Genomic DNA, 227,362 nt, shown 5'->3' on the forward strand with positions numbered 1-227,362 from the left:
GAGGTCACGCCCATGCTGCGCGAATGGGCGTCCCGCGCCCGGATATCATCCGTATCTGCGTCAGATTTCAAGAGTTTACGCACGACCGCTGCATCCATCTCAATACCGTCAGCGATGTCCGCCAGCACATCGTGATCGCCAATGTCGCGCGCCTCGACAAAATACGCCTCAAAGAGCGCTGCCACCGCAGCGGTCTGGCGCCCTTCAATGCCCGCCCAATGGATCAGCCGATGCGCGTCGAGGGTGTTCGGCGTGCGCTGCATGCCTTCGAAATCGATCTTGAGACCCGCCGCCTCGGCATGTTCGACAACCGGCGCGTAGGCCCGCACAGCGCCCTCCTTACCGCCAAACTTTCCTTCCAGATACGCGCGTCGGTCCATGCCGTCGCGCGGCATCTCGGGGTTCAGTTGAAACGGATGCCATTCGATCTGGAAGGGGTGGCCCGGGTGCTCGGCCAGCGCTTTGTCGAGGTGGGTCTTGCCGATGTAGCACCAAGGGCAAATCGGATCGGACATGATATCCAGCTTGATTGCGTCAGTCATACCTGTCCTTCGAACCTCGCTTGCAGCACGCGCCGCAGAATTTTGCCATTGGCGCCGACGGGCAGCTCGGGCAGATGAACGTAAAGGCGCGGCTGTTTGTAGCGCGCCAGCTTGTCCTTCACATATGAGCGCAACGCGGCGTCGTCCAGTGCAGCAGGCCCGGTGTAGAAGGCCGCGATCACGCGGACATCCTCCTTCAGCGGCACATCGGTCACAGCGACACCGGCAATCCCGGGCGCCTGGGCAAGCACGGATTCGACCTCAATGGGTGAGACACGGACACCACCCGCATTCATCATGTCATCGTTGCGACCGAGATAGGTGATCTGCCCCTCGGCATCCATCGTCGCCTGATCGCCCGTCAGAAACCAGTCGCCCTGCATCCGCGCGGCGGTTTCAGCCTCGGCGTTCAGATAGCCCAGCATCAACCCCGGATCGGACCTGTGCACCGCGATTGTGCCCTCCGTGCCAATAGGCACCGGCCCATCCGGCCCGAGCAGCGCGATGCGGCGCCCTCGCTGCGGTCGACCTATTGTGCCATGCGCAGCAAGGCGATCTGGCGCGCCGGAGATGAAAGTGGAACACTCTGACATGCCAAAGGCCTCGAAAACCTCTGTTCCAGTTGCTGCCCGCCAGCGCTCAGCGAGATGAGTTGAGAGCTTCTCTCCTGCACTCAGCCCGTGCCGCAGCGCGGGGCAGGGGTGTGTCGGCTCCGACTTCAACACCTGCCGGTAGACACCGGGAGACGCGGCAAAGATCGTTGCATCGTGTGCTGCCAGGCGTTTGGGCAAGTCTTCTGCTGACGTACCCGGCGTTGGGATCAAGGCGGTCGCGCCAATGGTCCACGGGTCCATCAACCCGGTCCCGAGCGTATAGGTCCAGTTGAAGGCACCCGCATGCAGGACGCGGTCATCGGGCCGCAGCCCGTACCAGCCTTCAAACATCATGCGTCGGGCCCAGATCGCGCGGTGGGCATGAGCCACAGCACGCGGCCCACCCGACGTGCCGGACGTGAAAATGATATAGCCAAGGCGGTTCGGGTCTCCCATGTCATAGGCCGCTTGCGGCAGGTCCCGAAATCCACGCAATGTCTGGACATCGATGGTCTGGTCGTGCGGCGCCGTGGCCACCGCCGGGTCGCGCAACACGGCCTGCGGAGCGATGTCCTGCAGGATCTGCGCAGTCTCGCGTTCGGTCAGAGCCGCTGACGTCGGCACGGGCACCAGGTCAACCGCAAGCGCGCCAAGATAGGCCAGAGGAAAGTCAACCGTATTGCCGAGGCGCATCACCACCTTGTCGCCGGGTTTCAGACCCTGCGAAAGCAACCCCGTTCCCGTCCCGCGCACAGCCCGTTCAAGCGCGTCATAGGTCCACTGCTCGGCGCCGTTTTCGCCCACGACCAGAAGCGCGTCCTTGTCCGGCGTACGCCGCCCGGCGGCTAGCACATAGGCGGCCATGTTGAAGGGTGCGGGGCAGGGATCAGGCGGCCCTTCATCGAAAACGGAGATCATGCGCGGGTGCTAGCCCGCGGCCCGGCGCGTTGCAAGCCTGCGCGCTTGGGCTTATAGCTTTGCAATGACCAGTGCAGACCCCAAGACCCTGATCAAGATCGCGCGCGAGAGCGGCAGCTCCGAAGCGGGCGCCCCGGTTGACCTCGGCCAACGCGTGCGCGAGCTGCGCAAGGCGCGCGACTGGACTCTGGAACAGGCCGCCAGCCAAGCCGGGCTCGCCCGCTCGACGCTGAGCAAGATCGAGAACGGGCAGATGTCGCCCACCTATGACGCGCTCAAGAAGCTGGCGGTGGGACTCGAGATTTCGGTCCCACAACTCTTTACACCACCGCGCGCGGGTCAGGTGAACGGGCGCATGGCCGTCACCAAGTCAGGGCAGGGCACGGCCCAGGCTACGGTGACCTATGAGCACGAGTTGCTCGCCGAAACCCTGACCAAGAAGCAGATGCTGCCCTATCGTGCCAGGGTGCGCGCCCGGAAGATGGAAGAATTCGATGGATGGGTGCGCCATGACGGCGAAGAATTCCTCTATGTGCTGACCGGCGTGATCCGGCTCTACACAGAGTTCTACGAGCCAGTCGAGATGCGCCGGGGCGACAGTGCTTATTACGACGCGACCATGGGCCACAACGTGGTGTCGGTCAGCGAGGAAGACGCCAACATCCTCTGGGTCACCTCCCTGGTCTGACGCGCGTCACGAGGGCTCGTACCACCAGACCTGCGGCATGTATTCCGGCCCGTCGCCATAGATCGGCAAGGTGTCAGGGAACTTCATCTCCTTGACGTGCGCGATGCGCCCATTGGTGAATTGCCAGAACGGGATCACATAGCGCCCGGCGGTCAGCACCCGGTCGAGCGCGCGTACCGCAGCAGAGAAGTCATCTTCGCTTTTGGCCGACAACATCGCGTCGATCATCCCGTCGACTGAGGCCGACTGAACGCCCATCAGGTTGCGTGAACCCGGTTGATCGGCGGCCTCCGACCCCCAGTAGAACCGCTGTTCATTGCCTGGCGAAAGCGACACGGCCCGGCGAAAGGCGGTCATATCGAAATCAAATGCGGTCTCGCGCTCGGTGTATTGCGCGCTGTCGGTCGTCTCGACACGCACATCAATGCCAAGGCGCTTCAAAGCGCCCAGGTAGAGATCGGCGATGGCCAGCTCCTCGGTGCTGTTCTGCTCCAGCAGGATGGTGAACCGCAGCGGCGCGCCGTCGGCATTGCGCATCACACCGTCTTGCGGCGCCCATCCTGCCTCCTCAAGCAGCTTCATCGCCGCGCGGATGCCCTTGCGGTTGCGCAGCGATCCATCGGTCACGGGCAGGGCATAGCCTTCTAGCGTGTCCGGCGGCAGGTCGTCCGCGTAGGGGGCCAGCAGGGCTGTGACCTGTTCGTTTGCGGGCCCGGGCTGCATCGCGAGGCTGGAATTCGAGAAATACGAGGTGATGCGCGGCTGCGCGCCGCCGGTCAGCGTATCGTTGATGTATTCGAAGTTGAACGCCTGGATCATCGCCTCGCGGACGCGCCAATCGTCAAAGGGCGGCTTGCGCGTGTTCATGACGAAGCCGGTCATGCCCGACGGCTTTTGATGCGGCAATTCAGATTTCACCACATCACCCCGCGCCACCGCGGGGAAATCATATTGCGTCTGCCACTTCTCGGCGTTGAACTCGCGCAGCGCCGAGATGTCGCCCGCCTTGAAGGCCTCGAAAAGCACGGAGGTGTCGCCATAGAAATCCAGCTTCACCTCGTCGAAGTTGAAGGTGCCGCGGCGAAAGGGCAGATCGGCGCCCCAATACTCCGGATTGCGGGTCAGCTGGACGAAGCGCCCCGCTTCATAGCCCGACACCACGTAAGGGCCGGTACCCAGAGGGACATCGGCCAAACCAGCGTTTGCAAAATCACGACCCTCCCACTGCGCGCGACTTAGGATCGGACGCATACCGGCCAGCAGCGCCAATTCGCGATTGTCGGTGTTGAAATCGATCCGCAGCGAACGTGGTCCGGTCTGGGTGATGCTGTCGATCTGCTGCGCCAGACCGAGATAGCGGGGGTGCCCTTCGGTGCCCAGAAGCTCATAGCTGAAGATGACATCGTCAACCGTCACTGGCGTGCCATCGGAAAAGCGCGCCTCCTCGCGGAGCGTAAAGGCGACCCAGGATCGGTCCTCCGGCACCTCCACCGATTCGGCCAGAAGGCCATAGAGCGTGAAGGGTTCGTCCCACGAGCGGCCCATCAAGCTCTCATGGGTTAGAAACCGCAACTGCCACGGTACAGTGCCCTTGCGGATGAAAGGATTGAGGCTGTCAAACCCGCCCGAGTTGCCCAGCGTGATGCTGCCGCCCTTCGGCGCATTGGGGTTCACATAAGGCAGAGACACAAAATCGGGTGGAAGTGCCGGGGTGCCATACATAGATATCCCATGCGTCGGCTCCGCAACCGCGCCGTGCGACCAGAGAATCGCTAGCGGAACCGCCAGAAACCGCGAAAGCGGGCGGAAAAAAACAATACCCATTTCGGAGACAATCTCCTGCTGCCCTTGTTTTGTTGGAGCTAAGACTACTGAGGTATTTACGTCTTATCAAACTTTTAGCTTGGCCTGCGGCGCGAGATTGCTTATAAACAAGTCACTGCTCGATAGGTTTCTTGCCTGTATGAAACCTGCCTCAATAACTTAACGCCTGCCTCGTGCAGGCGTTTTTTTTGCCCAAGCGGATCTTCGCGAATTTCAGCACTGAGTTGTAGGCGCAGCGCGCAATCTCAACCCTTGGGGTGAAAGGCGTTTCCTTTGCAGTCGCAGCAAGGCATGATGTGTGCAATGCAGCAATTTGCGTCACTGGGAAGGATCTTCACATGGCATTCGAGATTTCACTGGCCGGCAAAACGGCCGTCATTACCGGATCGAATTCGGGCATTGGCCTGGGCATCGCGTGGGAGCTGGCCAAGGCCGGCGCAGATGTGGTGTTGAACTCATTCACCGATACCGACGAAGACCACGCCATTGCGAAGGAGATATCGGAAAAGACGGGAACCAAGGCCCGCTACATCCAGGCGGACATGTCGAAGGGCGACCAGTGCCGCCGCCTGGTCGAGGACGCGGGCGCCTGCGACATCCTGGTGAACAACGCAGGGATCCAGCACGTCGCCGGGATCCCCGAGTTTCCAGTGGAAAAGTGGGATGCGATCATCGCGATCAACCTCAGCTCGGCCTTTCACGCAACCGCGGTGGCGCTGCCAATGATGCGGGACGCGGGCTGGGGCAGGGTGGTCAATATTGCCTCAGCGCACGGGCTGACCGCATCGCCTTACAAGTCGGCTTACATTGCCGCCAAGCACGGTATCGTGGGGCTCACCAAGACCACAGCGCTCGAGACCGCAAAAGAACCGATTACAGCGAACGCCATCTGCCCTGGCTATGTCCTGACCCCCATCGTCGAGAAGCAGATCCCCGATACGATGAAGGAATACGATATGAGCCGCGAGGAGGTGATCGAGAACGTGATGCTGACACGGCAACCGTCCAAAGAGTTCGCAACCGTCGAGCAGATGGGGGGCACGGCGACCTTCCTCTGCTCCGATGCAGCGGCGCAGATCACCGGGACCACGATCAGCGTCGATGGCGGCTGGACCGCACTCTAAAGCGATCAAACACAGCGAAAGGGACCCGTCATGGCAGTGAAGAAGATCAACCTGGCTCTGCAGGGCGGCGGCGCACATGGCGCCTTCACCTGGGGTGTGCTCGACCGGATTTTATGCGAGGACGACATCCATATCTCGGCGATTTCAGGCACGTCGGCGGGCACGCTGAATGGCGCGGCGCTCAAGGCCGGGATGATTGAAGGCGGGCGGCAGGGTGCGCGCGACCGGCTCGACTGGCTCTGGACCGAGGTCGGCGCGCGCCCGGATCTGCATATCCCGGCCTGGATGGTGCCGTTTTCACTGGGCGATTTCAGTCATGCGCTCGAGTATTCCTGGCCCGTGATGGCGGCCGATGCCTGGTCGCGCGCCGTGTCGCCCTATGCCTACGGGCCGTTTTATCGTAACCCGCTGCGCGACATCGTGGAGCAATTCAATCTCGACGCAGTGCATGAGGAAAGCGGCAAGGGCCCTTGTCTTTTCATCTGCGCGACGCGGGTCCGCAACGGCAAGGTGCGGGTGTTCAAGGACAGCGAGATCAGCACCAATGCCATTCTGGCCTCAGCCTGCTTGCCGACGATTTTTCAGGCGGTCGAGGTGGAAGATGCCGAGACCGGCCTGACCGAGGCGTTCTGGGACGGCGGATACACCGGCAACCCCGCGCTCTTCCCGCTCTTCAACCCCTCGCTCCCCGATGACATACTGATCATCAACATCAACCCGCTCGAGCGAACGGAATTGCCCCGCACGGCGCAGGCAATCCAGAACCGGATCAACGAGATCAGCTTCAACTCCTCCTTGTTGCGCGAGCTACGCGCGATCGAATTCGTGCAGAGGTTGCTGGAGCGCGGGACGCTCTCGACGGAGCAGAAAAGCCGCGTTCTCATCCACATGGTGGCTGATGATGCGCTGATGAACGAGTTGTCGGTGGCCACCAAACTGGTGCCGACGCCCTTCACCCTCTCACGGCTGAAAGAAGCGGGGCAGCGGGCCGCAGAAGAGTTCCTGACACATCACAAGGCCGACCTGAACAAGCGCAGCTCGGTTGATCTGGTCGAGATGTTTCAGTGACTTAGCGCCCGTTGGGCGGCTGGGTCGGGTCTTTGCCGTTGGGGTAGACAAGCCCGGCGGAGATCACCAGTTTTGCCGCGTCTTCCACGGTCATGTCCAACTCGATCACATCGTCGGACGGGAAGAACAGCAAAAACCCCGAGGTCGGGTTTGGCGTCGTCGGGACGAAAACACTCAGCATCGGTGCGCCCTGATTGCCCCGCGCGGCGACCTCGCCCTTGGTCGTGGTCGAGATGAACCCGATGGCCCAGATCCCCCGACGCGGATATTCGATCAGGCAGGCCTTCTCGAAAGAGCGCTCGGATTGTGCGAAGACGGTCTCGGAGATCTGCTTGATGCCGGAATAGATCGTCCGGACCACCGGAGTGCGCTCGACCAGGCTTTCGCCATATCGGATGAGCGAGCGGCCGATGATACCCTTGGCCATCCAGCCGACGAGAACGGTGAACATCAGGAAGATGACAACGCCGATGCCGCGAATGTTGATCTGGATTTCCGGATCGAGCCCCAGCCAATCCTGCAAAAGGCGGTCAGGCTGGTAGGAGCCGGGAACCAACGGCAGCACAAACCCGTCAATCCAGCCCACGACAGACCAGATTAGCCAGATCGTAAGCCCGACAGGCGCGATGACGACAAGGCCGGTCAGGAAAGAGGCGCGTAACCAGGAAATCAGACTGCGGCGGGTCACGGGCGGTTCTTGGTCAAACGGGGTATTCATAACGCTTCTCTAACTGACGCTCCCCGTAGTTAGGTGCAATGTGCGGGCGGCACAATGGATTTGCACCTACTTCCACTCAACTTCCCGCGTCACGGGAGAGCGTGACCAATTCAGATGCGATCTCTGCCGCCAGCTTCGCGTTGTTGCGGACCAGCGCGATGTTCGCGGTGAGCGATCTGCCCTCGGTCAGCTCAAAGATCCGTTGCAACAGATACGGCGTGACCGCCTTGCCCTTTATCCCGTGGCTGTCGGCGTCGGCCTGAGCCTGGGCGATGATTGGCGTGAGCTCTGCTGCTGCGATCTCGTCAGCGGCTGGGATGGGGTTTGCCACAAGCTGCCCACCGGGCAGGCCCAGCTGTGCGCGCATGTGATGCGCTTGCGCGATTTGCAGAGCCGTATCCATGCGCAGCGGTGCGGTGAGGGGCGACTGTGCGCTCCAAAAGGCGGGGAAGCTGTCTTGACCCACGGCGATCACCGGCACGCCCTGCGTCTCCAGCACCTCGAGCGTCTTGTCCACGTCGAGAATGGCCTTGGCGCCCGCCGCGACGACGGTCACCGGCGTCTGCGCCAGTTCCATCAGGTCGGCGGAGACGTCAAAGCTGTTTTCCGCGCCACGGTGCACCCCGCCAATGCCACCGGTCGCGAAGACCTCGATCCCCGCCAGACGCGCGGCAATCATCGTTGCGGCAACCGTCGTGGCACCCGTTCCGCCGGTCGCCATACAAGCTGCCAGATCAGCGCGAGAGAGCTTGGCCACCGATTTGGTCTGCGCCAAGCCCTCGAGCTGTGTGTCGTCCAGGCCGATGTGCAAGATGCCAGTGATCACCGCAATGGTGGCGGGCGCGGCACCTGCAGCACGAGTATCGTTCTCCACCTGACGCGCCACCTCGAGGTTTTGCGGGTAGGGCATGCCATGGGTGATAATCGTGCTCTCGAGGGCGACCACAGGCTTCGCTGTGGCCATCGCGGCGGCAACTTCGGCAGAACGCACAAGGGTCAGGGCAGTCATAAAGCAGTTTCTCCAGACACATATGTGGCAGCGGCCTGCAGCGCGCGGCTCAGGGCCTCTTCGGCGGCGGCGCCCTCGGCATCGGCAGCAATATGGGCGGCCATGAAGGTGTCACCCGCACCGGTGACCCGGGTCACCAGCACTTGTGGCGGTGTCTGCGTCAGGAGCCCGTCCGGGCGCCCCTCGGTCGCGTCCGAACCGCCATCGGTGACCAGCACACGCGTGGCCCCACGCGCGAGCAAGCCCTCCGCCGCCTCACGCGAATCGTTGAACTTGCGCTTGCAGAGCAACCCCGCCTCTTCGAGGTTCACATAGAGCGTGCCCCGCTTGCCCGAGAGGAACGGGCTCAGCCGTTCCGCTTTGCCGGGTGAGGCGGGCGCCACGCGCAGGTCGGCCTCGGCAAAGAGCGGGCTGCGCGCGATCTCGTTGAGCAGATCGAGGGTCAGGTTGCCATCGAGTGCCACGAGCCCGCTGTAGGGCGCCTCGGGTGTTGCCAACCGCCCATCGGAAAGCGCGCCCAGGATCTTCGAGCCCGCCGCCTCGAGCGAATGCGCATCAGCGATTGCGGCGATTAGACCGTTGGCGCCTTCGACCGCCATGTAGATATCGGTAGGCAGGTCATCTGAGCGATAGATCGTCTCGGTGATCATGCCCCGCGCCGCACAGGCGGCCACCAGTTCGTCGCCCTCGGCGTCCCGGCCAATCGAGGTGAGCAACGCGGGCGTCAGACCAAACCGCACCAGTGTCATCGCGATGTTCATCGCCACGCCGCCGGGGATGCGCGTGATCCGCCCCGGCACGTCCGAGCCCTGCCGCATCGCACTTGCTGACCGACCGATCACGTCCCAAAGAACCGAACCGATGCAGAGGATGTCAGGTGGTGCCGTCATGCAGGTCTTGTGGCCGGGAACGCGCCGGGGTTCAAGGGCCACTCACTCCGGAACGGAAAAGGTCAGCGCCGCCCAGAGTGTTTCCCACACCGGTGCGCGCTCTGCAGTGCCTGCCTCGACGCTGGGCCGCAGGACAACGGCGTCGAAGAGATAGCTGTGGCCCGGCAGCACCGGGATGGTTGCTTCGCCCGCTGCATCCGTGCGCGTGAGGCTCACGGTCACCGCCCCATCCGGCGCCCGGTCAAACACCTCGATCTGCGCATCCCCCCGAGGCCGCTCGCGGTAGAGCAGACGCACCCGCATCTGCCCGTCAAAACCTGCGTCATAGGGGTTGCTCAAGGCCACAAATTCAGTCGCCAGCCCAAAGGCACGGTCCTGACCTTCGCCTGCACCCACCGCGATCAGCGATTTGGCGTGCCGCGTATAGCTCTCGCGGAACCCTTCTTTCGGCCATCCTGCAGCCTCGTGATCAGACGCAGCGTTGGGAAAATCCTTGTGCGCTGCGAACTTCAGGAACTTGTCCCACGTCTTGTAGGTCAGCCGTGACGGCTCGGTCTCATGCAGCACGACCAGCAGACCCTCGGTGCCGGGCGCCGTGATCGCCATTGCGGGCGTGTCACCCGCACGACCAGCCACAGCGTCGATACGATCGGCCATCGCCACGTCAAACCGGCTGAAACGGTTTTCGAACCAGGCCAGCGTGATCCCCTTGAACTCCTCGCCATTGCGCAGGTGCGCGGCGAGGGGCGCGCCGGGCTCAACCTGATATTTTTCTGGGTCAATCCAAAACTCATGGCTTCCCGCCGCCGTACTGGTTAGCAAGAGCCAAATCAAAGAGAGACGCGAGAGCCTCATGAGACCACCTATCCTGTCCGCCATTTTCAACCTGTTTGTTTTCTTTGCATTGTCAACTGTCAGCCTTGGCTGGTCGACGACACGAGCCGCCGCCCATGAGCTTGTCCCCACGATCGCGGACCTCGCGGTCGTTGACGGCGAGACGGTTGTACTGGACATGCGGATCAATCTCGAAGCCTTTCTCGCGGGTGTCGATCTCGATGCGGTCGAAAACACCAATGACGACGATGCCGGACCCGCCTACACCGATCTGCGCGCGCTGACACCGGATGCGTTGGCCGAGCGGGTGCCGCAACTGATCTCAGCCTGGAACGACGTCCCGCTTCTGAGCGCGGGCGCAGTGCTGGAGCTCGACCAGGCCGGTTTGGAGATCCCCACCGAGCTTGGCCCGGAATTGCCGCGCATCTCGGTCCTGAGCCTCACAGCGCCGCTGCCTGCGGGCGCATCGGCCATCACCGTCAACTGGCCCACCGGCAGCGGAGCGCTCGTGCTGCGCCAGCAGGGCGTCGAGGAGCCCTACACCGGCTTCTTGAACGGCGGTGAGAGCAGCCCGGCCATCGATATTGCCGGGGGCAGCGCCGCGAACGGCTGGCAGACCTTCGCCGCCTATATCCCGGTCGGGTTCGATCACATCCTGCCCAAGGGGCTGGACCACATTCTCTTCGTGCTAGGCCTCTTCTTCCTCAGCACCCGGCTTGGCCCGCTGATCTGGCAGGTCAGCGCCTTTACCTTGGCGCATACCGTGACACTGGCTCTTGGCGCGCTCGGCTGGGTGAATATCCCCGGCAGCATTGTCGAACCATTGATCGCGGCGTCAATCGTCTATGTTGCCATCGAGAACGTCTTTACCTCCGGCCTCAATCCCTGGCGCCCGGCGGTCATATTCGGATTTGGCCTGCTGCACGGGCTGGGCTTTGCCTCCGTGCTCGGTGAATTCGGTCTGCCCGAGGGGCAGTTTATCCCCGCACTCATCGGCTTCAACATCGGTGTCGAAGTGGGGCAATTGACGGTAATTGCCATCGCGTTCCTGCTGGTCGGTTGGTTCATCCGCAAGGACTGGTATCGGTCGCGGATTGCCGTCCCGGCCTCCTGCGTGATCGCTGCCGTCGGGGCCTATTGGTTCGTGGAACGGGTCTTTCTCTGACCCTTAGCCCATCGCTGCGACAAAGCCGCCGAGCGCGGTCGCGGGATCATCCGCGGCCCAAATCTCTTCGCCAATCCCGAAGAAGTCCGTGAAAGGTGTGAGTGCAGCAATGGTCGCGGCATCCAGGGTGCCTTCTGCAACCACGGGCACTTCGATCATCTCGGACCACCATTCAAAGAGCGCTGCCTCGGCAAAGCTGCCATCGCCGAGATTCGAGGCCCGCACGGGCCCAAAGCTCACGTAATCCGCGCCCGCTTCCCCTGCTGTCATCCCATCATGCCGAGAGGTCGCACAGAAGCTGCCGACAATCGCATCCTCGCCCAGAGCCTTGCGCGTCTCACGGACAGAGCGGGCGGCATCGGTCAGATGCACGCCGTCAAGGCCCAGCTTTTCGGACAAGACCGTGTGATCGGTGAGAACCAGCGCGATGTCACGCGCATGTGTCACCTCGCGCAGCGCATCCGCCGCGCGCGACAGCCGGTCTTCGTCGCGCGTCGCCAGATCAAGCCGCACGCAGGCCACCGGCTGCGCATCCAGAACAGAGGCCAGAAGGTCAGGAAAACTGCTCAGCTCGAACTCCGGCGGTGTGATCAGGTAGAGCTGCGGTTGCTCGGGCGTGTCCATGAGCCGTCCTCTCAAAGTCTTTTTCGCAGCGTGTAACGGAACCTCGGCGGAATGCAAACGCCTATGCCGTGCCTGACCCGCCGCTTGCGAGTGCGGAGTTTCGACCGTATGAGGCGCGCATGACCGATCCTGTTGCACAACCCCAGACACCCGCCTTCGTCCTTGTTCGCCCCCAAATGGGCGAAAATATCGGCGCAGCGGCGCGCGCGATGTGGAACTTCGGGCTGGACCGGATGCGGGTCGTCGCACCACGGGACGGCTGGCCCAACCAGAATGCCGTGGCCATGGCGAGCGGCGCGGGGCGGCTGCTGGATGACGCCCGACTGACCGATGATCTGCCCGCCGCCATTGGGGACTGCACCTTCGTCTACGCGACCACGGCGCGGTCGCGCGACCTGACCAAGCCGGTGGTCAGCCCGGAGGAGGCCATGCGGCAGGCCGCAGGAAAAATCCGCGCCGGGCAGCGTATCGCCGTGCTCTTTGGCCCGGAGCGGGCGGGGCTCGAAAATGATGATATCGCGCGGGCCAATGCGATCATCTCGGTGCCTGTCAACCCGCAGTTCCCCTCACTGAACCTCGCGCAATGCGTGCTGCTGGTGGGCTATGAGTGGATGCGCGCAATTGGTGAAATCACCCATGACACGGTCGAGATGGCCGGGACCGACTGGGCCGATGCAATCGAGATCGAGCACCTCGCCAATCACTACCAGGACCGCATGGAGGACGCCGGCTTCTTCTTTCCCGATCACAAGGCCCAGTCGATGCGCACCAACCTGCGCAACATGTGGAGCCGGATGCCCTTGACCCGGGCGGATGTGCAGATGATGCACGGCATGCTGCGCCAGCTTGTGCGGTGGAAAATGCGCGACGACGAGACGCGCTAGACGCCGCCGCACGATGGTCTTAGGTATGCAGCGCGAGATCACAGCAAGGACAATCGCATGAGCAGCAAACGCAAGCTCTTTGAAGAGGTTGGCGACGCGACAGCCACCCGTCCCGCAGCGCAACCCGGTGGGATCGACCAGGGCCACGCAGGCGCACGCGGCGCGATCCGGATCTGGCTCATGATCCTATTTGCACTTGTTGTCCTGATGATCGCCGTGGGCGGGCTCACCCGTCTCACCGACAGCGGGCTCAGCATCACCGAGTGGCGCCCCATCACTGGGGCCTTGCCGCCGATGAATGCAGCGGAGTGGGAGAGCGAGTTCGCCAAATACCGCGCGATTGACGAATTCCAGATCCAGAACCAGTGGATGGAGCTTGACGATTTCAAGGTCATCTACTGGTGGGAATGGGGGCATCGCCAGCTGGGCCGAGTCATCGGCCTCGTCTGGGCGCTTGGCTTTGGATGGTTCGCGATCCGCCGCCAGATTCCGGCAGGCTGGACGCCCAAGCTGCTCTGGCTCGGCGCCCTCGGCGGCGCGCAAGGTGCCATTGGCTGGTGGATGGTCGCCTCGGGTGTGACGCAGGGCGAAGGCATGACGGATGTGGCGAGCTACCGTCTCGCGACCCACCTCGGCCTCGCCTTCGTGATCCTTGGCTTTATCACCTGGTATGTCCTGCAACTCGGGCGAACGGCGCGGGACCTGATGCAGGCGCGGCGCGCCAAGGAGGCCAAGCAGTGGGGCATGGCCACCGGCCTTTTGCACTTTGCCTTTCTGCAGATCCTGATCGGCGCGCTGGTCGCCGGCATCGACGCCGGACGCAGCTATACCGATTGGCCGCTGATGGGCGGGCAGGTCTTCCCGGCCAGCGCCTTTGTGCTTGAACCCATGTGGCGCAATTTTTTCGAAAGCCCCGGGCTTGTGCAATTCATCCACCGTATCACCGGATATCTGCTCGCAGCCTTCGCGATTGTTGTCTGGCTGCGCGGGCGCAAATCCTCGCATCCCGCGACACGTTTTGCCTTCAATGCGGTGCTGGCCGCGGTCGCCCTGCAGATTGTGATCGGGATCGGGACCGTACTCTACGGCGCGCCGGTTCATATTGCCCTTGTGCACCAGCTCGTCGCAGTCATCCTCTGGGTGCTGATCCTGCGTGCCCGCTTCCTGAGCGGCTATCCCATCGCCACATCCTTGAGAGGACCGACCGCATGAGCGTCTATGACGAGTTGATGGCATTTACCCGCGAGACGGAAGCGCTGTCGCAGATTGCGGGACGACTGGGGTGGGACCAGGAAACCATGATGCCCCCCGGCGCCGCGCCGCAACGGGGCGAGGAAAGCGCGGCCATTGCGGGGGTGCTGCACGCCCGGCGGATCGACCCGCGGGTGGGCGACTGGTTGGCGTCACTTGATGGCGCACCGCTTGATGAGACGGCACAGGCCCAGCTGCGCCATATTCGCCGCAGCCATGACCGCAATCGCAAGGTGCCCGCAGCCCTTGCCACACGCATCGCCCGTGTGACGTCGGAGGCGCAGGGCATCTGGGCCGAAGCGCGCGCCGCGGATGATGTGGCCGCCTTCACGCCGGTTCTCGAGGAGATCATTGAGCTGCGTCGGGAAGAGGCACGGGCCCTGTCCGACGGCGGGCCGCTCTATGACGCCCTTCTGGCCGATTACGAACCAGGGACCACAGGCGACGAGCTCGAAGCCATGTTCGGCGCCTTGCGCCCTGAGCTGGCGGCACTGCGCGCGGCAGTGCGGGACGCCGAAGCGCCGCCCGCGCTGGCAGGTCGGTTCGATGAGGCCGCGCAGATGACGCTCACTCGAAAATTGGCCGAGGTGTTCGGCTATGACGTGAGCCATGGACGCATCGACACCGCGGTGCATCCGTTCAGCTCCGGCTCGGGGCTCGATGTGCGGATCACAACCCGCACCAACCCGGAGGACCCGTTCAACTGTTTCTACTCGACGATCCACGAGGTCGGCCACGCCACTTATGAGCAGAACATCAACCGCGACTACATGCTCACGCCATTGGGCGCAGGCGTCTCGATGGGGGTGCACGAAAGCCAAAGCCGGATTTATGAAAACCAGATCGGGCGCAGCCGCGCTTTCACCTGCTGGCTCTTTGAACAGATGCACGAGGCCTTCGGCGACTTCGGGATCGGCGACGCAGACACTTTCTATGCAAGCGTTAATCGCGTCTCAGATGGCTATATCCGAACCGAGGCGGACGAGCTGCAGTACAACCTGCACGTGCTGCTGCGCTTTGATCTGGAACGTGCCCTGATCAGCGGCGATCTCAAGGTGTCCGACCTCGAGGCGGCTTGGAATGACCGCTTCGAAGCCGACTTCGGTTTCGCGGTGGACAAACCGTCCAACGGGATGTTGCAGGATGTGCATTGGTCGGTCGGGCTGTTCGGCTATTTCCCGACCTACAGTCTTGGCAATGTCTATGCGGGGTGTCTGCACGAGGCGATGCGCGCTGCTGTACCAGCGCTAGACAGCCAGCTGGCTCAGGGCGACACATCTGGTGCGACCGGGTGGTTGAAGGAGGCAGTGCAGACCCACGGCGGGCTTTTCGAGCCGCGCGAGGTCATTGCGCGGGCTTGTGGGGCAGCGCCCTCGGAAGCGCCTCTGCTGTCCTACCTCAAAGAGAAGTTCTCAAGCATTTACGATCTTTGAAAGATCAGAGCAGCGCCATCCGTTCGGCGCGTTCCAGATCGGGGTAGGGGCGGTAGAGCGCAAACTCTGCCGTTGCAATCAGATCGTTCACCGCCCGATGCATCTGCGCGACATCATCATCATGCGCTCCGGTCAGACGGAACGCGTCATCCAGTTGCGAAAGACCGTCCACCTCGATCTCGAGCATGAAATCGCGGTAGCAATCTGCAGCGAGATTGAGCTTGCGGCGCATCAATCGCCACTCACCAATCACACCCTTGGCGCTCAGATGTCCCATCCAGTCATCCAGCGCCTTCGCAAAGAGCAAAGCTTTTGCATCATCTTTCAACGTGATCATGCAGCAATAGACATTCATAACGGCACCTCTCGCGTCACACGTGATGGAGTGTGCGCGCAAAGTCTTGCCGTCACGTTAAGAGTGTGGAGGGTTGCACCGGCAAACCTGCACCACCCGCCTCAGCGCCTTACAGAGGTCGCGGGATCACTCCTCGGGTGTCTCGCCCGCCTCATCCCCCTGATCGGCGATCCAGGCCACGCTGACCACTTCCTCGCCCTTGCCGGTGTCAAAAACCTTCACCCCACCCGCCGACCGGGACCGGAAAGAGATACCTTCGACCGGCACGCGTATGGACTGGCCCTTGGACGTCGCCAGCATGATCTGATCATCCAGATCAACCGGGAAAGACGCCACCAGAGCACCGCCGCGCATTGCTTTGTCCATGGCCTGCACGCCCATGCCGCCGCGCCCGCGGACGGGGTAGTCATGGCTGGAGCTTAGCTTGCCGGAACCGCTCGAGGTGAGCGTCAGGATCAGGTTCTCAGAGGCCGACATCTCGGCATAACGCTCCGGGCTGATCGTGGCGTTGGCGCTGGTCTCTTCCTCATCCGACGCGGCGCTTTCCGTGTCATCCGCAATCCCCGCCATCGCGCGCCGCATCTTCAGGTAGGCCGCGCGCTCGTCCGGGGTCGCATCGAAATGTCGAATGATCGACATCGACACCACCTTGTCATTGCCGTTGAGCTTTACACCGCGCACGCCCACGGAACTGCGCGAGTTGAAGACGCGCACGTCCGTTGACGGGAACCGGATCGCGCGCCCAGACGCCGTCACCAGCATCACGTCTTCGTCGGGCGAGGCGATGCGCGCGTTTATCAGCTTCCAACCCTCGCTTTCTCCTTCGAACTTCATCGCGATCTTGCCGTTGGACTTCACATTGGTGAAATCGCTCAGCGCGTTGCGCCTGACCGTCCCGGCGGAGGTCGCAAAGACGATCTGCAACTCGGACCAGTCCTCCTCGTCGCGGTCAATCGGCAGGATGGCCGCGATCGATACCCCTGTCGGGATCGGCAAAATATTCACGATGGCCTTGCCCTTCGACGTGCGCCCACCCTGCGGCAGCCGCCAGGTCTTGAGCTTGTAGGCCATCCCATCGGTGGTGAAGAACAAAAGCTGCGTATGCGTGTTGGCGACGAAGAGGGTGGTTACCACGTCCTCTTCCTTGGTCTGCATGCCTGCAAGACCCTTGCCGCCCCGCCGCTGGCTGCGGAAATCGGCCAGAGGCGTGCGCTTGATGTAGCCACCCGAGGTGACCGTCACGACCATGTCTTCCCGCGCGATCAGGTCCTCGTCGTCCATATCGCCGGACCAGTCGACAATCTCCGTCCGGCGCGGCACGGCAAAGAGCTCACGTACCTCGCGCAGCTCATCGGCGATGATGCCCATGATCCGGTCGCGCGACCCCAGGATTTCGAGGTATTCCTTGATCTTGCCGGCCAGTTCTTCCAGCTCGTCGGTAACCTCTTTCACGCCGATCTGCGTGAGGCGTTGCAGACGCAACTCCAGAATAGCGCGCGCCTGGGTTTCGCTGAGGTTATACGTGCCGTCGTCATTGGCGGTATGGGTCGGATCATCGATCAGCGCGATATAGTCGAGGATCTGCTCGGCAGGCCAGCGCCGGGTCATCAGCTTTTCGCGCGCTTCCGCGGCATCGGCCGAGGCGCGGATGGTTGCGACAACTTCATCGATATTGGTCACAGCGACGGCCAAACCACAAAGAATGTGGCTGCGTTCGCGCGCCTTGCGCAGCAGGTAGGCCGTACGGCGGGCGACGACATCTTCGCGGAAGTCGATGAAATAGGTGAGGAATTTGCGCAGCGTCAGCTGTTCGGGCCGACCACCGTTGAGCGCAAGCATATTGCAGCCGAAATACGTCTGCATCGGTGTAAAGCGGTAGAGTTGGTTGAGCACCACCTCCGACACCGCGTCGCGCTTCAACTCGATGACCACGCGCACACCATTGCGGTCGGATTCGTCCTGCACGTGGGCGATACCGTCGATCTTCTTCTCGCGCACCTGTTCGGCGATCTTCTCGATCATGGTGGATTTGTTCACCTGATAGGGGATCTCATCGACGATGATCGCCCAACGGTCCTTGCGCAGTTCTTCCATGCGGGTCTTTGCCCGCACGATGACCGAGCCGCGGCCTTCCAGGTAAGCTTTGCGCGCGCCGGAGCGGCCCAGCATGATGCCACCCGTCGGGAAGTCCGGCCCGGGCACGTAGTCTATGAGCTGCTCAGAGGTGAGATCGGGGTCTTCGATCAGCGCAAGGGTCGCATCCACCACTTCGCCCAGATTGTGCGGCGGAATGTTCGTGGCCATGCCCACAGCGATGCCGCCCGCGCCATTGACCAGCATGTTGGGAAAGCGGGCCGGGAGCACGGTCGGCTCCTGCTGCTTGCCGTCATAGTTGTCCTGAAAATCGACGGTGTCCTTGTCGATGTCGTTCAAGAGATAGGCGGCAGGCTTGTCCATGCGGACTTCGGTGTAGCGCATGGCCGCCGGGTTATCGCCGTCCATGGAGCCGAAGTTGCCCTGACCGTCGAGCAGCGGCAGGGACATGGAGAAATCCTGCGCCATGCGCACCAGCGCGTCATAAATCGCGCTGTCGCCATGGGGGTGGTACTGACCCATCACGTCGCCCACGGGCCGGGCAGACTTGCGATAGGCCTTGTCATGCGAATTGCCGGTTTCGTGCATCGCAAAGAGGATACGCCGATGCACCGGCTTCAATCCGTCGCGCAAATCTGGAATGGCGCGGCTGACGATGACGGACATCGCATAATCGAGATACGACGTGCGCATTTCCTGCTCGATGCTGACGGTAGGACCATCATAGCTCGGGCGCTCCGGCATCATTTCGTCATCATTTTCAGGGGGTTGTGGTGTATCGCTCACGTCGGACGCCCAATTTTTCCGCAGGGTCTATATATTGTGGATTAACTCTATCAGAGGGGACATATAAGGTGCAATCCCTCAGTTCCGATCCATTTGGCAGCCGCGACACCCAAGTGATAACACACTGTTTTCATTGAAAAGTAATTTGATCCTGCCATGCTGGACCCGTTAACCAGTTGTGAGGACACACTATGCCCTTGTCTGAGACCGAATTGATGCTGAAAGGATACGGCCTGACCACGGCCGAATTTTTCTATCGCATGCCAGACTACACGCATGTGCTCAATACTTTCATCTGGCAGGAGTACGACATCGCGCCGGACCATCCGCGGCTCTTTGAATTCGTCGACTTCTGGCAGTCAGAGATCGAAGGCCCGCTGCATTCTGTGCGTTTCACCCATCGCAAGATGATCAGCCCCGGAGAATGGCGCAACGTGACAGGCGAGTTTACCCTGCACTGAGGCTCAGGCCGAACAGCTCGCCCCGCCGAGCACGCAGAACTTGGCGCAATGCGGGTGGTTCAGCGCCACGGCCCCTTCGGCATCCGCGAGCGTGTTGCCAAGCTCGAACTCCGGCGTATAGGGCAACAGAGTGCAGGCCAATACCGCCGGCTGGTCCGCGCCCTTACGCTTGACCACCATCCGTGAGGACGCGCACATCAGCGCGTCGGGCGACTTGTTCAGAATGCCCCAACAAGCGGTCGTGATCTCAGGCACCTCCACGCTCTCGTCCATCTCGGGAAAGAGCACGGTCATGCCCGGGTCCTGCGCATCGATCTCGAAACCATGCTCGGCAAAGAACGCCGCATATCCCGCCCGGCTCTCCGCGTCGCTGTGCGCCATGACGGACCGGCCTGCCACGGCCATGCGCAGGCTGTTGTCCCGCAGCCATTTCATCCCCTGCAGCGTCTTCTCAAACGCTCCAACACCGCGTTCGGCGTCGTGCAGCTTCGCGTCATAATGATCAACCGATACGCGCAGGGTGAGCTTGCCAGGGTAGGCGGCGTTGATCTCCTTCAACCCCTCCTGCATCTTCCGCCGCATCATCGGCCGCATTGCATTGGTCAGGATCAGCACCTCGTAGCCCCGCGCGAGGGCGCGGCGTGCCATCTCAATCATCTCGGGGTTCATGAACGGCTCGCCGCCGGTAAAGGCAATCTCGCTGATCGGCCAGGCGCGCTCTTCGATCTGGTCCAGATAGTCCGTGACCTCATCGGCGGTGATGTAAACCAGCCGGTCATTCGACGGGCTGCTTTCGATATAGCAGTTCAAGCACTCGATGTTGCAGAGCGTCCCGGTGTTGAACCACAGCGTCTTGGGCGCTGTCAGGGCAACTGTCGCACGCGGTTCACCTTTGGCCGTCACGTTGGGGTCGATGAATTTGCCTGCATTGGCCGGTGCCAGATCTTTCATTGCGGGGTGGTCCTTGCGTGCCTGTTGCCGTGAATGTGTGCTAGGGGATAGGTAAAGGCAAGAAAACAGGTTGTCGCCAACCTGCACGCTCTTGTGATCGGGTTTTATTCAAGGCATGTTTGCGCTAACATAAACCGTGGCCGATGCGCCCATACTCCAGGAAGAACACTTATGGTCTCGCGCGTTATTCCGGTCGATCCCTTCGATCTCGTGATTTTTGGCGGCACTGGCGATCTGGCCCGGCGCAAGATTCTGCCCGGTCTGTTCCGCCGCTATTGCGCGGGCCAGATGCCAGCGGAGGCGCGGGTCATCGGCGCCGCGCGGGCCGAGATGGATGATGCAGGCTATCGCGAGATGATCGGCGAGGCGATCGGCGAATTCAGCGGAGGGGCCGAGGTCGATACGGACAAGCTCGCCGCGTTTCTCGAAAACCTGTCTTACGTGGCAATTGACGCGCGGGGCGAAAACGGTTGGCGCGCATTGGCCGAAAAGATGCGCCGCAAAGTGGTGCGCGCCTTCTATTTCTCGGTCGCACCTGGTCTCTTTGGCGATCTTGCGGAGCGATTGAACAGCCACGGGCTGACCGATGACGACAGCCGCATTGTGGTTGAGAAACCCTTTGGTCGCGACCTTACGACCGCGCGCCAGCTCAACCAGGACCTCGCGGCCTTCTTCGACGAACGCCAAATTTACCGGATCGACCATTACCTTGGCAAAGAAACCGTTCAGAACCTGATGGCGGTGCGCTTTGGCAACATGCTGTTCGAGCCGCTCTGGAACAGCCAGTTTGTCGATCACATCCAAATCACCGTTGCTGAAACCGTCGGTGTGGGCGGGCGCGGGGAATACTACGATAAGTCGGGGGCCATGCGCGATATGGTCCAGAACCACCTGATGCAGCTTCTGTGTCTGATTGCGATGGAGCCACCGGCGCGGTTCGATCCGGACGCGGTGCGCGATGAAAAGCTCAAGGTGATCCGGGCCTTGGAGCCGGTCGAGCCGCACCACATCGTGCGCGGCCAGTATGACGCCGATCCTGACGATCCCGAAACCCTCCCCAACTATCGCACCGCCGTCGAAAATCCGAAATCGAAGACCGAAAGCTTCATCGCGATGAAGACCCATATCGCCAATTGGCGGTGGGCGGGCACCCCGTTTTACTTGCGCACCGGCAAACGCCTTGTGGCGCGGTCTTCCGAGATTTCTATTGTCTTCAAAGACACACCGCATTCGATCTTTGGAGAAGAGGCGGGGCGGCATCGCAACGTGCTCTCGATCCGCCTGCAGCCCAATGAGGGCATCAAGCTCGGCGTGACCATCAAGGAGCCCGGCCCCGGCGGAATGCGGCTCATCGACGTGCCGCTCGACATGACCTTCGCCGACGCGCTGGGGCCGGATGGCGCCGAAAATGTCGATGCCTATGAACGGCTTATCATGGATGTGATCCGCGGCAACCAGACCCTCTTCATGCGGGGTGACGAGGTCGAAGCGGCCTGGGCCTGGACCGATCCGATCATCGAAGGCTGGACAAATCGCGGCGATGTGCCCAAGCCTTACGACAGCCACAGCGCGGGGCCGGATGCCGCCGCTCAGCTGATGCGTCGTGACGATCGGGACTGGCGAGAGGTGACCCCATGATATTCAACGAAAACGCGGATCGCGACATGGCCATCATGAACGTCGCCCATGCGATCACCAGCGATTTGCGCAAATGCCTTCTCCAGCACGAATTCGCCAGCTTTGCGGTGCCTGGGGGGACAACACCGGGCCCGATTTTCGATGCGATGAGCTCGGTCGAGATTGACTGGGACCGGGTGCATGTAATGCTGACCGATGAGCGCTGGGTGCCCGAAGATCACGCGCGCTCTAACGCGGGGCTTGTGAAATCACGTCTGCTCACCGGAAATGCGTCGGCGGCAAAGTTCATCTCCTTCTATCGCGACGGCATGAGTGCCGAGGAGGCTGCACCGCAGGTCGCTGCTGATCTGGCGGGTGAGATGCCCATCTCGGTGCTGCTTCTGGGCATGGGCGCGGATATGCACACCGCCTCGCTCTTTCCCGGCGCGCCCGGTGCGGACGCAGCAATGGCGCGGGATGCACCGCTGGTCTGCGCGATTGCCCCGGCGGATCAGCCAGAAGCCCGCATTACGCTCAGCGCGCCTGCGCTCGATGGTGCGATGGACAAGCATCTGGTGATCTTCGGCGAGGACAAGCGCGCTGCTTTTGAGAAGGCGCAATCGCTGCCACCGGCAGAGGCGCCTATCGCTGCTGTCATTTCCGGAGGGACCGTACATTGGGCCGCCTGACACCTCAGTGGGACACGCTTGCCGAGCAGCACACAGAGACCGCCGCGCGGTCAATCCTGTCTCTCTTTGACGACCCGCGGCGCGCCGGGGATTTTTCGGCGCAGACCGGGGACATGCTGTTCGACTATTCCAAGACGAACATCGACACCGAAACACGCGCGGCGCTGATCGATCTGCTCGACGCGGCGGATGTCGACGGCAAGCGCGCGGCGATGTTCTCCGGCGCACCGATCAATGACACGGAAGGGCGCGCGGTGCTGCATACGGCGCTGCGCAATCTCGATGGCGGGCCTGTCTTCGTCGATGGATACGACGTGATGCCCGGCGTGCTCGATACCCTCGACCGCATGCGCGTCTATGCCAACCATGTCCGTGAGAGCGCAATCACCGATGTGGTGAACATCGGCATTGGCGGCTCGGACCTTGGGCCCGCGATGGCGGTGCAGGCGCTGGCACCCTACCACGATGGCCCGCGCTGCCATTTTGTCTCGAATGTCGACGGGGCGCATATCGCCGACACGCTCGGCGGGCTTGATGCCAAAACGACGCTGGTGATCGTGGCCTCTAAGACCTTCACCACTATCGAAACCATGACCAACGCCCGCACTGCCAAGGCCTGGATGCACGAGCACGGTGGTGACCCGACCAGCCAATTCGCCGCCCTGAGCACGGCGGAAGAGAAAACCCGCGACTTCGGCATTCCAGCCGAACGGGTGTTCGGCTTCGAAGATTGGGTCGGCGGGCGATACTCCATGTGGGGGCCGATTGGCCTCTCACTGATGATCGCGATTGGGCCCAAAGGGTTTGACGCATTCCTGCGCGGCGGGCAGGCGATGGACCAGCACTTCAAATCCGCGGCATGGGAGGAGAACCTGCCCGTCCTGCTGGCGCTCGTCGGCATCTGGCACGCGCAGGTGTGCGGCCACGCAAGCCGAGCGGTGCTGCCTTACGATCAGCGGTTGGCGCGACTGCCGGACTACCTGCAGCAGCTTGAGATGGAATCAAACGGGAAAGGGGTCCAGATGGATGGGGCCCCGGTGACCGCCGCAAGTGGGCCGATTGTCTGGGGGGCTGCGGGCACCAATGGCCAGCACGCCTTTTACCAACTCATCCATCAGGGCACGCGCGTGGTGCCCTGTGAATTCATGATTGCCGCCGAGGGGCACGAGCCTGAGCTGGCGCATCATCATCACCTGCTGATCGCCAATTGCCTGGCGCAATCAGAAGCCTTGATGCGAGGGCGCGACCTCGAGGAAGCGCGCGCGAAGATGACCGCGGCCGGGTTCACGGGTGCAGAGCTTGAGCGCCAGGCGCGGCACCGGGTCTTTGCAGGCAACCGCCCGTCTACAACGCTGGTCTACCCCAAGCTCGACCCGTTCACCTTGGGTCAGATCATCGCGCTCTACGAACACCGGGTGTTTGTTGAGGGGGTCGTCTTGGGGATCAACTCCTACGATCAATGGGGGGTCGAGCTGGGCAAGGAACTGGCGACCTCCTTGCAGCCCGTTGTCGAAGGCGAGACGGATGCCAGCGATAAGGACGGCTCAACAGCTCAGCTCGTCGATTTTATTCACCGTCATCAAGCCTAGCAAAGGGTGGCCTGAAGCCCACCCTACCTGTCAGTCGCACCGTTTGTGCAGGCGGGTTGGGTGGGCTTCAGGCCACCCTTGGTCACCCCGCCTCATCCTGCGCGCCGTCCACCTCGATGAACCTCTGGCGCAGCTCTGCGGGTATCGAAAAGCGCCCCGCGCCATCGCTGGTCAGCAGCACCAGCACGCAGTCAAACGTCGCGCGCAGCGTGCCACCTGACCAAAGGGTCTGCGTCAGCGAGAAGGAGGTGGTGCGAAAGGCCGTGCAGCCACAGGTCACCACGTAATCCTCGTCCATCAGCATCTCTTTGCGATAGTGGATCTGTCCTGAGCGGATCACGATCCGCGGGTCTTCAGCGGACCCCAGGTACCGCGACACGCCCCAGTCCTGCGTATATCTGATCCGCAACCGCTCGAACCACTGCATGTAAACGGCATTGTTGACGTGGTTGAGCACGTCGAGCTCGGAAAACCGCACGCGGTCCGCCATGGCCAGCGGCGCCACCGGGTCGAGGCCAAGCTCCAGCTGAACTTCGGGGGAGAGCGGGGTGTGATAACGCAAGTCCATGGCCGTCCCTTACGAAGTGGCGCGCATTTTGCCAAGCCTTGCCAGCGTCCCGGCGTCATTGCAGGGTGGTCGGCGCAGCAAAAGCAGGAGAGAACAATGCTCGGCCAAATGATGACCGCGCCGCTTTTGATTTCAGGCCTGATCGACCATGCCGCACGCTACCACGGCGACACCGAGATCGTGTCGATCAACACCGGTGGGGGGAGCGAGGTCACAACATGGGGGCAGGTGGCCCGCAGCGCGCGGCGGCTTGCATCCGCCCTCACGGCACGCGGGCTCGGGCCTCAGGCGCGCTGTGGTACCATCGCGTGGAACAATAGGCGGCACCTCGAGATTTACTTCGGCGTCTCGGGCGGCGGCTTTGTCTGCCACACGATCAATCCTCGGCTGTTTCCGGAGCAGCTCGTCTACATCATCAACCACGCCGAGGACGAGGTGCTGTTCATCGACAGCACCTTTGTGCCGCTGGTGGCCAGCCTGCGTGAAGAGCTCAAGAGCGTTAAACTCATTGTGCTTCTGGAGGCGGAGACCGGCGCGGCGGCCGAGACTTTGCCGGAGCTCATCGCATATGACGATCTTCTGGCCGAGGGCGCGTGTGACTTCGACTGGCCGAGTTTCGATGAACAGACCGCCTCGAGCCTCTGCTACACCTCCGGCACCACCGGGCATCCGAAGGGGGTGCTGTTCTCGCACCGCTCCACGGTGCTGCACAGCCTCGCTTGCAACCTGTCCGACAGCCTCGGCTTTTCAGCGATGGATGTGGTGCTGACCGTGGTTCCGATGTTTCATGTCAACGCTTGGGGCACGCCCTATGCCTGCGCGGTGGTCGGCGCGCGCATGGTGCTGCCGGGCCCGGGCCTCGACGGCGCCTCACTTGTCCAGCTCATCGACACGCATCGGGTGTCCATCGCTCTGGGTGTGCCGACCATCTGGCAGGGTCTTCTCGGAGAGGCCGAGCGCACGGGAAGCGCGCTCGCATCGCTCAAACGCACGGTTGTGGGGGGCTCGGCCTGCCCACCTTCAATGATCGCCACCTTCCGTGATCGCTATGACGTGGAAACGCTGCACGCCTGGGGTATGACCGAAATGTCGCCCATCGGCTCGGTCAACCAGCCCCTGGCCAAGCACCTCGATCTAGACGCCGATGCGCGGCACCTGCTGCGTGAGAACCAGGGCCGTCCGCCCTGGGGTGTCGAATTGAAAATCGTCGACACCTCAGGCGCGCCGCTGCCCCACGACGGGCAAACGCAAGGCGAGTTGCTGGTGCGCGGGCATTTCATTCTCGACGCGTATTTTCACATGAGCCGCGACGAAACCCTGCAGGACGGCTGGTTCAACACCGGTGACATCGCAACGATTGACCCCGACGGCTACCTGACCATCCGTGACCGCGCCAAAGACATCATCAAGTCCGGCGGCGAATGGATCAGCTCGGTGGAGCTCGAGAACATTGCGATCGCGCATCCGGAACTGGCCGATGCCGCTGTGATCGGCGCGCCGCATCCGAAGTGGGGCGAACGCCCCGTCCTGGTGGCCGTGAAAGCGCAGGGCTGCGACCCCGCGCCTGCCGATGTGCTGTCGATCTTCGACGGCAAGATCGCCAAGTGGCAGACGCCTGACACCGCCGTGTTCGTCGAAACCCTGCCGCGCAATGCGACCGGCAAGGTCCTGAAGCGTGACCTGCGCGCCACTTTCGCGAACATCCTGACCGGGTAAGGCAGTTTTAACCCACATCCGGCAAAAAAGGCTTAGAAGGGGTTCAACCCTAGATTTAACGCCCTTTGCCGGAGACACGCGATGAAACTGCATGCCCTGATCCTTGCCGCAGCCCTTCCGACCACTGCGCTCGCCGGCCCTGACCGGCTCTCGATCCTGCTGGGGTCAGAGCATTTCGATGCTCAGGAAGACTTTCGCGAGTTCAATCCGGGTGTCTTCCTGACGTGGGAAGGCCCGACCTTCGACTATACGGTCGGCGTTTTCCAGAATAGCTACTCCAACGTCTCGCCACTTATCTCGATCGGATACGATATTGAGGTGGCAACCGAATTCGAGGTCGGCGCCTTCGCCGGTCTGGCGATCTACCCGGGCGAGGGGGACCGCTTTGACCACTCCATCGGTAACGTGGTCCCGCTGATCGGTCTGCAGGCCCGCTACCGCAACTTCTTTGCGCAACTGCTCCCGGCAGACGGTCAATCGACCGATGGCGTGCTGGCCTTCGGCCTCACATTCGCGCTGGACTGATTGGAGCTTCAAACGGCTGTGGAGCGGGTAACGGGAATTGAACCCGTAACTTAAGCTTGGGAAGCTCGCGTGATACCTTTTCACCATACCCGCGCTCAGCGCTCGGCGTAATTCTTTCGCCGGAGCGGGTCAAGGCCCATCACATGTCTGGACGGCGCGCGCTGAAGAAATTGATCTCGGCGGGCACCCGCACGCCCTCGGGCGTCTCGAACGGGCGGAGTGCTTCCTCGACCTTGGCAGTGATTGCCGCACTATCGGCGGCGCTGCCCTGGAAGTACTCCACCGTCCGCGCCGCGGGGCCAATGCTCGTCGCCATCTCTGCGACGTCGGCGCGTGTTCCGGGCGGCGTGAGGGCGATCTCCACGGTCTCGGCCTCGATGCGGTCAAAGCCTGCCTTTGAAAGAATGCCCCGCACGCGCGCGGTCTCGCGGAAGGCGAAGGGGCCCGGTTCATCCGGGTCCACGCTCGGCGGCGCGCCCAACACCTCCTTGGCAGCCTGGACGGCAAGGCCAAACCACGGATTGTTCGGGAAAGCGCCCCAGCACGCGAAAGTCACATGAGCTCCGGGCTTCAAGCCGCTCAGAATATTGGCAAAGGCCGCTTCAGGCTTCGCAAAGAACATCACCCCAAAACGCGAGATCATATGATCGAAGCGTTGATCGTTGAAAACATGATGCGCCGCGTCCGCTTCGGCAAAGGCGATGTTGGTCCGAGCCCCGGCGCGGCTTCGGGCCAAATCGAGCATGGTCGGCGAGATATCCGCACCGAGCACATGTCCACGCTCTCCGACCATATCCGCCGCCTGCAAGGTGCTGGCGCCGGTGCCGCAGCCGATGTCCAGCAAGCTGTCGCCCGATGTCAAAGGTGCGCGTGACAGGACGCCATCCAGCACGGGCTGCATGAGCGCATCTAGCAGTTCCTGCTGCTCCACCCATTTCGGGCCAGCTTGCGCTGTCCAGAAATCCGCCTGTTCGCTGTTGTCCTGGGTCATGCCCGGCGCCTCCTGCGGCGCCCGCCGCTGGTGGCATCCGTGCCGCTGCTACCTGTGTTAAAGGTGGTCTCGGGCAGTGTCACGATGGAATTGAGAATGGGGAAGGGCTCGACGGCATTCGGGATCGCTGAGGCATTCACGAAATGCTCCTGAAAGCGCGGCTCAATCGCGGTCTCGACCTTATGGATCGCCCGCACCGTCGCCTCGATTTCGGCTCGCGCGCCGGTGTTGAGAAGGGCGATGCGCGCACCGGTCCCTGCCGCGTTCCCAGCGGAGGTCACCTTGTCGAGCGGCGCATCGGGGATCATCCCCAGCACCATGGCATGCTTGGTTGAGATATGCGCGCCGAACGCACCCGCGAGCACGACGCGGTCCACCTTGTCGACACCGAACTTGTCCATCAACAGCCGCGCACCAGAGTAGAGCGCCGCCTTCGCCATCTGGATTTCACGGATATCACGGTTCGTGATGGTGATCTTCGGCCCGCCCGCCTCGGTGCCGTCATAGAGCAGGTAGGAGTAGGTGCGCCCGTCCTGGAAGCATCGCTCCGTGCCGGTCTGCTCGGGTGAGCCGATCAGCCCCGGTGCATCCACGATGCCGTGGATACGCATCTCGGCCACCATTTCGATGATGCCCGAGCCGCAGATGCCGGTCACACCGGTCGTGGCGATCATCGCGTCAAAACCGTCTTCGTCCGACCACAGATCAGAGCCGATCACCTTGAAGCGCGGCTCTTTCGTCGCAGGATCGATCTCGACCCGCTCGATGGCCCCCGGGGCCGCGCGCTGACCGGAGCTGATCTGGGCCCCTTCAAAGGCGGGCCCGGTGGGCGAGGAGCAGGCGAGCACCTTTTCTCTGTTCCCCAGCAGAATCTCCGCATTGGTGCCCACATCCACAACCAGTACCAGATCGTCCGACTTATCCGGCGCCTCGGATAGGGCGACAGCGGCGGCATCTGCGCCCACATGCCCGGCGATGCAGGGCAGCAGGTAAATCCGCGCCGAGGGGTGGATGTTCAACTCTAGATCATCCGCGCGCAGCCGCAGCGCGTTGTTGGTCGCCAAGGCAAATGGTGCCTGGCCCAGCTCAAAAGGGTCAATGCCCAGCAGCAGGTGGTGCATGACCGGATTGCAGACAAAGACGGCATCGACAATAAGCTCCTTGTCGATCTCCGCCTCCGCCGCGATCTGGGTGAAGAGCCCGCACATGCCCTCGCGCACCGCGCGGGTCATCTCTTCCGCGCCCTTGGCATTCATCATGGAATATGAGACCCGGCTCATCAGGTCCTCGCCAAAGCGGATCTGCGGGTTCATCACGCCCGAGGAGGCCAGCACCTCGCCGGTCTGCAGATCACAGAGATGCGCTGCGATGGTGGTCGAGCCAAGGTCGACCGCCAGCCCGTAAACCGTGCCGTCATAATACCCCGGCCAAATATTCATGATGCGCGGGCGGTTTTCCTTGTCGCCCAAGTGGACCGCAACGGTCACCTTCCACTCACCCTTGCGCAGGATTGGCTGCATCGACTGCAGAATATGCAGGTCGGCCGTGACCTTGCGCAGGCCCCATTGGCTCTTGAGCGCGGCGCGCAGGCGTTCCAGATCGCCCGAGGGGTCGTGCATGTCGGGTTCTTCCACCTCGACATAGAAAAGCTTGGTGGAGGGGTCGAGCAGGATTTCCCGCGCCTCGGCCCGCTTGCGCACCACTTGTTTGTGCACTTGGCTTTCGGGCGGCACGTCGATGACCACATCGCCCTGTACCGTCGCCTGACAGCCCAGGCGGCGCCCCTTGGCCAGCCCGCGCTTCTCGTCGTACCGCGCCTCAACGCTATTCCACTCCGACAGCGCGTCCTCCCGAACTGTCACCCCATGTTTCGAGAATTCGCCATAGCTCGGCGTGATCTGGCATTTCGAACAGATACCACGCCCGCCACAGACGGAGTCGAGGTCCACCCCCAGCTGCCGCGCTGCTGTCAGGATCGGCGTACCGGTCGGAAACCGCCCCCGTTTGCCCGAGGGGGTAAAGACCACAAGGGGATCACTGCTCATCTTATCGTCACACCTGTTCTTGACCTTTGGGCGGAGCTTACCGTGGCACCGCCCGTGCTCATACTGATCTGCGTCACTTAATATGCCGAGCGCGGCATTGCCCGCCTGTATTTGTCATAACGATTATGAACATGCGTTGAACGGCCCAAGGATCAGACCTGCTGCCGCGCATGAAAGATGAAGCCGAGCGTGTTCAGGAGAAGCTGTGCAGCAAGGATGGCGGTGGACCCCGATGGGTCATAGTCGGGGGCCACTTCGACCAGATCGATCCCCACCACCTCATGCCGCTTGGCGAGCGCTTGTAGCATCTCCAGCACTTCATAGTAGAGAAACCCGCCGTGGCTCGGCGTGCCGGTGCCGGGTGCGATCGAAGGGCAGAAAGCGTCGATATCGATGGTCACATAGACCGGCGCGCCCTCGGGTATGGTCCCGATCACCCCGGACGGTCCCATCTTGCGCGCCTGCCGCACCGAGATGATCTGCGATCCCATGGCTCGCGCATCTTCATAGCCTTCCCGCGCGGTGGAACTGACATTGCGGATGCCCACCTGGCTCAGCCCGGTGACATAGGGCTGCTCCGCCGCACGCCGCATCGGGTTGCCATGCCCGTGTCGCACGCCATGCCGCTCGTCGACAAAATCCAGATGCGCGTCGATCTGCAGAATATGGAATGGACGCCCCGTATAATCCGGCCCACCGAAGGCCCGGATGCAAGGGATATTCACCGAGTGATCACCGCCAATCACCACGGGCAGGGCGCCCGCGCGCAGGATCGCCCGCACGCCAACCTCGATATTCGCGTGGCTCGCCTCGGTATCCGTATGCACGATGTCGGCGTCACCAATATCCACGATGCGGACAGCCGCGGGCAGATAGGTCGCATCATCTTCGTGATCGTAGGCGCCTGCATGCCCAAAGCTGAACAGCGTCGAGGCCTCGCGCACGCCCCGCGGGCCGAACCGCGCACCCGCGCGCCACTGCGTGCCCGCATCGAAGGGCGCCCCGAGGATCGCCACCTCCGCCGAGATCGCCCCCCAATCCGACACGTAAGGCCGCTTGCCGAAGGTAGAAATCCCCACAAACGGCAGATCAAGCCTGCCGCTGTCATACCCGTGTTCTGCCATTCCGCCCTCCGCCTGTCTCTGCGCCCGGTGACCTTGAAACCCGCACACGGGTTTGGCAATGCCCGCCGGTTCGCGCCCGCGCCCGATTTTGCCCTTTTCATTTTCGCCGACGCGTGAAATAGGAAACTGCCAAATGAGACACTCCGCGCGCGAGGTATGCTAATGGAGATTCGTGAGGCTCTCACCTTTGATGATGTGCTGCTGGTGCCCGGCGCCTCCTCTGTGCTGCCGTCCACCGCAGACACCCGGACGCGGGTGACCCGGGCAATTTCGATGAACATTCCGCTGCTGAGCTCGGCGATGGATACGGTCACCGAAGGCCGCATGGCCATCGCCATGGCGCAGGCAGGCGGCATCGGCGTGGTGCACCGCAATCTCAGCATCGAAGAGCAGTCGCGCGAGATCCGCCGCGTGAAACGCTTCGAGAGCGGCATCGTCTACAACCCGATCACCCTGCGCGCCGATCAGACCCTGGCCGATGCCAAGGCGCTGCAGGACCGCTACCGCGTCACCGGCTTCCCGGTGGTGGATGAGAAGGGCCGCGTCGTGGGTATCGTGACCAATCGCGATATGCGCTTCGCTTCCGATGATGACACGCCGGTCTCGGTGATGATGACCTCCGACAATCTCGCGATCCTGCACGAGCCTGCAGACCGCGAAGAGGCGATCAGCCTGATGAAGGCCCGCCGCATCGAAAAGCTCTTGATCACCGACAAGGGCGGCAAGCTCACCGGCTTGTTGACGCTGAAAGACACCGAACAGGCCGTGCTGAACCCGACGGCTTGTAAGGACGGCCTTGGCCGCCTTCGCGTCGCCGCCGCGACGACCGTAGGTGACGCGGGTTTTGAGCGCTCCGAAGCGCTGGTGGATGCGGGCGTCGACATGATCGTGATCGACACGGCACATGGGCATTCCGAAGGCGTGGCCGCTGCCGTGCGCCGCGCCAAGGCGCTCTCGAACGAGGTGCAGATTGTCGCGGGAAATGTCGCGACCGGCGAGGCCACACGCGCGCTGATCGACGCGGGCGCCGATGCTGTGAAGGTCGGGATCGGGCCGGGGTCGATCTGTACCACGCGCATGGTCGCGGGCGTCGGCGTGCCGCAGCTCACCGCCATCATAGACTGTGCGGCAGCCGCCGGAGACACACCGGTCATCGCAGATGGAGGTATCAAGTTTTCCGGCGATTTTGCCAAGGCCATCGCGGCCGGGGCCTCCTGCGCGATGGTGGGAAGCATGATCGCGGGCACGGATGAATCTCCCGGCGAAGTCATTCTCTACCAAGGCCGCAGCTTCAAAAGCTATCGCGGCATGGGATCGCTCGGTGCCATGGCAAGCGGCTCGGCGGATCGGTATTTCCAGAAGGACGCCGCCAGCGACAAGCTGGTACCGGAGGGCATCGAAGGGCAGGTGGCCTACAAGGGCAGCGCTGCCGCTGTCGTTCACCAGCTGGTCGGAGGCCTGCGTGCAGCCATGGGCTACACCGGTTGCGCCACGGTCGATGAGATGCGCAGCAACTGCCAGTTCGTGAAGATCACCGGCGCCGGGCTCAAGGAGAGCCATGTGCATGATGTGCAGATCACCCGCGAGAGCCCGAATTACCGGGTGGGGTGATGGCGCGTCGCTGCGTTTGGTTGGGTGAGGTGGCCCCATGACCCCGGGGGCGCGGGTGGCCGCGGCAATCGAAATACTCGACACGATTTCGGCAGGCGCCGCCGCGGAACAGGCCCTGACCCAATGGGCCCGGCGCAGCCGCTTTGCCGGATCGAAGGACCGCGCAGCCATCCGTGACCATGTCTTCGACGCCTTGCGCCGGTTACGCTCGGCGGGGGCCGCCGGAGGTGGCACAAACGGGCGCGCGGTGATGATCGGCTTGTTGCGCGAGGAGGCTCTCGACCCCGCTCAGCTCTTCACTGGCGAAGGTCACGCGCCCGCAGCGCTGTCCGAGCAGGAGGCGAACGCGCCGTCCTCGGATGCTCCGATTGGCGTGCGATGGAACCTGCCGGATTGGCTGGTATCGGAGCTGACCGAGAGCCTCGGCCCACAGGCCGAAGCGACCGCACTCGCTTTACAGACCCGCGCGCCCATCACGCTGCGCGTCAACACCAGTAGGGCGACACGCGCCATGGCACAGGAGGCGCTGAAGGCCGATGGAATCGCCACGAGCCTGAACCCGCTCTGCGACACGGCGCTGACCGTCACAGAGGGCGCCCGTCGCGTGACGCAATCGCGCCCATTCCAGGATGGCTGGATCGAACTGCAGGATGCCGCCTCCCAAGCCGTTGTCGCGGCTTTGCCCAACGGCGCCCGCTGCCTGGACTACTGCGCGGGAGGCGGTGGCAAGTCGCTTGCCATGGAGGCGGCGGGCCGCACGGTCTTTGCCCATGACGCCGCACCCGCGCGGATGAAAGACCTGCCAGCGCGTGCTGAGAGGGCAGGGGCCAGCATCCCCCAACTCGACGCCGCGACGCTAGAGCAACAAGCCCCCTTCGACATCGTGCTCTGCGACGCGCCCTGTTCCGGCAGCGGTGCATGGCGGCGCGCGCCCCACGGCAAGTGGGCGCTGACGCCCGAGCGATTGTCGGAATTGACGACAATCCAGGATGACATTCTCCATGCGGCCACCAAGCTGGTCGGCCCTGACGGCACGCTCGCCTATGCGACCTGCTCCGTGCTTAAGTGCGAAAACGAGGACCGGGTCGCCGCCTTTCTGTCTCGCCAGCCCGACTGGCGCTGCTGCTTTCAGCGCCGCATTGACGTTCAGCAACACGGCGACGGTTTTTTCACAGCACACTTGACGCGCGTTAAACTCTGACGATACTCAACCTCTGCGAGCAACGCCCGACGTGGTTAAGCCTAGATTAAGCAATCAGGCGTGTAGTTGCAGGAACGATTCGAACCGTCTGGGAGCCTGAATTTGTCGCGCGGCGCACTCACTTCCTCCAAGCTGACACATTTTGCCGTGAGCGCACAAAAGCGGCTTGGTACATTGGTGTTAATCGCTGTTCTGCTTGGAGTTTTGGCGCTTGCGACCACCGATCTGACCGCCCGCCGCGCGCTCTTTGCCGGGTGCCTGTCGCTGCTGGCGATCTGCTGCATTCTGATGGCGATTGCACAGCGTCACCTGAAACGACGCGCGGCGGCTGTAAGCACGCTTTCGGATTTCATCTTCAACGATTCGTCGCCCAGCTTCCTGGTCGATCCGCAGGGAGAGATCCTCTCGGCCAACCTCTCAGCCCAGAAACGGTTCGACAAGGACCTTGATCCGACCATCAGCAGCACCCTGAAAAACACACTCGCCAACCCCAGCGGGATCGTTTTCCGCCTTCAGTCCCGCGCCGATCAGGATGGCGCCGCACGCGAGGATCTCGTCACCCGGCGCGGCCACATTCGGCTCGCCGTGCATCAGGCGGGCGAAGAGATGTATCTGTGGCGCCTCGAGGACGTGCCCGCCGCGGCGCAGGCCACCGAAGGGCCCGCATTGCCGATGATCCTCGTCGGTCGCACGAACGCGGTGCTCTATATGAACGAACAGGCGCGCAAGATTGCCGGTGGGCGCGTGAAGACGCTCGACCGTCTCTTTGAACAGCTGCCCGTCGTCTCGGGCACGGTCTGCGACATTTCCGGCGCCAACGGTCTCACCCGCGTGCGGATTTGCGAGATGGACGCCGGGGCCGGGCGCCGCGCGCTCTATCTGCTGCCGCCGGGCGTCGAGACCATGTCGAAGGATGGCTGGAACGTCTTCCAGGACCTGCCGGTGCCGCTCCTGAAGATCGGCCAGAAAGGAGATGTGCAGGCCTATAACCGCCTCGCCGCCGGCCTGATCGGCGTGGGCTTGAAGGACAAGGTGCCGCTCTCCGATCTGATGGAAGGTCTGGGGCGCTCAATCACTGATTGGTTGGCCGAGACTTTGGCCGGGCGGGGCCCGCAGCAATCCGAGTTTCTGCGCCTCAAGCGGACCGACAAAGAGGTCTTCGTGCAAGTCACGCTCAACCGCGTGACCGAAGATGGCAAGCCTGCGCTGATCGCGGTGCTCAACGACGCAACCGAGTTGAAATCGCTGGAAGCGCAATTCGTGCAGAGCCAGAAGATGCAGGCCATCGGGCAATTGGCTGGCGGCGTCGCGCATGACTTCAACAACCTGCTCACCGCGATTTCGGGGCACTGCGATCTGCTGCTGCTGCGCCACGACCAAGGCGATCCAGACTTCAGTGATCTTGTGCAGATCAACCAGAACGCCAATCGCGCCGCGGCACTGGTTGGCCAGCTTCTCGCCTTCTCGCGCAAGCAGACGCTGCGACCCGAGACACTCGACATGCGGGATACCCTGTCGGACCTCACACATCTGCTGAACCGGCTGGTGGGCGAAAAGATCACGCTGACCCTCAGCCACGACCCCGTTCTGGAGCCGATCCGCGCCGACAAACGGCAGCTCGAGCAGGTGTTGATGAACCTCGTAGTGAACGCCCGCGATGCGATGCCACAGGGCGGTCAAATCCGGATCGTGACCGAATGCACCGACCTCGAAGAGCCACTGGAACGCGACCGGGTGCGCGTGCCGCCCGGGCGCTACGTGACCGTGCAGGTGTCTGACGATGGCGTGGGCATCCCCTCGGACAAGCTGCAGAAGGTCTTCGAGCCTTTCTTCACCACCAAGCGCACCGGCGAGGGCACCGGCCTCGGTCTCTCCACCGCTTACGGGATTATCAAACAGACCGGCGGCTACATCTTTGTCGACAGCACCGTTGGCTCAGGGACCTGTTTCACGCTGTACTTCCCGGTGCTGGAGCCGTCCGAAGTCACGGCACCGGCGCCGCGCGAGGAAAAGCCAGCACCGGCGCCGAAACACGGCGATGGCGTGATCCTTCTGGTCGAGGACGAAGCTCCCGTGCGCGCCTTCGCCAGCCGCGCCTTGCGGTTGCGCGGTTATACCGTGCTCGAAGCCGATTCTGCCGAAGCTGCCCTCAAGACGCTGGAGGATTCCTCGCTGAACGTCGATGTTTTTGTGACCGATGTGGTGATGCCCGGCATGGACGGCCCCAGTTGGGTCCGCAAGGCGCTAAAAGACCGTCCCGGCGTGCGCGTGGTCTTCGTCTCGGGCTACGCCGAAGACAGCTTCGGCGAGACCCAGATCAAGATTCCGAACTCGGTCTTCCTGCCAAAACCGTTTTCTCTGAATGATCTGACGGACACCGTGCACCAACAGCTGCACTGAGCGCCCGCGATCCGCGCTGGCTTCATCTCAGATATCTCAGGCGATCACCGCCACAAAGCGGCCTCCGATACATCCGCCAGAGATGCTCACCTCCCCTCGCAAGACGCTGTTCCAGAATGATATTCTTTCTCGTTGCGCGTGCGGCCGCCCAAAACACGTGTCCTTAAACCAGTCTTTAACCAGATTCGGCAGACTATCAATTCGTGAAATTTTGATTGAAATGTTCTCTTTTTGATCTCATAAGGAACACAATGAGAACATCACAATACGAAACGCTGGCCCGGATTGCCGTGTTTCGCGAAGTGTGACACTAAGAGGAAGCGAAAATGGCAACGGCAGATTTATTGAGCATGGACAGCAAGAAGACAGCAGACAAGCAGAAGGCGCTTGATTCCGCACTGGCGCAGATCGAGCGCCAATTCGGCAAGGGCTCGATCATGAAGCTGGGCACCGAAGGCGCGGTGCAGGACATCAAGGCCAGCTCGACCGGGTCGCTCGGCCTCGATATCGCGCTTGGTATCGGCGGGCTGCCCATGGGCCGCATTGTGGAGATCTACGGGCCGGAAAGCTCGGGCAAAACAACCCTGACACTGCACTGCGTCGCCGAGCAACAGAAGGCGGGCGGCGTCTGCGCCTTTGTCGATGCCGAGCATGCGCTCGACCCAACCTATGCCAAGAAGCTCGGCGTCGATCTCGATGAGCTGCTGATCAGCCAGCCCGACACCGGCGAGCAGGCGCTCGAGATCACCGACACGCTGGTCCGCTCTGGTGCTGTGAACATGGTCATCGTCGACTCTGTGGCCGCTCTGACACCGAAATCCGAGCTGGAAGGTGACATGGGCGACAGCTCCGTCGGCGTGCAGGCCCGCCTGATGAGCCAGGCGATGCGCAAGCTGACGGGCTCCATCAGCCGCTCCAACTGCATGGTGATCTTTATCAACCAGATCCGCATGAAGATCGGTGTTATGTTCGGCTCACCAGAAACCACCACGGGCGGCAATGCGCTTAAGTTCTATTCCTCCGTCCGCCTCGACATCCGCCGCATCGGCGCGCTGAAGGATCGCGACGAGGTCGTGGGCAACCACACCCGCGTGAAAGTCGTGAAAAACAAGGTCGCCGCGCCCTTCAAGCAGGTGGAATTCGACATCATGTACGGCGAGGGGATTTCCAAGATGGGCGAGCTGCTCGATCTGGGCGTCGCCGCGGGTGTCGTGGACAAATCCGGCTCCTGGTTCAGCTATGGCGACGAGCGCATCGGGCAGGGGCGAGAGAACGCCAAAAGCTTCCTGCGCGAGAACGAGCAGATGGCGCTGGAGATCGAGGACAAGATCCGCGCCGCACATGGGCTCGATTTCGACATGCCCGAGCACGAGCGCAAAGAAGACGACGACATCCTCGAAGCGTAGAACGCACCTTCACCCGTCGCGCAATCCCAGCGCAAAAATCACTCCGGACACAGGGCGGCCCACACGGCGGCCCTGTTTTCGTTCGCAATCGCCGTGGACAGCCGCGAACCACCGGGTTATCTCAGCCAAGCTAACCTCACGCTTAAGGGCCACTGCGATGCAAACGCTGAACGATATCCGCTCCACCTTCCTGTCCTTTTTCGACAAGCAGGGTCACGCGGTTATCCCGTCGAGCCCGCTGGTGCCGCGCAACGACCCCACGCTGATGTTCGCCAATTCCGGCATGGTGCAGTTCAAGAACCTCTTCACCGGAGTGGAAACGCGCGACTACAAGCGCGCGACGACGGCCCAGAAATGCGTCCGCGCGGGCGGCAAGCACAACGATCTCGACAACGTCGGCTACACCGCGCGTCACCATACCTTCTTCGAAATGCTGGGGAATTTCAGCTTCGGCGACTACTTCAAGGATGAGGCGATTGCCTTCGCATGGAGCCTCGTGACGGGTGATCTGGGCATCGACAAATCGCGCCTCTACGTCACCATCTATCACACCGATGACGAGGCGGCCGAGATCTGGAAGAAGGTCGGCGTGCCGGAAGACCGGATCATCCGCATCGCCACAAATGACAACTTCTGGATGATGGGTCCGACTGGCCCCTGCGGCCCTTGCACCGAGATCTTCTATGATCACGGTGACCACATCTGGGGTGGTCCTCCCGGCAGCCCGGAAGAGGATGGCGACCGCTTCGTCGAGATCTGGAACCTCGTCTTCATGCAGTACGAGCAGTTCGAGGATGGCACCCGTCGCGATCTCGCCGCCCAATCCATCGACACCGGCATGGGGATCGAGCGCGTGGCCGCACTCTTGCAGGGCACGAATGATAACTACGCCACGGACCTGATGCGCGCGCTCATCGAGGCGTCCGCCGATGCCACCAGCACTGACCCAGATGGCCCCGGCAAGACCCACCACCGCGTGATCGCCGACCACCTGCGCTCGACCTCCTTCCTGATGGCCGATGGGGTGATGCCGTCGAACGACGGGCGCGGCTATGTCCTGCGCCGCATCATGCGCCGCGCCATGCGGCACGCGCATCTGCTCGGCGCCAAGGACCCCCTGATGCACAGGCTGGTGCCCTCGCTGGTGCAGAAGATGGGTGCTGCCTATCCGGAACTTGGCCAGGCGCAGAGCATGATCGAACAGACGCTGTTGCAGGAAGAAACGCGCTTCCGCCAGACGCTCGACCGCGGCCTGAAGCTGCTCGACGAAGAGCTTGCCGATCTCCCCGACGGCGCGGATTTGCCCGGCGCCTCCGCCTTCAAACTCTATGACACCTACGGCTTCCCGCTCGACCTCACCCAGGACGCCTTACGCGAAAAGGGCCGTGCCGTGGATACCGACGGCTTCGACGCCGCCATGGCCGAACAGAAGGCCAAGGCCCGCGCCGCGTGGTCCGGCTCAGGTGAGGCGGCGGACGCCACCATCTGGTTCGATGTAGCCGACCAGCACGGCACCACCGATTTTCTCGGCTATGACACCGAGACTGCCGAAGGCCAGATCGTCGCTCTTGTGAAAGACGGCAAAGAGGTATCCACCGCTGCCGCCGGAGACACCGTTCAGATCGCCCTGAACCAGAGTCCATTCTACGCTGAAAGCGGGGGGCAGGTAGGCGACAGCGGTGTGATCCGGACCCCGGATGGCACCGCAAAGATCACCGACACCCGCAAGACCGCTGATGTCTTTATCCATATCGCGACGGTCACAGACGGAACGATCAAGACCGGCGAGGCTGCGGTGCTCGAGGTCGATCACGCCCGGCGCACCGCGATCCGCGCCAATCACTCCGCAACGCACCTGCTGCATGAAGCGCTGCGCGAGGCTCTGGGCGATCATGTCGCGCAGCGTGGCTCGCTCAATGCCGAGGACCGCCTGCGCTTTGACTTCAGCCACACCCAGGCGCTCAGCCTCGAAGACCTCGCGCAGGTCGAAGCGGATGTGAACGCCTACATCCGTCAGAACGGCCCGGTCGAAACCCGCATCATGACGCCGGATGACGCCCGCGCGCTCGGCGCCCAGGCGCTCTTCGGCGAGAAGTACGGCGATGAGGTGCGCGTCGTCTCGATGGGCCGCCAGCCCGGTTCGGGCAAGGGCAGCGATGGCGAGACCTATTCGCTGGAGCTCTGCGGCGGCACCCATGTGCGCCAGACCGGCGACATCGGCGCCTTCGTCACCCTCGGCGACAGCGCCAGCAGTGCCGGGGTGCGCCGGATCGAAGCGCTCACCGGGGCGGCTGCGATGCAATACCTGCGCGCGCAGGACCACCGCCTCGCCGAAGTGGCCACGGACCTCAAGGCTCAGGCGTCTGACGTGCCCGACCGTGTCCGCGCGCTCCTCGACGAGCGGCGTGCCCTCACAAACGAAGTGGCCCAGCTGCGGCGCGAATTGGCGATGGCCGGTGGCGGCACATCCGGCACGCCTGAAACGCGCGAGATCGCGGGCATCCCCTTTATGGCGCAGGTGCTCTCGGGCGTGACAGGCAAGGATCTGCCCGCGCTCGTAGACCAATTCAAAGACAAGTTGGGTCGTGGCGCGGTGCTGCTAATCGCCGATGCCGATGGCAAGGCTGCGGTCGCCGCAGGCGTGACAACAGACCTGACGGATCAAATCTCGGCTGTCGACGTGGTGAAGGCCGCCGTGGCGGAGCTCGGCGGTAAGGGCGGGGGCGGCCGGCCCGATATGGCGCAAGGCGGCGCGAAGGATGCGGCCAATGCCGACGCCGCCATTGCCGCCGCGGAAAAAGTCTTGGAGGGATAATCCAATGGGCGCACTCTGGATCGCACATGTCACCGTCACGGACGAAGAAGCCTACGGCAAATACGCGGCCCTCGCCACCGAGGCGATTGCGGCACACGGCGGCCATTTCATCGCCCGCGGCGGGCGGTTCGTCCAGTTGGAGGGCCAGGCACGGCCCCGCAATGTGGTCGCCCGCTTCCCTGACGTCGAGACCGCAGAAAAATGCTATAATTCAGAGATCTATCAACGTGCCTTAAACCACGCGCGCGATGCCTCTGAACGCGAGCTGATGATCATCGAGACCAGCGAATAAGCACCGGTTCTTCACCCTTCCGGAAATACTCGAATCCGAAGCGTCAGCCTGCCTTCGCCATGCGCTTGCGTTCATGCGGATCCAGATACCGCTTGCGCAACCGCACAGCGTTTGGTGTCACCTCGACCAGCTCATCATCGTCGATATAGGCAATCGCCTCTTCCAGTGACAGCGTCATCGGGGTGGTCAGCCGCACCGCCTCATCCGAACCCGAGGCCCGCACGTTTGTCAGCTTCTTACCCTTGAGCGGGTTCACTTCCAGATCGTTTTCCCGGCTGTGCTCACCGATGATCATGCCGGTGTAAACATCCGTCTGCGCCCCGATCATCATCTTGCCCCGCTCTTCGAGGTTCCACAGCGCGTACGCCACCGACGCACCGTTCTCCATCGAGATCAGCACACCTGCTCGCCGCCCCGGAATGGGCCCCTTGTGCGGGGCCCAGTCATGGAACACGCGGTTCAAGACACCGGTGCCGCGCGTGTCGGTCAGGAACTCGCCGTGATAGCCGATGAGGCCGCGCGACGGCACATGCGCCACGATCCGGGTCTTGCCCGCACCCGCCGGTTTCATCTCCACGAGCTCACCGCGGCGCACCCCGGTGATTTTCTCAATCACGGCACCGGAATACTCGTCATCCACGTCAATGGTGGCTTCCTCGATGGGCTCGTGGCGCACGCCATCGATCTCGCGAAAGAGCACCTGCGGACGGGAAATCGATAGCTCGAACCCCTCGCGGCGCATGTTCTCGATCAGCACGCCCATCTGCAATTCGCCGCGCCCCGCAACCTCGAAGGCCTCACCCCCGGGCGTGTCAGAAACCTTGATCGCCACATTGCTCTCGGCCTCCTTCATCAGCCGCTCGCGGATGACACGCGACTGCACCTTCTTGCCATCGCGGCCTGCGAGCGGGCTGTCGTTGATGCCGAAGGTCACAGTGATGGTGGGCGGGTCGATCGGCTGCGCGGGCAGGGCCTCTGTGACCTGCGGCGCGACGATGCTATCCGCCACGGTCGCCTTCGCCATCCCGGCGAGGCTCACAATGTCACCCGCTTCGGCCAGATCAATCGGCTGCTGCGTCAGCCCCCGGAACGCGAGGATCTTGGTCACGCGGAAGTTCTCGACCAGCGTGCCATCGCGTGACAGCGCCTTCACCGTCTCCCCGGCCTTCAACGTGCCGGACTCGACGCGCCCCGTCAGGATACGCCCGATGAACGGATCCGCACCGAGGGTCGTGGCCAGCATGCGGAAGGGCTCCTCGCGCTGTGCCACCTGCGACGGCCCGGGCACATGGTCCACGATCAGATCGAAGAGCGCGGAGAGATCCTCGCGCGGGCCGTCCAGCTCCATATCCGCCCAACCGTTGCGGCCCGAGGCGTACATCGCCGGGAAATCCAGCTGGTCGTCATCGGCGCCGAGATTGGCAAAGAGATCAAAGCATTCATCCAGCGCCCGGTCGGGCTCGGCATCGGGTTTGTCCACCTTGTTCAGCACCACGATCGGGCGCAGCCCGAGCGCCAGCGCCTTGGAGGTCACGAACTTCGTCTGTGGCATCGGCCCTTCCGCCGCATCAACGAGCAGCACAACGCCGTCCACCATGCTCAGAATGCGCTCCACCTCACCGCCGAAATCGGCGTGGCCGGGCGTGTCCACAATGTTGATCCGCGTGCCCTTCCATTCGACGCTGGTCGCCTTGGCCAGGATGGTGATGCCCCGCTCGCGCTCCAGGTCATTGCTGTCCATGGCGCGCTCCGCCGTCGCCTGATTTTCCCGGAAGGTGCCCGATTGCTTGAGCAATTCATCCACCAGCGTGGTCTTGCCGTGGTCAACGTGAGCGATGATTGCGATGTTACGCAGGTCCATGAGATGCGCCTTTGAACTGGGGAGAAACGCGCCGCGGCACGCATGTTGTGGGGCGCATACCGCGCCATCGGCCAGAATGCTAGGGGAAATCGCTGCTGTGCAGCGATGCGGTTAATGCGAAATGGTGCCCGACAGAAGATGGATCACCAGGATGCCGGAAATGATCAGCCCCAGCCCGATGACCGCGGGCAGATCGAGCCGCTGTCCGAAGATGACAAAACCGATCAGGGCTATGCAGATGATCCCGAGCCCGGACCAGATGGCATAGACCACACCCACCGGCATGAACCGCAGCGTCAGCGCCAGCAGGTAGAACGACACGCCATAGGCCAGCACCACGAGCACCGAAGGCCAGAACCGGCTGAACTGAGCCGAGGCCTGCAGCGCGGTGGTGCCAATCGTCTCGGCCACCACGGCCGCGATCAGATAGAGGTAGTGCAGGGGCATGGCCAACCTTTCAAAGCGGCAGTTCAGACGTGTCCTTGATCTGCTCCATCACGAAGCTGGCCGAGACATCCGACAGCGGCACCCGCGCGATCAGCGCCTGGTAGAGCCGGTCATAATCGGCCATATCCGCGACCTGCGCGCGCACCAGATAATCCAGATCCCCGCTCATCCGGTAAACGCCGAGGATCTCGGGCAAGGCGCGGGTGGCCTTGCGAAAGCGCTCAAGCCAATCGGGCGCATGTGCGTTGGTCCGGATCATGATGAACACCGTGAGCCCGAGGCCCAGCTTGTCCGGGTCCAGCACCGTGACTCGCCGCGTGATCACTCCGGCCTTCTCCAGCGCCTTGATCCGCCGCCAGCAGGCGTTGCGGCTGAGGTTCACCGCCTGACCGAGCGCATCCAAGGCCATGCTGGCGTCACGTTGCAAATGGATGAGGAGTCGCCGGTCGATATCATCAATTGTCACCATAAACGTCATACTGATGCGACATTGTCTCACAGTCAATCGCGGCTATGTGACATTTTGGGACACTATCACAGCATGATCGCGATAGATAGGCTGCACCATCACAGGAGGCAGCCCCATGTTTCAACGCATCTTTCTCGATCATCCGTCAACCGTGAACGAAAGCTTTTTCCAGCACATGCGCTTCGCACTGGGTTTTGCCGGCCTCCTGCTGGCTGCGGGCGGCGCGGCACTGGTGCATGCGCTGATCCCATGCCTCTTTGAAAAGACAGCAGGCCAGATCGTGCGCAAGCTGCATCACCGGATCGAAAACCGACACTGAGCCCGCTCAGGTGGCGATGTAACGGTCCCGCCGATGGTTGAAGGTGATCACGAGGTTCAGCACCACGGCCCCCAACAGGGAATAGAGCACCACCGGCGTGGGGAAGAGCCAGAAGGCCGCCCCGAAAATCACCGCGTCCGCGATGAGCTGCACCCAGCCCGCCTTGAACCCCGTGGTGTCTTGCACCAGCAGCGCCACGACCCCCAAACCACCCATGGAGCCGTTGTGCCGGAACATCGCCAGCAGGCCGATGCCCACCAGCGCGCCAAAGCTCACCGCTCCCAGGGCCGGGTCCAGCATCTCGAACTGCATGCCAAGCGGCAGTGCCTCGGTGACCAGAGACATCAGCGTGACCGAGATCAGCGATTTCACCGTAAACTCCAGCCCCAACCGCCGGTAGGCCAGCGCGTAGAACGGCAGGTTGATCAGGAAGAACATCACCCCAAAGGAATATCCGGTGAGGTAGGAGGCGATCACTGCGAGCCCGGCGGTCTGCCCGGTGATCAGCCCCACGGAGGTGAGCACATGCACCCCGAGGCTGCACAGGAAGATGCCCAGCCCAAGGCCCTGGATATCTTCCCAGCGCGTGTGCTTCTTCGGATCTTGAGAGGAGACCTGCATGTGCCGCGCATAGCTTGCGCGTCTCGGGCATGTCCACAGGTTGACCCGGGACGGGAGGGGCAGGGCGCGCTCGGGGCGCGCCACTGCCAAAAACTTGGGCAGCGCCAGGCTGCCGGACGCCGTTTAGCCAGCCAGCGCCTTGTTCAGGTTCTCGTCGACTTTTTCGAGGAACCCCATGGTGGTCAGCCACTTCTGGTCCGGGCCGACCAGCAGCGCGAGATCCTTGGTCATGAAGCCGCTTTCCACCGTCTCCACGATGACTTTCTCCAGCGTTTCCGCAAAGTTCATCAGCGGCGCGTTGTCGTCGAGCTTGGCGCGGTGCTTGAGACCCCCGGTCCAGGCGTAGATTGACGCGATGGAGTTGGTCGAGGTCTCTTCACCTTTCTGGTGCTGGCGATAGTGACGCGTCACCGTACCGTGCGCGGCCTCTGCTTCGACGATCTTGCCATCGGGCGTCATCAGCTGCGAGGTCATCAGCCCCAGCGAGCCAAAGCCCTGCGCCACGGTGTCGGACTGCACATCCCCGTCATAGTTCTTACAGGCCCAGACAAAGCCACCGTTCCACTTCATCGCACAGGCGACCATATCATCGATCAGGCGGTGTTCGTAGATGATGCCCTTGGCCTTGAACTTCTCTTCGAACTCTTCCTCGTACACCTTCTGGAACAGCTCCAGGAAGCGGCCATCATATTGCTTGAGGATCGTGTTCTTGGTCGACAGATACACTGGCCAGCCAAGATTCAGACCGTAATTCATCGAGGCGCGGGCAAAGTCGATGATGGAGTTGTCGAGGTTGTACATGCCCATGTAGATGCCCGCCGACGGCGCGTTGAACACTTCGCGCTCGTCCACGGTGCCGTCTTCACCCTCGAACTTCAGGGTCAGCTTGCCCGGCCCGGGGAATTTCATGTCCGTCGCGCGGTACTGATCCCCAAAGGCGTGGCGACCGATCACGATCGGCTGGGTCCAGCCCGGCACGAGGCGCGGCACGTTCTTGCAGATGATCGGCTGGCGGAAGACCACACCGCCGAGGATGTTGCGGATCGTCCCATTGGGCGAGCGCCACATCTGCTTGAGCCCAAACTCCTCGACGCGCGCCTCATCGGGCGTGATGGTCGCGCATTTCACGCCGACGCCGTATTCCTTGATCGCATTGGCCGCATCCACGGTGATCTGGTCGTCGGTCTCGTCGCGCGCCTCGATGCCGAGGTCATAGTACTTCAGGTCCACATCCAGATAAGGCAGAATGAGTTTCTTCTTGATGAAATCCCAGATGATGCGGGTCATCTCATCGCCGTCGAGTTCGACGACCGGGTTGTCCACCTTGATCTTGGTCATGGGGTTCTCCTGTTTCGGGGTTCGAGTCAATTCGCGCGCGGTTTAGCGCAGTTCGTCTCAGTTGGAAAGATGGTATACAGATGTATACCGACGCTTTCTGCACCAATTCGCCGCCTTCACCGCAATCCTCGCGTGGCCGGTCAGGATGGGCCCCGTGGGGATCAGCCCGCCCGCGCCTGAAACCAGGCTGCCAGCTGCGGGCGCAGCCAGGCCCAGATCCGGGGCGCCCCACGCTGCATCGGGCTGCCGACACGGGCATCGAGATTGTCGAGCGTGACATTATAGTCCGTCCACGACCCACCACCGTTTTCCATGTTGGCCAGCGGGGTAGTCAGGCGGTCGATGGCCTTGGCGAATTGCGCGTCCGGGGTCTCGGCCGCTTCGAACTCGTCCCAGAGCGCACGGTAGGCGGCTCCCTGATCGGAAGGCAGCAGACCAAAGAGCCGATCCGCGGCGGCCTGTTCCGCCGCCTCCTGTGCGGCATGATCGACATCGCCATGGATCGGCGTGTCGCCCGCATCGATCTCCACGATATCGTGCAACAGCAGCATGCGCAGCACGCGGGTGGTCGACACCCCCTCCGGCGCGTGTTCGGCCAGCACCAGCGCATGCAGCATCACGTGCCACGAATGCTCGGCGGAGTTTTCAAAGCGGCTGTCGTCGTGCAGCCGCGAGGCGCGCAGAACCGTCTTCAGCCGGTCTGCCTCGTTCAGAAAGGCGACCTGCGCCGCGATCCGGTCAGCCATCCTTGGGCGGCTCCAGCGTGCGCGCCATCTCATCCTTGAGCGATTTCAGAAGCTCGCGCGCCCGCTGCTCGGCTCGGCGCACGCGGACTGCGGTGAGGTACGCCTCTTCCATGGTCTGCGACGAGCCACCGATGGTATCGGCAATCCGCTGCACAAAGGCATCGTCGCCCGTTGCGTTGATGATCTTGAGGCTTTCCAGCGCCAGTTCGTCCGCGACGTCTTCGACAATGCCCATGGGGTTACCTCGATGTTTCTGTCAGCCGCCGCTTCACATAGGCCGTCGTCGTGTCGATCAGTGTCTCCAGATGCGGCTCTTCAAAGAAATGCCCCGCGCCTTCCACCTGTTCATGCGTGATCGTGATGCCCTTCTGCTCATGCAGCTTGGAGACCAGCGATTCCGTGTCGCTGGGCGGCGCCACGCGGTCGGCGGTGCCGTTGATGATCAACCCAGAGGCCGGGCAGGGCGCGAGGAAGGAGAAGTCGTACATATTCGCCGGTGGCGCCACCGAGATGAAGCCGGTGATCTCGGGCCGCCGCATCAGAAGCTGCATGCCGATCCAGGCCCCGAAGGAAAAACCGGCTACCCAGCAGTGCTTGGAATTGTTATTCATCGACTGCAAGTAATCGAGCGCGGATGCCGCGTCAGACAGCTCGCCGATCCCCTGGTCATATTCCCCCTGGCTGCGCCCGACCCCGCGGAAATTGAACCGCAGCACGGTGAAGCCCATATTATAGAAGGCGTAATGCATCCGGTGCACGATCACGTGGTTCATGGTCCCGCCGAATTGCGGGTGCGGGTGCAGGATGATGGCAATTGGCGCGTCGCGCTCTTTCTGGGGGTGGTAGCGGCCTTCGAGGCGGCCTTCGGGTCCGGGAAAAATGACCTCGGGCATGTGTGTCCCTGTAACAATGTTCCAAGGGCCAGGCGTGAAATCTTGACGGCTTCGCTCAGGCTCTTTAGAACGGTTCTAAATCGTGCGCACTGCGCGTGTCGGAGTGCGAAATCTCGACTTAGGCTTTTAATGAGCTGACGTCAATCATTGCGGGTCTGACCTGCTGCCGGAGGGTCTCGGGCATGAAATTGTCGACGAAGGGGCGCTATGCGATGGTGGCACTGGCCGATATTGCGCTGCAGCCCGAGGGCAGCCTGATCACGCTCAGCGAGATTGCCGAACGACAGTCAATCTCTCTGCCGTATCTCGAACAGCTCTTCGTGAAGCTGCGCCGCGCCGAGCTGGTGACCTCGGTGCGCGGGCCGGGCGGTGGCTATCGCCTTGCGCGCCCGTCATCAGACATCCGCGTCGCGGATGTGCTGGCTGCGGTCGATGAAACGGTGGATGCGATGCACAAGGGGGCAGGGGCTTCGGGCGGCGCCTCCGGCAGCCGCGCGCAATCGCTGACCAACCGCCTGTGGGAAGGGCTCTCGGCGCATGTCTACGTGTTCCTGCACCAGACGCGGCTCTCGGATGTGGTGGCCAACGAGCTTGCGCCGTGCCCGGCGGTGCCCAGCCTCTTTGCAGTTGTGGACGAATGAGGGGGCGCTGCCCCCGGCGCTGCGCGCCTCCCCCGGAGTATTTGGAGAAGGGTGAAGGGCATGCGCCGCGTTTACCTTGACCATAATGCGACGGCGCCTTTAAGGCCGGAGGCGCGCGCTGCGATGATCGCGGCGATGGATGTGGTGGGCAACCCCTCTTCCGTGCATGGCGAGGGGCGGGCCGCCAAGGCGCTGGTCGAACGCGCGCGGGCGCAGGTGGCCGATCTGGTCGGCTGCAGCCCCGGAGAGGTTGTCTTCACCTCAGGCGCCACCGAGGCGGCGAGCCTTGCGATCCCCGAGTTTGCCATTGTATCGAGCGCGGGCATCGAGCATGACTCGGTGCTGTCCTGGGTGCAGCGCGACGGCGTGGACCTCACGCATCTGCTCGATGTGGACGCCGATGGCGTGCTCACCGGCACGACGCAGGGCGCGGGCTTCGAGGAAAAGATCTGGGACGATGTGGTCGCCATGCAGGCCGCCAACAGTGAGACCGGCGTGCTGCAAAACACCATGCCTCATGCACAGGCGCTCTGGGCGTTGAAACGCGATGTGCTGGTGCTGGTGGATGCGGTGCAGGCGCTTGGCAAGGTGCCGTTCTCCTTCGCCCAGTCGGGCGCCGACTTCGCGATGGCCTCCGCGCACAAGCTCGGCGGGCCCAAGGGCGTGGGCGCCTTGATCGTGAAACACGGGCTTGATGTGAAGGCCCGCATCCGCGGTGGCGGTCAGGAGATGGGGCGGCGCTCGGGCACCGAGAACGTCATTGGCATTGCCGGATTTGGGGCCGCGGCGGAGGCGGCGGCACGAGATGTAGCGGCCGGTCGCTGGGATGCGGTCGCAAAACTTAGAAAGATTCTAGAAAACACCCTTGCAGGGGAGACGAAGGAGACTATTTTTGTCGGGAAAGGTGCAAACCGCCTGCCGAACACCTCCTGCTTCGCCACGCCCGGCTGGAAGGGCGAGACCCAGGTGATGCAGATGGATCTGGCAGGATTTGCCATCAGCGCAGGCTCGGCCTGCTCCAGTGGCAAGGTGCGCGCCAGCACGGTCCTTCGGGCCATGGGATACGACGACGAGACCGCCAGCAGCGCCATCCGGGTGTCGCTGGGATTGGAGACAACAGAGCAGGACGTGCTGCGGTTCGCCGACGCCTGGCTTGCACAGGAACGTAAATTTCGCGCCCGCGCGGCGTGAGTTTTGGAGGGAAAAATGGCAGCTTTTGATCAGTCGACCGCTGAAGACATCCGCGTCAAAGAGGGCGTGGATCAGGAAACCGTGGATGCGGTCCGCGAGGTTGGCGGCAAGTATAAATACGGCTGGTCGACGGATATCGAGATGGAGTATGCGCCGAAGGGCCTCTCTCCAGATATCGTGCGCCTGATCTCCGAGAAGAACGAAGAGCCGGAATGGATGACCGAATGGCGGCTCGCGGCCTACGAGCGCTGGTTGCAGAAGAAAGAGCCGAAATGGGCGATGGTCGACTACCCGGAGATCGATTTCCAGGACCAATATTACTACGCGCGCCCGAAGTCGATGGAGGTCAAGCCCAAGTCGCTTGATGAGGTCGACCCGAAGCTGCTAGCGACCTACGACAAGTTGGGCATTCCGCTGAAGGAGCAGATGATCCTCGCCGGTGTCGAGGGCGCAGAAGAGCTGGGCGATGCGCCGCGCAAGGTGGCCGTCGATGCGGTGTTCGACTCTGTCTCCGTGGGCACGACCTTCCAGGACGAACTGAAGAAAGCGGGCGTGATCTTCTGCTCGATCTCCGAAGCGATCCAAGAGCATCCCGAGCTGGTGAAGAAGTACCTCGGCTCCGTCGTACCGGTGTCGGACAACTACTATGCGACGCTGAACTCCGCCGTCTTCTCGGATGGGTCCTTCGTCTATGTGCCGCCGGGCGTGCGCTGCCCAATGGAGCTGTCGACCTATTTCCGCATCAATGCAGAGAACACCGGCCAGTTCGAGCGCACGCTGATCATAGCCGACAAGGGTTCTTACGTGAGTTACCTCGAAGGCTGCACCGCACCGCAACGCGACATCGCACAGCTGCACGCGGCGGTCGTCGAGATCATCGTCGAGGAAGACGCAGAGGTGAAGTATTCCACCGTGCAGAACTGGTTCCCGGGTGACGAGAACGGCAAGGGCGGCATCTACAACTTCGTGACCAAGCGCGCCGATTGCCGGGGTGACCGGGCCAAGGTGATGTGGACGCAGGTCGAGACTGGTTCCGCCGTGACCTGGAAGTACCCGTCGTGCATTCTGCGTGGGGATGACACGCAAGGCGAATTCTATTCCATCGCCATCGCCAACAACATGCAGCAGGCCGATACCGGCACCAAGATGGTGCATCTGGGCAAGCGCACGAAGTCACGGATCGTTTCCAAGGGCATCTCGGCGGGCAAGGCGCAGAACACCTATCGCGGGCTCGTGTCGATGCACCCGAAGGCGAAAGATTCACGCAACTATACGCAATGCGACAGCCTGCTGATCGGCGGTGACTGTGGCGCCCATACGGTGCCGTATATCGAGGTGAAGAACAACTCCTCCCGCGTCGAGCATGAGGCGACCACTTCCAAGGTCGATGACGACCAGCTGTTCTACTGCCGCTCACGCGGGATGGACGAGGAAGAGGCGGTGGCCCTCGTGGTCAACGGTTTCTGCAAGGACGTGCTGCAGGCGCTGCCCATGGAGTTCGCCATGGAAGCGCAGCAGTTGGTTGCGATTTCGTTGGAGGGGTCGGTTGGGTGATCTCTGCAGTTGCTGAGGTTAGTCTAGTGGACCGGGTCGGGGCCGTGCTTAGATCAAAGTCTGTCGCAGTGCTCTTCGGAGTAAGTGCAGGGCTTTGCTCTTTCGCCGGAACTAGATTTCCAGACATAGCTTTTGGATCTGCAATGTTTTTCGGCCCAATCGCGTTAGCGTGGCTCTGGGGTGCCTATTCTTTCTTGACCTATCATGCCGGGACACAGTTTTTGAGTTCGCAGGAACGGTATCTTTCTGCGAGCACTACGCCAGGTGGAATGGCTGTTTGGACCAGCATACTTACGTTGGCTGTGGTGGGACTAGCAGTCGGGGGTGCCGAATGATCCTGACTACGAAAAACGGCGTCGAGGGTCGAGATATCGCTGTTTACAAAGGTATTATCGTGGGAAAATCGACTATGGGCAAAAATATCGCGCGAGATGCGTTTGCCGCCGGTTCAGCAGCGAAGTCGAGCTCCTGATGGCCCTCGACGCACCACACAACGAGCACGGCCTCCGCGTGCGGCTTGGCAACCCCGGCCGGTTGTTGCCGGAGACACGGGAACTCACTCTGCTCATTCTTGGGCATCTCTTCGTGTTTCTGCTCTCCATGGGGCACGATGAGATCGTTGAGGAGATGGTCGAGGACGGCTGGTTCATCGCGAAATATGCGGAGCGCTTTGAAATCCTGCTGGGCTTCGTGCTGTTCCTCTGCTGGAGCGCGCTGACCCTGCGGCTGGTGTCAATCCTGCAACGGGCAAAGGTGCAGGATGATATCTGCGCCAAATGCGGCCACGAGGGGCACTGAGGACAAACCAAGATGATCCTGACCACCACCAACACCGTCGAAGGTCACCCGATCGCCGCCTACAAGGGCATCGTCGTGGGTGAGGCGATCATGGGCGCGAATATCGTGCGCGATTTCTTTGCGTCCGTGACGGATGTGATCGGCGGGCGCTCCGGCGCCTATGAGAGCAAACTGAAAGACGCGCGCGACGAAGCGATGGCGGAAATCGAAGACCGCGCTGCGGCCGTGGGCGCCAATGCGGTGGTGGGGATCGACCTCGACTATGAGGTGATCGGGGATTCCATGCTGATGGTCTCGGTCTCCGGCACGGCCGTGGTGATCACCTGAAGAAACGCACGTAACACATTGACAAATTGGACATTCCGCCCGAGGCGGAGCCGAGGAGAAGGACAAGACATATGCTGAGCATCAAGAACCTGCACGTGAAGCTGGAAGAAGAAGACAAGCAGATCCTCAAAGGTGTCGATCTGGAGATCGAGGCGGGCAAGGTGCACGCGATCATGGGCCCAAACGGCTCGGGCAAATCGACGCTGTCCTATGTGCTCTCGGGCAAGGACGGCTATGAGGTGACCGATGGCGAGGCGGTGCTGGAAGGCGAAGACATCCTCGAGATGGAGCCGGAAGAGCGCGCCGCCGCGGGCCTCTTTCTCGCCTTCCAATACCCTGTCGAAATCCCCGGCGTCGGCAACATGACCTTCCTACGCACAGCGGTGAACGCACAGCGCAAGGCGCGCGGTGAAGAGGAAGTCTCCGCCGCAGAGTTCCTCAAGCTGATCCGCGCGCGCGCCAAGGAGTTGAAGATCGATGCCGAGATGCTCAAGCGCCCGGTCAATGTCGGCTTCTCCGGTGGCGAGAAAAAGCGCAATGAAATCCTGCAGATGGCGATGCTGGAGCCAAAGATGTGCATCCTCGATGAGACCGATTCCGGTCTCGATGTGGACGCGATGAAGCTGGTCTCAGAAGGTGTGAACGCGCTGCGCAACGAAGGGCGCGGGTTCCTCGTGATCACCCACTACCAGCGCCTGCTCGATCACATCAAACCCGACGTCGTGCACATCATGGCAGACGGCAAGATCGTGAAATCCGGCGGTCCGGAACTGGCGCTCGAAGTCGAGAACAACGGCTACGGCGACATCCTGGCAGAGGTGGCGTGATGGGCGACGCAGCAGAAACCCTGTCGACCACGGACGCGCGACTGGCGGAGCTGAGCCTGCCGACGGGCGGCTGGTCCGAAGCGGCGCGCAGCGATGCGCTCGCCCGGGTGCGCCAGATGGGCCTGCCCGAACGGCGCGATGAGTATTGGAAGTATACCCGTCCCGACACGCTCACTCAGCCCGGCGCCGTGCCTGCCGCGCTCTTCGACAATGACGAGGCGCCGATTTTTGGCGAGATGGACCGTCTGAACATCGTCTTTGTGGATGGTGTCTTCGACGCCGAGGCCTCGGATGATCTGAGCCTTGAAGGCGTGCGCATCGACCGTCTGGCCGACGCCACCGCCGACATCCACTGGGCGCGCGATCTCTACGGAACGCTCGAGGCAAAAGGGCAGGACCCGGTGCAGCGCCCGTTGGCCGCACTGAACACGGCCTTTGCCACGGACGGCGTGTTGATCCATGTGACCGGCAAGCCCTCGAAGCCGATCAACCTGACCTATCACCACCGGTCCGAGACCTCGGATGCGATCCTGCACCACGTGATCAAGCTCGACCCGGGCGCCGAAGTCACCGTTCTGGAAAACGGCCCGGCGGCGGCGCGCTTCAACAAATGCATGGAAGTCGAGGTCGCCGACGGCGCCACGTTCCACCACGTCCGCGCGCAGGGGCGGGACCATGAACGCCGCGCGGCCACGCATATCTTTGCGCGGCTTGGCACGGAATCGGTGTTCAAATCCTTCACGCTGACCGCAAACGGCGTGCTGACGCGCAATGAATGCGTGATCGAGCTGACCGGTGATGATGCGGTTGCCCATGTGGCGGGCGCTTGTGTCGGTGATGGCGATTTCCACCATGACGACACAGTCTTCATCACCCATGATGCGGTGGGCTGCGAGAGCCGCCAGGTCTTCAAGAAGGTGCTGCGCAACGGTGCGACGGGCGTCTTCCAGGGCAAGATCCTGGTGAAGAAAGACGCGCAGAAAACCGATGGCTACCAGATCAGCCAGTCGTTGCTCCTGGATGAAGACAGCCAGTTCCTCGCCAAGCCCGAGTTGGAAATCTATGCCGATGACGTGGCCTGCTCGCATGGCTCCACCTCCGGGGCCATCGACGAGGACGCGCTCTTTTACCTGCGCTCGCGCGGGGTGCCGGAAGCACCGGCCACCGACCTTCTGACGCTTGCCTTCCTTGCCGAAGCGGTGGAAGAGATCGAGGACGAGGACCTGCGCGAAGAGATCAACGGGCGCCTTGCCGCCTGGCTGGAGCGGCATCGCAGCTGATGGCGGTCACACGCAATATCACGGCAACCTATCGCAACCCGGGCAAAACTTTGCGCGGGTTGCTGGCCCTTGGGCAGCGGGAAGACCGTGCCCTTGCCTATCTGATGGCAGGCTGCATGATCGTCTTCATCGCGCAATTGCCGCGCCTTGCGCGCGAGGCGCATCTGAACGGAGACGAGTTGAACATGTTGCTGGGCGCCTCGCTGATGGCGTGGATTTTCATCGCACCGCTGGCGCTCTATTGCCTCGCCGCGCTGAGCCACCTGATCGCCAAGATTTTCCGTGGCAAGGGCAGCCACTACGGCGCGCGGCTGGCGCTCTTCTGGGCGCTGCTTGCGTCCTCGCCGCTGATGCTGCTCTGGGGTCTGATCGCCGGGTTCATCGGCCCGGGGCTGGAACTTCAGGTCGTCGGACTTGGGTGGTTTCTTGTCTTCGGCTGGTTCTGGATCAGCGGGCTGATCGCGGCGGAAAGAGCCCCGGCATGATCCCCGCAACCATCAGCTGGCCGCAGCTTGCCCTGCAGACCCTGCGCGACCCCAAGTCCGCCGCGGCGGAAATCATGAGCTGGCAAATCCCGCGCGGCGTGCTCTGGATGGCCGCCGCCCTCATCGCGATTGTCAGCACCTTCATGTCGACCTTGTCGAACATCGTGATCCCGGTGCCCGACCCGCTCTCGGCGATGGTGGCCAACCCCTTCACGCTCTTCATGATCATCGCGGGCGGCTTCATCATCACCGTGCATGCGCTCTTCTGGGCCGGGCGCGCCATCGGCGGCGCCGAGGATATGAGCGATCTGCTCGCGCTGCTGGTCTGGATGCAGACGTTGCGCGCCGCAGCGCAGGTGGCCATCATCATTTCCGTCCTGCTCGTGCCCGTCCTGGCCAGCTTCCTCGTGCTCTTCGTCGCCGTGGCGACGATCTGGGTGTTCCTGAACTTCATCAGCGTCGGGCTGCATCTCAACTCGCTGACGCGCGCCTTCTTCGTGCTGATCGCGGGCGCGCTGGCCATGTCACTGGGCCTGTCAATTCTTCTGTCGATGATCGGTGTCGGCGCCATGGGGGTACCGTCAAATGTATGATGTGGAACAAATCCGGGGCGATTTCCCGATCCTTAGCCGCGAGGTGAACGGCAAACCACTGGTCTATCTCGACAACGGCGCCTCGGCCCAGAAGCCGCAGGTGGTGATCGATGCGATCACCAATGCCTATGTCCATGAATATGCAAATGTTCACAGGGGCTTGCACTATCTGTCTAATGTCGCGACCGAGAAGTATGAAAGCGTGCGTGGCGTTATCGCAAAGTTCCTCAATGCTGCCTCGGAAGACGAGATCGTGCTGAACTCCGGCACCACCGAGGGCATCAACATGGTCGCCTATGGCTGGGCCATGCCGCGGATGCAGGCGGGCGATGAGATCATCCTCAGCGTGATGGAGCATCACGCCAATATCGTGCCCTGGCACTTCCTGCGCGAACGGCAGGGTGTGGTGCTGAAGTGGGTCGATGTGGACAGCACCGGCTACCTCGACCCGCAGGCGGTGATCGACGCGATCACGCCCAAGACCAAGCTCATCGCCGTCACGCATCTGTCGAATGTGCTCGGCACCCGCGTCGATGTGAAGACCATCTGCGCCGAAGCCCATGCCCGCGGTGTGCCGGTGCTGATCGATGGCAGCCAGGCGGCGGTGCACCAGCCAGTGGACCTGCAGGACATCGACCCGGATTTCTACGCCATCACCGGCCACAAGCTCTATGGCCCCTCGGGCTCCGGCGCCATCTATTGCAAAGCCGAACGCATGGCCGAGATGCAGCCCTTCATCGGCGGCGGCGACATGATCAAGGAGGTCAGCAAGGACGGGGTGATCTACAACGACCCGCCGATGAAGTTCGAAGCGGGCACACCGGGCATCGTCCAGACCATCGGTCTCGGCGTGGCGCTCGAATACATGATGGGCCTTGGCATGACCAACATCGCCGCCCATGAAGACACCCTGCGCGACTATACGGTCGAACGGCTGAATGGCCTCAACTGGCTTCAGGTGCAGGGCACGACGCCCGACAAGGGCGCGATTTTCAGCTTCACGATGGACGGCGCGGGTCATGCCCATGACATCTCGACAATCCTTGACAAGAAGGGCGTGGCGGTGCGCGCGGGCCAGCATTGTGTCGGCCCGCTGATGGAGCATATGGGCATCCCGGCAAGCTGCCGCGCCTCGTTCGGGCTCTACAACACCAAGGCCGAGGTCGACGTGCTGGTCGAGGCCCTGGAACTCGCGCATGATCTCTTCGCCTGACGAGCGGGGCAGGGGCTGTATCTTTTGCCGTTGCGGCGCCGCAGCCCGCCCGCTATACCGCCCGCAGATGGACCCTTAGCTCAGCTGGATAGAGCGCTGCCCTCCGAAGGCAGAGGCCAGAGGTTCGAATCCTCTAGGGTCCGCCATCCTCTCCGATATTGCTCCGGTATCCACCGCCTGACGGGCGACGAAAAAAACTTCTGAATAGTTTCCGGCGCTGAGCTGTTGATTGATATGGGACGCCGTTGTCCCTGACAGATCGGGAGGAAACCGGAATGGAATCACTGCTACCCTGCGCGCTGGCCGCCACGCTCTGCGCCACCACCGCCCTTGCCGGGGGACACGCCACTTGGACGTCGGTTGAGGCGGACTCGAGCGTCGCCTTCGGCTCGATCAAGTCGAACGAGTTCGGCGAAATCCACCACTTCAGCGGCGTCTCCGGCACCGTGAGCGAGGCGGGCGAGCTCGCCGTCACCATCGATCTTGCCTCGGTCGAGACCAACATCGACATCCGCAACGAGCGCATGATGGAACATGTGTTCCAGGCGGGCAAAGCCACCGCCAAGCTCACCGGCGCAGTGGATATGGAGGCCGTGAACGGTCTGGACGTCGGCGCAACCACGCTGGTGGATGTCGAAGGCACGCTGGCCTTTGCCGGGCTGGAGACGGATGTGGAAACTCCGATGCTGGTGGCGCGCCTTGCGGACAACCGCGTCCTGGTGACCACGGCGGATTTCATCATGTTGTCGACCGAGGATCTGGGCATCACTGCTGGTGTCGACAAGTTGATGGAGCTTGCCTCGCTGGACAGCATCACCCGTGTTACACCGGTCACGATCCGCATGGTTTTTGAAAAGTAATCTGGCCGCCCCAATGTGCACCGCGCAAGGCGGGCGGGCCCGGGAAAGAGGAGCGCAAGGATGCTGAAGCAGATCTACACCGGATTGGTTCTCTTGAACATCATTGCCACGCCCGCCTTCGCCGAGGGAGATCCCTCGGCGGGTGAGGCCGTCTTCAATCAATGCAGGGCCTGCCACACCATCGAAGACGGTCGGAACCGGGTCGGGCCATCGCTTTACAACATCGTCGGCGCCCCCTCGGGCGCGGTGGAGGGCTTTCGCTACTCCAGCGCTCTGGCAGAGGCCAATCTCACTTGGGATGTCGAGACCCTCGCGGCCTTCCTGGCCAACCCGCGCGACGTGGTGCCCGGCAACCGCATGGCGTTCCGGGGCCTGAATGACCCTGACGACATCGCCAATGTGATTGCCTATATCGAGGCCGAAAGCCAGGACTGAGCCGCAATGCCCGCCCGCCATATCTCCATTGCCGGTCGGGGCAGCCTGTCGTGACACTGTGGCCCAAACCCGATCGCCGTGCGGTTGTCCGGGCGGGGCTTCCGGCCGTCTTTCCGCGCATCTGGCGCTATGCGCTGAGCCTCACCGGCACGCGCGAGCGGGCCGATGATCTGGCGCAGGCCGCCTGTCTGCGGGCAATGGAAAAGGCCACGCAATTCGAGCCCGGCACCCGGCTCGACCGTTGGCTCTTTCGCATCACCCACACCATCTGGGTGAACGAGATGCGCAAGGACGCGGTGCGACGCGGCGGCGGGCTCATTGCGGTGGAGGAGGCGGACATCGCCGACCCGGGCCAGACCCCCGAACAGGAGGTGCTGGGCCGCGAAATCCGCCAGGGCGTGTTGCGCCTGCCCGAAGCGCAGCGACAGACCGTGATGCTGGTCTATATTGAGGGCTACTCCTACCGCGACGCGGCGATGATCCTGGACATTCCGCTTGGCACGGTGATGAGCCGGCTGGCCACGGCCCGGGCCACACTGGGTGCGAAGTTTCGGACGCATGAGGTGAAGACAGATGCAAGATAGATATGTGACCGACGAAGAGCTGACGGCCTTTCTGGATGGGGAGGATGATCTTGCACCGGTGGCCGAGATCGCCAAGGCGCTGGAGACAGATGAAGCCTTGCAGCGGCGGCTCGCGGCCTTGCAGATCGACCGGGCGGCGCTGCGCGACAGCTTCGCCCAGATCACACCTGACCCCGCCGCAGTTCCCGATTTCGCCGCGCTGTCGCAAACCGCGCCGGGCTATGGTCTGCGCAGCCTTGTGACCGCGACGGCCCTCGCGCTGGCCATCGGGCTGGGCATGGGCAGCTGGCTCACAACGCACGCCCCTCCGGGCTGGGCCGAATATGTCGCCGCCTACCAGGCGCTCTATTCCACCGGCACGCTCGCTCATGTGGACCAGGATGCCGCGACCAAGCAGCGGGAGCTCGACCGCGTTGCCGCCGCCATCGGCAAGACCATCCCCGTCGAAACGCTCGAAATGTTCCCCGAGGCGCAATACAAGCGCGCGCAGGTGCTCAGCTTCGAGGGCCGCGCGCTGGTGCAACTGGCCTTCACCAAGAGCACCGGAGAGCCCCTGGCGCTCTGCATCATCCGCACCGACCGCAACGACGACCCGGCCCCGCAAATGCGCCAGATGGAGGGGCTGAGTGCCGCCCGCTGGAGCCGCGCCGGATATGATTACCTGCTGATCGGCGGCACCGATGATGCGCTTGTCGCACGGCTTGCATCGAGCTTCATGTCGATGGAGATCTGATGCCACGCGCCGCTGGCACCCATCCGGCTAGGCAATTCTACTTAGGCAATTCTGCGTATTCTCGCACCGGCGGACTTCAGGCACACTTTACACAGGCTGCGTTTGGGAGATGCATGTGAACACCAGCATCAAACCGGATCAGGTGGTACCATCAGACCGGCACTGCGACCCCCTCTGCTCCGCGCAGGCGGGCACGGTCGCACACGATGACACCACTGAAGCCCGACGCGCAGCGTTTGAAGAACGCCTGCTGAAACAGCGCATCACCGACCGGTTCGGCACCCCCGATGTGTTCCTCTTCAACATGACGGCCCTGCTGGGCACGGCCACGGCGGGCGACACCGCAGAGACCTCCGAAGATATCCAGCGCAGGCAGGCGCTGCAGCTCGCCACCCACGCCATCACCCTGCACACCGGCCTTGCCATCGACGACATCTATGCCCACCCGCTGGTGCGGCGCGCCGACATCCTCTCCGGCCACCGGATGCGCACCTTCATCGCGGCGCCTGTGCGTGGTGCGGCACGCGAATTGATCGGTGTGGTCTGCGCCGCGGACCAGACCGCCCGGCGCTGGACACGCGCGGATATCGACGCACTCCAGCGAATTGTTGCTCAGTTTGAGGCGCTTCGTCTTTCCCAATCCTGAAATTATGCGACAATGGCCGGGAAGGGGAGACGATGACAGCGTGCATCAACGAAGAATGAGACGATCCGGTTTTTGTGGGGGCAAAGAGCGGTTCGACCAAAAGAGGTCGACCCCGTCACGCATTTGCCCCCCGCTCAGCCAGACGCGCCCCAACCGGGAGCGCCGCGCATGAAGCTGTCACTTGGCATGATCCTGGCGCTCTGCCTGGCGGGCCTTCAGTTCCTGGCCGTGACGGTGGTGGTGTTCTCTTCCTTCCTGACCTCGGAGAAGGTGCTGCTCGAGCATGCGCGCCGCCTGCTCAGCGATGTGGGCACCAATACCATCGAACACTCCAAGGGCTTCCTGACCCCGGCCAAGGGCGCGGCCGAGCTCGCCACCCGGCTGGCCGAGAACGAGGTGATCGCCAGCGACAATTTTCAACAGCTGGAAAAGCTCCTCTTCCAGCAGCTGCAGATTTCGCCGCAATTCGCCGGGCTCTTCTATGGCGATGAGGCGGGCAACTTCGTCTACGTGATGCGGAGCAACGGACCCGGCCCGTTCCGTACCAAGATCATCCGGCAGAATGACGAGGGCCGCCACACCGACCTGATCTGGCGCGACAACCGCTATGGCGCCGTCGAATACCGGCAGGACCCCGAGGACACCTTCGATCCGCGCAGCCGCCTGTGGTACCAGAGTGCCCGCGACAAGCTCGCCAGCATCTGGACCGACCCTTACATCTTCTTCACCTCGCAGACGCCCGGCATCACCGCGGCCTCGCCCGTCTTTGACGACGAGGGCGTGCTGCAGGGGGTGGTCGGCGTCGATATCGGCATTGAATCGATCTCCGAATTCCTGTCGCGCCTGAACATCGGCGACAGCGGCAAGGCCTTGATTCTGAACCGAAACGGCGATGTTATTGCACACCCCAATCAGGATCTGATCAGCACCGCCAACGCTGATGGCACCTTCCGCTTCGTCAACATTAACGAGATCGGCGACCCCGTGGCCCAGGCCGCCTTCCGCAATCTGAGCGGGGATGACGACATCTCGGTCGACCGTGAAATCTACAGCCGGTTCGACCACGGCGGCTCGACCTATGTCTCGACGCTGATGCCGGTGATCAGCGAGGCGCTGCCCTGGACCATCGCCGTCTATGCGCCCGAGGCGGATTTCACCGGCGAAATCACGGCCAACCGCACCCAGAACGTCTGGATCGCCGCCTCCATCGCGCTCTTCACCGCCGTCTTCGGGCTGGCGCTGGCCAATTTCATCCACAAGCCCGTGCGCGCCTTCGCGGTGCGCTCCTCGCTGGTGTCGCAGGGCGAGATTTCGGCCTCCGAACCGCTGCCCAAGACCTACCGCGAGCTGGAACGCGCCAATGAAACGCTGGTGCAGGCGATCGCCGAGCGCAAGCAGTCCGAAGCCGAGTTTGGCCGCACCTTCGATCTCGCCTCGCGCGGCATGGCGCAGGTCGAGGAGGGGACGGGTCGGCTGATGCGGGTGAACAGCAAGTTTGCCGAAATGCTGGGGTATGAGGCCTCGGATATACTCGGCCGCACCGTGCATGACATCTCGCACCCCGATGACGAGGTCGCCAGTTTCTTCTTCGAGGCCGGCGCGCACAACCGCTCGGAATACCTGCATGAAAAGCGGCTGCTCCGCAAAGATGGCAGCACGATCTGGGTCAGCGAGAACGTGATCGTGATCCGCGATGACGCAGGCAATTCGCGCCACGCGGTGATGACGGTCGATGACATCACCGAGCGCAAGGCCGCCGAGAGCAAGATCCAGCGCCTCAATCGCGACCTGTCGCATTCCAGCCGGGTGAACGTGATGGGGCAAATGGCGACAAGCCTCGCACACGAGCTGAACCAGCCGCTGCTCGCGATCACCCAGAACATGGACAGCGCGCTGTTCCAGCTGAAACAGAACGCTTGTGACCCCGAAGAGCTCAAGACCATCCTCGAAGAGACCGACCGCCACGCGCATCGGGCCGGGGACATCATCAAGGCGCTGCGCGGGTTTGTGAAGAAAGACGGCGTCGAGAAGGCCCCGTTCGATTTCAAGGAGTTGATGGAACAGACGCTGCACCTGGTCCGCTCCGAAGCCAAGGACAACGGCATCTCGATCCGCACCCAGGCGTACGGGCTCGAGCCGGTGTACGGCTCGCGGGTGCAGATCGCCCAGGTCTTGCTCAACCTGCTGCGCAACGCCATCGAGGCGATCAGCGACAGCGATGTAAACCAGCGGTTTGTCTGGATCGAGGCCGACACCGTCGAGGGCGGGCTCTCCGTGCGGATCACAGACACGGGGCCGGGGTTCGACCCCACCGCCAATCTCTTCGAACAGTTTGAAACCACGAAAGAAGACGGTATGGGGCTGGGACTGTCCATCTGCCGCTCGATCATCGATTCGCACGGCGGCAAACTCTGGTGCCAGCGAGACGGGCAGGGCCGGTCGCAGTTCTGCTTTACCGTGCCTGCGCTGGTGCCGACGACCGTGAAAGAGAAGCGCAATGAACTCAGCGTCTGATCCTTGCATTTTCATCGTGGATGATGACGAGGACATCCGGACATCGCTGTCCCGGGCGCTGCGGACCCGCGGTTACGCGACCCGCGTCTTCTCATCGGCGCAGGAGTTTCTCGACGGCTATGAGCCGGATCAGTCGGGCTGTCTCATCCTGGACTACGGCATGCCCGAGATGTCCGGGCTCGAGCTGCAAAAGCTGCTGGTGACGCGCGGCTACGGGCTGCCGATCATCTTTGTCACCGGCCACGGTGGCGTGCCGGAATCGGTGCAGGCGATGAAGCTCGGCGCTATCGACTTTCTCGAAAAACCGTTCCGCCAGGAGGCGTTGATCAAACAGGTCGACGCCGCGCTCAAGATCGACACCCAGCGCCGCAAGGGGCAGGACAAGGCGCGCAACGCCCGCGCGCGGTTTGAAAAACTCACCGACCGGGAGCGCGAGATCGCCGAGATTTTCGTCTCCAACCCGTCCAGCGCCTCGAGCAAGGACGTGGCGCGCCAGCTCGACATCAGCCCCCGCACGGTGGATCACCACCGCGCGCGCATTCTAGAGAAAATGCGGGTGAATTCGGTGGCCGAGCTGGTCGATCTGTCGATCACCACCAAGCTGTTCGAGCGCACCTGAGCCCGGCGCGGGCATAGGTAATTTTACCTACGTAATGACACGAATTTACCCACGGGGCCAATTGCGGCAATAAAGTGGCACAGTGTGGGTGTTGGATATCGTGCGCACAGTTACGTGCACTCGAGTAACGAGTATCTCAGGTTGCTTTTCACTAGCTGCTCATTTGAAGTTCCATTTTCGCATCCGGAATCAGAATTCAAGTGCGTAACGCTTGGGACAGCCGGAAGGGCGTTGCAACCCACTGCACACGGGCGGGTTGCAACGTACCAAACCTCTCCTCCCCGGAACCGGTTCCGCTTCAAGCACTTATTTGCGCGCTTGGATCTTGATGCCCGCCCGTCGATCTTGTCGCGGTTTCAGCGTCTGGCGCGATCTGCCCGCCCAGACGTACCGCGCAATCGGCGGAAAATAGAACGTATTGAAACAAAAAAAGCGACCGAAAGGCCGCTTTCCCCACTGCAGATCAGGCTGCAAATCCCAGGCTCAGCGCCCCCAGGTGCGCACCACGCCGCAGTCCATATGCACGAAATTGGAGCGCGAGTATTTACCAACTCCACCGCCCCGGCACGCCGCCGCCGCACGCGCCACCTGGCCGACCGTCCGGCTCGACAGCCGCAGGTCCGCCGCCTGGCCTTTCATGTGCAGCGAGTTCTTGGCCACACCGCGGCTGCGCGAGCGCAACATCGCGTTGGTCTGCGGGCTGCGATAACCCGAGAGCAGCATGTAAGGCTCGCTCGCGTCCAGAAGGTTGTGCGTCGCCGACATGATGTCGATCGTGCGCAGGTCCATCGACTTGACGCCGTCGGTGCGCCAGTCACGCATGAAGTGATTGATTTCCTTGACAGCATCGCGGACGTATTCGCCCTCGATCCAGTAGATCATGTCGATCCGTTCGCCGGTGCGCCCGGAATACATCTTGATCCGTCGGATGTCACCGCCGCCGCGCAGGAAGCCTGCCGCGTTTGCGAATGTTGGTGCTGCCGTGATTGCCGTCGCCGCGAATGCGCCCAAAAGAGCGCGGCGAGACATGCTCGATGAGATGTCTGTCGTCATGTGGTCTTCGCCCCGTATTCTGCCTTTGCCCGTGATGTTACACGGGGGTGTCATCTCTTCCCCAGATGCAACATTGGTATGTCATAGCCTCGATTGTTAACCAAGTCCTGAAAGGGGAAGCGTTTCTTTTTGCGCATTTTTAGGCAAAATCTCGCCAATTCGGTGATCAGTACAAATAATTTCACTTGGCCGATGCAGGGCTGCATCATTTTCACGTTTCCTTGACCCAAGGTCCAATTGTTATTGGACTTGGCAAAAGGGCCCCGCCACAACGGATCACATTAGATTTGAGTGAGGTACCAGAATGGCTTCTTTGCTGTTGACCAGACAATCGCTGTTGACAGCGCTCGCGGGGCTTGTGCTCGCCGCGCTGACCCTTGTGACCCCGGCGCCCGTGGCGGCCCAGGTCACCGCGTTCAAACAAGCCGTGGCCGAGGCCGCCGCGCGCGACAAGGACATCGCAACCTTCTATCAAGCCAACGGCTACGACGGCATCTGGACAGGCAATGGCCGCGACCGCAACCGCCGCGCCGCCCTGATCAAGGCGCTCAGCAACGCGGGCAACCACGGTCTGCCCGCCGCCCGCTATGACGTGGAGGGTCTGCAGGCCAAGATGAAAGCCGCCCGCACCCCGCGCGACCTGGGCCTTCTCGAAGTCGAAATCTCCCGCGTCTTCCTGCAATACGCCCGCGATGTGCAGACCGGCGTGCTGATCCCCAGCCGCATCGACAAGGCCATCGTGCGCAAGGTGCCCTACCGCGACCGCACCTCTTACCTGGTGAACTTCGCCAAATCCTCGCCCAAGGGCTTCTTCCGCGCGCTCGCGCCCAAGACCCATGAATACACCGCGCTGATGAAGGAAAAGCTCCGGCTGGAACGCCTGCTGGCCGAGGGCGGCTGGGGCCAGACCGTGCCCGCCAAGACGCTGAAGCCGGGAGCCTCCGGTGCGTCCGTGGTGGCCCTGCGCGACCGTCTGGTGCGCATGGGCTATATGAAGCGCACTGCGGGCCAGTCCTATGACGCCGCAATGACAGCAGCGGTGCAGGGCTTCCAACGCGCCCACGGGCTGGCGCAGGACGGTGTCGCAGGCCCCGGCACCATGAAAGAGATCAACACTTCGGTGCAGGAGCGCCTGCAATCGGTGATCGTGGCGATGGAGCGCGAACGCTGGATGAACCAGGAACGCGGCAAGCGCCACATCGAAGTCAACTTGACCGATTTCACCGCCAAGATCATCGACAACGGCAAGACCACCTTCGAGACTCGCTCGGTCATCGGCCACCGCGAGCGCGACCGCCAGTCGCCCGAGTTCTCCGACGTGATGGAGTTCATGGTGATCAACCCCAGCTGGTACGTGCCGCGCTCGATCGTGACCAAGGAATACCTGCCCGAGCTGCAGGCCAACCCCAATGCGGTCAACCACATCGAAATCACTGACCGCAGCGGCCGCCGCATTGACCGCTCCGCCGTCGATTTTACCCAGTTCACGCCCGCGAACTTCCCCTTCGCCATGCGCCAGCCGCCCAGCCGTGGCAATGCACTGGGACTGGTGAAGTTCATGTTCCCGAACAAGCACAACATCTACCTGCACGACACGCCCGCTAAAAACCTCTTTGGCCGGGAAGTGCGCGCCTACAGCCACGGCTGCATCCGCCTCGCAGATCCGTTCGACTTTGCCTATGCGCTACTTGCCAAGCAGACAAATGACCCGCAAGGGCTCTTCCAGCGCACGCTGGCCACGGGCAAGGAAACGCAGGTCGATCTGAAGGACCCGGTGCCCGTGCACATCATCTACCGCACCGCTTTCACCGACAGCAAAGGCCGCACCCAGTTCCGCCGCGACATCTATGGCCGCGACGGGCGCATTTGGGATGCGCTCTCCAAAGCAGGGGTGGCGTTGCGCGCGGTTCAGGGGTAAATCTGCGCCCGGATCATCCGGGGGCCGCACCATGACAGAGATCAGCCACAGCGTCGAAGACATTGCCGAGGCGCTGGGGGCGAAGGCCTTCGGCGATACGTCTCTGCGCGTCGCGCGCGCCGCCGAGCCGCAGACCGCCGGGGCCGGCGATCTCGCCATCGCAACCAACCAGAATTACGCCGACGCGCTAAGCGCGGGCGCGGCACAGGTGGGGCTCCTCTGGGAGGGCGCGGATTGGGAAGCCTTGGGGCTCAAGGCCGCGATCATCCCGACCCGGCCCCGCTATGCGATGTCGGGCATCACCAAGCTGATGGACCCAGGCCAGGGCTTCGGCGCGGGCATCCACCCCTCCGCCGTGATCGACCCCACAGCCGAATTGGGCGAAGGCGTCAGCGTCGGCCCCCTGACTGTGATCAACGCGGGCGCGAAGATCGGCGCAGGCTCGGTCATCGGTCCGCAATGCTTCATCGGCTGGAACGCTCAGCTGGGCGAGGGCGCCTTCCTGCGCGAAGGGGTGGGTATTGGCGCCCGCGTCCGCATCGGCGCGCGCTTCATCGCACAGCCGGGCGCGCGCGTCGGCGGCGATGGCTTTTCCTACGTGACCCCAGACCGCTCAGCGGTCGAAGCCACCCGCAGCACGCTGGGCAGCCAGGAAGACACCCAAGCCCAATCCTGGACCCGCATCCATTCGCTGGGCGCGGTGACCCTCGGCGACGATGTCGAGATCGGCATGAACTCGGTGATCGACTGCGGCACCATCCGCGACACCGTGGTGGGCGACCGCACCAAGATCGACAACCTCGTGCACATCGGCCACAACTGCGTGGTCGGTACCGATTGCCTGCTCTGCGGCTGCGTCGGCGTCGCGGGTTCCGTCGACATCGGCAACTACGTGATCCTCGGCGGTCAGGTCGGGGTGAGCGACAACATCTTCATCGGTGACGGCGTGATCGCGGGCGGCGGCAGCAAGATTCTCTCCAACGTGCCCGCAGGCCGCTCGATCCTCGGCTATCCGGCGGTAAAAATGGAAACACACGTCGACACTTACAAGGCGACGCGCCGTCTGCCGCGCATCCTGCGTGACGTTGCGGCCTTGCAGAAAGCGGTTTTCAAATCGGGCGAGAGTGACTAAATCCCAAGGCGAAGGACCGAAGGGGACCCGCGCATGAGCATCAAGGACAAAGTCATCGCCATCATCGCGGAACAGGCTGTGCTCGAACCTTCGGATGTGCGCATGGAGAGCACGCTGGAAGACCTCGGCATCGACAGCCTCGGGCTGGTGGAAAGCATCTTCTCCATCGAAGAGGAGTTCGACATCTCGGTGCCCTTCAATGCCAATGATCCGCAGGCCTCGGACTTCGACATCTCCACCGTGGCCTCCATCGTGGCGGGCATCGAACGGCTGCAGGCGGAGCAGAGCTAGCGCGCGATGAAACGCGTTGTCATCACCGGGGCAGGGACCATCAACGCACTCGGGCACGACCTGCCCTCGACCCTCGCCGCGATGCGCGAAGGTGTGTGTGGCATTGGCCCGCTGGAGCTGCGCGACGTAGAACGCCTGTCGATCCAGATCGGCGGTCAGGTGCGCGGCTTCGAGGCCGAAGGACGCTACAACCGCCAGCAGATGTCGCTCTACGACCGCTTCACCCAGTTCACCCTGGCCGCTGCCAAGGAGGCCATCGACCAGTCGGGCATCAGCTTCAGCGGTGAGCTTGCCGCGAAATCCGGCGTGGTGCTCGGCACCGCAGGCGGCGGGGTCAGCACCTGGGACGACAATTACCGCTCGGTCTATGAAGACGGCAAGAACCGTGTGCACCCCTTCGTGGTGCCCAAACTGATGAACAACGCCGCCGCCAGCCACGTGAGCATGGAGCACAACCTCAAAGGCCCGTCCTTCACTGTCTCCACCGCCTGCGCGTCCTCCAACCATGCGATGGCGCAGGCCTTCACGATGGTCCGCTCGGGCTTGGCGCCGGCGATGATCACCGGCGGTTCGGAATCCATGCTCTGCTTCGGCGGCGTGAAGGCCTGGGAGGGCCTGCGGGTGATGAGCCGCGATGCCTGCCGCCCGTTCTCGGCCAATCGCAACGGTATGGTCCAAGGGGAAGGCGCGGGCGTGTTCGTCTTCGAAGAATACGACCACGCCCGCGCCCGCGGCGCCCAGATCCTCTGCGAAGTCGCCGGATTTGCGATGTCGTCCGACGCCAGTGACATCGTGATGCCCTCCAAGAACGGGGCTTCGCGCGCGATGGCGGGGGCCCTGGCCGATGCGGGCATCAACCGCGATGAGGTCGGCTACGTCAACGCCCATGGCACCGGCACAGCCGCCAATGACAAGACCGAATGCGCCGCCGTCGCGGATGTCTTCGGGCCCCATGCCGACAAGCTGATGATCTCCTCGACGAAATCCATGCACGGCCATCTCATCGGCGGCACCGGCGCGGTGGAGCTGCTGGCCTGCATCATGGCGCTACGCGATGGCGTGATCGCGCCAACCATTGGGTACGAGGAGCCGGACCCTGAATGCGCGCTCGACGTGGTGCCCAATGAGGCGCGCGAGGCCAAGGTCAAGGTGGCCATTTCAAACGCCTTCGCCTTCGGCGGTATGAACGCGGTGCTCGCCCTACGCGCCGCATAAAGCCGCATAAAAAAAGCCGCCCCCGGATCAGGAGGGCGGCGACGGCGCGAATCTCAAAGCGTTACTGCTGGATCACTGACACCTTGTCGTAGCCTGCGGTGAACCCCGCCAGCGACAGCACGATATCGACCTTCTGATCCGGTGCCAGCACCGGCACGATGGTCAGCATCGCCTCGCTGCCGCGCTTGAACGCGTTCACGTCCTCTTCGGTCAGACCGATCCGCGCATAGCAGCCAACGCTGTTGCAGAAGGCAAAGGGATAGCGCCGCGCGGGCTGGCTGTCGATCTTCATGGTCAGCTGCGCCTGCAGCGAGGTCTCGAGCGGCACAACCACGGTCGCCCCCGCCTTGGCCTGGCCTTCACCGGGCAGGCGGAACAGCGTGAATTCCGAGATCGGCGCCCCCTCGCCATCTTCCAGAAGCTGGTACATCTGGCAGGGGTCCTCGCCCTCTTCGGTCTTGATGCACCGCATGCTCCAGTCGCCGAAGGTCTCATTGATATAGGTCTGGCCCACCTGCGGCTCGTCCGAGGTGGCCTCGCCAAGGCTCAGCTCATCGGCAAGGCTCGGCGCCTGCTGTTCTTCGGCGGGCTGCTCGGGTGTCTCTTCGGTGGTTTCGGACTGCGCGACGGCCATGGAGGCGGCAAACATCGCCGGCAAGGCCAGCGCCGCACCGGCGGAATAAATCGACATCAGCTTGGGCATGATGGCTCCGTTTTCATTGCTTTGCTGCCGTGTACCATGTGGCCTCGGGGCTGTCAGTCCCATGCGCTGCAAATCGCCGCCAAAACCATCATTTTTTCGTGGGGAACCGTCCCATAAGAAAAGGGATGCGCAACGCATCCCTTCCCAAACTGTTTTCTCCCCGTCGGACTGGCCGACTTATTGAGGGAGAGGCTACGAAACGGTATGGGGCACGTCAACCGGAAACTCACATAAAATGAGACCGCTTACATAAATATTCCGTGTGGTCGGAAAAAAGGCCGTACCGATAAACGGCACGGCCAGTCTGACAGGGAGGATGTCCGCACCGGGAAGGACATGTGTACCGGCTTGGACAAATTGACTATGGCCCTCAAAGGTTAAAATCGTATGGTCACCCAGCGATTATTTTCCACGAGGGCCCAACGACATGACATCAGGTATCTTTATCGGCGGCGGCGGGCCGGACTATGGCACGCAGCAGCACCTGTCTTTGGGCTATGCCAACCGCCACGGGCTGATCGCGGGCGCCACCGGCACCGGCAAGACGGTCACGCTGCAGATCATGGCCGAGGGGTTTTCCAAGGCGGGCGTGCCGGTGTTTCTCTCGGATGTGAAGGGCGATCTCTCGGGCCTTGCAAAGGCGGGCAGCCCCGATCACAAGCTGCACACCCCCTTCACCGAGCGCGCCGCGAAGATCGGTTTCATCGATTACACTTACGAGGCCTTCCCCGTCACTTTCTGGGATCTCTTCGGCGACCAGGGCCACCCGGTGCGCACCACCGTCTCCGAAATGGGCCCGCTGCTGCTCGCGCGCCTGCTGGAGCTGACCGAGGCGCAGGAGGGCATCCTCAACATCGCCTTCCGCCTCGCCGACGAAGACGGGCTGCCGCTCTTGGACCTCAAGGATCTGCAATCGCTGCTGGTCTGGATCGGCGAGAATGCCAAGGAGCTGTCCTTGCGCTACGGCAACGTCTCCTCCGCCTCCATCGGTGCGATCCAGCGCCGCCTCTTGGTACTGGAAAACCAGGGCGGCACCGGGCTCTTTGGCGAGCCTGCGCTGGCACTCTCCGACCTCATGCGCACGGGCGCAGACGGCAAGGGCCAGATCAACATCCTCGCCGCCGACAAGCTGATGGGTGCGCCCGGCCTCTACGCCACTTTCCTGCTCTGGCTGCTGTCGGAGCTTTTCGAGGAGCTGCCCGAGGTGGGCGACCCTGACAAACCCAAGCTGGTCTTCTTCTTCGACGAGGCGCATCTTCTGTTTGACGACGCCCCCAAGGCGCTGGTCGACAAGGTCGAGCAGGTGGCGCGCCTTATCCGCTCCAAGGGCGTCGGCGTCTATTTCATCACGCAAAACCCGGCAGATGTGCCCGAAGACATCCTCGGCCAGCTCGGCAACCGCATTCAGCACGCCCTGCGCGCCTTCACGGCGAAGGACAAGAAGGAGCTGCGCCTGGCCGCCGAGACCTACCGCGAGAACCCCGCCTTCGACACCGAAGAAGCCATCCGCGAGGTCGGCGTGGGCGAGGCCGTGACCTCCATGCTGCAGAAAAAAGGCGTGCCGGGCGTGGTCGAACGCACCCTCATCCGCCCGCCGTCCTCACAGCTCGGGCCGATCACGAAGGCCGAGCGCGCCCAGATCATGGCGGGGTCCGACATGGCCGGAAAATACGACGACCCCGTGGACCGCCAATCCGCCTTCGAAATCCTCAAAAGCCGCGCCGATCAAGCCGCCCAAGAGGCTGCCAAAGCCGAGGAGGCGGCAGAAGAGGACGAGTCCCCACTCGCCCGCGAATTCAGCGCCGCCCGCCGCTACTCCGGCACCCGCGTCGCCCGCTCCACCTCCCGGGCCAGCACCCGCCGCCAGCCCCAAAGCCTCGGCGGCGCCGTCGCGAACGCGGTGATCAAAGAACTCTCCGGCACCACCGGCCGCCGCCTCGTCCGCGGCATCCTGGGCGGGTTGTTCAAGGGGCGGTAGCCGACTTCATTCTTCTAAAATGCGCTTTTCAGTAACGGTAATCCGTCAGGTCTTCAAAAAACCTTGAAATCCTTTATTATCAATTATTTTGTTCACTAGTCGAGGACCTGTATGCTAGGGCGGTAACAGTTTCATTTTCGCAGAATGATTTTCATGACCTCACCACGCAAACCGCCCCCAAAACCGTCAATATTGCTACCTCGGAAGCAACGTTTGTTAATAGGGCTAGTGATATACGTCGTTCTCGTTGTCGATTTTTTCTCGTCGCCGCCGAATTGGAGTGATCTCTCATTTGGAGATCGGATTGCCCTAGGCTGCATCATGGTTGGGCCAATTATGTTGGCGTTCGATGCGGTGTTTCGGCGACGTTAATCTTCCAAAGGAGAAACGATGCAATTTATCAAACTTCTTTGGCATCTATCTGCAACTCGTCCGTTGTTTTGTTTGGCGTTGTGCTTTTTGGCGATTGTCATTATTTCCTATATCTCAATCGGGCTCCGAATACTGTTTGATGTACCGCCGGATCAGATTCTGGCGGGCACTGACATAGTTCTTTTTGTGTCCGGGCTTTTTATGGTTTTTTGGATGAGATCGCTTTTGAGCCTAATGGGTTTTGTTAGACCCAATAGTCAGGCGAAACACTCCCAGATTTGCAATGAGCGCAAGAGCGGGTAGACTGTTTTGCGGCCCGTCTGCCTGAAGCTAGTCTCCACACACAGAAGTCAGATATTGATCCCGCAACAAGCACCTGACGCTTTTTGGCGACCGAACCGCATAGGTCATCTTTCCGGGATCAACCCCCGCGGACTGAACCGCAGCACCAGCAGCAACACCAGCCCCATCGTGAAGAGCCGCATATGCGCCGCGCTCTCAATGAGATGCGCCTTCAGCGGGGAGCCGTCGGCCATGCCGGAGGTGATCAGCTCCATCAGCCACAGCCCCATCGGCTCCACCTGTACCCAGAGGAACCAGATCAGGAACCCGCCCAGCACGGCTCCGAAGTTGTTGCCCGATCCACCCACGATCACCATGACCCACACGAGGAACGTGAACCGCAGCGGCTGATACGTCCCTGGCGTCAGCTGCCCGTCGAGCGTCGTCATCATTGCCCCTGCGATCCCGCAGATGGCCGAGCCCAGCACGAAGATCTGCAAGTGCCGCGCGGTCACGTCCTTGCCCATGGCCTCCGCCGCCACCTCATTGTCGCGAATGGCGCGCATCATCCGCCCCCAGGGGCTGTGCAGCGCCCGCTGCGCCATCCAGACAAGCACCAGCAGCACGATGAGAAACAGCCCCGCATAGAGCAGCTTTACGTAAAGCGTCGAGGCCTCCACCGCGGTGAACCCCAGACCCGCCGCGCGCTCCACAAACGCCGGATCATTCTGCAATTCGATCTCAAACGGCGTGGGCCGCGGCAGGCCGACCACATTCTTCACCCCGCGCGACAGCCAGTCCTCGTTCTTCAGCACCGAGATGATGATCTCGGCAATCCCCAGCGTCGCAATCGCCAGATAGTCCGAGCGCAGCCCCAGCGCCGTCTTCCCGATCACCCAGGCCGCGGCGGCGGCAAAGAGCCCACCCACCGGCCAGGCCAGCGCCACCCAAAGCCCCTGGTTGATCCCCAAACCGCCGAGATAGCCGGTCAAAGCGGGGTTGATCTCCTCCACTGCCTCGACACCGGGATCAAAGAGCGCACGATAAATGAAGAACCCGGCGATGAGCATCCCCAAGACCACCAGCTTGCGCAGAACCCCCGGCGCCATGCGCGCGCGCAACAGCACCACCGCAGCAATCAGAACGACGCCAAAGACAAAGGCGCTCAGGATGTTCCAGCCCCCAGCCTCGAACGCCCCCGGCGTCGCCGGCATGCCCATCAGCACGGCGGCCAGCCCGCCAAGCGCCACGAACCCCATGATGCCCACATTGAAAAGCCCGGCGAACCCCCACTGCAGGTTCACGCCCAAGGCCATGATCGCCGAGATCAGCCCCATGTTGAAAATCACCAACGCCGTGTTCCAGCCCTGCGTAAACCCCACATAGGCCAGCAGCACCGCAACGATCGCAAAGAGCATCGTGTTCTTGACCACGGGCGCGTTCATACCGCTTTCCCCTTGAAGAGGCCCGTGGGCTTGAAGAGCAACACGATGAGCAGAATAAGGAAGCTCACTGCGAACTTGTAATCGGTCGAGAGCAGCTGCAGTAGCCCAGCTGGCGCCATCTCCTCCGGCACGATATAGGTCACCACCTTCTTCCAGGCATAGGTCACCGTGACCTCAGAGAAGGCAATCACAAAGCCCCCCGCAATCGCCCCTAAGGGGTTGCCCAAACCGCCCACGATGGCGCTGGCAAAGATCGGCAGCAGAAGCTGGAAATAGGTGAAGGGCTTGAAGCTCTTGTCGAGCCCGTAAAGCACGCCTGCCGTCGTCGCCAGCGCGGCCACGATCAGCCAGGTGACCATCACCACGCGCTCCGGGTTGATACCCGACAGCAGCGCCAGATCCTCATTGTCCGAATAGGCCCGCATCGACTTTCCCGTGCGCGTGCGGTTCAGAAACCAGAAGAGCAGGGCGACCACGACCACCGCTGTGACAATCGTAATGCCCTGCGTCGTCTTGAACGCCAGCCCCTCGCGCAGCCCGGTCATCTCGCGGAAGGTCCGCGCCGAGACGATGAACCGCTCCCCATCCACGAACCGCTGATCATCCGGCCCGATGATGAACCGCACAATGCCGTTGAGAATGAAGGTCACCCCGAGACTGACGATCACAAAGATGACCGGCTTGGCCTTCTGCGCCCGATAGAACCGATACACGGCGCGGTCTGTCACCAGCACCAGCAGCATGCACCCCAGAATGCCAAAGGGCAGGGCGAGCAGAGCCGTCGGCAGCGGCCCCAGGCTCACCCCTTGCGCCTGAAAGAGCCAGGTCATCAGCACGGTCACCATCGCCCCAAAGGCCATCGTGTCCCCATGGGCAAAATTCGAGAACCGCAGAATGCCATAAATCAGAGTGACCCCCAACGCCCCCAGCGCCAGCTGCGAGCCGTAAGCCACAGCCGGGATGATCACGAAGTTCGACAGGGCAATGAAGGCGTTGAGGAAGTCCATTACAGCAGCCCCTCGCAATGGCCTTGATAAGTGCGCCTCGTGGCGGACGCGCCACCACCATTTTCGCGCTTACTTGGTCCCATAATGATCGTCACACTTATTCGACCGTTAGCATCAGTCTTCACAATGGAACCGGCGAGCTCTGGGCCTGCAATCAGAAGCACCGGGGTTTGAGCACTGAGTTGCAATGTCCTCTCATCAGTCTGGATGGTGTCTAGAACCGCTCCCGCACCAATCCGTTTGATCTGAACGGATACACCGTCCAGGACAACAAGCTCCGGGATATCGTCGGACCACTCCAATTGGAGCTCTTCATGATCGCACCGTTGATCGTCCGCGCAACTTGGAGGGATGACACATAGCGCCGCAAATGCCGGTGACGACAGCACGGAAATCACAGATAGAGACCGAAGCAGTGCCTTTTGAAGCCTGGTCATCCTCACCCTCCCAAAAACGACTTGCGCACCTCGGGGTCGGCCAGCAGTTCCTTGCCCGTCCCCGTATACGCATTCCGCCCCTGCACCAGCACATAGCCCTTGTCGGCGATCTCCAGCGCCTGCCGCGCGTTCTGCTCAACCATCAGGATCGGAATGCCCGTCCGCGCGACCTCGATGATCCGATCAAAAAGCTCGTCCATCACGATGGGCGACACCCCCGCCGTCGGCTCATCCAGCATCAGCACCTTGGGCTGCGTCATCAACGCACGCCCCACCGCCACCTGCTGGCGCTGTCCGCCCGAAAGCTCGCCCGCAGGCTGCCGCCGCTTCTCCCGCAGAATGGGGAAGAGGTCATAAATCTGCTCCATCGTGGGCCGGATATCATCTGTGCGAATGAAGGCCCCCATCTCCAGGTTCTCCTCCACCGTCATGGAGGTGAAAATATTGGAGGTCTGCGGCACGAACCCCATGCCCTTAGCCACCCGGTCCTGCGGCGAGAGCGCGGTGATATCCTCCCCATCCAGCCGCACATGCCCACCGCGCAAATTCAGCATTCCGAAGACCGCCTTCATCCCCGTCGACTTGCCCGCTCCATTGGGCCCGACAATCACCGCGATCTCGCCGCGGTCCACCGCAATCGTGCAGTCGTGCAGGATATCCGGCCCGGCCCCGTAACCGCCGGTCATCTTTTCCCCGATCAGAAACGGCCCACCCGGCGCAGGCGCGGCCCGCCCGCCGGACTTCACAGGCGTCGCCGTCCCCATGCCCGCAGGGTTCCCCAACGACAGATCCTTGTTGCCCCGATCAGAATAGGGGTCCGAACTCATTCCTTCACCCTTCCTGAAATACTCCGGGGGAGTCGCGCAGCGACGGGGGCAGCGCCCCCAACAATGCATGCATTAAACACCGACGTTTTACCGACGTGATACCGACACAATACCGATGCCGCACCGACGCTCATGCACCCACCTTGTCACGGTTCTTGAGCCCGGTGCCCAGATAGGCCTCGATCACCTGCTCATTGGCCTTGATCTCATCAAGCGTCCCTTGCGCCAGCACCTTGCCCTCGGCCATGCAGATCACCGGATCGCAGAGCCGCCCGATGAAGTCCATGTCGTGTTCGATCACCACGAAGGTGTAGCCCCGGTCCTGGTTCAACCGGATGATCGCATCACCAATCGTGTTGAGCAGCGTCCGGTTCACCCCAGCGCCCACCTCATCGAGAAACACGATCTTGGCGTCCACCATCATCGTGCGCCCCAGCTCGAGCAGCTTTTTCTGCCCGCCGGAGATCTGGCCCGCCTTCTGCTCGGCCAGATGCGCGATGGTCAGGAACTCCAGCACCTCATCGGCCTTGGCCTTCAGCGCGCGCTCCTCATCGGCAATCCGCTTGCGCCCGAACCAGGTGTTCCACAGCGTCTCACCCGACTGATAGCCTGGCACCATCATCAGGTTCTCGCGGCACGACATCGACGAAAACTCATGTGCGATCTGGAAGGTGCGCAGCAGCCCCTTGTGAAAGAGCGTATGCGGCGGCAAGCCGGTGATGTCGTCACCATCCATGGTCACACGGCCTGATGTTGGTTCAAGAACGCCTGCGATCACATTGAAAAGCGTGGTTTTTCCGGCACCATTCGGGCCGATCAGCCCGGTGATCATACCCTTTTCGATTTCCAGGCTGGCGCCATCGACGGCGTGAAAGCCACCGAAATGCTTGTGAAGGTCGTCCACGACGATCATTCAGACATCCCCATCCGCGCTGCTTGCGCGTGTCTTATCATTGGAACAGCCCAGAGCACAAAGCTCCGGGCTGCTCAAGTCGTAGGTTACGGCTTACTTGAACCCAATGGTGGCGTTTTCGCCGTCTTTCACTTCTATCAGACGATAGGTGCCCGCGGACTCGCCCGGGCCGATCAGCTCAACTGCCGAAGCGCCCACATAGTCGATGTCGCCGCCTTCGCGCAGGATGTCGAAGGCCTTGCCAAGCTCACCGGGATAGATCTTCTCGCCGGGCGCGTTGGCCACCTCGAGGATCTTCGGGCCATACTCCGCGGGGTCGGTGCTGTCCGCCGCCTGCATCGCCAGCATGAAGAGCGCTGCCGCGTCATAGCTTTCGGGCGTGTAAGGCGAGGTCGCGTCAAAGGCATCGCCTGCCATTTCCGTCAGCTTTTCAATGCCTTCGCCGCCGGACCCCGCGATCTGACCGTAAGAGCCATTCAACGCAGACCCCACGTTCGCGGGCAGGCTGTCACCGATCATGCCGCCGGGCAGGCCGAAGGTTTCAAAGGCACCGGAGTCGAGTGCTGCATTGATGATGCCGAGACCGCCTTGGTCTAGATAGCCAGCGACCACCAGGATATCGCCCCCGGCAGAGGCCAGCGCGCCCATCTCGGCGGAGTAGTCCGCCTTGCCGTCTTCATGCGCAGCCACGATGGTCACTTCGCCACCGATCTTCTTGAAATTGCTCTCAATGGCGTCGGCCAGACCCTTGCCATAGTCGTTGTTGGTGTAGGTCAGCGCGATGGAGGTTACGCCACGCTCCTGCAGCACCTCGGCCATCACTTCGCCTTCGCGAGCGTCTGATGGGGCGGTGCGGAAGAACAGGTCATTGTCTTCCACGGTCGACAGACCAGGCGAGGTGGCGGAGGGCGAAATCATCACCATCCCGTTCGGGATCGCCACGTTCTGCAGGATCGCGCCGGTCACGCCCGAACAGTCGCCACCGATGATCCCATGCACGCCGTCGGCGAGCAGGCGTTCACCGTTCGAAGTCGAGAGGCCATTGTCGATACAGCCGGTATCCGCGCGCATCGGCGTGACCTTGGCCGCGTCCAGCAGCTTGCCGCTGTCGGTCGCTTCCTGCATCGCCAATTCCGCGCCAGACGCCATTGGGCCCGCGAGCGATTCAATTGGCCCGGTAAAGCCGATCAGGATGCCCAGCTTGACTTCCTTTGCATGACCACCGGCCAGCGCCGATGTCGCCACAAGTGCCGCAGCCGTTGAGGCCAAAAGCATCTTTTTCATTGGTTTCTCCCATATTGGAACATCATGTTCGGGCAACAGGTTATGCCCGGTGTGCTCAAAAGAAAAGCGCTTTTCCACAGGCTCACATTCCGCTCAGAGGGGCTTGAGACAGCGCGCTGCGCGCCTACCTGACACGGTAGAACCAGCTGATGAAAGGACTGCTCCATGATCCGCTCCCGCGCCGTCAAAGCCCTCTTGCTCACAGCGTTTTTCAGCGCCTCCGCCCCCCTGGCCGCACAGGCGCAGACCAGCGTCTCCATCACTCCAGTCATCGAGGGGCTCGACACGCCCTGGGCTGTCGCGGCCCTGCCGGATGGTGCGATGCTGGTGACCGAGCGCGACGGGGCGCTCATGCACTTCAAGTACGGCGCCTCGAACGAGGTGCGTGGCGTGCCGCAGGTGCATGCGCGCGGGCAGGGCGGCTTGCTCGACGTGACACCGGCGCAGGACTTTGCGCAAACTCGCGAGATTTTCTTTACTTATTCGAAGAAGCAGCCCGGCGGCGCGGGCACCGCGCTGGCCGCGGCGCGACTGTCAGATGACGGCGCCCGGCTCGAGAATCTGCGCCTGATCTTTGAAACAGTGCCCGCCAGCTCCGGCGGGCGTCATTTCGGCAGTCGCGTGGTGGAGGCGCCCGACGGCACGCTCTTCGTGACCATCGGGGACCGGGGCGACCGGCCCACGGCACAGGACCGCAGCAATCACAATGGCACCGTTGTCCGGATCAACCGCGATGGGTCGGTGCCGGATGACAATCCATTCGTGGGCGTTGCCGGTGTGGCCCCTGAGATCTGGTCCTTTGGACATCGCAACCCCCAGGGCGCGGGGCTCGATGCATCCGGACAGCTCTGGACCTCCGAGCACGGCGCGCGCGGCGGAGACGAGCTCAACCGGGTGCAGAAAGGCGCCAACTTCGGCTGGCCAGTGATCTCCTACGGGCGGCATTATTCTGGCGGCAAGATCGGCGAGGGCACCGCCAAAGAAGGCATGGAACAGCCCGTTCACTATTGGGATCCGTCGATGGCGCCGTCCGGCCTGCTGGTCTATCAAGGCGACATGTTTCCGGACTGGCGCGGCGACATCTTCGTGGGATCGTTGAAGTTCGACTACATCGCACGGCTCGAGGTGTCGGGCGATAGCGCGCAGGAAGCCGAGCAGATCGAGACCAGCGAGACCAGCCGCGTGCGCGACATTATCGAAGCGCCGGACGGCAGCATTCTCTTCATCTCGGTGGGCGAGGGGGCGGTTTACCGCATGGCGCGCACGGGCGCCTGATCAGATCGACAGGCGCGTCGCGTGGCTGCCGCGTTCACGGTAAGGCGTTGTATTATAATGCGACCGGTAACATTTGGAGAAATGCGAGGGTGAGGCAAAACCGCAGGCCAGGGCCACGTTGATCACACTCATGTCCGTCTGCATCAGCAGGTTGCGCGCCTTCTGCAGCCGCAGTTCCATATAATAGCGCTTGGGCGAGCGGTTGAGATACCGGCGGAACAGCCGCTCCAGCTGACGCGTGCTCATGCCCACGTTCTTGGCGAGGATCGAGGGGCTGATCGGCTCCTCGATATTGCCTTCCATCATCTGGATGACCTTGCTGAGCTTCGGATGCCGCACCCCGATGCGCGTCGGCACAGACAGGCGCTGGGTGTCCTGATCGGTACGGATCGAGGCATAGATCAACTGGTCCGCCACCATATTGGCCAGCTCTTCACCCTGATGATCGGCAATCAGCTTGAGCATCAGATCAATCGAAGAGGTGCCGCCCGCGGTGGTGATCCGGTTGCCGTCGACCACGAAGACCGATTTGGTCAGGTCGACCTCTTGGAACTCCTCCGAGAAGCTGTCCTGGTTTTCCCAGTGGATCGTGGCGCGCTTGCCGTCGAGCAGCCCGGCTTTCGCGAGCGTGTAGGCAGCGGTGCAAAGCCCACCCATCAAAAGCCCCTTGCGTGCCTCGCGCCGCAGCCACCCCAACACGCGCTTGGTCGTGGCCGCCTGCACGTCGATGCCGCCGCAAACCATGACCGTATCGTCACGCCCCAAATCCTCAAGATCGCCATCCAGCTTGAACCCGCTGCCAGATGAGGAGTGGATGATGTCCCCGCCTTCACCAACGATCCGCCAATCATAGAGCGTCTTTCCCGCCATCCGATTGGCGATGCGCAGGCTTTCGACGGCGGCCGCGAAACAGAGCAGGGTGAAGTCTTCCAGCAACACAAAGACGAAGCGGCGCGGCTTCTCGGCAGGCGGATCATTCCGCGTGGCTGGTTGCATCTGGGACATTGCCGTCTCTTGATCTTATCTCTTCCCGAAACAGGGGCGTGCGGCCTCCTGCCTGCGGCTCAGATGGTCACGTGCACTGGCCGACGTCAAGAGGTCGTATTTGTGATATGGTCACTGCCGAAAGGCTTTTGTATAGAGAGCGCTGTGATGTGAGCGCTCGCAGGGATGCGAGCCCAACCCGGAGTTGAGATGATGACCGAATGGAGCAAATCGAGCTGGCGCGCCAAACCGCGGATCCAGATGCCGGACTATCCGGATCAGGCTGCCTTGGAAGCTGTGGAAGGCCAACTCGCACGATTTCCGCTCCTCGTATTTGCCGGTGAAGCGCGGCGGCTGAAAAAGCACCTCGCAGCGGCGGGGCGTGGCGAGGCGTTCCTGCTCCAGGGCGGCGACTGTGCGGAGAGTTTCGATCAGTTCAGCTCGGACGCGATCCGCGACACGTTCAAGGTGATGCTGCAGATGGCCATCGTGCTGACCCACGGGGCCAAGGTGCCGGTGATCAAGGTCGGCCGCATGGCGGGCCAGTTCGCCAAGCCGCGCTCCGCGCCGACCGAGACGGTGGAGGGTGTGGAGCTGCCGAGCTACCGTGGTGACATCATCAATGAGCTCGACTTCACCGCTGCGGCCCGCATTCCGGACCCAGAGAAGATGCTGCGTGCCTACACCCAAGCAGCGGCGACGCTGAACCTTATCCGCGCGTTCTCAACCGGCGGCTATGCAGATGTGCATCAGGTGCACGCCTGGACGCTGGGCTTCACAGAGAGCGAGAAGGTCGAGCGTTACCGCGAGATTGCCAACCGCATCTCCGACACGCTGGACTTCATGACTGCGGCGGGCGTGAACGGCGACACGGCCCATACGCTGAAATCGGTCGAGTTCTACACCAGCCATGAATCGCTACTGCTGGAGTACGAAGAGGCGCTGACGCGCGTTGACAGCACCACCGGCAAATGGCTTGCAGGCTCGGGTCACATGATCTGGATCGGCGACCGCACGCGGCAGCCGGACGGTGCGCATGTGGAGTTTGCCCGTGGCGTGCAGAACCCGATTGGCCTGAAAGCTGGTCCGTCGATGACCTCGGACGATCTGAAGCTGCTCATGTCCAAGCTGAACCCCGAGAACGAGGAAGGGCGTCTGACCCTGATCGCGCGCTTTGGCGCCGGATCGGTGGGCGAGCATCTGCCGCGGCTGATCAAGACCGTGCGCGAGGAAGGCGCGAATGTGACCTGGGTGTGCGATGCGATGCATGGCAACACGATCAAGTCCTCGACCGGCTACAAGACGCGGCCCTTCGATGCCGTGCTGCGCGAGGTGCGCGAGTTCTTCGCGGTGCATGCCGCCGAGGGCACCGTGCCGGGGGGCGTGCATTTCGAGATGACCGGGCAAGACGTGACCGAGTGCACCGGAGGTGTCCGCGCCGTCAGCGACGAAGACCTGTCAGATCGCTACCATACCGCCTGCGACCCGCGCCTGAACGCGAGCCAATCACTGGAGCTCGCGTTCCTTGTGGCTGATGAGCTCTCGAACCGCCGGGACGCGCATAAGACCCAGGCCACCGGCTAGGATCGAACCTGATCGCACAGCGCAAACCCGTCCGAACCTTCGGGCGGGTTTTTCGTTGGCATGAAACAGAAGAAAACCACCCGCACATTCTGCGCGAGCGGTTATCCAGATCAAAGGATTTGGTACTGAAAAGCGATCAGTCGTCGGATTTGACGAGCCGCAGGTAAGGAGCGTGGCGCCGTGGCGTCTCTGACCGGAACGGCGCCTGCGGTTCGCGGAAAGCCTGCTCTGGCGTCTTGGCCGCCGCTTGCGGGGCAGGCTGAGGTGCATCTGTCTTGATGGCTGGCGGGAAAGCCGCGTCCGCTACGATCGGACGCAGGGACGACCGCGTGATATCAAACCGGCGCGGGCTGCGGCCCATATCGCCCACCGAGATCAGCGCACCGAGAATACGGCTCACATCGCCCAAATCGCTCTTCAGCGGCATCAGGACCATGCGCGCGTCGAGCGGAGGCAGGCTTCCGCTCTGTTCGGAATGCAACTCCAGCGACGAAATCGCCGGTGTCTCGAAGACCTCTTCGAGAATATCGCTCAACTGACGCCGCGACGACGGGGTGATGAAGGAGGTCAGTGGCATACCCCGCACCTCCATACCCATCAGATCGCTCAGATGACTGCCCGCGATCCGCAGCCGGGCGATGCCAGGCGCGATTCTTTCGACGATGAAGGAATACTCCAGCGCCTGTTCGATCCCACGCGGGTCGATCTCCGACCGGTTCGGCATCACACGATTGCCGCGCAAGGCTTCCCAATAGGCCTCAAGCTGCGCGAGCGGTGCAAAACCGTTCTTTGAAACATGTTGCGTCATACGAAATACATTGTGCGTGTTTTGGCCGCCGTTGTCCATCGCCCACCCCTTTTCCAAATGCGGTGCTCGCGTTCTTAACTTATCAACATCGCAGCGCCGCCTTTACGGTATACCACGGCGCCGAACTGGTTACTGGAGTATTAATACCAGCAATTTTCCACAAATGCCTCGATATCTTTATATTTGGTTAACTCTCGGGCACTTGGCGCGGCATCGGCAAGGCGGCGCTCGGGGGTTGCCCTGACCCTCGAAATCGCCATAAGGCTGGCACAACGGACCGCCGAAAGGGCACAGCATATGATCCGCTCCATGACCGGTTTTGCCTCTGCCAGCGGCAGTTTGCCTCCCCATGCGTGGGACTGGGAGCTGCGCGCCGTCAACGGCAAGGGGCTGGATCTGCGCCTCCGGGTGCCGGACTGGATCGACGGGCTGGAGGCGGGTCTGCGCAAACTGCTGAGCGCGGATGTCAAGCGTGGGAACCTGACGCTGTCGTTGCGGATGACGCGAGAGGAACAGGCAGGCGCCCTGCAGATCAACGAGGCACAGCTCTCCTCGGTGCTCGAGGCCATGGCTCTGATCGAGACGCGGGCCGCTGATGCGGGGCTCAGCCTAACACCGTCCACATCGGCAGATATCGTCGCGCTGCGCGGGGTGCTCGAGCAGGCGACAACCGAAGATGAGACCGCGCCGCTTGCCGCCGCCCTGATGACGGAGGCCGCAACCCTGCTGGCCGATTTCAACGCCATGCGCGTGAGTGAAGGGGCGGCGCTGCAAAAGGTGTTGTTGAGCCAGCTTGATGAGATCGCCGCACTGACAGGTGATGCCGCCCGACTGGCGGAGGCCCGGGGGGCCACACTCGCCGACACGCTCAAGCGCAACCTCGCCAAGGTGATAGACAACACAGACGCCGCTGATCCGGACCGCGTCGCGCAGGAACTCGCTCTCATCGCGGTGAAATCCGATGTGACCGAGGAGATCGACCGGCTGTCGGCCCATGTGGATGCTGCGCGCGACCTGATCGGGCAGGGTGGGCCAGTGGGCCGCAAGCTCGACTTCCTGATGCAGGAGTTCAACCGCGAAGCCAACACGCTCTGCGCCAAGGCCCAGAACACCGAGTTGACCCGCTGTGGCCTGGCCCTGAAGACGGTGATCGACCAGATGCGCGAGCAAGTCCAGAATGTGGAGTAAGCCATGACCGCGCCGCGACGAGGCCTCTTGATCATTCTCAGCTCGCCCTCCGGGGCGGGCAAGTCCACGCTGGCGCGGCGGCTGCGGGACTGGGACCCGGAGATCGAGTTCTCGATCTCAGCCACCACGCGCCCGGCGCGGCCCGGCGAGGTGGACGGACGTGAGTATCATTTTGTCGATGAGGCGGCGTTCAAGGCCCAGGTCGCCGCCGGCGCCATGCTGGAGCACGCGCATGTGTTCGGCAACTTCTACGGCTCGCCCAAACCGCCGGTCCAGGCGGCCATCGATGAGGGGCGCGACGTGCTCTTTGACATCGACTGGCAGGGCGCGCAGCAGATCACCAACTCGGTGCTGGGGCCGCACACGCTGTCGATCTTCCTGCTGCCGCCATCGATCCGCGAGCTGCGACAGCGGCTCGAGAAACGCGGCCAGGACGATGCCGCGACCATCGCGCGGCGAATGGAGAAGAGCTGGGACGAGATCAGCCATTGGGGCGCTTATGACTTCGTGATCGTGAACGACGATCTGGATCAGACTGAAGCGCAGTTGAAGACGATCATCTCCGCCACGCGGTTGCGCCGCAGCCAGCAGCCGCAGCTGACCGACCATGTGCGCCGCCTGCAATCGGAATTCGAGGAGCTGTCATGACGCTTTATGCCCTGGGCGATCATCGCCCCCACCTGCATGCCGATACCTGGGTGGCGCCGGATGCCAACCTTGTGGGCCAGGTGGTACTGGAAGAAGGCGCCTCGGTCTGGTTCGGCACGACCATCCGCGCGGATCATGAGGAGATCCGTGTGGGCAAGGGCTCTAACGTGCAGGAGAACTGCGTCTTTCACATCGATGCGGGCTACCCGCTCCGCATCGGCGAGAATTGCACCATCGGGCACAAAGTCATGCTGCATGGCTGTACCATTGGCGACAACTCCCTGATCGGCATGGGCGCGACCGTGCTGAACGGCGCCCAGATCGGCAAGAACTGCCTGATCGGGGCAGGGGCGCTGATCACCGAGAACAAGGTGATTCCGGATGGCAGCCTGGTCATGGGCGTGCCGGGCAAGTTGGTTCGTGAACTGGATGCCGAGGCAATCCAGGGCCTGACACTAAGCGCGCTGCACTATCAAGAGAACATGCGCCGGTTCCGGGACGACCTGCGCTCCATCGAGGCCTGAGATGAAGAACGAGACCGGAACCCTCATTCGCCCCGACGCGCTGCCCGAGAGTGCCAGCCGCCCGGTGGTCACACCGCTGAGCCCCTCGGTGGTCTATGCCTCCGACACTCCCGATATGCTTGATCAGCAATATGACGGCGATCTGCAGGGCTACACCTATGCGCGGGAAGGGCACCCCAACGCCGATGTGGTCGCAAAGCGCATCGACCGGCTGGAGAATGCACCGCATATGGGCGTGGTCACCGCGTCTGGCATGGGCGCGGTCTCGGCGGTGCTGCTGGGACTGACCAAAGCCGGCGACCATGTGATCGGCGGCAACCAGCTCTACGGGCGCTCGCTGCGGATGATGAGCGACGACCTGCCACGGCTGGGCATCGCCACGACACTGGTGGACCCCGGTGATGTGGAGGCAATGCGCGCCGCGCTGCGCCCCGAGACGCGGATGATCCTGATCGAAGTGGTCTCGAACCCGACGCTGCGCGTTGCCGATCTGGAAGGGCTCGCGGCGCTCTGTAAGGAGGCGGGCGTGTTGCTGGTGGTCGATAACACCTTCACCACGCCACGTGCGATCCGGCCGTTTGACTGGGGTGCGGATATCGTGATCCACTCGCTGACCAAGCTTCTCTCCGGACATTCGGACGTGATGCTGGGCTATGTGGCGGCGCGCGATGCCGCGCTGAACGACCGCCTGCGCGTCTTCACCGTGACAGCCGGGATGAACCCCAGCCCCTTCGATTGCTGGCTCGCCGAACGGGGCCTTTTGTCCTTCGATCTGCGCTATGACCGCACTCAAGCCACCGCCGCGCAGCTGGCCGATTCGCTCTCAGAGCTGCCGGGCGTGACCCGCGTCATCTATCCCGGGCGCGCCGATCACCCAGACCACGCACGGGCGCGCACCCTGCTGGGCGGCCAGTTCTGCAACATGGTCAGCTTTGAGCTGGATGGTGACCGGGCGACCGCGAACGCCTTCACGCGCGCAGCCGATGGGCTGAGTTTTGCGCCAACGCTAGGCGATGTGGGCACCACCCTCTCACATCCCGCGTCGTCATCTCATCGCGCGCTGACGGCAGAGAAACGGGCCGCACTCGGCATGTCAGAGGGGTTCTTCCGAGTCTCCGTCGGCCTGGAAGACTCGGACGCGCTCTGCACCATCTTCCGCGATGCCGTCACCACGGCCACCCAGAGCTAGCGGAGGTCTGCGCGGATGAGCCAGGCCCTGTCCGACATTCTGGATGCGGTGCCGCTGCCTGCGCTGCTGATCGACGGGAGCGAGCGCATCGTCGGAGCCAATGAGGAAGCGCGCGCGCTGGTCGGGCAGGGGATCGAAGGGCGCAACTTCGTCACTATGCTGCGGCAGCCCGCGCTCATTGACGCCGTCGAGGCCGTGCTGCGCGACAGCCGCCCGCGGGTCGCACAATATCTGGCGAACGACGGTGTGCAGGACACGACCTTTCAGGTGACGGCGCGTGTCGTCGCTGACCAGCGCGTGATCCTGCTGTGCTTTCTCGATGTCACCCACGTGGAGCAGGCCGGGCAGATGCGCCGCGATTTTGTCGCCAATGTGAGCCACGAGCTGCGCACACCGCTCACGGCGCTGATGGGGTTCATCGAAACGCTGCGCGGCCCTGCGCGCGATGACGCGGGTGCGCGCGACCGGTTTCTCGATATCATGGAAGGCGAGGCGGGGCGCATGAACCGGCTGGTGGGTGACCTCCTGTCGCTCAGCCGCGTGGAGGGCGACGAGCGCGTCAGACCGCGCGATCAGGTCAACCTGATCGACCTTCTCTCGTCGGTGCTGCGCACCCTGAAGCAACTGGCGTCAGATGCTGGCGTCACCTTTGAAGAGGACTTCGGCGACACGCCTGTGGAGCTCACCGGCGACCCCGACCAGCTCATGCAGGTCTTCACGAACCTTGTTGAAAACGCGATCAAGTACGGCGCCGCGGGCGGTCGCGTGACGGTACGGATCGCGCGGTCGGATCGCGACCCCGCTCTGCGCGCGCCCGGCGTTCGCGTGCATGTGATCGACTATGGCCCAGGCATCGATACGATCCACCTGCCGCGGCTCACCGAACGGTTCTACCGCGCGGACAGCCATCGCAGCCGTGCCCTGGGTGGCACGGGCCTCGGGCTTGCCATCGTCAAGCACATCATCAATCGCCATCGCGGTCGCCTGAAAATAGAGAGCGCGCTGGGACAGGGCGCGCAGTTCACCGTCGTCCTGCCACTACAGATCACCGCAGCGGGAAGCGACTCGCGGTCATAATCGGCGGTCAGCTCTCTGAAATTGCGCGATTCAATCAGAGCGCGAATGACTGATTCATCTATATTTTCCCGCCAGTTACACACCCCCCGGATCCGCCGTGCAGACCGTCATAAAACTGTTACGTAACTGTCACAAAAGCATTGTCTGAGACCCGTATCTCACGGCCTCAAGGTCGCCAGGGGGGCGATCAGATTCGAAAAACGAACAATGACAGGAGATATCATGTCGTTTGCAAAACTCACCACGTCCGCGCTGGCGCTTGCAGCCATGTCTGCCACAACAGCCGTTGCGCGTGATCAGGTGCAAGTCGCCGGGTCTTCCACGGTGCTGCCCTACGCTTCCATCGTAGCCGAAGCGTTTGGCGAAAATTTTGAATTTCCGACGCCGGTCATCGAGTCCGGTGGCTCCTCCGCTGGCCTGAAACGCTTCTGCCAAGGCGTTGGCACCGAGCATACTGACATTGCGAACGCGTCGCGCGCAATTCGTGAAAAAGAAATCGCCGCCTGCGCCGAGAACGGCGTGACCGATATCATCGAGGTCCGCATCGGCTATGACGGGATCGTCTTCGCAAGCCAGCTGGACGGCCCGGAGTACACGGCGTTCACACAGTCCGACATCTTCAACGCCCTGGCACCGAAAGTGATGGTTGACGGCGAGCTGGTCGACAATCCCTACAACAAGTGGTCCGACTTCAACGCGGATCTGCCCGACTCGGAAATCCTCGCCTTCATCCCCGGCACCAAGCACGGCACCCGCGAAGTCTTCGAGGAGAAGGTGATCGCAGCGGGCTGTGAAGCGACAGGCGCCATGGAAGCGATGATCGCAGGCGGCATGTCTGAGGACGATGCGGAAGACGCATGCCTCGAAGTACGCACAGACGGCAAATCCGTGGACATCGATGGTGACTACACCGAGACACTGGCCTCCATCGACGCGAACTCCAACGCGATCGGCGTGTTCGGTCTGGCTTTCTATGAGAACAACACCGACAAGCTGAAAGTGGCGACAATGGCTGGCATTGAGCCGACCACAGCGACGATTGCTGCGGGGGAATACCCCGTGTCGCGCCCGCTCTTCTTCTACATCAAGAAGGCGCATATCGGTGTGATCCCGGGCCTTAAGGAGTTTGCCGAGTTCTTCGTCTCTGACGAGATCGCAGGACCCGACGGCCCGCTTGCGGCCTATGGCCTCGTCTCCGACCCGGAGCTGACCGGCACGCAAGACGCAGTGTCCGGCGAGAAGGTCATGGGCGGCGGCAGCTGATCCAATCCCAACGGGATATCTGAAAACCGGTGAGCGGCGACAATCGCCGCTCACCCCACAGCGTGACACAAGAACCGTCACACCAGGGCTTTTGGGGGACATATGCCGTTACTTTGGCTTACCGTCATCGTGATTGTGCTGTCGGCCGCGGGCTATGTCCTCGGCCGCCAACGTGCGCTTGCGAGCGCCGAAGGCGATAATCGCGACCTGCACTCGCTTCCAATCTACTATGGCATGAACGCCTTTATGAAGGCGGTTGTCCCGGCGCTGGGACTGATGGTGCTGTGGCTGCTGGCACAGCCACTGGTGATCGAAAATCGGATCGCGGACATGATCCCTCCGTCGGAAACCGCCAATGACGCAAACCTGGGCCTGGTGATGGCCGAGGTCCGGCGCACCGCCGAAGGTCTGGACAATGCGGTTGCCAGTGGCTTCATCGACGAAGACACAGCGAGCAATGCGCGGGCTGACTTCACCGATATGACAACCCGCCTCAAGGATGCAGGCCAGGTTGTCACCAACCAGATTACCCAACCGGTGCTGCGCGCGGCGCAGGAATACCGCCAGATGAGCGCAAGCTCGAACACCGTCATGACCGTCGTTGTCCTGATCGTCGCGCTGCTGGGTGCGGCCTGGGGTGTGATGCAGAGCGGGCGGGATTTCCGCGCGCGCAACGTGGTCGAGCAGGGCATTCTGGTCATCCTGATGGCGGCGGCTTCGGTGGCGATTCTGACGACCATCGGCATCATCCTGTCGCTCATCTTCAATACAGTAGAGTTCTTCCGGCTTTATCCGGCAGCTGAATTCTTCACTCTTCTAGAGTGGGCGCCTAGCTTCTCGGGTCGTGGCGGTGCCTCCAGCCTTGGGATCCTGCCGCTGCTCTGGGGCACAATCTACATTTCTATCGTCGCCCTGATCGTCGCGGTGCCCATCGGGCTCTTCTCGGCGATCTATCTCTCGGAATACGCGACCCCACGGGTCCGGGGGATTGCCAAGCCCATGCTTGAAATCCTCGCGGGCATCCCGACCATCGTCTACGGCCTCTTCGCTCTGCTAACGATCGGGCCCATGCTGGTCAGCGTGTTCGGCCGCGACGGCCTGGGCTGGATGGGTGGCGGGCGATCGGTGATGACCGCGGGCATCGCCATGGGCATCATGCTGATCCCCTTCGTGAGCTCGCTGTCCGATGACATCATCAACGCGGTGCCGCAATCGCTGCGCGATGGCTCCTACGGGCTGGGCGCGACGCGGTCCGAGACCATCAAGCAGGTGGTGCTGCCTGCGGCGTTGCCGGGGATCGTCGGTGCGATCCTGCTGGCCGCCAGCCGCGCCATCGGCGAGACGATGATCGTGGTGCTGGGGGCAGGGGCGGCAGCCCGGCTCTCGCTCAACCCCTTCGAGGCGATGACCACGGTGACCGCCAAGATCGTGTCGCAGCTGACCGGCGACAGTGACTTTGCCTCCCCCGAGGCGCTCGTGGCCTTTGCACTGGGGATCACCCTCTTTGTCCTGACCCTCGGGTTGAACGTCTTCGCGCTTTACATCGTGCGCAAGTACAGGGAGCAGTACGAATGACCGAAGCCAGCATGCCGACCACCCCTGATGCAGCCCCGCGCAGCTCTCTGACGACAGAAGATGCGCGCACAAAGAAGCGCAAGGCCGCCGAGACCCGGTTCCGCATGTACGGCATCGCGGGCATCGCGACGGGCATCTTCTTCCTGATCGTTCTGCTTGTCTCCATCGTGGCGAGCGGGACGGGCGCCTTCCAGCAGACCTTCATCAATGTCTCGGTCTATCTGGACCCGGAAAAGCTGGACAAGAACGGCAATCGCAACCCCGCTGATATCGCGAAGGTTTCGACCTTTGGCTACACGCCGCTGATCCAGGAAGCGCTACTGAAGCAGGTTCAGGACAACGGCATTGAGACGCCACTGGAAGACCGCGGGGACATGAAGGCTATGATCTCCGCCTCGGCAGCCGCCCAGGTGCGGGATGTGGTTCTGCATAGCCCGGACATGATTGGCGAAACGGTGGAGTTCCGCATCCTCGCCTCCAGCCGCGTGGACGGCTATCTCAAGGACCGTGTAAAGCGCGAGGATGTGGCCCGCGACAAGAACATCGATGCCGAACACCTCGACCTTGTGGATGCGCTTGTTCCGCTGGGCATCGTGCAGAAGACCTTCAACATGGACTTCATCACCGGGGCCGATGCCTCCGAGAGCCGGGCGGAGGCCGCGGGCATCGGTGTGTCGATGATCGGGTCGTTCTTCATGATGCTTGTCGTGCTAGTTTTGGCCTTGCCCATCGGTGTGGCTGCCTCGATCTATCTGGAGGAATTCGCGCCTAAGAACCGGCTGACCGATCTGATCGAGGTGAATATCGCGAACCTTGCAGCGGTGCCCTCGATTGTCTTCGGAATCTTGGGCCTCGCGGTCTTCATTCAGTTCATGCACCTGCCGCAATCTGCTCCGCTGGTGGGCGGCATGGTGCTGACCCTGATGACGCTGCCGACGATTATCATCTCGACCCGCGCTTCGCTGAAGGCGGTGCCGCCCTCGATCCGCGATGCGGCGCTGGGTGTTGGTGCCTCCAAGATGCAGTCGGTCTTTCACCACGTGCTGCCGCTGGCCGCACCCGGTATCCTGACCGGCACCATCATCGGCCTCGCCCAAGCGCTGGGGGAAACCGCGCCGCTGCTCCTGATCGGCATGGTCGGCTTCATCGCTTCGAACGCGCCAGACAGCATTGCCAGCGGTCTGCTCGACCCGAATTCAGCCATGCCCGCGCAGATCTACGAGTGGGCCAAGCGGGCCGACCCCGCCTATTACGAACGAGCCTGGGGTGGTATCATCATCCTGCTCTTGTTCCTGATCACCATGAACACCATCGCCGTGATCCTGCGTCGCCGCTTTGAGCGGCGCTGGTAAGAGGTTGCTTTGAGCGGCGCTGGTAAAGGGAGACAGCCCAATGAATGACATGAGAATACTGGAGAGAGACGTGGACGCCAACGCCATCAAAATCGCCGCCCGCGCGGTTCAGGTCTACTATGGCGACACCCACGCGATCAAAGATGTGGATGTGGACATTCAGGACAAGACCGTGACCGCGTTCATCGGGCCATCGGGTTGTGGCAAGTCGACCTTCCTGCGCTGTCTCAACCGGATGAACGACACCATCGACGTCTGCCGCGTCGAAGGCGATATCCACATCGACGGCGAGGACATTTATGACAAGCGCGTCGACCCGGTCCAGCTGCGCGCCAAGGTGGGCATGGTGTTCCAGAAGCCCAACCCTTTCCCCAAGTCGATCTACGACAACGTCGCCTACGGGCCCAAGATCCATGGTCTGGCCAAGAACAAGGCGGAGCTTGACGATATCGTCGAACGGGCCCTGCGCCGGGGTGCGATCTGGGACGAGGTGAAAGACCGCCTGCAGGCACCTGGCACCGGCCTCTCCGGCGGCCAGCAACAGCGGCTGTGCATCGCCCGCGCGGTGGCGACCGAGCCCGAAGTGCTGCTTATGGACGAGCCCTGCTCGGCGCTCGACCCGATTGCCACCGCTCAGGTCGAAGAGTTGATCGATGAGCTGCGCCAGAACTATTCGGTTGTGATCGTCACCCACTCCATGCAGCAAGCCGCGCGCGTGAGCCAGAAAACGGCGTTCTTCCACCTTGGCAACCTCGTGGAGTATGGTGAGACGGGCACGATCTTCACCAACCCCGAAGACCCGCGCACCGAGAGTTACATCACCGGTCGGATTGGATAAAAACATGCAAGATCAACACATTGCTTCTGCCTTCGACCGCGATCTGGAGGCCATTCAGGCTCAGATCATGAAAATGGGCGGCCTCGTCGAAGCCGCGATCCGCGACGGCGCGCAATCGCTCGACACGCGCGATGAGGACCTGGCGGAGAAAGTTCGCAGGGGCGACAAGGCCATCGATGATCTCGAAGAGATGATCAACGAAGAAGCCGCACGCGTCATTGCTTTGCGCGCGCCCACCGCGCGGGATCTGCGTCTGATCCTGAGCGTCATCAAGATCAGCGCCAATCTTGAACGGATCGGCGACTATGCCAAGAACATGGCCAAGCGCACCGGTGTTCTCTCGCAGATGGCGCCGGTCGATGACAGCAGTGCCGCGCTGCGGCGCATGTCGCGCGAGGTCGAGCGGATGCTGAAAGACGCACTCGATGCCTATATCCAGCGGGACGCAGAATGGGCGCTCGAAGTGATCCACCGCGATCATGAGGTGGACCAGATGTACAACGCGCTCTTCCGCGAATTCCTGACCTTTATGATGGAAGACCCGCGCAACATCACCGCCTGCATGCATTTGCATTTCATCGCGAAAAACATCGAGCGCATGGGCGACCACGTGACGTCGATTGCCGAACAGGTGGTCTATCTGGTCACCGGCGAGCACCCGGAAGATGCGCGACCGAAGGCCGATAAAACATCGTTGGTAGCAGAAGGATCGTAACCATGTCCGCCGATCAACCCCGGGTTCTGGTGGTCGAGGATGAGCCCGCACAGCGCGAGGTTCTGGCCTACAATCTCGAGGCCGAGGGCTTTGCTGTCAGCCGCGCCGAAAACGGTGAAGAGGCGCTGATGCTGGTGGATGAGACCGCGCCAGATGTCATTGTGCTCGACTGGATGATGCCGAACCTCTCAGGCATCGAGGTCTGCCGCAGGCTGAAGATCAAATCAGAAACACGGGCCATCCCGATCATCATGCTCTCCGCGCGCTCCGAAGAGGTCGACCGCGTGCGCGGATTAGAGACGGGCGCCGACGACTATGTCATCAAGCCTTACTCAGTGATCGAGTTGATGGCGCGGGTCCGCAGCCAGCTGCGCCGCGTGCGCCCGGCGGCGGCGGGGGAACGGTTGGAGTATGAGGATATCGTGCTCGACTCCGTCAGCCACCGCGTGAACCGTGGATCCAGCGAGTTGAAGCTTGGGCCAACCGAGTTCCGCCTGCTTTCGACCTTTATGGAGAAGCCCGGGCGTGTCTTTTCGCGCGAACAGCTGCTCGACCGGGTCTGGGGGCGCGATATCTACGTCGATACGCGCACGGTGGACGTTCATATTGGCCGGTTGCGTAAGGCGCTCACGCAACACGGTGGGTCCGATCCGCTGCGCACTGTGCGCGGCGCAGGCTACGCGCTGGGGTAGGGGCCTCAGGCGGCCACAGACCGCAGCCCGAGCATGTCGCGCGCCTGCTGCCATGTGGCCACCGGCCGCTCGTATTTCTCACAGATCTCGGCCGCACGCGCGATCAGTGCGGCGTTCGATGGCGCGAGCGTCTCACGGTCCAGTCGCACGTTGTCTTCGAGGCCAGCACGCGTGTGCCCGCCCGCCGCGATGGCCCACTCATTGACCTCGATCTGCGCCGGACCGATCCCCGCAGCACACCAGAGCGCGTCCGGTGCGCGGGTCTTCATTGTCTCGACATAGAAGTCGAACACCTGCTTGTCCGCAGGCATCGCGTTCTTCACACCCATCACGAATTGCACGTAGAGCTGACCGTAGAGCACACCTGCGTCATGCATCCGGATGGCATGTAGAATATGTGACAAATCAAAGGCTTCAATCTCGGGCGTCACCTCGTAAGTCCGCATCTCGGCAGAGAGCCACGCGACGAGATCAGGCGGGTTCTCGTAGACCCGGGTGGGAAAGTTGTTCGATCCCACCGACAGCGAGGCCATATCCGGGCGCAGCGGCAACATCCCGCCCCGCTCCTCGCCAGCCCCCGACCGACCACCGGTCGAAAACTGAATAATCATGCCGGGGCAGTGTTTTTCGACACCTTCCTTCAAGCGCGCAAACTTCTCCGGATCGGAGGAGGGCGTTTCATCGGAGTTTCGCACATGCGCATGACAAATCGCTGCACCCGCCTCAAACGCCGCGTGGGTGCTTTCAATCTGCTCGGCGACGGAAATCGGCACCGCAGGGTTGGCGGCCTTCGTGGGCACGCTCCCAGTGATGGCAACACATAGGATACAGGGATCAGACATCGAAAAATACCGTTTCTTGAGGGCCTTGGAGATAGATATTAAAGCGATACCTCTGCTCTGTTTCCCGCTCGGCCATGAGTGTGGTGCGCCGCGACACGGGCACGACACGCGCCAGAACCTCATCGGCAGCCTGCGCCGCATCATCTTCAGGGAAATAGATGCGGGTATGCAGCGCGATATTGAGGCCACGCGCTGCGATCCAGAGCGTGATATGCGGCGCCATCGCAGCGGAAACGGAGCCGGGCTTGATCGTCTCGACCTGCCACTGGCCTGTCTCGGGATCCGTCGCAGTCCGACCCCAGCCCGTGAACCCGGATGGGTCCGCTCCGTATCGGCCACGCGCGTCGGCTTGCCAAACCTCGATCAGCGCATCAGTGAGCGGCGCACCGGCGCCATCATAGACCCTGCCTGAGATCGTGATCCGCGTGCTTTCCGTATCGTCATGCAGCATCCGGGCGCCCAGGTCTTCGGGGTAAACGCCCGCCAGCCCACAGGCGTTTGGCATGCAGCCGATATGCACATAGGGCCCGACGGTCTGAGACGCGGTCTCATGCAGCTCAGCCATCACATGCCCTCCGGTCGGTTCTCAAAGTAGCTCGCGTGCCGACCGCGCAGGACAATGTCAAAGCGGTACGCCCGCGCATCCATCGGCACCGTCGCGTCCATATCCAGCGGAGCAATCAACCGCTCGATCGCGCCACGATCCGGAACTGCGGCCACGATCGGGCAGCGCCAGATCAGCGGGTCGCCCTCGAAGTACATCTGGGTTACAAGACGTTGCGCAAAGCTTTGACCAAAAACAGAAAAATGGATGTGCGCCGGGCGCCAGTCATTCGCGCCATTGGGCCAGGGGTAGGGGCCTGGCAGAACCGTTCGGAAACGGTACGAGCCGTCCGCGTTCGTGATCACGCGCCCGCAGCCTCCGAAGTTTGGATCGAGCGGCGCGAGGTAGCCTTCTTTCTTGTGTCGATAGCGTCCGCCCGCATTGGCCTGCCATACCTCGAGCAACGCACCCGCAACGCCGCGACCCGTTTCATCCTGAACCCGGCCATGCACGATGATGCGCGGACCAATCGCCATTTCGCTCGGCGCCGCGAAGTTGACGATCAGATCATCGTCCAAAGGGCCGAGGATATCCCTGTGAAACACCGGGCCGGTCTCTTCGCTGACCGTGCTCGGCATGGAGAGTTTCGGTTGGCTCGGCGCGCGCGTTCGGCTGGATTTGTAGTCCGGCGTCCGAGCTGATGGCTGACGGCTCCAGTCCCGTGGCAGGAAACCTCCCATCGGTTCGCTCACGGCTCGACCGCCATGTCCGCAAAGGTTTGCTTCGCGAGCTTCAGCGCATGATTGGCTCTCGGAACACCGGCATAGATCGCAACGTGCTGAAATGTCTCGACAATATCCTGTTGGCTCGCACCGGTATTGGCCGTGGCACGAATGTGTATCGGGATTTCATCGAAATTACCAGTCGCCGCGAGAAGCGCCAGCGTCAGCATGGAGCGCTCACGCAAGCTGATCGCTTCAGACGCCCAGACCGTGCCCCAGGCGCTCTCAGTGATCAGGGCTTGAAACTGCGTATCGAGATCGGTCTTGGCGGCCTCGGCGCGATCAACATGCACATCGCCCAGCACTTTGCGGCGCATCTTCATGCCTGTCTCGTGTCGATTTGTCATTGGAGGCCTCATCCACCCAAAGTGTCGCGTCACTGCTTCATAGTAAGGGATCAGCTGGGTCAGATGGAAGACGCTAGTTTGCACCCAGCACCGCCAATATAGTCACATAATACTGATTATAAATATTATTTACGCTACAGCCGGGCGGTTTCTGAGACACGCCCGCTGCCCCACGTAGCGAACTAATTCAAAGACTTGGCGCCTCTCGTTACGTCACCGTCACCTTGAGATCGCCCACGCCCGCCACGTGCCCATGCAGCGCATCGCCCCTTTGCACCGGACCGACGCCCGCGGGCGTGCCGGTCAGGATCACATCGCCCGGCTGGAGCGTAAACAGTGTAGACAAGATCGAGATCATCTCGGGCGTCTTCCAGATCATCTGGTTGAGATCACCGGACTGACGCAAGTCGCCATTGATCTTCAGCCAGATGTCGCCCGCATCAGGATGGCCAACTTCCCAGACTGGCATGATCGGCCCAGCGGGTGCCGACATCTCAAAGGCCTTACCAATCTCCCAGGGCCGCCCCAGTTTCTTCATCTCCCCCTGCAGATCACGGCGCGTCATATCAAGCGATACGCCGTAGCCAAAGACGCAATCCAGAGCGTCCTCGACCGGGATGTCTTCACCACCGGACTTCAGAGCAACCAGAAGCTCGATCTCATGATGCACATCGTCGCTGGCCTTTGGATATGGGAACGTCGTCGCGTCGGGCACCAGATTGTCAGGGTTCTTCTGGAAGAAAAACGGCGGTTCCTTGTCTGGGTCATGCCCCATCTCGACCGCGTGCGCAGCATAGTTGCGGCCCACACAATAGACGCGGTGGACCGGGAAACGATCCGATGTGCCGCTGATCGACAGCGTCGCCTGCTCGGGCGGCGTAAAAGCATAGGCAATGGCTTGAGAGATCGAGTTCATTGGTTTGACATTCCTTCTTCACGTCGTCTGTTGGGATAAGGATCCGCCCGCGGCACGGCAAGACGTTGGTAGCCGTTCATGTGGCAAAAGGATCTGGGAGCCCGACGTCCGCCGCAAGCTGTTGCAGATCACGTTGCAGCGCCGGATTCAGATGCAGCCCTTCCGCGCGGCGCTTGGCGGCGGCGGCTGTTTTGCCATCCCCCGGCAAGCGCACCGGATCGTGACCTGGAAGTGGCTCGGATGCGCGCATTTCGCCGAACACCCGGGCCGCGGCCGTCGCAAAGGCGTCGGGGGTCAACCCGAACGCTCCGATATCGAGAGCCATGACGAACTGGCCGGTATTGGTTTCGCTCGTTGTGTCGGATGTGAATTCCACGACATCCGATCCGAACGCTGCACCGTTCAGAACACCAGCCAGGAGGCCGATGGCCACCGACAGGCCGAACCCCTTCGGGCCGCCGATCGGAAGCAGGAAGCCATCGGACCGTTTGGTGGGATCAGTCAGAGGCGCGCCATCGCGGCCCACCATCCAGCCTTCGGGCATCAATTCACCTCGTTGAGCAAGAGTTTTGATCTTGCCCATCGCCGCCACGGTTGTCGCCATATCTAGGACGAACGGGTCGGCATCGGCACTGGGCGCAGAAATGGCGAACGGGTTCGTGCCGAGCAACAGGTCGGATCCGCCATAGGGCGGCACGTGATTGGCGCTGCCCACAGCAGATGCTATCCCGATCAGACCAGCTTCGGCCTGCGGACGGACATAGAGTGCCAGTGGGCCTGCATGGTTGCCTCGACGCACACCGATCCAGCCAATTCCGGCCCCCCTCGCCTTTTCCATCGCCAGATCGCGCGCGGCGGACATCGCGAGATGTCCAAGCCCGTTGTCACCATCAATCAGCGCTGTTGCGGCGGTCTCCGTGATGACCTCGATCCGCGCCGTGGGGTTACAACCGCCATCACGGAGCCGCGCGAGATACTGGCGAAGGCGAAAGACACCGTGGGTGCCATAGCCGTAGACATCCGCCTCGACCATAAGAGACGCGACTTTCCGGGCGTCTTCAGCGGGGACACCTTGTGTCGCGAGGGCGCTGGCGACGAAATCCGTAAGATTCGACACCTGAAGTTTTCGCAGCTCCAGGTTAGCCATCGAAGCGCGCACCGACACTGTCGCGTTGCCAGAAGACGATCTTGCGCTGTGCGAAGGTCACCAGAGCATAGAGCCCGAGCCCCAAGAGGCTGAGATACAAGATCAGGGAGAAGACGCGCGGCGTGTTCAATTGCGAGGCCGCGACCCGGATCAGCTCGCCGAACCCCTTGCCGCCACCGAGGAACTCGGCCGTGATGGCGCCAGCCATCACACCCACCGCCCCAATCTTGAGCCCAGTGAAAACCTGCGGCAAGGCCAAGGGCAGTTTCATCTTGATCAACGTCTGTGTCCGGCCCGCGCCCATGGTTTTGAACAACATGCGCGCGTTTTCATCTGCGGCATGCAAGCCCGCCGCCGTGCCGACAACAATCGGGAATGTGGCGATAAACGCGGCCAGTGCGACCTTCGATTCAATACCGAACCCCAGCCAGGCCACAAAGAGTGGCGCAAAGGCCACTTTCGGCATCGTGTCGAGTGCGACGAGATAGGGCATGATCGCCCGCTCGCCAAAAGCGGTTTCCCCCACCAGGATGCCAAGTGAAAATCCCAGAAACATCGCCAGGGCAAACCCGTAGATCACCTCCTTCGTGGTGATCCACAGCGCGGGCAACATGTAGTCACCGGTCAAGAGGTTCTTGCCGACGAAGACCATGTCGTTGAAAGTCTCCAGCGGCGTCGGCAGCACAATGCTGGAGACAAGGTCAAGGCTGGTCGCCAGCTGCCACAACAGCACAAAGACGATGAACACAAAGGCCATCAGAATACTGCGGGGAATGCGGTCGAGCAGCGGCACCTCCTCGACCCAGACGGTGTCCTCCGCCCCCTGCCCCATATCACGTGCGCTGACATCGGTCATAGGTCTGCTCCCTTGTCCAAAAGACTGCGGATGTAGTCCACCAGCTCGCCAAATCTCGGCGTTGTCATCATGTCGAGCGTTCTGGGTCGCGGCAGGTCAATCTCCACGATCTCGGCCAAGCGCCCGGGGCGCGGTTTCATGACAAAGACCTGATCCGACAGGATCACCGCCTCCTGGATCGAGTGCGTCACGAGAAACGCGGTCGCGTGCTGCTCATTGCAGATGCGCTGCAGCTCCATGTTCATCGTGTCGCGTGACAACTCGTCCAGCGCGCTGAAGGGTTCATCGAGCAGCAGGACAGCAGGCTCGGTGATGAGCATCCGGCAGATCGAGGCGCGCTGCGCCATCCCACCGGAAAGCTCGTTGGGGAACACGTCCTCAAAGCCTTTGAGCCCGACGATATCCAACAGCTCACGTGCTTGCTCTTTCGCCCTTTCGGCAGCGGCACGACCGTCCCGGATTTCGATGGGCAAGACGATGTTTTCGATCGTCGTACGCCAGGGAAAGAGCGTGGCCTGCTGGAACATCATGCCGATGTCGCGGCGTGTGCCGGTGACGGGCCGGTCCTGCAAGACCACACGCCCGCTCGTCGGCGGGATCAGCCCCGCCATGATCTTCAGAAGGGTGGATTTTCCGCAGCCACTGGAGCCGATCACCGAGGAAAAGCTGCCCTTGTGCAGGGTGATGCTCACATCCTCGAGGGCGACGACCATGTTGCGCGCATAGGTCTTGCACACATTGGTCAGCTCGTAGACGACCTCACCCGAGACGGGCACGGCGTCGATGCTGGCTGCGGATGCGTTCATTATTGCAGTGCCTCATTCGCCTTGGCGCTGAAGTCGTTGGTGAAGGCCGCGGAGAGATCATCAAGCGGTTCGGCAATCTCACCACCCGCAACGAGGCTCGCCTGCCACTCTTCCCAAACCTCGGCGGGCAGATATCCAAGGCCCTTGGACATATCGACCGGGATGGTCTTGGACCGCACCGCATCGAAGAGGGCTGACTGGAATTCGGCGTCTTCGCCTTCCTGCGGATTGCCCGCTTTCAGATGCGCAAGGACAGCCTCGCGGTTGGCGTCATCCAGGGCAAAGGCATGGCCCTTGGCGAAGGCGCGAATGAATTTCTCCACCAGTTCCGGCTCATTGCGGATCGTGTCGCCCATGGTTGCGAGGCCGTTGCCGAAGAACCGGGCAAACTCGGGCGGCGTGATGTCACGCACCGCCATGCCACGCTGGTTCAGGATCGCCGCATCGGCCGTGGATGAAGAATAGGCGTCCATCTCACCGCTGTTGAAGGCGACCGTGGCGGGGCCACCATCCCCGACCGTGAGGAATTCGAAGTCCTTGCCAGCGGTCAAGCCCTCGCCAGACATCACGTTTCGGGCGAAGCCAACCTCGGCACCGTCCGCGGTTCCGGTGCCGATCACTTTGCCCTTGAGCTCCTCCGGGCTCTGGATTTCAGAGTCTTCACGCACCACGATCCCGAAGTTGCTGCGCGCCGCCACGTTGTAGATGAAGACTGCGTCTACACCGCGTGACCGCGCCGCGATCACTGGCCCCGGGCCCGGACGGCCAAAGTGCGCCTGCCCCGCCGATAGGGCCTGCAGAACCGCGCCCGAGCCATTGATCGCCTCGACCGTGACGTTGAGACCTTCCTCCTCGAAGTAGCCTTCGCCTATGGCCACGAACACCGGGAAGGAGTTGATGGCCGAAGGGCTTGGCTGCACAAACGTGATGTCGCGCAGGTCTTGTGCAATGGCCTGGGTGGCGACGCTGCCAACGAAAGGCAAGGCCGCGACCAGGCCAGCAGTGACTAATCTTCTGGTAATCATGGTGTTTCTCCTCCGATTAAGACGTATGTTATGCGCCACACCTCTGCCGGGTGTGTTTCACCCCGCTACGCGAGGCGGACGGTATTTCTGAGCTGCCCGATTTTGGGGATGTCGCAGACAACGGTGTCGCCTGCTTTCAGAAACTGCGGTGGGTCCATCGCATAGCCGACGCCCGAGGGCGTGCCTGTGGCAAGGATGTCCCCCGGCTCCAGCGTCAGGCCTTCGGACAGCGAGGCGATCAGCGTCGGGATGTCGAAAATCATGTCCCGCGTCTGTCCGTCCTGTCGGACCTCGTCATTGACTGTCAGGCGGATCGTCAGATCCTGCGGATCGTCGATCTCATCCGCCGTGACGATCCAGGGGCCAATCGGGCACGAGCCATCAAGCCCCTTGCCCTTGAAGTACTGCCCGCCGTGCCGCCGCTGGACATCCCGCGCTGTGATGTCATTGAGGATCGTGTAGCCAAAGATGTGATCATAGGCGTCGGCCTTGGCAATGTTGCGCCCGGCTTTCCCGATCACGACCGCGAGTTCGACTTCATAGTCGATCGCTTCGGACAAGTCGGGAAAGAGCAAGACATCTCCCTCGTGCCCAACCACCGCTGTCGCCGGTTTGGTGAAATACACCGGATGGTCGGTCACACCGATCTTGGTCTTCTGGGCGCGTTCCCCTTCCGCGATATGCTCCGCATAGTTGCGCCCGACGCAAAAGACGTTCTTCCGAGGTTGCGGAATGGGGGCCAGAAAGGACGCCACCGAATTGGAGATGGCCGCCACGTGGTCTCCGCCGACCGCCTCATCGACAAGTTGCTGCAAGGCTGGCAAGACGCCCGAGTTCGCGTCGACAATCGCCTGCAGGCTGCCTGTGCGCAGAACCTCTCCGGCGGTGCCCGGCAGCTCACGTGCGGCCTTGGCAATGTCCAACCTTTTTCCATCGCCCAAGAGCGCGACGGCCACCGGCCCCTCAGCTGTCGAAACAGTTGCAAGTCTCATCCAAATCCCCCCCACTGCCAACGGCCATGCGTAATCGGAGAACGGATCGGTTGATCAGAGCAGTCGCTCCGACGGACCAAACGCGTCCCAGGGTAACGTTTCAAGGCAGTTTGCTGTTGACCTAAAGTAAAACGTGGTTTGATGATATTTCAATCAACCAATTGACCAATTGGGCGGGACGAGATGGAACAGACAGCTGATCTGGCGGAACGGCTCCGTGAGATGATCATCACCGAGAAGTATGCGTTCAGTGATCGGCTGCCGCCGGAACGCGCGCTCTGTCGAGACTTTGATGTGACCCGTCACCAGTTGCGCACGGCCCTGATTTCTCTGGAGGAACGCGGGCTAATCTGGCGACATGTTGGGCGCGGGACGTTTGTGGGCCCACGCCCGGTTTTCAACCTCAAAGAGGTCGCCTATTTGAGCGAACTGGTCTCACCGAGGCAGATGGTGGCCGTGCGCAATTCGATTGAACCCGAACTGGCGCGCCTCGCGGCAGAGAACGCAAAGAAGTCGGATCTGGAGCAGATCCGGGAATGCGCCCTGCGGTGTACGCAGGCCGATGATTGGCGCGGCTATGAAGCGGGTGACACCGACCTGCATCACGCCATTGCTCGGGCGGCGCACAACAAGCTGTATCTCTATTTCTTCGAGACGTTGAACGTCGTGCGGCGTGGCATGGTCTGGAAGCAGACCAGAACCACCCGCGGCCCGGCGAAGGATTACTGCAGCTTCGCGCAGCACGAGCGCATCGTCGCAGCTATCGAAAGCGGCGATGCGGAAGGGGCCAGAACCGCCATGCAGGCGCATCTGAAGTCGGTCTACGGGCGGCTGTTCCCCGATATGCAGTGACCCTCGCCCGTCCGGTCAGTTGTAGAAGTAATCCACGAGGAACAGCGGGATCGACGGGATATAGGTGCACATCAACAGCACGGTCAGCAGAACCGCGATGAAGTAGATGTTCACCTTGGTCACATCCCAGATATTGGCGCGCGCCACCGCACAGGCCGTGATCAGAACGCTGGCGACAGGCGGCGTCTGCTGGCCAATGGCGAGATTGAGCGTGACGACCAATCCGAAGTGGATCGGGTTGATCCCCACCGCATCGATCAGCGGGATGACGATGGGCACCACGAGGATGATGGCTGCTGCGGAGTGCAGGAAGAAGCCGATGATCAGGAAGAAGAAGTTCAGGATCAGCAGGATCAGCCATTTGTTCTCAGTCAGGCTGAGAATGCCTGCGGCCAACTCCTGCGGGTATTGCGCGCGGGTCAGGAAACCACCCATCACGACGGAGGCAGCCACCAGCAGCATGACAACTGCTGTCTGCATCCCGCCGTCGAGCATGGACCTCTGCAAGTGCCGCAGATCGACCTGACGGTACCAAAGGCTGATCACGATGGCAGCCAGCACGGCGAGACCGGCCGCTTCCGTTGCAGTGACGTAGCCACCGAAGATGCCGCCCAAGATGATCACCGGTAAGGCGAAGGTGGGCAGCGCGTCGACAAAGGCGACCCAGAGCCGGCGCCCGGAGAAGGCCTCTTCGCGCGGCAGATCGTAGCGGCGCGCGAAGTAGTAGGCGACGCCCATCAGGCCTGCCGCGCCCATCAACCCCGGGACCACGCCGGCAACGAACAGCTGTTCCACCGAGACGTTGGCCGACGTCGCATAAAGGATCATAGGGATCGATGGCGGGATGATGATCGCCAGGGAAGCCGATGATGATGTCACAGCCGCCGACAAGGCGCCGGAATAGCCACGCTTTTTCATCTGCGGGATCATGACCGAGCCCATTGCCGCGACATCGGCCACCGCTGAGCCGGAGATCTCAGCGAAAAAGAGCGAAACACCTATGTTCACATGCGCAAGCCCGCCGCGAATAAACCCGATGAGGGCTGCGACGAAGTTGATCAGCCGGTCGGTGATGCCGCCGGCATTCATGATCGCACCGGCCAGCACGAACATGGGGATCGCGATCAGTGAGAACTTCGTGGCACCGCCATACATGTCCAGCGCCACGTTCACCAGCGACCCGGTCCCCTCAAGTACCAGCAAACCGCCAATGGCGGAGACCGCAAGCGCGACGCCAATGGGCACGTTCAGGCAGATCATTCCGACCATCGCGATGAAGATACCGAGCATCAGCATCAGGCGTTCCCCGCTTTCTTCATTTCGGATTCGACCTCTTCCTCGATCTCCGCATGTTCCAGCGAGACACCGCGCGCGGTATTGCGCCAGTAGTCGGGCAGGCTGAGCGCTTGGCAGATTAGAAAGAGCACCGCGCCAATCGGGATGACCGATTGGGTGAAACTCACGGGCACCCATGTCAGGGATACCAGTGACATGCCGCCGAGGATGGTCAGCACAACGTACCCGGCCCAGGCCAACAAGATGAAGAACCCCGCCGTGATCGCCTCGGCCAGAGCAACTGCCCACATCCGTGTCGGCATCGGGATCGACAAGAGCACGCTGTCAAACCCGATGTGGCGCCGGCGGAGCGCGGCCAGTGCGGAGCCGTAGTAGGTGATCCACGCCAGCAGGATCGCAGCCACCTCATCGTACCAGGCGAGGCTGGAGCCCACGAGCCGGTAGATGACCGCAACGACCACGACGACCGTCAGCACAACCATCAGGAAGATAACGAAGTACTCGAGGACAATCTCAAAGAACCTCTGCAGTGACTTGAACATGACTCTCCCCGCCGGGCCATGCGCCCGGTGCTAAGCAAACAGAAAAGGCGTGGCCGAAACCTCTGGTCAGGCAGAGGGCACACTCTTGCCCACTGCCCTCGCCAGATCAGGACCCGGACGCGAGGTTTTGGATCCGCTCGATCAACTCCGCCCCGCCCTCGACGGTGCTCGCGAACTCGTCATAAATCGCCGCAGAGGCATCGATGAAGGCCTGATTGTCAGCCTCGTTCACCTCGACCCCAGCGTCCTTGATGACGGTCAGAAGATCCGTTTCCAGCTTGGCTGCATGCTCATAGACAAAATCCTGTGTCTCCGCACCGCAGGCTTCCAACTCTGCGCGCACATCTTCCGGCAGCCGTTGCCACTGGTTTTCAGCCACCAGAACATACCCTGGCGTATAGACATGCCCGGTGATCGACAGGTACTTCTGGACCTCCTGGAACTTGGCCGAGGCAATCTGAGCATAGGGGTTTTCCTGCCCGTCGATCACCTTGGTCTGCAAGGCGGTGAAGACTTCCGAGAACGCCATGGGCGTCGGATTTGCACCATATTGCTGGAACATCTTCACGCGCCACTCGCCGTTCGGCGTACGCAGCTTGATGCCCTGCAAGTCTTCGGGCGTGGTGATCGGACGCGTGTTGTTGGTGATGTGGCGGAAGCCGTTCTCGAAGTAGCCGATGATCCGGTAGCCCTCGCGCAGTGCGGCCTCCTGGAAGACATCACCCAATTCGGCCTGAATGCGGCGCATGTGGTCGCGGTCCTGCACAATGTAGGGCATCTCGAACACACCAAACTCGGGCGCGACCGACGACATCACAGACGATGGCAATGAGAAGTCCACCTGTCCAAGTTTCAGCTTTTGCAGAAGCTCGCGGTCCTTGCCCAACTGGCTGGCGCCGAAGGTCTGGACTTCAGCCTTGTCTCCCAGTTTGCCGTTTGCGCACTCGGCGAAAGCATCTGCCGATGCCTCGAACAGCGACCCCGGGTTGCCCACGTGACCGAACCGGAGTGTCAGATCAGCCGCAATGGCGGCAAACGGCATCGCCAATGCGGCCACGCTCGCAAGAATACGTGCTTTCAGTGTCATGGTTTCTCCTCCCAAGTTGCCCCTCTGGGGCGTTATTCAGCGGCCACCCGCTCTTCTGTCGTTTCCTTCAGATAATCCATCGCCGCCTGGGCCCCGCCCGACTGGTGCGGCACTCCCGCCTTGGCAAGCCCCATCTCGACTCCGGACAGGGTCGCCATCAGCATCAGATCGTTGAAATCCCCCAGATGACCAATGCGGAACACCTTGTCCGCAACCTTTGATAGGCCGTTGCCAAGTGAAATGTCGTAGTGCTTCAGCGTCGTGGCGCGGAATGCGTCTGCCGAATGCCCTTGCGGGGTCATCACGGCCGTCAGCACACCGGATTCGTCACCTTGTCGAGCGCAGAGCACTTCCAGCCCCCAGGCCCGAACCGCGGCCCGCGTCGCCGCGCCGTGCCGTGCGTGGCGGGCAAAGACGTTGTCCAGACCCTCCTCATGCAGCATGTCGATGGCTTCATTCAGCCCATAGAGCAGATTTGTGCCCGGCGTGTACGGGAAATACCCAGTCTGGTTCGGTCCAACCATATCCTGCCAGTCCCAATAGCTGCGCGGCATGGTCACGGACTTCGAATGCTCCAGAGCTCTCTCGCTCACCGCATTGAAGCTCAAGCCCGGTGGCAGCATGAGACCTTTCTGGGAGCCCGAGACGCAGACATCGACGCCCCATTCGTCAAACCGGAAATCAATTGACGCAAGCCCAGAGATGGAATCGACCATCAGCAGCGCCGGGTGCCCTGCGGCGTCGATAGCCTGACGCACCTCTGCGATGGGCGACACCGACCCGGTCGAGGTTTCGTTGTGCACAACGCAAACTGCTTTGATCTCGTGACCGGTATCTGCGCGCAGCCGCGCCTCGATGCGGTCAGGTTCGGCGCCACCGCGCCAATCTCCTTCGAGACACTCAGGTTCCAACCCGATCTTGCGGGCCATCTTGTTCCACATCGCTGCGAAATGCCCCGTCTCGAACATCAGCACGCGATCCCCCGGCGACAGTGTGTTGACCAGCGCCGCCTCCCACGCGCCGGTGCCAGACGATGGAAAGATAAAGACGTGTTGGTCGGTCTTGAAGATGGACTTCATGCCATCGAGAGCTTTCCTGCCGACCTCAGCGAAATCCGGGCCGCGATGGTCGATGGTCTGCTGGCCGATAGCCTTGAGGATGCGATCCGGCACGGCACTCGGACCCGGTATCTGCAAGAAATGTCTGCCGGCCTGACGCATTGGTTTCTCCTCCCGCGGGCGCCTCTGACAGTTGGCGCGTTTAACAGTTGCTAAAACGTAATTATGAATTCATAATTCAGTCAACCAAAATCTGCGAACTGGTATTTTGGGGGTCAAACGCGGGGAATTTCGGAACGCATGCGCGAGAACGCTCGTCTTTTCAGCAAGCTCGGCGAAGCTGTGCAAGGTGACGTGATGTCCGATGCGGCCTCACGTGCGCGATATGCGACTGACGCATCCATTTACCAGATCGTGCCCGAGGCTGTTGTTACCCCTCGAACGAAAGATGATGTGCAGGCGGCCATGGCGGTCGCGCGGGAAGAAGACGTCCCGATCCTGCCCCGCGGCGGCGGCACGTCGCAATGCGGCCAGACTGTCAACCGCGCCGTGGTACTCGACAACACGCGCCACCTGAATCGGCCATTGGAGTTTGACGCGGATAATCTGACCGCGCGGGTCGAGCCCGGGCTGGTGCTGGACGAGTTGAACCGCGCACTCAAGCCACATGGCCTGTGGTTCCCGGTTGATCCTTCCACCGCGTCGCGGTGCACCTTGGGAGGCATGGCCGCAAACAATTCTTCAGGTGGCAAATCGCTCCGCTACGGGATCATGCGCGACAATGTGCGAGCCATCTCGGCGATCCTGCCCGACGGCACCGAGGCGCGGTTCAACGGGGCGGCACCACCGCCCGGCCCGTATGCCGATCTGGTCTCTGACATGCGCGCCTTGGGGCAGCGCGAAGCAGAAGAAATCGACGCGCGTTTTCCCAAGGTGCAGCGGCGCGTGGGCGGCTACAACATCGACGCGTTGACCGGCAATGATGTGAATATGGCGCATCTGTTGGTGGGCTCCGAAGGCACGCTTGCCTATTTCACGGAACTGGAACTGAGCCTCGCCCACCTGCCCGGAGAAAAGGTCACAGGCGTCTGCCATTTTCCCACCTTCTATGCGGCGATGGACGCGGCCCAGCATCTGGTCACGCTGACCCCGCAAGCGGTGGAGCTCATTGATGATACGATGATCGAGCTGGGGCGCGACATCCCGCTGTTCCGCAAGACCATCGAGGCCTTCGTCGAAGGTACGCCCGCAGCACTCCTCCTGGTCGAATTCGCCGATGGGAGCGCCGAGGCCAACGCGGCGAAACTGGCCGAGCTTGCCGACATGATGGGGGATCTCGGCTACAGTTTCACAGCGCAAGGGACGGGTTGGGGCGGTGTCGTACCGGTGACCGACAACCACCTGCAAACTGCCATCGCCGAGTATCGCAAAGCCGGGCTGAACGTGATGATGTCGATGAAGGAGGCGGGCAAGCCCATTTCCTTCGTTGAGGACTGCGCGGTCGCCCTGCCCGATCTGGCCGAATACACCGACGGGCTGACCCAGATCTTTGCGCGCCATGGCACGAAGGGAACGTGGTACGCGCACGCCTCCGTCGGCTGCCTGCACGTGCGACCGGTGCTGAACATGCGTCAGGACAAGGACGTCAAGACGATGCGGGCGATTGCCGAAGAGGCGTTCGACCTTGTGAAACGCTACAAGGGCTCGCATTCGGGGGAACATGGCGACGGGATCGTCCGATCGGAGTTTCACGAGAGGATGTTTGGCCCCCGGATTGTCAAAACCTTCGAAGAGGTCAAAGCAAGGTTCGATCCGGGCGGCCTGATGAACCCTGGCAAGATCGTACATGCGCCTGCGATGGATGACCGTCGCGTCTTTCGCTATGGCCCGACCTACGGCGTCCCCGATTTCGAAACCGCGCTCGACTGGTCGGCCTGGCCAGGCTCCGCAGGCGGATTCCAAGGCGCGGTGGAGATGTGCAACAACAACGGCGCCTGCCGCAAGCTCAAGGGCGGGGTGATGTGCCCCTCCTTCCGAGCCACGCGGAACGAGCGGGACACGACGCGCGGACGCGCCAACACCCTGCGCTTTGCAATCTCTGGCCAGATGCCAGGCGGCCTGACCTCCGATGCCATGGCTGATACAATGAAGTACTGCGTATCCTGCAAGGGCTGTCGGCGCGAATGCCCGACGGGTGTCGACATGGCCCGCATGAAGATCGAAGTGCTTGCGGCGCGCCGCAAAACAACTGGTCTGACGCTCGCGGATAAACTCGTCGGCCACTTGCCGCGCTATGCGCCTTACGCGGCAAGGCTCTCGTTGCTGATGAACCTGCGGAACCGAATTGGCCTGCTCCGCACACTAACCGAAGGGCTGACAGGCGTGTCGCACCGCCGCGATCTGCCGGTCTGGTCGGCCAATCCGTTTCGCGATGCGGAGGCACAGAACGCGAACCCGGATGTTCTGCTCTTCGCCGATGTGTTCAACCGCTACTTCGAGCCCGAGAACCTCCGGTCCGCCCTGCGCGTTCTGCGTGCCAGCGGGCTACGTGTCGCCACGGCAGAGGATGGGTCAGGCCGCGCGCTTGACTGCGGGCGCACGCTCCTCGCGGTCGGTTGTGTCGAAGAGGCGCGGGCAGAGGCGCAACGCGTGATTGCTGCGACCCGGGACGCCGTGGCACGTGGCGTCAAGATCGTAGGCCTGGAGCCCTCCTCTATCCTCACTTTTCGCGATGAATTTCTCGCCCTCTGCCCGGGGCCGGAAGCCGAGGCGCTTGCCGCTGCTACCTGCACCTTCGAGGAAATTCTGGTGGCGCGCGACAACCTTCCGCTCCAGCCGCTCGGCCGTCCGATCTATGTGCATGGCCATTGCCATCAGAAAGCTCATGACGCTGTCTCTCCGATGCTGGAGCTGCTCAAGCGCATCCCGAACGCCGAGGTGCATATGATCGAGAGCAGCTGCTGTGGAATGGCCGGGGCCTTTGGCTACGCGCCAGACACGATTGACGTCTCGCTGAAGATGGCCAGCCTTGATCTCTTTCCGGCGCTGGAAGCCGCACCTGCCGATGCGTTGATCGTTGCAGATGGCACTTCCTGCCGCCATCAGATTGCGGATGGCACCCCAAGACGCGCGCAACATGTGGCACGCTTGCTAGAGACGGCCCTCGCCGGGTAAGAGAGACAGATGAACCTGACCAGCAGCATCCAGCGCCCCACCTTGCATGAAGAACTGGTGGAACGGCTGCGCAACCTCGTGATCGAGGATGTGCTCAAACCCGACGAAAAGGTGCCAGAGAAGGAACTGTGCGAGACCTTCGGCGTTTCACGCACCCCGCTGCGCGAAGCGCTCAAGGTTCTGGCCTCGGAAGGGTTGGTGGTTCTGCAGGCGAACCGCGGGGCACGGATCGCGCGAGTCACGCGTGAAGAGTTGGAAAACACCTTCCCGGTGATCGCAGCGCTCGAGCAGCTGGCTGGTGAGCTGGCGTGCGCTTGCTTGGACGATGACGGCATCTCGATGATCGAAGAGCGCCATGCGGCGATGACCGCGGCCTATAAGGCTCGGGATAGGAAAGCCTATTTCCAAGCCAATCAGGACATCCACAATGCGTTGATCCGCGGGGCGCAGAACGATGTTCTGGAGGCGCATCATCGCCGGCTGGCCGCCCGTGTCAGCCGCGCACGGTTCATGGTCAACCTGTCAGACGAACGCTGGGCCGAGGCAATAGACGAGCATGAGCAGATGATGATCCAGCTGCGCGCGCGGGATGCGACGCGGCTCGGACAGCTCATGAAAATCCACATGATCAACAAGCTCGCCGCCCATCTGAAGGCGCTCGGGACTGACGCGCCTTAGACCCCGACGGGTCTGCGCGGCATAGCGTTAGACCGAGCGTTCACTCTCACGATGCTCGCGCCAGATGAGGTCTGGTGCCAGGTTCAAGCCGCCGATAACTCGGACTCTTCGACCGAACACCGCCGCGCGGTTAGACCTGCGTGGTCAATATCGGAGCTTTGTCGCCGATCCATCGCGGGAGGCGCATTTTCCACGTGTACATTGCGAGCATATCTATCAATCTTTGCAACTATATGGCGACACCCGGCGGAACGGGCAAACGCCACAACAAGAAAAAACCAGGGAGACAAAGAATGACGACAAAAGGACTCTTGGCCACATCCACACTGCTGACAGTGGCGCTGACACAGCCGATCTGGGCACAAGATGCACACCCGGTCACCGGAGAGCTGCTGGCGGCAGATCAAACCTTTCAATACCGGATGCTTGATCAGTTCCCATCGATTGACCCGCAGTTGATCGAGGAAACCGTCGGCGGCCACCTTGCGCGGCAGCTCTTCGAAGGGCTTTTGACCCAGAATGCTGACGGCACCCTGCGCCCCGGCGTTGCCGAAGAATGGTCGTCGGAGGACAACCAGACCTGGACGTTCAAGCTGCGCGAAGACGCGCGCTGGTCCAATGGCGATCCAGTGACGGCGCAGGATTTTGTCTTTGCATGGCGGCGCGCGGCGGATCCGGCAACCGCGTCGGAGTACGCCTGGTACGTGGAGCTGAGCCAGATCACCAATGCAGCGGCAGCCATTGCGGGCGAGGTCGGTACAGAGGAGCTTGGCGTGCGGGCCATCGATGACCGGACGCTGGAGGTTACGCTTACCCAGCCCCTGCCCTACTTCCCGCAGATGACCGTACATTACACCTTCATGCCCACACACCCACCGACGGTTGAAGAGCACGGGGCCGCCTGGACCAACCCTGCAAACATTGTCTCGAACGGCGCCTATGCGCTCGATGACATGGCGGTGAACGAATTCATCCGGCTGGTCCCAAACCCGGAATACTGGGGCGCAGAGGACGTGATCATCAGCGAGATCACCGGCTTTGTGATCAACGATGCAAACCAGGCGCTGACGCGGTTTCAGGCCGGTGAATTCGACATGATGGATGATCTGCCCGCGGGCAGCTATCCGCGCCTGGAAGAGGAGATGCCCGACGTGGCGCATTCGGTGCCACGGCTCTGCTCATACTACTACACGGTCAATCAGTCCGAGAGCGGCCATGAGGCCTTGCAGGACCCGCGCGTGCGCACGGCCCTCAGCTACATGATCAACCGCGAAGTGATCACCGATCAGGTGCTGAAAGCCGGTCAGGCGCCTGCGTTCAGCTTCACCCATTGGGCGACAGCGGATTTTGAACTGCCGGAGATCGAGTATTCCCTCTGGAGCCAGCAGGAGCGTATGGAAAAGGCCGTGGCACTGATGGAAGAGGCGGGCTATGGCCCCGACAATCCCATCGAACTGAACCTGATCTATAACACATCGGAGAACCACAAGCAGATCGCTACCGTGATCAGCCAGATGTGGCGCCCCCTCGGTGTGACGACGGTGCTCAACAACTTCGAATGGCAATCCTACCTCGAGATCCGGGGCAATCAGAACTTCGATATCGCCCGCTCGGCCTGGTGCGGGGACTACAACGAGGCCTCGACCTTCCTCGATCTTCTGACCTCGAACAACGCCAACAATGACGGCAAATACGTCAATGAAGACGTTGACCGGCTGATGGCGGAGAGCGTCACGCTATCGGATCCACAGCCGATCTATACGCAGGTCGAACAGATCCTCGCGGAGGATATGGCGATCCTGCCGATCTATCACTACACGCAGAACTTCGTGCTCGATCCGACCATCAGGAACTGGCCGAAGGAAAACGTGGAAAACAACTGGTACGTGAAAGATATCTACCGCGTCGCACCAGAGTAAGGCGCCGCGGAGTGGGTGACTTCGCCCGCTCCGGCGCTACATCTTCCAGATGATAATTTACATAATCAAGCGCCTGCTGGTCGCGATCCCGGTTCTTTTGATCCTGATCGTCAGCACGTTCATTCTGATGTACGCCGCCCCCGGCAGCCCCTTTGCGACGGAGCGCGGCATCCCCCCGGCAGTGCTCGCCAATCTGCAGGCGCAATACGGGCTGGACCAGCCCTTTCACGTGCAGATCTGGCGTTACGTGGTTGGCGTCGTGACCGAATTCGACTTCGGCCCCTCTTTCATCTACCGCGATCAGGATGTGAATGCGCTGATCGGTCAAGGCTTCCCCGTCACACTGACCTATGGCTTCTGGAGCTTCGTGGTTGCGGTGCTGGTGGGCGGCGCGCTCGGCATCCTCGCCGCCGTACGACACAACACCTGGCTCGATTATCTGGCGGTCGGCATTTCCATCGGCGCGCAGGTCCTGCCGAACTTCGTGCTGGCCCCAATCCTGGTGCTGACCTTCACGCTCTGGCTCGGCTGGCTGCCCGGTGGCGGCTGGCAAGGCGGCCAGTGGCAATTTGTCGTCCTGCCGGTGATTGCGCTCTCCACCAGCTTCATGGCGTCCATCGCCCGGATCTCCCGCGCCTCCATGCTGGAGGTGCTGACCTCGAACTACATTCGGACGGCACGCGCCAAGGGATTGCCGATGCGGCGCGTGATCCTCCGGCACGCCCTCAAACCCGCGCTGCTGCCGGTGATCTCCTACCTCGGACCCGCCTTCGTCGGTATGATCACGGGCTCGGTGGTGATCGACATCTATTTCTCCACCGGCGGGATCGGGCAGTTCTTCGTCGCCTCGGCACTCAACCGCGACTATGGCGTCATGATGGGCATCACAATCCTGCTGGGCGCGCTCACCATCTTCTTCAACCTTCTGGTCGATGTGCTTTACGCCTGGATCGACCCGAAGATCAGGTACTAAGCCGATGTTCGCCACCAAATCCATCGCCGACGATCTGGCGGGCGGGACCCCGATCAAGGGCCGCTCGCTCTGGGCCGATGCGCGCGCGCGGTTCTTTCGCAATCGCGCCGCCGTGGCCGGTCTGATCGTACTGATCCTTGTCGCAGCCTTCGCCCTGATCGGACCCTTCATCTCGCCCTGGAACAACGAGGATATCGACTGGAACGTTCTGGGCAACGTTGCCGAAGGCGGCCGCCCTTCGCTGGAAACCGGCCATTGGTTCGGCACCGATGCGCTGGGGCGCGACCTCTTTGCCCGCACCGTCCAGGGCACGCAGATCTCGCTCCTCGTCGGGATCGTCGGCGCGCTGATCTCTGTTGTTGTCGGGACCCTCTATGGCGCGATCGCGGGCTACTTCGGCGGGCGCATCGACAACGTGATGATGCGCATCGTCGATGTACTGATGTCGATCCCCTACATGTTCGTGCTGATCCTATTGCTGGTGGTGTTTGGCCGCTCGCTCCTAATGCTCTTCATCGGCATCGGGCTGATCAGCTGGCTCGATATGGCCCGCATCGCCCGCGGCCAGACGCTCACGCTCAAAGGCCGGGCGTACATCGAGGCGGCCATAGCCACTGGCGTTCGCCCCTTCACCATCATCCTGCGCCACATCATCCCGAACCTGCTGGGTGTGGTGGTCGTCTATGCCACACTGCTGGTGCCCTCGATGATTATTTACGAAAGCTTCATCAGCTTCCTGGGTCTTGGGGTGCAGGAACCACTGACCAGTTGGGGCGCGCTCATCAACGACGGTGCGGCCGAGATGACAAACGGCACACTCTGGATGCTGCTGGCTCCTCTCTTCTTCTTTGTCATCACGCTCTTCGGCTTCTTCTTTGTCGGCGACGGGCTGCGTGACGCCCTCGATCCGAAGGATCGGTAATGACCCATTGTCCAAAGGATCGGTAACCATGGCACTTCTGGATGTGACCGACCTCACCGTCAGCTTCGACACCCCCGATGGTGTCGTGAAAGCCGTGAACGGCATGACGCTCTCGCTCGATCCCGGTGAGAGCCTCGCCATCGTTGGCGAGAGCGGCTCCGGCAAGACGCAGCTGGCCTTTGCGATCCTGGGCCTGTTGGCCAAGAACGGGCGCGCGGGTGGATCGATCCGCTTCAACGGACAGGAGATCCTGAACCTCCCCGAGGCGCAGCTCAACACGATCCGCGCCAATGAGATTGCGATGATCTTTCAGGACCCGATGACCTCGCTGAACCCCTACCTGCAGGTGGGCGAGCAGATGGCCGAGGTGCTGATGCTGCACAAGGGCGCATCAAAGCGGGACGCATTGGACGAAAGCGCCCGGATGCTGGATGCGGTGCGCATCCCGGATGCCCGCGCCCGGCTGTCGATGTACCCGCATGAGTTCTCTGGCGGCATGCGCCAACGGATCATGGCGGCGATGGCCCTTCTCTGTCGTCCGAAACTCCTGATTGCCGACGAGCCGACCACGGCACTCGACGTCACCGTGCAGAACCAGATCATGGAGCTGATGGCCGACATCCAACGAGATTTCGGCACCGCGCTCATTCTGATCACCCACGATCTGGCGATTGTCGCGGGCTCTTGCCGAAAGACGCTGGTGATGTACGGCGGACGGGTGATGGAGACCGGCGCAACTGACGATCTCTTTGCCGCGCCCTCGCACCCCTACACCCTCGGCCTTTTGAACGCGGTCCCGCGGCTCGATGTTCCACAGGATCATCTGCAGACCATCCCGGGCGATCCGCCCGATTTGACGGCGCTGCCTGCCGGATGCCCCTTCAGCCCGCGCTGTCCCGCGAGCCATGAGCCCTGCACGGAGATCATGCCCGCGCTCGAAGGCTTCGGGGCCGGGCGCCTACGGGCCTGTCACGCCGCGCGGGAGGCGGTGGCGTGAGCGCCCCCTTGCTGGAAGCCCGTGATCTCAGCGTCACTTTCAAGGTTGCGCGGCAAGGCGGCTGGCCATGGAGCCCGCCGCGCGAATTGCAGGCCGTCAAACAGGCCTCCTTGATGCTGGAGCCGGGCAAGACGCTTGGGCTGGTGGGCGAAAGCGGCTCGGGCAAGTCCACCCTCGCCCGTGCAATCGTCGGCACCGTGCCCGTGAGTGACGGCGAGGTGCTCTGGCGCGGTGAGGACATCATCGGCATGAGCGCCACACGCCAGCGTGCACATGGGCGCCACGTGCAAATGGTCTTTCAGGACCCGCTGGACGCTCTGAACCCGCGCATGACCGTCGGCCAGATTGTCGCCGAACCACTGCGCACCCACTTCCCCGATCTCTCAAGGGACGAGGTGCGTGCAAAGGTCGGTACGATGATGGAGCGCGTCGGCCTGTTGCCAGCGCTGATCAACCGTTATCCGCATGAGTTCTCGGGCGGGCAATGCCAGCGGATCGGCATCGCACGCGCCCTGATCACCGAACCGGAGCTGGTGGTTTGCGACGAGCCAGTCAGCGCGCTCGATGTCTCGGTTCAGGCCCAGGTCGTGAACCTTCTTCAGGAGCTGCAACGCGACATGGGGCTGGCGTTGCTGTTCATCGCCCATGATCTGAGCGTCGTGCGGCATATCTCGCACAGGATCGCCGTGATGTATCTGGGCCGGATCGTGGAGGCCGCATCAGCCTCCGACTTGATCGCGAACCCCCGCCATCCTTATACAAAAGCGCTGATCGCTTCTGTGCCGATCCCCTCACCGGAAGCCGAGCGCGCGCGTCATCGCCCGGTTCTGGAGGGTGAGCTGCCATCGCCCATGGCTCCGCCGTCCGGCTGCGTCTTTCGCACGCGTTGCCCTATTGCACGAGAGAGCTGCGCGGATATGGTTCCAGCGGCCATTCACATCGGGGATGACCATCTGGTCGCTTGTCCCCATCATTCGGACTAAACAACAAGAGTAGCTGCCGAAGACCTGTCCCACGTATGTATTGCCCGGCGCTCGGTTCTGGAACGCGGAGCATCATGTCAGTCAGCTTAGAGCAACCAGGGCCGCACCATATGATCGCAGAAATGTGCAACAGCAGCGCACCGCCGTACTTCGGTCTCGCCTCAGCAAAAAATGGCGTTAAAATCTTTATCCACAACCGTTGCAACCCGACCTAAAAACAACCTAAACGACCGTAGCGGACGCTCAATACTCTCTTAATTTGCGCACATTAACCTTTTCTCGCACCATACCAGAGGGCCAACATGCAGGCGCATCTCAAGGCGGATACCAACGTTTCGACCCTCGGCACCCGCCGCTGGCTGCGCGAGCACACACGCGATCTGCATGACGCGGCTGAGGCCCGATGGATGACACCCCGGGGCTTCGGCTCGAAAGCGCGGTATCTTGGCTTCCTCTCAGCCTTGTTCAAAACACACCTGCATCTCGGGTTGGCGGCAGCCTTCAAACGAAACGACAAAGATGCCGCCTGGTTGGAAACAGCGCGCATCAACGCGCTGTGTGACGATCTCGGCTACGCGCATCCTGGTGCCAGACCCAAAATCAAGATGACCGAAGCTTATGCATGGGGTGTGAGCTATGTTCTGAATGGCTCCGCGCTTGGCGCCAGCATGTTGCTGAGCCACGGATACGTCATCAAAACCTGGCCAAACGCATATTTGATGCATGGGCAGCGTTTCGCAAAATCCGGTCAGCTACGCGGTTTTCTGGACCGGATCGACACGCTGCCCGCCGGCAATGAAGAGCTGCTGCGCGGCGCTGTTGACACCTTCAGAATGGTCAGCGAAGACCTGCAAACAACGGGATCTGCACGCCCGATGACAAAGGAGCCAAGCTCTTGAGCAACGCGTTGGACGACGACAAGGTCCGCGAAGCCTTGGCGGACTGCGCATCGGAACCGGTGCATATTCCGGGCACCATCCAGCCCATCGGGCATCTGCTGGCCTGCGATCCGGAGGCCGGCACGATCGCCTACGCCAGTGCCGAATGCGGCATGCTGTTCGGCTGCGACATGGATAGCCTGATGGGTCAATCCGTGCGCGATCTACTGGGCGCAGAGATCTGGCACGCATGCCTGAACGGTCTCGGCGCTGCCGGCTCAGAAGACCGGCGTCAATTCGCAGGTATCTGGCAGGACCGGGACACCGCCTGGGCCGTGCACGCGACAGCAGGCAGCGGCTATGTCATCCTCGAGCTCGAAGAGGCTTTCGAGACCCCGAAGGCCTCGTCCGACATGCTGCTTCTGCAAGCTCAGTTGATCAGCCAGATCCAGACCTGCACCACCGAAGACACCCTGTTCCGCCTGACGACCCAATTGCTCCGGCACATCACCGGTTTTGATCGCGTGATGATCTATCGCTTCGATGCTTTCGCGCACGGTGAGGTTCTGGCCGAAGAACGCCGACGCTCGCTCCACTCCTTCGAGGGGCTGCACTTCCCGAATTGGGACATTCCAAAGCAAGCCCGCGACATCATGGCCCGGGTTCCGCTGCGGCTAATCGCCGACGTCGATCAGACCACTGTTCCCGTTCTCAAGAGCCAACCCGACCTGCCCGACCTCGATATGACGTTGGCGCAACTCCGCGGTGTGTCTCCGATCCATTTGCAATACCTGCGCAATATGGGCTCCGCGGCGACGATGACCCTGTCCGTCGTTCAGGATGGCGAGCTTTGGGGCATGATCTCGTTCCATCACGGGCACCCCAAAATCGCACCACCGCAGATCCGGCAGATGCTGAGCGAGGCGTTCCTGCCTGTCTTCTGCCTGAAACTCGGCCAGATCCGGGACCGCGGCAGCCTGAAGCTTGCGCAAAAGATCAATGTCTTACAGACCGATATTCAGGCAAAGCTGGAAAACAAGATCGAGATCGAGACGATCCTCGATGGGCTGGGCAGTGAGCTTTGCAATGCGCTCGACGTGGTCGGGCTCGCAATCGTCGCAGGCCAGCGACTGCATACTTATGGGCGCACCCCGGCCGATGACGCGATCACCACGCTGGTTCAAGCGCACGCATCCGAGACAAGGAAAATCCATGCAACGGATGCCTTGGGTGAGGACTTTCCAGACCAACGGAACAGCTTTGGCGATTTGGCGGGCGCGCTTGTCATTTATGGCCCTAATGAGCGCTGCCTGGTGTTCTTCCGCCCGATGATCGAACAATCGGTGGCTTGGGCGGGAAACCCCGAGAAGACCTTGCACGAAGTCGACGGCAACGCGCGCCTCGAACCTCGCGGCAGTTTTTCGACATATCTTCAAAGTATTGACGGCCGGTCCGAGCCATGGTCACCACAGGACCGGCACCTGGCCCAGCTGCTGTGGCCCCTGCTGAACGCGGCCGAACGGCAGGCGTTCATGAACGACCTCAGCCGCCAGCAGATGCTGATGATCGGCGAGTTGAACCACCGCGTGCGCAATATCCTTGCACTCATCGAGTCGGTGTCCCGGCAGGCGCGGCGGTCAAACAGCTCGCTCGACAGCTACAGCAAGGCGCTCGAGGCCCGTATCCGAGCTCTGGCGGCGGCGCATGATTTGGGCGCCGGGTCTGCCTTGCCGTCGGTGTCGGTGCGAAAGATGCTCGAACTGGAGAACACGCCCTACTGCGACGGGGTCGACAGCCGCCTGACCATCAACGGCCCGGACTTCTATATTCGCGCCGATTTGGCGCCCACTTTCACGCTGGTCATCCATGAGCTGATGACAAATGCAGTGAAGTACGGCGCGCTCTCTGATGACAGCGGTCGGATCACCGTCACGCTGTTTCAGGCTGAGGATGGGCTCGACCTCAAGTGGGTGGAAAGCGACGGACCAGAGGTCACAGAGCCGGACGATGTGGGCTTCGGCACGATCCTGATCGGTCAGGCGATTGCGCATGAGCTCTATGGCCGCTCAAACCTCACCTATGCTAAATCGGGCCTTGAAGCGCAGATCGTTATCCCCAAACGCATGCTGGACGAAAATCCCAGAACGGAGACCGAAAGCGCAGTTGTTGCGGAGGCGACCATCACCAATATCCCCGTAGAACATCGCAATGGCGTCATCATGATCCTGGAGGACAACTTCGTGATCGCGACCGGGATGGCCGAAGACATCAAGCAGATCGGCTTTCCGAACTGCGAGATCATCGCGGGAGCTGCGGAAGCGCTGGAATACATCGAAATGGATCCGCCCGCGCTCGCCGTACTCGACATCAATCTCGGTGGTGGTCAGACAAGCTTTGATGTCGCGCGCGCCCTTGCCCGGCTGAAAGTGCCATTTGTCTTCGTGTCGGGCTATGGCGAACTGGCTGATCTGCCTGCGGACCTCGACAACCGGCGCGTCCTGACCAAACCGGCCAAACGGGATGACCTGACCGCGGCGCTCGCCTCCTTGGTGAACTAGAGCACCCTACCGCATCAGCAGATCTTTGCACTGACATTGCAGTTTCGCAGGACTGTCACGCAAGTGTCACCCAAGCGGGATTGAAGAGGCGTCATGAAGGAGCGCCTCGATCCGCTGATTGCCGAACGCGCCCCGTGGCTGTTCCGCCCCGGAACCATCAGCCGCATGTCGCGGCGCACGTGCATGGCACTGCTGGGCTATCAACACACGGTCGATCTGGCTGTGGCGCTTCGGGACGAGACCGCGCCCGATCTGATGCAGCATATGGGCGATCTGCTGGCGCAGGATTTGAGGGCGACCGGGCTTCACCACATCCCCCGCGGGGGGCCCGCGATCATCGTTGCCAACCACCCGACCGGCATTGCAGATGGCATCATGCTGCATCACATCCTGGCCCCACTGCGCCCGGACCTCTTTTTCTACGCGAACGCGGATATCCTGCGCGTGCTGCCGCAGCTTTCGACAATGATTGCCCCCGTCGAATGGCGCAATGAAAAGCGCTGTCACAGCAAGGCGCGGGAGACGATGGCCTATACGCGCGACGCAGTAGCAGAAGATCGATTGGGCCTTATTTTCCCGTCAGGCCGTCTGGCCAAGCGGCGGGGTCTGCGCCTCTATGAACGCCCGTGGATGCCCTCTGCTGCGATGATCGCGCGCAAATACGATCTTCCGGTGATCCCAATCCACATCAAGGCGCGGAACTCGGCGCTTTTTTACATGCTCGATCTGATCCACCCAACGCTGCGCGACATCACTTTGTTTCACGAAACGCTGAACAAGGATCACCAACCGTTTCGCATCCGCATCGGCGCGCCAATTGCCGCCCGCAGCTTGCCGAAGAACTCCGACGAGGGGATTGCGATGCTGCGCGACGCCACCCTCTCTCTTGGCGAAGATCCGGCAGGCAGTGTCTCCATGGTATCATCCTTCCGCGACCGTCAGAGGTGGTTTGCGCCGCCGCGCGGGATCTGAGGCCATCACGTCACCAATTGAGTGGTCCGCTCCCGGTCGATGCTGGACAGGCCGCGTCTCAACGGTCTATGCAGGGGAAATCCTTGTTTGTGAGCGACTTATGACCTCGATACTTGTGCTGAACGGGCCAAATCTCAATCTGCTGGGGACGCGCCAACCCGATGTCTACGGCCACACAACGCTCGCTGATATTGAGGGCATGTGCGCCGATTGGGCCGCTGCAAATGGCTGCAGCGTTGCCTTTGAACAATCCAATCACGAGGGCGCCCTGATCGATTCCATTCATGCGGCACGCGGGGTTCACGATGGCATCGTGCTGAATGCCGGCGCCTACACGCATACATCGATTGCACTGATGGATGCGATCGCTTCAGTCGAGCTTCCGGCGATCGAGTTGCACCTCAGCAACGTGCATGCGCGCGAGGCATTCCGGCATCAGTCCTACATCGCCAAGGTCGCGGTGGGCTTGATTTGCGGCTTTGGCGCCAGGGGATACACGCTTGCGCTCGAGGCGATGAAATCTCATCTGGAAGATTAAGAACATCGCCTAACCTCCTCAAAGAAAAAGGGCGATGGATAGCCACCGCCCTTTACACACAAGAATGTAAGACGTTTAGCCCTTCGCCGCCTTCGCGACCTCAGCGGCAAAATCCTCCTTCACGACCTCGATGCCTTCGCCCACTTCGAGGCGGATGAAGCCGGTGATCGACGCGCCCGCTTCCTTGGCTGCGTCGCCGACAGTGAGGTCCGGGTTCACCACGAACGACTGGTTCAGCAGGGTAACTTCCGACATGTACTTCTTCATGCGGCCGATGATCATCTTCTCGATGACGGCTTCCGGTTTGCCGCTCTCGCGCGCGATGTCCATCTGGACCTGCTTTTCCTTCTCGACCACGGCAGGGTCGAGATCATCTTCGGAGAGCGACGCCGGGTTCACAGCCGCAATGTGCATCGCGACCTGTTTGCCAAAGATCTCGTCACCACCGGACAGCGCAACGAGCACGCCGATCTTGCCCATGCCGGGTGCCGCTGCGTTGTGCACGTAGGACACAACCGTGTCGCCATCGATGGACGACATGCGACGCACCGACATGTTCTCGCCGATCGTAGCGATCTTGTCGGTCACAACGGTCGCGACGGATTTGCCACCCATGTCGGCATCTTTGAGCGCGTCCACGTCAGATACGGTCAGCGCCACATCAGCTATACCCGCGACCATCTCCTGGAATTCGGCGTTCTTGCCGACAAAGTCAGTCTCGGAGTTCACCTCGACGGCGACACCGTGACCACCGCTGACCTTCACTGCCACCAGGCCTTCCGCTGCCGTGCGCCCGGATTTCTTGGCCGCCTTGGCCAAACCCTTGGTGCGCAGCCAGTCCAGTGCCGCTTCCATGTCGCCGTCGGTTTCGGTCAACGCCTTCTTCGCGTCCATCATGCCTGCGCCGGTTGTCTCGCGCAGTTCCTTGACCATAGATGCTGTGATCGCCATCTGAGGTTCTCCTTTTGGAATCTTCTAGTGTTGGGGCAGGTCATCCCGGCCCCATATGTCATGCGTGTGACAGGATCAGCTCGTCGCTTTCTCGACGGTCTCTTCCTTGGACTCGATGTCCAAAGGGGCACCCGCTGCAACGGCATCGTCGGAAACGGTCTCGGAGGATGCCTCGCCAACCTCCACACCCGTCGATTCTGCAACGGCTTCCTCAACCGGCGCTTCTTCCATCTCGCCGAGATCAACACCTGCCGCACCCAGCTGCGCGGACATGCCGTCAAGTGCTGCACGGGCAGCCAGATCGCAGTAAAGCGCGATGGCGCGCGCGGCGTCGTCATTGCCCGGGATGATGTAGTCGATGCCATCCGGCGCGCAGTTGGTGTCGACCACCGCCACAACCGGGATGCCCAGCTTGTTGGCCTCGGCCACGGCCAGCGCTTCTTTCTTGACGTCGATGACGAAGATCAGGTCCGGGCGGCCGCCCATTTCGCGGATGCCGCCGAGCGAGGCCTGCAGCTTGCCCTGGTCACGTTCCATGCCCAGACGCTCTTTCTTGGTCAACCCGGCAAAGCCCTGCTCCGCCTGCTCGTCAATTGCCTTCAGACGGTTGATTGACTGGGACACGGTCTGCCAGTTGGTCAGCGTGCCACCCAGCCAGCGGTGGTTCATGTAGTACTGCGCGCATTTCTCTGCGGCTTCAGCAATCGGCTGCTGCGCCTGACGCTTGGTGCCGACGAAGAGGATGCTGCCGCCCTTGGCGACGGTCTCGCGGATCACGTTCAGCGCCGCGTCCAGCATGGGAACGGTCTGCGTGAGGTCCATGATGTGGATGCCATTGCGCGCGCCGTAGATGAACGGACCCATGCGGGGGTTCCAACGCTGCGTCTGGTGGCCGAAGTGTACGCCTGCTTCAAGCAATTGGCGCATGGTGAACTCTGGAAGAGCCATGTGTGTCTACCTTTCCGGTTTTATCCTCGGCGGGGGCATGACAGTTTTCTGCCAACCGGCGGACCCTTGGGGATGTCTCCCCCAATAAGCCCAAACCCCGCCTGCGGGTTTCAGTGCGCGCCGTATAAGTCAGGCCCGCGCAGATCGCAAGAGGTCAAATCCTGTCGTCTTGCAAGAAGTGACCCAGCGCAACCACGTTGCGTTCTTGTCACCGGTCGGCACCCCGCCTTAGTATCGCAGGCAACCGGACCCGCAGAGGTTCGGAGGATCCGACGATCAACAACCGGGAGTGACCATGACCCTTTTCCTTAGAACCGCCGTGGCGGCATTTTTTGCAATTCCAGCAATGGCCGGTGCCGACCCCGTCGCGCTCAGCCCAGCGGACCCGCAGCCCGCCGCCGCGAACCTCAGCCCCGGCCTTGCGGTTATCTACGCCTTCCCGGGCGATGTGCGCACGGTGAAGGACGCGCGCAATGCGCTGAAGCGCAAGACCGTCGAGGGCGCGCCACTGGCCGGGCTGTCCTATGATGACACCACGGAGGGCGATGAGACCCTGACCTCAGGCAAGGCCACGAAGATCGCGGCGGACATTTCGGGCTATATCAAGTTCGATGCGCCCGGCATCTATGTTCTGGACTTTCTGAACAACGACGGCCTCGAGATCAGCATTGGTGGCGAGATCGTGGGTGACTACGATGAGGTGCACGCCTGCGGCTATGCGGGCGAGATCGAGGTCGAGGTACCGCAGGCCGGGTTCTACGCGCTGCAGGCTACCTATTTCCAGCGCAAGGGTACAGCCTGCCTGATGATGGAATGGGGCCCGGACAGCGATGGGCTGGAACTGGTCCCGGATTCAGCGTTCTTCCACTGAGTTGCTAGGGTTGGGCGCCTCCGCCCGGCTCTGAGCTTCAAAACCTAAGCGCACCCGCGCCTCGGAGGCCGCGGCCAGGGCCTTGCGGTCTGCATAATCTGTGACCTTGAGTGGGGCGTGATAGATCACCTGTACGTGCCCATGGCGCCGACGCCCGAGCATGGCGATCAGGTGCCCGCCAAAGTCCATATCGCCCCACCAGCCATAGAGCCTGGGGTCTGTATCTGCAGGTGCGGTGTAGACCACCGAGACGGGCTGAATTTCAAGCGTGTCCCGCAGCTCCGGTGCAAAGAATGCGGCAAAGAGGCTTGTCTTGAACGGCAGCACCCGCTGCCCGTCACTGCTGGTGCCTTCGGGAAAGAACAGCAGCCGATGCCCGGCGCTCAGCCGTGTCTTGAAGACCGCCGCCTGAGCACCTGCCTGCGCCCGCTCGCGTGCGATGAACACCGTGCCCGTGGCCCGCGCCAGCCAACCGATCCCGGGCCAGCCGGCAACCTCCGATTTCGATACGAAATAGATCCGCTTCGAGGCGTTCAGCACGAAGATGTCGAGCCAACTCGAATGGTTGGCGACGGCGGCCCCCTGCCCGTTTTGCGGCGCACCCGTCACGCGCAGTCGCAACCCGATGATCCGCAGTGCATTGCGGCACACGAACACGGTGATGAAGGGGGTGATCGGCCGCGCCACACCGTAGAGCGGCCGCTCGACCAGTCGCACCAGAAGCAACAAACACAAACATCCAAAAACCAGCAGCGCCAGCGGGATTCCACGCAGCAGGACTAAAGCGCACCCCATGACGGTCAGCCGGGGCGACGGCGGCGGCGTGTCGCCAAACCAGGTCGCGCTCACGCAGCGCCGCCTTGGTAGAGCCGAGCTTGCTTGTCGTTCATACGCGCGGTGTCAAGGATCAGGCAAACGTCCGTGGTGTTGAAGGCGTGATCGATGAACGCCCCCTCACCAACGAAGCCCCCCAGGCGCAGGTACGCCTTGATCAACGTCGGGATGGCCAACATCGCCGAGCGGCTGTCGAGCTGGTCCGGAGACACAAGGTCCATGCGTTGAAACGCCTGCGGCTGCGCCCGCACGCGCAACTCTTCCGGTGCCAAATGACGGTGGTGCAAAAGCGACAATGGCTCGGCCAACTGCGCGATGTCCGTCCCGTGGAAACTGGCCACGCCAAACAGCACTTCGATCTGATGACGCGCGATGTAAGCGGCCAGCCCGCTCCACAGGTGATACATCGCCATCCCGCCGCGATAATCCGGATGAACACAAGAGCGCCCGAGTTCGAGCACCCGGCGACCGGACTGCAGCAGAACCGACAGATCATATTCATCTGCGGAATAGAACTGCCCGGCGGCGCGGGCCTGATCTTGCCGCATCACGCGGTAGACCCCCACAACTGCGTCGCGCGCGTCGTCCCATAGCAGCATGTGGTCGAAGAACCGGTCAAAGCGGTCCTGCTCAAGCCGTGCGGCATGATCCACAAGAGTGCCGCCGCCACCGAGTTCTTCGACGAAGACCTCGTACCGCAGACGCTGCGCAGCCTTCAGGTCTTCATCGGTTTCAGCCAGCCGAACCGAGAACGATGTCTGGAGTTGCGCGTCCATTTCGGTGAGGGCCGTCCTGCTGCTCGGAAATCTGCAACGGTCTTAGTGAATTGGCGCTGCGCTTGCAACGCAACACCGAACCTCGGTTTACAATCCAGAGGTGTACGTTAACCTTTTGGCAAGGTTCTTCATCCATCAAATACCGGGATCAAGGCAACGCGGGTACTATCAATGACGATTTTCCCCTCGTCACGAAAATTCACGGTGACACGGGCGTTTACATTGCTTTGCACCTGCCCGGTCCCCCAATCTGGACGGTCTGGGTGCTGCACCAGCATGCCGGGTGACAGGATCGCGTTCAAATCTTCCATGGTACCCTTTTCGCGCAGGAGACAGTAGATGGGCCAGAGCAATATTAACCTTGCCGCACTGATCGGCAGCCGCATCTGCCACGACCTGATATCGCCAATCGGTGCCATCAACAACGGCTTGGAATTGCTCGGCATGGCGGGTGGCACGCCAGGCCCGGAGATTGACCTGATCCAGGAGAGCGTCGGCAACGCCAGCGCACGCATCCGGTTCTTCCGGATCGCCTTTGGTGCCGCGGGCGAGCAGATGATGGGACGGGCCGAGGTCATCTCGATCCTCGACGACCTGATGGAGGGCGGGCGCTTGACCGTCGCCTGGGGTCCACTGGACCCGCAGCCGCGCGGCGAGGTGCGCATGGCGTTTCTTGCATTGCAATGCCTTGAGAACGCGATGCCCTACGGCGGACGCATCGAGGTCAGCCACGAGGACAACAGTTGGCTGCTGCATGGCGAGGCCGACAAGCTGAACATCGATGAGCCGCTTTGGAACATCCTGGCGACAAAAGACGCACCACAGGATCTGCGTCCGGCGCAGGTTCAGTTCGCGCTGTTGCCTATCCTTGTGGATGATGCGGGACGGCGGATGGTCACCGAAATGTCCGAGACCCAGGTTAAACTGCGGTTCTAGGCCCGCACCGTCCCGTCGCCCGTGACAAGATACTTGAAGCTGGTGAGCTGAGTCGCACCGACCGGACCACGCGCGTGCATCTTGCCCGTGGCGATCCCAATCTCGGCGCCCATCCCGAACTCTCCGCCATCCGCGAACTGGGTCGAGGCATTGTGCATCAGGATCGCCGAGTCGAGCTCGGCCATGAAGCGCCGCGCCACGTCGGCATCTTCGGTCAGCACGCAGTCGGTGTGATTTGACCCATGCGTTCGGATATGCGCCATCGCCGCGTCCAGATTGGGCACCGTGCGCGCGGCGATGATCACATCGAGGTACTCCTGTCCCCAATCTTCCACGCTCGCAGGTACCGTGCCCTCAATGCCCGACAACTTCGCGTCCGCCCGCACCTCGACGCCCGCATCCATCAGCGCCCGGATCACCCCGCGCCCGAGCGTCATGGCCACGTCTTCGTGGATCAGCAGGCACTCCGCCGCGCCGCAGATCCCAGTGCGCCGCGTCTTGGCGTTCAGGACGACCTTCAAGACCGTCTCCGGGTCCGCTGCCTTGTCGATGTAGATGTGTACGATCCCCTCGAGGTGCGCGAAGACAGGCACGCGCGCTTCGCGCTGCACCAGTCCGACAAGTCCCTTGCCGCCGCGGGGCACGATCACGTCAATGGTCTCGGTCATCGTGAGCATCTCGCTCACCGCCGCACGGTCGCGCGTCGGTACCAGCTGGATCGCCTGCTCGGGCAAGCCCGCATCGCACAACCCTTGCACCAAACAGGCATGCAGCGCGGAGGATGAGTGAAAACTCTCCGACCCCCCGCGCAGGATCACCGCATTGCCCGCCTTGAGGCAGAGCGCACCGGCATCTGCCGTGACATTCGGGCGGCTTTCATAGATCACGCCGACGACACCCAGAGGCGTGCGCACGCGCTGGATATGCAGGCCCGAGGGTTGGTCCCACTCCTCCATGATCTGCCCCACAGGATCGGCCTGTTCGGCCACAGCGCGCAGCCCATCAACGATGCCTTGAATGCGGGCCTCATCCAGCATCAATCGGTCCATCATGGCCGGGCTCAGCCCCTTCTCGCGGCCAAACTCGAGGTCCTTCGCATTGGCCTCGATGATGTCGGCGCGGTTGCGCCACACCGCCTCAGCAGCCGAAACCAATGCAGCATGCTTGCGTTCGGCGCTGGCAAAGGCCAACTCGGTGGCCGCCGCCCGCGCGGCCTGCCCCATATCCGTCATCAACGCGGGGATATCCGTGTGATCAAGCATCGTGAACCCTCCTCATCGAGATGTCCGGAACCGATACGGGATCGGCCCGGGCGGTACAACAAAAAGCTCTTCCTTAGAGCGCCATGTCATCGCGGTGGATCAGGGCGGCGCGGCCCGGATAACCCAGGATCGCTTCGATCTCACCAGACCGGTGGCCCTTGATGGCCGATGCCTCTTGCGCGGTGTAGCGGCTCAGCCCGAGCCCGATCTGATGGCCATCTGGCCCTTCAATCGCCACGGGGTCCCCCCGTTCAAAGGCGCCGGACACCGCTTTCACTCCAGCGGGCAGCAGGCTGCTGCCACCATGCAGGGCAGAGACAGCGCCCGCATCGAGCTGCACAGCCCCCCGGGGCTTCATGCCACCGATCCACCGTTTACGCGCGGCTTGCGGATCGAGCCCTGCCGTGAACCAGGTGGCCGGCGCGTCGGTATCCAGCGCGCGCAGGGGGTTTTGCACCGACCCCTCAGTTATCACCATGGCGCAGCCCGCCGCAGTCGCGGTCTTTGCAGCCATCAGTTTTGTCTTCATCCCGCCCTTCGAGAGACCAGAACCCGCATCGCCCGCCATCGCTTCGATTTCGGGCGTGATCTTTTCGATCACATCGTAGCGCTTAGCCGTCGCATCTTCCGTCGGGTTGGCGGTGTAGAACCCGTCCACATCCGACAGCAGCACCAACACATCGGCGCCCACCGTGACCGCGATCTGCGCCCCCAACCGATCATTATCGCCGAAACGGATCTCGTCAGTAGCGATGGTGTCATTCTCGTTTACAATCGGCACGACACCGAGAGACAGAAGTTGCTCCAGAGTTGCGCGGCTGTTGAGGTACCGCCTGCGATCCGCGCTGTCTTCGAGGGTCACAAGCACCTGTGCCGTGGTGATCTGATGCGGTGCCAGCACCTCTTCATACGCCCGGGCCAGCCGGATCTGACCAACAGCGGCGGCCGCCTGTGACTGCTCCAGCGGCAGGTCCTTGCCCGACAGGCCAAGCACACCGCGCCCCAAAGCAATCGAGCCGGACGAGACCAGCACCACGTCGACGCTCTGAGATTTCAGCCAAGCGACGTCTTTAGCGAGCGACGTCAGCCAGTCCGCGCGCAACGCGCCGCTGGCCCGATCCACAAGCAGCGCCGATCCGATCTTGACCACGATCCGTCGCGCGGTGGTCAGGGATGCCACGGTTCTTCCTCCACCGCCGGCTTTTGGCGCAGGCGGTCGTCATCGATCTGACCGCGCAGCGCGCGCAGCACCTCGGTGACCCCTTCGCGCGCCACACCGGACATCAGCAGCACTGGCCCGCCGCTCGCCTCTTCCAGCGTGGCATGCGCCGCGGCGCGATCCTCCTCATCCAAAGCATCAATCTTGTTCAGCACCGTCACGCGCGGTTTCTCTGCAAGATCACCACCATAAGCGTCCAATTCGGTGATGATCGTGCGGTAATCCTCAGCAATGGTTTCGGAGGTTCCGTCAACGAGGTGCAACAGCACGGAGCACCGCTCCACATGGCCGAGAAAGAGATCACCGAGCCCTCTGCCCTCCGAGGCGCCCTCGATCAGGCCGGGAATATCGGCGACGACAAATTCCGTATTATCGACGCCGACAACCCCGAGATTGGGGTGTAGCGTGGTGAACGGGTAATCAGCAATCTTCGGGCGCGCGTTGGATGTGGCCGCCAGAAAGGTCGATTTGCCCGCATTCGGCAGACCCAACAGCCCCACATCGGCGATGAGCTTCAGCCGCAGCCACAGGGTACGTTCAACGCCGTCCTGGCCAGGGTTCGCCCGCCGCGGCGCCTGGTTGGTCGCCGATTTGAAGTGCAGATTGCCGAACCCGCCATTGCCGCCCCGTGCCAGCTGCACGCGCTGACCGACCTCCGTGAGGTCCGCGATCACCGTCTCCTGATCCTCATCAAGGATTTCCGTGCCGACGGGCACCCGCAGCACAATATCGTCGCCGTCCTTGCCTGTGCGCTGACGGCCCATGCCGGGCTGGCCGTTCTTCGCAAAGAAGTGCTGCTGATAGCGGAAATCAATAAGCGTGTTCAGCCCCTCGACCGCTTCGGCCCAGACCGATCCGCCCGTGCCCCCATCGCCGCCATCGGGCCCGCCGTATTCAATATACTTCTCGCGCCGGAAGCTGACACAGCCGCCGCCGCCCGCGCCCGAGCGGATGTAGACTTTGCAGAGATCCAGAAACTTCATGGACGGTGTCCTAGCGCGAGCGGCGCGCGCCCTCAATCAGAGTTTTCGCAAATAGGTCCATGTGGGCACGGTGGTGTCACGCGCCACACTGAAGCTCTCGGCGTCGCCGAGGTATTCGAACCCGCAATGCGTCAGCACCCGCGCCGAGGCCGGATTGTCCTGAAAGACACTGGCAAACATGGTCTTGTTCCGCAGCGGATTGGCCTCGACCAGCGCCTGCACCGCATCCGATGCAAGGCCTGTGTTCCAATAAGGCGGCGCAACCCAGTAGCTCACTTCAGACTGGTCACGATCCATCCGCTCGAGCGAGATCACGCCCATGAGCTCAGATCCATCTGCAATCGTGCCATCCATGGCCCAAACGTCCTCGTCCCGCGTATCGGACATGGCCCGGGTGACGAAAGCCTCGATCATGCCTGGGGGGACCGGATGCGGAATGGAGGTGGTCATGCGTGCCACACGCACATCACCACCATAAAGCTCGATCAGCCCCATGTCGGACTTGCGCAGGGGACGCAGCACAAAGCGATCAGTCTCAACCGTCGGCTGCACCGTGATCTTTTCCATTTCCATCGTCATATCCCTCCTCCGAATAAAACGAACAACACCGAGGCGACGGTCAACGCCGCAAGGGTCCACATAAGATAAGGTTCCATCGCCGTTCCCGCTACGCTGCGAGCGATGGCATCACCGGCAAGTGTCCAGAGCGGATGCAACAGCACCTGACAGGCGAGCAATACAGCGGCAATGGTTGCCGTAGCCTCAACAACCGGCGTGCCAGGCGCCACAAAAGCGGTAAATCCACCGACAATCATCGCCCAGGCCTTGGGGTTCAGGGGGTGCACGATGAGGCCCGCTGCGAAACCAGGTGCGGTCGTCGCCTCCCCCACCGTACCCAACCGCATGTTGGCCACACGCCAAGCCAGCCAGATGATATAGGCGGCGGAGGCATATTTGAGCGCCTCGAAGACCCAAGGCGCCTGCTCAGCCAATTCCATCAGCCCGAAGCCCACCGGCCAGATCACCAGTTGCTTGCCAAGCGCCACGCCAGCCACAAACGGCAGCGCCGCGCGAAACCCATAGCGCGCGCCGGTCGTCATCAGCGCCATATTCGCAGGCCCAGGCGTACCGACCTGTGAGGCGGCGAAAATGGCAAAGCTGGTGACAGCGACCGACATGGTTGAGCCTTATACGTTCTGTATGGCGAAAATGAGAAAGGGGACCGGCGGTGTCGCCGATCCCCCTGAAGTGTCATGTCCCTGAGGAAGGGCTTATTCAGCGGCCTCCGCCACCGGCAGGACCGAAATAAACGTGCGGTTCTTGAGACCCTTGTGAAAGGTCACCGCCCCGTCCACGGTCGCAAAGATCGTGTGGTCCTTGCCCATGCCGACGCCTTCGCCGGGCCAGAACTTGGTCCCGCGCTGGCGCACGATGATGTTGCCGGGGATAGCCTGCTGGCCACCGTAGAGTTTCACGCCAAGGCGGCGGCCCGCGGAATCGCGACCGTTCCGGGATGAACCACCTGCTTTTTTATGTGCCATTTGGTCTCTCCTTAGCCTTTAGCCAGTTCTTTGGCCTGTTCGATCCAGCCTTCACGCTCGATCCGGCCTTTGAACGACAGTTTCTCGTCCATAGCAGCAACGTCCGCATCGGTCCATGCTGCGATTTGTGCAAATGTGGTCACGCCGGCCTCGAGAAGCTTCTTCTCGAGCGCGGGGCCCACACCGCTGAGCTTCTTCAGATCATCCGCAGCAGAATCGGCCTTTGGTGCCGCCTTTGCCTTCGGCGCCCCAGTCTTGGCTTCCGCCTTCTTCTCAGCCTTTTTCGGAGCGGCCTTCTTCGGCGCCGCTGCTTCAACCGCCTTCACGGAAACCGAACCGGCACCCATTGCGGCCTTCACGCCCGATTTCTCCGCGCCCGAGGCGAGGATATCCGTCACCTTGACCAGTGTCAGTTTTTGACGGTGACCCTTGGTGCGCTTGGACGAATGCTTCCGGCGGCGCTTGACGAAGTTGATGACCTTCTCGCCTTTGATCTGATCGACCACTTCGGCCTGAACGCCAGCATCCTTGACGAAGGGCGCGCCAACAACGGTCTTGTCGCCACCCAGCATCAGAATCTCGTTGAATTGTACTGTTTCACCCGCGTCGGCAGCCAGTTTTTCAACACGGAGCATATCGCCCGATTGAACCTTGTACTGCTTGCCGCCGGTCTTGAGGACCGCAAACATAGCATTTCCTTTGCTCTTACCCGCGTCCTGTGGTCCCCGTATCTCGGGCGTTTCGGCCTTGCGGCCACCTCGAACAGCGCACTCCGGTCAGAGTGATATGTGAAAGACAACAAGGCCCGGCGAACCGGACCTCGTATATGAGGTGGCCCTTTGCACCAGCGCGCGGCACATGTCAAGCGCGTTTGCTGTCATATATCGTTGCCTGCCGCATTCATCGCCACCGCCCGCCCCAGGCCGTAAGCGATATCGGTAAAGATGGCCTCATAGCCCGCGAAAAGTGCTGCGTTCAGGTCGGCGCCTGCGGGGCTGTCGGCGAAGGCGACATAGGCTTCCAGATCGGCGAGATCCAGTGGCTGCTGGGCCAGGAAGAAATAGCCGCGCAGCCACACTTCCGCGTCTGATCGCAGGCCTTCCTCTGACTCCCAGACCTGTGCGAGGATCTGCTCGTCACTCATCTCCAGCATGCCGCCATCGGCGAGCCCCCGCGAGAACTGGTAGCTGGAACTCATGGTCAGCGCCACGTTCAATTCCAGCAAGTCATTGAGCGCGATGAACTCCGACACCAACCCCGCGTGGCGATCATCCTCCGGAAGGGTATCAAAAGCTGCGGCCGCGGCCTCTTCCATCGCGACATCGGCCATCGCATCACGTGCGGCGATCTCCAGTTCGGTGATCCGCTGACCACGTGCGCTGTCAAAGAATTGCAGGGCGACGTCCAGCGCGGCATCATCCAGCCCCTCTTTGAGCGCGTGAAAAAACGCATCCTCCATCGGCCTGGTTTCATAGAGACTGGAAACCTGCTGCTGCCAGAAGGCGCCGCCCTGCCCGCTCAGCATGTCTGCGTTCAGATCTTCAGCGTCCGACATCCCTTCCTGCCGCAGCGCCTGAACCAGCTGCGGCAGCCGGAGCGCATCCATCAAGACCGTCACCCGCGCATCCGCCCAGGCAGGCAGCGCAATGACACAGAAAAGAACGGAAATGACGGCCGAGCGCATTGATCAAAGGTCTTGGCTGGGACGCAGATTGCTCATGCGTTGAGCCACAGCTTCATAGCGGTTAGCCATGATCTCGAACTGAACCGCGTTCATCAACTCATAGACCCGCTGCATCTTCGGATGCTCCAGCGCGTCGGCATAGGCCGTGACATCCTCATCCGAGAAGGATTGATACGTATAGGCCGAGCCGGACAGTGCGGAAATCTGCATGCTGCGCCGCATCTCGCCTTCCTGCGCTTTCAAACTTTCGCGCAGATCGGCTTCTTCCATCTGCAGGTCGATCACGCCAGCCCCGGCAGCGGCCATCAGAAAGCGCACCTGCACCTCCTGGATCGCGCGGATCGACGCGTCTTCGGAGCCTGTAGCGTTGTTGAGCCGTTTCAATTCTTCCAAGCGCGGCGAGCCAATACGCACCAGGCCGGCCACGATCGCCTCGCCCGCCTCGGTCTTGAAGGCGTCATCCTCGATCATATGCGAGTCGTTCTCGGCCACAACGAGGCGGCTCCCAAGATCCGACGCATAAAACTCAACCGCATGGGTCAGCAGATCATCTTCAAGGGTTTGCGACAGGATATCGAGCGCCATGGAATGCATTTGCTCCACATCGAAAACATCTTCGACGAGACGCGTCCATTCCGAGCCAAAGTCATCCGCCTGAAGGCCGATCATGTTCGGGGCTGTCTCGGCACTCAGCTTGATGCTTTCGAGGGCCACGTCAAAACCAGTCACTTCCAGAAACGCCTCCAACCGATCCAAATCCGTGGCGCGCCCTGGCAGAACCGAGACCGCCATCAGCAGCGTCGCGAGCATCACCGGCGCGCAATATCGGATGAGAGCGGTCATGACAGATCTCCTTCAGGCCTTCGCCTTTCTTACGTAGTGCCAAAGCTTAGGGTTTTCACCTTTACGAGCAATGAAATTTCCCGTGTAGAGCAGGCGTGCGCCAATCCCCTCTTGTCACACAGCACAAAGGCGACTAAACGCCCATGCACCAGACCCCCGCGGAGAGGTGCCGGAGTGGTCGAACGGGGCGGTCTCGAAAACCGTTGTGGGTGCAAGCCTACCCAGGGTTCGAATCCCTGTCTCTCCGCCACCAAAACGTTTGCAAATAAGCCCTAGTTGCAAAAGCCGGTTGCTTTCAAAGACTGAAGCTTGCTTTGACGCGCGACGTCACGACTAGCACTCCGTCGATCACTGTTGTCTCTTTGTATATGCCGAATGCGTCTGCTGTGGCTCAACTGTGCGCCCGCAAATCGAATTGGATCAACTACTATGGCAGCAGAGGCAAACCAACTACGTGAACCTTGGAGGTTCAGTTCATAACGAAAGTCGGAATAATAAGGCCATGACGAGAGGCGTTATTCTGCCTCTTAACACCGTCAGGAGCACCGATGGATCGCGTCAAAACTCTCGAAATCTTCGTCGCTGTTGCAGAAGCCGAGAGCTTTGCCGCTGGCGCCCGTGTCGTCGGTCTGAGTGCACCATCAGTCACGCGGGGCATCAACACCCTTGAAGACCGCATCGGTGCGCGGCTTTTCACCCGCACGACCCGCAAGGTCCGCCTCACGGACGTTGGTGTCGCTTATCTTGAAGACGCCCGCGCGATCCTCGCACAACTTCAGGCCGCCGATGATGCGGCAGCGGGCGCGGCGAGCAACCCAGTCGGCAAGCTGCGTATCACCTGTTCCCATGAATTCGGGCGGATCTATGTGACACCAATCTTGACCGACTTTCTGGACACCTATCCGGATGTCACTGCCGAGGTCGTGATCGTTGATCGGATCGTGAACATGGTCGAGGAAGGATTTGATGTCGCCGTCCGTATAGGCGCATTGCCGTCATCCGATCTTTCCGCCGTCCGTGTCGGGCGCGTTCGGCGGGTTGTCTGCGGGTCGCCAGCGTATTTTGACCAACACGGCGTGCCGCAATTCCCGGATGACCTTCAGGATCACCAAATCGTGTCGTCATCCCCGAACATCCCGGAAACCGAGTGGCGTTTTGGTGCGGACGCAAGTCGCGCTGTGCGGATCCACCCACGTCTGATCGTCGGCAGCATGGCCGCTGGCATCGAGGTCGCGCGGCGCGGTTGGGGTATAAGCCGGGTCCTGTACTACCAGATCGGCCCCGACCTCGAAGCCGGGCGTCTGCAAACAGTTTTGGACGCGTTTGAGCCCGACCCGCTCCCGATCAGCCTGGTTCATGTCGAAGGGCGACGCGCCGCTGCAAAGGTGCGAAGTTTCATTGACTTCGCCACAAAACGTCTGCGGTCGATACCAAGTTTGAATTAGCGGCTGCACCTCAGTCCTGGGCGAACGTCCGCTGGGTCCCGCTCTTGCGCTTCAGGCTTTGCAACAACGATGGCTAAGGCCCAACATCTGATGACGTGAGAATCGTTGAAGAATCCGCAACTTGCCTAAGCAGCGGATGCGCCCCGCGACGATGGACGACTGGCAACGCTTCATTATTCCTAAAATATGGAATAGTCACTTTCTTTTTTGTAGCATTATTCTGAAATCCAATCGGCGTTAGATGTCTTTTCGAAGAGTTGGAGAGCTTCACGACCGGTGCAGATCCGGACGGTGTCGCCAGCACTTAAGAAGGATTTCTGTCGTGACATCGGAACCACAACGGCACCCGCTCCAACAGTTCATCGAAAACAACGCGCTCGAAAGCGCCCGGCTTGCAGAAGGTGACTGGAGGTCACCCAACTCCATCAAGATGGACCTTGCCTGGACACTCGATAGCGTGTGCCCAAACCAAGCAGGGCCTCAACGGCGGCGTGCAGGGATTGAGCTGCTTCTGATCCGCAAATGGAGCAGAGAGCTGGACTGTCGCCTTGTCAACGACCTCTGGGGCCACAACGTCAACCGCGAGCCAGATCGCGAGTGTTTCAGGCCTCCGGGCCGCAGCCCCAGTGGGCACCTCAAGCTAAGCAATTCCGGGCTCTAACTCAAAACCACACTGGAGATCACACCCAATGGCGACACCTATCAAACTCTATCGCAATCCGAAGTCCGGCCACTGCCACCGGGTCGAACTGATGCTGGCCTTTCTTGGCCTGCCCTACGAGACGATTGATCTCGACATGGCGAACGGCGCACACAAGGCGGCGGACTATCTCAAGATCAGCCCATTCGGCCTCGTACCCGCAATTGATGACGGTGGGTATACACTGTCCGATAGCAACGCGATCCTGATCTACTTGGTGCAAACCTATGCCAAAGGGTCGGGCTGGATGCCCTCGGACCCGAAAGAGGCCGCTGAGGTGCAGCGCTGGCTGACCGTGGCCGCCGACAACATCTATGCCGGACCCTGTGCTGCGCGTTTGGTCAAGGTGTTTGGCACGGCGCATGACCACACCGCCGCTGTCGCCAAGGCGCACGACCTCTTCAAGGTGATGGATGCACATCTCGATGGACGCGACTGGCTCGCAACCGACAAGATCACCGTCGGGGATATCGCTGCCTATAGCTACACCGCCCACGCACCCGAAGGCGGCGTCGATCTGGCGCCCTACCCGAATGTGCGGGCATGGCTGCAGCGGATCGAGGCGCGACCAAATTTTATCGGCATGGCCAAATCTCCGGTCCCCGAATTGATCTGAGCCCGTGAAACAGGTGCCGGTGCCCTCCCCCGCACCGGCCCGCTGACCTGACGCCTGGAAGGAGACGAACATGTCAAAGATGGACCACATCAATCCATTTCACGAAGGTGAACTCCAAGCACAGGCACGCGCCGGTGTCGGCGACGTCGCAAAGTGGGCTGGCGGGTTCATTCGCGACTACCTGCCGGAGCAGCATCGCGCCTTTTATACCAGCCTGCCCTTTCTGGTCGTCGCTGGTGCAGATGCCGACGGTCGCACATGGACCACCCTGATCGACGGTTCCGATGGCTTTGCCACCTCACCCGATCCGCAGCGGATCGCGCTACAAACGCAGCTTGATCCGACCGATCCACTCGCCAGGGCCTTTTCAGAAGGCGGTGAGATTGGCGCTTTGGGCATCGAACTGGCGACACGTCGACGCAACCGGTTCAGCGGGCAGATCCGTCAGGCGGCTGGCGGATATGTGATCGACATTCGCCAGAGTTTTGGCAACTGCCCCCAGTACATCCATGAGCGCGCCTGGACCCGCGGCGCCAAGAGCGACCCGGTTGTTGCACAGCGCACCGCCGCGCTCTCTGCCGACCAGATCGCCCGCATCGGCGCTGCCGACACCATGTTCATTGGTTCGGGTCATCGCGGCAAAGCCGGCGCAGCATCCAACGGCTATGACGCCTCGCACCGGGGTGGTGCGCCGGGCTTCGTGCATGTCTTGAATGAGACGCACCTGCAGATTCCGGACTACGCGGGCAACAACTTCTTCAACACGATTGGCAATGTGATCTCAGATCCACGGGTGGGCCTGCTGTTCGTGGACTTCGAGACTGGTGGTCTGCTGCACATCACAGGTCGCGCCGCCGTAGATTGGGCGCCGCGCGGCGCCCGCGATCCGGAGGCCTGGCGCATCATCGACGTAAAGATCGACGGGGTGCTGGACCGCCCGGGCGCGGTTGGATTGCGGTGGGCCAAACAGGATGACCTGCTGCGTCGCCTGAGACTCGTGGAACGCGTCGACGAGGCAGACCAGGTTACCTCCTTCCATTTTGAAGCAGTCGATGGCCGCCCGCTGGACCCGTTCGAGCCGGGCCAGCACTTGCCAGTGGAGGTTCAGATCCCCGGCCAGGCCGGGAAATCAAAGCGCAGTTATTCGCTGTCTGGTGCTCCCAACGATCGCACCCGGTATCGGCTGAGCATCAAACGCGAAGATAAGGGCCTTGTTTCGCGCTTCCTGCATGACCAGCTGAACGAAGGCTACGAAATCGAGGCGGGCAGACCGTCGGGTGACTTTGTTGTGCCCTGTAATAATTGCCCTCTCGTTCTGGTCAGCGCGGGTGTCGGGCTCACCCCCATGCTGTCGATCCTGCACGCCAATGCACAGCAAGAGGACCGCCCGGTCTGGTACGTGCACGGCACCCGAAATGGACGCGCGCATGCTTTCCGGGCAGAAACAGGGCACTTGATCGCCGAGAACAGCAATCTGCACCAGCGCGTCTTTTACAGCCGACCCAATGCCAGCGATGTCAGCGGCAAAGACTATGACGTTGAAGGGCGCATCACCGCCGAAGACCTGCTCGATCTCGGAGTTGGACCGGACGCGCGCTACCTGCTCTGCGGCCCAGCAGCATTTCTCGCCGACATCCGCAACGGGCTCGAAGCAGCAGGCGTGAATGCCGATCACATCCACTTCGAAACATTCGGACCTGCAAGCTTATCATTCGGGGACAAGGAGCCGGATATCGGGCACACCTGCGACCGAGCCACCCGCCATGTCACAATAGAAAGTCATCCTCGCGATGACATGCAGTCCACAAAACGGTGAACCGTCGGGAGGCGATCGAGAGGCACGCCCGGGTCGCAACAAGTGGGCCGGGTCTACTCCCGGATCCACGACAACGACCTGAGCAGGCACAATCTTTGGAGCAGAACAGGTTAAGGGCTCTTCGGTCCGGCAACTCGCGCCGCAGTCTTCCATACAGCACGACGCTCCACTCTTGCGTGGTCCGCGCACCGGCTTGGCCAGAACTCAAGTGCCGCTATTGGCTCAGCCGATCTCCGCTCTGGAGGTGCCGCAACCCAGTCGCGGCCAGCCACACAAAACAGAGATTGACTTAGAGCGACTCCAACCCGCTATGCGTAGGTCAAAAGAGCAGGTGCAAAAATGAGAATTGCAGAAGCCTCAAAGGCCTGCGGATTGTCCGCATACACTATCCGGTTCTACGAGAAATCGGGGATGTTGCCAAAGATCGCGCGCGGGTCGGACGGACACCGCCGCTTCACGCCTGCCCATGTGGAATGGCTGACCCTGCTCTACTGGCTGCGCGAAAACGGGATGCCGCTCAAGCAAATGCGGCGGTTCACCGAGCTTGCAAAGGCAGGCGATGACGGCATCGACGAGCGGCGGGAAATCCTTGAAGATCATGCTCAGACACTGAAAGCCAAGCGCGCGACACTGGAACGGTGCGAAAGTGTTCTGGCGATCAAGATTGCCAGCTATGGACCAAAGAAAGGCGCGAACGACGAATGAAGTTTGCCTATCTGATCGAACCGCCCTTCAATTACGTCGATGCTGACGGGCGCATCACCGGTTGCGATGTCGAACTCGCGCGGCACCTCTCCCGTGAGCTTGGTATCCCGGATTTCGAGCCGGTTGAGACGGAGTTCGCCGAACTTCTTCCCGGCCTTGTAGACGGGCGGTGGCGCATGACAACGGGACTGTTCGCCACTGACGAGCGGAAACGGCGCGCGCATTTCAGTCGCCCGATCTGGGCGCTGCCCGATGGTTTCCTTGTGCGGGCTGGCAATCCACATGATCTGAGCGGCTATCGATGCATCGCACGAAACCGCGCTCTGCGATTGGCCGTTGTTCGCGATCAGTTCCAGCATCGCTCTGCGGTTGAGTTCGGTGTGAGCGAAGACCAGATCGCAATCTTCGAAACTTACACCGCCGCCGCGGAAGCGGTGCGGGACGGCGCCGCTGACGCCTATGCAAGCGTCGGAAGGGCGCACGGCGGCTTCATCGAACGGACCCCAAATTGGGAAGTGGACCTGGTCCTGGTCCCAACGGAGGAGAACCCACCAGCGTTCGGATCATTTGCCTTTGGGCTGCACGACATAGACCTCGTCAGCAACGTCGATGCGCTCTTGGGAGACTTTCTCGGAACGGAACGTTACCGGAAAATGATGGCGCGTTTTGGCTTCTCGGCAGAGGACGTCGATCTGGTTTCGACGCAAGCTTTTCAAAGCTGACACTGATGCTGTTTGCCCGGTATCTCCGGCAGATCCTCGCTGAAGGCCAGCGATTTCAGGCTGACCCAAAAAGCCTAGCGATTTGACACCGCAGCGCAGGGCCGACTGCTGATTTAAGTCTATGGCCGACACGCGACCCGAAACACCTCGCGAAAAATCACACCCAGATGCGTCAGCTCTCAAGGAAGACTCTTCAAGTATGCGGGTTCGGAGTGAATATCCGAGCACCGTTGCTCGAGTTCCGATGTGTCGGCCATGTCTCCGCCCGCTGGAAAAATCGTCAACGAAAAATGACCGCACCAACGCGCGGCCAAACGCTCACTTCCCCATGATTTTCTTGCGCCGTTCGGCCATCCGCGTGTTGGCTTCAACCGTGCCGTCATGGAACGTCCCCATCCACTTATCCCACGGGATCTCCAGACTGCCGTAGTTACACTCGAAATAGCGATGATGCATCTGGTGGTGGAACGTGCCGAGGTTCAGCCGGTTCTTGTCCTTGATCAAAAGGCCTTGATAGCCGGTGTGTGTGCTCATCGCGGTCAGGAAGTAGTACTGCAGATGGAAGATGATATGCACCGGATGCGCGCCTACAAGCACGTGTATGAACACAGAACCGAGGAAGATCAGCTGTTCGACAGGGTGCATCGACATGCCCGACCAGGGACCGACGTTGATGTTCCGATGATGCAGATAATGGATGTGTTTGTAGAGCACCGGAATATGGATCAGCCGGTGGATGCAATAGAAGTAGAAGCTCTCCCAGATCGGGATCAGCAGGAAGAGCGCAACGAACCAGACCGGGTGTGCAGCCCAGGTGATCAACGGCATATGGCCATTGGCCAGCGCCCAGAACAGCACCGCCTCATAGGCTGTCCAGATCAGCACTCCGGGAACCAGTGTCCAGAACATGTTGTCGCGCACCTGTCCGCCAAGGGTGAATTGCTTGCCTTTCACCATCAGTGGGCGCGGGTCGTATTTCAGCGCCTTTCCCTGGGCTGAAAAGGTGTAGAACCACAGGTGCAGCGCGCCGCCGACCGCGAGTGCGAGCAAGAGGTTCCGCACATAGATCTCGGCGATCCATCCTATGGCAAATGTTCGCGTCTCTTCCAACGGCGGCTGGAACCAGATCAGGCTGACCCACGCGAGGCCGAGAATGATCAGCTTCTCCGAGATGAGCGCCCAGGAGTTCCAAACCCATTTGATCATCTCGACCGGGTTCAGTGGCCAGATGAAGAAAGGAGAGACCTTTAGCGGAACCTCCGGTATGTGATTCCAACCCTTTAGCTCCGTTTCAGACATCCCGCGCTCCTGTTTGACGACAGGAAAGAGTTTGACACGAGACAAAACCTACGAAAAACAGAATTAACTGTGGTTTTACATCTGAAAATCTGAGGTGATATGGCTGTCTCTCTCAAATCGATGCGGTACTTCACTCGCGCTTTGGCCCATGGCAGCATTGCGCGCGCCGCGGACGAGTTGAACGTGGCCGCCTCCGCCATCTCGGCAGCGATTGACCAGATCGAAGCCCAATTCCAGCTCAAGCTGGTTAACCGGTTCCGCGCCCGAGGCATTTCACCGACGGCCAGTGGCCGAGTGCTCGACCGGAAGTTTGCGCATCTGCTCGAGGAGTACGAGGCGGTCATGGCCGAGGGGTCAGAGTTGCGACAGGCGTTGAAGGGTCCGCTGCGCATTGGCTACTACGCCCCTGTCGCGCCTGCCTTTTTGCCCGAGATTTTGTCCTCCTTTGCGCCCGACGATGGTGCGCGCCTGTTTCATCTTGAGGAATGCAACAATGATCGGGCGCAAGACGGGCTGCTGACCGGGGAGTTCGATGTCATCCTGTTTGTTCCGCAGGCCGTCCGACCACAGATCGACTTCGACCCGCTCATCGAAGCCCCCGCCTACTGCCTCTGCTCCGCCGATCACCCGCTGGCGAGGAAGAGCGCCGTCAGCTTGGCGGACCTTGCCGGTGAACCGATCATCGTATTGAACCGTCCTGTCGCCGTCGATTACTACCGCCAGCTCTTCGATACTGCCGGGCACAGCCCGACGACGCTCGCCTATGCAAACTCCACGGAAATGGTGCGCAGCCTGGTGGGTGCAGGGCACGGGTGCGCAATCCTGAACATGCGACCAACGACCGAAGTCAGCTATGGCGGCCACAAGCTCCGCGCGCTGCCTATCGTCGACCCGCTGCCGCCGCTGTCGCTGGCGGTGGGATATGACAAATCGAATCCGCGGCGCATTGTGCGTCATTTCGTTGATGCCTGCCGGGCCCATTTTCGCGACGGCGCTGGCCGCGCGCATATCGTCGGCCCGTAAGAGCGCTATAGACGATAAGCGAGCCGATCGATCCGCCTGGGCCCGATGTCTCCGCAGCCCCGGAACAGCCCTTCAAACAGCACTGCACGCGCGATTTTGCACAGCGAGGAAGCTAATCTTTGCCAATCCGGCAGCGAACCCAGCTATGCAATTGTATCGCACAGCATGAAAAAACAGGTCGATGACCTGCGCAAAACCATAATTCAGAGATTATGTCTGACTGTTTTTCGTCAAAATGCAGGACACTGACCTGCTGCGCAGACATGAGCCTGCAAATTAATCATTTGCCGAGATACACGTCTGCGTTGAACATGGTTCGCATAACAAAACGACCCAAAAAGGAAAAAGGGACAGAACATGACAACCAAACTGGTGATTGGCCTTGACGGCGAAGGGTCTGGTGACCGCGCCCTCAGCTTCGCCACCGATCTTGCCAACAGGATCGACGATTGCGAGCTCGTGGTGGCCTATGTGATCGAGTGGTCACCCTACTCGTTCCAGACAGCCGAGGAAAACGCACAGCGCCACAAGCGTCGTGAAGAAGAGATCGCCACCGCACGGGAGCGCGTTGTCGACCCTGCGGTCGAGGCACTGAACAACAAGGGGATGAAAGCGACAGGCGTCGTGCGCCATGGCGACGTGGCCCAGACACTCAACAACATCTGCGAGAAAGAAGGTGGGCACCAGATCATCGTGTGCCGGTCGTCGGAGGGCGGGATTACAAAACGCATCTTCGGCAGCTCGACCGCAAATCTCGTCATGAGCGCGACCGTCCCGGTCACGGTCATCGCATAAGGGGGACAACCATGAAATTCTTGAAAACAGGTCTTATCACGACAGCGGCCCTGGGTGCCGCCCTGCCAGCGTATGCACAAGAGGACGCAACACTGGACGAGCGGGTGAACGCGGCGTTTGCCGAGTTTACCGGGCCCTTCGTCAGCCTCATCTTCGCGCCTTTGCCCGGGACGAGCTTTCCCTGGATCGTTCTGTGGCTCGTGGTCGCGGCCTCGATCTTCACCGTTTACTTCTCCTTTGTGCAGCTGCGGTTCTTCACCCATTCGATTTCGCTGGTCAAAGGCGACTATTCAGACCCCGATGACGCAGGCGAGGTCAGCCACTTCCAGGCCCTGGCCACGGCGCTCTCGGGCACGGTCGGTCTCGGCAACATCGCGGGCGTCGCGGTCGCGGTCGGAATAGGCGGGCCGGGTGCCACCTTCTGGATGATCCTCGCGGGCCTGCTCGGCATGGCTTCAAAGTTCACTGAATGTACGCTGGGCGTGAAATACCGCAACGAATACCCTGACGGCACCGTCTCGGGCGGCCCGATGTATTACATGTCCAAGGGCTTCAAGGAACGTGGCCTGCCTGGTGGTGGGCTGCTGGCGATCCTGTTTTCGGTCTTTTGTATTCTGGGCGCCCTGGGTGGCGGCAATATGTTCCAGGCCAATCAGGCGCATGCGCAGATCACCCAGATCACGGGCGAATATCCGGGCTGGATCACCGGCCTCATCTTTGCCGCGGTAGTCTTTGCGGTGATCGTCGGTGGTATCAAATCCATCGCCCGGGTGACCGAAAAGGTCGTGCCTTTCATGGGCATCATGTATGTGGGTGCAGCACTCGTCATCCTGATCGTGAACTACGACATGATCGGCTGGGCCTTTGGCCAGATCTTCGCGGGCGCCTTCACCGGTCTCGGCGTGGCGGGCGGCTTTGTCGGCGCGCTGATCCAGGGCTTCAAGCGGGCCGCCTTCTCCAACGAGGCGGGCGTGGGGTCGGCAGCCATCGCCCACTCCGCCGTGCGCACCAAGGAGCCGATCACCGAAGGTTTCGTGTCGCTGTTGGAGCCGCTCATCGACACGGTTGTGATCTGTACCATGACAGCGCTGGTGATCATCATCTCGCAGCAGCTGATCATCGATGAAGCCACCGGCAACTACATGCTGAACGAGGCGGGCAGCGCGATTGCGACGGTTGATGGCAACTCCGGTGTGGCGCTGACCTCTGCGGCCTTCGCCTCGGGCATCAGCTGGTTCCCGTATATCCTGGCGCTTGCGGTGGTGCTCTTTGCCTTCTCCACCATGATCTCCTGGTCCTACTACGGCTTGAAGGCGTGGACCTACCTCTTCGGTGAAGGCAAGATGTCGGAGCTGATCTTCAAGATCATCTTCTGCATCTTCATCGTGATTGGTGCCGCAGCAAGCCTCGGCCCCGTGATCGACTTCTCGGATGCAGCGATCTTTGCCATGGCCGTGGTGAATATCACTGCGCTTTACTTCCTGATGTCGATCGTGCGGGAAGAGCTGCGCTCCTACTCTGCACGGTTGCGGAGCGGCGAGATCAAGAAGTTCGCCCATTAAGACAAAACCCAAGGCGGCCTCGGTCGCCTTGGGACCCCGCCCGGGCCGATCTGCCCGGTGCGTCAGGACGTATAGCCCGCCACAACCTGCAACAGCCTGAAGGCCGTGGCCGCGTCATTCTCGATCACCGAAAGCAGCTCTTCCGAGCCCAGGCGCAGGGCCTTCACATCCGTCTTCGCCTGCATGGTCAACGCGCGTGGTACGTTGCGGATCACACCCAGCTCCCCCACCAGCGTGCCCTGCCCCACCTCGGCCAGCGGCGCCTCTGCGCTGCCCTCCTCCGGATGGTACAACACGGCCTCGCCTGACAGGATCATATAGGCTCCATCCGTTGGCATATCGGACTTGCGGAAGATCACATCACCCGCAGCAGCCGTGAACCAGCGCGCCCCGAACGCCAGCAGACGCAGCTGCTTCCGATTCAACCCAGAAAACAGCGGCGTTGTCTCAAGCGCCCGCACCTTGCGCAGCAAGTCCGCGCTGGCCGCACCATCGTCCTGACTGGGCCCATCGACGTCCGCGGAGACCATCCGTCCCTGCCGGATCTCGAGGTGGCTGTCAAAGTCGTCGTAGTTTTCGAACCCATCGCCGAGGTAGATCATGGTTGTATCTGGCAGCAGCACGCGTAACCGCTTCAACGCAGCCGAGCGCTCGCCCGGCGCATCGCCATTCAAGACGTCGTCCAAAACCAGAATGTCCGGCCGCTTGATTGCCGCCCGGCTGATGGCAAGCGGTTCGGCGAAGGATGCCGGCAAATCGGAACCACCGAGGGACAGGGGTAGATCATAAATCAACTCGGTGATCCGGGTGCGGAGCCCAGCTCTGTCGAGCACCTCTGCGGTGATCCTGCGCAATTCATCCGCGCGTCCGCCCGCGCCGTCGGAGATTTTCCCAAAGAGCGCATTCTCCAAGACGGTCAAACCCGGCGCCACGGCATCCGGCTTGAGTGGCGCGTAGAGCGACATCAGCGCACTGCGTGCGTTGAACCCATTGGCCTTGCGCAGGCTGAGAATGCGCCCTTGCATCTCCTCGGTGAAGGCAGGACCAATCTGCTCAGCGGAGATTTGCGCCGGGACGGTCATGAGCAGGATTTTCTCCGCTTCGGTCAGCGGCTTTGCACCGGCCTTCCGGCGCCCCCGCACCAGCCTGACCGATTGCTCGAAGAGATCCGGGTCGAGACCAAGCTTGCGGAACAGCGGATGCTCCGTGCCATCCGTTCCGAAAATCCGGTGCAGAAGTGCGATCACATCTCGCGAAAGATCCAGCAGGTCGGCTTCCAGCCCAAAGCTGCGGATCAGGGCAAAGAGATCCGTCTGTGCTGCGAGTTCGGCCTGGCTCAGCGACCGCCGCATGGTTGCAAAGAGAAGGTTGCTGGTGACCGGAAGCGCGGGATTGTAGCGCTCGGGATCAAAACGATAGACATGACGGTCGAGGCCTGCGGCGGTCACCGCGTCCCAGACCTGCGGTCGTACCGCGACCAGCGCATCGCCGAGCGTGGCGCGAGTGGCCTCACTTACCTTCTGGTCCAGCGCCCGGCGATAGAGCGCGTCCGCCGCGCCCATCCCTTCGAGCAACTCGTGCCACCAGCCATGAAGCTCTGTCGAGCTCTCGAGCCCGGCAATTGCAGGGGCCAGCCAATCGGCCTGCATCGGATCGCCGCTGTTGCCCGCGCGCGCGCTTTCCTCCGCCTCCCGGCGAATGTCGTCCGGCACCTGCTCTCCCGGCTGCGGCTTCAGGGGCATCACCGCGTTGTCCTCAAGACTGCCGCGAAACAAGACAGGCGGTGTCTGAGCATGACCGATCCGCGCCGCGATCACCGACTGGTGCAGCCCGGCCAGCGGCAGGTCGCCCACTGTCACCTCACCGGCTGCAGGCATCACCTCGCGGGTCAGCAGATCCGCAAGCGCCTGCCGGTCCTCGACACTCGGCGCGTCAATCGCCACCAGCGACCCGGGCGCAAACCGCGCCGTGATCTTCTCCAGCACCGGGTTGCCATCCGCATCGGTCACGGTCACATCGCTCAGCGCAATCGCACCGCTGAGATGCGGGATATCGTCGACCGTACCCTGCAACAGCGCCTCATCGATCACCCCAACGGGCGAGAATTTTTCCGTCACCGTCTCCCAGCGCAGGCTCATGTCCTGTGCCTGATTGTAAAAGGTCAGCAACTCTTTCCACGGGCTGGAAAGATCTTTGTAGGCGGCGAGCGCCGCCACCAGCGCACCCAGCGAGACGGCCCCTTGGATCACCAGATAACCACCGACTGAGAAGAAGAAAAACGGCGTGAGCTGCGTGATGAAGTTGTTGAGAAATTTCATGAAGAACTTTTTCTGATAGATACGCAGCCGTATGCCGAAGATGATGCCAAGTCGGTAGCTGATCATCGAGAGGCGGTACCGCCAACCACCGTGAATGCGCAGCTCGGACGCACCCGCGGCGCTTTCTCCGATAAGCGCCGCAAGATGGCGGACCTCCTTGATCCGCTCTTTATTCATGAGGTTGATGTGCCGCTGCAATCGGGGAATGAGCCAGGCCTGCAACGGTATGAGCGCGACGGCGGCGAGGCCGAACCAGGGGCTTTGCAGGAAGAGAAACACCAGGATCGTGAGCATCTGCCCCGCCTGCAGCACGGGCTGGGTCAGCGCGTCGCCCATCATACCACCCATCGGCTCGGTCTCGCCGGTGATCATGGCGACAAGTTCCCCTTGGGATGTGCGGCGGAAGTACGCCTTGGGAAACCGCAGCATCCGCGAGATCAGGCTATAGCGCAGGCGACGCAGCAGACGTTCCGACAAAACGCCTTTCATGGTGTTGATTCGCATCTTCAGCAGCCCGTGCGCCAGCACCGACGCGAGGAAGGCACCACAGAGCAGGAATAGAAACCCAAGCTGCGTGAACTCGACGCCGAAAGCGATGACAACCGTGTTCTGCGCGCCAATCGCATCGTTGATGATCCGTTTTGGCAGCTCCAATGTCAGATAAAGAAATGGAAACAACGTACTGGTGATCAACAGAAGTTTCAGTTGGTCACGCTTTGAATACTTCCAAATAAATTGAAAGAGAGTTTTTTCTATGGTTCGCACCCCCATGCGAGACGCGGGTCCTGTTGTCCGACGTCCTATATGATTTCGGGCACCATAGCGCAGCAGATGTTATTCGCGAAATGACTTCCTGGGTCCGAAAAGCCGCGTGGCCGAAATTTGCATTCGGCGGTTGCAGAAACGGGCGGGCGTGCAGCTTTTGGTTCTCTGAGTTGACCTCTGTTTGCCCACCGGCTTGGCCGCAAAGGCCTGCAAACACCGCAATTCCGCCATTTGTGTGTCAAAGTCGAATGATCAGGAGCGTGTCAGCAGCATCAGGACACGCACGACAATGCCCCACTCGCCAGACGCCACCACACCACGCCATGCACGCCTTTTTGAGCTCATCCGGCAGGAAGTGAGTGCGGAAAGCACGATGGCCCGCCTTGATCAGGCGAGCCATCAACGTTTGAGTGCGAACGAAGCGATCCAGCTTCAACGGGCAGCAGCCCGGTCATTGCAGGCCCATCCAGGGACGCGCCCGCACCTCTGATCAGAAGAACGCCTCGGCGTTCAGGCCAATGGTCATCGCGCCGATGACAGCGCCGGTGTCGGGGTCGGTCAGCGATACGGAAACCTGACCCTGATAGGTCTGCGAGCTCTCGTCGAATTCAACCTCATCAACGAACACCGCATCCGGGCCAACGCTGTATGTCTTGGAGTACTTGTCCTCGTCACCCTGCCAATAGTCAGAGGTCACGTCGCTGGCTGCCACGTTGAGGCCAAGCGCGTCCATGACGAAAATCTCGGTGATGCGCCCACCAGACGCCGCGACCTGCTCGGCCAGAAACCCGGACAGTGGGCGGCCCATGACCTCCCCGATCAGCGGCTGATCCGCTTGCCCGACCTCGGCACGCCACTGGCCGTCCCACGCGTTGATCTGATCAGCTGTCGCGCCAGCCGTTTCGGCGTTCTGGGCACGGATGGCGTCAACAACCTGAGCGCTTTGCGCCCAAGACATCACGTCGCTTTCAACGAAGGCCTTCATGGCGGGTGGCGCGTCCACGGCACCAGCGATGCTGGCCGCCACGAGCATGGGCAGGGAGAGAACGATTTTGCGGAGCATGGATAAGTCCTTTTCAGCGTGGGTGCGCCCAATCGGCGCAGGTCTGCGCTCACGCTATGCTGAACTTCTTTAACGGAGGGTAAAGCGGTCAGTGCAGCCCTCGAAACCCTGTCGCTACAACGAATTTTTCCGAACTGTCGGACCGCGAAGCCGGTGGTTTGATGTTCGCCACCTTGGAGAATCGCTGCTTCAGCAGCTTCTGCAATTCGCCTTCCGCGCCGCCCGCAAGAACCTTTGCGACGAAGGTTCCCCCCTCGTCCAGCACGTCGAACGCGAAATAGGCCGCCGCTTCGCAGAGCGCGATGATCCGCAGATGGTCGGTCTGCTTGTGGCCGGAACTGCTTGCCGCCATATCCGACATCACCACATCGGCCTTGCCGCCGAGCCACTCCTTCACCTTCTGATCAGCGTCATCTTCCATGAAATCCAGCTGATGCAATTCGCAGCCCGCGATGGGCTCCATCTCCTGCAGGTCAATGCCGAGGATCGTCCCAACCGCCTTGCCGGACTTCTCGCCAAGCGCATTGACGCGTTTGACGGCGACCTGGCACCAGCCACCCGGCGCCGCGCCCAGATCGACCACCCGCGCGCCAGGCACAAGGAAGCGGTACTTGTCGTCAAGCTCCATGATCTTGAAGGCCGCGCGCCCGCGATAGCCTTCGGCTTTCGCACGCTTCACGTAAGGGTCGTTCAACTGGCGCTGCAGCCAGCGGGTCGAGCTCAGCTTACGCCCGCGGGCGGATTTGACCTTGACCTTTAGCTCGCGTTGCCCGCGTCCGGAGGTGTTCTTTCCACTGGGAGGCTTCGCCATCAGAACTCTCCGTCTTCCAACACGCCATCCGCGTTCATCTGCGCGTATAACAGCCCTTCCCGCAAACCGCGATCGGCAACCGACAGCCGATCTGTCGGCCAGCAACGCATGAGTGCCTGTAGAATCGCGGAGCCCGACATGATCAGCGCCTGACGATCCTGCCCAATGCGCGGGTCCGCCCGCCGACCTGCCGGGCCCAGGGCAAGATAGGAGCGGATCACCCGGTCAATCTGGTCCGAGGTCATGTGCAACCCGTCGACTTTCGTCCTGTCATAGCGCTTGAGCCCAAGATGACTTGCGGCGACCGTGGTCACCGTGCCGGAGGTTCCGACGATCTGGAACTTCTCATGCGGCTGCGTGTCATGGTACGGGGTGAAATCCGCAAGATTTTCCTCGAAGAACCAGCTCATCAGCGCAAATCTTGCGGCATCGTCTTCCACGTCGTTGAACTGGTCCCGCAGCGTGGCCACCCCCAGAGGCACCGAAATCCAGTCAACGACCCGCGCTTGCGGCAGGTCCGTCATGACCTGCTTGAACCCGTTGTGCAGCCGCATGATCGATTGCGGCCGGTCCTTGCGCGGCACATCCGTGAGGTCAATCCAGACAAGCTCGGTCGAACCCCCGCCAATGTCGACGACCAGCAGGTTCTCGGTGTTGCGGCTCACCAGTGGCGCGCAGGAGATCACCGCCAATTGCGCCTCTTCCTGCGGTTTGATGATGTCGAGCCGCAACCCCGTCTCGCGGTGCACTCGGCGCAGAAAATCCTGCGCGTTGAGCGCGCGGCGGCAGGCCTCTGTGGCGACCAGCCGCATCCGGCGCACCTTGTTGCGCCGCAGTTTCTGCTGGCAGATGCGCAGAGCCTGGATGGTACGCGTCATAGATCCGCGCGACAACCGCCCGGTTTTCTCCAGCCCCGCGCCCAGTTGCACGGACTTGGAGAAGCTGTCAACCACATGAAACCCATTGCCCTTCGGTTGGGCGATCAGCATGCGGCAGCTGTTTGTGCCCAGATCAAGTGCGGCATAAAGCTCACCGTATCGGGGCGGAACTGGCGCGGGGCTCAGAGCCGTCTTTTTTTCGAGCGCGCCCGCACCTTTGGGACGCTGTGGCGCCATCTTACGCGCCTTTCATTTCGAGTTGAGACCAGAGTAGTGCCAGACGGTCAGTGGCGCAAGCGCCGCTGTGTCTCACGACATGGTGGCGTTGCAGAACGCCTCACAGTCTTCATGAGGATTTTGGCGGCGCAATGCTCTCGTGAAATGTGCGCAGGTGCGATACACCCGTCGCGTCGCGGACAACGCGTGTTCTGTCGAAATCCGGCCTCGAAAATGGCGCGGCAGCCGATAGACAGGCGCGAAGAGATCAAGGGGAATCAGCCGATGCCTGACGTTACGATTGTTTATTGGCGCGATATTCCGGCCCAGGTGATTGTGGGCAAAGGGCGGCGTGGCTCGAAGCGACAGCTCCCTGAACGCTTTGAGCAGGCGATTGACCGCGCGGCGATGAAGGTTGGCGCGGAGGATACCGATGCTTATCTGGCGGAGTGGCGCAAGGCCGATCCGTTTGCGGTCGATGGCGATCCCGAGGCCATTGCCGATGCGCAAGCCGCGCGCCTTGACGCGGAGTATGACCGCGAGCGGATCAAGGCGCTGATCAACAACGACGGCTGGGCCTGACCCCTGCCCCGGTTTCTCGACCCGCTTCTGACCCGAAAGGACCGTCTGATGGCTCTGCTGAACTTCAAGAAGAAAGACGCCCCCGCCGCGACACCGGTGAACCCGCAGGTCGAGGCATTTTTGCAAGACTATTCCATCGAGGTGATGCCGCGCACCGCAGAGAAGATCGAGAATTTCCGCGATCTGCTGCCCGAGGGCACCCGCGTCTACATCGCGCATATTGAAGGCACGCCCATCGAGGATATGGTGGCCACCGCCAAGCGGCTGAACGCGGACGGCTATCCCGTCATGCCGCATTTCCCCGCGCGCATCATCAAGGACAAGGCGACGCTGGGCGACTGGATCGCGCGCTATCAGGGGGAGGCGGACGTCAAGCAAGCGCTGTTGCTCGCCGGTGGCGTTGCCACCCCGCATGGGGACTTCGACAGCTCCATGCAGCTGATGGAAACCGGGCTCTTCGATGAGGCGGGGTTCGAGCGGCTGCACGTGGCTGGGCACCCCGAGGGCAACCGCGATATCGACGCCGATGGCTCCATGACCAACGTGACCGCCGCGCTGAAGTGGAAAAACGACTTCCAGAGCCGGACAGACGCGCAGATGGCCATCGCGACCCAATTCGCCTTTGACGCAAAGCCGATCATCGCCTGGGCGGATGATCTCGCGGCCCAAGGCATCACCCTGCCCGTGCATATCGGCATCGCGGGGCCTGCCAAGCTGCAGACCTTGATCAAATTCGCCATCGCCTGCGGTGTTGGCCCGTCGCTCAAGGTGCTGCAGAAGCGCGCGATGGATGTGACCAAACTGCTGCTGCCGTATGAGCCCGCGGATGTGGTCACAACGCTGGCCGCACACAAGGCGGCCAATCCCGACTTCAACATCACCAATGTGCACTTCTTCCCATTGGGCGGCATCAAGACCAACGCCACCTGGGCCATCGACAACGGTGGCGCGGCCACTGCCCCTGCAAACGCCTGATCCAAGGACATCTGAATGACCCGGACAATTGTCGAATCCAAGACCAAGACCGCGATCATCGGTTTTGACCAACCCTTCTGCGTGATTGGCGAGCGGATCAACCCCACCGGCCGCAAGAAACTGGCGTTGGAGCTGGAAGCAGGGGATTTCTCGACGGTCGAGGCGGATGCGATTGCACAGGTGGCTGCCGGTGCGACGGTGCTTGATGTGAACTCGGGCGCCGTCTTCACCAACAAGATGGCCGAAGACACCCGCTATGCCGACAACAACTTCGTCGAGCCGCCGCTTATGAAAGAGCTGGTGGAGCGCGTGCAGGCCATCGTCGACGTGCCGCTCTGCATCGACAGCTCCGTGCCGGGTGCGCTGGAATCCGGTCTTGAAGCCTGCGAAGGCCGTCCGCTCTTGAACTCCGTCACCGGCGAGGAAGAGCGGCTCGAGATCGTGCTACCGCTCGTAAAAAAGTATAATGTACCCGTCGTGGCGATCTCCAACGATGACACCGGGATCTCCGAGGACCCGGATGTTCGCTTTGCCGTCGCCAAGAAGATTGTCGAGCGCGCGGCCGATTTCGGTATCCCTGCCCATGACATCGTGGTCGATCCCCTCGTCATGCCCATCGGCGCCATGGCGACCGCAGGCAACCAGGTCTTCACCCTCGTGCGCCGCCTGCGCGAGGAGCTGGGAGTGAACACCACCTGCGGCGCCTCGAACATCTCCTTTGGTCTGCCCAACCGGCATGGCATCAACAACGCGTTCCTGCCGATGGCCATGGGCGCGGGCATGACCTCCGCGATCATGAACCCGGTCGCCCTGCCCGTCTCCGCGGCTAAGATCGAGGCCAAGCGCGCCGAGTTGGCCGCCGCTGGTGTCATGGTGCCCGACGACATGGACCCGGAGCTCTTCTGTCAGCTGACCGGGCTTGGCTCGACCAAACCGCGCCCGGGCAAGGAAATGGAAGCGATTCGAGCCGCCAACTTCCTCACCGACAACGACCCCCATGGTGGCGCCTGGATCGCGTTCAACAAGGAAGCCCCAAAGCCCGGCCAGGAAGGCCGCGGGCGCTCAGGGCGCACGGGCGGGCGGCGGCGCCGCGCCTGACATCACCGGCATCCACATAATTTCAACCCGGCCCACTCGGCCGGGTTTTTTCGTGGCGACACGGCCTTAGGCAGACTAAAAAACAGCCGCGGAGAGGCCCGCCCGAAAAGTTTTTTTCCGGGTAACTCCGTCTTAACGTCCTGCGCTCTACAACGCCTCCATTCGAGAGATCAGTTGACGTGGAGAGAGCGATGCACCCGCAAAATTCCTATAGTCGGAGACCAGCGCAATGAGTGAACCCATCGTCCTCGCCCCCCGCCTTGATCTGCCCGCCGCCTCTGCGCTCAAGACGCAGTTGAAAGAGCAGAGTGAAGGCGATCTCATCATGGATTTGTCCGAGGTCAAACACCTCGGTGCGCTGTGCCTGCAGGTGATGCTGGCGGCCGCAAGCAGCGCCGTCGCGGCCGGACGGTCGGTTTCGGTGATCAACGCAACCGACCGTGTGACGGACCAACTGCGCGTGATGGGCATGTGCCCCGAAACAATTGCACGGGGGCGCACATGAGCCTTGAAATCCTTGCCGTCGACGACAGCCGCACGATGCGTGATATGATCCGCCTCGCCCTTCTGCCTGCAGGCTTCAACGTGCACACCGCCGATGACGGTGTTCACGGCATCGAGGTGCTCGAAGGCATCGAGCCCGACGCCATCATCACCGACATCAACATGCCCCGCATGGACGGCTTCGGCTTTATCGACGCGGTGCGTGGCCAGGACAAGCACCGCGCCACCCCTATTCTGGTGCTGACTACCGAAGCGGCTCCCGAGCTCAAGGCCCGCGCCCGCGATGCGGGTGCAACCGGCTGGATTGTCAAACCCTTCGATCCGACCAAGCTGATCAAAGCGCTCCAGATGGTCGCCGGGTAAGGGGGGTCTCATGTCTGATTCCAATGATCCAATGGCAGAGATCCGCGCGTCGTTTTTCATCGAATGCGAGGAACTTCTGGAAGCACTGCAAGACGGCCTGCAAGCGCTCGACGACGGCGATGAAGACCCTGAAACGATCAACATCGTTTTCCGGGCTGTTCACTCCATCAAGGGCGGGGCTGGCGCATTTGGGCTCGAAGCCCTTGTTCGCTTCGCACATCGCTTCGAAACCGTTCTCGACGAAGTCCGCGCCGGTCGTATGTCGCCTGACGCAGAGGCACGAAAGATCTTCTTCCAATGCGCCGACCACCTTTCCGATCTGGTCCGCATCAGCCGCGACGACGGCGATTTGCCCGACGAGGAAACTGCGGCGTTGCTCGCATCGCTGAACGGCTTGCTTGGCGAGGCAGGGATCGAAGAGGAAGATGGCTCCGCGGAGGAGGAAGAGATCGACTTCCAGCCCGCGACACTCTCGCTCGACCTCGACTTTGGCAGTGATGATGACGACGGCGGCCTGCCCGACCTACCGCCGCTCGAGGCGCTGCCAGTTGCCGCACAGACGGGCTTCATCGTTCACTTCAAACCGGAGAATGATCTCTTCGAGACCGGCAATGAGCCCTTTCACATGCTGCGGACTCTCGACGAGTTGGGGTCGTGTACAGTCACCTGTCATCTGGACGATCTGCCCACTCTCGAAGATCTTGCCGCCGAAACCTCATATCTTGCCTGGACCATCGAAATTGAGACAGAGGTTGAAGAGGCTGAAATCGCAGCTGCGTTTGAATTCGTGGAAGGGCTTTGCATGCTCGACATTAAAAAAAAGGTGTCCGGTGACGTGATCGAGCCCCCTGTATCGGAAACGCAGGTAGACACCGAAGTCTCGCCGGAGCCGGTCGAAGAGACCAAAACCTCAGAGGCATCTCCTGAACCTTCAGTCGACACGCCAGATCCCAAGACAGAAGAGATCGGTCAGGACGCGAAATCAGAACCGGCTTCGACGCCGCCGGCAAAGCCGCAGCCGAATTCGGCGAAGCAAGCAGCACCTGCCGCAGCGAAATCAGTCGTGCGCGTGGACCTTGATCGCATTGAACGATTGGTCAATCTGGTTGGTGAGCTGGTCATCAACCAGGCGATGCTGTCGCAGAGTCTCGAACGGTCTGGCCTGTCCCCGCACTCCGACGCGATGAACGGTCTCGAAGAGTTCCAGCGGCTCACGCGCGATATTCAAGACAGCGTCATGATGATCCGGGCGCAACCGGTTAAATCATTGTTCCAGCGTATGTCTCGGATCGTCCGAGAAGCGTCCGCCGCAGTGAACAAAGACGTCCGGCTTCATACTGAAGGCGAAGGCACAGAAGTAGACAAAACGGTCATTGAAAGGCTTGCGGATCCACTCACGCATATGATCCGAAATGCGGTTGATCATGGCCTTGAGGACTCGGAAGACCGCATCGCCGCCGGGAAGCCCGAACAAGGTCGCGTCAACTTGACAGCGGCGCATCGGTCAGGTCGCGTCGTGATTGAAGTGTCAGACGATGGCGGCGGGATCAACAGGCCGAAAGTCCTTCAGATCGCTATCGACAAAGGTCTTATCTCTCCGGATGCTACGCTATCCGACACCGAAATCGACAATCTTTTGTTTTTACCGGGGTTTTCGACCGCATCCGTGGTTTCGGACCTGTCTGGCCGCGGCGTCGGAATGGACGTTGTGCGCACATCCATCCAAGCCCTGGGCGGGCGGATCTCCATTTCGTCCACGCCAGGCGAAGGCACGACCTTTTCTATCTCCCTACCGCTCACACTTGCCGTTCTAGACGGCATGGTCGTGCAAGTTGCCGATGAAACGCTTGTCTTGCCTCTGAACGTGGTGATTGAAACGCTTACGTTGACCAATCAAGACGTTGAAATGGTGCGTCCAGGGGCCCACGTCGTGCGCGTCCGCAGCGGCTTTGTCCCACTGTTCGATCTCGGCAGAGAACTTGGTTATCGGGACGCAGTAGAAGATTACGACGGCTCAGTCGTGTTGCTAATTGCACATGAGGACGGAAGCCGAGCTGCGCTGATTATCGACAGCATTCAGGACCAGAGACAAGTTGTGATTAAGGGCCTTGATGATAGCTTCTACCGCGCTCCTGGCATTGCTGCAGCCACGATACTGGGTGACGGTCAAATTGCCCTGATCCTAGACACATCTGACATCATCACAAATGCAATCGGCTCCAGCGGGGCCGGCGCGCCACAAGCAACTACAGGATTGACGGCATGAGTGAAAAAGAAACGCCAACTGCGATCGAATTGCTGACCTTTCAACTCGCAGATCAAGAGTATTCTCTGGACATCATGTCGGTGCGCGAAATCCGAGGCTGGACCAAAACAACGCCTTTGCCGCATGCCCCTAGCTACATGAAAGGGGTCATCAACCTTCGCGGCACCGTGCTGCCTGTGATGGATCTCTCGGAGCGCTTGGGCTTGAAACCGCAAAAACAAACAGATCGAAACGTGATTATCGTCGTCAACCATGACGATGTCATGACCGGCCTGCTTGTCGATGCCGTTTCAGATATTATCGCGCTGACCGACGAAGACCTCCAGCCGCCTCCTGAAATGCAGGCCAACAGCACACCAAACGTCGTGAGCTCACTGACGCTGATTGACGAGCGGATGATCCGAGTACTTGATCTCAGCTCGATTGTGACGTCGGTTCAGAGTAATGCCGCATAATGTCTAACCAACTCGGTAATAGCGGCATAACTGCCGAGAGCTTTGCAGCCATTGCGCAACTCGCATACCGCGAAAGCGGTTTGCAATTGGCGGCCGAAAAGACTTCGATGATACAGTCCCGGCTGCGTCATCGGCTTCGTGCCCTGAACATCCCCGATTTTGACAATTACAGCGCTTTTGTCTGTTCTGACGACGGTCGCAGCGAACGGCGTCATATGATCTCGGCTCTGACCACCAACGTGTCTCACTTCTTTCGCGAGAAGCACCACTTTGATGTCCTGAGCAAACACCTGCGGCAAGATCTTTTGCCTAGACTTCGTTCCGGTCAAAAAACACGCATCTGGTCAGCCGGATGCTCGAACGGTCAAGAGGCATTCTCGATCGCAATGACCATATTGGACCTTGCACAAGACACCCATGATCTGGACGTTCGAATTCTCGCGACAGATATCGACGCAAAAGTGGTGAGGTTCGCGAGCGAGGCACGATACCCTGAACGCCTTACGTCTGGTGTTCCAGAAGCCAAGCTGAACCAATACTTCACAAAGGACTTTGAAGGCGGGGAGACCATCTTCTCGGCCAATCAAAAACTCCGTGAAATGATCACCTTCAAAGAGCTAAATCTTCTTGCAGAATGGCCGATGAGACAGGAGATGGACATCATCTTTTGCAGAAATGTCGTCATCTACTTCGATCTCGAGACGCAAAACCGCCTTTGGCCACGTTTCCGAAAGATACTCAAACCTGATGGCTACCTGTTTCTTGGTCATTCGGAGCGGATTGGCGACCCCGAAACCGTCGGCTTCAAAACAGACGGCCCCACGACCTATCGGCCTGTGTCCGCAATGACACCAAACTCAACTCAGTCAAAGGATTCCTGAATATGTCGCTGCGAGACCAAATCAGAATTATGGTTGTGGATGACATGTCGACCAGCCGCGGGCTCATTACGCAGGCCTTGGATGCCTTCGGAATTCGGAATGTATCGACCGCAGAAAACGGGGTTGATGCTCTCAAAGCTCTAGCAACGCATCCAGTTCACCTTGTTATCTCCGACTACAATATGCCCGAAATGGACGGGCTCAACCTTCTTCATCAATTGCGCAGCGGTCCAAAGACGAAGGGCGTCGGCTTCATCTTAATTACCGGTCGTGCCGAACAGCAGATCATCGATCACGGCAAGAAGCTTGGGATGAATAACTATCTCAAGAAACCTTTCGAGCAGGCCGATCTACGGAACTGCATCGAAGCGGTCGTAGGCCGACTGTAAATGGCGGCTGCTCATGAGTCGAATGAACGGATATCGACACTGACCCTTCGGCTCTCGGCCTATCTCGATAAGCTGGCGGCGCAGGTATTCGATCTTGAAGAGACAATTGGAAAGGCTGTCGAGAACAGCACATCCGCCGCTCCAGAGACGATCACCAATCTTCAGACACTGGATTTCTTACGTCAATCGCTTGAGGATCTAGCAATGATGACATTGCTGATCGCGGAATCAGGCAATACATCTTTGAGCGCGTCGGAGGTCGACAAGCTCTCTCAAAAGCTAAAGCTTAATGCGACCAAAGCTGTTTTAATCGGTGAAAGCCACAGCGACTTTGGCAAGAAAATGCATGAAGCCGACGACTTAGACCTGTTTTAAGCGTTGGTCAGCAATGAACGGCCAACCCTAGGGTTAGCAGAAGTAGGCAATGCTCTCAGGGCACTAACCGTAGTTTTCCAGAATCGATTATTGTTCTTGAGGCCACTACACTCGGTGTGCAATTACATCGAATAACTATTGCCTTCTGGCCTGGATCAGGCCGCGCCTCTTCATTTGATATCGAGTTGCTGATTTGGCGCCGCTATGATGCAGTACTCTTAGTATCATCTTTTTTGTCATTGGGCAAAAGAGTACTGAGGGGGTGGAACCAGAAAACTGTGTGTCATGGTACTCGACTTGTTCCTTTCGGCGCCGGCCTGCGTCAGATCAAACCTTACCGGACCAATACAAACCCTTTTAGCAACTGATAACTATCAAGGGCTTTGGGACTAACGTCCGGCTGGCCGCTGTCTTCGACCTCCCGATCGGCTGCTGACCCCAGTTTACCGGGTCCTATGCAGCAACTGGCAAGTGCTAGAACAGTTCGAGACCGTTGCCAGCGCACGTCGGAGCACGCACCTGTGATACTGTTTCGGTCGGAGCATCCTTGCGCATCTTTTGCATGACTCGCCCTGATGCAGGCCAGAACATCAGATGCCGCGCGGTTTCTCCACCCAAAGAGTGGCTTTCGCAGGTGATGCCCTCTTTTTCGAGGAAATTTAGGATAAATGTACTGTTCTGTTGGCCAATCTCACTGAGCCCCGCAACCATGCGCGCGCCCCCGAAAGCCTTGGCGCGCAAATTCCGGCGATCACCGCCCTCTTTCAGAATATCATTGATCAGGAGTTCCATCGCGTTGATGCCGATAAGCTGCGATGCGCCGTCATCTGCCGTTGAACTTGTCAACAGCATGTGGTTCATGCCGCCGACACCTGCATCGGGATCCCATAGACAGCAGGAAACACAAGATCCCAAGAGGGTCGTGATCACCATGTCAGGATCAGAGCCAACCGCTTGTTCGCCCTGTGTAATGTGTACGCGTGTTTCCGTCATTGCGTTTGCGCAACCCGGCAGCCTTCATCGCGGCTTTGGCTGATACGGCTCTCGCGGATGGCGGGGCCGATGTCCTCGAGCGAAACCTCTGTTTGCACGGCCCCCATGGCCTTAGCTGCCTTCGGCATGCCATAGACCACGCAGGTCGCCTCATCCTGACCAAAGGTCGTTGCCCCCGCCTGGGCGAGCTTTAACAATCCATCCGCGCCATCGCGGCCCAAACCGGTCAGAAGAGCTGCGGAGATGTGCCGCGCGTGGGTTGTCGCAGATGCGAACATCACATCAACCGACGGGCAATGCAGCGCAGGGGGATCGTTCGGCACGAAGCGGCAATACCAGCTTCCGCCACGGTTTCTGAGCTTCGTGTGCTGATCGTTTCCTGGCGCGAGGACAATGTCCCCGCTCTCCAAAGCCCGATCCTCATTCGCGAGATAGACATTCTGCGGCAACTGACGGTTGAGCCGCTCGGAGAAGCTGGCCAGGAAGTTGCCCGGCATGTGCTGGACGATCACAACCGGCGGTCCATGCGGATCAAGCATCGGCAAAACGGTCTCCAAAGCCGCCACGCCGCCGGTCGATGCGCCGATCAGGATAAGGGCACCGCGCCGATAGGCGGCGCGCGGCTGCGATGGTGGCGCAACCGGCGCAGGGGCGGGTTGCGTGCTGCTCTTGGACTGCAACCACATCTGCAATTGGGACGGCCGCGTGCAGGCCGCGTGATAGACCCGTTCGCAGATATCCTGGGTCAATTCTTCGCCATAGGCCGAGGTCGGCTTCACCATGCAATCAATCGCGCCGCGTGACAGGGCCTGGATGGCGGCTTCGCTGCCGGCTGCCGTCAGACTCGACATCATGACCACCGGCATCGGACGTGCCCGCATGAGCCGCGTGAGAAAGTCCAGGCCGCTCATGCCCGGCATCTCGATATCCAATGTCAGAGCATCCACCGGATGCGCCTTGATGTAATCTCGGGCTTGAATGGCATCTGCGGCCTCCCCGACGACCTCGAGACGGGGGTCGGAGGACAGAACCGCGCGGAGCCAGGCGCGCATCGCGCGGGAATCATCAACAATGAGTACGCGTTTTGCCGCCCCCGCGGAGGAGCGCACATCCGTGCTGTAAGGTGCTGTCACATCAAGATCCTGTGCCGTTCATGTCGCGGCCCGCGATGCCCATCGCCGTGGTCGCCGCAAAAGATATGGCAAAGAGTTATGAAGCGAGGCTTAATGCTCGTGCGTTTTAGAACCGCCTGTGCGATCAGGCTGCGCGATCAGCGAGCATCTGCCGTGACACAATCAAGCGCATGATTTCGTTCGTGCCTTCCAGGATCTGGTGCACCCGCAAGTCCCGCACGATCTTCTCGACGCCATAATCCGCCAGATAGCCATAGCCGCCGTGGATCTGCAGCGCCTCATTCGCCACGTCGAAGGCCACGTCCGTGACAAACACCTTCGCCATCGCGCAAAACTTCGTTGCATCGGCTGCGCCCGCGTCAAGCTTCCAGGCGGCCTGGCGCAGGAAAACGCGCGCCGCCTGCAGTTTCACTTCCATGTCCGCCAGCTTGAACTGCAGCGACTGGAACTGGTCGATCGGCTTCCCGAACGCCTTGCGCTCGCCCGCATAGCTCAGCGCCGCGTCAAGTGCCGCTTGCGCCCCGCCAAGAGCGGAAGCTGCGATGTTCAAGCGCCCACCATCGAGACCGGCCATAGCATAGGAAAACCCACGCCCTTCCTCTCCGATGAGGTTCTCACCAGGCACCGCGCAATCGTCGAACTGCACCTGTGCCGTGGGCTGCGCGCGCCAGCCCATCTTCTTTTCCAGGCCACCGTAAGACAGCCCCGCGCTGCCTGCTTCGACGATGATCGCCGAAATGCCCTTGGGCCCGTCCTCACCGGTGCGCACCATCGTCAGGTAGGCATCGGAATAGCTGCCCCCCGAGATGAACGCCTTGGTGCCGCTGAGCACGTAGCCCGCGTTGCTGCGCGCCGCCCGGGTTCTGAGCGCGGCGGCATCCGAGCCCGAGCCGGGTTCGGTCAGGCAATAGGAAAACACCGTTTCCATGGTGCAAATCCGTGGCAGCCATTTGTCCCTACTCTCCGCCGAGCCGAACTTGTCGATCATCCCGCCGCACATGTTGTGGATCGACAGGAAGGACGCCACGGACGGGCAGGCCATCGAGAGCGCCTCGAACACCAGCGTGGCATCGAGACGGCTTAGCCCCGAGCCGCCGTACTCTTCCGAAACGTAAATCCCTGCGAGCCCGAGCTCCGCCACCTTCGGCCAGAGCTCCTTGGGGATCGTGCCCTGCTCTTCCCACGCCTGCGCAAAGGGGGCGATGTGCTCCTGCCCAAAGGCATGGGCCATGTCGAAAATGGCCGATTGTTCCTCGGTTGCGGCAAAATCCATGTCATCCCCCCTCTTTCTGCGTCGGCACAGCGCGGCACGATGACGCTGGGATAGCACTAATCCCAAATGCTGTGCCAGTTGCGGTTTTGTCTCAGACAAAATCCATGTGCCGGTTGAACGGCATCTCACGCAGGCGCTGGCCGGTTGCGGCAAAGATCGCATTGGCGAGCGCAGGTGCTGCCGGGGGCACTGGCGGCTCGCCGATCCCACGAATCTTCGCCTGCGTTTCCAACGCCTGCACGGTGATCTCGGGGGTTTGGGAGAACCGCATGCCCTCGGCATCATAATAGTTTGACTGCTCCGCCTGCCCGTCCGCATAGGTGATCTCGGAGTTGATCGCATGCCCCAACGCCCAGATCACCCCGCCCTGGACCTGGTTCTCGAAATTCACCGGGTCGATCACCCGGCCCACATCCGCGACGACATAGACGCGGTCGATCCGCAGACCGTCCGGAGTTTGCGTCACCTCGATCACCTCGGCCACAGGCACGCCGAAGGAATTGACGAAGGCAACACCCCGCCCCTGGCTTGTGCCGAGCGCGCTGCCCCAGTCGGACATCTCCGCCACCGTTTCGAGGACAGTGCGCGCAACCGGATCATTGGCCAGCCGCAGCCGTTCCTGCATCGGATCAGCACCAGCGGCATGGATCACCTCGTCAAGCGCCACTTCGGCAAAAAACCCGGCGGTCGAGGCCCCGACCGAGCGCCAGGAGCTTGTCGGCGCAAGTTCCTGCGCCGCATAGGCAGACACACGGAAATCCGGGATCGCATAGGGCAGATTCCACGCGCCCGCCGCGATCTGCGGGTCCGGGCCCGGCACCGGCATACCAACCCGGCCCATCTGGCTGCGCACCGCAGACGGCGTGGCGATCTTCAGATCAAGGGCCCGCACCTGACCCTGCTCCACCCGCCCCCGCGCCCGTGCCATGCCGATCTGGCGCGGATAGTCCTGCGCGAAATCCTCTTCACGGCTGAAAATCAGCTTCACGGGCGTCCCTTTGAGTTGCATCGCGATCTCGGTCGTCCGGTCGATGATGTCGAACTCAAGCCGGTGACCAAAACTGCCACCCGCCACCTGGTTGTGCACGAAGACCTGCGCCGTGGTCAGCCCGGTGCGCTCGGCCACGCGTTGCTGCACAAAGCGGATCATCTGGTGTGACACCCAGACATCAGCGCGGTCATCTGTCACGCGCACAACGGCGCTCAGCGGTTCCAACGGTTGGTGCGCCACGTAAGGCGCGCGGTACTCCGCTGCGACATCCACCCGTTCAGCCAAGGCGCCCTCGGTGTCGCCATCGTCCCGCCAGACCCGATCCATTGCCTCTTGCGTGAAGGCCGCCTCAAGTGCTGCCCAATGCGCGTCCTGCTCCGCCGGATAGGGCGCCGGGCCCCAATCATAGTCGATCGCCTCCAGCGCCTGAAACGCATACCAGGTGTTCTCAGCCACCACCGCCACCCCACCGGTCACGGGCAGGATCTGCTGCACCCCCCGCATCGTCTCGGCGGCTGAGGCGTCATAGGCCCGCAATACGCCCTCCTTGCGCGGGTTGCAGCGCACGGCGGCGCGCACCATACCGTCGATCTCGAGGTCAATGCCGTAGCGCTGCGCTCCGGTGGACTTCGCGACGATATCCAGCCGCTGCATCGGCTCGCCAATCATGCGCCACGCCTCTGGCGGGCGGAGGGCCACATCGGTCACCGGCGCGCGCACTGCGGCTTGCGCGGCCAGGGCCGTATAGGACCGGCGGCTGCCATCGGGCAGGATCACCTCGCCGCGCTCGGTTCGCAGAGTGGCCACATCATGCCCCGTCTCCTCCGCAGCCGCGGCCTTCAAGGTCTCGCGTGCCACCGCTCCGGCCATCCGCAGCTTTTCATAGCTGTCCGGCACCGAGGTCGATCCACCGGTCACCTGCACCCCGGCCAGCTTGATCATGGCCCCCATCGCGTCCCGCGCGGTCTCGGCAATGAAGCCGGTGTCGGTGGACATGAACGGCACCGCCTCATCCGCCATTGCGGTGTTGTAATACGCCGGATCAGGTGCGGCCTGTGCGAGCGCGAACTGGCCAAACTCCACATCCAGCTCGTCCGCGATCAGCGCCGCCTGCATCGAGGCGGCCCCCTGCCCCAGATCCACATGCGGCACGACGAGCGTGATGCCCTCCTGCGTGATGCGCACAAAGGGGTTGAAACTCGCCTCACCGGGGCCCAATCCGTCGGCCAGCGGGTTCGCATGGGGTGTGAGCAGCTTGTAGGTGCCAAAGGCAACGCCCCCGGCGATCGCCGCTGACCCGATCATGAAGACCCGTCGCGTCACTTTGCCCAAAGGGCTCATCGCTGCTCTCCGTCTGCTGACCCGTCGCCCACAGTCTACGCCCAGGCCAGGAGCTGGCAAAGACCCGCAGCACCGCACTGACCAAACGTCAGGTCAGTATCCGGTCATCTCCAGATATCCGCGCCCCGCGTGGCTGCCCGACAGGCGCACGGGACCTTCCCAATAGGGGATCGAAGTCGCCATCCAGGCCTGCGGGTTCATCGCCTCGACGGTCACGTCCACCCCCTTTTCAGGCAACAGCGCGCGCCAGCGCGTCGGCACCTGCCGCCCCGCCACCTCGGTTTCGGTCAAAGCTTCCGCCGAAAAGGCGCCATCGGGAAAGGCGGTAGTGCTGCCATCCGGTTCGATCCAGGTGGCCGCCGTATAATCCGGCCCCGCACTGTCGCGCAGCGTGAAGCCCATCAGCCGGTTCCCATCCTCAAACGCCATCGAGAACCAGTCCCAGCTGACTTGCGAGGCCCCAAGCGGTTGCGACGCCCACTCGCGGTCGAGCCACGCCTGCCCTACCACCTCCACCGGGCCGCCGGGCAGCGTCAGCGTGCCGCTGATCTCGAAGAAGGGCTGCGAGTAGTAATAGCTCGCCCGCCCCGAGGCGGACTTCTGTGAATAGCCATTCTCGCCATGAAAGATCAGCGGGCCCTGCGCCTCAAGCTGCATGTCATATGCAAAGTCGGCGCCCCGCGCGGTGAGCTGCATCTGCTGCATATCCGCTCCCGCCATCCGCCACTCGTCGATCCAGGCCTCAAAGGGGTCGGCAATCACGCCCGCCTGTCCAATACCACCCCGCGCCCGGCGTTCGGCCACGTAATGCGCGTCGGGTGTGGTGACCGCGGCATGTCCCAGCCACAGCTGAGGGCTGCGCCAGCCGGGCCGCTCCTCCGGCTCCAACGCGCTGCGGAACAGGGTCCACTGCAGCCCATACTCCACACCGTCTGTGCCGGTCAGGGTCGCCGTCAGGTACCACCATTCGATGCGATACTCCGGATGCGCGCCGTGATCCGCCGGAAAGTCGAAAACATACCCCCGCTCGGGCAGAGCAAAACCATCGGCATCGCTGCCGAGCCCTGCAAAGCTCTGAGCCAGCGCCGCGGTGGCCGAGATCCAAAGCCCAAGTGCTGCGGCAAGGACACCCCTAGCGTTCATTGCTGAACACCCGCAACAGCTGGTCCGGTGGGGTCCGTGACAGGCGCACAGCAGGCCAGGCCGCTGCGAGGACCGCGGCCACCAGGGTCAAGCCGCCGAGCTTGAGGTAATCCACCGGGAAAAGAAACATCGGCAACCGCCAGCCAAAAGCCTCGACATTCACGATGGCGAGCAGCACCCAGGCCAGCGCCAGCCCCAGAGGGACCGCCAGGAGGCCCGTGACAGCCGCAAGTGCCACCGCACGCAGCAGTTCCAGCACCGCAAGATGTCGACGCGTGAGCCCCAACGCCCAAACCGGCGCCAGCTGCGGCAGCCGCAGGCTCGCCAGTGTCAGCAGACCGATCAGCAGCGCGAGGGCCGCCACCGACAGCGTCAGCAGATTCAGCGCCGCGGTCACTGCGAAGGTCCGCTCGAACACCTGCAGCGAGAATGCCTTGAGATCCGCCTGATTGATCATCGCCTCATCATCCAGGCCAAAGCGGTCGCGCAACGTCGCCGCCGTACCCTCCGGATCGCCCGTGCGCACGCCAAAGCGCAAGGGGTCTATCTCGGGATACCGCGCCCTGAACGCCGCCTCTGAAATCACCAGCTGCCCCGCTGCATTGCCATAATCGCTGTAAACACCCAACACCGTATCGCCGGTTTCGAGCGCATCGCCGGGGCTCAACCCATTGCGACGCGACAGCTGCTCGTTGATCAGCGCACCCTCGCCCGCCGCCAACCGGTCCCAGACCTGCGGCACCGCCTGCAACAGCGGCCAGTTCTCGCGGTAAGTCGCGTGATCGCGGATGCCGTAAATCTCGGCGGGCAAGCCGCCGATGCGCAGGTCCTGCCACATGATCGGCAGCACTGCGGCCCCCGTTTCCGCCAGATAGCCCGTGACGGCCTCCGCCTGCGCTGGCGTGCGCGTTGTGAGGTAGAGCTCCGAAGACAGCCGCTGGTCGAGATAGCCGGTGAAGGTCAGTCGAAAGCTCGACACCATGGTCGAGACACCGATGTTCGCCGCCATCGCCAGCAACAGCGCCATCAGCGCCATCGACAGCCCCGGAAGCTGTTGCCGGCTATCGGCCCAGAACCACTCGGCCAGCGGCCCGCGATGCCAGCGACCCGCGAGCTGCAGCGCAGCCGACAGCGCCATCGGCAGACAGAACGCCGCACCGATGAGCAAACAAGCCAACAGCGCGAAGCCCGCAAAGATGCCCTGCCCCGTCAGCGCGATCACACCGCCTGCCACGAAGAGACCGAGCGCGGTCAGCGCCAGCCAGCGCGCCGCCGCGCTGGCGTGCATGCTCATCGCGCGCGGGTGGTTGAAGGACAGCAACGGCAGCCGGGCCAGCTTGAACAGAGCCGCAGCACCGGCCAGTGCGGTCCCCGCCAGTGCCATGCCAAGCCCCGACAGCCACCAGACGGGGCGCACCTGCAGTTGCCCGGTGATCTCGGCCCCGTAGAGGCCGCGCAAGGTCGCCGCCACATCCGGCAGCAGGGCCGCGGCGATCAGATACCCCAGCACAACGCCCAGAGCTCCGGCCACCAAGGCGAAAACCCCAAGCTCAACCGCCAGCAGGCTCATCAGATGCCGCAGCGGCAGGCCAAGCGCCCGTAGCGTCCGAAAGACAGGCCGCCGCTGTTCAAAAGCCAGACCCACGGCACCGTAGACGATGAAAATTCCCACCGCGAAAGACAGCAGCCCGAAGGCCGTCAGATTGAGATGGAAACTCTCGGTCAGCCGCGCGACGTCCGTCTCATTGGTGGCTTGGGTCAGGGTGTAGGTCTCAGGCAAGGGGCCCAGGCCAAGCGGCTGCACAGGGTCGGCCAGCAACCGCGACATCTCGCCCGGCTGCTCCAGAAGATCCTGCACCACCGCGATATCGGCAAGGGCGCGGCCCCCCACCCGGTCTGCGTCGATCCGCACCACGACATCCAACCCGTCGAAAAACGGCGCGTCGTCGGGATGCACCGAGATCACATCGCCGCTCTCGGTCCCATCCAGCTGCAATGGGCTTTCCGCGGCATCTGCGGGGCCGTCCTGCTGCGGCAAGGTCATCGGCTCGATGCCAACAAGCCTGACGCTGTCGTCCCCACGTCGTAGATCACCCTCCAGAACCGGGCTGACCTGCCACCCCATGCGCCTGAGCGCAACATACTCATCCGTACGTATATTGGCCCCATCCGCGCGGCGGATCTGGGCGAGACCGCTGCCCGATACCACGTCCGCAGCACGATCATAGCTCGCCCGCGCTTCAGCGTTGATCGCCTGCACACCCGACCAAAGCGCCGTCGCCAGTGCCAGCCCGGCGATCAGCGTCGCAAGCTGCCAGGGGTTGCGCCGCCAATGCGACAAGAGCGCGAGGAGCCCGAGCCGGATCATCCGACCGCGCCTCGCACCGGCTGTGGATGCACGACCCCATGCGACAGCGTCAGGCGGCGTTGCATGCGCGCAGCCTGTCGTGGCGAGTGTGTCACCATCAACAGCGCCGTTTTGGTCTCTGCCGCGCTCTCCAGCATCAGCTGCAAAACAGCATCCGCCGTTGTCTCATCGAGATTTCCGGTGGGTTCATCGGCCAGCAACAGCTGCGGCTTTGCAGCCAATGCTCGGGCAATCGCCACCCGCTGCTGCTGGCCACCCGAGAGCGTTTCCGGATAAGCGTGCAAATGCGCCTCGAGCCCGATGGTCCGTGCAAGATGTGCCGCCCAGTCCGCATCATACCGCCCGGCCAACCGGGCCTGAAATGCAATATTATGCGCCACCGTCAGGCTGGGGATCAGGTTGAACTGTTGAAAGATCAGGCCCACGACGGTGCGCCGCATCTGTGCGAGCTGGGTATCGGAAAACCCGGTGATATCGGCGCCCGCGACCTCAATGTGACCGTCCGTTACGCGGTCGAGCCCGGCCACAAGGTGCAGCAGCGTGCTCTTGCCACTGCCCGATTCCCCTTCCAGCGCCAGCGTCTCACCCGCAACCATCTCGAGCGACACGTCCCGCAGGACGGCGTCGCCAGCGGGGTCGTATCGCTTGACCAGATGGGTGATCTTCAGAACCATGGCAAACCTTGCAGGAGTGTCAGACGACCAGATGGGGCGCAGTCTACGATCAGCAAGCCCGGAACCGCACTGCGGCCTTTTGGCGTTGCTCACAGGTGGCAAGCAGGGCGTGGTCCTTTGAGACAGATCCACTATGGTCACGCATGACGCTGAAACCAGCTCGCGAGGTCGCGCGGTCGATTTGCGAGGCGTCCCCAACACCGCCAAAGCATTCGTAATCCACTCTGATCTGCAGTTTGACAAAAGAGAGGGACATATGCTCCGCCGTACGATGAAGATACCCTATATTCAAAGATGCAGCCTCTGAAAACTGAAGGCCTCGCACGCTATTCGAAAGTAAATATAACTACTACAAAATATTATATTGAGAATTTAATGCGTCACATGAAGATACCAATACCCTGCAGGATAACACATGACCGCCGCTGACCTCCTGCTCGCCGGGCTGAGCTGGCCCATCGCGCTCACCCTGCTGAGCGTGAGCTTTTTCAGCTCTCTGATCACCGCCGCCTTCGGCATCGGTGGCGGCGTGATCATGCTCGCCGTCATGGCAACCCTTTTGCCTGCTCCGGCGATCATCCCGGTGCATGGGCTAGTGCAACTGGGCTCGAATGCCGGACCGGCTGTCATCTTTCGTGCACAGATCGACCGCCGTCACCTGACACCTTTTGTAATTGGCGCTGTGCTGGGCGTCGCGGCGGGCAGCAGCGTCGTGGTCCAGCTCGACGCCGGTGTCTTGCAAATCGTCGTCGGCCTCTTCGTCCTCTGGACGCTCTATCTGCCCATCCCCGGCCTCATGAGCCGCTCCGCGGGTCTCACGGGCCTGCTCTCCAGCGGCCTGACCATGTTCGTGGGCGGCACCGGCCCGTTCATCGCAGCCTTCGTCAAGACACTGGGCCTCGACCGCGTGTCCCATGTGGCGACCCACGCCGCGCTGATGACCGTGCAACATCTGCTCAAGACCATCGCCTTCGGCGTGCTCGGCTTTGCCTTTGCGCAGTGGATCGGCTTTGTTGCGCTGTTGATCCTGTTTGGTGTCCTCGGCACGCTGGCGGGCCGATCTGTGCTTCTGCGCATCGACGAGGTGACCTTCAAACGCGCGCTGACGGTGATCCTGACACTACTCGCGCTGCGGCTGATCTACGCGGGCGGCACGGCGCTGGTGCTCCCCACGCCTTAAGCCAGCTGCGCCCGCAACGCACCAGCCAACGCGGTGGCGCTCTCAAAAGCGGCCTCGACCTTGCCCGCACCGCACCAGTCCCCCGCCGCCGCCAACCCGGTATCAGCATCGAGCAGAAACGGCGCACCCGCTGGCACGGTCACATTGGCATAGCGCCAGCGATGCAGGCTTACATATGCCGCCTCTGCCGCCGATAGCCCGGTGACCTCCACAAAAGCCTGCACCAGTTCCTCGCGCACCGCGCCTTGATCCCGTTCGAGATTGGCCCCGGCCCAGTCATTGGAGGCCTGGGCGACGACACACGTGGCCGCACCGCGCCCGGGCTTCGATGAATCGACCGCAATCCAGGCCAATGGCGCCTCGCGCACCCAAGCCGCGTCCCACGACACATCCAGGGGCTTATCGAAACCCAGCATCAGGCTATAGCATCCCTGCATCTTCGTCTCGGCAAGCGCGGCGTGTCCGGCGAAGGCCTCTGGCATGAGCGCTGCGGTCTGCACCGCAGGGGCCGTGCTGATGACCCAATCATAGGCGCCGAGGCTCTCGCCCTCTCGATCGGTCAGCCGCCATGCGCCGCCCTCGCGTTGAATTGCGCTCACATGCGCCGCACGCTCCACGGCCAACCCCTCGGTCAAGGCCTTGGCGAGCGCCGTCATGCCCGGCACCGCCACATAGCGCGGCGCGGTCCAGTCCGGCGGCAGCTCAGCGCTCTCCGGCAGAACCGTGCGGCGCGGGGTCCACGGCTGCACGACACCGCTGGCAAGATGTGGCGCCAGGAACTCCCGGAACGCCGCCCCCTTGGCCGAAAAATACTGCGCGCCGTGATCAAAGGCGAAGGGGTCCGCCCGGCGGGTCGACATGCGCCCCCCCAGACCGCGTGACTTCTCCAGCACGGTCACCGCCGCTATGGGCTGCAGCGCCCGGGCCAATGTCAGGCCCGTGAGCCCCGCGCCGATGATCGCAATCCGTGTCCTGTCGCCCATATCCGCCTCTCATGCTGCCCGATCCGTCAGGTAGCACGCGGCCTTCATCAGACCATAGGCGAATGCGATCGGACGCTGGATCGCAGATGAGCGCCGCAAACAAACGCATCCGTATGGAGGCGAAATACCAAGGCTTGGAGACCTAGCGCCCTGCGCGTCAGGCGGGGCGGAAACTCCGCACATGCTCCGGCATCTCGACCCCGTCGAGGTTGCGCGGGTCAGGGATCACGTCGCCAACCTCGGTGCGCACGGGGATCACCCCGGCCCAGATCGGCAACGCATAGTCCTCCTCGTCATCCACAGGCCCACCGGTCCGAATCTTGGCACTGCCCTCGGCGATTTCCATCCCCAGTACCATCGTCGCCTTCAGGTCCTGCGCATGGTCCGGCCGCAGCATCTCGTAGCGGCCTGGAAACAGCCCGTTCACAAAGGTCCGCAGCTTTTCCAGCTTCACGTCCGGGTCCTCGACCTTCACGGCCTTGCCATAGAGCATCACCGACCGCGAGTTTACCGAGTGGTGCATGCCCGAGCGGGCCAGCACGAACCCATCGAGGATCGCCACGGTCAGGCAGACCTCCGCATCCTTGGACCGCCGCAACCCGCGACTGGCCGAGGACCCGTGCCAATACACATGATTGCCCTCGCGCCATTGCAGCGTCGGCGTGACATAGGGTTTGCCATCGAACACATAGCCGACGCTGCACAGCGGCTGCGCATCCAGCACCGCATTGATGGTCTCGCGGTCGAAATGCCCGCGATCGTGCAGGCGGCGCAGGCGCGCGCGGTCGGTGATGGGCAGGGTTTCGGTCATTTTTCCAGGTCTCCGGCTGTGGTTGCCCGATGGCAGCTAGCAGGCTATTGGATATGACGACATGTCCAGTATGCAGAAAAAATCCCAGTCCAATTTGAATGCAGCACTCTTTGCGCTTGCGCTCGACCGGCACGCCCCGCGCCCGCTGCATGTGCAGCTCGCCGATGCGCTGCGCGCGCTGATCCTGTCACAGGCCGAGGCGGCGGGCGCGCGCCTGCCGGCAAGCCGCGCGCTCGCAGCCGAGCTCTCGGTGTCGCGGATGACGGTGACGACCGCCTATGATCAGCTGCTTGGCGAGGGCTATCTCTCGGCTCGCAGGGGCGGCGGAACCTTTGTGGCCCATCACGTCCCGCATCTGGCCTCGCCCGCCCCGCGCCCGGAGGCTGATCCACCGGCGCCGCAGCCGATCCAACCGTTTCAGGCCGGTGTGCCCGATCCCGCGCTGTTTCCGCACCGGCTTTGGGCCCGGCATCTGGAACGGGCCTGGCGCGCGCCCGAGCCGGGGCTTCTCGCCGCGCCCGATCCCTTTGGCTGGTACCCGCTCCGACAGGCGATCAGCGCGCATCTGGCCGCCTGGCGCGGGCTCACCTGTGACCCGGCCCAGATCATCATGACGGCAGGGGCGTCTGATGCCTTCGATCTGCTGTTCAGCATCGGCCCCACGTCCGAAGCGGCGGTCGTGATCGAGGACCCCGGCTGGTCGCCCTTGCGCGCAGCGCTGCGGCGCGCGGGCCTGCAGGGCCATCCGGTCAGGATCGACGCAGACGGCCTCGATCCAGCGCATCTGCCCATGGCTCAGGCCGCCGTTGTCACGCCCTCGCGCCACTTCCCGACCGGACGGCCCATGCCGCTGGCGCGGCGCCTCGCGCTGCTCGACTGGGCACGCAGCCACGGCGCGCTGATCATCGAAGATGATTATGACAGCGAGTTCCGCTACGAGGGCCAACCGCTGCCCGCGCTCTCCGGGCTCGACCGGCTTGAACGCACGGTCTATCTCGGCAGTTTTTCGAAGCTCTTGAGCGCCACGCTGCGGCTCGGTTACGTGGTGATCCCCCAGACGTTGATCGACCCCGCGCGGAAGGCGATTCAGCGCAGCGGCGTGCGCGCTTCGCTGGTTCCACAGCCCGCGCTCGCCACTTTCATGGACAGCGGCGAGTTTGCAATTCACCTCCGCCGCTGTCGCCGCACCTATGCCAAACGGCAAGCGCATCTGCTCGACGCGCTGGCGCCGCTCGCACCGCTGTTGGAGCTGCGGCCAGACCCGTCCGGCATGCACCTGTGCTGTCCGCTGCGCCCCGCGCTCGCCGCAGACTGCCGTGACGTGGAGATCGCCGCCGCCTGTGGCGCGGCGGGCCTCACGGTGCGCGCACTGTCTGCGCATTGCGTCCTGCCGGACGCGCCTCAAGGCCTGTTGCTGGGCTATGCGGGGTTCGACGAAGCGGCCCTGAGCGCAGCGACCGCCACGCTCACCACGGTGCTCGGCGCGCTGGCTCCCGGCACGCTGGCGCAAACGTGAAGCCGACCAGAGGTCTCAAAGCTACCAACCACCGCCCGTCAGTGTTAGATACCTGTCCATCAAACCGAGTGCCTCAGCATATGTCAGTCACCCGCCGCAGGCTGATCACCACCGCCGCCGCGCTGGCCGCGTTGCCGCGCGCGGGCCAAGCCGCAACGCCACGGCAGGTCGCCTGGGACGATCTCATCCCGCCCGGCGTGCCCTATTCGGAGATCATCGCCGATGGCGATATCGATCTGGAGAATGACACCTGGCGCCCGATCTTCGACGAGAATGCCACCAAGCTGAACGCCGACCTCGATGGCGCCTACATCCGGATGCCGGGCTACATCATCCCGCTTGATCTCGGCGCGGCGGGCGTGACCCGCTTCATCCTTGTCCCCTATGTCGGCGCTTGCATCCACGTGCCACCACCCCCGGCAAACCAGCTGGTTGTGGTCGAGACCGCGGCACCCTGGGTCGGATCAGGCCTCTGGGACGCGGTCTGGGTCACCGGTCAGATGCGCCACGCGCTGCAATCAACCGAACTCGCCGAGATCGGCTATGAGATGACTGCGGACCACATCGAGCTCTTCGAATGGTAGGAAACAGCTAAGACCGCGCAGCCTTAGTCGCCCAACGGCTCTTCCAGCAACCAGCCAAAGAAAATCGTCGCGAGCGTGGCCGCCACCAGTTGCACGGCGACAAAGGCGACCACATCCCCCGGCGCGATCCCCGCAAAGGTGTCGGAGAAGGCGCGTGCGATGGTCACTGCCGGGTTGGCAAATGAGGTCGACGAGGTGAACCAATACGCCGCGGTGATATAGAGCCCCACCACCATGGGAACCGCCGAGGGCCGCGCTTTCAGGCACGCCAGGATGGCTCCCACCAGGCCGAAGGTCGCGACAAACTCACCCGTCCATTGGCCCAGCCCGCTGCGCGCGGTCTGCGACAGATCAAGCAGCGGATGCTCGAACATCACATGCGCCACCCACACGCCGGAAATCCCGCCGATGATCTGCGCGGCCACATAGAAGCCCGCCAGCCGCAGCGTAATCTCGCAGCGCAGGGCGAAGGCGAGGGTCACCGCCGGGTTGAAATGCGCGCCCGAAACCGGGCCCAACATCGTGATCAGAACAACGAGGATCGCCCCCGTCGGCAAGGTGTTCCCGAGCAGCGCAATCGCCACGTTCCCGCCCGCAAGCCGCTCGGCCATGATGCCCGAGCCAACCACGGTGGCCAAAAGAAAGAAGGTGCCGAGCCACTCGGCCATCACCCGTCGGTTGACTGTCATCCCTGCCCCCAGATCGTTCTGCTGCGCTTATGACATCATTCCGGGTGTGTGTTTCAAGAGAAAGACAGCATGACATTTCGTCCGATAACGACAACAATCTGGATGAGGGTGAGTGGCGGAGCGACAGGGATTCGAACCCTGGAGACGGTCTCCCGCCTACACACTTTCCAGGCGTGCGCCTTCGACCACTCGGCCACCGCTCCGTCCGGGCGGTGTAGCCCGGCAACCCGCCGCATTGCAAGAGCCAAAATCGCCTTTCCCGCCTTGGAAACCTTGCCGTTTCCAGCCCGCGCCGTTCAGCTCTCTTCGGAGGCTGGTGGGGGTGTCTCTCCGCGCGGCTGCAGGGCTTCGGGGTTGCGCAGCCAGACGTCGCGCTGCGCAAAGGGCACCTCGATGCCCTCCTCGGCGAACCGCTCTGCAATGGCATGGTTGATGTCGTTCTTCACCGCCATGATCCAGTTCACGTCGCGCAGGATCACGCGGATTTCGAACTCCAGCGAGTCCGCGCCGAAGTTGTTGAACAGGATCAGTGGTGCCGGGTTGCGCAGCACCATCGGCTGGTCCTCGGCGATCTCGCGCAGAAGGGCCTCGACCCGCCGCGTATCAGTGCCGTAAGCCACACCAATCGGCACGATCAACCGCCCGACCTTATTGCCGCGCGTGTAATTGGTAACGGTGCCCGAGACCAGATCGGCATTGGGCACGATCACATCCGTCCGGTCGAAGGTCTCGATCCGTGTGGCACGCACCGAGATGTCCTTCACATAGCCCATCTGCCCGCCGACCTCGATCCAGTCGCCTTCGGAAATCGGACGTTCGATCAGCAGGATGATGCCCGAGACGAAGTTCGACACGATGGTCTGCAGGCCAAAGCCGATGCCGACCGACAGCGCACCGGCCACAATGGCCAACGACGACAAGTCAATGCCCGCCCCGGTGATCGCCAGCACCGCAGCCAGGAAAATTCCGACATACCCAAGGCCCGAGACAATCGCATTCTGCCCGCCGATGTCCATCCGGGTCTTGGGCAGCACGTTCACCCGCATCGTGCTCTGCACCAGCCGAGTGATGGCGTAGCCGGCGGCAAAGATCACCGCAAAGGTCAGGAAATCACCGGGCGAGATGCGGGTGTCGCCGATGGCAAAACCACGGCTGAACATCGACCAGACCTCGGTCAGGTCGGCCACGCGCGCGCCCCAGGCCAGCGCCAGCAGCGGGATCGCGCAGATCACCAGCGCAAAGCCCACCAGCACCGGGATCAGCGCATCGCGCGCGTTCTCCAGATCGCCTGTGATTAGACCATAGAGGTCAACCGAGAAGCGCTGCAGCGTGACCACGAAGCCGAGGATCAGCAAGCTGACCAGCGTCGGGTAGAGCAGCGCGTCCCCTGCTTCGGCATAGCCCACCGCGGCCATGATCGGCGCAACCATCGACACCACGACCAGCGCTGTGCCCGCCGTGCGCACCACCCGCGCAAGGCCAACACCGCGCGGCGCGTCCTCGCTCTCGGGGTCGGTCTCTACCTTGTAGCCGCGCAGCGTCACCCCGATGGGTCCCAGCACCAGCGCGATCAGCACAACGATGGGGAAGGCCATCACCGCATCAGTCGCCGGATCGACCTCTTCGAAGCCCACGATCAGATTTACCACGCCCCGCGAGACAAAGAGCAGCGACAGCAGCAGCATGTAGAACCGCACCGCCGAGCGTTTGCCCGGCGGCAGCTGGATCAGCGCGTCATCGTCGTCGCGCGCAAAAAGCCGTTCGGCCAGCCAGCGGAACCACAGCAGCACAAACCCGAAGACCGGCAGCGCTTCGAGAATCTGATCCATACGCTCGCCCACAAGCCCGGTCAGCCGAACCGCATGGGTCAGGATCAACAGGCCCGCCAGCGGCAAGCCGATGCGCAGCAGCGAGACCAGGAACCGCCAGACGCCCGAGCCGCGCCCGCCCCAGCGCCGCAGATAGCTGAGCCAGAGCCCCGCCCAATGCCGCCCGCGGATGATAAGCGCCAGCGCAATAGCCAGCAGCAGCAGCACCAGCGGCAGGTTCTCGGCCATCTGCTGGCGCCGCACCGGGTCGCGGATCGTCTCAAGCTCCAGCGCGAGCCCGCGCAGGATGGTGCCGAAGTCTTCAAAGACAATCGGCCAATGCACCGGGTTGAGCGGCGACGGGCCGAGGGCCAGCAACCGTTGTGCCTGGCGTTCGCGGATGATCGCGTCGATCTCGCGGATCAGCCCGTCGGCCCGGCGAAAGGCCTCTTCCGAGACACGCACGGGAGCCTGCAACGTCTCCAGCTGCGCCTCCAGCTGGGCGCGGCGCCCGGCGATATCGGCGGGCTCTTCCCCGTTGTCCGGCACCGGGCCCAGGGCATCGATCTGGCTGCGCAGCGTCGCAATCCGCTCGGCGTTGACGCGGGTGCCTTCGGTGAAGTCAGAGCGGTACTCGGCAATCTCGGCGCGCAGCCGTTCAAAGCGTTCGTTGCTGGCCGTCTCTCGTTCGATGGCCTCCTCGGCCAGCGAGGCAACACTGTCCCAGGCCTGGAAGTTCGGGCCCGCATCCTGCTGCTGCGCGCTGGCGGGCAAACACCACGCCAGAAAGGCGATCAGCGCGAGCCCGCAGAGCGCATGCAGAACCAATCTCATACGTCTTCGAACACGCCCGGGATGCTCATCGGTGCGCGGTCCATCCAGCCCGGCACGGGCAGGCCCTTGCTTTTCAGGAACTCGGGGTTGAAGAGCTTGGACTGATAGCGCGTGCCGAAATCACAAAGGATGGTCACGATGGTATGCCCCGGCCCCATCTCGCGCGCCATGCGCATCGCGCCTGCGATGTTGACCCCCGACGAGCCACCCAGGCACAGCCCCTCATGCTGCAGCAGGTCAAAGACAATCGGCAAGGCCTCGGAATCGTGGATGTTATAGGCGTAGTCCGGGGTGAACCCTTCGAGGTTCTTCGTGATCCGGATCTGTCCGATCCCCTCGTTGATCGAAGAGCCTTCGGACATCACCAGCTCACCACTGGTATAATAATTGTAGAGCGAGGCGCCGTCGGGGTCGGCCAGTCCGATCTTCACGCCCTTGGGCTTAAGAACCTCCGACACCCCCGCAAGTGTGCCGCCCGAGCCCACCGCACAGATGAACCCATCCACCTTGCCGTCGGTCTGCGCCCAGATCTCCGGCCCCGTGGTCTCAACATGCGCCTGACGGTTGGCCACGTTGTCAAACTGATTGGCCCAGATCACGCCTTCATTGGTCGTGCGCGCCATCTCATGGGCCAGACGCTCCGAATAGCGCACGAAATTGTTCGGATTGCGATAAGGGGCGGCGGGCACCTGCACCAGCTCGGCACCCGCCAGCCGCAGCATGTCCTTCTTCTCCTGGCTCTGCGTCTCGGGGATCACGATCACCGTCTTGAACCCCATCGACGCGCCCACCAGCGCCAGCCCGATCCCGGTGTTGCCCGCGGTGCCTTCCACGATGGTGCCACCGGGGCGCAGAAGCCCCTTCTCCACCGCATCCTTGATGATGAAGAGGGCTGCCCGATCCTTGACCGACTGGCCGGGGTTCATGAACTCCGCCTTGCCGAGGATCTCGCAGCCCGTCGCCTCACTGGCCTGCTTCAAGCGAATGAGCGGGGTGTTTCCAATGGCCGCAGCCAGATCGCTCGCAACATGCATCGGTGAGGTCCTCTCGTAAACGTCTCCCACACCTAGCCGTGCGGTGGCGCGACCTCAAGAGGCGCTGCGAAATCGGTCCCGGTGCCGGGCCAGCCAGTAGGCGATCATGACCAGCGGCGTGTTCGCCGCCTGCCCGCTGTCGCAAAGCTCCATCAGCGCGTCGAAGGACATCAGATGCGCGCGGATGTCCTCCTGCTCGGCCTCCAACCCACCAAGACCCGCAGCACTCTCCGGCAGATCGGCGAGACCCACGAAGGTGCAATAGAACTCGGTCGAATTGCCCGGCGAAGCATAGGTCTCGCCCACGGGATGCAGCGCCCCGAGCGTGAGCCCGGCTTCTTCCATCGCTTCGCGCCGGGCTGCCGCTTCAGCGGTCTCGCCGGCGTCGATCAACCCGGCGATGGGCTCCAGCTGCCAGCAGGCGCGATCGCCGCGCGCCAGCGGGCCAACGCGCATCTGCTCCACCAGCAGCACGCGGTCACGTCTCGGATCATAGGGCAACACAAGCGCCGCGTCCGAAACCACGAAAACCCCACGCGTCATCTCTGGGCCCATGGACCCGTCAAAGCGCGTGTGGCGCAGGTCAAGCTCGTCAAGCGCGAAGAAGGCGGCATAGGGGCGGCGGCGGGCGATCAGTTCGATCTCCCCGTCCAGCGTCCCTGCCCCGTGACGGCTCTCCGCGGCCTTGATCTGCGACCAGGCGCGCGCGCGGATACGGGGGAAGATCGCGCCGACCTCGGCAGGCGTCTTGAGGCCGCGATAACTCATGACCTCCCGCGCTGCTGCAACGCTGAGGGCGCCCCAGTCCTGCGCCCACTCCTCAAGCGACCATGGCCCATCCGGCGTCCAGAGACCGTCCTCGGGCATATAGGCGCGCGCCGCCGCGCCATCCACCAGCGTGACATCAACGAGACGGTACCCAAAGGCCTGTTCATAATAGTCGAGCTTTGCCACATCGCCCGGGCGCAGGCCCTCGGCCCGAAGGCCCGAGGTGACGGCACCTGGCTCGACCGTGATGACCGGGAACGGACCCTCCCGCGCGGCCTCTACCCGGTAGCCCGAGACCTGCGCCGCCTCCAGGGACAGATGCCCAATATCGCCCATCACCGCCTCAATCAGAGGCGGGTGCCGCAGCGTGCCAAAAAAGAAAAGCGGGCTCACGGCCCCCATGGGCTCACCGCCATGTGCGCCAGGCGTATTCGGTCAGCAACCCGGCCAGCAGCCCACCCGCGACCAGCGTGAAGATCACCAGCGGGTTGATCAGCACCAGCCCGTATTCGGCCATGAACTTGATGATCGCCAGCAACGCCTGGAAGGCGCCATTGTACCAGTTCGCCATCGCCCGGTCGAACATCTGCACACACGAGTGGATGAAGAGCCCCCAGAGCACCAGCATCAACACGCCGCCAAAGCCGTTGTTCACCGCCGCCGCCAGCCCGCGACCCGCGCGTTTCCCCATCACGATCCAGCCCACGAAGACACCCAGCACCGCATTCACATAGATGAAATAGCCGAAATCGGTGCTTTCGGGCATGAGCGGGATGATCTGGAGCGACACGATGTAGCCCACAATGCCGATGCAAATTGCGGCAACAAGGCGGGCGGCGTCGGGCATTGGGTCGTCCTTATCGGTCTCGCGACCCTATCCCGGCCGCTTCACGGTGATCTGCGTAACATCACAATTCGCACTTTCAAAGGTCGCAGCACAAGAGGTGAGGTAAAAATTCCACAACCGCCGGAACCGATCATCAAAGCCCAGGTGGCTCACCTGGTCCCATTTCTCGTTGAAGGTCTCGTGCCAGCGGCGCAGCGTCACCGAATAGCTTTCGCCAAACTCGATGGAGCGCTCCACCGCGAGCCCGGCCTTGCCGATCTGCTCGCGCAGCACGCTGGGGCTGGGCAGCATACCGCCCGGGAAGATATATTTCTGGATGAAATCGACCCCGCGCTTGTACACCTTCCAGCGCCGGTCCGCGACGGTGATGATCTGCAGAGTCGCCGCTCCGCCCGGCTTCAATCGGTCGCGCACCACGCTGAAATAGGCGGGCCAGTAGCGCTCGCCTACAGCCTCGAACATCTCGATGCTGGCGATGCCGTCATAGATGCCTGTCTCGTCGCGATAATCCTGCAGCTTGAAGTCCACACGATCTGAAAGCCCAGCTTTTTCAATGCGCTGTTGCGCATACTTAAACTGCTCTTCCGAGATCGTCAGCCCGGTGACCTTCAGCCCACGCTCCTTCGCGGCATACTCCGCAAAGCCGCCCCAGCCACAGCCGATCTCCAAGATGTGATCGCCGGGCTGCGCACCCATTTCGTCTACCATGGACTTGTACTTGGCGATCTGCGCCTTCTCCGTGCTCTCCTGCCCGTTCTCGAAGAGCGCGGAGGAATAGGTCATCGTGTCGTCGAGCCAGAGCCCATAGAACTCATTGCCCAGATCATAGTGAAAGCTGATGTTGCGGCGCGCCTGCTTCTTGTGGTTGCGCTGCATCCAATAGCGGAACTTCTCGAAATTCCGCAGCACGATCATGCCGGGGAAGCCATCGTAGAGATGCTCGTTGTCCTGCTCATGCACCAGATCCATGAAGGCTTGCAAATCGGGCGTCGACCACCAGGCGTCGAGATAGGCATCGCAGAAGCCCAGGTCGCCTTCGCGGATCAGCCGCGCAAAGAGGTCGCGATTGTGAATGTGCAGCTCGGCCACCGGGCCCGGCGCCCGGCCCTCGGCCCGAAACCGGCGCCCGTCCGGCAGGATGAAATCCGCCCGCCCGCTCTGCATCTGCTGCGCCATGGCAAAGACATGGGCAAAATATCGTGGCAGCCCCGTCTGCCCCTTCGTGGTCGTGAAAATCATCTGCGCTCCCCGTTTCGCATCCCTGTCAAGCTAGGCTGACACATCTGTCATAGCAAGTTGATATTGCTTCATTTTCTAAAACCCGCGGTTCTCGTAAGCGTCCAGCGCCCGTTTTCTGCCCTCATCGGCGGGCACCACGGGCTCAGGATAGTGATCTTCGGGGCTCAGCCCCCAACTCCGCGGCACCGCGTGGAAGTAGGACAGCGCCTCGTCGGACGGGGTTTTGCGCCCCTCCGCAATCCAGCGGCGCACGTAGGCCCGGTCCTTGTCGAACTTGTCGAGCTGCGTGACCGGATTGAACACGCGGAAATACGGTGTGGCATCGGGGCCGGAACCAGCCGACCACTGCCAGCCCATCGCATTGCTCGCCGGGTCCCAGTCGATCAGACAGTCCTCGAACCACTTGAGCCCGATCTTCCAGTGGCAAAGCAGATGTTTCGTCAGATAACTGGCCACGATCATGCGGCCCCGATTGTGCATCCGCCCGGTCACATACATTTCGCGCATCGCCGCATCGACAAACTGAATGCCCGTCTTCCCATACTTCCAGCGCTGCACCTCGGCGCGGCGCTCGTCCTGGTTCCAGGGGAAGGCGTCCCAGTCTTCCTTCCAGTTACCGGTCAGCAACTGCGGCGTGTGGTGCATCAGGTGATAGGCAAACTCGCGCCAGACCAGCTCTTTCAGGAAGGTCTCCGCCCCCGGTTTGCCCTCCTCCCGCGCCCGAAGCCCCGCATGCCAGCACTGATGCGGGCTGATCTCGCCCAGGCTGAGGTTCTCGGACAGCCCGGAGGTGCCGTCGACCGCAGGCTGGTCACGCGTGGTGTCATACTGCGCCACGATCTGCGCAATGAAGGCGCCGAGCCGCGATTGTGCCGCTTTTTCGCCGAGCCGCACATGGGGCCGCACGACCGCCGCCCCACGGTCCATCGCCGCCCCCAGCGCCCAACTGTCCAAATCCTCGCTCTCGGGCCACGCGTCCGGCGCCGGGATATCAGGTGGCGCAGGCAGCGGCGCTTCGACCTCACGCGATTTTACCATGTTCCAGAAGGGCGTGTAGACCTTGTAGAACCCGCCGGTCTTGGTCTCGACCGTCCAGGGTTCGAACATCAGGTGCCCGCCAAACGACTTGGCCTCGATCCCCGCGTCTTTCAGCGCGGATTTTACGTCCGTGTCGCGTTTCACAGCCTCCGGATCATAGAGCCGCGACCAATAGACCGCCTCGGCCCCGGTCTCGGCGACCAGCGCCTGCAACACCTCCAGCGCGTCCCCACGGCGCAGGACCAACCGGCTGCCTTTCTCGCGCAAAGCCGCGTCAAAGCACTCCAGGCCCAGCCCCAACCGCCACTTCGGCGCCGCGCCCAGCGCATCAACCGCATCGTCGTGGATGAACACCGGGATCACCGGGCGCCCGCTTTTGCAGGCCGCGTGCAAGGCCGGATGGTCGCTGAGCCGGAAATCCCGGCGGAACCAGACAAGTACAGGAGAGGAGCTCACACAGCGCAGCCTTTGCAATTCATATCAAATGCTACGTAAGCCAAATCGCTTTGGATCAACCCGTTGGGTCACAAAACATCATCAAGCGCCACGCGCAGCTGATCGATCTCTGCGCGGCTCGTGTAATGCGTGAAACTGAGGCGCAGCACGCCCTTGTCCGCGGCCACGCCCATCGCGTCGAGCGCCCGGCCCGCATAGAAATCGCCGCCCCCCGCCATGATCCCATGCGCGGCAAGGCGGGCTGCGACCTCCTCCCCAGGGTGCGCCAGCGCCAGAGCCACGGTCGGCGCGCGCCTCTCCGCCTCGACCGGCCCCAGCAACCGGACGGAATTGCGCGCCGCCACCGCGTCCAGCAGCGGCTGCAACAGCGCGATCTCATGCGCCCGCATCAGGTCATGCACGGCACGGCCTTTCTCCACCGGGGTGGCCTGCCCGCCGATATGATGGTCATAAAGCGCATCAATGTAATCCGCCATGCCCGCACAGGCCGCCACCTGCGCGTGATCCGGCCCCGCGGGCGTGAAGCGCTTGTAGAGCACGTCGCCGTTGAAATGGTGCCCCTGATTGGGCAGCAGCGCGCCCAAGGTCCCGCGGATCACCATCAACCCCTGATGCGGCCCATAGGTCTTGTAGGCCGAGAACATATAGATATCCGGCCCCAGGCTGCCCACATCCGGCAGCCCATGCGGTGCGTAGGACACACCATCGACGCAAGTGAACGCCCCCGCCGCATGGGCGAGCGCGGTGATCTCGGTCACCGGGTTGATCTCGCCCACCACGTTCGAGCAATGCGGAAAGCACACCAGCCGCACACTGTCATCGAGCAGCTCTTCCAGATCCGCCGGGTCCAGATGCCCGGTCTCCGGGTCCAGCTGCCATTCCCGGATCTCGATGCCCCGTGCCGCCAGCCGCCGCCACGGGCCGGAGTTCGCCTCGTGATCCTGGTTGGTCACCACAATCGCCTCACCCGGCTGCATCATCTCGGCAAAGGCCTGCGCCAGCACGTAAGTGTTCTGCGTGGTGGACGGCCCAAAGCTCAACTCGTCAGTCTCAACCCCGAGGATCGCCGCAAGACGCATCCGCGCCTCGTCCATCTCTGCACCCGCCAGTTCACTCGCCGCGTAAGGCGCATAGGGTTGCACCTTCCGCTCGGTGTAGAACCGCGTCAGCCGGTCGATCACGGCACCGCAGGTATAGGACCCGCCCGCATTCTCGAAAAACGCCTGGCCCGCAAGCTGGGGCACGGAAAACGCCGGAAACTGCCGGCGCACGAAGTCTGTGTCGAGTGTCATGGCCGCACCGTCCCTTGCAGGTCACCGCAGGTCAAGAACCGAAATGCAAGCGCACGTCATCCGAGCGAGTCTCAATTTTCGTCGTTTTAGCACAAGAAGTGTCGCGGAAGTGACAACCGGGGCGGGATTCCTTTGCGAGACTCGGCCAACGCGCGGGCATCCGCGTGTCCCAAATGATCGGCACCCGCGCCCGAAGACATATTTGGCGCGCTCTCACTCACCGCCGGTCTGTCCCCGATACCGACCCATCAAGACGGCCGGATCGCAACAGAGAGAAAACATATGTCAGTCAAACCGCCGTTTACGGAGCTGGAGATCAATACCCAGGATTCCGGCTTTTATGAAGGCTACAGCCTGCCCATCGCCCTGATCTCCAAGAGCATCATGGTCGCGCTGGTGCTCTGGGCCATCCTCTGGCCCGTCATGGCCACCCAGACGCTCGACGCCTGGAACTGGGCCACGCTACAGGACTTCAACGCCTTCTACATCATCTCCGTAGGCTTCTTTGCCTTCTTCCTGTTTGTCGTGGCGGTCCTGCCCGTCGGCAAACGCAAGCTCGGGGGGCCCGACACCAAGACCGAATTCACCACCTTTTCATGGTTCGCCATGATGTTCGGGGCCGGTCTTGGCGTGGGGCTCATGGTCTTCGCCACCGCTGAACCGGTGGGGCTCTGGGGCTCCAACCCGGTGATCGTGGCGCAGGGAGCCGAGCCCAACTCCGCCGAAGCGGTGCAATCGGCTTTCCGCTATTCGCTTCTGCACTTCGGCTTTCATGCCTGGGCCATCTATGTGGTGACGGGCCTCAGCCTTGCCTACTACGCCTATACGCGTGACATGCCGCTCACCATTCGCTCTGCGCTGACCCCGCTTCTGGGGCGTTTCGCCAATGGGTTCCTTGGTCACATCGTGGACGTGCTGGGCGTGGTCGCAACCATCCTCGGCGTCGCCGTCACCATCGGCTACGGCGTCAGCCAGTTCGTTGACGGTGTCTACAACGTCACCGGAATGGAGTGGCTGATGGGCGATGCCGCTGAAGGCGAAGCTGCGAAGCCCTCCACCGTCGGGCTGATCACGGCGCTCTCGATCATCATGGGCATGTCGATCCTCTCCGCCGTCTCCGGCGTCGGGCGCGGCATCAAGTACCTGTCGAACCTCAACCTGGTGCTGTCGCTCCTGTTGCTGCTCACCTTCATCGTCTTCGGCTCGTTCCTCTTCTCGCTGACGACCTATGGGACGGCGCTGGCGGACTACATCTGGAACTTCATCCCGCTGAGCTTCGAGGCCTACAGCCCGCTCGATGAAGCCACCTTCGCCGCCGCCCTGCCCGCCGAGGCACAGCCCGTTGCAGGCAGCCTCTTCGGGGGTGCCACCAACGCCTGGGGGAGCTTTGACGGCTTCGTCTCCGGCCTCGAAGGCGACGCCGCGGCCCTGGCACCTGCCGCTCAAGCCGCGGCCTATGAGGCGGGCACCCAAGGTCGCCTCTTCGGCTGGCAGTCCGGGTGGACGACCTTCTACTGGGCCTGGTGGATCGCCTTCTCGCCCTTCGTGGGCCTGTTCCTCGCGCGCATCTCCAAGGGCCGCACGGTCCGCGAGTTCATCTTCGGCTGCGTCATCGCCCCGGCCCTGGTCTGCTTTGCCTGGCTGACCATCCTGGGCGGCACCGCGGTGAATAATGAGCTTCAGGGCGTGGCTGACGGCGCAATCATCGCCGCGTCGAACACCAACAAGCTCTTCGTCTCGCTCCAGATGATCGTGCCCGAATGGCTCCTGGGTGCGGTGATCATCATGTGCGTGGTGCTGATCATGACCTTCCTGGTCACCTCGGCGGACTCCGGCATCCTGGTGATGAACACGATCATGTCCGGCGGCGAGCAGGAAACGGGCATCAAGCACCGCATCATCTGGGGCCTGATCCTCACCTTCGTGATCGGCAGCCTGATCGTCGCAGGGGCAATTGACCCGAACAACGCCGACGCGTTGGCGCCCCTGCAGGATGCGATGATCGTCGGCGCCCTGCCCTTCACCATGGTCATGGTTCTCATGGTCTTCGCGCTGATCAAGGCGCTGGTGAACGATGGGCGCCGCGAAAAGGCAGGCATGACGGTCGGAGAGCCCGAGTCGCAACCGGCCGAGTAAATCGAGCCTCACCTCCGGAAAGGGCGCCTCGTTGGGGGCGCCCTTTTTCGTACCGCACCCCCGCTTCCCGCAGAAACCGGGTCGCGCGACGGCAGGCCCATCCCCTAGACGCGGGCTCAGACCCAACTCTGGAGGCACTCATGGGACTGAACGGAAAAACATTCATCATCACCGGCGCAAGCAGCGGCATCGGCGCTGCCGCCGCCACACTCTGCGCAGCGGAAGGCGCCAATGTCGTGCTCGGCGCCCGCCGCGCCGACCGTCTGGACGCTCTGGTCGCCAAGATCCAGGACGCAGGCGGCACTGCCGCCGCCCTCGCAGGCGACGTGGGCGACGCTGCCTACGCTGCCGCCCTCGTTGCCCTCGCCCAAGACCGCTTCGGGGGGCTCGACGGCGCCTTCAACAACGCCGGGATCACGGGCGAGATGAGCCCCCTGCCGCAAATGCACGAGGACACCTGGGATGCGGTCATCCGCACCAACCTGACCAGCGCCTTCCATGCCGCCAAACACCAGATCCCCGCGCTGCAACAGCGTGGCGGCGGCGCGCTTGTCTTCACCTCCTCTTTCGTGGGGCACACGATTGGCCTGCCCGGCATGGGCGCCTATGCGGCCACCAAGGCGGGGCTCATCGGCCTGATGCAGGTGCTCGCCGCCGAACACGGGCCGGAGAACATCCGCGTGAACGCCCTGCTGCCCGGCGGCACGCTGACCGAGATGGCAGGCGACGACCCGCAGTCCCACGCATGGGTGCGCGGGTTGCACGCGCTCAAACGCATGGCCGAGCCGGAGGAGATTGCGCGGGCCGCTCTCTTCCTGCTCTCGGATCAGGCCTCCTTCGTGACCGGCACCGCGATGCTGGCCGATGGTGGCAACTCGATCTGCAAGACTTGAGCCCCCAAGTGCGGCCCCCTCACCGGGCTGCGCCCTTCGGCAGCGGATAAGACGGCTCCTCCAGCCGCCAAGGCGGAAACCGCCGGTCCAGCCCGGCGTGATAGAGGCACAGCTTGTTGCCGGTCGGATCGGCGAACCGCGCCTCCCGCCAGCGCCACGCCTGATTGGTCGGTGGCGTCTCGAAGGCCACGCCGCTCTCGCGCAATGCGGCATAGGTCCGGTCCACATCCTCCACCTCGAAGTACAGCATCCCACGGCCCACCCGCGGCCGCTCCGCCAGATGCAGCGAGAGGGTCGCCGAGCCCGACGGCAGCTCGAACCGCGCGTATTCCCGGCGTTCCGACACGATCAGCTTGAGCCCCAGCCGCAGGTAAAACGCAATCCCCTCATCGAAGTCGCGTACCTCCAGTGTCACCTGATTGAGATCCATGGCACCCTCCCAACCCCGCTGAATTGCGGGCCGAAGACCACCGTAGGACCTCAACCCCGGTTTAGGTAAAGCCCAAAAATGGTGCCGCGTGTCAGCCGTTCACATCGACCACGACGCGGCCCTTGACCTGCCCCTTCAGGATGTCGGCGCCCATCTGTGGCAGATCAGACAGCGTCGCGGGCTGCACCATCGCCTCCAGCTTGTCCATCGGCAGATCGCTGGCAATCCGGCGCCACGCCCGCACCCGGTTGTCATAGGGCTGCATGACGGAATCGATGCCCAGCAGGTTCACGCCGCGCAGCAGGAAGGGAATGACCGTTGCAGGCAGACCCGCGCCGCCCGCAAGACCCACCGCCGCAACCGAAGCCCCATACTTCATCTGCCCCAGCACCCGCGCCAGCATCGCACCGCCCACCGCATCGACACAGCCCGCCCAGGTCTCGGCCTCCAGCGGGCGCTTCACGGTCTCGTTGATCTCCTCGCGCGCCACGATCTGGCTGGCCCCCAGCCCGGTCAGATACTCGGCGGTCTCGGGCCGCCCGGTCACCCCGGCCACTTCATGGCCCAGATGCGCCAGGATCGCCGTCGCGACCGAGCCCACGCCGCCCGCGGCCCCGGTCACCAGGACCGGCCCGTCGCCCGCTTTCAACCCGTGATCCTCCAGCGCCATCACCGCCAGCATCGCGGTGAAGCCTGCCGTGCCCACCGCCATCGCCTGACGCGTGTCCAACCCATCGGGCAGTGGCACCAGCCAATCGCCCTTGACCCGTGCCTTCTGCGCATAACCGCCCCAATGTACCTCGCCCACGCGCCAGCCGGTCAGCACCACCTTGTCGCCGGGGCTATAGCGGTCGTCGTCCGAGGCCTCGACCGTCCCCGCAAAATCAATCCCCGGCACATGCGGGTACTGCCGCACCAGCCCGCCCCCGGGTCCAATGCACAAGCCATCCTTGTAGTTCACCGTGGAATACTCCACCGCGACGGTCACATCGCCTTCGGGCAGGCGACCTGCGTCGATCTCCTCGACAGCGGCAGAGGTCTTGCCGCTTTCCTCATCCTTGCTCACCACAAGTGCCTTGAACATCGCCTATCTCCTGTTTTTCGAGCCGCGAGGCGCAGTCCGCCCCCGCTTCACCCTTCCCAAAATACTCAATAGCGTAGCCGTCGCTGCCTGGCTCACGCCCAGAACCCGGGCTGCACCACCGCCTTGCGCATACCCATGGGCGTCTCCACCTCCAGCTCGGTGCCGCTGTCCCAATGTGTCATGCGCACCATGCCAATGGCCACATTGGTCTGGAAATCCGGGCTCCAGGCCGCCGAGGTCACCTGCCCCACGCGCCGCCCCGACCCGTAAAGCGGCCAGATCCGGTCACAGCCCGGCACCGGCTCGCCATCAATCGCAATCGCCTGCACCTGCTGTACCGGGCCCTCCTTGGCCACCCGCAAGAGCGCATCACGCCCGATGCAGCCAATCGCCGTCTGCGTGTCGCAAAATCGCCCCAGCCCGCATTCATGCGGGGTGTTGTCATCGGTCATATCATTGCCATAGCTCAAGAGCCCACCTTCGATCCGCTCGATGGCATTGGGACAGCCCGCGCGCACGTTCAGGTCCTCTCCCGCCTTGAAGAGCGCGTTCCACAGCGGCATGCCCAGATCGCTGCCTTCCACGTAGATCTCGAAGCCGCCTTGCTTCGAATAGCCCGAGCGCGCAATCGCCAATTCGCGCCCTTCGTATTCAAAAAGGCCAAAGCGAAAGAAACGCACGTCCCGGATGCTCTCGCCGAAGATCCGCGCCATCAGGTCTTCCGCCTTCGGCCCCTGCACCGCGAGCGGCGAGACATCCGGCTCATCGATCAGCACGTCAAGCCGCCAGCCATTGGCGATCCCCTTGACCCAGAGCAAGAGATCACTGTCCGCGATCGAAATCCACCAGCGGTCCTCGGCCAGCTTCACCGCCACCGGATCGTTCAGCATGCCCCCCGTCTCATCGACGATGGGCACATAGAAACACCGCCCCGGCAGCATCCCCCGCAGATCGCGCGGGGTCAGCATCTGCATGAGCTTTGCCGCATCCGGCCCGCGCAGCTCCACCTGCCGCTCCGCCGAGACATCCCAGACCTGCACGTGCTTTTTCAGATGGTGGTAATCCGCCTCGACGCTCTCGAACACCGTGGGCAGCAGCATGTGGTTGTAGATCGTATAGGCTTTCACGCCCGCCGCCTCGACACCGGCAGAGAAGGGCGTGCGACGCAGCCGTCGCGACGGTGAAATCAGCGCCATTTCAGGCATCCTCTGGCATGAAGACAATATCACTCACCGGCGCCTCCTGCCCCATCGCCGTCAGCATGGCGTGGATCTGGCCCCGGTGGTGGGTCTGGTGGTTGAAGAAATGCACGACAGCGGCGGCCATGGGTGCGGTCATCTCGCGCTGCGTCATCCCCGAAAACCAGCTCAACTCGCCGCGCAGCTCCAACGCTCCGATCTCTTGCGCCCAGAGCATGATCCACCCGTCCATGCGGAACCGATCCGCAGCCCAGGACTGGATCGTGGGGTGCAGGCGCGTGTTGTCGGTCGCGTCCACCGCGGGCGGCTCCACCGAGGCGTCAAACCGGCTCATCCAGATCGTATCGCCCCAGAGCAGATGGTTCGCCGTCGCCATCAGCGAGCCGAAAAACGCCCCGCGATCCTTCTCCAGCTCAGCAGGCGGCAAGGCCTCCAGCACCGGCATCAACTGGCTGTTCTGCCAGCGATTGTAGCGCGCCATCAGCCGCACATAGCCTGGGTCGATCACGGCTTGGGGCCTTTCCAGTCAATCGGGCAGATCTCGGCCGATTTCCCTCCGAAATCCCAGACGCGCCCATAATCGCGCACCCGGCTCTTCAGGCCCGTGGCCGCGATGATGTCGGGCCCCATCCAGTATTTCGAATTGCTCACCATCACCGGATGCTCCGGGTCCTTGCCCGCCAGCATCTCGATCTCACCCTGGATCTTGCGCCCGATCATGATGCTGCGCCGGTTGCCCTCGCGCACGATCTCCACCGGCGCGCGCTCCGCCCCGATGATTTCGGAGACCAACATCGTAAAGAGACCCGTCGTACCCCCAGCAGCACCTGAAAAGATCTGCAGAATCCCGTTATACGCCTTGCCAGTCGCACGCTCATCCACATAAGCGGCGACCTTCCAGTTCCCCTCGCCCATACGCCCTGGTATGTCCACCAACAGCCCGATGTTGAGGCCGGAGAGATCCTCACCCTCGTAGTGCCCCTCGTCTATGGCAATCGCCATCCAGGCATGGCAGTGCCCTTCGGTCGGCGGGTGCGCCCCTAGCGAGACGACACACGGACAGAACACCGTGCAGGAGCAGTTGAGAAACAGCTCACCCTTGATCGCCCATTCCGTAGGGCTCATTTCCCGCCGTTTGGGGTTGGGCATCCGCTGGTCGATCCGCTGACTGATCGGCAAGCGATCCGCGTCCGGCTTCCTGTTCTTGGCCATATCCTATCCTCCCACGATGACTGCAAGCCCCGCGAGGCACAGCAGCACACCCATTGGTTTCGTCACATAATGCCCGATCTGCGGCAGCTTCTCGATCACCATGAAGAGCGTCGCAAGGCCCATCCACGCGAGGTTCATCACCCCGCCCACGAAGCCCAGGCTCATGAACCCCCAGCAGCAACCGACACAGAACGCGCCCAAACCGAGACCCATGCGCACCCCGCCCGCAAAGCCCGTCCGCCAGTGGCCCAGGAAATACATCGCAGGCGCATGACACACACCATGGCAGATTTCCTTGGCCCGCGTGAACTGGAACGCGCCCACCGCCAGCAACACCCCGCCCGCGACCCAAGGGCTGCGCGCAATCCCCAGCATGTCGACCACGCCGCCAAAGAGCAGCGCCAGCTGCGCGCCCGTGATCACGGCGGCAAAGCCAACCCAGACGATGAAGTACCCCAGCAACACGCCCAGCCACCCCGGCCTTGTGCCATTGGCGCTGACCATCAGGTCCTCATAGGCGCGCAGGGTCGGTACCAGCGTCGGCAACATCATCGCCGCCATCATGATCGCCCACATCCAGAACAGTGGCCCGAAATTGGCCATCGGCATATACATGGGCATGCGCGGGTCCATCGCCGCCATCGCTTGCCCAGCAGGCCCCGGACGGCCCAGAAGATCGAGGTCCATATCGACACTCATGACATACATCACCCACCACGCGGCGAGGATCGCAGCAAAAAAGCCCAGCCAGAGCGTGGTGCGCAACGTGCCTGCCATGAATCGTCGATCCTCCTTGCGATTCAAATGCCAGACAATTAGAAAACGGGCAAACATTAAATGTAAGACATATGAAAATTGACCCTTCGAACCCCGCCGACCTCTCCGCGCAAATCGCCGGTGCCATTCGCGACGCGATCATTGCGGGCAGCCTGATCGTCGACGAACGCCTGCCCTCCGAGGCGGAACTGGCCGAGCAATTCGAGGTCTCGCGGCCTACGGTGCGCGAGGCGCTGAAGCGGCTGGCGGCGCAATCGCTCATTCGCACGCAACGGGGCGCAACCGGTGGGGCGTTCGTGAACCGGCTGAGCTTCGAAGCCGCGCAGCCGCAACAGATCACCACTTCGACGCTGCTCCTCAGCATGAACGCGGTCAGCTTCGAGACCGCCTGCGAGGCGCGCTATGCGCTCGAACGCGCCTGTGCGCCGCTCTCCGCCGCGCGGCGCACGCCGGATCACCTCGCAACCATGCGCGCCGAGATCCACCGCCAAAGCCAGCCAGGCCTCACCGATGAAGCCTTCTGCGCCTCCGATGTGGCCTTCCACCGTGCGCTGGTGGATGGCGCGGGCAACCCGGTGCTCAGCTATCAGCTGGCGGGGGCCGTCGAGGCGATGCAGCCCCTGATGAACATGATCACCTTCACCGCCCGCGACCGCGCGCGCATCATCGCGCTGCATGAAGGCATCGCCGATGCGGTCGAAGCGCAGGATGCCGCGGCCACTGCCACTGCCCTCACCGCGCTTGAGCAGGAAACCCAGGCGCTGGCCCAGAGCGTCTTTGCCGCCCGCGCCCGGGGCACGGCGCCGACGGCAAAAGACGCCTCATAAGAAGAACGGCTGCGCGTGCTCATCCGCGCAGCCGTCACACTCGTCACCCAACACAGATTGCGTTACGCCGCCGCGCGCCGCCGCCGGAACGCCGCCCCCGCTGCGATCACACCGGCCATCAACAGCCCGCTTGCGGGCACCGGCACCGGGCTCACGCCGATGTCGTCATTCACCCCGTCGGTGACCCCGTCGTAGTTATACGTGAGACCGCTGATCCCCACGTAACCGCCCACACCGGTGAAGTTGATGTAGGAGATGATGCCGCCGTCAAACCGCACCGTGCCATTGTTGGTGCCGCTGCCGGTCGCAAGGCTGTCGAGCAGCGTGCCGTCAGACGCGAAAGCCTCATAGACGCCACCGGAAATCACCGAGCTGTAGGACAGATCGACAAAATCGGTGGTGTCGAGGAAGTCGATCCGCCCGACCTCGCCCGCGCTGCCATTGGCCTCGCGCAGGCCATTGGCGATGCCGATCCCGTCGAAGCTGTCGCGGGGGTCGACATAGAGATAGGCATTGGACACGGAGATCCCGAAATTCTCTTCGTAAAACGCATTGTACGCCGGGTCGGATTCCACGTTGAACTGGGTTCCGGGGAAGGAAGGCGTGTCAAAGGTTGGCGTGAAGGTGGCCGACACCGCCGGCAAGGCGGTGCTCAGAACAACCGCAGCTGCGCCTGATAATCTATGGAGCATCATACTCTTTCCTTGTGCTGAACAAACCGTCGATATGTGACGTGTCTTCACTATCCTCAGGCGCTGGCCCCGGAGCCAGTGACATAAAAAATCATCGAGGCGTGGAAGGGGTGGTTTCCTCACCCAAGCAACGTGTTAGGCAGCGATCTTCACCTTTTTTGACTGCAATACTCATTGTCAGGACAGGGCATTTTCGCCACCCGCACCGCGCGATGCCGCGCGGCCTGCGCCGGAACCTGCCACTGCACATCCCCGCTTCGCGCAGGAATGCGCCGCTTGCGCACTGCCCCATTCATCCCCCGTCTCCGGGCCCCCATGTCATAGGAAAGACGGCCTCGAAGGCTGTCACAGAAAGAGAGGCACGCAGATGATCACGCTTGAGTTCACCACCCCGATCTCCGACACCCGCCGGGGCGCCTTCACCCGCGCCGCCGACCGCTGGGACACCATCATCGACACCGAATTCGAACCGGTCACCTTCGAGGGCCGCAGGCTCGACGGGCTGCTGATCGAAGTCTCGGTCGAGCCCATCGACGGCGCGGCGGGCGTGCTGGGCCAGGCCGGCCCCACCGCGCTGCGCCCGGGATCGGAGCTGCCGGTTGCGGGCATCATGCAGTTCGACACCGCCGATGTGGAACGGCTCGAAGCCGATGGCAGCTTCGAAGACGTCGTGCTGCACGAGATGGCCCATGTGCTGGGCTTCGGCACCCTCTGGACGCGCGCCGGGCTCATTCTGGCCAGCGGCACCAACGATCCCCGGTTTGTCGGCGCGGAGGCGACGCAGGAGTATCAGGACCTCGGGGGCACGGAAGCGGCGGTGCCCATCGCCAACACCGGCGGCGCGGGCACCCGCGAAGGTCACTGGCGCGAGCTGATCTTCGGTGATGAGCTGCTGACCGGCTTTCTCTCCGGTGCAGAACGCCCGATCAGCCGCCTCTCCGTCGCCTCGTTCCGCGACCTCGGCTATGATGTGGACCTCACCGCCGCCGATGCCTACACCCTGCCCGATTTCCGCGATCTGGCCGAGATGGGCATCACCGAAGCGGTGCGCATCTGCGATCTCTGCCGCATGGGGCGACCCGAACCGGTGGTGCTGAACTAGGGGCTTGCCCGGCCACGGCACCAGCCTACGTCCGGCGGCATGGCAGAGTTTCTCAACATCTCCGCAAGCCTGCTGACCATCGGCTTCGGCCTCTTCGGCTTTCTCGCCCCACGCTACACCGCAGGCGCGCTCGATCTTGCGCCCACGGCCAGCACCATGGGTCTGAGCGAAATGCGCGCCTCGGTGGGCGGGCTCTTCGTGGTCGCGGGGCTCGCCGCCCTTTGGCTCGATCAACCACTAGCCTACGCGATGATCGGCTTTGCCTTCGTCGGCGCAGCCCTCGGGCGGCTGGTCTCATTGATCTTCGACAATCCCCCGCGCCGCAAGGTGCTGATCTTCGGTGGCATCGAGGCAGCACTTGCGGCAGCCTTTCTCTGGGCCAATCCACTCTGAACAGGGCGTACGCGCTCTTAACCCCAGGCGCGCACCGACAGCCCACCGACGCGATACCGACCAAGTACCGACGTGATACCGACGTTGGGTTTACATTAAAAGCCGCCCTTTAACCTTTGATATCCAAAACGATTCGATCACACCCGTTGCGCCGCGTCCAAAACCACCGCACGCACGCCCCCTCTTGAGATTTCCGGCCGACAGGCCTATATCTAACCTGTTCTTCGGAACTATGGACATAAACGCGCTCGCAATAAGCGGATCGGACCCGGGGGCGGTACCCGGCGGCTCCACCAAACATCCTTCATTTGGGGATCATGGGGCCGAAACAGGATCGACGAACGTCTAAAGGGGTTAGCTTTGTTTCGGTGAGATACCACCGTTATCGGTTCAAAACGTACAATTGCAAATGACAATCGTGCACCGGCGGCAATGGCTGCGTAAGCAGTCGGAGCTTCCGAAATCTTAAGCCCTAGCGCCTTGCAGCACTAGGCGGGGTTCGCAGGCACCTGGCAACAGAAGCCTGCACTTCCCTGATCCGACTAGGCCGTTAAGCCTTCCTCAATCCGCTTGTGGCTAAACTTTAGGCAGAAGCTGATCAGGCACCTGACGTGACCAAAGCCGACATTCTGCGAGAGTGGTACACCGCCGTCTGGGAAGAGGGCCGCCTCGACGTGATCGAGGACTATTTTGTCGATGCCCCGCACAACCGGCACATCGCGCAGGGCTTCGGCATCGAGCCGTCCGAGATCCGCGAATGGGTCTCGGTGCTGCGCAGTTTCGTGACCGACATCCGCGTGGAGCTGCTGCACACCATCGAGCAGGACGACTGGATCAGCGCCATGCTCGAGATCACCTGCCGCAATGCCGCCACCTCTGAACCGGTCAAGGTCTACCAGCAGATCATGCTGCGCTTTGACGGGGACAAGAAAGCGGAAAGCTACCCCGCCTTCGACTTCATCCGCTTCTTTGAACAGCTCGGCCAGCTGCCCGAAAACACCCATGCCCTGCTGCTGGGCGGGACGGTGCTGCGCTGAGACATGGCCGTTGACCTGACGCGCCGATCTGTGGCACCCCTTCGACATGGGGAGTTCGCGATCGCCCCGTGAGGCGCTGGCCCAAGTATCGCATCCTATTGACGTGACAAAAGGATGCTTTGATATGGCGCACATTGCCACTGTTGCTCCCGACACCCTCATGCGCTGGATTGGAACAGCGCAAGCCCCTGTTATCATTGATGTATCTCTTGAAGAGGATGTCCAGGCCGATCCCTGCCTGATCCCCACGGCCATCCGCCACGACCACTGGTCTGTCGGTGATCTGGCTGCGGACCTAGAGGAGTGCGTCGTCGTAACCGTCTGCCAGAAGGGGCGCAAGCTGAGCCAGGGCACCGCCGCGCTTCTGCGCGCTCGCGGGATCGCGGCGCGTGCGCTGGAGGGTGGCAATTATGCCTGGCGCGACGCCGGGCTGCCCCGCGTACCGCAGGCCCTGCTGCCCGCGCCCGACGGGCCACAGCGCTGGGTCCTGCCCGCGGCGCCGACGCTCGAGCATCTCGCCTGCGCCTGGCTCATCAAGCGGTTCCTCACGCCCCGCGCTGACATACTCTTTGTACCGCTGGCGGAGGTCACGGACATCGCAGACAAGTTTTCAGCGACGGCGGTCCGCAGCCTTGGCGAAGCGCCCGACGAGCCACCGTTCAGGGCCTTGGTGACACGCTATGGTCTCCAAACTGAGGCCTTGCAGGTCATGGCGTGGGCGCTCAGCACCACGGAGGAGATGGCAGGGTTGACGGCACTCGGGACCGGTCTTTGCCTCGGCCATCCGGAGGATCAAGAGCGTCTGACCGCCGCGATGACACTCTGCGACGCGCTCTATCTCTGGGCACGGGATGGCCGCGCCGACGAGATGGCCGCATGAGCGCGCCGAGCCAAGCCGAGCTCATCCGCGTGTTCGGGCGGATCGGGCTTCTGTCCTTCGGCGGGCCCGCGGCCCAGATCGCCCTGATGCACCGCGAGTTGGTCGAAGAGCGCCCGTGGTTGACGGAAGACGGCTTTCTGCGCGCGTTGTCACTCTGCATGCTGCTGCCCGGCCCGGAGGCGATGCAGCTTGCCACCTACGCGGGCTGGCGCCTGCGCGGCACGCTGGGCGGGCTGATCGCCGGGCTGCTCTTCGTCTTGCCTGGCGCGCTGGTGATCCTGCTGCTGGCCCTTGGCTACGCGATCTATGGACAGGTGCCTTTCGTGCAGGCCGCCTTTGCCGGCATCAAGGCCGCCGTCATTGTCATCGTGCTGCAGGCGCTGCTGAAAGTGGCACGCAAGGCGCTCACCTCGACCAGCGCCTATGTGCTCGCGGGGGCGGCGTTTCTGGCCCTTTTTGGGCTTGGCCTACCCTTTCCGCTGATCATCGCCGCCGCCGCGCTTTATGGCGCGGTGGCGGCGGGCGCGGCGGCGGGCGGGGCTTCCGCCCCGCCCGCCGCTGCGCCCCACTCCGCCCGAACCATCGCGCTCTGGGGCGGCCTCTGGGCCTTGCCCATCGTCACCGTCTGGCTGATCGATCATGCGTTCCTGACACAGATCGCCCTGTTCTTTTCAAAACTCGCCGTCGTCACCTTCGGCGGCGCCTATGCGGTGCTGGCCTACATGACGCAGACGGTCGTGCAGGACTATGGCTGGATCAGCACCGCGCAGATGATCGACGCCCTGGGATTGGCCGAGACCACCCCCGGGCCGCTGATCCTCGTCACCGAGTTCGTGGCCTTGATCGCCGGGTTTGCGCAAGGCGGCATCGGATTGGCGCTTGCAGCAGGTGCTCTCACGCTTTGGGTCACCTTTACGCCTTGTTTCTTATGGATTTTCCTCGCAGGCCCCTACCTCGAGATCATTTCCTCCAAAACGCGCATCGCCGCCGCGCTCAACGCCATCACGGCGGCCGTCGTGGGAGTGATCCTGAACCTGGCGATCTGGTTCGCAATCCACGTGCTCTTCCGCGAGATCGGCACCGCGCGCTGGCACGCCGCGCCCGTCCCGGATCCTGCCTCCCTCGATCTGCTCGCCCTTGGCCTCACCCTGCTGGCCGCGGTGCTTCTGCTGCTGCTCAAGCGCGGCATGGTGGAAACGCTTGGCCTGATGGCCGCCGCCGGGCTGCTTGTCACTGCACTCTGAACCCGCCCTGGATTTCAGCAGACGCCCTCTTTCCTCCGCGCGGGAATCGGCTATGCTTTTGAGAAACACCCCCACGTGCACAGAGGACTGTCATGGGCCGCAGCATTGATTATGGCAACCTGATGCATGAGGCCATGCGCGGCCTCATCCGCAAGGTGCTTGATGATGTGGCCGCGAACGGCCTGCCCGGCGCGCATCATTTCTTCATCACCTTCGACACCAGCCACCCGGATGCGGAACTGGCCGACTGGCTGTCCGATCGCTACCCGGGCGAGATGACCGTGGTGATGCAGCATTGGTACGACAATCTGGACGTCGGTGAAGACGGGTTCTCGGTCACGCTGAACTTCGGCGATGCGCCGGAGCCGCTCTACATTCCCTACGACGCGATCAAGACCTTCGTGGATCCGTCGGTAGAGTTCGGCCTGCGCTTCGAGACGCAGGACGAGGAAGAGGCGGGAGCTGCGACAGAAGCGACTGCGACACCATCAACCAGCCTGCCCGCGATCAAGCCGGACGAGAAGCTCCCGGCCACAACGGATGAGCAGGACAGTGAGAAAAAGCCGCAGGACGCCGAGATCGTCTCTCTCGACAGCTTCCGCAAGTAACCGGAACTACTGCGCTTCGAGGAAAGTCGAAACCGTGCGCTGCACCTCACCATTGCGCACGCTCTTGTAGTCAAGCTCCAGCCCGCCCTCCGCCAGCGTCCGGTTGAACTGTTGCATCTCGTATCCACCGTCTTCTGTCACGAAGAGCGAATAGACGCTGAGCGTATCGCCATTGATCCGGCTCCACACATAGGGCTCGCCCTTCATCGGGTCGAGCTGGACATCATGGCCAAAGACGTTGCGTTTCATCGCTGAGGCATAGACGTCACCCCGGTCCGATGGCACGAACTCGACCGAATAGGCTTTCTCCTTGGTCGAGCCATCCGGGCGATAGGTGCTGGTCTTCCAATAGACGGTAAAGCCCTCTTTGGTCTCCGAGATCTTCACGCTCATGTCGCGTTTCTGCGCGCTGCCATCGGCCGAGGTCACCTCGGCGGACCCTTCATAGCTGCCGACAAAACGGGCGATCTCGGCCTGCGCCGTCTGCACTGCAGTGGCAAGGAACAGGAATACCATCGCCCCCAGGACAACCCACGGCGTCAATTGGCGGCTCAGTCTCATCCAGGTGGTCCTTCTGTCAACGCACGGTGAGGAAGGTCGCGCGCAGGCAGAACCTCCCTACATCCAAGATAACATTCCCGGCTGCCCGTTCAACGGGCGCTGTGCCCAATCACACTCTCGCGTGATCACAAGTTTTTCAGCGGCCCTCGCGGGCGGCACCATCTGCCAGTTGCGCGATGAGGCCCGCAACGATACACCGCAAATACCGCAATTTCAGGGAAGAGATCATGGCGCAGACCCGCACAGAAACCGACAGCTTTGGCCCTCTGGAGGTCCCCTTCGACAAGTATTGGGGCGCGCAGACACAGCGGTCGATCATGAACTTCCCCATCGGCTGGGAGAAGCAGCCCACAGCCGTTGTGCGGGCGCTCGGCGTCATCAAACAGGCCTGTGCGCAGGCCAATTTGGAGCTGGGCAAGCTCGATGCCGAGCGGGGCAAGGCCATCGTGCAGGCCGCCTCCGAAGTGGTCGCGGGCAAGTTCGATGACAACTTCCCACTCGTGGTCTGGCAGACAGGCTCCGGCACCCAGTCGAACATGAACGCGAATGAGGTCATCGCCAACCGCGCCATCGAGATCATGGGCGGCGAGATCGGGTCCAAAGATCCGGTGCACCCGAACGATCACTGCAACATGGGGCAGAGCTCCAACGATACCTTCCCCACCGCGATGCATATCTCCACCGCCATGATGGCCCGCGATGTTCTTCTGCCGGGGCTGGAAAAGCTGCATGGCGCCCTGCAAGCCAAAGTGGAAGAGTTCGACGGCATCATCAAGATTGGCCGCACCCACACACAGGACGCCACGCCACTGACGCTCAGCCAGGAATTCTCCGGCTATACCCATCAGGTCGCCATGGGCATTCAGCGGGTGAAAGACGCTCTGGGCCGCATCTATGAGCTGGCGCAAGGCGGCACCGCCGTCGGCACCGGGCTCAACACGCCGAAAGGCTGGGATGTGATGGTGGCCAAGAACATGGCCGAGATCACCGGCCTGCCCTTCGTCACCGCGCCCAATAAGTTCGAAGCCTTGGCAGCTCATGACGCCATGGTCGAAATCTCCGGCGCGCTGAAGGTCGTGGCCGCCAGCCTCTTCAAGATCGCCAATGACATCCGCCTTCTCGGCTCCGGGCCCCGCTGCGGTTTGGGTGAGCTGGTGCTGCCGGAAAACGAGCCCGGCTCCTCAATCATGCCGGGCAAGGTGAACCCCACGCAATGCGAAGCGCTGACCCAGGTCTGTGCCCACGTCTTCGGCAACGATGCCGCCGTGGGGTTTGCGGGCTCGCAAGGCCACTTCGAGCTCAACGTCTACAAACCCATGATGGCCTACAATGTGCTCCAGTCGATGCAGTTGTTAGGGGACGCAGCCTCGGCCTTCACCGACAACCTCGTCGTGGGGCTAAAGGCCGACGCCGAGCGGATCGACAAGCTCATGCGCGAGTCGCTCATGCTGGTGACCGCCCTGGCCCCCGAGATCGGCTATGACAACGCCACAACCGTCGCCAAGACCGCGCACAAGAACGGCACCACGCTCATCGAAGAAGCCGTGAACCTCGGTTTCGTGACCGAAGAGCGCTTCAACGAGGTGGTGCGGCCCGAAAACATGGTCGGTCCGAAGTGACCCCATGAGCGCACCGATCAATCTTAACAAAGCCCGCAAGGCGCGGGCCAAGGCCGCGAAAAAGGCGCAAGCGGACGAGAATGCGGTGCGCTTTGGTCGAACCAAGGCTGAGAAAGACGCTGAAAGCGCGCAGGCCAAGAAGACCGCACGCGACCTCGACGGCCACAAGCGCGAGACATGAGCGGACGCCCGGTGAAGCATTCGGTGACCCTCAAGGGCCACCGTACGTCGATTTCACTGGAGGACGACTTCTGGCGGGCCTTGCGCGACATCGCCGAGCGGGAAGGCAAACCGATCAACGCCCTGGTGGCAGAGATCGACGTGGATCGTGGCGCAGAGATGGGCCTCGCATCGGCCATCCGCGTCTATGTGCTGAGGGATTTGCAGGCGCGTGAGGATGCTGCAGACTGAATGGGAAAACCACCGCCGGACGATAGCACGGCAGGCGCCTCCTTGCACTGAGGGCATCGCCCGACCTGGAGGGCGTCTCGTTACTCTCCGCTATGCGACGCGCTGAACACCGGCTGATGTCGGGCTGTTTGCCACCGTCAAAATCGCCCTCCGGGGGGAGGTCGGGCGATGCCCGGCCCATCAGCCGGGCAGGACATCTCGGACGTATCTCTTAAAAGGACAGACGCGCAGCCTGACCTCAGATCGACGCGCGATAAATCTTGTCGATGTTACTGCCAAGTGCTGCGTTGAACTCCACATCCGACATCTTCACGTTCAAGCCTTCGGTGAGCGCGCGGCTGAAGCTCGCGATCATCGAGGTCGCCTGCGTCAGACGCTGGCAGGCCTCATCGGTCGAATACCCGCCCGAGAGCGCCACGACTCGCAGCACCCGCGGATGCGCGGCCAGCTTGTCATAGCGCCAAGGCTCATTCGGCAGCGTCAGCTTCAGCATCACATCCACACCCTCGTCCAGCGTATCGAGATGTTTGGCAATCTCGGCCTCCAGCAAAACCTCGGCCTCACCTTTCGTCTCGGAGTGGATGTTCACTTCCGGCTCCAGGATCGGCACCAGCCCCGCCGCGATCACGGTGCGGGCCACCTCGAACTGCTGGGCCACGTTCTCTGCTATGCCCTTTTCATTGGCCTCGTGAATGACCGAGCGCTCCTTGGTGCCGAAGATCCCCTTGGATTTCGCCACCTGCAAGGTGTCCTCCAGTCCCGGCATCGGCTTGAGCAGCTGCACCCCGTCGGCCTGCTCTTCGAGCCCCTTGTCGATCTTCAGAAACGGCACCACACCGCGCTCTGACCAGAGCAACTGCGCAACAGGGGTCTCGTTGATGGTATCATGCATCGTCCGTTCGAAGAGAATCGCGCCGATGACTTTGTCCTTGGTGAAATCATCCGCCAGAATGATCCGGGCGCGCATGTCATGCATCGCGCGGAACATCTCTTCGTCACCGGAATAATCCGACGGTTCAACGCCATAGAGGCTCAGCGCCTTGGGTGTCGAGCCACCCGACTGATCAAGGGCGGCAATGAAGCCCGCGCCGGATTTCATCTGTTCGCGCATCACGGTGTGGTCTGACATGATCGAAATATCCTTCTGATTCCGCCCCTTGGCCTCTCCATAAAACAGAGTGCCGCGGGATGGTACATGTTAGCGCCGGACAATGCGCAGGGGGATGCCGCTCTGTGATCGCACGGTCAGATGCGCCACCGGCACCGGCGGCGGCCCGCTGCCCAGTTCCACCCTCAGATCGCGCAGGATATGTGCCAGCATCATCACCCCTTCGATCATAGCGAACCCGGCCCCGGGGCAGACCCGCGGGCCCGCACTGAACGGCAGATAAGCCTCGCGCGCGCAGGCCTGCCCGTTTTCACTCTCCCACCGGGTCGGGTCGAAGGCGTCCGGGCGCTCCCACATGCGGTTCTGCCGGTGCAGATGCCACTGGCTGATCACCACCTGCGCCCCCGGTTTGACCGCGCGTTTGCGGAAGGTCTCGGGTTGCGTCGTCTCGCGGACCATCATTGGCACCGGCGGGTAGAGCCGCAGCGTCTCGCGAAACACATCGCGGGTGATCTTCAGCTTTGACATCTGCGAAAAGTCATTGAGATCAGCGTGTTGCGCCTCCTCGGCTACCGTCTCCTGCCAGTCCGGAAACAGCGCCAGCAGGTACAGCGCCCAGGCGAGTGCCGAGGCGCTGGTCTCATGCCCGGCAAGGAAAAAGATCGCCACCTGGTCAACCATCTCATTGACATCAAAACGCGCGCCGGTCTGCGGGTCCGGCGTTGTCATGATCTTCGTGGCCAGATCATGCGGCGCCCCGCCCGCGTCGATCTCCGCCTGCCGCTCTGCTGTCAACTGGTGGATCAGCGATCGGATGCGGGCGGCACTCGCCCGTGTCTCGCGCCGATACCCCCGCGGCATCCAGGACGGGACCGGCACGAAAGCCGCAAGGTTCAGGATCGGCTGGCTGCGCTGATAGGTCTGGAAGGCCTCGAACACATCGCGGGCCACCGCATGGTCGATGGGAATGGAAAAGAGCGTGCGAAAGATCACATCCGCCGCCGCATGGCTTGTCTCGGGCTCGATATCGATCTCCTGCCCGGCATGTCCGGCAAAGCGCGCCGCCGCGTCCTCTGCCGCCCGACGGATCGACGGAAACGTCTCGCGCAGACGCCCGCCCTCAAAGGCCGGGTCGATGATGCGCCGCTGCCGCTCCCAGGCTTCGCCATTGGTCAGGAAGACCGAGTTGCCCAGGAGCGGGCGCAGCCCCGACCCCACCCGGTCGGACTTCGGAAACGCCATCGGTCGCTCTTTCAGAACCGCGCGGATCACGTCGCGGTCATTGACCATGTAGCTGCGGAAAAACGGCGTGCGAAACTCGGCCATCCACGCGCGATAAAGCCGTTCCGGCTGGGCTGACAGGATATCGCGCCGGAAGAGGCGCATGTATTGCCAGAGGCTTACCTTGTCGGCACGGGCTTTGGGCTTGGGCGGTTGCGTCATGAGATCGACGTGTATTTGCTGACCGCGCGCGTGATGCGCGAGGCCGAGGCCGGACGCCCCGCATAGCGCGCGCCAAGCGTCAGCGGGCCTGCCGTGATCTGGAAGTAATCATAGTCCTTGGGCTGGTCAAAGGCGCAGAGGTACTGGAAATGCAGACGGAAGAACCGCCACCGCAGCGCCTGCCATCGCGCGGGGCTCAGGCTCTGCGTGAAGGCGGCTGAAAAGACCAGCGGCCAGCGCTTCTCGGTGGTCTCCTGCCCGCAGACCGAAACCGGATCACAGAGCGCAAAGGAACAGCCATCGCCCGGCGCCGTGACGTCCACCCAGGTGAGCTCCTCCCGCGTTGACAGATACCGCAGGTCGGCGCGCATCGCATGTGCCTCTGGCAGGAAGGCCACCATTGGCACCACATGCCCCAAGGCCAGGAAGCTCAGCGCCGGGCCCTCCTTCGCAACCGCGCCGCTGCGGACCAAGTCGGACAGCACCGTGATCGCCAGATGCGCGCCAGAGGAATGGCCCACCACCAGCACCTCATCCACATCATCGGCCAGGGCCTCGGCAAGCCGCGCGCCAAACTGCTTCAGTCGCGCCATGATCTCGGGCGGATAGGCCCCTCGGCGCGCAGCGCTATGGGCAAAATCATGCATCAGGTAATAGGCGAAAAACTTGCTATCGATCTGCTGAAACCAGCGCAGGACCCCGCCGATCGCCAGCACGCCCACCACGGCGGCTGCGATGATCTGCGCCGTGGGTGGCAGCGGGCTCAGCGCCAGCAGAACCTGCACCACACGGGCCACGCCCCAGCCCAAGGCCACCGCGAAAACCGCTTGGCCGATCAGCATCAGCACCGGGTAAAGCGCCGCGATCACCGGCCCCTTGCGCAGCCGCATCAGCCGCCAGAGCACGCCCGTGGAGATGTAGATCCAAGCCGTACGCAGCATGGCGAGGTAGGTCAGCGCAACCGAGGCGTGAAAGCTCTCCTGCACGATGTCAGACCAGATCAGCACCTCGATCTCGGCTTGGGTGGTCTGGTCGTCGATCTCGCTTTGCACCTGCCAGCCGAACCCCGTGCCAGCCGCCGCGCCCGTCATCTCGAGGTGGTAGCCGGAAATCGTGGCCTGCGCAGCGCCTTCCTTGCGATAGAGCTCGCGGTACCGGCGCGGTGGGAATGGGTCGTACCCGGGGATGTAGAAAACCTTGCGGCGCTTTACCTCGGTGTCAGACGTGCTGCCCATGACCAGACCTTACTCATCCCGGCAGCATAGCGCGGTTGGTCTGCAGTCTAAGGGGATCAGCCCAGCAAAGCCAAGGCCGGGAATTGCTCGAGCAGCCAATAGGAGAAGGTCGTGAAGGCGCCTGTTACCATGGCAAGCCCAACGAAGATGAGCAGCCCGCCCATCACCCGCTCGATGGTCTTCATATGGCGTTTCAGGCGGTTCATCAGACCCACAGCGCGAGTCATGAACATCGCGGCGAGCAGGAACGGGATGCCGAGCCCTGCGGCATAGATGCCCAGAAGCAGCGTGCCGCGGCTGACCGAGGCCTCGGAGGCGGCGAGCGACAGGATCGCGCCGAGTTGCGGACCGATGCAGGGGGTCCAGCCAAAGGCAAAGGCGAGGCCGAGAATATAGGCACCAAAGCTGGAGCCGCCCTGGTCGCCTGCGTCCAGCCGCGCCTCCTGATCAAGGAACGGGATGCGGAAAAGACCGAGGAAATGCAGGCCGAAGACAATCACCACAAGCCCGGCAATCTGCGCGAAAAGCACCTGATTTTGCAGGAAAAACGCCCCGAAAGCCGAGGCCGTGAACCCGAGGATGAGAAAGACCGTGCTCAGCCCCAGCACAAAAAACAAGGCCGAAATCACCGCGCGGCGCCGGGCCGCCACCTCGCCGGTCATATCCCCGATGGACACACCGCTCATATAGGCCAGATATGGCGGCACAATCGGCAGCACACAGGGGCTGAGAAAGCTGATGACACCTGCCAGCAGGGCCACCATCATGGCCGGCAGCAGACTGGCGTCGATGATTTCGATTCCAAACATCCCTCACCCCTAGCGGATAAGCGTTAAGAGGTCACGCAGGTGACAGTCACAACCTTGTGGACAGGCTGAAACATCGCACCTATGTGAGGGATATGAGTGACACCTCCACCGATCTCGATGCCACCGGGCTGCTCTGCCCCCTGCCCGTCCTCAAGGCCCGCAAACGGCTGCTGGCGCTAGCGCCCGGCGACACGCTCACCATGCGTGCGGATGATCCCGCCGCCGTGGTCGATGTGCCGCATTTTTGTGCGGAAGCGGGGCATGAGCTTGTGTCGTCCGACATCGAGGGGGCGGTGCAGGTCTACGTCATCCGCAAAACGTAAAATGCAAAAAAGGCGCGCTGGTTGGCACGCCTTTCTATCTTCTTTTCGTTGAGATCAGCCGCCGAGCGACCACCAGCCTTTGCGCTTTGGCTTTGTTGGCGCGGGTTCAGGTGCAGGCTCCGGCGCTGCAGCCGCCGGCTCCGGCGCGGTGTCAGCCGCCACGGGCTCGGGCGCCGGGGCGTGCTCGGGTGCCGGCTCAGACGCGGCAGGCTCTGCTGCTTCCGTCGCGGCCTCCTCGACCTTCGGCTTCTTCGCCCGGCTGGCGCGCTTGCGCTTGGGCTTCTCCGCCACCTCGTCCGATGCCTCGGGTGCAGGCTCCGGCGCCGCTTCGCTGGTCTTAGCGTCTTCGGTTGTGACCGCTTCCGCCTCTTCCTTCGGCTTCGCTTTGCGCGTGCGCCGCTTGGGCTTGGGCTTTTCAGCGTCCGCCTCGGCTTCAGGCGCCGCCTCTGTCTCCGCTTCGGCCGGTGCCTCCGAGGTGTCCGCGCCGTTCTTCACTGGCGCGTCGTCACTGGCCTCCTGCGTCTCATTGGCCTGACCATTGTCAGCACCGTTCGACTTGTTCCGGCTGCGGCGACGACGGCGACGGCGGCGCTTGGGCTTGCCTTCTCCATCTCCGTCCTCCGACCGGCCCTGATCCGCAGCGGGCGCTTCATCGGCGATCACATCGCTCTCATCATCCGCGTCCACCTGATCCATGATCGAGGTGTCGACCGAGACCACGGTGTCGGCCACCGCGCTGACCACGCGGGTCGCCGTCTTGAACTTCTCGAGGCTGAAATCAGGGCTGACCAACATCGGGTCCCCTTCGATCCGAACCGACAGCCCGTAACGGCCTTCGATCTGGGCGATATGCTCGCGCTTCTGGTTCATCAGGAAGTTCGCAATGCCCACAGGTGCCTTGATCAGCACTTCACGCGAGCGTTTCCGCGTGCCCTCTTCCTCGATCTGCCGCAGGATCGACAGCGCAAGGTTGTCGTCCGACCGGATAAGCCCGGTGCCGTGGCAGGCCTGGCACGGCTGCGTGGTGGCTTCGATCATGCCGGGGCGCAGGCGCTGACGCGACATCTCCATCAGGCCAAAGCCCGAGATGCGGCCCACCTGAATACGCGCCCGGTCGGTCTTGAGCTTTTCCTTCACGCGTTTCTCGACGGCGGCGTTGTTCTTGCGCTCGTCCATGTCGATGAAATCGATGACAATGAGCCCCGCGAGGTCGCGCAGCCGCAGCTGGCGCGCCACTTCGTCGGCGGCTTCCAGGTTGGTCTTGGTTGCGGTCTGCTCGATGGAGCCTTCCTTGGTCGCCCGACCGGAGTTCACATCGATGGCCACCAGCGCCTCGGTCACGCCGATCACGATGTAGCCGCCTGAGGGCAGTTGTACCGTCGGGTTGAACATGCCAGCGAGGTAGCTTTCCACCTGATAGCGCGCAAAGAGCGGCAGGCTCTCGGCATAAAGTTTCACGTTCTTCGCATGGGACGGCATGATCATCTTCATGAAGTCCTTGGCGATGCGATAGCCGCGCTCGCCCTCGACAAACACCTCATCGATTTCGCGATTATAGAGATCGCGGATCGAGCGTTTGATCAGATCACCCTCTTCGTAGATCTTGGCGGGCGCAATGCTCTTCAGCGTAAGCTCGCGGATCTGCTCCCAGAGCCGCTGCAGATACTCATAGTCACGCTTGATCTCGGCCTTGGTGCGTTTGGCGCCTGCCGTGCGCACGATGAGCCCGGCGCCATCCGGCACCTCGATCTCATTGGCGATATCTTTCAGCTTCTTGCGGTCAGCGGCATTGGTGATCTTGCGGGAAATGCCACCGCCACGCGCCGTGTTCGGCATCAGCACGCAGTAACGACCCGCGAGACTGAGGTAGGTGGTCAGCGCCGCACCCTTGTTGCCACGTTCTTCCTTAACAACCTGCACCAGCAGGATCTGGCGGACCTTGATGACTTCCTGGATCTTGTAGCGCCGGGGGCGCGGTTTGCGTGCGGGCCGGATGTCTTCCTGGTCGTCGTCATCGGCTACGGACTCGATGCTGTCATCCTTGGCCGAGGCGTCGGATTTGCGCTTGGAACTGTCCGCCTCGTCATCGTCTCCGTCGGCCTCCGCACCCGCATCCTCAGCATCCGCCGTGTCGGGCGCATCAGCCTCTGCCACGACCTCTTCCGGCGCATCTTCGGGCTCTTCAACAGGGGTTTCGGCCACGCGCTCCATCGGCGAGGAGCCTTCCTCGTCGTCGAGGTCGATGGTCTCCATCCCGTCGATCTGATCGGATTCGACGTCCTTCGACGCCACCGCATCATCATTAGCGGCCTCGGCAGCCTTGGCCTTCGACCGGCTGCGACTGCGCGAACGGCGCTTGGGCTTCTCGTCTTCGTCTTCCTTGGCCTTCTGCGCTTCGGCATAAGCACGTTCTTCTTCCATCAGCGCCTGACGGTCCGCGACAGGGATCTGATAGTAGTCTGGGTGGATCTCCGAGAACGCGAGAAAGCCGTGGCGGTTGCCGCCATAGTCCACGAACGCCGCCTGAAGCGACGGCTCGACGCGCGTTACTTTTGCGAGATAGATGTTGCCAGCAAGCTGGCGCTTGTTTTCGGATTCAAAGTCAAACTCCTCGACCTTGTTTCCGTCCACCACCACGACGCGGGTCTCTTCCGCGTGGGTGGCGTCGATAAGCATTTTCTTAGCCATATTTCCAATTTGCACAGCCGTACGCCCGCAGACCCTGGCGGATCGGCGAGGTAGGGGACGTGTCTTGTCAGGGCGATCAGAAACGTGCGCTGCGCCCGGCCCCTCGGGGCCATGGCGGATCTGCTCAGTGCATCGGCGCGCGTCATCGCGGTTCTTCTCCGACACGGGCACGCGGATCGCGGCCTCGTATCCATTATATACTGCGGGATTTGGGGCGCTCTGGCCTTGGTCCACGTCAGCGGTTCGTTGGCCGTTTCCGGCCCAATCGGTCTACCCCGGTGGTGTGATACGTCCCACACCGCGCCCAGAGCAGCGAATCTCATCCGACGGTTGCATGCAGAGATATGCCGCACCATCGTTCCCTTAGATAATGCGACTGTGTGAGAAAACACAATGGGGAATGTGCAGGGCGAGCCGCAATACGGCTCTAGCCCCCAGATTCTACGCGATTTTTCGCGAGGTCAGCGGAAAGATGCGACCGTCAGAGGTAGTCGGACCGCTGCAGGCCGTATTTCGCCATTTTCTCGTTTAACGTGCGGCGTGGCAGGCACAATTCCTCCATCACGCTCGCAATCGACCCGCGATGCCGCCGCATGGTGTTGTCGATGAGCATGCGCTCGAAGGCTTCCACATATTCTTTCAGCGGTTTGCCCTCGGTGGTCATCACCGGCTGCATGTCCTCGTGATCGTTCATCAACAGCGAGGCGATGGTGCCCGAGCCGCGCCGCGATTGCAGCACCGCGCGCTCGGCCACATTGATCAGCTGGCGCACGTTACCGGGCCAGGGCGCCTGCAAGAGCTGTGCAGCTTCCTGTGCAGAGACCTGCGGCGCATCACAGCCGTATTCGTCAGAGAACTGCTCGCTGAGACGCGTGAAGAGCGTCAGGATGTCCTCGCCCCGCTGGCGCAACGGCGGCACCGTGATCCGCAATGCGGCCAGCCGGTAGAAAAGATCGGCCCGTAGCGCATCCTCACAGGTCCGCCCCGCTTCTTGCAGGTTCGAGATCGCCACGATCCGCGTCTCGGCGGGCGCCCCCTGCTCGTTGATCACGCTCAGAAGGCGCGCCTGCATCGTTTCCGACAGCGCCTCGATATCCTCCAGCACTAGCGTCCCGCCACGGGCCTCTTCGATGGCAGGCAGTTGCGCGTCTTCCGGGTTCATCGGGCCAAAGAGCCGCTTGCTCAGCGCTTCTTCCTCGTAGGCCCCGCAGCTGATCAGCACGAACTTCTTGCCCGCGCGGCTGCCCACTGCGTGTAGCGCATGGGCCACCAGCGTCTTGCCGGTGCCCGTTTCGCCATCGATCAGCACGTGCCCATCGGCCTGACCCAGATCGAGGATGTCTTCGCGCAGCCGCTCCATCACCGGGCTCTGCCCGATCAGCTTCTTCATCAGCTGGCCGCCGTCGGAAAGCTCGCGGCGCAACGCGCGGTTGTCCATCACGAGACGCCGCGCGCCTGTGGCCTTCTTGGCCAGTTCGTTCATCCGGTCCGGATTGAACGGCTTTTCCAGGAAATCAAACGCGCCGACGCGCATGGCTTCCACCGCCATCGGCACATCGCCATGTCCGGTGATCATGATCACCGGCAGCGCGGAGTCGTTGCCCATCAGCTTCTTGAGAAATTGCATCCCGTCCATGCCAGGCATCTTGATGTCCGAAATTACGATGCCCGGATAGTCCGGCCCAAGCACCTTGAGCGCATCTTCGGCGCTGCCAAAGGTCTCTGTGTCATATCCCGACAGGGCCAGCCATTGGCTGATCGACTGCCGCATATCCTGTTCGTCATCCACAATTGCAATCTTCATGGCTTGTGTCATGGCTTACTCCGCCGCTTGTGTACTGTGCTCGTCGCCCATAATTGGCAACTGCATCTCGAAGACCGCGCCCCCGGCCTGTCCATTGCGCGCCGTCAGGCGCCCCCCTAAGTCATTCACGATACCAGATGAAATCGCGAGGCCCAGCCCCACACCGTCACCCGGCTGTTTTGTCGTGTAGAACGGCTCGAACAGTTGATCGAGGTCCTCAATGCCCGGCCCGTTGTCCCGCACGGTCAAGGTCGCGGTCTCACCCGCCGTCAGCAGGATCTCGACCTTCGGATCGATCTCGGACTTCGTGGCATCGATTGCGTTCCGCAGAAGGTTGACCATCACCTGCTCGATGCGCAGCCGGTCGCCCATCACCCGCACGGGTTTGTCCGGCACGATCCGGTTGATCTGCACATGCCGCTGACGCAGTTGCGGCTCCATCATCGACAGCGCGGAGGCCAGCGCATCGCCCATATCTACAGGGGAAAACGCCTCCTGCCCCTTGCGCGCATAAGACTTGAGCTGCCGCGTGATCCCGCCCATACGCTCGATCAGATCATCGATGCGCCCGAAGGATGAGAGCGCCTCATCCTGCCGATTGCGCCGCAGCAGGAGCCGGGCCCCTGCGAGGTAGGTTTTCATCGCCGCAAGCGGCTGGTTGAGCTCATGGCTGACCGCCGCCGACATCTCGCCGAGGGCGGCAAGCTTGCTCGACTGTTCGAGCGTCTGTTCGGCCACCGCGAGCGTTTCCTGCACCCGTTTTCGCTCGGCGATTTCCCGCTGTAGCGCTGCATTCAGGGTGCGCAGCTCGGCAGATTCCCGCTGAAACAGGGCCATACGCAGGGCTGTGCGGCGGCTTAGCGCATAGAAGCTGAGCGCGAGCAGAATCGCGAAGCCCATGATTTCCAGAGCCAAAACACCATTCACACGCTCGCGCACAGAGGCATAGGTGGTGAAGCTCGCCATGCGCCACCCGCGGAACGGGATACGCGTCTCCAGCCGCATCACCGCTTCCCCCTCCAGGTAGGTGTCAGGCGGCAGCGCGGTCCAGTCGGCGGTCGCCTGAATGGCCCGCTGGATGGCATTCTGTGGGGTCTGCCGCGCAAGCGCCTCCTCTTCGGTGCGGCCGCGCCAACGGGGCTCGGTGGTCAGGATGATCGTCCCGGTGCTGTCCGTCACGATCACCGCGTCGGAAATGCCTGCCCAGGCTCGTCCAAACTTCTGCAAATCAACCTCAACCGCAATCACGCCCAAAACGTCCGAACCCGATTGCACGCGCCGCGAGTAGAAGAAGCCGTATCCCCCCGCCTCACGCTCGGCGACCGTGAAGATCGTTGCACTGGCGCGGATCGCATCGACAAAATAGGGCTCGGCCCGATGGCTTGAGCCCAACCGGCTGCGGTCAGTGGCCGCGACGGTCCGCCCATCGATATCGAGCAACATCAGCGAGGCGGCACCAATCTCCTCCACGAAGGAAATCAAGCGCCGGGTGGAGGCGGTGTAGTCAGCGGAATTCAGCGCCCCGATCAGCTCCGCATCGCGGGCCAGAAGCTGCGGCACGATCGCGTTCTGGCGCAACTCCGACAGCAGGTTCCCGCTGTAGAGCGCCAGCCGCAACTCCGCCCGGTTACGCGTGCTTTCCGTGAAGCGATCCGTCAACAACTTGTTGGTGACAGACACGACAACCACAGCCAATAGAAGCAGAACCGCCAATGCAACGCGTACGCGCCAGTTGATGGCGCGGGTCTGGGGATCAGGATCGGCAGCGTTCTCCATGGCGCGACAGTACGCGAAAGCGCCTTATGCGCTCAAGTCACGCTTTGACGAGAGCGTTTGCCAATGCGCGGAAGAGCGCCTGTCCGTCCGTGCCCCCATGGACATGGTCCGCGGCACGTTCCGGATGCGGCATCATCCCGAGCACGCGGCGGTTCTCTGAAAGGATGCCAGCGATGTCCGCACGAGCCCCGTTCGGGTTGTCCGTGTAGGTAAAGGCGATCCGGTCTTCGCCCTGCAGACGCGCAATTGTCTCGTCGTCGGCAAAGTAGTTGCCATCGTGATGCGCAATGGGAATGTCGATCACGTCACCCGCATTGTAGCCTTCAGTATAGGCTGACTGAGATGTTTCCACTTTCAAACCAACGGTTTGGCAAATGTACTTCAACCCTGCGTTCCGCAGAAGCACACCCGGCAAAAGCCCAGTCTCGGTCAGCACCTGAAAGCCGTTGCACACGCCCAGCACATAACCGCCTTTGCCCGCGTGATCAGCGACCGAGCGGCAAATCGGCGAATTGGCCGCGATCGCCCCACAGCGCAGGTAGTCGCCAAAGGAAAATCCGCCAGGAATGCCGACGATATCGACGCCAGAGGGCAGATCACTGTCCTTGTGCCAGACCATGCTGACCTTGGCGCCCGCCGCCTCGAAGGCAACGGCGAGGTCGCGATCACAGTTTGATCCGGGAAAGACAACAACCGCCGCATGCATCAGATCATCTCCACCGAATAGGACTCGATCACCGTATTGGCGAGCAGCTTCTCGCACATCGCATTGACATCGGCCTCGGTGGCGCTCGCATCCAGATCAAGCTCGATCACCTTGCCCTGCCGCACCCCCTTCACACCGTCAAACCCCAGCGCCCCAAGTGCATGGCGCACCGCCTCACCTTGCGGATCCAAAACCCCGTTTTTCAGCATCACATGCACACGCGCTTTCATGCCCAGCCCTTCACCCTTCCAAAAATACTCAAACCCTGCCAGCGCCTCTAGTTGATCAGCGTCGGCTTGGTGATCGGCGCTGCGGTCTTCGGCATCACGCCAAGCCGCCGTGCCACCTCGGTGTATGCGTCCTTCAGATCCCCCAGATCGCGGCGGAAAACATCCTTGTCGAGCTTCTGGCCCGTCTCGATGTCCCAGAGCCGGCAGCTGTCCGGGCTGATCTCATCTGCGACGATCAAGCGCTGGAAGTCGCCGTCAAAAATGCGTCCGACCTCGATCTTGAAGTCCACGAGCCGAATGCCGACCGCAACCATCACGCCGGACAGGAAGTCATTCACCCGCAGGGCCAGGCTCAGGATATCGTCCATATCCTGCTGGCTCGCCCAACCAAAGGCGGCGATGTGCTCTTCGGTCACGAGAGGATCACCGAGAGCGTCATCTTTGTAGCAGTATTCGACAATCGGGCGCGGCAGCTGCGTACCCTCCTCGATGCCCAGCCGCTTGGACATGGTGCCCGCCGCATAATTGCGCACGATGATCTCAAGCGGCACGATCTCGACACTGCGCACCAACTGCTCGCGCATGTTCAGCCGCTTGATGAAGTGATTGGGCACGCCGATTTGCCCCAGGCCCGTCATGAAAAATTCACTCAGGCGGTTGTTCAGCACGCCCTTGCCCTCGATCACAGCCTTTTTCTCGGCGTTGAAGGCGGTGGCATCGTCCTTGAAATACTGCACGATTGTGCCCGGCTCCGGGCCTTCATAAAGGATTTTCGCTTTGCCTTCGTAGATTTTCTTGCGCCGAGCCATGGGCGTCCTTTCCCCTCGGGCCATGATGATCACGACCGCGTTGCGCCCCTCTTAGTGGAAGGCCCGCGTTGCTGCAAGCCAGCGCCACTTGCGCAATGTGCGCCAAGCTCGCATATCTGTTGCAACACGAACCCGTTCATCAGGAGAGACACCCATGACCACCTTCGACGATCGCGAAAACGCCTTTGAAAACAAGTATGCGCATGACGCCGAGATGCAGTTCAAGGCCGAGGCGCGGCGCAACAAGCTGCTGGGGCTCTGGGCGGCGGATCTTCTGGGTAAGACCGGCGACGATGCGGCGGAGTATGCCAAGGAGGTGGTGAAATCCGATTTCGAGGAAGCTGGCGACGAAGATGTCTATCGCAAGGTCTCTGGCGATCTGGGGCATCGGGCGGATGAGACGACAATTCGCACAAAAATGGTCGAACTGATGGCTGAGGCGAAGGCGCAGTTGATGGCGGAAAGCTGAGCTTTCTCAATGCATTATGATCGGCCCGTCGGGCGGCATGGGTCGATCATGGAACACGCGCTGTTCTCAAATTCATAACCAAGATGAGTTTTATGAGTTTGCTTTGATGTGGTGTTCGTGACATGCGCAAGGCCTCTCTTGCATCGAGGTGCGCCATGACCAACCCCATGATAGACCTGCTGGCCGACAAAGGCACCCTGCTCGCCGATGGGGCGACGGGCACGAACCTCTTCAACATGGGTCTTATGTCGGGCGACGCGCCTGAGCTTTGGAACACTGACCAGCCCCAGAAGATCAAGGCACTCTACAGCGGGGCGGTTGAGGCGGGCAGCGATGTCTTTCTGACCAACTCCTTTGGCGCCAACGCATCGCGTCTGAAGCTTCATAATGCCGAGAAGCGGGTGCACGAACTGGCCCGCGTCTCTGCTGAAATCGCACGTGACGTGGCGGATATCGCGGGCCGCACCGTGATCGTTGCGGGGTCTGTCGGGCCAACGGGTGAGATCATGGAGCCTGTGGGCACCCTTAGTCACAGTCTGGCGGTCGAAATGTTTCACGAGGCTGCGGATGGTCTGAAGTCCGGCGGTGCTGACATCGGCTGGCTCGAGACAATCAGCGCCCCCGAGGAGTACCGCGCCGCCGCCGAAGGGTTTGCGCTGGCCGAGCTCGAGTGGGTGGGTACGATGAGCTTCGACACCGCGGGCCGCACCATGATGGGCCTGACCAGCGCCGATATGGTCAAGATGGTCGAGGACCTGAGCGATCATGCCCCGCTGGCCTTCGGAGCCAACTGCGGCACCGGTGCATCGGACCTTTTGCGCACGATCCTTGGCTTTGCCGCGCAAGGCCCCGAGCGACCGGTGATCGCCAAGGGCAACGCGGGCATTCCGAAATATGTCGATGGCCATATTCACTATGACGGGACGCCAGAACTCATGGCGGATTACGCGGTCATGGCGCGCGCTTGCGGGGCTTCGATCATCGGAGGGTGCTGTGGCACCCAACCGGAGCATCTGCGCCACATGCGCGAGGCGTTGGACACGCGCACGATGACCCAGCCCCCGAGCCTCGAAGAGATCGTGGGCCGCCTCGGCGCGTTTTCGTCACAAAGCGATGGCACCGGTGAAGAGGCCAAGCCTGCGCGCCGCAGCTCGCGCCGCCGTCGCCTCGCCAGTTGACGCTTCAGCGCCGGGCTGACGCTTCCAGAACAGCGCGCGTCACCGCCATCAGGAAATCCCAATCGTCGAGGCCTTCGGCTTCGTCCTTGTTTTTCTTGTCGATGCTGAGAAATGCGTGGCCATGCACGCTGGTCCAGAGGATATACGCCGACAGGACAGCCGCCTGATCGCTGGCATTCGCACCGATACAGTCCCCGCAGGCAGTCTCGACAATCTCGCGGCAGAGCTTGCCTTTCTTCTGCAGCGCGTCCTCGTCCTCATGCCCTTCGGTCAGGCCGAACATCAGACGGAAGATGCCCGGCTCCGCCTTGGCGAAGTCGATATAGGCCTGCCCGATTCCCGCGACCGCCTCGTAGGTCCCGGCTGGATATTGGTCGCGTTGTTCCTCCATTTGGCGTGCCAGACGGTCCATCGCGTCCGACACAAGCGCATTCAGCAAATCGGTGCGATCCTTGAAATGCTTGTACGGCGCCGCCGTGCTGACCCCGGCCCGGCGCGCCGCCTCGGCCACGGAAAATCCTTCAGGACCATGGGTTTCCACCAGATCGCGCACCACCTCCAGGAGCTGCCCGCGCAGGTCTCCATGGTGATAGGTCGTGCGCCGATCCGGCAGCGTGTCGTGCGACTCTGACAAAAAAATGTTCCTTTGCGCTTGCTAAAGTTAGAGGCTATAACATATGTAAGTGACACTTACTTCGCAAGTGAGGCTTCATATGACCGTTACGGCAACTCCGCAAAAACCACTCTGGCGTCGCATCCTACGACAAGGTGCCACCTTAGTCTTCACCCTTTTGGCCATCGCACTGGCCATCGGCTTGATGATCTTCGGCCAAAGTGTCTTGGCCGAGCGCGCCGCCGGTGTTGAAGCACCCGATGCGACAGCACCGATGACCGTCACCGCCGCACGGCTGACCCTCGAGGACGGCTACAGCGTTGCGCGTCACTTTCCGGGACAAATTCAAGCGGCACAGCGCACCACCATGGCCTTCGAACAGGGCGGCACGGTGGCCATGCTCGCGGTGGATGAAGGAGATACGGTCACTGCCGGAACGCTCGTTGCCCGGCTCGACACCCGGTTGATCGAGGCCGAGCAGACCCGCCTGCGCGCCTCCCGCCGCGCACTGGAAGCACAGACCGAGCTGGCGCGTCGGACCACCGACCGGCAGACCGAACTGCGCGAACGCGGCTTTGCGTCCAACCAGGCGGTGGACGATGTGGCCTTGCGCCTGGCGGAACTCGAAGCCCGCATCGCCGAGATCGATGCCAGCCTCGTATCGGTCGCCCTGCAGCTCGAGAAATCCGAGCTGCGCGCGCCCTTTGATGCGACGATCTCGACCCGGATGGTCGACACCGGCGGCACGGTTGGCGCCGGACAGGCGATCCTGTCGCTGGTTGAAACCGGCGGCCAGCAGTTCCGCGTCGGCCTGACGCCTGACATCGTGAGCGCCCTGTCCGAAGCGGCCGAGTTCGAGGCGATCTTTGCCGGCACACGCTATCCGCTGACGCTGGACTCCGTGTTGCCGGAGTTGGACGGCGCGACCCGTACACGCACCGTCTTGCTGAATTTCGCAGACGAGGATCTGCCGCCGTTACGCGAAACAGGCACCCTGGTTCTGAACCAACATGTGGCTGAGCGCGGCGCCTGGGTGCCCCTCTCGGCCTTGCAGGACGCGCCCCGAGGGCTGTGGCAGCTCATGACCTTGCCCGAGAGGTCCGACGCCCTGCGTGTGGGCACCGAAGCGGTTGAGGTTTTGTTCTCCGACGGGGCGCGGGCCTACGTCCGCGGCACCTTCACCGACGGTATGCAGTTCATTCCGGATGGTCCGCACCGCGTTGTCTCCGGTCAGACCGTGCAGCTCACAGGCGAGGCAGGCTGATGGAAACGCTCACCTTCCGGGAACCGCGCATCGTCGCCCTCGCGCTGCTGGTCATCATCGCGGCGGGTCTCTCGGCGCTTCTGGCCATCGGTCGACAGGAAGACCCGACGATCACCAACCTCTTTGCGACGATCACGACCCCCTACCCCGGCGCAGACCCTGCCCGCGTCGAGACATTGGTCACCGCAGAGATCGAAGATGAGCTGCGCGAAATCCCGGAGGTGGACGAGATCAACTCGACCTCGGCGACCGGCATCTCCATCGTCCAGGTGGACCTGCTTGAAACGCTGCCGGATGATAGGATCGAACAGGTGTGGTCCGAAATCCGTGACGCCTTGGGTGATGCGGAGGCGAATTTCCCGCAAGGCGCCCTGACGCCGGAGTTTTCGTCCGATGGCGCAGGCACCTTTGGCGCCATTATCGCGTTATCGGCGGATCACGCGGACGTGCCGCTGTCGATCATGGGCCGCTATGCCGAAACCCTCGCCGACCAGTTGCGCAGCACCGCAGGCACCAAACAGGTCGAAACCTTCGGCGCCCCGGAAGAAGAAGTTCTGGTGACGCTTGATCCGGTCAGGACGGCCGCGCTCGGGCTTACAGCCGACGATGTGTCCGCGGCCATTGCGCGCGCTGACAGCAAAGGGCAAGCCGGACGGCTACGCAGCCTCGACAACGAGCTGATCATCGATATCGCCGGAGACATCACAGCGCTCGACCGCGTGCGCGAGATGATTGTCCGCGAAGGCCCTGATGGCCAGGTCACCCGCGTCGCCGACATCGCCGAGATCAGTCGCGGCCCGCGCTTGCCGCTGGCCGAGCAGGCGCTGCACAATGGTGCTCCAGCGGTTCTTGTCGGCGCCAAGCTCGAGGACGGCTTACAGGTCGATGTGTGGATGGATCGGGTGGTTGCGGAACTTGCAATGTTCCAGACAACGGTGCCTGACAGCATCACGGCCGAGTTGATCTTTGACCAGAGCCGCTACACCGCTGAGCGGCTTGCTGAAGTGGGCGGCAATATGGCGATTGGCGTGGCGCTGGTGGTCGGTGTGCTGCTGATCACCATGGGCGTGCGCGCGGCGCTGATCGTGGCCTTGATATTGCCGATCGTCTCGCTCGCGACCTTGGCCACCATGAACATCATCGGCCTGGCCATCCACCAGATGTCTGTCACCGGTTTGATCGTGGCGCTGGGGCTGCTGGTTGATGCGGGCATCGTGATGACCGACGAGGTCGGACAGCGGATCGCCAAGGGCCAGGCCCGGATCGCCGCGGTGCGCGGAGCGGTACGCCGATTGCTCGCCCCGCTTTTTGCCTCGACAGTGACGACCGCGCTCTCCTTTACCCCCATGATCCTGCTGCCAGGTCCGGCGGGCGATTTCGTGGGCTCTATCGCCATTGCCGTGGTCACCATGCTGATGTGGTCCTTCGTGGTCGCCGTCACGCTGACGCCCGCCATCGCCGGCTGGACCATGCCCAACTCGGACAAGAGCGGCCTCATGTCCTCGGGCCTCAAACTGCCCGCCCTGTCAGCAGCCTTCGCTGCCAGCCTGCGGTGGGCGGTACGCAATCCGCTGCGCTCGGTTGCCTTTGCACTTGTGCTGCCGATCTTGGGCTTCATGTCCATGCCGCTGTTGACAGCTCAATTCTTCCCCGGGGTCGACCGCGACCAGTTCCACATCGAAGTCGATCTGCGGCCCGGCGCAGCAATTGGGCAGACGGCGGAAGTCGTCGCGCGCCTTGATGATTTGCTCCGCAACGCGCCCGAGACCGATCAGGTATCCTGGGTGTTGGGGAAATCCGCACCCGCCTTCTACTACAATATGGCTGGCGGTCGGGACAATGCTGCCCGTTTTGCCGAAGCGCTCGTCACCACCACCTCGCCGGACGCCACCGAGACCCTGATCGCCCGGCTCGAGCGGGAGATCGACAGCGCAGCGCCGGAGGCCCAGGTGCTCGTGCGCGGCCTTGTGCAGGGCCCACCGGTTGATGCCCCTGTCGAGCTGCGCATCGTGGGCCCGGATCTCGCAACCCTGCGCGAAGTGGGTGCAGAGGTCCGGCGCATCGTCGCGGATGTGGATATGGTCACCCTGGCCCGGGGAACCGTAACAACCGGCGCGCCCGAGGTCAGCATTGACGTCGATGAAGCCAAAGCCCGTCAGTTGGGACTGGAACTCGCCTCCGTATCGCGCCAGCTCGAAGCGGGGCTCGAAGGTGTTGCGGGTGGCTCTCTGCTTGAGGGCCCCGAGGAGCTGCCTGTCCGGGTGCGCTTCGGCGATGCCATGCGCAGCGATCTCACCGCCATTGCCGATATGATCTTGCTGCCGCCCAACGCTGCCGCCCTCTCCGCCGAGGGCAGCTTCCCTGGCGTGCCCCTCTCGGCCATCGCCGACCTGACCCTGACCCCGAGCGATCCGATCATTACCCGGCGCAACGCCGAGCGCGTGAACACAATCCAGGCTTTCATCCTCCGCGACGTGCTGCCCGAAGAGGCGCTTGTCGATGTGCAAGCCGCGCTTCAAGCCGAAGGCTTCGCCCTGCCCGCAGGCTACCGGTTGGAGATCGGCGGCGACAGCGACGCGCGCGCCGAGACCATGGGCAACCTGCTCGCCTCGCTCGGGCTGATCGTGACACTGTCGATTGCCGCTATCGTGATGACCTTCAACTCCTTCCGCCTGTCCGCCATCGCGCTGGTGGTCAGCGTGCTCTCCGCGGGGCTCAGCATTCTCGCGCTGGCGGTCTTCCAGTACCCGTTCGGCATCAACGCGATCATCGGTGTCATCGGCTCGATTGGTGTGTCGATCAACGCCGCGATCATCATCATGACCGGGCTGCGCGACGACCCTGACGCGCGTATGGGCGACGCCGACGCAATGGTGGGCGTCCTGATGGGGTCGAGCCGGCACATCATCAGCACCACCATCACCACGTTCGGGGGCTTCCTGCCGCTGATCCTCGCGGGTGGTGGCTTCTGGCCGCCATTTGCCATGTCGGTCGCGGGCGGTGTGCTGCTCTCTACGGTGGTCTCCTTCTACTTCACGCCGCCAATGTTCGCGCTGCTCTACGCAAAGCGCACCGCAGAGACCACGCGCAAACCTGAGCCGCAACCGGTGCTCAACCTCGTCCAGGCGGCAGAGTAACCTGCGTTTAACCTCTATATCTTTATGAAAAGATTTCGGACAGGTCTGGCGCGCCGCCTCTTGTAGACGGCTCTTTCCGCGCGATAAAATTCGCGTCAGATGGTCGCACGGGCGTAGCACCGTGTCGCTATTTGGACAGTGCGTTTCACGCTATCTGTCAAAACGGACCAAAGGCCAGACCCCGCAAGCCGGGGCAGCGATAAAGGATTGCCCATGTCGGACGAAGACGAAATCATCCTGTCGGAGCTGGACGACGAAGAGCTGGTCCAACAGATGTTCGATGACCTCTACGACGGTCTCAAGGAAGAGATCGAGGAAGGGGTCAAGATCCTGCTCGAACGCGGCTGGCAGCCTTACGACATCCTCACAAAAGCGCTGGTGGGGGGGATGACCATCGTCGGTCACGACTTCCGCGACGGCATTCTCTTCGTGCCCGAAGTTCTGCTGGCGGCGAATGCGATGAAGGGCGGCATGGCCATCCTGAAACCCCTGCTGGCCGAAACCGGCGCACCACGTGTGGGCAAGATGGTGATTGGCACGGTCAAGGGCGATATCCACGACATCGGCAAGAACCTCGTTGGCATGATGATGGAGGGCGCCGGTTTTGAAGTTGTGGATCTCGGGATCAACAACGCCGTCGAGAAATACATGGAGGCGCTGGAGACCGAGGCGCCTGATATCCTCGGCATGTCTGCCCTGCTGACGACGACAATGCCCTACATGAAAGTCGTGATCGACACGATGGTCGAACAGGGCGTGCGCGATGACTACATCGTACTGGTCGGCGGCGCGCCTCTGAACGAGGAGTTCGGCAAGGCCATCGGCGCAGATGCCTATTGTCGTGACGCGGCTGTCGCAGTGGAAACCGCCAAGGAATGGGTCGGCCGCAAGCACAATCAGAAAAGCGCCTGACCCCTGCGCGCATGGTGTTGAAAGCCTGCACCCGGGGCCCGGTGCAGGCTTTTGCTTTTGAGAGGGCGCTATGCCGGAGATAAGTGATACCGCATTGACCGAAGCCGGGCTGCCTCTCGACAGCGCGCGCGGGAAGGTGCTGTTGATCGCCTGCGGTGCTCTGGCGCGCGAAATCCTTGATCTGAAAGCGGCGAACGGCTGGGAGCATCTCGATCTCACCTGCCTGCCCGCCAAATACCACCTCTACCCCGAAAAGATCACCGCGAGTGTGCGTGAGGCGGTCGCTAAACACCGCGCCACCTATGATCAGATCTTCGTGGTCTATGCGGATTGCGGCACAGGGGGCCTGCTGCAAGCGGCCTGTGAAGAGCTGGGCGTCGAGATGGTCGCGGGCCCGCACTGCTATTCCTTCTTCGAAGGCAACGCCCGCTTTGCCGATCAAAGCGAGACGGAGTTCACCACGTTCTATCTCACCGACTTTCTGGTCCGTCAGTTCGACGCCTTCGTGGTGAAACCCATGGGACTCGACCGCCACCCGGAGCTGCGCGACATGTATTTCGGGAACTACGAAAAGCTGGTCTACCAGGCGCAGACCGACGATCCGGAGCTGACGACGAAAGCCAAAGCCTGCGCCGATCTGTTGGGCCTCACCTTCGAGCGTCGGTTCACGGGATATGGCGACCTCGCGACCACGCTCGCCAAACTGTGAGACCTCGCCACTGCGCCGCAAAGTCCTAAGGGACTTTGCGGCGCCGCAGGCGCCTCCGCTGGATTAAACAGTCGTAGAGGCCACCAAGCGTATCCGCTCGATCATTGCGCGCAGCCCGTTAGATCGCTGCGCAGAAAGATGATCGTTCAGACCCAGCCGCGCCATCTCGGCCCTTGCATCCACCGCCAGCACCTCGGACATGGGCAACCCATTATACAGCTTGCGCAACACTGCAATCAGCCCGTTCACGATCATCGCATCGCTCTCCCCGTCGAAGTGCAGCGTACCGCCCTCGGTGACCGCGTGCAGCCAGACCTGGCTCGCGCACCCCTCCACCTTGGTCGCAGGCACCTTCAGCGCCGCGTCCAGCGGAGCCATCGCCTTGCCCTCTTCGATCACGAGCCGGTAGCGATCTTCCCAATCCTCGAGGAATTCAAAATCTTCGACCAGCTCTTCAAACTCTGCCTGTGCCATGTCTGTCCTCTTCGTCTTCCCTGCAGGTAAGCCGCGCACCTGCAAAGGTCCAGCCTGCCTTGACGCTTTTCAACGCGGGTCAGATGAGATAATCGAAAGAGAACAAGAATTGATGGCAGGCCCCATGCGTACGACAGTTTCCGTTCTTCTGGTCTCGACCCTGGTGCTCTCTGCCTGTGGCGGCTTTCGCGACAGCCGTGTGAACCCTGCCAACTGGTTTGGCCGCGGCGAACCCGCGCCGGTGGTTGTCCCCGAGGGCGATGAAAACCCGTTGATCCCGACCCGCACAGGGCTGTTCAGTTCCAACCGCGACCGCGATGTCTATCTCGGCCAGCCGATTGATACGGTGAGTGACCTGGTGATTGAGCGCGTGCCGGGCGGGGCTATCATTCGAGCAACCGGTGTGGCCGCCGTGCAAGGCGTCTACGATGTGCGCCTGACGCCGGCAACGGACGAGGAAACGGCCGTGGATGGTGTGCTGACATACCGGTTGGAAGGGCTGCGCAGCTCCGGGCGGCCACAAGGCGCTCCTGTGACCCGCGAGGTTGTCGTCGCCCGCAAAGTCACGGATCAAACGCTGGCTGGCGCACGCACCATCCGGGTTGAGGGCGACCGCAACGCCCTGCAAGCGCGCCGCTGACGCCTATCACGAGCTAGTCGAGCGCGACGATCCGCACGTCCGAGCCGTCCGCCGCAAGCGCGATCTTCCCGTCACAGAGCCGCAGAGCGTCTGCGCCGAACACCTCTTTTCGCCACCCATGCAGGGCCGCCACGTCGCGCAACCCTGCCGCAATCGCGTCGAGATCCGCTGCCGGTGCGATCAGCTTGGCCGCCACGCCCGCGCTCTCAGTCTTGGCCTTCAGCAGCACGCGCAGCAGATCAGCCAAGGCCGGGTTCACCTGCAGCTTGTCCCGCGAGCGATCCGGTTTGGGCATATCATCCTGCGCGCAAGTCACGCCCGTTGCGACAGCCGCCAGAATACCGTCGGCGATATCCCCGCGCCGCGCCTCGCGGAGCAGCAGCCGGGACCGGCCCAACTCCTCGGTGGTTTTGGGCTTGTTGGAGGCCAACTCGACCAGCGCGTCATCCTTGAAAACCCGGTTGCGCGGGATGTTGCGCTCCTGCGCAAATCTCTCCCGGAAGGCGGCCAGTTCTCGGACCACCGCGAGAAAACGCGGCGAATTCGTCCGGGTCTTCACACGGCGCCAAGCCTCTTCCGGCACAACCACATAGGTTTCCGGGCTGGTCAGAACCGTCAACTCTTCCTGCACCCAACGGCTGCGTCCCGTCTCTTCGAGCTTTTGCGCAAGATGTTCATAGATCTCGCGCAGATGCGTCACATCAGCCAGCGCATAGGTCTTCTGGGCTGCGGTCAGCGGGCGCCGCGACCAATCGGTAAATCGTGATGTCTTGTCGAGCGACTTCTTCGCGATGCGACGCACGAGGGTCTCATAGCCCACCTGCTCTCCAAAGCCGCAGACCATGGCAGCGACCTGTGTGTCAAAGAGCGGCTCGGGGAAGACCTTGGCATCGACGTAGAAAATCTCGAGGTCCTGTCGCGCTGCGTGGAAGACCTTGACCACGGACGTATCGCGAAAGAGATCATACAGCGGTTCGAGCGACATCCCCTCCACCAGCGGGTCCACCAGCACCGCCGTGTCATCATCAGTGCCCGGCATGGCAAGCTGGATCAGGCAGAGCTTCGAGTAATAGGTACGCTCCCGCAAGAACTCTGTATCGACCGTCACGTAGTCATGCCTGGACGCCTCGGTGCAGAACGCGGCCAGCTCGGCGGTCGTTGTGAGTGTTTTCATGTGGGCTTTTCTTTTTCTTCGCGAGTATCAACTGGACCCAGTCATCGGACTGTTACACGACGCATCCGCCTTTGGCCAGAACCGCATCCGACGCCCTCAGCGCAGCAGGATAGGGCGCCGATCTCCCGCAACAAACCGCTCCAGAACCATGGGATAAAGCCGGTGCTCCTGCTCCAGAACGCGGGCGGCAAGTGTCTGTTCCGTGTCGTCGGGCCGCACCAACACGGTCGCCTGACCGAGGATGGGCCCGTCATCCAGCGCGGGCGTGACCTCGTGCACGGTGCATCCATGCGAGGCATCGCCGGCCTCGAGCACTCTGCGGTGGGTATGCAGACCCTTGTACTTCGGCAACAGTGACGGGTGGATGTTCAGCATATGCCCGCGCCAGGGATCGATGAAGCCCGCGGTCAGCTTGCGCATGAACCCCGCGAGACAGATGATATCCGGGGCGTGATGCGCAATCGCACCGGTGATCGCATGTTCAAACGCTTCCCGATCCCCATCGAAGGGCTGATGCCGCACCACTTCGGTTGGCACACCGCGCGCCTCGGCCAATTCGAGCCCGCCTGCGCGTGGATCGTTTGACAAGACAACACAGGCCCGCGCGGGGTGATCGCCCTGCATGCTCTCCAACAGCTTGAGCATGTTCGACCCGCCGCCCGAAATGAAAATCGCGACGCGCTTGGTCAAAGCAGCGCGCCCTGATATTGGACACCCGGGGCACTGCCCACGGTGCCAATACGGTGAACCGTTTCGCCTTCACCTTGCAACAGAGCCACCAGAGCCTCCGCGCGCGCTGGCTCGACAACGAGGATCAGCCCGATACCGCAGTTGAAGGTCTTCAACAGCTCCGCTTCCGCGATCCCACCGGTTTGCGCCATCCACCGGAAGACATCGGGCAGTTCCCATGTATCAAGGTCGATCGTCGCGCCAAGATCATCCGGCAGCACGCGCGGCAGGTTCTCCGTGAGCCCACCACCGGTGATATGCGCCAGCGCATGCACACCGCCCGCCGTCAGCGCGGCAAGCGCGGGGCGGACATAGAGCCGGGTCGGGGTCATTAGATCGGCACCAAGCGACTGATCCGACCAGGGGCAGGCATCGCCCCAGCCCAGGCCGGACATCTCGACCAGCTTGCGCACGAGACTGTAGCCGTTGGAATGCACCCCATCCGACGCCAGCCCCAGCAGCACGTCGCCCTCGGCCACGCCTGCGGGCAAATCGGCGCCGCGCTCCATCGCACCTACGGAAAATCCGGCCAGATCGAAGTCGCCCGCCGGATACATCCCCGGCATCTCGGCGGTCTCGCCGCCGATCAGCGCGCAACCCGCGCCTTCGCACCCCTTGGCGATCCCTTCGATGATCCGCGCAGCCTGATCCGTGTCCAAGGCCCCTGTCGCGAAATAATCAAGGAAAAACAAAGGCTCTGCACCTTGGCAGACCAGATCGTTCACGCACATGGCGACGAGGTCGATGCCCACCCCGTCCACATGGCCGGTATCAATAGCGATGCGCAGCTTTGTCCCCACACCATCGGTCGCCGCCACGAGGATCGGATCGACGTAGCCCGCAGCCTTTAGGTCAAAGAGCGCGCCGAAGCCACCCAGACCGGCCATGACACCGGGGCGGTTGGTGCGTTTTGCGGCAGGTTTGATCCGGTCGACCAGCGCATTGCCCGCATCGATATCCACGCCCGCATCCGCATAGGTGATCCCGTTCTTGGGCAGTGTCATGGCAGGGTCCCTCGCGCCGCTCGTTGGATGCCCGGGGGTTAGAGCATTCACCGGCCGCTTGCAATGACCTGACAGCGGCAACCACGCTCTTGACGCGGGCAGCCGGGCACCGTACCCAGCGATCATGGCGGGCCTGTAGCTCAATTGGTTAGAGCAGAGCGCTCATAACGCTTTGGTTGCGGGTTCAAGTCCTGCCGGGCCTACCATCCCTCTAAAATCGCCAGCCTTAAGAATCAGGCATTTTTGTGGCACGCAAACTGGCCCACTGTGGCCCAACCTGGGCGGGAATCCAGGTAGCACCTTGATTTTAAAAGATAGATTTGTTTACCATACGTTCATAATTTTGCCACATTTCAGACAATTTGTGTTAAAAATGAGGCCGCTTTAGCGATGTGTGCTGCTGAAGCGTCTGTTGAGTGACGATGCTTTTGGTAACCGTGGGGCGATGCCCGTGTTTGGTGTGCGAGTAAAACTGGTATGTGCGGCAATGCTGTTTTCATCAGCGGCAATGCCTTTTCAGCTGGCCGCCAGCACGGTCACCGACCTTCCCGACATCGAGACAGAACCCCTGGGCGCGTTCTCCCTTGCGGAGCTCTTGCGCGAAGACCCCTTGGGTGGTGATTGCATCGCCGAGGAAGACATTGATCTCGCCTTCTTCGCGGCGGGGAAAGGGATGCGCCTGCCCCGGACTTGTTTGCCTGAGCCCTGCAACGAAGCCCTCACGCCATTCCGGCTTGCGGAATTGATCGGACGTCCGGCGCAGCCGTCGGAATGGGAGCAGTATTTCTCACGCTATGCCGATGCCTGCCGCAAGGAGGTGGTGAGCTTCGATGAAGAGACTGCCGCGCCCGAGCCTGCATCAAAGGCGGAGTTTTGGGGGCCTATCCTCGGCGGGCGGGTTGTACAGGGGCAACTGATCCTGCCGCAACAAAACGCGCTGCGGCTGTTCGGCCGCGGGACCGGAGCGCGACCAGCCACCTTTGCCAGCTTCGGCGCACCTTTCGGGGGCGGATCTGGTGGCGGAGGCGGCGGCGGTGGAGACACGCCGATCCAGACGCTTTTGACCGATCCGGAAGACGGTGATCCCACCCGAACCGGCGGTGAGCCCGAGGACAATTGGCCTAAAGAGACCGGCGTTGCGCCAAGTCCGGTGCCTTTGCCTGTCGGTGCATGGCTGCTGCTCAGCGGGATTGTCAGTCTCGTTGCCCTGCGCCGACTCAGCATCTGCGGCCAAGCTTAGCGCGCGATCACAATGTCAGCGCGCAATCCGCCAAGCCGGTCGGAACTGCTCAACCGCAAGACGCCCCCATGCGCCCGCGCAATATCCGTCGCGATGGCAAGGCCCAGGCCCACGCCTCCACCGCGATCTTGATTGCGCGCCGCATCCAGCCGGGTGAAGGGCCTTGTGGCCTCGGCCCGCCTGTGCTCCGGAATGCCCGGCCCGTCATCCTCCACCCGCACCCGCAGCGTCTTGTCGGTCAGCAGCACCGAGACCTCGGCCATCGCACCG

General features: G+C 62.2%; 220 protein-coding genes, 5 tRNA genes and 1 other RNA gene (2 of these 226 running past the window's edge). 117 read left to right on the forward strand and 109 right to left on the reverse strand.

Annotation, left to right across the window (positions count from 1 at the left end):
• Positions 1-542, reverse strand: the 5' portion of a protein-coding gene (locus ACVC7O_RS11125; protein WP_458322202.1) for a DsbA family oxidoreductase. Its footprint begins 118 nt before the window's first position; the window shows 542 of its 660 coding nt (coding positions 1-542); its start codon is at positions 540-542; the stop codon falls past the left edge of the window.
• Positions 539-2,053 (reverse strand): class I adenylate-forming enzyme family protein, encoded by a 1,515-nt coding sequence (locus ACVC7O_RS11130; protein ID WP_458322203.1) that lies wholly within the window; start codon positions 2,051-2,053, stop codon positions 539-541. Before ACVC7O_RS11130 ends, ACVC7O_RS11125 begins: the two co-directional genes overlap by 4 nt.
• Before the next feature lie 64 nt (positions 2,054-2,117).
• On the opposite strand from ACVC7O_RS11130, the gene ACVC7O_RS11135 reads away from it, so the two are divergent.
• Positions 2,118-2,741, forward strand: a complete 624-nt coding sequence (locus tag ACVC7O_RS11135; protein ID WP_458322204.1) for a helix-turn-helix domain-containing protein — start codon at positions 2,118-2,120, stop codon at positions 2,739-2,741.
• Positions 2,742-2,747: 6 nt separating this feature from the next.
• Here the strand turns inward: ACVC7O_RS11135 and ACVC7O_RS11140 are convergent, their stop codons facing one another.
• Entirely contained in the window at positions 2,748-4,463 is a 1,716-nt protein-coding gene (locus ACVC7O_RS11140; protein ID WP_458322205.1) for an extracellular solute-binding protein, read from the reverse strand.
• 440 nt (positions 4,464-4,903) lie between these two features.
• On the opposite strand from ACVC7O_RS11140, the gene ACVC7O_RS11145 reads away from it, so the two are divergent.
• Together ACVC7O_RS11145 and ACVC7O_RS11150 are read left to right on the forward strand one after the other, a co-directional pair.
• Positions 4,904-5,689 carry a 3-hydroxybutyrate dehydrogenase gene (locus ACVC7O_RS11145; protein ID WP_458322206.1) on the forward strand — a complete coding sequence of 262 codons (786 nt, stop codon included), beginning with the start codon at positions 4,904-4,906 and terminating at the stop codon, positions 5,687-5,689.
• A gap of 30 nt (positions 5,690-5,719) precedes the next feature.
• The gene (locus ACVC7O_RS11150) at positions 5,720-6,757 is read left to right on the forward strand and encodes a patatin-like phospholipase family protein (RefSeq protein WP_458322207.1); all 1,038 of its coding nucleotides are present in this window, start codon (positions 5,720-5,722) and stop codon (positions 6,755-6,757) included.
• A 1-nt stretch (position 6,758) separates the two neighbouring features.
• Here ACVC7O_RS11150 and ACVC7O_RS11155 read toward each other — a convergent pair whose 3' ends face one another.
• The 4 genes from ACVC7O_RS11155 to ACVC7O_RS11170 all read right to left on the reverse strand — a co-directional run bounded on the left by ACVC7O_RS11155 (position 6,759) and on the right by ACVC7O_RS11170 (position 10,196).
• Positions 6,759-7,475, reverse strand: a complete 717-nt coding sequence (locus ACVC7O_RS11155; RefSeq protein ID WP_458322208.1) for a DUF502 domain-containing protein — start codon at positions 7,473-7,475, stop codon at positions 6,759-6,761.
• Positions 7,476-7,551: 76 nt separating this feature from the next.
• The gene (locus tag ACVC7O_RS11160) at positions 7,552-8,484 is read right to left on the reverse strand and encodes a pseudouridine-5'-phosphate glycosidase (protein ID WP_458322209.1); all 933 of its coding nucleotides are present in this window, start codon (positions 8,482-8,484) and stop codon (positions 7,552-7,554) included.
• Positions 8,481-9,374 carry a PfkB family carbohydrate kinase gene (locus ACVC7O_RS11165; RefSeq protein WP_458322210.1) on the reverse strand — a complete coding sequence of 298 codons (894 nt, stop codon included), beginning with the start codon at positions 9,372-9,374 and terminating at the stop codon, positions 8,481-8,483. Before ACVC7O_RS11165 ends, ACVC7O_RS11160 begins: the two co-directional genes overlap by 4 nt.
• 42 nt (positions 9,375-9,416) lie before the next feature.
• On the reverse strand, positions 9,417-10,196 hold the full coding sequence (locus ACVC7O_RS11170) for a DUF4198 domain-containing protein (protein WP_458322211.1): 780 nt from the start codon (positions 10,194-10,196) through the stop codon (positions 9,417-9,419).
• 31 nt (positions 10,197-10,227) lie between these two features.
• On the opposite strand from ACVC7O_RS11170, the gene ACVC7O_RS11175 reads away from it, so the two are divergent.
• On the forward strand, positions 10,228-11,373 hold the full coding sequence (locus tag ACVC7O_RS11175; RefSeq protein WP_458322212.1) for a HupE/UreJ family protein: 1,146 nt from the start codon (positions 10,228-10,230) through the stop codon (positions 11,371-11,373).
• Positions 11,374-11,376: 3 nt separating this feature from the next.
• Here ACVC7O_RS11175 and ACVC7O_RS11180 read toward each other — a convergent pair whose 3' ends face one another.
• Positions 11,377-11,997: a thiamine phosphate synthase gene (locus ACVC7O_RS11180; protein ID WP_458322213.1), complete on the reverse strand. Its 621-nt coding sequence runs from the start codon at positions 11,995-11,997 to the stop codon at positions 11,377-11,379.
• A gap of 119 nt (positions 11,998-12,116) precedes the next feature.
• Here ACVC7O_RS11180 and ACVC7O_RS11185 point away from each other — a divergent pair, with 119 nt between their 5' ends.
• The 3 genes from ACVC7O_RS11185 to ACVC7O_RS11195 are packed head-to-tail and all read left to right on the forward strand — an operon-like array spanning position 12,117 to position 15,565.
• Complete coding sequence (locus tag ACVC7O_RS11185; protein WP_458322214.1) at positions 12,117-12,881, forward strand: RNA methyltransferase; 765 nt, start codon at positions 12,117-12,119, stop codon at positions 12,879-12,881.
• Positions 12,882-12,938: 57 nt separating this feature from the next.
• On the forward strand, positions 12,939-14,093 hold the full coding sequence (gene ctaA / locus ACVC7O_RS11190; RefSeq protein ID WP_458322215.1) for a heme A synthase: 1,155 nt from the start codon (positions 12,939-12,941) through the stop codon (positions 14,091-14,093).
• A complete protein-coding gene (locus ACVC7O_RS11195) occupies positions 14,090-15,565 on the forward strand; it encodes a carboxypeptidase M32 (RefSeq protein WP_458322216.1) in 1,476 nt (491 codons plus the stop codon). The genes ctaA and ACVC7O_RS11195 overlap by 4 nt, the downstream gene beginning before the upstream one ends.
• 4 nt (positions 15,566-15,569) lie before the next feature.
• Here ACVC7O_RS11195 and ACVC7O_RS11200 read toward each other — a convergent pair whose 3' ends face one another.
• Together ACVC7O_RS11200 and gyrA are read right to left on the reverse strand one after the other, a co-directional pair.
• Positions 15,570-15,920 carry a DUF6614 family protein gene (locus ACVC7O_RS11200; protein ID WP_458322217.1) on the reverse strand — a complete coding sequence of 117 codons (351 nt, stop codon included), beginning with the start codon at positions 15,918-15,920 and terminating at the stop codon, positions 15,570-15,572.
• Positions 15,921-16,046: 126 nt separating this feature from the next.
• Positions 16,047-18,800, reverse strand: coding sequence for a DNA gyrase subunit A (gyrA, locus tag ACVC7O_RS11205; protein WP_458322218.1), 2,754 nt, complete (start codon positions 18,798-18,800; stop codon positions 16,047-16,049).
• A gap of 191 nt (positions 18,801-18,991) precedes the next feature.
• On the opposite strand from gyrA, the gene ACVC7O_RS11210 reads away from it, so the two are divergent.
• Entirely contained in the window at positions 18,992-19,261 is a 270-nt protein-coding gene (locus tag ACVC7O_RS11210; protein ID WP_458322219.1) for an usg protein, read from the forward strand.
• Between the two features lie 3 nt (positions 19,262-19,264).
• Here ACVC7O_RS11210 and ACVC7O_RS11215 read toward each other — a convergent pair whose 3' ends face one another.
• Complete coding sequence (locus ACVC7O_RS11215; RefSeq protein ID WP_458322220.1) at positions 19,265-20,212, reverse strand: radical SAM protein; 948 nt, start codon at positions 20,210-20,212, stop codon at positions 19,265-19,267.
• 171 nt (positions 20,213-20,383) lie between these two features.
• Here ACVC7O_RS11215 and zwf point away from each other — a divergent pair, with 171 nt between their 5' ends.
• From zwf to pgi, 3 genes are read left to right on the forward strand one after another with little or no spacing between them, the layout of a single operon-like run.
• Entirely contained in the window at positions 20,384-21,850 is a 1,467-nt protein-coding gene (zwf, locus tag ACVC7O_RS11220; protein WP_458322221.1) for a glucose-6-phosphate dehydrogenase, read from the forward strand.
• Positions 21,847-22,518 carry a 6-phosphogluconolactonase gene (pgl, locus tag ACVC7O_RS11225; protein WP_458322222.1) on the forward strand — a complete coding sequence of 224 codons (672 nt, stop codon included), beginning with the start codon at positions 21,847-21,849 and terminating at the stop codon, positions 22,516-22,518. The genes zwf and pgl overlap by 4 nt, the downstream gene beginning before the upstream one ends.
• On the forward strand, positions 22,515-24,107 hold the full coding sequence (gene pgi / locus ACVC7O_RS11230; protein WP_458326081.1) for a glucose-6-phosphate isomerase: 1,593 nt from the start codon (positions 22,515-22,517) through the stop codon (positions 24,105-24,107). The genes pgl and pgi overlap by 4 nt, the downstream gene beginning before the upstream one ends.
• 82 nt (positions 24,108-24,189) lie before the next feature.
• On the opposite strand, the gene ACVC7O_RS11235 is transcribed toward pgi, so the two are convergent.
• Positions 24,190-24,675 carry an acyl-CoA thioesterase gene (locus ACVC7O_RS11235; protein WP_458322223.1) on the reverse strand — a complete coding sequence of 162 codons (486 nt, stop codon included), beginning with the start codon at positions 24,673-24,675 and terminating at the stop codon, positions 24,190-24,192.
• 96 nt (positions 24,676-24,771) lie between these two features.
• Between ACVC7O_RS11235 and ACVC7O_RS11240 the strand changes: the two genes are divergently transcribed.
• Positions 24,772-26,391, forward strand: a complete 1,620-nt coding sequence (locus ACVC7O_RS11240) for a long-chain fatty acid--CoA ligase (RefSeq protein ID WP_458322224.1) — start codon at positions 24,772-24,774, stop codon at positions 26,389-26,391.
• Between the two features lie 81 nt (positions 26,392-26,472).
• The gene (locus tag ACVC7O_RS11245; RefSeq protein WP_458322225.1) at positions 26,473-26,916 is read left to right on the forward strand and encodes a hypothetical protein; all 444 of its coding nucleotides are present in this window, start codon (positions 26,473-26,475) and stop codon (positions 26,914-26,916) included.
• A 19-nt stretch (positions 26,917-26,935) separates the two neighbouring features.
• Here ACVC7O_RS11245 and ACVC7O_RS11250 read toward each other — a convergent pair.
• The 4 genes from ACVC7O_RS11250 to speB all read right to left on the reverse strand — a co-directional run bounded on the left by ACVC7O_RS11250 (position 26,936) and on the right by speB (position 31,076).
• A tRNA-Gly gene (locus ACVC7O_RS11250) sits at positions 26,936-27,009 on the reverse strand.
• Positions 27,010-27,055: 46 nt separating this feature from the next.
• Positions 27,056-27,907 (reverse strand): class I SAM-dependent methyltransferase, encoded by an 852-nt coding sequence (locus ACVC7O_RS11255; RefSeq protein WP_458322226.1) that lies wholly within the window; start codon positions 27,905-27,907, stop codon positions 27,056-27,058.
• Positions 27,904-29,952 carry an ASKHA domain-containing protein gene (locus ACVC7O_RS11260; protein WP_458322227.1) on the reverse strand — a complete coding sequence of 683 codons (2,049 nt, stop codon included), beginning with the start codon at positions 29,950-29,952 and terminating at the stop codon, positions 27,904-27,906. Before ACVC7O_RS11260 ends, ACVC7O_RS11255 begins: the two co-directional genes overlap by 4 nt.
• Positions 29,953-30,104: 152 nt before the next feature.
• Positions 30,105-31,076, reverse strand: a complete 972-nt coding sequence (speB, locus tag ACVC7O_RS11265) for an agmatinase (protein WP_458322228.1) — start codon at positions 31,074-31,076, stop codon at positions 30,105-30,107.
• A 162-nt stretch (positions 31,077-31,238) separates the two neighbouring features.
• Here speB and guaB point away from each other — a divergent pair, with 162 nt between their 5' ends.
• The 6 genes from guaB (at position 31,239) to ACVC7O_RS11295 (ending at position 40,801) form a co-directional block, all read left to right on the forward strand.
• Positions 31,239-32,687, forward strand: coding sequence for an IMP dehydrogenase (gene guaB, locus ACVC7O_RS11270; protein WP_458322229.1), 1,449 nt, complete (start codon positions 31,239-31,241; stop codon positions 32,685-32,687).
• Positions 32,688-32,724: 37 nt separating this feature from the next.
• Complete coding sequence (locus ACVC7O_RS11275; RefSeq protein ID WP_458322230.1) at positions 32,725-33,888, forward strand: RsmB/NOP family class I SAM-dependent RNA methyltransferase; 1,164 nt, start codon at positions 32,725-32,727, stop codon at positions 33,886-33,888.
• Between the two features lie 147 nt (positions 33,889-34,035).
• The gene (locus tag ACVC7O_RS11280; RefSeq protein ID WP_458322231.1) at positions 34,036-36,288 is read left to right on the forward strand and encodes an ATP-binding protein; all 2,253 of its coding nucleotides are present in this window, start codon (positions 34,036-34,038) and stop codon (positions 36,286-36,288) included.
• 326 nt (positions 36,289-36,614) lie between these two features.
• Positions 36,615-37,694 (forward strand): recombinase RecA, encoded by a 1,080-nt coding sequence (recA, locus tag ACVC7O_RS11285; RefSeq protein ID WP_458322232.1) that lies wholly within the window; start codon positions 36,615-36,617, stop codon positions 37,692-37,694.
• A gap of 157 nt (positions 37,695-37,851) precedes the next feature.
• Positions 37,852-40,509 carry an alanine--tRNA ligase gene (gene alaS / locus ACVC7O_RS11290; protein ID WP_458322233.1) on the forward strand — a complete coding sequence of 886 codons (2,658 nt, stop codon included), beginning with the start codon at positions 37,852-37,854 and terminating at the stop codon, positions 40,507-40,509.
• Between the two features lie 4 nt (positions 40,510-40,513).
• A complete protein-coding gene (locus ACVC7O_RS11295) occupies positions 40,514-40,801 on the forward strand; it encodes a DUF1330 domain-containing protein (RefSeq protein WP_458322234.1) in 288 nt (95 codons plus the stop codon).
• Between the two features lie 43 nt (positions 40,802-40,844).
• Here ACVC7O_RS11295 and typA read toward each other — a convergent pair whose 3' ends face one another.
• The 3 genes from typA to ACVC7O_RS11310 form a co-directional block, all read right to left on the reverse strand.
• Complete coding sequence (gene typA, locus ACVC7O_RS11300) at positions 40,845-42,662, reverse strand: translational GTPase TypA (protein WP_458322235.1); 1,818 nt, start codon at positions 42,660-42,662, stop codon at positions 40,845-40,847.
• A 111-nt stretch (positions 42,663-42,773) separates the two neighbouring features.
• The gene (locus tag ACVC7O_RS11305) at positions 42,774-43,109 is read right to left on the reverse strand and encodes a DMT family transporter (RefSeq protein WP_458322236.1); all 336 of its coding nucleotides are present in this window, start codon (positions 43,107-43,109) and stop codon (positions 42,774-42,776) included.
• A gap of 10 nt (positions 43,110-43,119) precedes the next feature.
• A complete protein-coding gene (locus ACVC7O_RS11310) occupies positions 43,120-43,578 on the reverse strand; it encodes an Lrp/AsnC family transcriptional regulator (protein ID WP_458326082.1) in 459 nt (152 codons plus the stop codon).
• Between the two features lie 115 nt (positions 43,579-43,693).
• Here ACVC7O_RS11310 and ACVC7O_RS11315 point away from each other — a divergent pair, with 115 nt between their 5' ends.
• A complete protein-coding gene (locus ACVC7O_RS11315) occupies positions 43,694-43,897 on the forward strand; it encodes a DUF6356 family protein (protein WP_458322237.1) in 204 nt (67 codons plus the stop codon).
• 6 nt (positions 43,898-43,903) lie between these two features.
• On the opposite strand, the gene ACVC7O_RS11320 is transcribed toward ACVC7O_RS11315, so the two are convergent.
• The 5 genes from ACVC7O_RS11320 to ACVC7O_RS11340 form a co-directional block, all read right to left on the reverse strand.
• Positions 43,904-44,518, reverse strand: coding sequence for a YitT family protein (locus ACVC7O_RS11320; protein WP_458322238.1), 615 nt, complete (start codon positions 44,516-44,518; stop codon positions 43,904-43,906).
• A 123-nt stretch (positions 44,519-44,641) separates the two neighbouring features.
• Positions 44,642-45,856, reverse strand: coding sequence for an NADP-dependent isocitrate dehydrogenase (locus ACVC7O_RS11325; protein ID WP_458322239.1), 1,215 nt, complete (start codon positions 45,854-45,856; stop codon positions 44,642-44,644).
• A gap of 161 nt (positions 45,857-46,017) precedes the next feature.
• Positions 46,018-46,602, reverse strand: a complete 585-nt coding sequence (locus ACVC7O_RS11330; protein ID WP_458322240.1) for an HD domain-containing protein — start codon at positions 46,600-46,602, stop codon at positions 46,018-46,020.
• A complete protein-coding gene (locus ACVC7O_RS11335; RefSeq protein WP_458322241.1) occupies positions 46,595-46,837 on the reverse strand; it encodes a hypothetical protein in 243 nt (80 codons plus the stop codon). Before ACVC7O_RS11335 ends, ACVC7O_RS11330 begins: the two co-directional genes overlap by 8 nt.
• A 4-nt stretch (positions 46,838-46,841) precedes the next feature.
• Positions 46,842-47,495 carry an alpha/beta hydrolase gene (locus ACVC7O_RS11340; protein WP_458322242.1) on the reverse strand — a complete coding sequence of 218 codons (654 nt, stop codon included), beginning with the start codon at positions 47,493-47,495 and terminating at the stop codon, positions 46,842-46,844.
• Positions 47,496-47,677: 182 nt separating this feature from the next.
• On the opposite strand from ACVC7O_RS11340, the gene iscR reads away from it, so the two are divergent.
• The 19 genes from iscR (at position 47,678) to ACVC7O_RS11435 (ending at position 62,795) form a co-directional block, all read left to right on the forward strand.
• Positions 47,678-48,136, forward strand: a complete 459-nt coding sequence (gene iscR / locus ACVC7O_RS11345) for a Fe-S cluster assembly transcriptional regulator IscR (RefSeq protein ID WP_458322243.1) — start codon at positions 47,678-47,680, stop codon at positions 48,134-48,136.
• A gap of 60 nt (positions 48,137-48,196) precedes the next feature.
• Positions 48,197-49,327, forward strand: coding sequence for a cysteine desulfurase family protein (locus ACVC7O_RS11350; protein ID WP_458322244.1), 1,131 nt, complete (start codon positions 48,197-48,199; stop codon positions 49,325-49,327).
• A gap of 15 nt (positions 49,328-49,342) precedes the next feature.
• The gene (gene sufB / locus ACVC7O_RS11355; RefSeq protein ID WP_458322245.1) at positions 49,343-50,881 is read left to right on the forward strand and encodes a Fe-S cluster assembly protein SufB; all 1,539 of its coding nucleotides are present in this window, start codon (positions 49,343-49,345) and stop codon (positions 50,879-50,881) included.
• A gap of 331 nt (positions 50,882-51,212) precedes the next feature.
• Entirely contained in the window at positions 51,213-51,353 is a 141-nt protein-coding gene (locus ACVC7O_RS11360; protein ID WP_458322246.1) for a heavy metal-binding domain-containing protein, read from the forward strand.
• Entirely contained in the window at positions 51,353-51,679 is a 327-nt protein-coding gene (locus tag ACVC7O_RS11365; protein ID WP_458322247.1) for a hypothetical protein, read from the forward strand. The genes ACVC7O_RS11360 and ACVC7O_RS11365 overlap by 1 nt, the downstream gene beginning before the upstream one ends.
• A gap of 12 nt (positions 51,680-51,691) precedes the next feature.
• Positions 51,692-52,006, forward strand: a complete 315-nt coding sequence (locus ACVC7O_RS11370; RefSeq protein ID WP_458322248.1) for a heavy metal-binding domain-containing protein — start codon at positions 51,692-51,694, stop codon at positions 52,004-52,006.
• Between the two features lie 71 nt (positions 52,007-52,077).
• The gene (gene sufC, locus ACVC7O_RS11375; RefSeq protein WP_458322249.1) at positions 52,078-52,833 is read left to right on the forward strand and encodes a Fe-S cluster assembly ATPase SufC; all 756 of its coding nucleotides are present in this window, start codon (positions 52,078-52,080) and stop codon (positions 52,831-52,833) included.
• Positions 52,833-54,113, forward strand: a complete 1,281-nt coding sequence (gene sufD / locus ACVC7O_RS11380) for a Fe-S cluster assembly protein SufD (protein ID WP_458322250.1) — start codon at positions 52,833-52,835, stop codon at positions 54,111-54,113. The genes sufC and sufD overlap by 1 nt, the downstream gene beginning before the upstream one ends.
• Complete coding sequence (locus ACVC7O_RS11385) at positions 54,113-54,598, forward strand: YIP1 family protein (protein ID WP_458322251.1); 486 nt, start codon at positions 54,113-54,115, stop codon at positions 54,596-54,598. The genes sufD and ACVC7O_RS11385 overlap by 1 nt, the downstream gene beginning before the upstream one ends.
• The gene (locus tag ACVC7O_RS11390; RefSeq protein WP_458322252.1) at positions 54,595-55,191 is read left to right on the forward strand and encodes a YIP1 family protein; all 597 of its coding nucleotides are present in this window, start codon (positions 54,595-54,597) and stop codon (positions 55,189-55,191) included. Before ACVC7O_RS11385 ends, ACVC7O_RS11390 begins: the two co-directional genes overlap by 4 nt.
• The gene (locus tag ACVC7O_RS11395) at positions 55,184-56,404 is read left to right on the forward strand and encodes a cysteine desulfurase (RefSeq protein WP_458322253.1); all 1,221 of its coding nucleotides are present in this window, start codon (positions 55,184-55,186) and stop codon (positions 56,402-56,404) included. Before ACVC7O_RS11390 ends, ACVC7O_RS11395 begins: the two co-directional genes overlap by 8 nt.
• Positions 56,405-56,473: 69 nt before the next feature.
• Positions 56,474-56,550: transfer RNA gene (locus ACVC7O_RS11400), tRNA-Arg, on the forward strand.
• A 129-nt stretch (positions 56,551-56,679) separates the two neighbouring features.
• Positions 56,680-57,264, forward strand: coding sequence for a YceI family protein (locus tag ACVC7O_RS11405; RefSeq protein ID WP_458322254.1), 585 nt, complete (start codon positions 56,680-56,682; stop codon positions 57,262-57,264).
• 60 nt (positions 57,265-57,324) lie between these two features.
• On the forward strand, positions 57,325-57,699 hold the full coding sequence (locus tag ACVC7O_RS11410; protein WP_458322255.1) for a c-type cytochrome: 375 nt from the start codon (positions 57,325-57,327) through the stop codon (positions 57,697-57,699).
• A 50-nt stretch (positions 57,700-57,749) separates the two neighbouring features.
• Entirely contained in the window at positions 57,750-58,283 is a 534-nt protein-coding gene (locus ACVC7O_RS11415) for an RNA polymerase sigma factor (protein WP_458322256.1), read from the forward strand.
• Positions 58,273-59,016, forward strand: coding sequence for an anti-sigma factor family protein (locus ACVC7O_RS11420; RefSeq protein WP_458322257.1), 744 nt, complete (start codon positions 58,273-58,275; stop codon positions 59,014-59,016). Before ACVC7O_RS11415 ends, ACVC7O_RS11420 begins: the two co-directional genes overlap by 11 nt.
• A gap of 115 nt (positions 59,017-59,131) precedes the next feature.
• A complete protein-coding gene (locus tag ACVC7O_RS11425; RefSeq protein WP_458322258.1) occupies positions 59,132-59,662 on the forward strand; it encodes a GAF domain-containing protein in 531 nt (176 codons plus the stop codon).
• A 168-nt stretch (positions 59,663-59,830) separates the two neighbouring features.
• Complete coding sequence (locus tag ACVC7O_RS11430) at positions 59,831-62,176, forward strand: cache domain-containing protein (protein ID WP_458322259.1); 2,346 nt, start codon at positions 59,831-59,833, stop codon at positions 62,174-62,176.
• Positions 62,160-62,795, forward strand: coding sequence for a response regulator transcription factor (locus ACVC7O_RS11435; RefSeq protein WP_458322260.1), 636 nt, complete (start codon positions 62,160-62,162; stop codon positions 62,793-62,795). The genes ACVC7O_RS11430 and ACVC7O_RS11435 overlap by 17 nt, the downstream gene beginning before the upstream one ends.
• A gap of 483 nt (positions 62,796-63,278) precedes the next feature.
• Here ACVC7O_RS11435 and ACVC7O_RS11440 read toward each other — a convergent pair whose 3' ends face one another.
• Entirely contained in the window at positions 63,279-63,848 is a 570-nt protein-coding gene (locus ACVC7O_RS11440; RefSeq protein ID WP_458322261.1) for a YcbK family protein, read from the reverse strand.
• Between the two features lie 304 nt (positions 63,849-64,152).
• Between ACVC7O_RS11440 and ACVC7O_RS11445 the strand changes: the two genes are divergently transcribed.
• Genes ACVC7O_RS11445 through ACVC7O_RS11460 form a run of 4 tightly spaced genes read left to right on the forward strand, consistent with a single transcriptional unit; the run spans position 64,153 to position 68,404 of the window.
• On the forward strand, positions 64,153-65,766 hold the full coding sequence (locus ACVC7O_RS11445; protein WP_458322262.1) for a L,D-transpeptidase family protein: 1,614 nt from the start codon (positions 64,153-64,155) through the stop codon (positions 65,764-65,766).
• Positions 65,767-65,797: 31 nt separating this feature from the next.
• The gene (locus tag ACVC7O_RS11450) at positions 65,798-66,898 is read left to right on the forward strand and encodes a UDP-3-O-(3-hydroxymyristoyl)glucosamine N-acyltransferase (RefSeq protein ID WP_458322263.1); all 1,101 of its coding nucleotides are present in this window, start codon (positions 65,798-65,800) and stop codon (positions 66,896-66,898) included.
• Positions 66,899-66,931: 33 nt separating this feature from the next.
• Entirely contained in the window at positions 66,932-67,189 is a 258-nt protein-coding gene (locus tag ACVC7O_RS11455; protein WP_300057664.1) for an acyl carrier protein, read from the forward strand.
• Positions 67,190-67,195: 6 nt separating this feature from the next.
• Positions 67,196-68,404 carry a beta-ketoacyl-[acyl-carrier-protein] synthase family protein gene (locus tag ACVC7O_RS11460; protein ID WP_458322264.1) on the forward strand — a complete coding sequence of 403 codons (1,209 nt, stop codon included), beginning with the start codon at positions 67,196-67,198 and terminating at the stop codon, positions 68,402-68,404.
• 61 nt (positions 68,405-68,465) lie between these two features.
• Here ACVC7O_RS11460 and ACVC7O_RS11465 read toward each other — a convergent pair whose 3' ends face one another.
• The gene (locus tag ACVC7O_RS11465) at positions 68,466-69,107 is read right to left on the reverse strand and encodes an invasion associated locus B family protein (protein ID WP_458322265.1); all 642 of its coding nucleotides are present in this window, start codon (positions 69,105-69,107) and stop codon (positions 68,466-68,468) included.
• 427 nt (positions 69,108-69,534) lie between these two features.
• Here ACVC7O_RS11465 and ACVC7O_RS11470 point away from each other — a divergent pair, with 427 nt between their 5' ends.
• Positions 69,535-71,085 (forward strand): helicase HerA-like domain-containing protein, encoded by a 1,551-nt coding sequence (locus tag ACVC7O_RS11470; RefSeq protein WP_458322266.1) that lies wholly within the window; start codon positions 69,535-69,537, stop codon positions 71,083-71,085.
• A gap of 779 nt (positions 71,086-71,864) precedes the next feature.
• On the opposite strand, the gene ACVC7O_RS11475 is transcribed toward ACVC7O_RS11470, so the two are convergent.
• The 6 genes from ACVC7O_RS11475 to ACVC7O_RS11500 form a co-directional block, all read right to left on the reverse strand.
• Positions 71,865-73,184, reverse strand: coding sequence for an ABC transporter permease subunit (locus ACVC7O_RS11475; protein ID WP_458322267.1), 1,320 nt, complete (start codon positions 73,182-73,184; stop codon positions 71,865-71,867).
• The gene (locus ACVC7O_RS11480; RefSeq protein ID WP_458322268.1) at positions 73,181-74,191 is read right to left on the reverse strand and encodes a branched-chain amino acid ABC transporter permease; all 1,011 of its coding nucleotides are present in this window, start codon (positions 74,189-74,191) and stop codon (positions 73,181-73,183) included. The genes ACVC7O_RS11475 and ACVC7O_RS11480 overlap by 4 nt, the downstream gene beginning before the upstream one ends.
• Positions 74,191-74,628, reverse strand: a complete 438-nt coding sequence (locus tag ACVC7O_RS11485; RefSeq protein ID WP_458322269.1) for a hypothetical protein — start codon at positions 74,626-74,628, stop codon at positions 74,191-74,193. Before ACVC7O_RS11485 ends, ACVC7O_RS11480 begins: the two co-directional genes overlap by 1 nt.
• 2 nt (positions 74,629-74,630) lie before the next feature.
• The gene (locus tag ACVC7O_RS11490) at positions 74,631-75,455 is read right to left on the reverse strand and encodes an ABC transporter ATP-binding protein (protein ID WP_458322270.1); all 825 of its coding nucleotides are present in this window, start codon (positions 75,453-75,455) and stop codon (positions 74,631-74,633) included.
• Between the two features lie 130 nt (positions 75,456-75,585).
• Positions 75,586-76,368 carry an ABC transporter ATP-binding protein gene (locus tag ACVC7O_RS11495; protein ID WP_458322271.1) on the reverse strand — a complete coding sequence of 261 codons (783 nt, stop codon included), beginning with the start codon at positions 76,366-76,368 and terminating at the stop codon, positions 75,586-75,588.
• A 93-nt stretch (positions 76,369-76,461) separates the two neighbouring features.
• On the reverse strand, positions 76,462-77,652 hold the full coding sequence (locus ACVC7O_RS11500; protein ID WP_458322272.1) for an ABC transporter substrate-binding protein: 1,191 nt from the start codon (positions 77,650-77,652) through the stop codon (positions 76,462-76,464).
• A gap of 165 nt (positions 77,653-77,817) precedes the next feature.
• On the opposite strand from ACVC7O_RS11500, the gene ACVC7O_RS11505 reads away from it, so the two are divergent.
• On the forward strand, positions 77,818-78,927 hold the full coding sequence (locus ACVC7O_RS11505) for a PQQ-dependent sugar dehydrogenase (RefSeq protein ID WP_458322273.1): 1,110 nt from the start codon (positions 77,818-77,820) through the stop codon (positions 78,925-78,927).
• Here the strand turns inward: ACVC7O_RS11505 and ACVC7O_RS11510 are convergent, their stop codons facing one another.
• Positions 78,928-79,932, reverse strand: coding sequence for a GlxA family transcriptional regulator (locus tag ACVC7O_RS11510; RefSeq protein ID WP_458322274.1), 1,005 nt, complete (start codon positions 79,930-79,932; stop codon positions 78,928-78,930). It abuts the gene before it with no gap.
• A gap of 192 nt (positions 79,933-80,124) precedes the next feature.
• Here ACVC7O_RS11510 and ACVC7O_RS11515 point away from each other — a divergent pair, with 192 nt between their 5' ends.
• The gene (locus ACVC7O_RS11515) at positions 80,125-81,495 is read left to right on the forward strand and encodes a class II 3-deoxy-7-phosphoheptulonate synthase (protein WP_458322275.1); all 1,371 of its coding nucleotides are present in this window, start codon (positions 80,125-80,127) and stop codon (positions 81,493-81,495) included.
• A gap of 136 nt (positions 81,496-81,631) precedes the next feature.
• On the opposite strand, the gene ACVC7O_RS11520 is transcribed toward ACVC7O_RS11515, so the two are convergent.
• Positions 81,632-82,303 (reverse strand): PAS domain-containing protein, encoded by a 672-nt coding sequence (locus ACVC7O_RS11520; RefSeq protein ID WP_458322276.1) that lies wholly within the window; start codon positions 82,301-82,303, stop codon positions 81,632-81,634.
• 297 nt (positions 82,304-82,600) lie between these two features.
• On the opposite strand from ACVC7O_RS11520, the gene ACVC7O_RS11525 reads away from it, so the two are divergent.
• From ACVC7O_RS11525 to phoB, 11 genes are all read left to right on the forward strand, one after another.
• Complete coding sequence (locus ACVC7O_RS11525; protein ID WP_458322277.1) at positions 82,601-83,491, forward strand: YicC/YloC family endoribonuclease; 891 nt, start codon at positions 82,601-82,603, stop codon at positions 83,489-83,491.
• Between the two features lie 3 nt (positions 83,492-83,494).
• A complete protein-coding gene (gene gmk, locus ACVC7O_RS11530) occupies positions 83,495-84,139 on the forward strand; it encodes a guanylate kinase (RefSeq protein WP_458322278.1) in 645 nt (214 codons plus the stop codon).
• Positions 84,136-84,663 (forward strand): gamma carbonic anhydrase family protein, encoded by a 528-nt coding sequence (locus ACVC7O_RS11535; protein WP_458322279.1) that lies wholly within the window; start codon positions 84,136-84,138, stop codon positions 84,661-84,663. Before gmk ends, ACVC7O_RS11535 begins: the two co-directional genes overlap by 4 nt.
• A 1-nt stretch (position 84,664) precedes the next feature.
• Positions 84,665-85,852 (forward strand): trans-sulfuration enzyme family protein, encoded by a 1,188-nt coding sequence (locus ACVC7O_RS11540; protein ID WP_458322280.1) that lies wholly within the window; start codon positions 84,665-84,667, stop codon positions 85,850-85,852.
• A 15-nt stretch (positions 85,853-85,867) separates the two neighbouring features.
• Positions 85,868-86,929, forward strand: coding sequence for a sensor histidine kinase (locus ACVC7O_RS11545; protein WP_458322281.1), 1,062 nt, complete (start codon positions 85,868-85,870; stop codon positions 86,927-86,929).
• Positions 86,930-87,151: 222 nt separating this feature from the next.
• Positions 87,152-88,192: a substrate-binding domain-containing protein gene (locus ACVC7O_RS11550; RefSeq protein ID WP_458322282.1), complete on the forward strand. Its 1,041-nt coding sequence runs from the start codon at positions 87,152-87,154 to the stop codon at positions 88,190-88,192.
• A gap of 102 nt (positions 88,193-88,294) precedes the next feature.
• The gene (gene pstC, locus ACVC7O_RS11555; protein ID WP_458322283.1) at positions 88,295-89,767 is read left to right on the forward strand and encodes a phosphate ABC transporter permease subunit PstC; all 1,473 of its coding nucleotides are present in this window, start codon (positions 88,295-88,297) and stop codon (positions 89,765-89,767) included.
• Positions 89,764-91,119, forward strand: a complete 1,356-nt coding sequence (gene pstA / locus ACVC7O_RS11560) for a phosphate ABC transporter permease PstA (RefSeq protein ID WP_458322284.1) — start codon at positions 89,764-89,766, stop codon at positions 91,117-91,119. Before pstC ends, pstA begins: the two co-directional genes overlap by 4 nt.
• Positions 91,120-91,159: 40 nt before the next feature.
• Positions 91,160-91,957, forward strand: coding sequence for a phosphate ABC transporter ATP-binding protein PstB (gene pstB / locus ACVC7O_RS11565; RefSeq protein WP_458322285.1), 798 nt, complete (start codon positions 91,160-91,162; stop codon positions 91,955-91,957).
• Between the two features lie 4 nt (positions 91,958-91,961).
• On the forward strand, positions 91,962-92,672 hold the full coding sequence (phoU, locus tag ACVC7O_RS11570; protein ID WP_458322286.1) for a phosphate signaling complex protein PhoU: 711 nt from the start codon (positions 91,962-91,964) through the stop codon (positions 92,670-92,672).
• Between the two features lie 2 nt (positions 92,673-92,674).
• Positions 92,675-93,364 (forward strand): phosphate regulon transcriptional regulator PhoB, encoded by a 690-nt coding sequence (gene phoB, locus ACVC7O_RS11575; RefSeq protein WP_458322287.1) that lies wholly within the window; start codon positions 92,675-92,677, stop codon positions 93,362-93,364.
• Between the two features lie 5 nt (positions 93,365-93,369).
• On the opposite strand, the gene ACVC7O_RS11580 is transcribed toward phoB, so the two are convergent.
• From ACVC7O_RS11580 to ACVC7O_RS11625, 10 genes are all read right to left on the reverse strand, one after another.
• Positions 93,370-94,206: a 3-keto-5-aminohexanoate cleavage protein gene (locus tag ACVC7O_RS11580; RefSeq protein WP_458322288.1), complete on the reverse strand. Its 837-nt coding sequence runs from the start codon at positions 94,204-94,206 to the stop codon at positions 93,370-93,372.
• The gene (gene pcaG / locus ACVC7O_RS11585; RefSeq protein ID WP_458322289.1) at positions 94,199-94,771 is read right to left on the reverse strand and encodes a protocatechuate 3,4-dioxygenase subunit alpha; all 573 of its coding nucleotides are present in this window, start codon (positions 94,769-94,771) and stop codon (positions 94,199-94,201) included. Before pcaG ends, ACVC7O_RS11580 begins: the two co-directional genes overlap by 8 nt.
• The gene (pcaH, locus tag ACVC7O_RS11590) at positions 94,771-95,490 is read right to left on the reverse strand and encodes a protocatechuate 3,4-dioxygenase subunit beta (RefSeq protein ID WP_458326083.1); all 720 of its coding nucleotides are present in this window, start codon (positions 95,488-95,490) and stop codon (positions 94,771-94,773) included. Before pcaH ends, pcaG begins: the two co-directional genes overlap by 1 nt.
• An 8-nt stretch (positions 95,491-95,498) precedes the next feature.
• Positions 95,499-95,879: a 4-carboxymuconolactone decarboxylase gene (gene pcaC, locus ACVC7O_RS11595; protein WP_458322290.1), complete on the reverse strand. Its 381-nt coding sequence runs from the start codon at positions 95,877-95,879 to the stop codon at positions 95,499-95,501.
• A 208-nt stretch (positions 95,880-96,087) separates the two neighbouring features.
• Complete coding sequence (locus tag ACVC7O_RS11600) at positions 96,088-96,795, reverse strand: fumarylacetoacetate hydrolase family protein (RefSeq protein WP_458322291.1); 708 nt, start codon at positions 96,793-96,795, stop codon at positions 96,088-96,090.
• A gap of 76 nt (positions 96,796-96,871) precedes the next feature.
• A complete protein-coding gene (locus ACVC7O_RS11605; RefSeq protein ID WP_458322292.1) occupies positions 96,872-97,912 on the reverse strand; it encodes an Ldh family oxidoreductase in 1,041 nt (346 codons plus the stop codon).
• A gap of 22 nt (positions 97,913-97,934) precedes the next feature.
• Positions 97,935-98,798 (reverse strand): ABC transporter permease, encoded by an 864-nt coding sequence (locus ACVC7O_RS11610; RefSeq protein ID WP_458322293.1) that lies wholly within the window; start codon positions 98,796-98,798, stop codon positions 97,935-97,937.
• Positions 98,795-99,604, reverse strand: a complete 810-nt coding sequence (locus tag ACVC7O_RS11615; RefSeq protein ID WP_458322294.1) for an ABC transporter ATP-binding protein — start codon at positions 99,602-99,604, stop codon at positions 98,795-98,797. The genes ACVC7O_RS11610 and ACVC7O_RS11615 overlap by 4 nt, the downstream gene beginning before the upstream one ends.
• Positions 99,604-100,629 carry an ABC transporter substrate-binding protein gene (locus tag ACVC7O_RS11620; protein ID WP_458322295.1) on the reverse strand — a complete coding sequence of 342 codons (1,026 nt, stop codon included), beginning with the start codon at positions 100,627-100,629 and terminating at the stop codon, positions 99,604-99,606. Before ACVC7O_RS11620 ends, ACVC7O_RS11615 begins: the two co-directional genes overlap by 1 nt.
• Before the next feature lie 65 nt (positions 100,630-100,694).
• On the reverse strand, positions 100,695-101,621 hold the full coding sequence (locus ACVC7O_RS11625; protein ID WP_458322296.1) for a fumarylacetoacetate hydrolase family protein: 927 nt from the start codon (positions 101,619-101,621) through the stop codon (positions 100,695-100,697).
• A 183-nt stretch (positions 101,622-101,804) separates the two neighbouring features.
• Between ACVC7O_RS11625 and ACVC7O_RS11630 the strand changes: the two genes are divergently transcribed.
• Positions 101,805-102,473, forward strand: a complete 669-nt coding sequence (locus ACVC7O_RS11630) for a FadR/GntR family transcriptional regulator (RefSeq protein WP_458322297.1) — start codon at positions 101,805-101,807, stop codon at positions 102,471-102,473.
• Between the two features lie 15 nt (positions 102,474-102,488).
• Here the strand turns inward: ACVC7O_RS11630 and ACVC7O_RS11635 are convergent, their stop codons facing one another.
• The 4 genes from ACVC7O_RS11635 to ACVC7O_RS11650 all read right to left on the reverse strand — a co-directional run bounded on the left by ACVC7O_RS11635 (position 102,489) and on the right by ACVC7O_RS11650 (position 106,618).
• Positions 102,489-103,769, reverse strand: a complete 1,281-nt coding sequence (locus ACVC7O_RS11635; RefSeq protein ID WP_458322298.1) for a TRAP transporter large permease — start codon at positions 103,767-103,769, stop codon at positions 102,489-102,491.
• Entirely contained in the window at positions 103,769-104,311 is a 543-nt protein-coding gene (locus tag ACVC7O_RS11640; RefSeq protein WP_458322299.1) for a TRAP transporter small permease, read from the reverse strand. The genes ACVC7O_RS11635 and ACVC7O_RS11640 overlap by 1 nt, the downstream gene beginning before the upstream one ends.
• A 106-nt stretch (positions 104,312-104,417) precedes the next feature.
• A complete protein-coding gene (locus tag ACVC7O_RS11645) occupies positions 104,418-105,398 on the reverse strand; it encodes a TRAP transporter substrate-binding protein (protein WP_458322300.1) in 981 nt (326 codons plus the stop codon).
• A gap of 32 nt (positions 105,399-105,430) precedes the next feature.
• On the reverse strand, positions 105,431-106,618 hold the full coding sequence (locus tag ACVC7O_RS11650; RefSeq protein WP_458322301.1) for a pyridoxal-phosphate-dependent aminotransferase family protein: 1,188 nt from the start codon (positions 106,616-106,618) through the stop codon (positions 105,431-105,433).
• A 138-nt stretch (positions 106,619-106,756) separates the two neighbouring features.
• Here ACVC7O_RS11650 and ACVC7O_RS11655 point away from each other — a divergent pair, with 138 nt between their 5' ends.
• The 11 genes from ACVC7O_RS11655 to aroQ all read left to right on the forward strand — a co-directional run bounded on the left by ACVC7O_RS11655 (position 106,757) and on the right by aroQ (position 121,048).
• Positions 106,757-109,630: an FAD-binding and (Fe-S)-binding domain-containing protein gene (locus ACVC7O_RS11655; protein ID WP_458322302.1), complete on the forward strand. Its 2,874-nt coding sequence runs from the start codon at positions 106,757-106,759 to the stop codon at positions 109,628-109,630.
• A 9-nt stretch (positions 109,631-109,639) separates the two neighbouring features.
• The gene (locus tag ACVC7O_RS11660) at positions 109,640-110,308 is read left to right on the forward strand and encodes a GntR family transcriptional regulator (RefSeq protein ID WP_458322303.1); all 669 of its coding nucleotides are present in this window, start codon (positions 109,640-109,642) and stop codon (positions 110,306-110,308) included.
• Positions 110,309-110,601: 293 nt separating this feature from the next.
• Positions 110,602-112,227, forward strand: a complete 1,626-nt coding sequence (locus ACVC7O_RS11665; protein ID WP_458322304.1) for a peptide ABC transporter substrate-binding protein — start codon at positions 110,602-110,604, stop codon at positions 112,225-112,227.
• A 49-nt stretch (positions 112,228-112,276) separates the two neighbouring features.
• Positions 112,277-113,200, forward strand: coding sequence for an oligopeptide ABC transporter permease OppB (gene oppB / locus ACVC7O_RS11670; RefSeq protein ID WP_458322305.1), 924 nt, complete (start codon positions 112,277-112,279; stop codon positions 113,198-113,200).
• A 4-nt stretch (positions 113,201-113,204) separates the two neighbouring features.
• Positions 113,205-114,122 carry an ABC transporter permease subunit gene (locus ACVC7O_RS11675; protein ID WP_458322306.1) on the forward strand — a complete coding sequence of 306 codons (918 nt, stop codon included), beginning with the start codon at positions 113,205-113,207 and terminating at the stop codon, positions 114,120-114,122.
• Positions 114,123-114,150: 28 nt separating this feature from the next.
• Positions 114,151-115,119 carry an oligopeptide/dipeptide ABC transporter ATP-binding protein gene (locus ACVC7O_RS11680; RefSeq protein ID WP_458322307.1) on the forward strand — a complete coding sequence of 323 codons (969 nt, stop codon included), beginning with the start codon at positions 114,151-114,153 and terminating at the stop codon, positions 115,117-115,119.
• The gene (locus tag ACVC7O_RS11685; protein ID WP_458322308.1) at positions 115,116-116,102 is read left to right on the forward strand and encodes an oligopeptide/dipeptide ABC transporter ATP-binding protein; all 987 of its coding nucleotides are present in this window, start codon (positions 115,116-115,118) and stop codon (positions 116,100-116,102) included. Before ACVC7O_RS11680 ends, ACVC7O_RS11685 begins: the two co-directional genes overlap by 4 nt.
• 302 nt (positions 116,103-116,404) lie before the next feature.
• Complete coding sequence (locus ACVC7O_RS11690) at positions 116,405-117,001, forward strand: biliverdin-producing heme oxygenase (RefSeq protein WP_458322309.1); 597 nt, start codon at positions 116,405-116,407, stop codon at positions 116,999-117,001.
• Entirely contained in the window at positions 116,998-119,538 is a 2,541-nt protein-coding gene (locus ACVC7O_RS11695; RefSeq protein WP_458322310.1) for an HWE histidine kinase domain-containing protein, read from the forward strand. The genes ACVC7O_RS11690 and ACVC7O_RS11695 overlap by 4 nt, the downstream gene beginning before the upstream one ends.
• 93 nt (positions 119,539-119,631) lie before the next feature.
• On the forward strand, positions 119,632-120,510 hold the full coding sequence (locus ACVC7O_RS11700) for a lysophospholipid acyltransferase family protein (RefSeq protein ID WP_458322311.1): 879 nt from the start codon (positions 119,632-119,634) through the stop codon (positions 120,508-120,510).
• 100 nt (positions 120,511-120,610) lie between these two features.
• Entirely contained in the window at positions 120,611-121,048 is a 438-nt protein-coding gene (gene aroQ, locus ACVC7O_RS11705; RefSeq protein WP_458322312.1) for a type II 3-dehydroquinate dehydratase, read from the forward strand.
• Between the two features lie 75 nt (positions 121,049-121,123).
• Here aroQ and tsf read toward each other — a convergent pair whose 3' ends face one another.
• Positions 121,124-121,999, reverse strand: a complete 876-nt coding sequence (gene tsf, locus ACVC7O_RS11710) for a translation elongation factor Ts (RefSeq protein WP_458322313.1) — start codon at positions 121,997-121,999, stop codon at positions 121,124-121,126.
• 75 nt (positions 122,000-122,074) lie between these two features.
• Positions 122,075-122,947: a 30S ribosomal protein S2 gene (gene rpsB / locus ACVC7O_RS11715; RefSeq protein WP_458322314.1), complete on the reverse strand. Its 873-nt coding sequence runs from the start codon at positions 122,945-122,947 to the stop codon at positions 122,075-122,077.
• 295 nt (positions 122,948-123,242) lie between these two features.
• On the opposite strand from rpsB, the gene ACVC7O_RS11720 reads away from it, so the two are divergent.
• Positions 123,243-123,818, forward strand: a complete 576-nt coding sequence (locus tag ACVC7O_RS11720; RefSeq protein ID WP_458322315.1) for a PA14 domain-containing protein — start codon at positions 123,243-123,245, stop codon at positions 123,816-123,818.
• Here ACVC7O_RS11720 and olsA read toward each other — a convergent pair.
• The 3 genes from olsA to ACVC7O_RS11735 form a co-directional block, all read right to left on the reverse strand.
• On the reverse strand, positions 123,801-124,667 hold the full coding sequence (gene olsA / locus ACVC7O_RS11725; protein WP_458322316.1) for a lyso-ornithine lipid O-acyltransferase: 867 nt from the start codon (positions 124,665-124,667) through the stop codon (positions 123,801-123,803). The genes ACVC7O_RS11720 and olsA overlap by 18 nt on opposite strands.
• On the reverse strand, positions 124,664-125,428 hold the full coding sequence (gene olsB / locus ACVC7O_RS11730; RefSeq protein ID WP_458322317.1) for a l-ornithine N(alpha)-acyltransferase: 765 nt from the start codon (positions 125,426-125,428) through the stop codon (positions 124,664-124,666). Before olsB ends, olsA begins: the two co-directional genes overlap by 4 nt.
• 128 nt (positions 125,429-125,556) lie before the next feature.
• A complete protein-coding gene (locus ACVC7O_RS11735; RefSeq protein ID WP_458322318.1) occupies positions 125,557-125,739 on the reverse strand; it encodes a DUF3553 domain-containing protein in 183 nt (60 codons plus the stop codon).
• 28 nt (positions 125,740-125,767) lie between these two features.
• On the opposite strand from ACVC7O_RS11735, the gene ACVC7O_RS11740 reads away from it, so the two are divergent.
• Positions 125,768-126,364 carry a histidine phosphotransferase family protein gene (locus ACVC7O_RS11740; RefSeq protein WP_458322319.1) on the forward strand — a complete coding sequence of 199 codons (597 nt, stop codon included), beginning with the start codon at positions 125,768-125,770 and terminating at the stop codon, positions 126,362-126,364.
• Here ACVC7O_RS11740 and ACVC7O_RS11745 read toward each other — a convergent pair.
• The 9 genes from ACVC7O_RS11745 to ACVC7O_RS11785 form a co-directional block, all read right to left on the reverse strand.
• Positions 126,361-127,626, reverse strand: a complete 1,266-nt coding sequence (locus tag ACVC7O_RS11745; RefSeq protein ID WP_458322320.1) for a glutamate-5-semialdehyde dehydrogenase — start codon at positions 127,624-127,626, stop codon at positions 126,361-126,363. The two genes, ACVC7O_RS11740 and ACVC7O_RS11745, sit on opposite strands and share 4 nt — an antisense overlap.
• 73 nt (positions 127,627-127,699) lie before the next feature.
• Entirely contained in the window at positions 127,700-128,806 is a 1,107-nt protein-coding gene (gene proB / locus ACVC7O_RS11750; RefSeq protein ID WP_458322321.1) for a glutamate 5-kinase, read from the reverse strand.
• Entirely contained in the window at positions 128,794-129,828 is a 1,035-nt protein-coding gene (obgE, locus tag ACVC7O_RS11755; protein WP_458322322.1) for a GTPase ObgE, read from the reverse strand. Before obgE ends, proB begins: the two co-directional genes overlap by 13 nt.
• Before the next feature lie 36 nt (positions 129,829-129,864).
• Positions 129,865-130,401 (reverse strand): GNAT family N-acetyltransferase, encoded by a 537-nt coding sequence (locus ACVC7O_RS11760; protein ID WP_458326084.1) that lies wholly within the window; start codon positions 130,399-130,401, stop codon positions 129,865-129,867.
• Positions 130,402-130,403: 2 nt separating this feature from the next.
• A complete protein-coding gene (locus tag ACVC7O_RS11765; protein ID WP_458322323.1) occupies positions 130,404-131,006 on the reverse strand; it encodes a LysE family translocator in 603 nt (200 codons plus the stop codon).
• 93 nt (positions 131,007-131,099) lie between these two features.
• Entirely contained in the window at positions 131,100-131,369 is a 270-nt protein-coding gene (gene rpmA, locus ACVC7O_RS11770) for a 50S ribosomal protein L27 (protein WP_159974246.1), read from the reverse strand.
• An 11-nt stretch (positions 131,370-131,380) separates the two neighbouring features.
• Entirely contained in the window at positions 131,381-132,058 is a 678-nt protein-coding gene (locus ACVC7O_RS11775) for a 50S ribosomal protein L21 (RefSeq protein ID WP_458322324.1), read from the reverse strand.
• 188 nt (positions 132,059-132,246) lie between these two features.
• Positions 132,247-133,053: a DUF2059 domain-containing protein gene (locus ACVC7O_RS11780; protein WP_458322325.1), complete on the reverse strand. Its 807-nt coding sequence runs from the start codon at positions 133,051-133,053 to the stop codon at positions 132,247-132,249.
• Positions 133,054-133,056: 3 nt separating this feature from the next.
• Positions 133,057-133,896: a DUF2059 domain-containing protein gene (locus ACVC7O_RS11785; protein ID WP_458322326.1), complete on the reverse strand. Its 840-nt coding sequence runs from the start codon at positions 133,894-133,896 to the stop codon at positions 133,057-133,059.
• A 160-nt stretch (positions 133,897-134,056) separates the two neighbouring features.
• Between ACVC7O_RS11785 and ACVC7O_RS11790 the strand changes: the two genes are divergently transcribed.
• The 7 genes from ACVC7O_RS11790 to ACVC7O_RS11820 all read left to right on the forward strand — a co-directional run bounded on the left by ACVC7O_RS11790 (position 134,057) and on the right by ACVC7O_RS11820 (position 139,900).
• Positions 134,057-134,146 (forward strand) — tRNA-Ser (locus tag ACVC7O_RS11790).
• A 298-nt stretch (positions 134,147-134,444) separates the two neighbouring features.
• On the forward strand, positions 134,445-135,341 hold the full coding sequence (locus ACVC7O_RS11795; protein WP_458322327.1) for a LysR family transcriptional regulator: 897 nt from the start codon (positions 134,445-134,447) through the stop codon (positions 135,339-135,341).
• Positions 135,342-135,582: 241 nt separating this feature from the next.
• Complete coding sequence (locus tag ACVC7O_RS11800) at positions 135,583-136,002, forward strand: DUF1348 family protein (RefSeq protein WP_458322328.1); 420 nt, start codon at positions 135,583-135,585, stop codon at positions 136,000-136,002.
• Between the two features lie 28 nt (positions 136,003-136,030).
• Positions 136,031-136,657 (forward strand): glutathione S-transferase family protein, encoded by a 627-nt coding sequence (locus tag ACVC7O_RS11805; protein ID WP_458322329.1) that lies wholly within the window; start codon positions 136,031-136,033, stop codon positions 136,655-136,657.
• A gap of 70 nt (positions 136,658-136,727) precedes the next feature.
• On the forward strand, positions 136,728-138,473 hold the full coding sequence (locus tag ACVC7O_RS11810) for an FAD-binding oxidoreductase (protein WP_458322330.1): 1,746 nt from the start codon (positions 136,728-136,730) through the stop codon (positions 138,471-138,473).
• 372 nt (positions 138,474-138,845) lie between these two features.
• Positions 138,846-139,178, forward strand: coding sequence for a MerR family transcriptional regulator (locus ACVC7O_RS11815; RefSeq protein ID WP_458322331.1), 333 nt, complete (start codon positions 138,846-138,848; stop codon positions 139,176-139,178).
• A complete protein-coding gene (locus tag ACVC7O_RS11820) occupies positions 139,175-139,900 on the forward strand; it encodes a transporter substrate-binding domain-containing protein (RefSeq protein ID WP_458322332.1) in 726 nt (241 codons plus the stop codon). Before ACVC7O_RS11815 ends, ACVC7O_RS11820 begins: the two co-directional genes overlap by 4 nt.
• Positions 139,901-140,218: 318 nt before the next feature.
• Here the strand turns inward: ACVC7O_RS11820 and ACVC7O_RS11825 are convergent, their stop codons facing one another.
• Entirely contained in the window at positions 140,219-141,199 is a 981-nt protein-coding gene (locus tag ACVC7O_RS11825; RefSeq protein WP_458322333.1) for a sterol desaturase family protein, read from the reverse strand.
• Positions 141,200-141,298: 99 nt separating this feature from the next.
• On the opposite strand from ACVC7O_RS11825, the gene ACVC7O_RS11830 reads away from it, so the two are divergent.
• The 3 genes from ACVC7O_RS11830 (at position 141,299) to ACVC7O_RS11840 (ending at position 144,579) form a co-directional block, all read left to right on the forward strand.
• On the forward strand, positions 141,299-142,222 hold the full coding sequence (locus ACVC7O_RS11830; RefSeq protein WP_458322334.1) for a LysR family transcriptional regulator: 924 nt from the start codon (positions 141,299-141,301) through the stop codon (positions 142,220-142,222).
• A 357-nt stretch (positions 142,223-142,579) separates the two neighbouring features.
• Entirely contained in the window at positions 142,580-143,017 is a 438-nt protein-coding gene (locus ACVC7O_RS11835; protein ID WP_458322335.1) for a universal stress protein, read from the forward strand.
• A gap of 11 nt (positions 143,018-143,028) precedes the next feature.
• Positions 143,029-144,579, forward strand: a complete 1,551-nt coding sequence (locus tag ACVC7O_RS11840) for an alanine/glycine:cation symporter family protein (RefSeq protein ID WP_458322336.1) — start codon at positions 143,029-143,031, stop codon at positions 144,577-144,579.
• Between the two features lie 62 nt (positions 144,580-144,641).
• Here ACVC7O_RS11840 and ACVC7O_RS11845 read toward each other — a convergent pair whose 3' ends face one another.
• The 4 genes from ACVC7O_RS11845 to ACVC7O_RS11860 all read right to left on the reverse strand — a co-directional run bounded on the left by ACVC7O_RS11845 (position 144,642) and on the right by ACVC7O_RS11860 (position 150,651).
• On the reverse strand, positions 144,642-147,575 hold the full coding sequence (locus ACVC7O_RS11845) for an ABC transporter transmembrane domain-containing protein (RefSeq protein WP_458322337.1): 2,934 nt from the start codon (positions 147,573-147,575) through the stop codon (positions 144,642-144,644).
• Positions 147,576-148,152: 577 nt separating this feature from the next.
• On the reverse strand, positions 148,153-148,725 hold the full coding sequence (locus ACVC7O_RS11850; protein ID WP_458322338.1) for a hypothetical protein: 573 nt from the start codon (positions 148,723-148,725) through the stop codon (positions 148,153-148,155).
• A gap of 88 nt (positions 148,726-148,813) precedes the next feature.
• Entirely contained in the window at positions 148,814-149,536 is a 723-nt protein-coding gene (locus tag ACVC7O_RS11855) for an RlmE family RNA methyltransferase (RefSeq protein WP_458322339.1), read from the reverse strand.
• Positions 149,536-150,651 (reverse strand): Ppx/GppA phosphatase family protein, encoded by a 1,116-nt coding sequence (locus tag ACVC7O_RS11860; RefSeq protein ID WP_458322340.1) that lies wholly within the window; start codon positions 150,649-150,651, stop codon positions 149,536-149,538. Before ACVC7O_RS11860 ends, ACVC7O_RS11855 begins: the two co-directional genes overlap by 1 nt.
• A 264-nt stretch (positions 150,652-150,915) precedes the next feature.
• On the opposite strand from ACVC7O_RS11860, the gene ACVC7O_RS11865 reads away from it, so the two are divergent.
• The 10 genes from ACVC7O_RS11865 to ACVC7O_RS11910 all read left to right on the forward strand — a co-directional run bounded on the left by ACVC7O_RS11865 (position 150,916) and on the right by ACVC7O_RS11910 (position 158,518).
• A complete protein-coding gene (locus ACVC7O_RS11865; RefSeq protein ID WP_159979872.1) occupies positions 150,916-151,212 on the forward strand; it encodes a virulence factor in 297 nt (98 codons plus the stop codon).
• 48 nt (positions 151,213-151,260) lie between these two features.
• Positions 151,261-152,187: a methylenetetrahydrofolate reductase gene (locus ACVC7O_RS11870; RefSeq protein WP_458322341.1), complete on the forward strand. Its 927-nt coding sequence runs from the start codon at positions 151,261-151,263 to the stop codon at positions 152,185-152,187.
• Positions 152,188-152,202: 15 nt separating this feature from the next.
• Entirely contained in the window at positions 152,203-153,285 is a 1,083-nt protein-coding gene (locus ACVC7O_RS11875) for a methyltetrahydrofolate cobalamin methyltransferase (RefSeq protein WP_458322342.1), read from the forward strand.
• 229 nt (positions 153,286-153,514) lie between these two features.
• Positions 153,515-153,790, forward strand: a complete 276-nt coding sequence (locus ACVC7O_RS11880) for an STAS domain-containing protein (protein ID WP_458322343.1) — start codon at positions 153,515-153,517, stop codon at positions 153,788-153,790.
• Positions 153,787-154,152, forward strand: coding sequence for a response regulator (locus ACVC7O_RS11885; RefSeq protein ID WP_263844384.1), 366 nt, complete (start codon positions 153,787-153,789; stop codon positions 154,150-154,152). Before ACVC7O_RS11880 ends, ACVC7O_RS11885 begins: the two co-directional genes overlap by 4 nt.
• Before the next feature lie 10 nt (positions 154,153-154,162).
• A complete protein-coding gene (locus ACVC7O_RS11890; RefSeq protein ID WP_458322344.1) occupies positions 154,163-156,418 on the forward strand; it encodes a chemotaxis protein CheA in 2,256 nt (751 codons plus the stop codon).
• Positions 156,415-156,873: a chemotaxis protein CheW gene (locus ACVC7O_RS11895; protein ID WP_458322345.1), complete on the forward strand. Its 459-nt coding sequence runs from the start codon at positions 156,415-156,417 to the stop codon at positions 156,871-156,873. The genes ACVC7O_RS11890 and ACVC7O_RS11895 overlap by 4 nt, the downstream gene beginning before the upstream one ends.
• Positions 156,873-157,754: a CheR family methyltransferase gene (locus tag ACVC7O_RS11900; protein ID WP_458322346.1), complete on the forward strand. Its 882-nt coding sequence runs from the start codon at positions 156,873-156,875 to the stop codon at positions 157,752-157,754. The genes ACVC7O_RS11895 and ACVC7O_RS11900 overlap by 1 nt, the downstream gene beginning before the upstream one ends.
• Positions 157,755-157,756: 2 nt before the next feature.
• Entirely contained in the window at positions 157,757-158,143 is a 387-nt protein-coding gene (locus ACVC7O_RS11905; RefSeq protein WP_458322347.1) for a response regulator, read from the forward strand.
• Positions 158,144-158,518 carry a hypothetical protein gene (locus tag ACVC7O_RS11910; RefSeq protein WP_458322348.1) on the forward strand — a complete coding sequence of 125 codons (375 nt, stop codon included), beginning with the start codon at positions 158,144-158,146 and terminating at the stop codon, positions 158,516-158,518.
• A 474-nt stretch (positions 158,519-158,992) separates the two neighbouring features.
• Here the strand turns inward: ACVC7O_RS11910 and ACVC7O_RS11915 are convergent, their stop codons facing one another.
• From ACVC7O_RS11915 to ACVC7O_RS11945, 7 genes are all read right to left on the reverse strand, one after another.
• Positions 158,993-159,379, reverse strand: a complete 387-nt coding sequence (locus tag ACVC7O_RS11915; RefSeq protein WP_458322349.1) for a chemotaxis protein CheD — start codon at positions 159,377-159,379, stop codon at positions 158,993-158,995.
• Between the two features lie 128 nt (positions 159,380-159,507).
• The gene (gene cheB / locus ACVC7O_RS11920; RefSeq protein ID WP_458322350.1) at positions 159,508-160,644 is read right to left on the reverse strand and encodes a chemotaxis-specific protein-glutamate methyltransferase CheB; all 1,137 of its coding nucleotides are present in this window, start codon (positions 160,642-160,644) and stop codon (positions 159,508-159,510) included.
• A 124-nt stretch (positions 160,645-160,768) separates the two neighbouring features.
• Positions 160,769-161,917 (reverse strand): acyl-CoA dehydrogenase family protein, encoded by a 1,149-nt coding sequence (locus ACVC7O_RS11925; RefSeq protein ID WP_458322351.1) that lies wholly within the window; start codon positions 161,915-161,917, stop codon positions 160,769-160,771.
• A 91-nt stretch (positions 161,918-162,008) separates the two neighbouring features.
• A complete protein-coding gene (locus ACVC7O_RS11930; RefSeq protein WP_458322352.1) occupies positions 162,009-164,249 on the reverse strand; it encodes a molybdopterin cofactor-binding domain-containing protein in 2,241 nt (746 codons plus the stop codon).
• 93 nt (positions 164,250-164,342) lie between these two features.
• Positions 164,343-165,392: a lipocalin-like domain-containing protein gene (locus ACVC7O_RS11935; protein WP_458322353.1), complete on the reverse strand. Its 1,050-nt coding sequence runs from the start codon at positions 165,390-165,392 to the stop codon at positions 164,343-164,345.
• The gene (locus ACVC7O_RS11940) at positions 165,382-167,760 is read right to left on the reverse strand and encodes an FtsX-like permease family protein (protein WP_458322354.1); all 2,379 of its coding nucleotides are present in this window, start codon (positions 167,758-167,760) and stop codon (positions 165,382-165,384) included. The genes ACVC7O_RS11935 and ACVC7O_RS11940 overlap by 11 nt, the downstream gene beginning before the upstream one ends.
• Complete coding sequence (locus ACVC7O_RS11945; RefSeq protein ID WP_458322355.1) at positions 167,757-168,434, reverse strand: ABC transporter ATP-binding protein; 678 nt, start codon at positions 168,432-168,434, stop codon at positions 167,757-167,759. Before ACVC7O_RS11945 ends, ACVC7O_RS11940 begins: the two co-directional genes overlap by 4 nt.
• Positions 168,435-168,849: 415 nt before the next feature.
• Here ACVC7O_RS11945 and ACVC7O_RS11950 point away from each other — a divergent pair, with 415 nt between their 5' ends.
• Positions 168,850-169,614 (forward strand): sulfite exporter TauE/SafE family protein, encoded by a 765-nt coding sequence (locus tag ACVC7O_RS11950; RefSeq protein ID WP_458322356.1) that lies wholly within the window; start codon positions 168,850-168,852, stop codon positions 169,612-169,614.
• Here ACVC7O_RS11950 and ACVC7O_RS11955 read toward each other — a convergent pair.
• Complete coding sequence (locus ACVC7O_RS11955) at positions 169,611-170,597, reverse strand: NAD(P)/FAD-dependent oxidoreductase (protein WP_458322357.1); 987 nt, start codon at positions 170,595-170,597, stop codon at positions 169,611-169,613. The genes ACVC7O_RS11950 and ACVC7O_RS11955 overlap by 4 nt on opposite strands.
• A 157-nt stretch (positions 170,598-170,754) precedes the next feature.
• On the reverse strand, positions 170,755-171,408 hold the full coding sequence (locus ACVC7O_RS11960) for a pyridoxamine 5'-phosphate oxidase family protein (RefSeq protein WP_458322358.1): 654 nt from the start codon (positions 171,406-171,408) through the stop codon (positions 170,755-170,757).
• A gap of 70 nt (positions 171,409-171,478) precedes the next feature.
• Here ACVC7O_RS11960 and pdxR point away from each other — a divergent pair, with 70 nt between their 5' ends.
• Both pdxR and ACVC7O_RS11970 read left to right on the forward strand, forming a co-directional pair.
• A complete protein-coding gene (gene pdxR, locus ACVC7O_RS11965) occupies positions 171,479-172,924 on the forward strand; it encodes a MocR-like pyridoxine biosynthesis transcription factor PdxR (protein WP_458322359.1) in 1,446 nt (481 codons plus the stop codon).
• Positions 172,925-173,004: 80 nt separating this feature from the next.
• On the forward strand, positions 173,005-173,508 hold the full coding sequence (locus ACVC7O_RS11970) for a DUF3299 domain-containing protein (RefSeq protein ID WP_458322360.1): 504 nt from the start codon (positions 173,005-173,007) through the stop codon (positions 173,506-173,508).
• Positions 173,509-173,531: 23 nt separating this feature from the next.
• On the opposite strand, the gene ACVC7O_RS11975 is transcribed toward ACVC7O_RS11970, so the two are convergent.
• From ACVC7O_RS11975 to ACVC7O_RS12015, 9 genes are all read right to left on the reverse strand, one after another.
• Positions 173,532-174,197 (reverse strand): aquaporin, encoded by a 666-nt coding sequence (locus tag ACVC7O_RS11975; RefSeq protein WP_458322361.1) that lies wholly within the window; start codon positions 174,195-174,197, stop codon positions 173,532-173,534.
• Between the two features lie 113 nt (positions 174,198-174,310).
• A tRNA-Ser gene (locus ACVC7O_RS11980) sits at positions 174,311-174,400 on the reverse strand.
• A 93-nt stretch (positions 174,401-174,493) separates the two neighbouring features.
• A complete protein-coding gene (locus ACVC7O_RS11985) occupies positions 174,494-176,839 on the reverse strand; it encodes a DUF3772 domain-containing protein (protein WP_458322362.1) in 2,346 nt (781 codons plus the stop codon).
• Entirely contained in the window at positions 176,836-177,873 is a 1,038-nt protein-coding gene (locus ACVC7O_RS11990) for a cysteine synthase A (protein ID WP_458322363.1), read from the reverse strand. The genes ACVC7O_RS11985 and ACVC7O_RS11990 overlap by 4 nt, the downstream gene beginning before the upstream one ends.
• 54 nt (positions 177,874-177,927) lie before the next feature.
• Positions 177,928-179,043 carry an NUDIX domain-containing protein gene (locus ACVC7O_RS11995; RefSeq protein ID WP_458322364.1) on the reverse strand — a complete coding sequence of 372 codons (1,116 nt, stop codon included), beginning with the start codon at positions 179,041-179,043 and terminating at the stop codon, positions 177,928-177,930.
• Between the two features lie 4 nt (positions 179,044-179,047).
• Complete coding sequence (locus tag ACVC7O_RS12000; protein ID WP_458322365.1) at positions 179,048-179,488, reverse strand: TrgA family protein; 441 nt, start codon at positions 179,486-179,488, stop codon at positions 179,048-179,050.
• A gap of 27 nt (positions 179,489-179,515) precedes the next feature.
• Positions 179,516-180,727 carry a class I SAM-dependent methyltransferase gene (locus ACVC7O_RS12005; RefSeq protein WP_458322366.1) on the reverse strand — a complete coding sequence of 404 codons (1,212 nt, stop codon included), beginning with the start codon at positions 180,725-180,727 and terminating at the stop codon, positions 179,516-179,518.
• A 75-nt stretch (positions 180,728-180,802) separates the two neighbouring features.
• The gene (locus ACVC7O_RS12010) at positions 180,803-182,221 is read right to left on the reverse strand and encodes a cryptochrome/photolyase family protein (protein ID WP_458322367.1); all 1,419 of its coding nucleotides are present in this window, start codon (positions 182,219-182,221) and stop codon (positions 180,803-180,805) included.
• Positions 182,222-182,289: 68 nt separating this feature from the next.
• Positions 182,290-183,513, reverse strand: coding sequence for an aminotransferase class V-fold PLP-dependent enzyme (locus ACVC7O_RS12015; protein ID WP_458322368.1), 1,224 nt, complete (start codon positions 183,511-183,513; stop codon positions 182,290-182,292).
• 282 nt (positions 183,514-183,795) lie between these two features.
• Here ACVC7O_RS12015 and ACVC7O_RS12020 point away from each other — a divergent pair, with 282 nt between their 5' ends.
• Both ACVC7O_RS12020 and ACVC7O_RS12025 read left to right on the forward strand, forming a co-directional pair.
• Positions 183,796-185,649, forward strand: a complete 1,854-nt coding sequence (locus ACVC7O_RS12020; RefSeq protein ID WP_458322369.1) for a BCCT family transporter — start codon at positions 183,796-183,798, stop codon at positions 185,647-185,649.
• 140 nt (positions 185,650-185,789) lie between these two features.
• Positions 185,790-186,542 (forward strand): SDR family oxidoreductase, encoded by a 753-nt coding sequence (locus ACVC7O_RS12025; protein WP_458322370.1) that lies wholly within the window; start codon positions 185,790-185,792, stop codon positions 186,540-186,542.
• A 19-nt stretch (positions 186,543-186,561) separates the two neighbouring features.
• On the opposite strand, the gene ACVC7O_RS12030 is transcribed toward ACVC7O_RS12025, so the two are convergent.
• The 6 genes from ACVC7O_RS12030 to ACVC7O_RS12055 form a co-directional block, all read right to left on the reverse strand.
• Positions 186,562-186,972 carry a VOC family protein gene (locus ACVC7O_RS12030; RefSeq protein ID WP_458322371.1) on the reverse strand — a complete coding sequence of 137 codons (411 nt, stop codon included), beginning with the start codon at positions 186,970-186,972 and terminating at the stop codon, positions 186,562-186,564.
• 91 nt (positions 186,973-187,063) lie between these two features.
• Entirely contained in the window at positions 187,064-188,056 is a 993-nt protein-coding gene (gene acuI, locus ACVC7O_RS12035) for an acryloyl-CoA reductase (protein ID WP_458322372.1), read from the reverse strand.
• A 92-nt stretch (positions 188,057-188,148) separates the two neighbouring features.
• Positions 188,149-189,252 (reverse strand): dimethylsulfoniopropionate demethylase, encoded by a 1,104-nt coding sequence (locus ACVC7O_RS12040; protein WP_458322373.1) that lies wholly within the window; start codon positions 189,250-189,252, stop codon positions 188,149-188,151.
• A gap of 1 nt (position 189,253) precedes the next feature.
• Positions 189,254-189,763: a DinB family protein gene (locus ACVC7O_RS12045; RefSeq protein ID WP_458322374.1), complete on the reverse strand. Its 510-nt coding sequence runs from the start codon at positions 189,761-189,763 to the stop codon at positions 189,254-189,256.
• Positions 189,760-190,467, reverse strand: coding sequence for a DUF1326 domain-containing protein (locus ACVC7O_RS12050; protein WP_458322375.1), 708 nt, complete (start codon positions 190,465-190,467; stop codon positions 189,760-189,762). Before ACVC7O_RS12050 ends, ACVC7O_RS12045 begins: the two co-directional genes overlap by 4 nt.
• 3 nt (positions 190,468-190,470) lie before the next feature.
• A complete protein-coding gene (locus ACVC7O_RS12055) occupies positions 190,471-191,244 on the reverse strand; it encodes a DUF2182 domain-containing protein (protein WP_458322376.1) in 774 nt (257 codons plus the stop codon).
• Between the two features lie 71 nt (positions 191,245-191,315).
• Between ACVC7O_RS12055 and ACVC7O_RS12060 the strand changes: the two genes are divergently transcribed.
• On the forward strand, positions 191,316-192,071 hold the full coding sequence (locus tag ACVC7O_RS12060) for a FadR/GntR family transcriptional regulator (RefSeq protein ID WP_458322377.1): 756 nt from the start codon (positions 191,316-191,318) through the stop codon (positions 192,069-192,071).
• A gap of 62 nt (positions 192,072-192,133) precedes the next feature.
• Here ACVC7O_RS12060 and ACVC7O_RS12065 read toward each other — a convergent pair whose 3' ends face one another.
• Complete coding sequence (locus tag ACVC7O_RS12065) at positions 192,134-192,763, reverse strand: PEP-CTERM sorting domain-containing protein (RefSeq protein WP_458322378.1); 630 nt, start codon at positions 192,761-192,763, stop codon at positions 192,134-192,136.
• 367 nt (positions 192,764-193,130) lie between these two features.
• Here ACVC7O_RS12065 and ACVC7O_RS12070 point away from each other — a divergent pair, with 367 nt between their 5' ends.
• The 7 genes from ACVC7O_RS12070 (at position 193,131) to ACVC7O_RS12100 (ending at position 198,027) form a co-directional block, all read left to right on the forward strand.
• Positions 193,131-193,865, forward strand: coding sequence for a leishmanolysin-related zinc metalloendopeptidase (locus ACVC7O_RS12070; RefSeq protein WP_458322379.1), 735 nt, complete (start codon positions 193,131-193,133; stop codon positions 193,863-193,865).
• 39 nt (positions 193,866-193,904) lie between these two features.
• A complete protein-coding gene (locus ACVC7O_RS12075; RefSeq protein ID WP_458322380.1) occupies positions 193,905-194,258 on the forward strand; it encodes a DUF4345 family protein in 354 nt (117 codons plus the stop codon).
• A 180-nt stretch (positions 194,259-194,438) separates the two neighbouring features.
• Positions 194,439-194,788: a transfer-messenger RNA gene (gene ssrA / locus ACVC7O_RS12080) on the forward strand.
• Positions 194,789-194,869: 81 nt separating this feature from the next.
• Positions 194,870-195,295, forward strand: a complete 426-nt coding sequence (locus ACVC7O_RS12085) for an ester cyclase (RefSeq protein WP_458322381.1) — start codon at positions 194,870-194,872, stop codon at positions 195,293-195,295.
• 124 nt (positions 195,296-195,419) lie between these two features.
• Entirely contained in the window at positions 195,420-196,175 is a 756-nt protein-coding gene (locus ACVC7O_RS12090) for a chromate resistance protein ChrB domain-containing protein (protein WP_458322382.1), read from the forward strand.
• Positions 196,172-197,419, forward strand: a complete 1,248-nt coding sequence (chrA, locus tag ACVC7O_RS12095) for a chromate efflux transporter (protein WP_458322383.1) — start codon at positions 196,172-196,174, stop codon at positions 197,417-197,419. The genes ACVC7O_RS12090 and chrA overlap by 4 nt, the downstream gene beginning before the upstream one ends.
• 92 nt (positions 197,420-197,511) lie before the next feature.
• Positions 197,512-198,027, forward strand: coding sequence for an SspB family protein (locus ACVC7O_RS12100; protein WP_458322384.1), 516 nt, complete (start codon positions 197,512-197,514; stop codon positions 198,025-198,027).
• Positions 198,028-198,033: 6 nt separating this feature from the next.
• Here the strand turns inward: ACVC7O_RS12100 and ACVC7O_RS12105 are convergent, their stop codons facing one another.
• Positions 198,034-198,588, reverse strand: a complete 555-nt coding sequence (locus ACVC7O_RS12105) for a hypothetical protein (protein WP_458322385.1) — start codon at positions 198,586-198,588, stop codon at positions 198,034-198,036.
• A 227-nt stretch (positions 198,589-198,815) separates the two neighbouring features.
• Between ACVC7O_RS12105 and fumC the strand changes: the two genes are divergently transcribed.
• Genes fumC through ACVC7O_RS12120 form a run of 3 tightly spaced genes read left to right on the forward strand, consistent with a single transcriptional unit; the run spans position 198,816 to position 200,618 of the window.
• Positions 198,816-200,207 carry a class II fumarate hydratase gene (fumC, locus tag ACVC7O_RS12110; RefSeq protein WP_458322386.1) on the forward strand — a complete coding sequence of 464 codons (1,392 nt, stop codon included), beginning with the start codon at positions 198,816-198,818 and terminating at the stop codon, positions 200,205-200,207.
• Between the two features lie 4 nt (positions 200,208-200,211).
• Complete coding sequence (locus tag ACVC7O_RS12115; protein ID WP_458322387.1) at positions 200,212-200,388, forward strand: DUF4169 family protein; 177 nt, start codon at positions 200,212-200,214, stop codon at positions 200,386-200,388.
• On the forward strand, positions 200,385-200,618 hold the full coding sequence (locus ACVC7O_RS12120; RefSeq protein WP_458322388.1) for a ribbon-helix-helix domain-containing protein: 234 nt from the start codon (positions 200,385-200,387) through the stop codon (positions 200,616-200,618). The genes ACVC7O_RS12115 and ACVC7O_RS12120 overlap by 4 nt, the downstream gene beginning before the upstream one ends.
• A gap of 238 nt (positions 200,619-200,856) precedes the next feature.
• Here the strand turns inward: ACVC7O_RS12120 and ACVC7O_RS12125 are convergent, their stop codons facing one another.
• The 4 genes from ACVC7O_RS12125 to ACVC7O_RS12140 form a co-directional block, all read right to left on the reverse strand.
• Positions 200,857-201,747, reverse strand: coding sequence for a fructose bisphosphate aldolase (locus ACVC7O_RS12125; RefSeq protein WP_458322389.1), 891 nt, complete (start codon positions 201,745-201,747; stop codon positions 200,857-200,859).
• Positions 201,748-201,816: 69 nt separating this feature from the next.
• Entirely contained in the window at positions 201,817-203,169 is a 1,353-nt protein-coding gene (locus ACVC7O_RS12130; RefSeq protein ID WP_458322390.1) for a cytochrome P450, read from the reverse strand.
• Positions 203,166-204,404, reverse strand: a complete 1,239-nt coding sequence (locus ACVC7O_RS12135; protein ID WP_458322391.1) for a hypothetical protein — start codon at positions 204,402-204,404, stop codon at positions 203,166-203,168. The genes ACVC7O_RS12130 and ACVC7O_RS12135 overlap by 4 nt, the downstream gene beginning before the upstream one ends.
• A 56-nt stretch (positions 204,405-204,460) precedes the next feature.
• Positions 204,461-205,213: a cytochrome c biogenesis CcdA family protein gene (locus ACVC7O_RS12140; protein WP_458322392.1), complete on the reverse strand. Its 753-nt coding sequence runs from the start codon at positions 205,211-205,213 to the stop codon at positions 204,461-204,463.
• Positions 205,214-205,305: 92 nt separating this feature from the next.
• Between ACVC7O_RS12140 and ACVC7O_RS12145 the strand changes: the two genes are divergently transcribed.
• Positions 205,306-205,536, forward strand: coding sequence for a sulfurtransferase TusA family protein (locus ACVC7O_RS12145; RefSeq protein WP_458322393.1), 231 nt, complete (start codon positions 205,306-205,308; stop codon positions 205,534-205,536).
• A gap of 54 nt (positions 205,537-205,590) precedes the next feature.
• Here ACVC7O_RS12145 and ACVC7O_RS12150 read toward each other — a convergent pair whose 3' ends face one another.
• The 6 genes from ACVC7O_RS12150 to purC form a co-directional block, all read right to left on the reverse strand.
• A complete protein-coding gene (locus ACVC7O_RS12150) occupies positions 205,591-208,224 on the reverse strand; it encodes an Rne/Rng family ribonuclease (protein ID WP_458322394.1) in 2,634 nt (877 codons plus the stop codon).
• A gap of 481 nt (positions 208,225-208,705) precedes the next feature.
• Positions 208,706-210,040: a sigma-54-dependent transcriptional regulator gene (locus tag ACVC7O_RS12155; protein WP_263844305.1), complete on the reverse strand. Its 1,335-nt coding sequence runs from the start codon at positions 210,038-210,040 to the stop codon at positions 208,706-208,708.
• 3 nt (positions 210,041-210,043) lie between these two features.
• Positions 210,044-211,804, reverse strand: a complete 1,761-nt coding sequence (locus tag ACVC7O_RS12160) for a sensor histidine kinase (protein WP_458322395.1) — start codon at positions 211,802-211,804, stop codon at positions 210,044-210,046.
• A 37-nt stretch (positions 211,805-211,841) separates the two neighbouring features.
• On the reverse strand, positions 211,842-212,510 hold the full coding sequence (gene purQ / locus ACVC7O_RS12165; RefSeq protein WP_458322396.1) for a phosphoribosylformylglycinamidine synthase subunit PurQ: 669 nt from the start codon (positions 212,508-212,510) through the stop codon (positions 211,842-211,844).
• Positions 212,510-212,740 carry a phosphoribosylformylglycinamidine synthase subunit PurS gene (purS, locus tag ACVC7O_RS12170; RefSeq protein WP_458322397.1) on the reverse strand — a complete coding sequence of 77 codons (231 nt, stop codon included), beginning with the start codon at positions 212,738-212,740 and terminating at the stop codon, positions 212,510-212,512. The genes purQ and purS overlap by 1 nt, the downstream gene beginning before the upstream one ends.
• Positions 212,741-212,787: 47 nt before the next feature.
• A complete protein-coding gene (gene purC / locus ACVC7O_RS12175) occupies positions 212,788-213,549 on the reverse strand; it encodes a phosphoribosylaminoimidazolesuccinocarboxamide synthase (RefSeq protein WP_458322398.1) in 762 nt (253 codons plus the stop codon).
• A gap of 154 nt (positions 213,550-213,703) precedes the next feature.
• On the opposite strand from purC, the gene ACVC7O_RS12180 reads away from it, so the two are divergent.
• Positions 213,704-214,018 carry a DUF1476 domain-containing protein gene (locus tag ACVC7O_RS12180; RefSeq protein ID WP_458322399.1) on the forward strand — a complete coding sequence of 105 codons (315 nt, stop codon included), beginning with the start codon at positions 213,704-213,706 and terminating at the stop codon, positions 214,016-214,018.
• 155 nt (positions 214,019-214,173) lie between these two features.
• Positions 214,174-215,196, forward strand: coding sequence for a betaine--homocysteine S-methyltransferase (gene bmt, locus ACVC7O_RS12185; RefSeq protein WP_458322400.1), 1,023 nt, complete (start codon positions 214,174-214,176; stop codon positions 215,194-215,196).
• A gap of 4 nt (positions 215,197-215,200) precedes the next feature.
• On the opposite strand, the gene ACVC7O_RS12190 is transcribed toward bmt, so the two are convergent.
• Positions 215,201-215,830 (reverse strand): TetR/AcrR family transcriptional regulator, encoded by a 630-nt coding sequence (locus ACVC7O_RS12190; protein ID WP_458322401.1) that lies wholly within the window; start codon positions 215,828-215,830, stop codon positions 215,201-215,203.
• 79 nt (positions 215,831-215,909) lie between these two features.
• Between ACVC7O_RS12190 and ACVC7O_RS12195 the strand changes: the two genes are divergently transcribed.
• The 4 genes from ACVC7O_RS12195 (at position 215,910) to ACVC7O_RS12210 (ending at position 221,831) form a co-directional block, all read left to right on the forward strand.
• On the forward strand, positions 215,910-217,073 hold the full coding sequence (locus ACVC7O_RS12195; RefSeq protein WP_458322402.1) for an efflux RND transporter periplasmic adaptor subunit: 1,164 nt from the start codon (positions 215,910-215,912) through the stop codon (positions 217,071-217,073).
• Positions 217,073-220,210 (forward strand): efflux RND transporter permease subunit, encoded by a 3,138-nt coding sequence (locus ACVC7O_RS12200; RefSeq protein WP_458322403.1) that lies wholly within the window; start codon positions 217,073-217,075, stop codon positions 220,208-220,210. The genes ACVC7O_RS12195 and ACVC7O_RS12200 overlap by 1 nt, the downstream gene beginning before the upstream one ends.
• A 213-nt stretch (positions 220,211-220,423) precedes the next feature.
• Positions 220,424-221,122 carry a corrinoid protein gene (locus ACVC7O_RS12205; RefSeq protein WP_458322404.1) on the forward strand — a complete coding sequence of 233 codons (699 nt, stop codon included), beginning with the start codon at positions 220,424-220,426 and terminating at the stop codon, positions 221,120-221,122.
• A 70-nt stretch (positions 221,123-221,192) separates the two neighbouring features.
• Entirely contained in the window at positions 221,193-221,831 is a 639-nt protein-coding gene (locus ACVC7O_RS12210) for a DUF1638 domain-containing protein (protein ID WP_458322405.1), read from the forward strand.
• A 63-nt stretch (positions 221,832-221,894) separates the two neighbouring features.
• Here ACVC7O_RS12210 and ACVC7O_RS12215 read toward each other — a convergent pair whose 3' ends face one another.
• Entirely contained in the window at positions 221,895-222,305 is a 411-nt protein-coding gene (locus ACVC7O_RS12215) for a SufE family protein (protein ID WP_458322406.1), read from the reverse strand.
• 124 nt (positions 222,306-222,429) lie between these two features.
• Here ACVC7O_RS12215 and ACVC7O_RS12220 point away from each other — a divergent pair, with 124 nt between their 5' ends.
• Positions 222,430-222,945 (forward strand): hypothetical protein, encoded by a 516-nt coding sequence (locus ACVC7O_RS12220; protein ID WP_458322407.1) that lies wholly within the window; start codon positions 222,430-222,432, stop codon positions 222,943-222,945.
• A 13-nt stretch (positions 222,946-222,958) separates the two neighbouring features.
• Here the strand turns inward: ACVC7O_RS12220 and rnd are convergent, their stop codons facing one another.
• From rnd to purM, 3 genes are all read right to left on the reverse strand, one after another.
• Positions 222,959-224,119, reverse strand: a complete 1,161-nt coding sequence (rnd, locus tag ACVC7O_RS12225; RefSeq protein ID WP_458322408.1) for a ribonuclease D — start codon at positions 224,117-224,119, stop codon at positions 222,959-222,961.
• A 96-nt stretch (positions 224,120-224,215) separates the two neighbouring features.
• Positions 224,216-224,809 carry a phosphoribosylglycinamide formyltransferase gene (gene purN / locus ACVC7O_RS12230; protein ID WP_458322409.1) on the reverse strand — a complete coding sequence of 198 codons (594 nt, stop codon included), beginning with the start codon at positions 224,807-224,809 and terminating at the stop codon, positions 224,216-224,218.
• Positions 224,806-225,852 (reverse strand): phosphoribosylformylglycinamidine cyclo-ligase, encoded by a 1,047-nt coding sequence (gene purM, locus ACVC7O_RS12235; RefSeq protein ID WP_458322410.1) that lies wholly within the window; start codon positions 225,850-225,852, stop codon positions 224,806-224,808. Before purM ends, purN begins: the two co-directional genes overlap by 4 nt.
• A 129-nt stretch (positions 225,853-225,981) precedes the next feature.
• Here purM and ACVC7O_RS12240 point away from each other — a divergent pair.
• Positions 225,982-226,058, forward strand: a tRNA-Ile gene (locus ACVC7O_RS12240).
• 302 nt (positions 226,059-226,360) lie between these two features.
• Positions 226,361-227,092 (forward strand): VPLPA-CTERM sorting domain-containing protein, encoded by a 732-nt coding sequence (locus ACVC7O_RS12245; RefSeq protein WP_458322411.1) that lies wholly within the window; start codon positions 226,361-226,363, stop codon positions 227,090-227,092.
• On the opposite strand, the gene ACVC7O_RS12250 is transcribed toward ACVC7O_RS12245, so the two are convergent.
• Positions 227,089-227,362: the end of an ATP-binding protein gene (locus tag ACVC7O_RS12250; RefSeq protein ID WP_458322412.1), read on the reverse strand. The gene runs 1,052 nt beyond the window's last position; only the last 274 of its 1,326 coding nucleotides appear in the window; its start codon lies beyond the right edge, outside the window; its stop codon occupies positions 227,089-227,091. The two genes, ACVC7O_RS12245 and ACVC7O_RS12250, sit on opposite strands and share 4 nt — an antisense overlap.

It is taken from the genome of Roseobacter cerffii, assembly GCF_054226325.1.

Coding starts and splice junctions, on each gene's coding strand:
- ACVC7O_RS11130 (WP_458322203.1), bottom strand. CDS start 2,053: ATGATCTCCGTTTTCGATGAAGGGCCGCCTGATCCCTGCCCCGCACCC.
- ACVC7O_RS11135 (WP_458322204.1), top strand. CDS start 2,118: ATGACCAGTGCAGACCCCAAGACCCTGATCAAGATCGCGCGCGAGAGC.
- ACVC7O_RS11140 (WP_458322205.1), bottom strand. CDS start 4,463: ATGTATGGCACCCCGGCACTTCCACCCGATTTTGTGTCTCTGCCTTAT.
- ACVC7O_RS11145 (WP_458322206.1), top strand. CDS start 4,904: ATGGCATTCGAGATTTCACTGGCCGGCAAAACGGCCGTCATTACCGGA.
- ACVC7O_RS11150 (WP_458322207.1), top strand. CDS start 5,720: ATGGCAGTGAAGAAGATCAACCTGGCTCTGCAGGGCGGCGGCGCACAT.
- ACVC7O_RS11155 (WP_458322208.1), bottom strand. CDS start 7,475: ATGAATACCCCGTTTGACCAAGAACCGCCCGTGACCCGCCGCAGTCTG.
- ACVC7O_RS11160 (WP_458322209.1), bottom strand. CDS start 8,484: ATGACTGCCCTGACCCTTGTGCGTTCTGCCGAAGTTGCCGCCGCGATG.
- ACVC7O_RS11165 (WP_458322210.1), bottom strand. CDS start 9,374: ATGACGGCACCACCTGACATCCTCTGCATCGGTTCGGTTCTTTGGGAC.
- ACVC7O_RS11175 (WP_458322212.1), top strand. CDS start 10,228: ATGAGACCACCTATCCTGTCCGCCATTTTCAACCTGTTTGTTTTCTTT.
- ACVC7O_RS11180 (WP_458322213.1), bottom strand. CDS start 11,997: ATGGACACGCCCGAGCAACCGCAGCTCTACCTGATCACACCGCCGGAG.
- ACVC7O_RS11185 (WP_458322214.1), top strand. CDS start 12,117: ATGACCGATCCTGTTGCACAACCCCAGACACCCGCCTTCGTCCTTGTT.
- ctaA (WP_458322215.1), top strand. CDS start 12,939: ATGAGCAGCAAACGCAAGCTCTTTGAAGAGGTTGGCGACGCGACAGCC.
- ACVC7O_RS11195 (WP_458322216.1), top strand. CDS start 14,090: ATGAGCGTCTATGACGAGTTGATGGCATTTACCCGCGAGACGGAAGCG.
- ACVC7O_RS11200 (WP_458322217.1), bottom strand. CDS start 15,920: ATGAATGTCTATTGCTGCATGATCACGTTGAAAGATGATGCAAAAGCT.
- ACVC7O_RS11210 (WP_458322219.1), top strand. CDS start 18,992: ATGCCCTTGTCTGAGACCGAATTGATGCTGAAAGGATACGGCCTGACC.
- ACVC7O_RS11215 (WP_458322220.1), bottom strand. CDS start 20,212: ATGAAAGATCTGGCACCGGCCAATGCAGGCAAATTCATCGACCCCAAC.
- zwf (WP_458322221.1), top strand. CDS start 20,384: ATGGTCTCGCGCGTTATTCCGGTCGATCCCTTCGATCTCGTGATTTTT.
- pgl (WP_458322222.1), top strand. CDS start 21,847: ATGATATTCAACGAAAACGCGGATCGCGACATGGCCATCATGAACGTC.
- ACVC7O_RS11235 (WP_458322223.1), bottom strand. CDS start 24,675: ATGGACTTGCGTTATCACACCCCGCTCTCCCCCGAAGTTCAGCTGGAG.
- ACVC7O_RS11240 (WP_458322224.1), top strand. CDS start 24,772: ATGCTCGGCCAAATGATGACCGCGCCGCTTTTGATTTCAGGCCTGATC.
- ACVC7O_RS11245 (WP_458322225.1), top strand. CDS start 26,473: ATGAAACTGCATGCCCTGATCCTTGCCGCAGCCCTTCCGACCACTGCG.
- ACVC7O_RS11255 (WP_458322226.1), bottom strand. CDS start 27,907: ATGACCCAGGACAACAGCGAACAGGCGGATTTCTGGACAGCGCAAGCT.
- ACVC7O_RS11260 (WP_458322227.1), bottom strand. CDS start 29,952: ATGAGCAGTGATCCCCTTGTGGTCTTTACCCCCTCGGGCAAACGGGGG.
- speB (WP_458322228.1), bottom strand. CDS start 31,076: ATGGCAGAACACGGGTATGACAGCGGCAGGCTTGATCTGCCGTTTGTG.
- guaB (WP_458322229.1), top strand. CDS start 31,239: ATGGAGATTCGTGAGGCTCTCACCTTTGATGATGTGCTGCTGGTGCCC.
- ACVC7O_RS11275 (WP_458322230.1), top strand. CDS start 32,725: ATGACCCCGGGGGCGCGGGTGGCCGCGGCAATCGAAATACTCGACACG.
- recA (WP_458322232.1), top strand. CDS start 36,615: ATGGCAACGGCAGATTTATTGAGCATGGACAGCAAGAAGACAGCAGAC.
- alaS (WP_458322233.1), top strand. CDS start 37,852: ATGCAAACGCTGAACGATATCCGCTCCACCTTCCTGTCCTTTTTCGAC.
- ACVC7O_RS11295 (WP_458322234.1), top strand. CDS start 40,514: ATGGGCGCACTCTGGATCGCACATGTCACCGTCACGGACGAAGAAGCC.
- typA (WP_458322235.1), bottom strand. CDS start 42,662: ATGGACCTGCGTAACATCGCAATCATCGCTCACGTTGACCACGGCAAG.
- ACVC7O_RS11305 (WP_458322236.1), bottom strand. CDS start 43,109: ATGCCCCTGCACTACCTCTATCTGATCGCGGCCGTGGTGGCCGAGACG.
- ACVC7O_RS11310 (WP_458326082.1), bottom strand. CDS start 43,578: ATGGTGACAATTGATGATATCGACCGGCGACTCCTCATCCATTTGCAA.
- ACVC7O_RS11315 (WP_458322237.1), top strand. CDS start 43,694: ATGTTTCAACGCATCTTTCTCGATCATCCGTCAACCGTGAACGAAAGC.
- ACVC7O_RS11320 (WP_458322238.1), bottom strand. CDS start 44,518: ATGCAGGTCTCCTCTCAAGATCCGAAGAAGCACACGCGCTGGGAAGAT.
- ACVC7O_RS11325 (WP_458322239.1), bottom strand. CDS start 45,856: ATGACCAAGATCAAGGTGGACAACCCGGTCGTCGAACTCGACGGCGAT.
- ACVC7O_RS11330 (WP_458322240.1), bottom strand. CDS start 46,602: ATGGCTGACCGGATCGCGGCGCAGGTCGCCTTTCTGAACGAGGCAGAC.
- ACVC7O_RS11335 (WP_458322241.1), bottom strand. CDS start 46,837: ATGGGCATTGTCGAAGACGTCGCGGACGAACTGGCGCTGGAAAGCCTC.
- ACVC7O_RS11340 (WP_458322242.1), bottom strand. CDS start 47,495: ATGCCCGAGGTCATTTTTCCCGGACCCGAAGGCCGCCTCGAAGGCCGC.
- iscR (WP_458322243.1), top strand. CDS start 47,678: ATGAAATTGTCGACGAAGGGGCGCTATGCGATGGTGGCACTGGCCGAT.
- ACVC7O_RS11350 (WP_458322244.1), top strand. CDS start 48,197: ATGCGCCGCGTTTACCTTGACCATAATGCGACGGCGCCTTTAAGGCCG.
- sufB (WP_458322245.1), top strand. CDS start 49,343: ATGGCAGCTTTTGATCAGTCGACCGCTGAAGACATCCGCGTCAAAGAG.
- ACVC7O_RS11360 (WP_458322246.1), top strand. CDS start 51,213: ATGATCCTGACTACGAAAAACGGCGTCGAGGGTCGAGATATCGCTGTT.
- ACVC7O_RS11365 (WP_458322247.1), top strand. CDS start 51,353: ATGGCCCTCGACGCACCACACAACGAGCACGGCCTCCGCGTGCGGCTT.
- ACVC7O_RS11370 (WP_458322248.1), top strand. CDS start 51,692: ATGATCCTGACCACCACCAACACCGTCGAAGGTCACCCGATCGCCGCC.
- sufC (WP_458322249.1), top strand. CDS start 52,078: ATGCTGAGCATCAAGAACCTGCACGTGAAGCTGGAAGAAGAAGACAAG.
- sufD (WP_458322250.1), top strand. CDS start 52,833: ATGGGCGACGCAGCAGAAACCCTGTCGACCACGGACGCGCGACTGGCG.
- ACVC7O_RS11385 (WP_458322251.1), top strand. CDS start 54,113: ATGGCGGTCACACGCAATATCACGGCAACCTATCGCAACCCGGGCAAA.
- ACVC7O_RS11390 (WP_458322252.1), top strand. CDS start 54,595: ATGATCCCCGCAACCATCAGCTGGCCGCAGCTTGCCCTGCAGACCCTG.
- ACVC7O_RS11395 (WP_458322253.1), top strand. CDS start 55,184: ATGTATGATGTGGAACAAATCCGGGGCGATTTCCCGATCCTTAGCCGC.
- ACVC7O_RS11405 (WP_458322254.1), top strand. CDS start 56,680: ATGGAATCACTGCTACCCTGCGCGCTGGCCGCCACGCTCTGCGCCACC.
- ACVC7O_RS11410 (WP_458322255.1), top strand. CDS start 57,325: ATGCTGAAGCAGATCTACACCGGATTGGTTCTCTTGAACATCATTGCC.
- ACVC7O_RS11420 (WP_458322257.1), top strand. CDS start 58,273: ATGCAAGATAGATATGTGACCGACGAAGAGCTGACGGCCTTTCTGGAT.
- ACVC7O_RS11430 (WP_458322259.1), top strand. CDS start 59,831: ATGAAGCTGTCACTTGGCATGATCCTGGCGCTCTGCCTGGCGGGCCTT.
- ACVC7O_RS11435 (WP_458322260.1), top strand. CDS start 62,160: ATGAACTCAGCGTCTGATCCTTGCATTTTCATCGTGGATGATGACGAG.
- ACVC7O_RS11440 (WP_458322261.1), bottom strand. CDS start 63,848: ATGACGACAGACATCTCATCGAGCATGTCTCGCCGCGCTCTTTTGGGC.
- ACVC7O_RS11445 (WP_458322262.1), top strand. CDS start 64,153: ATGGCTTCTTTGCTGTTGACCAGACAATCGCTGTTGACAGCGCTCGCG.
- ACVC7O_RS11450 (WP_458322263.1), top strand. CDS start 65,798: ATGACAGAGATCAGCCACAGCGTCGAAGACATTGCCGAGGCGCTGGGG.
- ACVC7O_RS11455 (WP_300057664.1), top strand. CDS start 66,932: ATGAGCATCAAGGACAAAGTCATCGCCATCATCGCGGAACAGGCTGTG.
- ACVC7O_RS11460 (WP_458322264.1), top strand. CDS start 67,196: ATGAAACGCGTTGTCATCACCGGGGCAGGGACCATCAACGCACTCGGG.
- ACVC7O_RS11465 (WP_458322265.1), bottom strand. CDS start 69,107: ATGCCCAAGCTGATGTCGATTTATTCCGCCGGTGCGGCGCTGGCCTTG.
- ACVC7O_RS11470 (WP_458322266.1), top strand. CDS start 69,535: ATGACATCAGGTATCTTTATCGGCGGCGGCGGGCCGGACTATGGCACG.
- ACVC7O_RS11475 (WP_458322267.1), bottom strand. CDS start 73,184: ATGAACGCGCCCGTGGTCAAGAACACGATGCTCTTTGCGATCGTTGCG.
- ACVC7O_RS11480 (WP_458322268.1), bottom strand. CDS start 74,191: ATGGACTTCCTCAACGCCTTCATTGCCCTGTCGAACTTCGTGATCATC.
- ACVC7O_RS11485 (WP_458322269.1), bottom strand. CDS start 74,628: ATGACCAGGCTTCAAAAGGCACTGCTTCGGTCTCTATCTGTGATTTCC.
- ACVC7O_RS11490 (WP_458322270.1), bottom strand. CDS start 75,455: ATGAGTTCGGACCCCTATTCTGATCGGGGCAACAAGGATCTGTCGTTG.
- ACVC7O_RS11495 (WP_458322271.1), bottom strand. CDS start 76,368: ATGATCGTCGTGGACGACCTTCACAAGCATTTCGGTGGCTTTCACGCC.
- ACVC7O_RS11500 (WP_458322272.1), bottom strand. CDS start 77,652: ATGAAAAAGATGCTTTTGGCCTCAACGGCTGCGGCACTTGTGGCGACA.
- ACVC7O_RS11505 (WP_458322273.1), top strand. CDS start 77,818: ATGATCCGCTCCCGCGCCGTCAAAGCCCTCTTGCTCACAGCGTTTTTC.
- ACVC7O_RS11510 (WP_458322274.1), bottom strand. CDS start 79,932: ATGTCCCAGATGCAACCAGCCACGCGGAATGATCCGCCTGCCGAGAAG.
- ACVC7O_RS11515 (WP_458322275.1), top strand. CDS start 80,125: ATGACCGAATGGAGCAAATCGAGCTGGCGCGCCAAACCGCGGATCCAG.
- ACVC7O_RS11520 (WP_458322276.1), bottom strand. CDS start 82,303: ATGACGCAACATGTTTCAAAGAACGGTTTTGCACCGCTCGCGCAGCTT.
- ACVC7O_RS11525 (WP_458322277.1), top strand. CDS start 82,601: ATGATCCGCTCCATGACCGGTTTTGCCTCTGCCAGCGGCAGTTTGCCT.
- gmk (WP_458322278.1), top strand. CDS start 83,495: ATGACCGCGCCGCGACGAGGCCTCTTGATCATTCTCAGCTCGCCCTCC.
- ACVC7O_RS11535 (WP_458322279.1), top strand. CDS start 84,136: ATGACGCTTTATGCCCTGGGCGATCATCGCCCCCACCTGCATGCCGAT.
- ACVC7O_RS11540 (WP_458322280.1), top strand. CDS start 84,665: ATGAAGAACGAGACCGGAACCCTCATTCGCCCCGACGCGCTGCCCGAG.
- ACVC7O_RS11545 (WP_458322281.1), top strand. CDS start 85,868: ATGAGCCAGGCCCTGTCCGACATTCTGGATGCGGTGCCGCTGCCTGCG.
- ACVC7O_RS11550 (WP_458322282.1), top strand. CDS start 87,152: ATGTCGTTTGCAAAACTCACCACGTCCGCGCTGGCGCTTGCAGCCATG.
- pstC (WP_458322283.1), top strand. CDS start 88,295: ATGCCGTTACTTTGGCTTACCGTCATCGTGATTGTGCTGTCGGCCGCG.
- pstA (WP_458322284.1), top strand. CDS start 89,764: ATGACCGAAGCCAGCATGCCGACCACCCCTGATGCAGCCCCGCGCAGC.
- pstB (WP_458322285.1), top strand. CDS start 91,160: ATGAATGACATGAGAATACTGGAGAGAGACGTGGACGCCAACGCCATC.
- phoU (WP_458322286.1), top strand. CDS start 91,962: ATGCAAGATCAACACATTGCTTCTGCCTTCGACCGCGATCTGGAGGCC.
- phoB (WP_458322287.1), top strand. CDS start 92,675: ATGTCCGCCGATCAACCCCGGGTTCTGGTGGTCGAGGATGAGCCCGCA.
- ACVC7O_RS11580 (WP_458322288.1), bottom strand. CDS start 94,206: ATGTCTGATCCCTGTATCCTATGTGTTGCCATCACTGGGAGCGTGCCC.
- pcaG (WP_458322289.1), bottom strand. CDS start 94,771: ATGGCTGAGCTGCATGAGACCGCGTCTCAGACCGTCGGGCCCTATGTG.
- pcaH (WP_458326083.1), bottom strand. CDS start 95,490: ATGGGAGGTTTCCTGCCACGGGACTGGAGCCGTCAGCCATCAGCTCGG.
- pcaC (WP_458322290.1), bottom strand. CDS start 95,879: ATGACAAATCGACACGAGACAGGCATGAAGATGCGCCGCAAAGTGCTG.
- ACVC7O_RS11600 (WP_458322291.1), bottom strand. CDS start 96,795: ATGAACTCGATCTCTCAAGCCATTGCCTATGCTTTTACGCCGCCCGAG.
- ACVC7O_RS11610 (WP_458322293.1), bottom strand. CDS start 98,798: ATGACCGATGTCAGCGCACGTGATATGGGGCAGGGGGCGGAGGACACC.
- ACVC7O_RS11615 (WP_458322294.1), bottom strand. CDS start 99,604: ATGAACGCATCCGCAGCCAGCATCGACGCCGTGCCCGTCTCGGGTGAG.
- ACVC7O_RS11620 (WP_458322295.1), bottom strand. CDS start 100,629: ATGATTACCAGAAGATTAGTCACTGCTGGCCTGGTCGCGGCCTTGCCT.
- ACVC7O_RS11625 (WP_458322296.1), bottom strand. CDS start 101,621: ATGAGACTTGCAACTGTTTCGACAGCTGAGGGGCCGGTGGCCGTCGCG.
- ACVC7O_RS11630 (WP_458322297.1), top strand. CDS start 101,805: ATGGAACAGACAGCTGATCTGGCGGAACGGCTCCGTGAGATGATCATC.
- ACVC7O_RS11635 (WP_458322298.1), bottom strand. CDS start 103,769: ATGCTGATGCTCGGTATCTTCATCGCGATGGTCGGAATGATCTGCCTG.
- ACVC7O_RS11640 (WP_458322299.1), bottom strand. CDS start 104,311: ATGTTCAAGTCACTGCAGAGGTTCTTTGAGATTGTCCTCGAGTACTTC.
- ACVC7O_RS11645 (WP_458322300.1), bottom strand. CDS start 105,398: ATGACACTGAAAGCACGTATTCTTGCGAGCGTGGCCGCATTGGCGATG.
- ACVC7O_RS11650 (WP_458322301.1), bottom strand. CDS start 106,618: ATGCGTCAGGCCGGCAGACATTTCTTGCAGATACCGGGTCCGAGTGCC.
- ACVC7O_RS11655 (WP_458322302.1), top strand. CDS start 106,757: ATGCGCGAGAACGCTCGTCTTTTCAGCAAGCTCGGCGAAGCTGTGCAA.
- ACVC7O_RS11660 (WP_458322303.1), top strand. CDS start 109,640: ATGAACCTGACCAGCAGCATCCAGCGCCCCACCTTGCATGAAGAACTG.
- ACVC7O_RS11665 (WP_458322304.1), top strand. CDS start 110,602: ATGACGACAAAAGGACTCTTGGCCACATCCACACTGCTGACAGTGGCG.
- oppB (WP_458322305.1), top strand. CDS start 112,277: ATGATAATTTACATAATCAAGCGCCTGCTGGTCGCGATCCCGGTTCTT.
- ACVC7O_RS11675 (WP_458322306.1), top strand. CDS start 113,205: ATGTTCGCCACCAAATCCATCGCCGACGATCTGGCGGGCGGGACCCCG.
- ACVC7O_RS11680 (WP_458322307.1), top strand. CDS start 114,151: ATGGCACTTCTGGATGTGACCGACCTCACCGTCAGCTTCGACACCCCC.
- ACVC7O_RS11690 (WP_458322309.1), top strand. CDS start 116,405: ATGCAGGCGCATCTCAAGGCGGATACCAACGTTTCGACCCTCGGCACC.
- ACVC7O_RS11700 (WP_458322311.1), top strand. CDS start 119,632: ATGAAGGAGCGCCTCGATCCGCTGATTGCCGAACGCGCCCCGTGGCTG.
- aroQ (WP_458322312.1), top strand. CDS start 120,611: ATGACCTCGATACTTGTGCTGAACGGGCCAAATCTCAATCTGCTGGGG.
- tsf (WP_458322313.1), bottom strand. CDS start 121,999: ATGGCGATCACAGCATCTATGGTCAAGGAACTGCGCGAGACAACCGGC.
- rpsB (WP_458322314.1), bottom strand. CDS start 122,947: ATGGCTCTTCCAGAGTTCACCATGCGCCAATTGCTTGAAGCAGGCGTA.
- ACVC7O_RS11720 (WP_458322315.1), top strand. CDS start 123,243: ATGACCCTTTTCCTTAGAACCGCCGTGGCGGCATTTTTTGCAATTCCA.
- olsB (WP_458322317.1), bottom strand. CDS start 125,428: ATGGACGCGCAACTCCAGACATCGTTCTCGGTTCGGCTGGCTGAAACC.
- ACVC7O_RS11735 (WP_458322318.1), bottom strand. CDS start 125,739: ATGGAAGATTTGAACGCGATCCTGTCACCCGGCATGCTGGTGCAGCAC.
- ACVC7O_RS11740 (WP_458322319.1), top strand. CDS start 125,768: ATGGGCCAGAGCAATATTAACCTTGCCGCACTGATCGGCAGCCGCATC.
- ACVC7O_RS11745 (WP_458322320.1), bottom strand. CDS start 127,626: ATGCTTGATCACACGGATATCCCCGCGTTGATGACGGATATGGGGCAG.
- obgE (WP_458322322.1), bottom strand. CDS start 129,828: ATGAAGTTTCTGGATCTCTGCAAAGTCTACATCCGCTCGGGCGCGGGC.
- ACVC7O_RS11760 (WP_458326084.1), bottom strand. CDS start 130,401: ATGGAAATGGAAAAGATCACGGTGCAGCCGACGGTTGAGACTGATCGC.
- ACVC7O_RS11765 (WP_458322323.1), bottom strand. CDS start 131,006: ATGTCGGTCGCTGTCACCAGCTTTGCCATTTTCGCCGCCTCACAGGTC.
- rpmA (WP_159974246.1), bottom strand. CDS start 131,369: ATGGCACATAAAAAAGCAGGTGGTTCATCCCGGAACGGTCGCGATTCC.
- ACVC7O_RS11775 (WP_458322324.1), bottom strand. CDS start 132,058: ATGTTTGCGGTCCTCAAGACCGGCGGCAAGCAGTACAAGGTTCAATCG.
- ACVC7O_RS11780 (WP_458322325.1), bottom strand. CDS start 133,053: ATGCGCTCGGCCGTCATTTCCGTTCTTTTCTGTGTCATTGCGCTGCCT.
- ACVC7O_RS11785 (WP_458322326.1), bottom strand. CDS start 133,896: ATGACCGCTCTCATCCGATATTGCGCGCCGGTGATGCTCGCGACGCTG.
- ACVC7O_RS11795 (WP_458322327.1), top strand. CDS start 134,445: ATGGATCGCGTCAAAACTCTCGAAATCTTCGTCGCTGTTGCAGAAGCC.
- ACVC7O_RS11800 (WP_458322328.1), top strand. CDS start 135,583: ATGTCTTTTCGAAGAGTTGGAGAGCTTCACGACCGGTGCAGATCCGGA.
- ACVC7O_RS11805 (WP_458322329.1), top strand. CDS start 136,031: ATGGCGACACCTATCAAACTCTATCGCAATCCGAAGTCCGGCCACTGC.
- ACVC7O_RS11810 (WP_458322330.1), top strand. CDS start 136,728: ATGTCAAAGATGGACCACATCAATCCATTTCACGAAGGTGAACTCCAA.
- ACVC7O_RS11820 (WP_458322332.1), top strand. CDS start 139,175: ATGAAGTTTGCCTATCTGATCGAACCGCCCTTCAATTACGTCGATGCT.
- ACVC7O_RS11825 (WP_458322333.1), bottom strand. CDS start 141,199: ATGTCTGAAACGGAGCTAAAGGGTTGGAATCACATACCGGAGGTTCCG.
- ACVC7O_RS11830 (WP_458322334.1), top strand. CDS start 141,299: ATGGCTGTCTCTCTCAAATCGATGCGGTACTTCACTCGCGCTTTGGCC.
- ACVC7O_RS11835 (WP_458322335.1), top strand. CDS start 142,580: ATGACAACCAAACTGGTGATTGGCCTTGACGGCGAAGGGTCTGGTGAC.
- ACVC7O_RS11840 (WP_458322336.1), top strand. CDS start 143,029: ATGAAATTCTTGAAAACAGGTCTTATCACGACAGCGGCCCTGGGTGCC.
- ACVC7O_RS11850 (WP_458322338.1), bottom strand. CDS start 148,725: ATGCTCCGCAAAATCGTTCTCTCCCTGCCCATGCTCGTGGCGGCCAGC.
- ACVC7O_RS11855 (WP_458322339.1), bottom strand. CDS start 149,536: ATGGCGAAGCCTCCCAGTGGAAAGAACACCTCCGGACGCGGGCAACGC.
- ACVC7O_RS11860 (WP_458322340.1), bottom strand. CDS start 150,651: ATGGCGCCACAGCGTCCCAAAGGTGCGGGCGCGCTCGAAAAAAAGACG.
- ACVC7O_RS11865 (WP_159979872.1), top strand. CDS start 150,916: ATGCCTGACGTTACGATTGTTTATTGGCGCGATATTCCGGCCCAGGTG.
- ACVC7O_RS11870 (WP_458322341.1), top strand. CDS start 151,261: ATGGCTCTGCTGAACTTCAAGAAGAAAGACGCCCCCGCCGCGACACCG.
- ACVC7O_RS11875 (WP_458322342.1), top strand. CDS start 152,203: ATGACCCGGACAATTGTCGAATCCAAGACCAAGACCGCGATCATCGGT.
- ACVC7O_RS11880 (WP_458322343.1), top strand. CDS start 153,515: ATGAGTGAACCCATCGTCCTCGCCCCCCGCCTTGATCTGCCCGCCGCC.
- ACVC7O_RS11885 (WP_263844384.1), top strand. CDS start 153,787: ATGAGCCTTGAAATCCTTGCCGTCGACGACAGCCGCACGATGCGTGAT.
- ACVC7O_RS11890 (WP_458322344.1), top strand. CDS start 154,163: ATGTCTGATTCCAATGATCCAATGGCAGAGATCCGCGCGTCGTTTTTC.
- ACVC7O_RS11895 (WP_458322345.1), top strand. CDS start 156,415: ATGAGTGAAAAAGAAACGCCAACTGCGATCGAATTGCTGACCTTTCAA.
- ACVC7O_RS11900 (WP_458322346.1), top strand. CDS start 156,873: ATGTCTAACCAACTCGGTAATAGCGGCATAACTGCCGAGAGCTTTGCA.
- ACVC7O_RS11905 (WP_458322347.1), top strand. CDS start 157,757: ATGTCGCTGCGAGACCAAATCAGAATTATGGTTGTGGATGACATGTCG.
- ACVC7O_RS11910 (WP_458322348.1), top strand. CDS start 158,144: ATGGCGGCTGCTCATGAGTCGAATGAACGGATATCGACACTGACCCTT.
- ACVC7O_RS11915 (WP_458322349.1), bottom strand. CDS start 159,379: ATGAACCACATGCTGTTGACAAGTTCAACGGCAGATGACGGCGCATCG.
- ACVC7O_RS11925 (WP_458322351.1), bottom strand. CDS start 161,917: ATGGATTTTGCCGCAACCGAGGAACAATCGGCCATTTTCGACATGGCC.
- ACVC7O_RS11930 (WP_458322352.1), bottom strand. CDS start 164,249: ATGAGCCCTTTGGGCAAAGTGACGCGACGGGTCTTCATGATCGGGTCA.
- ACVC7O_RS11935 (WP_458322353.1), bottom strand. CDS start 165,392: ATGAACGCTAGGGGTGTCCTTGCCGCAGCACTTGGGCTTTGGATCTCG.
- ACVC7O_RS11940 (WP_458322354.1), bottom strand. CDS start 167,760: ATGATCCGGCTCGGGCTCCTCGCGCTCTTGTCGCATTGGCGGCGCAAC.
- ACVC7O_RS11945 (WP_458322355.1), bottom strand. CDS start 168,434: ATGGTTCTGAAGATCACCCATCTGGTCAAGCGATACGACCCCGCTGGC.
- ACVC7O_RS11950 (WP_458322356.1), top strand. CDS start 168,850: ATGACCGCCGCTGACCTCCTGCTCGCCGGGCTGAGCTGGCCCATCGCG.
- ACVC7O_RS11955 (WP_458322357.1), bottom strand. CDS start 170,597: ATGGGCGACAGGACACGGATTGCGATCATCGGCGCGGGGCTCACGGGC.
- ACVC7O_RS11960 (WP_458322358.1), bottom strand. CDS start 171,408: ATGACCGAAACCCTGCCCATCACCGACCGCGCGCGCCTGCGCCGCCTG.
- pdxR (WP_458322359.1), top strand. CDS start 171,479: ATGCAGAAAAAATCCCAGTCCAATTTGAATGCAGCACTCTTTGCGCTT.
- ACVC7O_RS11970 (WP_458322360.1), top strand. CDS start 173,005: ATGTCAGTCACCCGCCGCAGGCTGATCACCACCGCCGCCGCGCTGGCC.
- ACVC7O_RS11975 (WP_458322361.1), bottom strand. CDS start 174,197: ATGACAGTCAACCGACGGGTGATGGCCGAGTGGCTCGGCACCTTCTTT.
- ACVC7O_RS11985 (WP_458322362.1), bottom strand. CDS start 176,839: ATGAGATTGGTTCTGCATGCGCTCTGCGGGCTCGCGCTGATCGCCTTT.
- ACVC7O_RS11990 (WP_458322363.1), bottom strand. CDS start 177,873: ATGCATGTTGCGAGCGATCTGGCTGCGGCCATTGGAAACACCCCGCTC.
- ACVC7O_RS11995 (WP_458322364.1), bottom strand. CDS start 179,043: ATGGGGGCCGTGAGCCCGCTTTTCTTTTTTGGCACGCTGCGGCACCCG.
- ACVC7O_RS12000 (WP_458322365.1), bottom strand. CDS start 179,488: ATGCCCGACGCCGCCCGCCTTGTTGCCGCAATTTGCATCGGCATTGTG.
- ACVC7O_RS12005 (WP_458322366.1), bottom strand. CDS start 180,727: ATGATTTTCACGACCACGAAGGGGCAGACGGGGCTGCCACGATATTTT.
- ACVC7O_RS12015 (WP_458322368.1), bottom strand. CDS start 183,513: ATGACACTCGACACAGACTTCGTGCGCCGGCAGTTTCCGGCGTTTTCC.
- ACVC7O_RS12020 (WP_458322369.1), top strand. CDS start 183,796: ATGTCAGTCAAACCGCCGTTTACGGAGCTGGAGATCAATACCCAGGAT.
- ACVC7O_RS12025 (WP_458322370.1), top strand. CDS start 185,790: ATGGGACTGAACGGAAAAACATTCATCATCACCGGCGCAAGCAGCGGC.
- ACVC7O_RS12030 (WP_458322371.1), bottom strand. CDS start 186,972: ATGGATCTCAATCAGGTGACACTGGAGGTACGCGACTTCGATGAGGGG.
- acuI (WP_458322372.1), bottom strand. CDS start 188,056: ATGTTCAAGGCACTTGTGGTGAGCAAGGATGAGGAAAGCGGCAAGACC.
- ACVC7O_RS12040 (WP_458322373.1), bottom strand. CDS start 189,252: ATGGCGCTGATTTCACCGTCGCGACGGCTGCGTCGCACGCCCTTCTCT.
- ACVC7O_RS12050 (WP_458322375.1), bottom strand. CDS start 190,467: ATGGCCAAGAACAGGAAGCCGGACGCGGATCGCTTGCCGATCAGTCAG.
- ACVC7O_RS12055 (WP_458322376.1), bottom strand. CDS start 191,244: ATGGCAGGCACGTTGCGCACCACGCTCTGGCTGGGCTTTTTTGCTGCG.
- ACVC7O_RS12060 (WP_458322377.1), top strand. CDS start 191,316: ATGAAAATTGACCCTTCGAACCCCGCCGACCTCTCCGCGCAAATCGCC.
- ACVC7O_RS12065 (WP_458322378.1), bottom strand. CDS start 192,763: ATGCTCCATAGATTATCAGGCGCAGCTGCGGTTGTTCTGAGCACCGCC.
- ACVC7O_RS12070 (WP_458322379.1), top strand. CDS start 193,131: ATGATCACGCTTGAGTTCACCACCCCGATCTCCGACACCCGCCGGGGC.
- ACVC7O_RS12075 (WP_458322380.1), top strand. CDS start 193,905: ATGGCAGAGTTTCTCAACATCTCCGCAAGCCTGCTGACCATCGGCTTC.
- ACVC7O_RS12090 (WP_458322382.1), top strand. CDS start 195,420: ATGGCGCACATTGCCACTGTTGCTCCCGACACCCTCATGCGCTGGATT.
- chrA (WP_458322383.1), top strand. CDS start 196,172: ATGAGCGCGCCGAGCCAAGCCGAGCTCATCCGCGTGTTCGGGCGGATC.
- ACVC7O_RS12100 (WP_458322384.1), top strand. CDS start 197,512: ATGGGCCGCAGCATTGATTATGGCAACCTGATGCATGAGGCCATGCGC.
- ACVC7O_RS12105 (WP_458322385.1), bottom strand. CDS start 198,588: ATGAGACTGAGCCGCCAATTGACGCCGTGGGTTGTCCTGGGGGCGATG.
- fumC (WP_458322386.1), top strand. CDS start 198,816: ATGGCGCAGACCCGCACAGAAACCGACAGCTTTGGCCCTCTGGAGGTC.
- ACVC7O_RS12115 (WP_458322387.1), top strand. CDS start 200,212: ATGAGCGCACCGATCAATCTTAACAAAGCCCGCAAGGCGCGGGCCAAG.
- ACVC7O_RS12120 (WP_458322388.1), top strand. CDS start 200,385: ATGAGCGGACGCCCGGTGAAGCATTCGGTGACCCTCAAGGGCCACCGT.
- ACVC7O_RS12125 (WP_458322389.1), bottom strand. CDS start 201,747: ATGTCAGACCACACCGTGATGCGCGAACAGATGAAATCCGGCGCGGGC.
- ACVC7O_RS12130 (WP_458322390.1), bottom strand. CDS start 203,169: ATGACGCAACCGCCCAAGCCCAAAGCCCGTGCCGACAAGGTAAGCCTC.
- ACVC7O_RS12135 (WP_458322391.1), bottom strand. CDS start 204,404: ATGGGCAGCACGTCTGACACCGAGGTAAAGCGCCGCAAGGTTTTCTAC.
- ACVC7O_RS12140 (WP_458322392.1), bottom strand. CDS start 205,213: ATGTTTGGAATCGAAATCATCGACGCCAGTCTGCTGCCGGCCATGATG.
- ACVC7O_RS12145 (WP_458322393.1), top strand. CDS start 205,306: ATGAGTGACACCTCCACCGATCTCGATGCCACCGGGCTGCTCTGCCCC.
- ACVC7O_RS12150 (WP_458322394.1), bottom strand. CDS start 208,224: ATGGCTAAGAAAATGCTTATCGACGCCACCCACGCGGAAGAGACCCGC.
- ACVC7O_RS12155 (WP_263844305.1), bottom strand. CDS start 210,040: ATGACACAAGCCATGAAGATTGCAATTGTGGATGACGAACAGGATATG.
- ACVC7O_RS12160 (WP_458322395.1), bottom strand. CDS start 211,804: ATGGAGAACGCTGCCGATCCTGATCCCCAGACCCGCGCCATCAACTGG.
- purQ (WP_458322396.1), bottom strand. CDS start 212,510: ATGCATGCGGCGGTTGTTGTCTTTCCCGGATCAAACTGTGATCGCGAC.
- purS (WP_458322397.1), bottom strand. CDS start 212,740: ATGAAAGCGCGTGTGCATGTGATGCTGAAAAACGGGGTTTTGGATCCG.
- purC (WP_458322398.1), bottom strand. CDS start 213,549: ATGGCTCGGCGCAAGAAAATCTACGAAGGCAAAGCGAAAATCCTTTAT.
- ACVC7O_RS12180 (WP_458322399.1), top strand. CDS start 213,704: ATGACCACCTTCGACGATCGCGAAAACGCCTTTGAAAACAAGTATGCG.
- bmt (WP_458322400.1), top strand. CDS start 214,174: ATGACCAACCCCATGATAGACCTGCTGGCCGACAAAGGCACCCTGCTC.
- ACVC7O_RS12195 (WP_458322402.1), top strand. CDS start 215,910: ATGACCGTTACGGCAACTCCGCAAAAACCACTCTGGCGTCGCATCCTA.
- ACVC7O_RS12200 (WP_458322403.1), top strand. CDS start 217,073: ATGGAAACGCTCACCTTCCGGGAACCGCGCATCGTCGCCCTCGCGCTG.
- ACVC7O_RS12205 (WP_458322404.1), top strand. CDS start 220,424: ATGTCGGACGAAGACGAAATCATCCTGTCGGAGCTGGACGACGAAGAG.
- ACVC7O_RS12210 (WP_458322405.1), top strand. CDS start 221,193: ATGCCGGAGATAAGTGATACCGCATTGACCGAAGCCGGGCTGCCTCTC.
- ACVC7O_RS12215 (WP_458322406.1), bottom strand. CDS start 222,305: ATGGCACAGGCAGAGTTTGAAGAGCTGGTCGAAGATTTTGAATTCCTC.
- ACVC7O_RS12220 (WP_458322407.1), top strand. CDS start 222,430: ATGCGTACGACAGTTTCCGTTCTTCTGGTCTCGACCCTGGTGCTCTCT.
- rnd (WP_458322408.1), bottom strand. CDS start 224,119: ATGAAAACACTCACAACGACCGCCGAGCTGGCCGCGTTCTGCACCGAG.
- purM (WP_458322410.1), bottom strand. CDS start 225,852: ATGACACTGCCCAAGAACGGGATCACCTATGCGGATGCGGGCGTGGAT.
- ACVC7O_RS12245 (WP_458322411.1), top strand. CDS start 226,361: ATGCCTTTTCAGCTGGCCGCCAGCACGGTCACCGACCTTCCCGACATC.